This window comes from Streptomyces sp. CB03238 (assembly GCF_002099185.1).
In the GTDB taxonomy this organism is placed as follows: Bacteria; Actinomycetota; Actinomycetes; order Streptomycetales; family Streptomycetaceae; genus Streptomyces.
Map to the genome: position 1 here is coordinate 169,798 of NZ_NBCN01000002.1, position 226,541 is coordinate 396,338.

Genomic DNA, 226,541 nt, shown 5'->3' on the forward strand with positions numbered 1-226,541 from the left:
CAGGGCCTGGACCCACTGGTCCCAGAGGCCGTCGGGCTGGGTGAAGCGGTCGGCGTGGTGGGTGCCGAGGAGGACGTCGAGGCGGAGGAGGGCGCCGAGGGCGGCGGGCTGGTCGTAGCGCAGGTCGGTGCGGGGGAGGTAGCGGTCGAGGTACGCGGAGAGGATGTCCGCGTCGGCGTGCGTGCCGAACCGGGCCAGGGCGAAGCAGTACGCGCCGCCGGAGTAGCAGACTTCGCTGGCCAGGAGCAGGTCGCCGATGCGCTCGCGGAACGATTCGCGGCGATTGACGCCGATCAGCCAGGCGGCGGTGAGCCGGGAGCGCCATTCGTAGGCCAGGAGGGCTTCCAGCTCGGCGTCTGTGATGGCGGCGGCGTCATCGATCAGGTGGTCGGCAAAGCGTTTGGCGTGCGGCCACCCCGGCCGGAGGACACGACGGGTCTTCAGTTCGCGGTAGCGGGGGTGGTCCGAGTCCTTCCGCGTCACGTAGCGCTCGATGACGTAGCCATAGCCGATCTCCTCAGGGTGCTGGAACGGCATCGGTCACCTCTCCGGGTGCAGGACGGCCAGGTCGTTGATGATTTCGGTGAAGTGGGCCGAGGGCCAACCGGGGGCCTCGGCCCCGGCGGTGGCGCGCAGGCGCTCGGTGAGCGGCGGCGCGACGGGGGTGCGGGCGCCGAACTCCGTCAGGGCCCGGCGGATGCCGACAGGCTCGGTCCCGTCGGGTGGGGCTTGTCGTTCCAGACAGGCGCGGTAGGCGCGGCGGGGAGGCCATGGTCGTCCCCGCCCGAAGCAGACGGGGCGGATGCCGTACGAGCCGGGCAGCTCGTCCAGGACGAGCTGCCCGCAGTAAGGACAGGGGCAGCGGCGGCTCACCTGCGCAGTCTCATCGACTTGCCGGTCCCGGTGCCATGTATTTCCAGGCCGGTGGGGCCCGCCAGTCCGCAGACCTTCCGCTTCGACGTCTCGGCGGATGTCGGATGGGACCGACTCCGTCAGCCGTCGGCGCCGTCGGAGGCCGCCGCGTCGGTGCGGGCGGGCGGATCAGGAGGGAGGGTCCGGGCTCCGGTGCGTCCGGCCGAGGGCGTGCCCCGCGCGGCGGCGTGAGGCTTTCCGGGCCGAGGCGGATCTCGAAGGGCACCGGGCGGTGGAGCGAGCCGGGGCTCCTTAAGGGGCAGGCCCACAGGGCTGCCCCTTAAGGAGGGATCGTCCCCGGCGTCAGACCGACAGCGGCACCTCGTGGATCTCGTCGGCGGCGTGGCCGGTGCGTTCGTGGACGCGCTGCACGGCTTCGGCGGAGGGACCGGTGGACAGGCAGTAGATCGTGCCCGACTCCGGGTCGGCCCAGGCCCGCTCGAAGTGCACGCCTTCTTCCTTCTCTATGGCGAGGTCCGCCTGATGGGCCTCGCTCAGCTGCTCGGGTGTGATGCCCTGGAATCCTCGGTGGACGTCCATGTACGTGCCCATGGCTCCCGCTCCTCCGGCTGGTCGGTTTCGGCCCCTCTTCCATGCTGCACCCGTGGGCTTCAGGTGGCGCGCGAGCCGGCCGCGAGGCCCGTTTTCGCGCCGGCGCCGCACAGGGGGACCACGACGCTGCCCTCCCGCGGCTCGGCGGTGATCGCCGCCCAGCACGCCACGCCCGTCGACTCGACGAACAGCCCACGCGCGGCCAAGTCCAGTTGGGCGGCGCGGAGCTGGTGCTCCGTCACCGTGAGGAAGGTGCCGCCCGACTCGCGTACCGCCCGCAGGATCTGGCGGGCGCGCGGCGGGTACGGGATGGCGATGCCCTCGGCGAGGGTGGCCCTCATCGGCGCGGGGGCCGGTACGTCGTCGGCGCCCGCCCGGAACGCCTCGGCCAGCGGCGCCACCGCCTCCGCCTGTACGGCCACCAGGGCGGGGCGCGACCCGATCAGGCCGTGTGCGTACAGCTCGGAGGTGGCGAGGGCGGCGCCCAGGAGCAGGGTGCCGTTGCCGACGGGGACGACGAGGGTGTCGGGCAGCCGCCCGCCCAGGTCCTCCCACAGCTCGTACACGTACGTCTTCGTACCGTGCAGGAAGTACGGGTTGAAGACGTGCGAGGCGTAGAAGGTGCCCGGCTCGTCGGCGGCCTCGCGGGCGGCCAGTGCGGTGGCCTCCCGGTCGCCGGGGACGACCGTGAGCCGCGCCCCGTGCGCGCGGATCTGCTCCAGCTTCTTGGGGGAGGTGCCCTCGGGGACGTACACCGTGCAGTCCAGTCCCGCGCGGGCGCAGTACGCCGCCATGGCGGTGCCCGCGTTGCCGCTGCTGTCGGCGATCACGCGGCGCGGCGCGAGGCGGCGGGCGAGCTCGGCGAGCATGACGGCGCCGCGGTCCTTGAACGACAGGGTCGGCATCAGGAAGTCGAGCTTGGCCGAGACCGTGTCCGTGAGGCGGACGAGCGGGGTGCGGCCCTCGCCGAGCGAGCAGTACGGGTCGGAGAGCGGCAGCGCCTCCTCGTACCGCCACAGCGAACCGACGCGGCCCGCGAGCGAGGCCAGAGGGACGGGGGCGGCCGTGAAATCCAGCTCCCAGGGGCCCAGGCATTCGGGACAGCGCCAGGTCAGTGAGGAAACGGATGATCCGGCGCCGCATCGCGCACATACGTAGGCCGTCGTGATCGTCATGAACCGCAGCATGTCACTTGTGTGGCGGGCCTGTTACCGGAGCGTCAGGACCCTTGTGTGATTCCTATGGATCGGTCAATCTTTCGCTCGGCAGTGGGATTCCGGCAACGCCGCGTACCCAGTGGCGCTTGTTTGTCATGCCCCTGTCGCACACCCCCACAGCAACGCACCACCAATGAGGAGGACCCCTCACATGTCAGTGATGCGTACCCCGCGGCGAAGACTGGCCGCAGCCGGCGCCACCGTCGTCGCCGCCCTCGCGCTCGGCACCCTCTCCGCCCTCCCGGCCACCGCGGCCGAGGCCGCCCCGGAAGGTGTGATCGAGAGCGCCGGAGCCCCCGGCGTCATCGCGGGCAGCTACATCGTCACCCTCGACGAGTCCGCCGCCGACGCCGAGTCCAAGGCGGGCAAGGCGGTCGCCGCCAAGTACGGCGCGAAGATCGAGAAGACGTACACCTCCGCCCTCAACGGCTACGCCGTCGAGCTCTCCGAGGCGCAGGCGAAGAAGCTCGCCGCCGACCCGGCCGTCGACTCCGTCGTACAGAACCGCGTCTTCAGCATCAACGGCACCCAGCCGTCGCCGCCGTCCTGGGGCCTGGACCGGATCGACCAGCGCGCCCTGCCGCTCAACCAGAGCTACACCTACCCCGAGCCGGCGGGCGACGGCGTCACCGCGTACATCATCGACACCGGCGTACGCATCACCCACAGCGACTTCGGCGGGCGGGCCTCCTACGGCTACGACGCCATCGACAACGACAACACGGCGCAGGACGGCCACGGTCACGGCACGCACGTCGCCGGCACCGTCGCCGGGTCCGCCTACGGTGTGGCCAAGAAGGCCAGGATCGTCGGCGTCCGCGTGCTCAACAACTCCGGTTCCGGCACCACCGCGCAGGTCGTCGCCGGCATCGACTGGGTGACCCGGAACGCCGTCAAGCCGGCCGTGGCGAACATGAGCCTCGGCGGCGGCGCCGACTCCGCCCTCGACACCGCCGTACGCAACTCCATAGCCTCCGGCGTCACGTACGCCATCGCGGCCGGCAACGACAACCGCGACGCCTCCGGCACCTCGCCGGCGCGCGTCACCGAGGCCATCACGGTCGGCTCGACCACCAGCACGGACGCGCGCTCCAGCTTCTCCAACTACGGCAGCGTGCTGGACCTGTTCGCGCCGGGCTCGTCCATCACCTCCGCGTGGAACAGCAGCGACAGCGCCACGAACACCATCTCCGGTACGTCGATGGCGACCCCGCACGTCGCGGGCGCCGCGGCCCTCTACCTGGCGAACAACCGGACGGCCACCCCGTCGCAGGTCGCCACCGCCCTCACCTCCGCCGCCACCGGCGGCGTGGTGGGCAACCCGGGCACCGGCTCCCCGAACCGCCTGCTGTACGTGGGCGACGGCGGCACCACCCCGCCGCCCGGCAAGCGCTTCGAGAACACCGCCGACTACGCGATCAGCGACAACTCCACCGTCGAGTCACCGATCACCGTCAGCGGCGTCACGGGTAATGCCCCGTCAACTCTCCAGGTGCCTGTGAACATCGTTCACACGTACATCGGTGACCTCCAGGTGCAGCTCATAGCGCCCGACGGCACCGCGTACACACTCAAGGGCTATGGCACGGGCGGCAGTTCCGACAACATCAACACCACGTACACGGTCAACGCCTCGTCCGAGGTCGCGAACGGCACGTGGAAGCTGCGGGTGAGTGACAACGCGAACTACGACACCGGGAAGATCGACTCCTGGGCCCTGCAGTTCTGAAACGGTTGAGTGAGTGACGAGGGGTGGTCACCGGCTTACGGTGACCACCTCTCCGTGTTGCCGTCATTCGCCTGGAATGTTCCCTTCGTTACTCGCATTCCGCCTCCTGCCGTCGACCGCGTACGATGCGCCAGCCGCGCGCGCATTCGATTCGTCCCGCCCCCGACAGGAGCACCGAGAACCGTGGAACCGTCCTCCCAGGGATCGCCCCAGGGATCGCCCGATGGGTCCCCCCAGGAATCGCCCCAGGGATCCCCCCAGGGCTGGCCCCCGCCCCAGCAGTCGCACCCGCCGGTGCCGCCGCCGTTCTACGGCGTGCCCGGACCGCCGCCGCCCTCGGCGAGCGTCAACGGGCTCGCCATCGCCTCACTCGTCACCGGCATCGTGTGCCTGGTGCCGCCGCTCGGCCTGATCCTCGGCGGGATCGCGCTCGGGCGGATCAGGAAGAAGGGCGAGCGGGGCAAGGGGCTGGCGATCACCGGCATGATCCTTTCCCTGGTCAGCACGCTGCTGGTGGTGGCGGGACTGGCCACGGGCGCGTTCCGCGACGCCTACGACGGCGCGCGGGAGGTGGCGGACGAGGTGTCGCGCACGCGCTCGACCTTCGACCTGCGCAAGGGGCAGTGCTTCAACAGCCCGAGCGGCGCCATCGAGGCGGAGACCGCCGACGTCACGATCGTCGACTGTGCCAAGCCGCACGACGGTGAGATAACCGGCACCTTCAAGATCACCGAGTTCGACAAGTGGCCCGGCGACAAGCCCATCGAGCCGATCGCCGAGAAGCGGTGCGATGTGCTCAACGCGGCGTACGCGCTGGACAGCTGGGCGATCCCCGACAACGCGTGGATGTACTACTACCAGCCCAGCAAGGAGAGCTGGGCGATCGGGGACCGCGCCGTGACCTGCGCCTTCGCCGCCGAGAAGGGCAAGCTCACGGGCTCGGTGCGCAGTGACGAGACCACCCTCGACGAGCACCAGCTGGCCTTCCTGAAGCCGGTCAACCAGATCGACGCCGCCCTGTGGGAGGAGCCGGAGGCCGACGTCGAGGAGGACCAGGAGGCCAACGTGGCGTGGGCCGGGAAGGTGTCGTCGACCCTGAGCGGGACGGTCGCGAAGCTGCGGGCGCACCAGTGGCCGGCCGGCGCGCAGAAGCCGGTGACGGACCTGGTGGAGGAGCTGGAGTCGGCCCGGAAGCACTGGGCGAAGATGGCGGCCGCCACGGACCCGGACACCTTCTGGGAGCACTACGACCCGGCGTACGACGGGCTGCCCGCCGACATGGGCGCGAAGGTGCGCGGCGCGCTGAAGCTGGACGTGACGCCGCCGGCCGACAGCGCGGGGACTGCCTGAGCGGTACGGGTCGGCGTCCCCTCCCGGGGCGCCGGCTTCGGGCTCGTACCCATGGTGAGCTGGTGCTCAAACGGCGGTCATCACTTCGAGTGAAACCTTGGCCCATGCTTGCGCTGTACAACGGACGGTTGCCAGGCTGTTGCTGTCTGTCAACCTGATGGGAGTGGCCAGTGACCTTCGGTGAGCAGCCCGCCTATCTGCGCGTTGCGAGCGATCTCCGAGAGAAGATCGCCAACGGCTCGCTCCCTCCTCACACCCGGCTCCCCTCGCAGGCCCGCATCCGGGAGGAGTACGGCGTCTCCGACACCGTCGCCCTGGAGGCCCGCAAGGTGCTGATGGCCGAGGGCCTGGTCGAGGGCCGCTCGGGGTCGGGGACGTACGTACGGGAGCGGCCTGTGCCGCGCCGGATCGCCCGCTCGGGGTACGGGCTGACGGCCGGCGCCAATCCCTTCCGGCAGGAGCAGGCGGCCGAAGGCGCGCGTGGCACGTGGGAGTCCAGCAGCGAGCAGGAACCGGCGAGCGCCGCGATCGCCGAGCGGCTCGGCATCGAGCCGGGCGAGCGGGTGATGCGGACGCGGTACGTCTTCCGGGACGCGGGGGAGCCGATGATGCTCTCCACCTCCTGGGAGCCGCTCGCCGTCACGGGGCGTACGCCGGTGATGCTGCCCGAGGAGGGGCCGCTGGGCGGCTGCGGGGTCGTCGAGCGGATGGCCGCGATCGACGTCGTCGTGGACAACGTGGTGGAGGAGGTCGGCGCGCGGCCCGGGCTGGCGGAGGAGCTGCTGACACTCGGGGGCGTGCCGGGTCATGTGGTGATGGTGGTGGAGCGTACGTATTACGCCTCGGGGCGGGCGGTCGAGACGGCCGACGTCGTCGTGCCGGCCGACCGGTACCGGATCACCTATCACCTTCCGGTGCGGTGACTGTGACTGTGGTTGTGGCTGCAGCTGGGGCTCTGGCCGTGGCTGGTTGACGGGTATTCAGATGCGCGCGGTTCCGCGCAAGGGGGCGCACCCGGCCGGGTGCGCCCCCTTTCCGCACCTGATTCCTGGCCGGATGCGTATCTCTTTGTAAAAAGACGTATCCGCTCAGTAAAGGTCAGGCGTAAGCTCAGGCATATGCGGATTGCGGTTTCGTGGGGATGCTTAGAAGCGTGCAGGCCGGCGGAGGGTGAGGCGTGATGAGTGAGAGTGGCGCGGTCCTTCCCTGGCTGGTGATCCGGCAGGACGACAACGGCAACCACTATCGGGTGGGCAGGTACGCGACCAGGGACGAGGCGCAGAAGATCGCCGACAGCCTCGATACCCGCGGACACAAGCAGCTCTACTGGGTGGAGCGCGTCGGTCAGCCCGCGAGCTGACCGCGGGCGGGGGCGCCGGCCTGCCGCGGGTTACGCTCCGGCGCATGACAGATCGTGTGGTGGTGGCCGGGGCCGTCGTCGACCAGGGGCGGCTGCTGGCTGCACGCCGTAGCGCCCCTCCGGAGCTGGCCGGCCGCTGGGAGCTGCCCGGCGGCAAGCTGGAGCCGGGCGAGAGCGCGCAGCAGGCGCTCGTGCGCGAGCTGCGCGAGGAGCTGGGCGTGGAGGCGGAGCCGGGCGAACGGATCCCCGGCGAATGGCCGCTGGCACCCGGTTACGTACTCCAGGTGTGGACGGCTCGGCTTGTCTCCGGCGAGCCGCGCCCGTTGGAGGACCACGACGAGCTGCGCTGGCTGTTCCGGTACGAACTGGACACTGTCGACTGGCTGGATCAGGACCGTCCCGCCGTGGCCGAGGTCGCGCGCCGACTGCCCACCGGGACGGCCGCCGACCCGGCCTGACGCCCGCCCACGCCCGGCCGTGCCCCCAGCGGGCCCCGCCGACCCGGTGTGACGTGTGCCGTGGCGGCCCCGCCCCGGGCCGGCGGCGCCGACCCGGTGTGACGTCTGCCGTGGCGGCCGGCCGCAGTCGCCTGACGCCCCGTGGGGATCGCGGCCCGAAGGCGGGGCGGTGTGCGCCGGTGCCGGGCCGGCGCCCGGCCGCGCGGGACCGTTCGGGGGCGCGCCGACGCGCGCGGGTGGACGGCCCTCGGTGCGGAGTGCGCGGCCGTGGTGTACGCCGTTCGTGCCACGATGCGCCCACCGTGGCGATAGCCCGCCCCCAATATCGGGTATGTGCTGATTAACCCACCGAAATTGGACGTGGGTCTGCTGCTCGGTCTGGGAAGTGGTCGGCGTGATCGACACCGAAGGCGAGTGCGCCGAGTGGACCTTTCCGGCTGAACTCGACGCCGTACGCGCCGCCCGCCATGCGGTCCGCGACACGCTGCGCGCGTGGCGCCTGGACATGGCGATCGGCGATGTGACGGTGCTGCTGGTGAGCGAGCTGGTGACCAATTCGCTGCGGTACGCCTCGGGTCCGATCGGAGTCCGGCTGATCCGGCTCCACCCCGATGAGGAACCCTTCCCGTCCCACCCGGCGCTGCTCGTCGAGGTCTCCGATCCGCTTCCGGATCCGCCCCTGGAACGGGTCGCGGGCCCGGACGACGAGGGCGGCAGGGGGCTGCAACTCGTCGCTTGCACCGCCCGCCGCTGGGGGACCCGAAAGGGCAGGTCGGGCAAGACGGTGTGGTTCGAGCTGGCCCTGCCTGGTTAGAAGACTGAAGGGACAACGATCACCTTCGGGCTCGGCTCAAAACGAACGAGACCACCCTGTGATCGTGAACGTCGTGCCGCCGGGGGCCGTAGTGCTGAATACTGCGGGAATGGCCGGTCCGGTGCGGTGAGCTGGAGGGGACGGTCGCGTGAGCGAGATACCTGAGACGGCGAACAGCGTCATGTGGCAGAGCAGTCCGCCTGGCTCGATCTATGACTACATCAGAGTCGCGTCCTTCTCGATCGGCCCCGACGGGCTGGTCGACCAGTGGAGCCTGCGCGCCGCAGACCTGTTCGGCATCACCGCCGAGGAGGTCAGGGGCAAGGATCCGGTCGAGGCGTTCATGCCGGCCGAGCTGCGGCCGCGCGGCCACCGCAAGGTCTCCGAGATCCTCGACGGCAAGGAGTGGACGGGCCTGGTGCCCTTCCGGATGCCGGGGGAGCGGCGGGCGCGCGGCATCGCCGAGGTCTATGTGATGCCGAGCGAGACCGAGCGCGGCGAGAAGGCGGCGCTCTGCATCGTCGTCGATGTCCGCGCACTGCGCCGGATAGAGACCGATCTTGCAGCCTCGCAGGCCATTTTCGGCCAATCGCCCTTCGGTTTCCTCCTGTTCGGTACGGACCTCACGGTCAAGCGCGCCAACCAGCGCTTCGCGACCGTCTTCGGCGGCTCCGCAGACGACCACCGCGGACGCACCGTCCACGACTACCTCACCCGCCCCGAGGCCGAGCGGATGACCGCCGCGCTGCAGCGGGTGCTGGAAACCGGCGAGTCCGTCACTGACCTGTCGATCACCGGCGCGGTGCCGGGCAGCACCGAACGCCGGCACTGGTCGATCAACCTCTACCGCGTGCACAGCGGATCCGGCCGCCCCATCGGCGTCGCCGGACTCGGCACCGACGTCACCCGCCGCCAGATCGCCGCCCGCGAGGCGGCCAGCGCCCGCCGCAACCTGGCCCTCCTCAACGACGCGGGCGCCCGCATCGGCAACTCCCTCGACCTGGAGACCACCGCCCGCGAACTCCTCGACGTCGCCGTGCCCGGCTTCTGCGACCTCGCCTCCGTCGACCTCTACCAAGGGCTGCTCAGCGGTGACGAGGCACCACCGGGAAGGGCGGACGGCGCCAGCGCCGAACTGCGCCGGGTCGCCTTCGCCAGCGCCGTCTCCGACGCCCCGCTCGTGAGCGCCGGGTCCACGCCCGGATGCTGCGAGACCGCGCCCATAGACGTCGGCGCCATCCACCGCTACCCGTTCAACTCGCCCTGCGCGGGCGCCCTGCGCACCGGGCGGCTGCGTGACATGCCCGGCGTCGACGGCAGCCTCGTGCAGTCCACCCTCGTCGTGCCGATGGTCGCGCACGACACCGTCGTCGGACTGGCGCAGTTCTCCCGCACCAAGGGCAGCGAGCCCTTCGGCGAGCGGGACCGGGCGCTCGCCGTCGAGCTGGCCGCCCGCGCGGCGGTCTGCATCGACAACGCGCGCCTCTACCGGCGGGAGCACGAGCGGGCCCTGATCCTCCAGCGCAGCCTCCTCCCGCCCGGCGACCCCGAGGCCGCCGGCCTGGACATCGCCTGCCGCTACCTGCCCGGCAACACCGCCACCGAGGTGGGCGGCGACTGGTTCGACGTCATCCAGCTGCCCGGGCACCGCACCGCCCTGGTCGTCGGCGACGTCATGGGGCGCGGGCTGCGGGCCGCCGTCGCCATGGGCGAACTGCGCACCGCCGTACGCACCCTGGCCCAGCTCGACCTGGAACCGGCCGAGGTCCTCTCCCACCTCGACGAGATCGCCCGAGGCCTCGGCACCCCCACCGGAGGCGGGCAGGCCTCGCGGGTCACCACCAAGGCGCGCGGCCCGGAGCTGTCCGAGGTCTACCTCGCGACCTGCGTCTACGCCGTGTACGACTCCGTCACCCGCCGCTGCACATTCGCCAACGCCGGTCATCTGCCGCCGGTGCTCGTCGAACCCGGCGAGGCGGCACTGCTGCTCGACGTACCGCCCGGGATGCCGCTGGGCGTCGGTGGTGAACCCTTCGAGGAGGTGGAGGTCGAACTCCCCGAGGGCGCGCTGCTCGCCCTGTACACGGACGGGCTCGTCGAGTCCCGCGACCACCCCCTCGACGAGGGCATGCAGGCCTTCCGCAGCGCGCTCACCGACCCCGGCCGGCCGCTGGAGGACGTCTGCGACCACGTCCTGAACACCCTCGACACCCGGCACGGCGAGGACGACATCGCCCTGCTGATGGCCCGCATCCAGGGGCTGCCCGCCGAGGCCGTCGGCGACTGGCGGCTGCCCCGCGAGCCCCGCTCGGTCGGGCGCGCCCGGGAGCTGGCCCGCGCACAGCTGACCGCCTGGGACCTCGAACCGCTCGTGGACACCGTCGAGCTGCTCGTCAGCGAACTCGTCACCAACGCGCTGCGCTACGGCGAGGGCGAGATACGGCTGCGCCTGCTGCGCGACCGCACCCTCGTCTGCGAGGTGTGGGACGCGGGCCTGGTCCAGCCCCGGCGGCGCCGGGCCCGCGACACCGACGAGGGCGGCCGCGGCCTGCAGCTGGTCGGCCTGCTCAGCGCGGGCTGGGGCTCCCGCCGCACACCGCGCGGCAAGACCGTCTGGTTCGAACTGCCCCTCCCGGACGGTGACACCACGACGGAACCGACGGTCGACCAGCTGCTGAGCATGTTCTGAGGCCCGGCGGCCGGAGGTCAGGCGGCCGCCTTCAGGGCCGCCAGCCGGGCCTCGATCTCCGCGCGGTCGCCGAGGCCCTCCAGCTGCTCGAACTGCGCGTCCAGCGAGGACGCGGCCAGCTCCTGCTTGCCCAGGGCCTTGGCCTCCTCCCGCCGTACCTTGTCCTCGAAGCGGCTCAGCTCGCTCGTCGGGTCCAGCAGGTCGATGCTCCTGACCGCGTCCATCATGCGGTTCTGCGCCCGGGCCGACGCGGCGCGGGCCACCAGCTCGTCGCGCTTCGCCCGCAACTGGGTCAGCTTCGCCCTCATCTCCTCCAGGCCGGCCTTGAGGGTGTCCACCACCTCCCGCTGGGAGGCGATGGTTGGCTCGGCGGTCCTCGCCTCCTTCTCCGACTGGAGCTGCCGCCCCAGCGCCACCTTGGCCAGGTTGTCGAACTTGTCCGCCAGGGCCGGCCGGTCCGACGCGCGCAGCTCGTCCGCCTTCCTGCTGGCCGCCCGGGCCTTCTCGCCCCACTCCCGGGCCGCGTCCACGTCCTCCTGGTGGTCCTGCTCCAGCAGGCGCAGATTGCCGATGGTGGACGCCACCGCCTGCTCGGCCTCGGTGATGTTGGCGGTGTAGTCGCGGATGAGCTGGTCCAGCATCAGCCGCGGGTCCTCGGCCTGGTCCAGCAGCGCGTTGACATTGGCCTTCGCCAGTTGGGCGACCCGGCCGAGGACGGTCTGCTTGGTCATGGCACTTCTCCTTGTACGTCCGATGAAAGGGAGGAGTCGGGTCAGAACCGGCCGCCACCGCCCAGCCGGCCACGCGTGCCCCCGCCGCCGAAGCGGCCCGGCCCGCCGCCTCCGCCCGAACCCCCGCCGAAGCCCCCGCCGAATCCGCCACCGAAGCCCCCGCCGTATCCGCCCGCATGTCCCCCGCCTCCCCGTCCACCGCCGCCGAACAGTCCGCCGAGGAGGATCCCGCCGAGCACCGCACCGCCGAGCCCGCCGCCACCTCCTGCCTCTGATACACCGCCCGGCCCGATCGCGTTCCCATACCCGCCCACGTCCTGCTCGGCCAGGCTCTGCGCCTGCCGGGCCAGCACGTCGGCCTGCCGCGCCTCGGCCAGGGCGCCCTGCGCGTCACCCGCGCCGCCCCCGCCGCCCGCTGTGCCGCCGCCCTCCGCCAGCTCGTGCGCCCGCTCCAGCCGGCGCTGCGCCTCCGCCAGCCGGGTACGGGCCTGGGCGCCCACCGCCCCGCGGTGCGTCGTGATGTAGTCCGCCGCCGCCTCGACGGTGGAACCCGCCGTCAACATCACCTGGTCGAGGAGCGCGCGTGCCCGCCGCGCGCCCTGTTCGCGCTCCCGCGCGCCCGCCAGGGCCTCCTCCAGCGCGGCGTCCGCCTCCTCGACCCGCCGCAGCGCGTCGATCGGGTCGTACCGCCCGCCCTCCACCGCGCTCCGTACGTCCGCGACGACAGACTCGGCGCGGGCGATCCGGCCCCGCAGGCCGGCCGTCGGCACCCCTTCCGCCGTCCCCTCCACCAGCCCGCCGGCATCGGCGAGGTCCGCCTCCGTGTCGGCGAGGGCGGTCGGCAGCCGGCCCGCGGCCTCCGCCAGTTCCCTCGCGCGCCGGTCCACGGCGTCGACGAGCCGCACCGCCTGGTCGAGAGCGCCCTCGGCGGCCCTCACATGAACCGCCGCCGTGGCGTTGTCGTCCCCCTCCACCGCCTCCCGCGCCCGCTCCAGGTTGGCCGAGGCGAACAGGAGGCGGTCCCTGGCCTGCCCGGCACCGCCCGCCACCGGCGCGGCCGCCGACTCCGCGTACCGCTCACGCATCGCGACGAGCGCCGCTTCCGCCAAGTCCGCCCGGCCGCTCACGTCACGGAACGCCGACTCCGCCGCGGCCAGGGCCTCCGGCGCCGTACGCTCCAGGGCACGCAACCGGTCGAACGCCTCCGCCTCCGCGTCCAGCCGCCGGTCGGCCTCCCCGCAACGCGCGACGATCTCCTCCAGCATCCGGCGGCGGGACGCCTCGTCCTCGGGGTAGGCGTCGTCGAGCTCCTGGCGCAGCCGGAAGGCCGCCGTCAGTTCGCCCTTGGCGTACGCCACCGCCTCGGTGAAGGGTTTCGCCGCCTCCTCCCCGAACTGCGCCACAGCGAAGCCGAGTTCCTCCTCGCTCGTCCGCACGGCGTCGTCCGTGTCGACGAGCACCTGCTTGGCGCGGGCGTCCAGCTCGTCCACGGAAGGCCCGGCCATGCCCCACCGCGGCTCGCCGTGCGGCGTGGTCCGCGTCGCGGCCCGCCGGCGCCGCTTGGTGTACGTGTACGCCGCCACCGCGCCGGCCCCGACGACCAGCACCACCGGAAGGATCAGATCGGCGCCCGGACTCCCCTCGCCCCCCGGGTCCGCCGGCCCCGGCGTGATGGCGGGAGCGGGCACCGGCCGCCCGGCGAGTACGGCCTCGTACCCACGGGCGGCACCGACCGCCGCCCCCGCCCAGTCGTTCTGTCGCAGCGCCGGTTCGACGGCCGTCCGCGCGACCTCGTCCAGCCCTGCCCGGGTGAGGCCGGAACCGGGATCGGCGGAGTAGGCGTACCGCCGGTCGTGCGTCGCGACGGCGAGCAGCACGTCGTCGGCCCCGAGCCCGTTCCTGACCGCGGTGGTGTCGGCCCAGTCCTGCGCCGAGCGCCCGGAGAAGTCGCGCACGTACACGACGAAGAGCTGGACGCGCCGTTCGTCGTAGAGCTGTTCGAGGGCTTGGGCGACCTCGCGCTCGCGGCCTTCCAGGGCGGCGACCTTGTCGGTGATCTGGCCCTGCCGGGACAGGTCGACCGGATCGTCGGCGTGTGCGCCCGGCACGCCGGGCAGGACCAGCCACCACGCCGCCACCAGTGCACCGAGCAGGACAGCGAGGAAGGCCCGGGTGGCTATCCGCGTCACATTCGTGAGGCTATGTCGCTGTTTGTTCGTGCGCGACCCGACGTCGATCGTGACTGTCAGTGATGGCCGCTAGTGTGGTGATCGTTCGGTACTGCTGACGGGGGGCTTGATGTGAACGTGCGGACGACGCGGGCCATGCGGGCGATGCGGACGACGCGGGCCATGCTGGCGAGCCCGAGACTCAGGTGGCCCAAGCGGGTCGCGCTGGCGCTGGTGCTGCTGATCGTGCTTCCCCCGCTCGCCGCCTGGGCGGCGCTGCGGATGAACTACGCGGGGGATCTGCAGGAGGGCACGAAGACACGCGGCAAGGACGCCATCTGGCTCGGGCACGCCTGGGTGGACGGGCGGAAGAAGGACGCCGATCTCGACGCCTTCGCCGCGCGGATAAAGGGGACGGGCATCCGGGACCTGTACGTCCACGCGGGGCCGCTGGAGCACGACGGGACCCTGCCCGCCGCGCGGTATCCCAGGGCGCGGTGGCTGATCGACTCGGTGCACCGCGAGATGCCCGGCATACGGGTACAGGCCTGGCTCGGTGACGTGCTGGCCACCGAGGGGCCGAACGGGCTGCGGCTGGAGCGGGCCGAGTCCAGGGCCGCTGTCGTGCGCTCGACGCGGCAGATCCTGGACGCGGGCTTCGACGGCGTCCACTTCGACCTGGAGCCGCTGCTCTCCGACGACCCTCACTACCTCTCGCTCCTCGACGACCTGGGCGAGGTGACGCGGGCGCGCAAGGCACCGCTGTCGGTCGCCGCCCACCAGATAGACCCGCTGCCCGCGGCCCACGCCGTGAACGGCGCGCTGAGCGGCAGCGAGAAGTGGTGGTCGCAGAAGTTCTTCGGGGAGGTGGCCCGCCGGGTCGACCAGATAGCGGTGATGTCCTACGACACCTGGATGCCGCTGGAGGGCATGTACGGGGGCTATGTCGCCCAGCAGACCTCCCTCGCGCTGGAGGTCACGCCCGAGGACACCGACCTGCTGATGGGCCTGCCGTTCTTCCACGAGGACGACCTGGGCCACCACGAGTCGGCGGAGACCGTCGCGGCCGCGGTCCGCGGCACCAGGCTGGGCCTGGGGCGCACGGACCGCGACCGGGAGGGGTTCGGAGTCGCGCTGTACGTCGACTTCGCCGCGAAGGAGGAGGACTGGGCCGCGTACAAGGCGGGCTGGCACTAGGTCCGGTCCGGGCGGGGTCAGGACCTCCGGCGGGTGATCTTGTTGCCGAGCCAGACCAGGGGGTCGTACTTGCGGTCCACCGCCCGCTCCTTCAGCGGGATCAGCGCATTGTCGGTGATCTTGATCTGCTCCGGGCACACCTCCGTGCAGCACTTGGTGATGTTGCAGTAGCCGAGCCCGTGTTCCTCCTGCGCGGTGCTCTTGCGGTCGAGTCCCGACTCGGCCGCCGCGTCCAGGGGGTGCATGTCCAGCTCGGCGATGCGCATCAGGAAGCGCGGCCCGGCGAAGGCGGCCTTGTTCTCCTCGTGGTCGCGGACCACATGGCACGTGTCCTGGCACAGGAAGCACTCGATGCACTTGCGGAACTCCTGCGGGCGCTCCACGTCGATCTGCTGCATCCGGTACTCGCCCGCTGCCACGCCCGGCGGCGGGACGAAGGACGGAACCTCCCGCGCCTTCTCGTAATTGAACGACACGTCCGTCACCAGGTCGCGGAGGACCGGGAACGCCCGCAGCGGGGTCACCGTGATGACCTCGTCGCGCGAGAACACCGACATCCGCGTCATGCACATCAGCCGGGGCCGGCCGTTGATCTCGGCACTGCACGAACCGCACTTGCCGGCCTTGCAGTTCCAGCGAACCGCCAGGTCCGGCGCCTGGGTGGCCTGGAGCCGGTGGATGATGTCGAGGACGACCTCGCCCTCGTTCACCTCGACGGTGAAGTCCTTCAGACCTCCGCCGTCCGGGTCGCCCCGCCACACCCGGAAGCTCGCGTCATAGCTGGTCACTCGTAGAGCTCCTCTTCGGCGAGGTACTTCACCAGCTCCTCCTTGTCGAACAGGGCGAGCAGGTCGGGACGGATGGGTTCGGTCGTCGTACGTTCGAGGGCGATCTGCCCCTCCGGGGAATCCGGGTCGGCGATGCGGCACAGCAGGTTCACCCGCCGCCACTCGCGCTCCATGGCCGGGCAGTCCTCCCGCGTGTGCCCGCCCCGGGACTCCGTGCGCTCCAGGGCCGCGCGCGCCACGCACTCGCTGACCAGCAGCATGTTCCGCAGGTCCAGCGCCAGGTGCCAGCCGGGATTGAACTGCCGGTGCCCCTCGACACCCGCGCCCTGGGCCCGCAGCCGCAGCTCGGCCAGTGTCCGCAGCGCCTGCTTCATCTCCTCTGCCCGGCGGATGATGCCGACCAGGTCGTTCATGGTCTGCTGCAGCTCCTGGTGCAGGGTGTACGGGTTCTCCGGCCGCGAACCCGCCCCGACGGCACCCTCGCCACTGAAGGGCCGCAGCGCCTCGGCTGCCGCCGCGTGGACCTGGGCGTCGGGCACCTCCGGGCGGGCAGGCAGGCCGCTCGCGTACTGAGCCGCGTACAACCCGGCCCGGCGGCCGAAGACCAGCAGGTCGGACAGGGAGTTCCCGCCGAGCCGGTTGGAGCCGTGCATGCCGCCCGCGACCTCACCGGCCGCGAACAGCCCCGGCACGCCGACCGCCGCGGCCGTCTCCGACTCGACGGCGACGCCGCCCATCACGTAGTGGCAGGTCGGGCCGACCTCCATGGCCTCGGCCGTGATGTCCACGTCCGCCAGCTCCTTGAACTGGTGGTACATCGACGGCAGCCGGCGCCGGATCGTCTCGGCCGGCATGCGCGTGGACACGTCCAGGAAGACCCCGCCGTGCGGCGATCCGCGCCCCGCCTTCACCTCCGAGTTGATCGCGCGGGCGACCTCGTCGCGCGGCAGCAGCTCGGGCGGACGCCGGTTGTTGTCCGGGTCCTCGTACCAGCGGTCGCCCTCCTCCTCCGACTCCGCGTACTTCTCCTTGAAGACGTCGGGGACGTAGTCGAACATGAACCGCTTGCCCTCGGAGTTGCGCAGCACCCCTCCGTCGCCGCGCACCGACTCCGTGACCAGGATGCCCTTCACCGACGGGGGCCAGACCATGCCGGTCGGATGGAACTGCACGAACTCCATGTTCACCAGCGGCGCGCCCGCCAGCAGGGCCAGCGCGTGCCCGTCGCCGGTGTACTCCCACGAGTTGGACGTCACCTTGAAGGACTTGCCGATCCCGCCGGTCGCCAGGACGACCGCCGGCGCCTCCAGCACGAAGAAGCGGCCCGACTCGCGCTCGTAGCAGAAGGTCCCGCCGACCCGGCCGTCGTCGTCCTTGAGGACACGGGTGACGGTGCACTCCTGGAAGACCTTCAGCCGGGCCTCGTAGTCGCCGAAGGCGCGGAAGTCCTCCTGCTGGAGGGACACGATCTTCTGCTGGAGCGTACGGATCAGTTCCAGGCCGGTACGGTCGCCGACGTGGGCCAGGCGCGGGTACTCATGGCCGCCGAAGTTGCGCTGCGAGATCCGCCCGTCCTTCGTCCGGTCGAAGAGGGCGCCCCACGTCTCAAGCTCCCACACCCGGTCCGGCGCCTCGCGCGCGTGCAACTCCGCCATCCGCCACTGGTTGAGGAACTTGCCCCCGCGCATGGTGTCGCGGAAGTGGACCTGCCAGTTGTCCCCGGCGTTGACGTTGCCCATGGAGGCGGCGATGCCGCCCTCGGCCATCACCGTATGGGCCTTGCCGAACAGCGACTTGCAGATCACGGCCGTACGGGCGCCCTGTTCACGCGCCTCGATGGCCGCCCGCAGCCCCGCCCCGCCGGCGCCGACCACGACGACGTCCCACTGCTGCCGTTCCGCTTGACTCATCAGAAGGCACCCTTTCTAGAAGAAGCGCGGATCATCGAAGGCGCCGGTGGCGAGGAGGTACACGTAGAAGTCGGCGAGCGCGACGCTCAGCAGGGAGGCCCAGGCGAGCTGCATGTGGCGGGCGTTCAGCTTGCCGACCCAGCCCCACAGCCGGTAGCGCACCGGGTGCTTGGAGAAGTGCTTGAGGCGTCCGCCGACGATGTGCCGGCAGGAGTGGCAGGAGATCGTGTACGCCCAGATCAGCACGATGTTGACGAGGAAGACCAGCGTCCCGAGGCCCATGTGGCCCCACTCGTACGACGCGTCGCGGAAGGCGAGCACGGTGTCGTAGGTCAGGATCCCGGCGACCGGCAGCGCGGCGTAGAAGAAGTACCGGTGGATGTTCTGCAGGATCAGCGGGAAGCGGGTCTCGCCGGTGTACGTCTTGTGCGGCTCGGCGACCGCGCAGGCCGGGGGCGACGCCCAGAAGCCCCGATAGTAGGCCTTGCGGTAGTAGTAGCAGGTCAGCCGGAAGCCGAGCGGGAAGATCAGGATCAGCAGGGCGGGGGACAGGCCCCACCAGCTGCCGAAGATCTCCCAGTTGGGGCCGTCCTTCATGGGCGCGCAGTTCTCGGCGAGACAGGGCGAGTAGAACGGCGAGACGTAGGGCGCGGCGTAGTAGTCGCTGTTCGCGAAGGCCCGCCAGGTCGAGTAGACGATGAACGCCAGCAGCCCGGCGGCGGTGGCGGCGGGCGCGAGCCACCAGCGGTCGGTACGGAGGTGGGGCGCCGCGATGGTGGCGCGTGCCGGGCTGTGCACGCCGCCGCGGCCGCCGCGGGCGGCGGTGGCGGGGTCGGCGGCGGGGTCGGTGTCGGGTGGTGGTTGTTCGGTGCCAGTGGCCAACGGGGTCTCCTAGGGCGCGGGCCGGTCGTGGCGCGTGCCGGTCGGTGAGGGTGGGTGCCGGTCCGGTGCCGGTGCAGGGCCGGTCAGGGTGCGGGCCGGGAGTGACTTGCTGGGTGCGGTGTGGTGGGTACGGGCCGCGCGCGTGCCGGCCGGTCGGCCGGTGTACGCCCCCGAGGAGACGGGCGGCGCGCCCGAACGGCACCGGTGGCGGGTGGGTCCGGCGGTGGCGCCCGCCTCATGGCACATGGCCCGGTCCGGCCCGGCTCGCGGGAGTACAGGGCGGTACACGGCGGTACGGAGCCGGGCCCGGCGCGGGCTCCGGGGTACGCACCCCGGCACGGCGTGCCCCGGGGCAGCCCCGGCAAGGCCCGCCGGTAAGGCCCGCCCGGCCCGGCGCCCGGCACCCGGCCCTCGGCACGGGACAGTCGCGCCGGACCGGCACGGCCCGGCGCCAAGGCCCCTCGTACCGGCCGCCCGGCCCGCCATGACCCTGGCGTACGGGGCGACCGCGCCGCCGACACGTCGGCCGGACCGCCCGGCGCGGACCTTCCGTACCTCCCGGTCATCCCGCGGCACCGCGCGCGCCACCACCCCCGTCAGGGGGCGCGGCGGTCCCGCGCGCCCAGGCCCTCGTCGTCCGAGTCGGTCCACAGGGAGCTGTCGTACGGCGTGTCCGGGATGGTCACCAGGCCCTCGGGCCGGCCGACCGCCGTGCGGACCGGCTTCTCCTCGCGCCGCTGCGCGAGGTTCCGTTCCAGTTGGATGACCGATCGGGCCAGCTCCTCAAGGCGGCGCTTGACCTCGGTCAGATCGTCTTCGAGAGACATGAATTGCCCTCACTTCCGCGATCGCGGGTGGCAAACACGCGCCTGAGAGTGTCGCGCGTCACATCCCCCATTGTGAAGCCATGCGCGCGGATTCCACTCTTCCGAGGCTTGGGCCGCACGGGTGGTGTTTGCGCGCACTGCCGCCGTGTCGCCGCCACGGGGCCCTGCCGGTCGTTTTCAGTGTATGGGCAATAGGTGTGATCATCTCTAAATTCCACAAAACAGGACGAAGAGGTACAAGACATGTCCCACGTCGGCGCCCCTCGGGGGAGGACATGCTCCCGGGGCCCCCGTTCCCGCACGCTCCGGTCCGCCGTCCTCCTCACCACCGGCGTACTCGCCGTCTCCGTACTGAGCGGATGCAGCTCCCCCGACGAGGAGAGCGACGCCAAGGCCGTCCCGCAGGACGTCGCCCCCGCCGCCCGCGACAAGGTCGCCGACGGAGGCACGCTGCGCTGGGCAGTCGACGCGATGCCGGCCACCCTCAACGCCTTCCAGGCGGACGCCGACGCCACCACCACCCGCATCACCCAGGCCGTACTGCCCACCCTCTTCGCCCTCGACGACCGCGGCCGCCCCCAGCGCAACCCCGACTACCTGGAATCCGCCGAGATCGTCGAGCGCGAGCCCAAGCAGGTCGTCCTCTACAAGCTCAACCAGCAGGCGGTGTGGACCGACGGCCGCGAGATCGGCGCCCCCGACTTCGTCGCCCAGTGGCACGCCCTCAGCGGCAAGGACTCCGCCTACTGGACCGCCCGCAACGCCGGCTACGAGCGCATCGAGAAGATCGAGCGCGGCGCCAGCGACCTGGAGGTCCGGGTCACCTTCAACAAGCCGTACGCCGACTGGCGCGCCCTCTTCTCGCCGCTCTACCCCAAGCAGGTCATGGGGACGCCGGCCGCCTTCAACGACGGTGCCCGTACGCAGCTGGCCGCGTCGGCCGGTCCCTTCCAGCTCAAGGGCGTCGACGCCAGGAGCGGTACGGCGACGCTCGTACGCAACCCCCGCTGGTGGGGTCAGCCGGCCAAGCTCGACGCGATCGTGCTGCGTGCCGTCCCGCGCTCCGGCCGCGCCACCGCGCTCGCCGCGGGCCTGCTCGACCTCGCCGAGATCGACCGCGCCACGGCGGACCGGATCGCCCGCGCGGTCAAGGACGCGGACCGCGCCGCCCACGGCGCCGGTACGGACACGGCCCCGTCGGCCGCCGCCAAGGCAGGGCCCCCGCCGGGCGCCGCGAACGCGGCACCCCCGGCGGATCCCGCGCAGGCCCGGCTCCTCCAGGCGGCGCGGCTGAAGAACCAGCAGGCCCTCGCGGCGTACGCGGCCGAGCAGAAGGCGTTGCGCGGCTACGCGGTCCGCAAGTCGCTGGAACCGGCGTACACACAGCTGGCGCTCAACGGCGAGAGCGGCCCGCTCTCCGACGACCGGGTACGCCGGGCGGTGGCCCGCGCGCTGAACCGCCAGGAACTCGCCGAGGCGGTCCTGAAGCCGCTCGGGCTGCCCGCGCAGCCGGTCGGCAGCCACCTCGCGCTCGCCGGGCAGCAGGCGTACGCCGACAGCAGCGGCGCCCTGGGCGGCCAGGACACCGAGGAGGCCCAGGAACTCCTGGCCGACGCGGGCTGGACGCGGGGCGGCGCGCGTAAGCCCGCCGGCCCCAAGGACGGCACGAAGGCGGGCGCCGAGGCGTCCGCCGCGGCGAACAAGCCCGCCGCCGGTGCCACGCCCGCCAGGGACGAGAAGGGCGGGAAGAACGACGTACCGTCCGACGAGGGCCTGTACATCGTCGGCGACGACAAGCCCGCCGAGCCCGCCATCGGCGGCAACGACGGACCGGAGGGTACGCACGTCCTGGCCCCCGCCCCCGCCGCGGCGGCCCAGGGCATCGCCCTCCACCGCCAGGTGCAAGGCCTGAGCACGGAGACCGACACCGACAAGGGCGCGCCCGACCAGCCCAAGGCCCAGGGAGGCGGGGCCCCCGGCGCCTACGCCCCCCGCGGCACCGCCGCCCCGGCCCCGGCGGCCCCCGCCGGCGCGGCGGCCGGTCCGCTCGGCAAGGACGGCGAGTCGCTCACGCTCCGCTTCGTCCTCCCCGCCGGCCCCGATTCCGAGTCCCTGCGGACGGTCGGCGACAAGATCGCCCGGATGCTCGGCCGCATCGGCATCGGCACCGAGATCGTCAAGGTTCCCGACGACAGCTACTTCAAGGACCACATCGCCTCCGGCGACTTCGACCTGGCCCTCTACTCCTGGCCCGCCACCGCCTACCCCGCCACCGACGGGCGGCCGATCTTCGCCAAGCCCCAGCCGGCCGCCGACGGCTCCCTGCTGGTGGAGCAGAATTACACCCGGGTCGGTACGGACCACATCGACCAGCTCTTCGACCAGGCAGCCGCCGAGCTGGACGAGAAGGCGGCCCGTGACCTGGTGAAGCAGGCCGACGCCCGGATCTGGGCCGCGGCCGGTTCCATCCCCCTCTACCAGCGGCCGCAGCTGGTGGCGGCGAGGACGACGGTGGTGAACGCCGGGGCGTTCGGTTTCGCGACCCCCCGCTACGAGAACATCGGCTTCGCGCAGAAGTAGCGGCGCACCCGGCACCAGGCCGCAACCTCAGAATCCGCTCAAGTCGCTTGCCCGTCGGTATCACCGGCGGGCAAGCTCGCGTGCGGACCATGACCCGGGCCCACTCAAGCACCCACCCCCCCAGTGCACCGCTAGACACCTGTTCGATCTTCTCCGGACGGGCCGAGAAGCCCTTCGCGCGTCGGCCCCGTACCATGGACACAGCCGTGGCGCGTCCGCCCGGCGGGCGTACGAGGAACAAAGAGACGCCGCACCCACGATCCGAGAGAAGCGCAAGCCACTCATGCCCACGCGCCACGACATCCGTAACGTAGCCATCGTCGCCCACGTCGACCACGGCAAGACGACCATCGTCGACGCCATGCTCAAGCAGGCCGGCGCCTTCGCCGCCCACCAGCTCGACTCCGTCGACGACCGCATGATGGACTCGAACGACCTGGAGCGTGAGAAGGGCATCACGATCCTCGCCAAGAACACGGCGGTGAAGTACCACCCCAAGGACGGCGGGGCCCCGATCACCATCAACATCATCGACACCCCCGGCCACGCCGACTTCGGTGGTGAGGTCGAGCGCGGCCTGTCGATGGTCGACGGTGTGGTGCTGCTCGTGGACGCCTCCGAGGGCCCGCTGCCGCAGACGCGCTTCGTGCTCCGCAAGGCCCTGCAGCGCCGGATGCCGGTCATCCTCTGCATCAACAAGACGGACCGCCCGGACTCCCGGATCGACGAGGTCGTCAACGAGACCTACGACCTCTTCCTGGACCTGGACGCGGACGAGGAGCAGATCGAGTTCCCGATCGTCTACGCCTGCGGCCGTGACGGCATCGCGTCGCTGACCAAGCCGGAGGACGGCACAGTCCCGGCCGACTCCACCAGCCTGGAGCCGTTCTTCTCCACGATCCTGGAGCACATCCCGGCTCCGGTGTACGACGAGGAGGCCCCGCTCCAGGCGCACGTCACCAACCTGGACGCGGACAACTTCCTCGGCCGTATCGCGCTGCTCCGCGTCGAGCAGGGCGAGCTGCGCAAGGGCCAGACGGTCGCGTGGATCAAGCGTGACGGCACCGTCGCCAACGTACGCATCAGCGAGCTGATGATGACCGAGGCGCTCACCCGCAAGCCGGCCGAGGTGGCGGGCCCCGGTGACATCTGCGCCGTCGCCGGTATCCCGGACATCATGATCGGCGAGACGCTGGCCGACCCGGAGAACCCGATCGCGCTGCCGCTGATCACGGTCGACGAGCCCGCGATCTCGATGGTCATCGGTACGAACACCTCGCCGCTGGTCGGCCGTGGCGCCACCGGCAAGGGCGCGGACAACAAGGCGGCCGTCAAGGACCGCAAGGTCACCGCCCGCCAGGTGAAGGACCGCCTGGACCGCGAGCTGGTCGGTAACGTCTCGCTGCGCGTCCTGGACACCGAGCGCCCCGACGCCTGGGAGGTGCAGGGCCGCGGCGAGCTGGCGCTGGCCATCCTGGTCGAGCAGATGCGCCGTGAGGGCTTCGAGCTGACCATCGGCAAGCCCCAGGTGGTCACCAAGGAGATCGACGGCAAGGTCCACGAGCCGGTCGAGCGCATGACCATCGACGTGCCGGAGGAGCACATGGGCGCCGTCACGCAGCTCATGGGCGTCCGCAAGGGCCGGATGGACAACATGTCCAACCACGGCTCCGGCTGGGTGCGCATGGAGTTCGTCGTGCCGTCCCGTGGCCTGATCGGCTTCCGTACGGAGTTCCTGACGCAGACGCGTGGCACGGGCATCGCCCACTCCATCCACGAGGGCCACGAGCCGTGGTTCGGCACGCTGACGACCCGCAACAACGGCTCGCTCGTCGCCGACCGCTCCGGCGCGGTCACCGCCTTCGCGATGACGAACCTCCAGGAGCGCGGCGTCCTCTTCGTGGAGCCGGGCACCGAGGTGTACGAGGGCATGATCGTCGGCGAGAACTCCCGCTCCGACGACATGGACGTCAACATCACCAAGGAGAAGAAGCTCACGAACATGCGGTCGTCCTCGGCCGACTCGTTCGAGGCGATCGTGCCGCCGCGCAAGCTCTCCCTGGAGCAGTCGCTGGAGTTCTGCCGCGACGACGAGTGCGTCGAGGTGACCCCGGAGGCCGTCCGCATCCGCAAGGTGAACCTGGACCAGCGCGAGCGCGCCCGCGCCGCCTCGCGCGCCAAGAACGGCTGACACAGGCCCGCAGGGCACTCACCGGCACGCCGGGGCACGGGCCACCGGCCCACGGCAGCCGGCAGTCCCGGCGCCTGAGCTGTCAACTCCCCGTCCTGGGAGGGATAAACCCCTCCCAGGACGGGGAGTTTTTTATGCGGCCGTTCCCGCGCGGGCCCGGCCCGAGCCCGGCCCGGGCGCGGAACACCCGCCTCCTATACCAGTACGGGGACCCTGCCCCCGTACTGGCTGATCCTCGTGGGTGCCGGCTGACCGCACGTCAACGCGTTTTCGCTGCCGAAGCGTCCGGATATCGACCGTCGCTCTCCGGAACATGTGTTAACGGTCCGTTTCGCGGGTGTCTGTCTGTGCTCGCTTTGTCCGGATTTCGGTCTTCGGGCCCTTGGTGATGTTGCCAAAACGAGACCCTTTAAGTGTGGTTTACGGCCCGGACGTACTTAATAGTTGGCTCCATTGAGCTCGGGTCAATGGGTCACGCGCTGTGGGGAGCGCCGACTCACGAGCACACTCGGGGCACTTGGGTCATCGCCGTCAGGGGTGTCGGCATGCAACCTCGAAGTGCCCTTCTTGTAGTGACAAGTGGACTCATGAGGAGGAACCCATGCGCGGTGCCAAGAGCGCCAAGTGGGTCGCGGGCGCGATAGTCGTCGCCCTGGCAGCCACTGCTTGTGGTGGCGGTAGCGACAGCAAGGCCAACGGTGCCAAGCAGGTCGTGATGGAGCTCGGCGAGCCCCAGAACGGTCTGATCCCGTCGAACACGTACGAGTCCGAGGGCTCCGAGGTCATGAACGCCCTGTTCACCGGCCTCGTGCGGTACGACGAGAAGAACGAGACCCAGCTCGACATGGCCGCGTCGATCGAGACCAAGGACAGCAAGGTCTGGACGATCAAGCTCAAGGACGGCTACACCTTCCACAACGGTGAGCCGGTCACCGCGCAGTCCTACGCGGACGCCTGGAACTACGGCGCCAACCAGGACAACACGCAGGAGACGAACCCGCTCTACGGCAAGATCGACGGGTACGCCGACCTGAACCCGGGCGAGGGCAAGAAGCCCGCGACCGACAAGATGAAGGGCCTGAAGGTCGTCGACGAGAAGACCCTCGAGGTCACGCTCACGGCTCCGTTCAGCGCCTTCAAGTCCATGCTGGGCTTCAACGCGTTCTTCCCGCTGCCGAAGGCCTTCTTCAAGGACCCGAAGGGCTTCGAGACCGCGCCCATCGGCAACGGCATGTTCAAGATGGACGGCAAGTTCGTCCGCAACCAGCAGATCAAGACGGTCAAGTACGACAAGCACCCCGACGCGGGCGAGCTCAAGATCTCGGGCGTCACGTTCAAGATCTACAGCAGCCAGGACACCGCCTACCGTGACCTGCTCGGTGGCCGCGTCGACATCATGGACACCATCCCGACGTCCGCGATGATGACCGCCGCCAAGGACCTGGGCGACCGCTACATCCAGGGCACCGACTCCGGTGTCGGCTACGTCGGCTTCCCGCTGAAGTACAACAAGGCGTTCGCGAAGCCGGAGATCCGCAAGGCGATCTCCCAGGCGATCGACCGCAAGGCGATCACCGAGAAGATCTTCGTCAACACCCGTACGCCGGCGGACGACTTCATCAACCCGCTGGTCCCGGGCTACCGCCAGGGCGCCTGTGGCGCACCCTGCACCTACGACCCGGCCGCGGCCAAGAAGGCCTTCGACGCCGCGGGCGGCCTGCCGGGCAACAAGATGGAGCTCGGCTACAACGCCGACGGTGGCCACAAGGAGTGGATCACCGCCGTCGCCGGCCAGCTCGAGAAGAACCTCGGCATCACCGTCACCGTCAAGCCGTTCGAGCAGTTCCAGTCCATCCTGAACGACCTCGGTGACAAGAAGTACAGCGGCGCGTTCCGCCTGGCGTGGTCCATGGACTACCCGCACCCGGAGAACTACCTGCGCCCGATCTTCTCCGAGGACGCCATCGAGCACGGCTCCAACTACTCGGGCTACGTCAACCCGCAGGTCGAGAAGTTCCTCGACCAGGGCGACACGGCGACCACCGAGGACGCCGCGATCAAGGCGTACCAGCAGGCCGACGACATCCTGCTGAAGGAGATGCCGTACATCCCGGTGTACTTCTACAAGCTGAACGCCGGCCTCAGCAAGAACCTCAAGCCGGGCGTGCGGATCGACAACATGACCCAGGTCGACTGGACCACGGTCAACCCCGCCTGACGGTTCAAAGGATCTCCGCGGGGAGATCCTGACAGCAGTGGGGGTGACGGGGTTCTGCCCCGTCACCCCCCTTCTGCCGTCTCGTTGTCGATTACCCCTCACCCGGGGCGGGGCTCACCGGTGTGCCCCTCCCGGTATCCGTACAACTGGAGACCTGATGGGTCGTTATGTGATCAGGCGTCTTCTGCAGGCGATACCCGTACTGCTCGGCGCGACAATACTTCTCTACTGCCTCGTCTTCCTGCTGCCCGGTGACCCCATCCAGGCACTGGCCGGAGAGAAGAAGGCGGACCCGAACATCAGAGCCATTCTGCGAGAGCAGTACCACCTCAATGACCCGCTCTACCAGCGGTACTGGTACTACATCTCCGGTGTGATGACCGGTGACTTCGGCACCGACTTCACTGGCCGTGAGGTGTCCGAGATCATGAGCGAGACCTTCCCGGTCACGCTCAAACTGGCCGGCATCGCCTTCCTGGTCGAGGCCGTCGTCGGCATCGTCGCCGGTGTCTTCGCGGCGCTCGGCCGCGGCAAGTTCCTCGACAACCTCGTGCTGCTGTCGACCCTCCTCCTGGTCTCCATCCCGGTGTTCGTCCTGGGCAACGTGCTCCAGCTCGTGCTGGGCGTGCAGTGGGCGCTCGTTCCGATCTCCTACAGCGCCGAGGACATCACCACACTGTTCCTCCCCGGCGTCGTCCTGGCGTCCGTCTCCCTCGCGTACATCGCCCGGCTCACCCGGACCAGCATGATCGAGACGATGCGCTCCGACTACGTGCGCACCGCCACCGCGAAGGGCCTGAGCCGTCCGAGGGTGATCGTGCGGCACGGACTGCGCAACGCGCTGATCCCGATCGTCACGTACCTCGGTGTGGACCTCGGCGCCCTGATGGGCGGCGCGATCATCACGGAGCGCATCTTCAACATCCCGGGCATCGGCGGCACCCTCTACCAGGCCGTGTACCTGCGACAGGGGACGACCGTCGTCAGCATCGTGACCGTGCTCGTCCTCGTCTACATCGCCGCGAACCTGCTCGTGGACCTGCTCTACGCCGTGCTCGACCCGAGGATCCGCTATGCCTGAGAACACCTCCACCACCGTTGAGGAGAGCGAGGCCGTCAAGACGGCCACGCCCGGGGGTCCCGTGCGGACCAAGGAGGACAAGCCGGAGCGGGTCGCCAGCATGTGGAGCGACGCGTGGCGCGACCTGACGCACAACTGGGTCTTCCTCGTCTCCGCCGTGCTGATCGTCTTCCTGCTCGTCATGGCGGTCTTCCCGCAGCTCTTCACCAGCCAGGACCCGTACGCCAAGGGCTTCTGCGACCTGTCCAACTCGGTCGTACCGCCCAGCGGCGCGCACTGGTTCGGCTTCGACGTCCAGGGCTGCGACATCTACGCCCGGACCATCTACGGCGCCCGCAACTCGATCATCGTCGGCGTCCTCACCTCGGTGCTGACCACGCTCGCCGGCGGCGTCCTGGGCATGATCGCCGGTCTGCGCGGCGGCTGGCTGGACGCTGTGGTGTCCCGCTTCACCGAGATCTGGTTCGCCATCCCGACCCTGCTCGGTGGTCTGCTCGTGCTGGCGATGCTGGGCTCCGGCAGCGTCATCACCGTCTCGCTGATCATGGCGGTGCTCGGCTGGCCGCAGCTGTTCCGCATCATGCGCGGCTCGGTGATCACCAACAAGCAGAACGACTACGTGATGGCCGCCCGCGCGCTCGGCGCCAACGGCTGGCGCATCGCGATGCGCCACATCCTGCCGAACGCGGTCGCCCCGGTGATCGTGGTCAGCACGATCAACCTCGGTGTCTACATCTCGGCCGAGGCGGCGTTCTCGTACCTCGGCATCGGTGTGCAGGCCCCGAACATCTCCTGGGGCCTGATGATCAGTGACGGCCAGGACCGCTTCCTGAGCGCCCCGCACATGGTGCTCTTCCCGTCGCTGTTCCTGAGCGTCACGGTCCTCGCGTTCATCATGCTCGGCGAAGCTGTTCGCGACGCCCTCGACCCCAAGCTGCGCTAGGAGGGCGTACGTTGACCACCATCGAGAAGAAGACGAGCGCTCCGCTCCTCGAAGTGCGTGACCTGCACGTCGAGTTCCACACCCGGGACGGCGTGGCCAAGGCCATCAACGGCGTCAGCTACAGCGTCGACGCCGGCGAGACCCTCGCCGTGCTCGGCGAGTCCGGCTCCGGCAAGTCGGTCACCGCCCAGGCGATCATGGGCATCCTCGACATGCCGCCCGGCCGCATTCCCAAGGGCGAGATCCTGTTCCACGGCGAGGACATGCTGAAGATGTCCGCCGAGGAGCGCCGCAAGATCCGTGGGCGCCGGATCGCGATGATCTTCCAGGACGCGCTCTCCGCGCTGAACCCGGTGCTGACCGTCGGCTACCAGCTCGGTGAGATGTACCGCGTCCACCTCGGCCTGTCCCGCAAGGAGGCCAAGGCCAGGGCCATCGAACTGATGGACCGGGTGAAGATCCCGGCCGCGGCGGCGCGGGTGAACGACTACCCGCACCAGTTCTCCGGCGGTATGCGCCAGCGCATCATGATCGCCATGGCGATGGCGCTGGAGCCGGACCTGATCATCGCGGACGAGCCCACCACCGCGCTCGACGTGACCGTCCAGGCCCAGGTCATGGACCTGCTCGCGGAGCTCCAGCGCGAGGAGAACATGGGCATGATCCTGATCACCCACGACCTGGGTGTGGTCGCGGACGTCGCCGACAAGATCGCGGTGATGTACGCGGGCCGGATCGTCGAGAACGCGCCCATCCACGAGCTGTACAAGCGCCCCGCGCACCCGTACACCCGTGGCCTGCTCGACTCCATCCCGCGCCTGGACCAGAAGGGCCAGGAGCTGTACGCGATCAAGGGCCTGCCGCCCAACCTGATGAAGATCCCGCCGGGCTGCGCCTTCAACCCGCGCTGCCCGAAGGCGGACGACATCTGCCGTACGGAGATCCCGGCCCTGGTGCCGGTGACGGAGCAGGACGGCGGCGAGCTGCCGGGCCGTGGCAGCGCGTGCCACTTCTGGAAGGAGACGATCCATGGCTGAGCTCAGGAAGAACGATGAGGCGGCCGTGGACGCGACCCCGAACGTCACCGAGGTCGAGACCGTCGAGGCGGCCACCGAGACGGCTGCCGTCGCGGCGATCGAGGCCCCGGTGGAGCGCGGCGAGCCGATCCTGCAGGTGCGGGGCCTGGTCAAGCACTTCCCGCTGACCCAGGGCATCCTGTTCAAGAAGCAGGTCGGTGCGGTCAAGGCCGTGGACGGGGTCTCCTTCGACCTCTACCAGGGGGAGACGCTCGGCATCGTCGGCGAGTCGGGCTGTGGCAAGTCCACGGTCGCCAAGCTGCTGATGATGCTGGAGACGGCGACCGCGGGCGAGATCTTCTACAAGGGCCAGGACATCACCAGGCTGTCCGGCCGGGCGCTGAAGGCGGTCCGCCGGAACATCCAGATGGTGTTCCAGGACCCGTACACCTCGCTCAACCCCCGGATGACGGTGGGCGACATCATCGGTGAGCCCTTCGAGATCCACCCCGAGGTGGCCCCGAAGGGCGACCGGCGCCGCAAGGTGCAGGAGCTGCTGGACGTGGTCGGGCTCAACCCCGAGTACATCAACCGCTATCCGCACCAGTTCTCGGGCGGCCAGCGCCAGCGCATCGGCATCGCCCGTGGCCTGGCCCTGAACCCCGAGATCATCATCTGCGACGAGCCGGTCTCGGCGCTGGACGTCTCGGTGCAGGCGCAGGTCGTCAACCTGATGGAGAAGCTGCAGGACGAGTTCAACCTCTCGTACCTCTTCATCGCGCACGACCTGTCGATCGTCCGGCACATCTCCGACCGGGTCGGCGTGATGTACCTCGGCAAGATGGCCGAGATCGGTACGGACGTACAGATCTACGACCACCCGACGCACCCCTACACCCAGGCGCTGCTGTCGGCGGTCCCGGTGCCCGACCCGGACGCCCGCGAGGGCCGCGAGCGGATCATCCTGACCGGTGACGTCCCGTCGCCGGCCAACCCGCCGTCCGGCTGCCGCTTCCGTACGCGGTGCTGGAAGGCGGAGGACAAGTGCGCCGAGGAGGTGCCGCTGCTGGCGATCCCGGAGCACTTCCGGGTCTCCGACAGCCCGGCGGCGCACGAGTCGGCGTGCCACTTCGCCGAGGAGAAGGACGTCGTCCACGCGGCGTAACGCGCGGCGCGGCTGTACGCGTACGGGAGCGCCCCGGGCCGAAGACGGCCCGGGGCGCTCCCGTATGTCCGGCACCTCGCCGTGCGACGGCTTGCGCGGGTGGTGGTCGCCCTTTGGCGTAGGTCATCCCTTCCCGCGTCCGGGGCCGTCACCGGCCGGGCGGCCGTCGCGCGGCGGCGGGGCCTGTCGACGCGCAGCGGCGAAGGCGGTGCTCCCGCATGCGGGTGGTCCCCGTGCCCGGACGGGCGGGTACAGCGTGCACCTACGTACCTTATGGGGTGATATGTGGGCCTAGGCGCGAGACCGAGGACCACGACCCGGGAGGCATCCATGCGCGGAGCCACGCACGCCAGGTGGGCCGCGGCCGCGGTGGCCGTCGCCCTCGCGGCGACCGCCTGCGGCGGCGGCAGCGGTGGCGGTGGCGCCGACGGGATCGTCAGCTCCTCCTGGGGCGACCCCCAGAACCCGATCGAACCGGCCAACACCAACGAGGTCCAGGGCGGCAAGGTCCTCGACATGCTCTTCCGGGGCCTCAAGAGGTACGACCCGAAGACCGGAGAGGCCCGCGACACGGTCGCCGAGAAGATCGAGACGACCGACTCCCGGAACTTCACCATCACCCTCAAGCCCGGCTGGACGTTCAGCAACGGCGAGCCCGTCACCGCCAGGTCCTTCACCGACGCCTGGAACTACGGGGCCCACGTCGACAACAAGCAGGCCAACTCGCCCTTCTTCAGCGACATCGTCGGCTACGACGACGTCCACCCCGCCTCCGGGGTCGCCAAGGCCAAGACCATGCGCGGCCTGGTCGTCAAGGACGACCGCACCTTCACCGTCGCCCTCAAGGACACGTTCTCCACCTGGCCCGAGACCCTCGGCTACCAGGCGTTCGTGCCCCTGCCCAGGGTGTTCTTCACCGACCACGACGCCTGGCTCGCCAAGCCCGTCGGCAACGGCCCGTACACCGTCGAGTCGTACACCCGCGGCAGCAACATGAAGCTGCGCCGCTGGGACGGCTACAAGGGCGAGGACAAGGCGCGCAACGGCGGCGTGGACCTCATCGTCTACACCGACAACAACAGCGCCTACACCGACCTGATCTCGGGGAACCTCGACCTCCTCGACGACGTACCCGCGCAAGCGCTCAGGAACGTCGACGGCGACCTCGGCGACCGCTACATCAACCAGCCCGCCCTCATCATCCAGACCCTGGTCTTCCCGCTCCACCGGCCCGAGTGGAACAAGCCCGGCATGGAGAAGGTCCGCCGGGGCCTGTCCATGGCGGTCAACCGCGAGGAGATCACCAAGCAGATCTTCCAGGGCACCCGCACCCCCGCCAAGGACTGGACCTCACCGGCCCTCGGCGCGGACGGCGGCTACAAGGGGATCTGCGGCGACGCCTGCGCCTACAACCCCACCGAGGCCAGGCGGCTCATCGAGGAGGGCGGCGGCCTCCCCGGCGGCAAGGTGACGCTCACCTCCAACGTCGACACCGGCTCGCACCGCGCCTGGATGGACGCCGTGTGCAACAGCGTCAACAACGCGCTCGGCCGGGGCGCCGTCTGCACCGTCAGCCCCATCGGCACCTTCGCCGACTTCCGCAACCAGCAGACCACGTACAAGCTCAGCGGCCCCTTCCGCTCCGGCTGGCAGGCCGACTACCCCCTCATCCAGAACTTCCTGGAGCCGCTCTACTACACCGGTGGGTCCTCCAACTACGGCAAGTTCAGCAACAAGCAGTTCGACGGCCTCGTCGACAAGGCCAACCGCGAGACCGACCAGGCGGCAGCCGTCAAGGACTTCCAGGCCGCCGAGCAGATCCTCGCCGCCCAGATGCCGGCCATCCCGCTCTGGTACCAGAACGGCAGCGCCGGCTACTCCGAGCGGCTCTCCGACGTCGCCCTCAACCAGTTCAGCGTTCCGGTCTACGACCAGATCACGGTCAGCTGACGCCACACAACTCCACCACCGGAGCCCCCATGGGACGCTATGTGATCCGGCGGCTGCTCCAGATGATCCCGGTGTTCATCGGCAGCACGTTCCTCATCTTCTTCATGGTGTACGCGCTCGGCGACCCGGTCGCGGCCCTCTTCGGCGACAAGGCGCCCGACCCCGCCACCGCCGCCCGCATCCGCAAGGACCTCCACCTCGACCAGCCGCTGTGGAAGCAGTACCTGCTCTACATGGGCGCCATCTTCCAGGGCGACTTCGGCACCGCGTTCAACGGCCAGAAGGTCACCGAGCTGATGGCCTCCGCATTCCCCGTCACCCTGCGCCTCACCCTCGTCGCCATCGTCATCGAGATCGTCATCGGCATCACCCTCGGCGTCATCAGCGGCCTCAAGCGCGGCCGCCCCCTCGACACCGGTCTGCTCGTCCTCACCCTCGTCGTCATCTCCGTCCCCACCTTCGTCTCCGGCTACCTCCTCCAGTTCCTCCTCGGTGTGAAATGGGGCTGGGTACGCCCCTCCGTCTCCGCCGACGCCCGCATCGACGAGCTGCTCCTCCCCGGTGTCGTCCTCGCCCTGGTCTCCCTCGCCTACGTCACCCGGCTCAGCCGCACCTCCATCGCCGAGAACGTCCGCGCCGACTACGTCCGCACCGCCATCGCCAAGGGCCTGCCGCGCCACCGGGTCATCACCCGCCACCTGCTGCGCAACTCCCTCATCCCGGTCGTCACCTTCATCGGCGCCGACATCGGCTCACTGATGGGCGGCGCGATCGTCACGGAGCGGATCTTCAACATCCACGGCGTCGGCTACCAGCTCTACCAGGGCATCCTGCGCAACAACGCGCCCACAGTCGTCGGCTTCGTGACGATCCTCGTGATCGTCTTCCTGGTGGCGAACCTGCTCGTCGACCTGCTCTACGCGGTCCTGGACCCGAGGATCCGCTATGCCTGAGCGCCTCGACCCCGCCACGGACGTCATCGCCCCGGCCGGCGCGGGCGGCGCGCCCGCCCCGGCGGTGAGCGAGCCCGAGCCACCGGACAGGCCCACCACCGGCCGCCCGCGCAGCCTGTGGTCCGACGCCTGGCACCAGCTGCGCCGCAACCCCGTCTTCCTCGTCTCGGCCCTGCTGATCGCCTTCCTCGTCCTGATCGCCCTCTGGCCGCAGATCCTCACCGGCGCCGACCCGCTGCGCTGCGACCTGTCCAAGTCGCAACAGGGCTCCGCCCCCGGCCACCCCTTCGGGTACGACACCCAGGGCTGCGACGTCTTCACCCGCACGGTGTACGGGGCGCGGGCCTCCATCACCGTCGGCGTCTGCGCCACCCTCGGCGCCGCCCTCCTCGGCAGCCTCCTGGGCGGGCTCGCCGGGTTCTTCGGCGGCTGGTGGGACGCGCTGCTCTCCCGGATCGCCGACGTGTTCTTCGGCATCCCCGTCATCCTGGGCGGCCTGGTCTTCCTGTCCGTCGTCACCAGCTCCACCGTCTGGCCGGTGGTCGGCTTCATCGTGCTGCTCGGCTGGCCGCAGGTCGCCCGTATCGCCCGCGGCTCGGTCATCACCGCCAAACAGAACGACTACGTCCAGGCCGCGCGGGCCCTCGGCGCCGGCAGCGGGCGGATGCTGCTGCGGCACGTGGCGCCCAACGCCGTCGCACCGGTCATCGTCGTCGCGACCATCGCCCTCGGTACGTACATCGCGCTGGAGGCCACCCTGTCCTTCCTCGGCGTCGGGCTGCGGCCGCCCACCGTCTCCTGGGGCATCGACATCTCCAACGCCGCCCCGCAGATCCGCAACGCCCCCCACATGCTGCTGTGGCCGGCCGGCGCCCTGAGCATCACCGTCCTCGCGTTCATCATGCTCGGCGACGCGGTGCGCGACGCCCTCGACCCGAAGCTGAGGTGAGACGTGCTCCTCGAAGTACGCGACCTGTACGTGGAGTTCCGTACCCGGGACGGGGTGGCCAAGGCCGTCAACGGCGTGACGTACTCCGTCGACGCCGGCGAGACGCTCGCCGTGCTCGGCGAGTCCGGCTCCGGCAAGTCCGTCACCGCCCAGGCCGTCATGGGCATCCTCGACATGCCGCCCGGCCGGATCACCGGCGGCGAGGTCCTCTTCCAGGGCCGCGACCTGCTGACACTGAAGGAGGACGCCCGTCGTACGGTCCGCGGCGCCGAAATGGCGATGATCTTCCAGGACGCGCTGTCGTCGCTGAACCCCGTGCTCAGCGTCGGCGACCAGCTCGGCGAGATGTTCGTCGTCCACCGCGGCATGTCCAGGAAGGACGCCCGCGCCAAGGCCGTCGAGCTGATGGACCGCGTCCGCATCCCCGCCGCCCGGGAACGCGTCGGCCAGTACCCGCACCAGTTCTCCGGCGGCATGCGCCAGCGCATCATGATCGCCATGGCGATGGCCCTCGAACCGGCGCTCATCATCGCCGACGAGCCGACCACCGCCCTCGACGTCACCGTCCAGGCCCAGGTCATGGAACTCCTCGCCGAACTCCAGCGGGAACTCGCCATGGGCCTCATCCTCATCACCCACGACCTGGGCGTCGTCGCCGACGTCGCCGACAAGATCGCCGTGATGTACGCCGGGCGGATCGTCGAGACCGCGCCCGTCCACGACATCTACAAGGCGCCCGCCCACCCCTACACCCAGGGGCTGCTCGACTCCATCCCGCGCCTGGACCACAAGGGCCAGGAGCTGTACGCCATCAAAGGCCTGCCGCCCAACCTGACGGCCACCCCGTCCGGCTGCCCCTTCCACCCGCGCTGCCCCCGCGCCCGGGACGTGTGCCGGATCGACGTACCGCCCCTGTACCGGGTCTCGGAGGACCGGCGCAGCGCCTGCCACTTCTGGGAGGAGACCCTCGATGCCTCCACTTCTTGAGGCGCGCGAGCTCGTCAAGCACTACCCCCTCACGCGCGGGGCCCTGTTCAAGAAGCAGATCGGCGCCGTCAAGGCGGTCGACGGGGTCTCCTTCGCCCTCCGCCCCGGCGAGACCCTCGGCATCGTCGGCGAGTCCGGCTGCGGCAAATCCACGGTCGCCAAGATGCTCGTCAGCCTGGAGCGGCCCACCTCCGGGCAGATCCTCTACAAGGGCCAGGACATCACCAAGCTCTCCGGGCGCGCGTTGAAGGCGGTCCGCCGGAACATCCAGATGGTGTTCCAGGACCCGTACACCTCCCTCAACCCCCGCATGACGGTCGGCGACATCATCGGAGAGCCGTACGAGATCCACCCCGATGTCGCGCCCAAGGGCGACCGGCGCCGCAAGGTGCAGGAACTGCTGGACGTGGTGGGGCTCAACCCCGAGTACATCAACCGCTATCCGCACCAGTTCTCCGGCGGCCAGCGCCAGCGCATCGGCCTCGCCCGCGGCCTCGCCCTCCAGCCGGAGGTCATCGTGGCCGACGAGCCGGTCTCGGCCCTCGACGTATCCGTCCAGGCCCAGGTGATCAACCTGATGGAGAAGCTCCAGGACGAGTTCGGCCTGAGTTACGTGTTCATCGCCCACGACCTGTCGATCGTCCGCCACATCTCCGACCGGATCGGCGTGATGTACCTCGGACGGATCGCCGAGACCGGGACGGACACCGAGATCTACGACCACCCCACCCACCCCTACACCCAGGCGCTGCTGTCCGCCGTCCCCGTGCCCGACCCGGAGGCGCGGGCGCAGCGGGAGAGGATCCTGCTCACCGGCGACGTGCCCTCGCCCACCAACGTCCCGTCCGGCTGCCGCTTCCGTACCCGCTGCTGGAAGGCGCGCGAGCGGTGCGCGCTGGAGGTACCGCTGCTCGCGGTCCCGGCGGCCTTCCGGGACGTGGACTCTCCGGCGCGGCACGACTCGGCGTGCCACTTCGCGGAGGAGAAACAGGTGGTCCCGGGCCACCAAGGACAAATGGGCTGATCGGCCTCAATTCCGGTTAACACCCAGGCAACTTGCCGGACGTCATTTCGATATACGGACACGCCAGCCTGAACAGCGTACGGCCGTGCGGGTGCCGTGGACCGGCCGGGGCGCGCCATGTCGCCCCGGCCGGTCGCCGTGCTCCTACGCCAGGCCCAGTGACCGCTTCAGGAAGTCCACCTGGAGCAGCAGCAGGTTCTCGGCCACCTGCTCCTGCGGCGTCATATGCGTCACGCCCGTCAGCGGCAGCACCTCATGCGGCCGGCCCGCCGCCAGCAGCGCCGACGACAGCTTCAGCGTGTGTGCCGCCACCACATTGTCGTCCGCCAGCCCATGGATGATCATCAGCGGCCGGGTGGGGTTCTCCGGCGCTGACAGACCGTCGTCCGTGATCAGCGAGTTCGCCGCGTACACCTCCGGGGCCTCCTGCGGCAGGCCCAGATACCGCTCCATGTAGTGCGTGTCGTACAGCCGCAGATCGGACATCGGCGCACCCGCCACCGCCGCGTGGAACACATCCGGCCGCCGCAGCACCGCCATCGCGGCCAGGTAGCCGCCGAACGACCAGCCCCGCATCGCCACCCGCTCCAGGTCCAGCGGGAACCGGTCCGCCAGCCCGTGCAGCGCCTCGATCTGGTCGTCCAGCGTCAGCGTCAGCCGGTCCTTGACCGCCTTCTCCCAGCCGGGTGAGCGGCCCGGCGCGCCCCGCCCGTCCGCCACGACCACCGCGAAACCCTGCTCGGCGAACCACTGCGAGGTCAGGTGCGGATTGTGCGCCGCCACCACCCGCTGCCCGTGCGGCCCGCCGTACGGGTCCAGCAGCACCGGCAGCGGCCCGTCGCCCTCCTCGTAGTCCCGGGGCAGCAGTACCGCGCACGGGATGCGGTGCGGGCCCGCCTCGGTGAGCGTCAGGCGCGGCGAGAGCACCGGCCGTTCCGCGTACGACGCCACCTCCGTGACCGGCTTGCCATCCCGCAGCACCCGCACCGTCGTACCCGGCTCACCCGGCCGCGCCGACGCCAGGACGGTCACCGCCCCGCACCGGACCGCCGAGTGCACTCCGGGCCCTTCGGAGACGCGCTCCACGCCCAGTTCGTTGACCCGGTACACATGAATCTCGCCAATTTCCGCCTCCGCGGCCTCTTCGCCCGCCGACGCCGACACCAGTACGTCGTTCTCGCCCACGTCCAGGACCCCGCGGAGGTGGAGCTGCGCACCCGTCAGCGTCCGGTCGCCGACCGCCAGCACCCGCGCCCCGCCCTCGTCGGCGATCCGCACCAGCCGCCCGTCCGGAGCCCACGCCGGCACCCCACCGAGCAGTTCCAGCCAATCCGGGTCCTCGTCGACATGCACCGTCCGGGTCGTCCCCGACGCGGTGTCCACCGCCAGGTACAGCTGCGTACGCTGGTCACGGGCCTGTACGAGCAGCAGCGGCGCCCCGTCCGACGACCAGTGCACCCGCGCCAGGTACGGGTAGCGCGTGCGGTCCCACTCGACCTCCGTACGCGTGCCGTCCAGGCCGAGCAGACACAGCGACACCTCCGCGTCGGCCGTCCCCGCCGCCGGATAGGCCACCTTCACCGGCTCCCGGTCCGGATGCGCCGGGTCGGAGATCCACCAGCGCTGTACGGGACTGTCGTCCGCCCGCGCGACCAGCAGCCGGTCCGACTCCGGCGACCACCAGAAACCGCGCGAGCGGCCCATCTCCTCGGCGGCGATGAACTCCGCCAGCCCGTACGTGACGTTCTCGTCCTCCGGCTCGGCCAGCGCCCGGTCGCCGCCGTCGCCGCCGGTGCCCGTCACCCGCAGGGCGCCTCCGCTCACGTACGCCACGTGCCGCCCGTCCGGCGACGGCCGCGGGTCGATCACCGGCCCCGGTACACGCAGTTCACGCGCCGTCCCGGCCCGCAGCTCCGCCACGAACAGCCGCCCCGACAGCGCGAACGCCGCCAACTCGACCGCCCCGTCCACCGCGTACCCCACGATGCCGCCCGCGCCCTCACGGCTGCGTTCCCGGCGGGCCCGCTCCTCGGGCGACAACTCCTCCTCCGCGCCGCCCAGCAGCGCGTCGGGGTCGGCGGCCACGCGCTCGCGCGCGCCGTCGGCCAGGTCGAGCACCCACAGCCGGTTCGCTCTGTCGGTGCCGGAGGGGGAGCGGAGGAAGACGACCCGGGAGCCGTCGGGGGAGACGGTGAACGCCCGGGGAACACCAAGGGTGTAGCGCTGCGTCCGTGCGTACTGGCGAGGGAATGAGAGCTGTTGCCTGGAGGTCATACGACCGAAAGTAGCGGTCGTGCGCCCCCATGTGCTGCCGTGCACCGATCGATGCGTGGGAACGGATAGTTATGATCCGTAGCGCCAGGTGGGTATGTACCCTCCGGCACATGCGCCGTGCCCGGTCCGGAACGAATATGTATGGAGGTGAACCGCCGTGGCACTCTCGATTTCGGCGGTGGTGCTGCTGGCGATCGTCGTTTTCCTGCTGATCAAGAAGTCCGGTCTGAAGGGCGGACACGCGGCGGTCTGCATGCTGCTCGGCTTCTACCTGGCGAGCTCCTCCATCGCCCCGACCATCAGTGAGCTCACCACCAATGTGGCGAGCATGATCGGCGGCATCAAGTTCTAGGCGGTACGTTCCGGGCGCCACGTTCTAGGGTGTCCGTATGACGGAACTCCCCGCCCGTCGTCTGCTCCTGGTGCACGCGCACCCCGACGACGAGTCGATCAACAATGGCGCCACCATGGCCAAGTACGCGGCCGAGGGCGCCCAGGTCACCCTCGTGACCTGCACACGCGGCGAGGAGGGCGAGGTCATCCCGCCCGCCCTCGCCCATCTGGCGCCCGACCGGGAGGACCGGCTCGGCCCCCACCGCGTCGGCGAACTGGCCGCCGCGATGAAGGAACTGGGCGTCACCGACCACCGCTTCCTGGGCGGCCCCGGCCGGTTCCGCGACTCCGGGATGATGGGCGCCGAGCAGAACCGCCGAGACGGCGCCTTCTGGAACACGGACGTGGACGACGCCGCCCCCTACCTCGTCGAGATCATCCGGTCCGTCCGCCCCCAGGTCCTGGTGACGTACGACCCGGACGGCGGGTACGGCCACCCCGACCACATCCAGGCCCACCGCGTCGCGATGCGCGCCGCCGAACTGGCCGCCGAGCCGGCCTTCCGGCGCGACCTCGGGGACCCGTACGAGATCGCCAAGATCTACTGGAACCGGGTGCCGCGCACGGTCGCCGAGGAGGGCTTCGCCCGGCTGCGGGCGGCGGGCGCGTTCCCCGCCGTGGGATCGATCGGCGACGTACCCGGCGTCGTGGACGACTCGGTCGTCACCGCCGAGATCGACGGGACGGACCACGCGGAACGGAAAGCGGCGGCCATGCGCGCCCACGCCACGCAAATCGCCGTGGAGGGCGCCTTCTTCGCCCTCTCCAACGATCTGGGTCAGCCCCTCTTCACCACGGAGTACTACCAGTTGGTACAGGGGAAGTCCGGCGCCCCGGCCGGCCTGCGGGAGGACGACCTGTTCGCCGGGGTGGCGTCATGAGGGCCGCGCGGATCGGTACGTACGCGGGCCTCGCCGTCCTCGGGGCGGTGGTCGGCCTCGCCGGAGCGCTGGTCCAATCCGCGTGGTTCCCCGGCGGGTTGCTGCTCGCGCTGGCCGCGTGCGTGGGGCTGTTCTACGGCGGGCTGCGCGCGACGGGCACCCAGCTGGGAGTGGTGGCCCCCGGCGTCGGCTGGCTGGTCGCCGTCGTGCTGGTCAGCCTCGGCCGGCCGGAGGGCGACCAGGTCTTCTGGGGCGGTGTCGCCGAGCTGGTGTACGTCCTGGGCGGCATGGCCGCCGCTGTGATGTGCGCCACCATGTCACGGCTCCCGCACCGGGACGGCGGAACCGGCCCACTTGGCGTGTGACGTGCCCTGGCTTGGGCCGGAATGACCGATCCCGCTTCCCCTGGTCGCGGGATACCCGGCGGCGGCGGCCAGTATGGTGGTGCGCGCCGCCGAGCGCCCGCACGTGTAAGAGCGGGCGGCGGAGCCAACCGGGAGAACCTGCTTTGAGTCGTGAAACTGACAGTTCGTCCTCCGGCCCCCAGGGGCGCGGCGGAGCCGCGTATCCCTCGGGTACACCGCCGTACGGATCGCGCCAGTATCCGTCGCTGCACCCGACGCAGGACGCACCGGACGAGGGCGCCGGAGCCGCCGCGGCGGAGCCGGACGAGCCCAGGACCGAGACCACGCTGACCACCCGCATCCGGATCAACATCCCCGGTTCGCGGCCGATCCCGCCGGTCGTCGTGCGCAAGCCGGTCGGCGAGACGGACGCGGCCGGCGGGACTCCGGCCCCGCGGGCCGCCGTCGAGCGGCCGCCGGTCGCGGAGGCGCGCTCGCCGAAGCCGGTGGAGGAGCCGCAAGCGGAGGAGAAGCCGGCCAGCGACTGGTTCGCCCCCCGCAAGCCCCCGACGCCCGCGCCCGAGCAGGCTTCCGCGCAGGGACCGGCCGCGGACGTCCCCCGCCCGCACAGCGCCCTCGACGACCTCGCGGCGGACGCGGTGGCCCCCGGCCGCCCGGCGCACCCGAGCGGCCCGACGACGGGCCCGGTCACCGGCAGCATGAGCGCCGTGCCGTGGACGTCCGACGACACCGCCGTACTGACGCCGCAGAAGCCCGCGCCGGAGTTCGAGCCCGGGGCCCCGTTCGATCGCTCGCACGAGCCTTCGTACGAGCCTTCGTACGAGCAGGGTCCGGTGCGCCCGGCCGCCGGGCCGCCGGCCGGCGGCAACGTGTCGGGTGACACGCTCACGAGCGGCATCCCCGTGGTCCCGCCGGAGCACCGCGGCCCGTCGCCGTTCCCGGTCTCCGGCCCGGCGCAGGTCGCCACCGACCGGGGCGCCCCGCTGTACGAGGACCCCGGGCCCGAGCCGGCCGCCGCCCCCGCGCCGCCGGCCGCCCCGGCGCCCGCGCGCGCGTCCGCGCCCGCCCGCCCGCAGAAGAAGGGCCGCTCCAAGCTGGTCCTCCTGGGCGTGGCGGTGGTCGTCCTGACCGGTGTCGCGTACGGCGCCGGTCTGCTCCTCAACCACTCCGAGGTGCCCAAGGGCACCGCGGTCCTCGGCGTCGACATCGGCGGCGGCACCAAGGAGCAGGCGGTCCAGAAGCTCGAAACCGCCTTCGGTGAGCGCGCCACAGCCCCCCTCCAGCTCAGCGTGGGCGGCAAGAAGGAGGAGCTGGCCCCCGAAAAGGCCGGCCTGTCCCTGGACGCCCAGGAGACCGTCCGGGCCGCCGCGGGTGCCGACTACAACCCCGTCTCGGTGATCGGCTCCCTCTTCGGCGGTGAGCGCGTCGCCCAGCCGGTCATCCCGGTCGACGAGGAGAAGCTGAGCGTCGCCCTGACCGACCTGGCGGGCGTCTCCGGCTCGGCCACCGAGGGCACGATCAAGTTCGAGCCGGGCAAGGCCGTCGCCGTACCCGGCAAGGCGGGCCAGGCGCTGGACGTCCAGCGCTCGATGATCTCGGTACGGGACGCCTACCGCGCCCAGGTCGAAACCGGCCGGACGAACACGGTCGAGCTGCCCGTCGTCACCAAGGAACCGACCATCACCCAGACCGAACTGGACCGGGCGATGAAGGAGTTCGCCGAGCCCGCCATGTCCGACGCGGTGATCATCAGGGCGGGTGGCAAGGAGATCAAGTTCGGCCCGGCCAAGTCGCTGCCGAAGATCCTTTCCATGAAGCCGATCAACGGCCGCCTGATCGAGGTCTACAACAAGAAGGCGATCGACCAGCTGCTGGAAGGCGTCTTCGACGGTGTCATGATCACCAAGGGCGACGGCAAGCAGCATGAGGTCTCCGCCGACGACGTGGCCCACGCGATGCAGACGGCCCTGCTCGGCAAGACCCCCGCCGAGCGCACCGAGACGATCGAGCTCGACCCCCAGGGCTGACCCCGCCCGGACCGGGCCCCCGCCCCACCGCGGGCGGGGGCCGTTCGGGTGGCTCCGGGACGACTCGGCATGGCCGGGCACCCAAGGGGTTACCGGTGCGGACATGACCGCACAGCTCCGCCTCCGCCGCCGTATCGTCGCCGTCGCCGTTGCCGCGTGCGCCGTCGTCGCGACGGCGCCCCTCCTCACCGCCTGCGGGGACGAGCGCGAACCGCGTGTCGCCGCCGCCGCGCCCTCCCCGTACGGCAGTCCCCGCGGGACCGCGTCGCCGCACCGCCTGACCGAGGACCAGGCGGAGCGCAAGGCCCTGCTCGAAGCCACCAAGGTGCCGTGGGACAAGGCGGCCGGGACAGCGGTGGGAGGCGTACGGGAAGGGAAGCTCGCCGAGATCGAGCTGAAGTGGGCGCGCTCCACCATCGGCAGCCCGAGCCCCGGCCCGCGCACCCCCGAGTGGGTCTCCACGGTCGCCGCCCAGGACGGCACCGCCTACACCGTCCGCGTCGACGCCGTCTCCGGCAAGGTGACCGAGTCGCGAGTCGAGACCGGCCAGGCCCCGGACGACAAGCGCGAGCTCGCCGACCGGCTGTCCGCCGCCAAGGTCACCCCGCAGCAGGCCGTCAAGACGGCCACCGACCGCAAGAAGGGCACGGTCGCGGCCGTCCAACTGGACGACACCGTCTGGTCCGTCGACGTCGTGACGACGAACGACTGGTACAAGACGACGTACGACATCGACACCCGGACCGGCAAGATCGTCCGCGAACACGTCGACCGCGACTGACGCGGGGCGCGCGGCGGGGCGCCCTTTCTCGGCGCCCCCGGGCGTGGTGCCCGCCCGGGCCTGGTGCACCCCGGGGGGCGTGGTGCCGCCCGGGCGCGGCGCCCCGGGGACCGCGCCCAGGCGGGACGGTGACCGAGCGGCGCCTGCCGGGGGGTGGGGGCGTGGCCCCTCCGGGCTCGCCTCCTCGAGGCCGGCGGCCTTGGGTACGCCGGAGCGGGAGCCCTTTCATGGCCGCCAACCTCTGCGGGGGCGACCCTGCACGGCCCCGCCCGGCCGTACGCCGTCCGCGGGGCGGTGGGGGAGGGGGTTTCGTCGGGCTGGGTGCCGTCTGCGGGGCGGTGGGGGAGGGGGCGCCGGACCGGATGCCGTCTGCGGGGCGGTGTCAGTTGAGCATCGCGCGGGCCGCCCGGGCCCGGTGGCGGACCGTCTCCGCCACGGTCGGTTCGACGGCGGCGACCACCTCCGCGTACGCGTCCATCTCCGCCGCGCCGGTCAGGAAGTCGCCGCGCTGGACCAGCAGCTGGGCGCGCTCGTAACGCAGGCGGGCCGGGTGGGTGGGGAGCAGCAGGGACAGCTCGACCGCCCACAGGGCGACGTCCGAGCGCTCCGGGCGTACGGAGGCCCAGGCGCGGATGTTGTTGAGGATCCGCTGCATGATCTGCAAGTGGTCCGTGGGGACCAGCATCGACGGGTGCAGGCGCTCGCCGGTCGCCCCGGTCACCAGCAGCTCCGCGTCCGCTCCGGTCAGCGCCCGCCCCCCGGCGAACGGGTCCGCCAGCACCTGCTCCTCCGGGTCGCCGAAGCCGACCACGAAGTGCCCCGGCAGCGCCACGCCGTACACCGGCGCGCCCGCCCGCCGGGCGACCTCGATCCACACCACCGACAGCAGGATCGGCAGGCCCCGGCGGCGCCGCAGCACCTCGTGCAGCAGCGACGACTCCAGGCGCTGGTAGTCGCCGGGCGTGCCGTGGAAACCGCACCGCTCGCCGAGGAGGACGGCGAGCGCGGCCACCCAGGAGCGAGGGCCGCGCAGCCCGTACGGCAGCAGCCCGGCCAGCCGGTCCAGCTCGATCTCGGCGGCGTCCATCCCGGCCTGTCCCAGCGCCGGGTCCGCCTCCGCGCCCACCAGCAGGCACAGCGTCGCGAGGTCCGGCCGTTCCTCGCGGGCCTCCTCGGCGAACCGGCGGCGCCACTCGGTGGTGTGCATATGCGTCACGTACCCGCTTCGGGAGATCGGAAGTGGTGGTACAGGTGGTGGACGGCGAAGCCCATCCCTTCGTACAGGGCGAGAGCACCACCATTGTCCGACTCCACCTGGAGCCAGGCCGCGGACGCCCCCTCGTCCAGGGCGCGGCCGGCGAGTGCCGCCATGACCGCCGTACCGAGGCCCTGCCTGCGGTACGCCGGGTCCACCTCGACCGCCATGAAACCGGCCCACCGCCCGTCGACCACGCACCGCCCGATCGCCGCCGGGACGTCACCGTCGCCCGGCAGGGAGGCGAACCACACGGAGGGGCCGCTGTTCAGGACGTGCAGGGCGTGGGGGCCGGGCACGCCCGAGCGGTTGTAGCGGCGCAGCCACGCCTCGTCCACGGACCGGGACAGCCGTACGCCCTCGGTGGGCAGGTCCGCGATCGGCGCCAGCGCTCCGATCCGTACCTCCGCCGTGACCTCCCGGTGCCAGCCCCGCTCGTCCAGCGCCGCGCACAGCCGCTCCTGGGTGCCCTCCGCGCCGGTCGCCGTCTGGACGTACGGGAGCAGGCTCCGCTCCTCGTACCAGGCACGCACGCGTGCCAGGGCGTCGTCCAGCGGCATGCCCGGATCGCCGAGCGGCAGCACCGAGTTGGCCCGCCGCGTGAACCCGTGGGACGCCCGCAGCGTCCACTGCCCGAGCGGCTCGCTCTCCACCGGCTGCCAGGCCCGCGCGGTCACCCGCGCCAGCTCCTCGAAACCGGCCGCGGGGCCCCGGCGGCGGGCGGGTGCGGCGGGTACGACCTTGCCCGCGACCAGCGTCGATTCCGGAATACGGACAGTTTCCCCGGTCCGTCGTGTGATCAGCAGCACACCCCCGGTCCATGATGTGAGAACACCAACCGTGTCGGTGAACTTCTCCGACCGCGCTCCAGGGTCGCTCAACCGGCGGACGGAGACTCGTTTACCCACGTCAGAGGGGCCGATCCGGACCTCCAGCCGTCCGCCCGCAGTGAATTCCACAGCTCAGTCCGCCCCTCCTGTTCGGTTCCGTCCCAAGAACGGAGATACTAGGTGCGGGCATCGACGACGCCGCGCTCCCGCGCAAACAGCCCTACCGAGGAGGAACGACCAGCGTGACCTACGTCATCGCGCAGCCTTGTGTCGACGTCAAGGACAAGGCGTGCATCGAGGAGTGCCCCGTCGACTGCATCTACGAGGGCCAGCGGTCCTTGTACATCCACCCGGACGAATGCGTCGACTGCGGTGCTTGTGAGCCGGTCTGCCCGGTCGAGGCGATCTTCTACGAGGACGACACTCCGGAGGAGTGGAAGGACTACTACAAGGCGAACGTCGAGTTCTTCGACGACCTCGGTTCGCCCGGTGGTGCCTCGAAGCTGGGCCTGATCGAGCGCGACCACCCCTTCATCGCCGCCCTGCCGCCGCAGAACGGCTGATCTCGCACGCTCGGTCCCGTACGGCTCCCGCCGCTGTACGGGACCGATGTGTTTCGCCCCTCCGCAGAAGAAAGCGAGCACCGTGTCCTCCCCCGTCTCCTCACGCCTCCCCGTCTTCCCGTGGGACAAGCTCGAGCCGTACAAGAAGACGGCCACGGCCCACCCGGACGGCATCGTGGACCTGTCCGTGGGCACGCCCGTGGACCCCGTCCCCGAGGTGATCCAGCGGGCCCTGGTGGCCGCGGCCGACTCGCCGGGCTATCCGACGGTGTGGGGGACGCCCGAGCTGCGTGACGCGCTCACCGGCTGGTGCGAGCGGCGCCTGGGCGCGCGCGGCTTCGCGCACACCAACGTCCTGCCGGTCGTCGGTTCCAAGGAGCTGGTGGCGTGGCTGCCGACCCAGCTGGGCCTCGGCGCCGGAGACACGGTGGCCTACCCGCGGCTGGCCTACCCGACGTACGAGGTCGGCGCGCGGCTGTGCGGCGCGACGCCGGTCGTCTACGACGACCCCACCGAACTGGACCCCGCCGGGCTGAAGCTGCTGTGGCTGAACACGCCCTCCAACCCGACCGGCCGGGTCATCCCCAAGGACGAGCTGACCCGGATCGTCGCCTGGGCGCGTGAGCACGGCGTCCTCGTCTTCAGCGACGAGTGCTACCTGGAGCTCGGCTGGGAGGCCGACCCCGTCTCCGTACTGCACCCGGATGTGTGCGGTGGCTCGTACGAGGGGATCGTCGCCGTCCACTCGCTGTCCAAGCGGTCGAACCTGGCCGGCTACCGCGCCGCGTTCATCGCGGGCGACGCGGCCGTGCTGGGCGAGCTGCTCCAGATCCGCAGGCACGGCGGGATGATGACGCCCGCGCCCGTGCAGGCGGCGACGGTCGCGGCGCTCGGCGACGACGCGCACGTGGCCGAGCAGCGCGCCCGTTACGCGGCGCGGCGGACCGCCCTGCGCACGGCCCTGGAGACGCACGGCTTCCGCATCGAGCACAGCGAGGCGAGCCTGTACCTGTGGGCGACCCGCGACGAGCCGTGCTGGGACACCGTGGCGTACCTGGCGTCCCTCGGGATCCTGGTCGCGCCGGGCGACTTCTACGGCGCGGCGGGGGAGCGATTCGTACGGGTGGCGTTCACGGCCACCGACGAGCGGGTCGAGGCCGCGGTCAAGCGGCTGGGCTGAGGCACGACGAAGGGCCCGGGGGAATGCCCCCGGGCCCTTCGCCATGCGTACGGCTACTTGCCGAGCGCCGGCAGGGTCTGCACCGGCAGCTCCGCCGGGACGCCGCCGCCGAGCGCGCCGGTGGGCGCGGCGCCCGCGGCCCCTCCGACGAGCTCGCCGGCGTTGCCGGCCGCGTCACCGGCGGCCTTCTGCGCGACGGGCGTGGTGGCCTCGCCCGTCTTGGCGACGGTCTTGCCCGCGGCGGGAACGGCCTGCTGCACCGCCTTGCTGCCGGCCTCGCCGACCAGGCCGGTGCTGCTCTCGGACGCACCGCTGACGGTGTCGGTCGCCGAGGCGGTGTCGAGGCTGCTCAGGCTGCCCAGTTCGGCGCCCTTGGAGAGGTCCACGGCGCTTGCGGAGCCGGCCGCACCGACCACGGGAGCTGCGCCCGCTGCGATCAGCAGCGCGGCACGGGCGATCCGACGGGTCAGGGGGAGGGACATGATGCTCCTTCGACGGGAGAGGTCGTTGACTGTGGTGCCTGTCCGACGATCGGACGCTGTGACAACCGGTCGGAGGGCGGGGAAGGTTGCGGTGCCCCGAGGTAAAGAGTTGGTAATGCGTCGCATTATCGGCTCCACCTAAAACCGGGCAAACGAGCAGAGTTCCCAGAGCCTGAAGAACCGTCACTTCCCTGCCGCGCCAAGGGAAACAGGAGGGAAATGCCCGCAGGAGGAAAACCAGCCGGTGACGCGATGCCGAGTGCCTCGGCCGAGTGAATTCCCGTACGCACATCCGCCACGCTTTCCGGCGCGGCGGGCCTGCCGGAGCGGTGTGCGCCGACCGCGGCCGCCGGACGGGCCGCCTGGCGCGCTGCGGGCCGGAGGTGGACTCGCCGGGCGGGGTCGAGCCACGCCCTCCCCGCGCCGCCCGGCACGGGGGGCTGCCGGGGGGCGGGGCGTGTGGTGGTGTGCGCGGTCCGCAGCCGCGGGACGGCCGGGCGGGGCCGTGCAGGGTCGCCCCCGCAGAGGTTGGCGGCGACGACGGGCACCGTCCTGCGGGTGGGTGCCCCGCCGACCGCGAGGAGGTGAGCCTGGAGGGGCCACGCCCCCTCCCACGACATCCCGCGCCACCCGGCGCGGGAGCCTGTCGGGCACGGCCGCGCGTGGTGGTGTGCGCGGTCCGCAGCCGCGGGACGGCCGGGCGGGGCCGTGCAGGGTCGCCCCCGCAGAGGTTGGCGGCTCCGTAACGGCTCCCGATCCGACGTACCCAAGGCCGCCGGCCTCGAGGAGGTGAGCCCGGAGGGGCCACGCCCCCACCCACGACCCCCGCGTCGCCCGGCACGTGTGCCGACCGGGCACCTGTGCCGCCCCGAGGCAGGCCGCACGCGGGGCCGACCGCACGCGGGGCCGGCCGCACGCGGGGCCGACCGTGTCGACCGGAGGGGCCGACCGGCACGGCTGCGGTCGGCGTGGCGTTACCGCGTCACGCGGATGCGGACCTCGTCGGGGCGTGACGTACCGGCGGGGGCGGAGCGCCAGCCGTCTTCGGACTCCGCCACGCTCCACACCCGGCCCGCGTACGACACCTCCGCGAGCCCGAGCGCGTCCGCCTGGGCCACCGCCCACTGGGCCAGCTCCCAGCCGCGGCGCGAGCCGTCGCCGGGCGTCGCACCCTCGGGGCCGGACGAGCCGGCCGAGCCGGCCACGTCGGCCGCCGTCGCCCGCACCGGTACGGAGATCTCCGGCGCCGCCCCGCCCCGGGGCAGATCGCCGAACGCGCGCTTCAGCTCCGCCCGTACCTTCGCCGGATCACCGGCCTTCACCTGCCCGCTGCCGGGCGAGCAGGTCAGGGACGCGGGCGAGCGCCCGGTGAGCGCGGCGGCGAGCAGCGCGGCGTCCGGCTCGTGCTTGGCGTACGCCTGGGGGAACCCGCTGCGCTGGACGCGCTGCGCGGCGACGGTCAGCGGGAGCCGCGAGTAGCCCGGCACCTTGGCGAGGTGCTCGTAGAACTTCCCCGCCGAGAAAACCGGGTCGAGGATCTGCGCCTCGGTGCCCCACCCCTGTGACGGCCGCTGCTGGAACAGGCCGAGGGAGTCGCGGTCGCCGTACCGGATGTTGCGCAGGGCCGACTCCTGCAGGGCGGTCGCCAGCGCGATGGTGACCGCCCGTTCGGGCATGCCCCGGGACGTCCCGACCGCGGAGATCGTCGCGGCGTTCGAGGCCTGCTCGGGGGTGAACCGGTACGTGTTGCTCCCGCTGCCCACGACGCACCGCGGGGCGCCTTTGCCGCCGGTGACGTACTGCACGACCACGTACGCGACGACCGCGAGCAGCACGGCGAGCGCGATGGCGATTCTCGTACGGCGAGGACGGCTGGACTCGGACACGGAGCCCACCGTACTGGAGGGCCGGGTTAGGCTCGGCACCATGTCCGAGACCATGCCTGCCACCATGCTGGACCTCACGCAGGACGGCCCGGCGCTCACCGCCGCGCTCGTCGACTTCCCTTCCGTCAGCGGCACCGAGAAGCCCCTCGCCGACGCGATCGAGCAGGCGCTGCGTACGCTGCCGCACCTGACCGTCGACCGGTACGGCAACAACGTCGTCGCCCGGACGAACCTGGGCCGGGCCGAGCGGGTCGTGCTGGCCGGACACATCGACACCGTGCCGATCGCCGACAACGTCCCCTCCCGGCTCGACGAGAACGGCATCCTGTGGGGCTGCGGCACCTCGGACATGAAGTCGGGCGTCGCCGTCCAGCTGCGCATCGCCGCGACCGTCCCCGCGCCCAACCGCGACCTGACCTTCGTCTTCTACGACAACGAAGAGGTCGCCGCCCACCTGAACGGGCTCGGGCATGTGGCCGCCGCACACCCCGAGTGGCTGGAGGGCGACTTCGCCGTCCTGCTGGAGCCGTCCGACGGCCAGGTCGAGGGCGGCTGCCAGGGCACGCTGCGGGTCCACCTCCGTACCAAGGGCGAGCGTGCCCACTCCGCGCGCAGCTGGATGGGGTCCAACGCCATCCACGCCGCCGCCCCCATCCTCGCCAGGCTCGCCGCGTACGAACCGCGCCGCCCGGTGATCGACGGGCTGGAGTACCACGAGGGCCTCAACGCCGTCGGGATCGAGGGCGGTGTCGCCACCAACGTCATCCCCGACGCGTGCACCGTGATCGTCAACTACCGCTACGCGCCCGACCGCTCCATGGGGGAGGCCGAGGCACACGTACGCGAGGTGTTCGCGGACTGCGGCGTCGACGAGTTCGTGGTGGACGACCACACCGGCGGTGCCCTGCCGGGGCTGTCGCACCCGGCCGCCGCCGCCTTCATGGCGGCCGTGGGAGGCACCGCTCAGCCCAAGTTCGGCTGGACGGACGTCTCCCGGTTCAGCGCGCTGGGCGTGCCCGCCGTCAATTACGGCCCCGGCGACGCGCTCTTCGCGCACAAGCGGGACGAGCACGTCGCCATCGACAAGATCACGCACTGTGAACGCCGACTGTACGACTGGCTCACTGCCTGACCTCCGTAATTTCGCCTTTTGTCACGTCCGTCGCCCTACCCTGAGCGGGAAACGATGTTCAGCGGAGGGAGCGGATCATGGGCAACCCCGAGGCCGAGGCCGAAGGACTGCGAGCGCTGGCCGAGCAGCGGCTGGGGCCGGTACTGCGCCGCCGGGAGCAGGTCCAGCCCGGCACCACCGATCAGCGGCTGCTGGACACCGCGGGCGACTCCGAGTGGGTCCACACCGACCCGTGGCGGGTCATGCGCATCCAGTCGGAGTTCGTGGAGGGCTTCGGCGCGCTGGCGGAACTGCCCAGCGCGATCAGCGTCTTCGGCTCGGCCCGCACCCCGGCGGGCACGCCGGAGTACGAGGCGGGCGTGCGGCTCGGCCGGGCACTGGTCGAGGCGGGCTTCGCGGTGATCACGGGCGGCGGCCCGGGCGCCATGGAGGCCGCCAACAAGGGCGCGCGGGAGGCCAAGGGCATCTCCGTGGGCCTCGGTATCGAGCTGCCCTTCGAGCAGGGCCTGAACCCGCACGTCGACATCGGCGTCAACTTCCGCTACTTCTTCGTACGGAAGACGATGTTCGTCAAGTACGCCCAGGGCTTCGTCGTCCTGCCGGGCGGCCTCGGCACCCTGGACGAGCTGTTCGAGGCCCTGACCCTGGTCCAGACGCGGAAGGTGACCCGCTTCCCGATCGTGCTCTTCGGTACGGAGTACTGGTCGGGCCTGGTCGACTGGCTGCGCGACACGGTGATCGCCCAGGGCAAGGCCTCGGAGCGGGACCTGATGCTCTTCCACGTCACGGACGACGTCGACGAGGCGGTCGCCCTGGTCACCAAGGAGACCGGGCCCGGCCGCCCCTGACGGGCAGGGCTACGCCAAACCCCGGCGGGCGACCGCCGGGGGGCGGTGACCCGCGATGGACGCGACCATGTCCAGCACCTGCCTGGTCTCCGCCACCTCGTGCACCCGGTACACCTGGGCGCCCAGCCACGCCGATACGGCCGTCGTCGCGAGCGTGCCCAGCACCCGCTCCTTGACCGGCTTGTCGAGCGTCTCGCCGACGAAGTCCTTGTTGGACAGCGACACCAGCACCGGCCAGCCCGTGTCCGTCATCTCGCCCAGCCGGCGCGTCGCCTCCAGGCTGTGCCGGGTGTTCTTCCCGAAGTCATGACCGGGGTCGATCATGATCCCGTCGCGGCGTACGCCCAGCTCCACGGCGCGCTCCGCCAGGCCGAGGGTCACGCGCAGGATGTCCGCCATCACGTCGTCGTACGTCCTCCGGTGCGGCCGTGTGCGCGGCTCCGCGCCGCCCGCGTGCGTGCACACCAGACCCGCGCCGTACCGCGCGGCGACCTCCGCGAGCTTCGGGTCCACCCCGCCCCACGCGTCGTTCAGCAGGTCCGCGCCCGCCTCGCAGACCGCCTCGCCCACGTCGTGCCGCCAGGTGTCGACGCTGATCACCACGTCCGGGTGGCGGCGGCGGACCTCGGCGACGAACCCGACCGTGCGACGCGCCTCCTCCTCGGCCGACACCTCCTCCCCGGGACCGGCCTTAACCCCACCGATGTCGATGATGGCAGCACCCTCCGACACCGCCTGCTCGACGCGTGCGAGCGCCGGCTCGTCGCGGAACGTGGCGCCCTGGTCGTAGAAGGAGTCCGGGGTCCGGTTCACGATGGCCATGATCACCGGCTCGTGCGCGTCGAATTCACGCCGTCCCAAGCGCAGCATCCCGTTTGTCCTCCTCGCGTTCGGTCGCCTGCGACCTTAACTGTCGGTGGCGCATGGCACGATCGGCAGCGTTACGTTTTCGCTCCCGGTGGAGAGGCACGGTCGTGTTCTGGTTCTTGGCTGTAGCGATGGTCGTGGTCGTTGCCGCGGTCACCCTCGCCGTGATCGGCGGCGGGGAGAGCGACGTGCTTCCCGAGGCGGCGCCCGAGCACACGGCGGACCAGCTGCCGCTGACCCGGCCCGTCGGCCGCGCCGACATCGACGCGCTGCGGCTCCCGCTGGCGCCGCGCGGCTACCGGATGGCGGAGGTGGACGACGTCCTGGGCAGGCTCGGCGCCGAGCTCGCCGAGCGGGACGCGCGGATCGCCGAGCTGGAGGCCGCGCTGGCGGAGGCGCGGGCGGGGGAGGGGTCCGGCCGGCCCGACGTGCCGGGGGAGGAGCGGGACCAGTGACCGGCGAGGCCCTGCCGGGCCCGGACGGGAAGCTGCGCTGCCCGTGGGGGCTGTCCACAGAGGACTACGTCCGGTACCACGACGAGGAGTGGGGCCGCCCCGTCCACGGCGACGACGCCCTGTTCGAACGGCTCTGCCTGGAGGCCTTCCAGTCGGGCCTGTCCTGGATCACGATCCTCCGCCGCCGCGAGGGCTTCCGCCGGGCGTTCGCGGATTTCGAGATCGCGGCGGTCGCGGGGTTCACCGACGCCGACCGGGAGCGGCTGCTGGCCGACACCGGGATCGTCCGCAACCGCGCCAAGATCGACGCGTGCCTCGCCAACGCACGCGTCCTGGCCGGCTGGGCGCCGGGCGAGCTGGACGCCCTGATCTGGTCGTACGCCCCCGACCCCGCCTCCCGCCCGGCCCCCCGCACCATCGCCGACGTCCCGGCGGTCACGCCAGAGTCGACGGCCCTGTCCAAGGCGCTCAAGAAGCAGGGCCTCCGCTTCGTCGGCCCGACGACGGCCTACGCCCTGATGCAGGCCTGCGGCCTGGTCGACGACCACCTCACCACCTGCGTAGCCCGCGGCGCCCCCGGCCCGGCCTGACGCGGACGGCCGCCTCCCCCCCGTGCGCGGGGCACCCCATTGCCGCCGGCCGCCCCGGATGGCGCGCCTCCCCCGCGTGGGCGGTCGCCCCCGGCGGGTGCGTGTTTGCCCTGGTTGTGGGCGGTCGCCCTGGCGGGTGCTTGTTCCCCCCGTTGTGGGGGGCGCCCACAACGGGCGCGCCTGCCCCCGTTGTGGGCGGTCGCCCCGGCCGGCGCGTTCCCCCGTTGTGGGCAGTCGTTCCGCTGGGGGTCCCCCCAGGACAAAGTCCTAGGGGGAGGAACGGGTGGGCACAACGGGGCCGGGGCGGTGCGGGTGCCGGTGGATGGGGCGGGTGGGCCCGGTCGGGGCCCCTCCGGGCTCGACTCTCCCCCGGAGGGGGACCCCCACGCGGTCGGCGGGGCACCCGAACGGTTTCCTGGCCGTCACTCGCCGCCGATCCTCCCCCTACGCCCGGGGGCGTGGGGGACCCCCAGCGGGGACGACCTCCACGGCCCCTCCCCGCCGCGGTCGCGGGATCGGCCCCTCGGCCGGGCGCGGGCCGGACCGGTGGGGTTCCGAGGCCGCCCGGACGAGCCGACCCGTCCGGTGCCCCCGGGGGCGAGCCCGTTCAGCGGCCCAGGTACGTGGGCTTTTCCTTGGCGAGGAAGGCCTGGACCGCGATCCCGTGGTCCTCGGACGCGCCCGCCTTCGTCTGCAGCTCGTCCTCCTTGTCCAGGGCCTCGTCCAGCGTGTGGGTCGTCCCGTACGCGAGGGACTCCTTCAGCGCCGCGTACGCCACCGTCGGGCCCGCCGCGAGGGCGCGGGCAACCGATTCCGCCTCGGCCGCCAGGTCGGCCGCCGGGACCAGCCGGTTCGCGATGCCCAGCTCGTACGCCTCCTGCGCCGTGATCGAGCGCGGGAAGAACAGCAGGTCCGCCGCCCGCCCCGGGCCCACCAGGCGGGGCAGCGTCCAGGAGACGCCCGAGTCGGCGGTCAGGGCGACCCCCGCGAAGGAGGTGTTGAAGGACGCCGTGTCGGCCACCACCCGGTAGTCCGCCGCCAGCGCGAAGCCGAGGCCCGCCCCGGCCGCGACCCCGTTCACCCCGGCGACGACCGGCTTCTGCATCGAGGTGATCGCCCGGATGACCGGGTTGTAGTGCTCCCGCACGGTGCTCATCGTGTGCTCGGTGCCGATCAGCGAGACGTGCTCCTTGAGGTCCTGCCCCACGCAGAACGCCCGGCCCGTCGCGGTCAGCAGGACGGCCCGTACGGCGGTGTCCTCCGCCGCCGCCAGGATCGCGTCCCGGAGGGCGACCTTCGCCTCGGTGTTCATCGCGTTCATGGCGTCGGGCCGGTTGATCGTGATCGTGGCGAGTCCGTCGCCCACCTCGTACAGCACGGTGTCGGCCATGGCAGGGTCCCCTTTGCGGCTACGGCGGTGATGTCCCGCCCAGCATGGCGGAGATCATCGCGACCGGGCATGCGCCCGGACATGTGACCTGCGTCAAAGAAAGTGCGGCGCCGGCGCCGTGTGCGGCGGCGAAGTATCGCAGGCGTATCGCCGAATTGGACGGTTTTGCGAGAGCGCGTTGCGTAAGCGATGCCGACTGATGTTGGTCATCGGGTCCTGCCATGCGGGATAATGACCTGGAAGCAATGTGTTCGATGCCGGTGATGCGTGCCCATGCCAGAGGGCCGTCGGCGACGATGAGCTGGTTTCAGGAAGGGGAACGAGCATGGCGGCCATGAAGCCGCGGACGGGCGACGGCCCGCTCGAGGTGACCAAGGAGGGGCGGGGCATCGTCATGCGCGTTCCGCTCGAAGGCGGCGGTCGGCTTGTCGTCGAGCTGACTCCGGACGAGGCCGATGCGCTCGGCGACGCACTCAAGAAGGTCGTCGGCTGACGCGGAACGCCCCACTGTTTTTCCGGAAACCCCGGCACGGTACGCGGTGACGCGACCGGGCCGGGGTTTTCGTATGGTCAGCCGCGCCGCACCGCGCACAGCAGCCCGTCGCCCACCGGCAGCAGCGACGGCAGCAGCTCCTGGCTCTCTCGTACCGCTCTCAGCAGCTCCCGCAGCCGGAGCACCTCGGCCGGCTGGGCCGCCGAATCCACCGTACGGCCGTCCGCGAAGACCCCCTCGAAGCAGACCAGACCACCCGGTCGCAGCAGGCGCAACGATTCAGCGAGATAGTCCAGGCACTCGGTGCGGTCGCCGTCGCAGAAGACGAGGTCGTAGCCACCGTCCGCGAGGCGGGGGAGTACGTCGAGGGCGCGGCCGGGGATGAAACGGGCCCGGTTCCCGGCGAAGCCGGCCGCCCGGAACGCCTGCTTGGCGAACTGCTGGCGCTCCGGCTCCGGGTCCACCGTGGTCAGGACGCCGTCGGGCCGCATGCCCTCCAGCAGGTAGATACCGGAGACGCCGGTTCCGGTGCCGATCTCCGCCACCGCCTTGGCGTCCGCCGTGGCCGCCAGCAGACGCAGCGCGGCGCCGGTGCCTGGCGACACCGAGGGCAGCCCCGCGTCCCGGGCCCGGTCACGGGCCCAGCGCAGTGCTTCGTCCTCGGCGACAAAGGCGTCGGCGAACGCCCAGCTCGTCTGCCGGTTGGCGGTAATGACCCTCTCCTGTCCCCGTAGTTGGCGCAACGGTGACTGTAGCCGTTCGGGCCCGGGAACCCGCAGATGGGACCGCGCGTTGTGGAGGGCAGGGGGAGCACATGGACCAAGACCGGAAGACGGTCCCAAATTCACGTAAAGATTCTTATCCGGAGCTAACGGGCGAGGTGGCTATGGTAGGGGCTCCACTGGACACCACCAGAGCCGATAGGGGAGGTGCGGCTGCGCCTGTGGATCGGGGAGGAGTGCTGCGGCGCCTTCTCAGGTCGGCGGGTGAGCCGAAATCCGTGACCGACACCGCTGACCGTTCCATGCCCGCCGACTTCGCACCCACCACCGCGACCTTCGCATCGGATGCGGAATCGCAGGCGTGGACTCCGCCCTCGTGGGAGGAGATCGTCAGCACGCACAGTGGCCGGGTCTACCGCCTCGCGTACCGCCTGACCGGCAATCAGCACGACGCCGAGGACCTCACGCAGGAAGTCTTCGTCCGGGTCTTCCGCTCGCTGTCCACGTACACGCCCGGCACCTTCGAGGGCTGGCTGCACCGCATCACCACCAACCTCTTCCTGGACATGGTGCGCCGCAAGCAGCGCATCCGGTTCGACGCGCTCGGCGACGACGCGGCGGAGCGGCTGCCCAGCCGCGAGCCGTCCCCGCAGCAGGTCTTCCACGACACGCACTTCGACGCCGACGTCCAGCAGGCCCTCGACACCCTCGCGCCCGAGTTCCGCGCGGCCGTGGTCCTGTGCGACATCGAAGGGCTGTCGTACGAGGAGATCGCCGCGACGCTCGGGGTCAAGCTCGGCACCGTCCGCAGCCGGATCCACCGCGGCCGCTCGCATCTGCGCAAGGCCCTCAAGCACCGATCGCCCGAGGCCCGGGCCGAGCAGCGCACCTTCGTGGCCGTGGGCGGGGAGGGCGGACCCGCGTGAGTGGCACACGTCCGACCCCCGCCGAGCACCACCTGGGGGACCGTCTCGCCGCGCTCGTCGACGGCGAGCTGGGCCATGACGCCCGGGAGCGGGTCCTCGCCCACCTGGCGACCTGCCCCAGGTGCAAGGCCGAGGCCGACGCACAGCGGCGGCTGAAGAGCGTCTTCGCCCAGGCCGACCCGCCGCCGCCCTCCGAGGGGCTGCTCGCACGCCTCCAGGGGTTGCCCGGGGGTGCTCCGGGCGGTGATGACGACAGGGTAGGACCCTTCGGCGGTGACGGCGCGTTCGGAGTGAGACCCGGCGCCTTCGGCTATGCCGGGGGAGCGGATGCGGGTTTCCGCATCCACGACGTGGGCCGCCAGGAGACGGAGCGTTCGTCATGGCGCGGCCGGAGGTTCGCGTTCGCCGCCGCCAGCGCGGTGTCGTTCGCGGCGATCGCCCTGGGCGGTGCGCTGCCGACGGCCGCCACGGTGGACGCGCGCGGCGACGGTACGGGCAACAACGTCACGCCGCTGCGGTCGTCGCCGGGCCAGGCCCAGAGCACGGGTACCGGCGAGAACAGCCGCCGCCGGGGCGGCGGGTACGGGCCGGTCAGAGCGACGGACCGGCCGGCCTCGCCGCTGTCGGCCGTGCCGCTCCACGCGGTGCAGCGGCCGGGAGCCCATCCCTTTCTGTTGGCGACGCCGCTGGGGGGTGCGGTGAGCACGCTGAACACCACGCCGCCCGCACCGCTGATACGCCCCACGGGGCCCGCGCCGCTCCTCGCCACGGCCACCCCGTCACCCAGCTCGCTCCCGCTCCCCGCAGGCCACTGACCGGCGCCCCCCTGCGCGGCGGCCACCGGACCTGGTTGAATCCTGCGCAGGGGCGCCCCGACGGGGCGCGGACGGGTACGCAGCGGGGAGAACATGGACGACGGGAAGCCCAAGCCGAAGTGGTGGAGCCGCCCGATGCGGCAGCACACGGTGACGGAAGCGGGCACCCCCGCGCCGGGCTCCGCCCAGGCGCCTGAACCGGGCGCCGCGCCCGCCGCCGCCCCGGGCACCCCCGCGCCGGGCGCCGCCCAGGCACCCGAACCCGGCCCCGCGCCGGGCGCCGCCCAGGTCCCGGAACCGGCACCCGCTGCCACCCCGGGCACCCCCGCGCCGGGCTCCGCCCAGGGGCCCGAACCCGGCGCCGCGCCCGCCGTGCCGGGGCCCGCGCCTGCCGGGGCTCAGGGCTCGGCGGGGGTGCGGCCGCAGCCGTTGCATCAGCCGGACGAGTACAGCACCCCGCCCTACGGCGAGCCCGGGCCGTGGGCGCCCGCGCCGCCCGTGCAGCGGCCGATGGCGACGCCCGCGCACGGGACCGCCGTACCGCCCGCGTACGGGACGCCGCAACAGCACCCCCACCCGCAGCCGGCTGCCACACCGCACCCGCAGCCCCCCGCCACACCGCACCCGCACCCGCAGCCGACGCAGTGGCTGCAGTACGACCCCTGGAGCACCCCCGGCGTCGCCGGGCCGCAGCAGCCGCTCAGCCAGGCCGGACCCGGACCCGTGCGGCGGAGCCGGAAGGGGCGCCGTGGGCTCGCCGTGGTGGCCGCGCTGCTGTTCGCCGGGCTCACCGGCGTACTCGGCGGCGGTGTCGGCGCGTACATCGAGCGGCACGGCGGCCTCACCACCGTCGAGCTCCCGCAGGCCGGCCGGGAGGACGACGGCCGGGCGCCCGACAGCGTCGCCGGCATCGCGGCCAGCGCCCTGCCGGGCGTGGTCACCCTCCACGTCAGCGGTGGCGGCGAGCAGGGCACCGGCACCGGCTTCGTGCTCGACGAGCAGGGCCACATCCTCACCAACCACCACGTCGTCGACCCGGCCGGCACCTCCGGCGACATCACCGTCACCTTCAGCGGCGGCGAGACGGCCGTCGCCGAGCTGGTCGGCAAGGACAGCGGCTACGACCTCGCGGTCGTCCAGGTGAAGGGCGTCTCCAACCTCAAGCCGCTGCCGCTCGGCAACTCCGACAACGTCCGCGTCGGTGACCCGGTCGTCGCGATCGGCGCCCCCTTCGACCTCCAGAACACCGTGACCTCCGGCATCATCAGCGCCAAGGAGCGGCCCATCACCGCGGGCGGCGAGAAGGGCGACGGCAGCGACATCAGCTACGTCGACGCGCTCCAGACCGACGCCCCGATAAACCCCGGCAATTCCGGCGGCCCGCTGCTCGACTCCAAGGCCCGGGTCATCGGCATCAACAGCGCCATCCGTGCCGCCGACAGCGGCTCCGGTCCCGACGGCGGCCAGGCCGGGTCGATAGGGCTCGGTTTCGCCATCCCCGTCAACCAGGGCAAGCGCGTCGCCGAGGAGCTGATCAACACCGGCAGGGCCAACCACCCCGTCATCGGCGTCAGCCTCGACATGAAGTACACCGGCGACGGCGCCAGGGTCGGCGAGAAGGCCCAGGACGGCGGCGCGTCCGTCACACCCGGCGGCCCCGCCGCCAAGGCGGGCATCCGGCCCGGCGACGTCATCACCAAGGTGGACGGCCAGCGCGTGCACAGCGGCGAGGAGCTGATCGTGAAGATCCGCGCCCACCGCCCCGGCGACCGGCTCCGGCTGACCCTGGAACGCGGTGGCAAGGAGCAGACCAAGACGCTGACGCTCGGTTCCTCCGCGGGTGGCTGAACGTCCACCGGGAGGCCACCACGAGGTCACCGCGAGGTACCGCCCCGACAGTCCGGCCAGGTACCGTGTTACGGGCCCCCCGGCCCCGGGCCTGACCGAGCGGACCATCGACCACGGACCACGGACCGGACCCTGTGAAGGAGCAGCAAGGTGTTCAATGACATAGGCGCACTCGAGCTGGTGGCGCTCGTGGTCCTTGCCGTGCTCGTCTTCGGCCCCGACAAGCTGCCGAAGGTCATCCAGGACATCTCCGGCTTCATCCGCAAGATCCGTGACTTCTCGGAGAGCGCGAAGCACGACATCCGCAGCGAACTGGGACCGGAGTTCAAGGACTTCGAATTCGAGGACCTGAACCCCAAGACGTTCATCCGCAAGCAGCTGACGGAGAACGAGGACCTGAAGGAGATCCGCAGCAGCTTCGATCTCAAGAAGGAGATCAACGACGTCGCCGACGCGGTCAACGGCCGAGAGCCGGACGTGTCGGTTCCGGCGGTCCCCGCCGCGGTTGGGGGTACCTCCCGTGCCGAAGGCCACGGGGGAGGCTCGGCCGGTGGCGGCCCGGACCTGCTGAAGAAGGGCGACAAGCCCGTCCACGGCGACCGCCCGCCGTTCGACGCCGACGCCACCTGAGCCCCGTCCGGGCCGTCCTTCCGGGAGGAGCTCCCGCAAGGTGGCTATCCTCTCCATCTGTCCGGTTGCGAGAACGCCCGTCGGGGCGGCGCCGTACCGGACTCCATGGATCGAGGAGGCGGCCGGGCAGATGGAGACGACGAGTCGAGTAGGGGCGCAGGGTGCCGCACCCGGCACCACGTCGACGTCCGAGGCGACCGGGACGCCCGAGGGGGTGCCCGCGGCCCGGCGTACGGTCGACGGTTATCTGCGTGCGTCGTTCCCCTGGTACGGGCTGGACGAGGCGTTCACCGGGCCGCGCTGGCTGATGCAGGTCGGCACGTCCGCCGACGGTACGGTCCAGCACGGGGCGATCGGGCACGGCGACGAGCCGTCGATACGGCCGGACCGGCTCGAGGCGGCCGGGGCGGAGAAGGAGCGGTTCGCGGCCGTCGTCACGGTCGCGGCGAGCCCGGTGCGGCGCAGCGGTGACGGTACGGGGGTGCTGGACGCCACCAGCGTGTCCTCCGCCGCCTGGCTGGCCGGGTCGGGGCTCCTCGCGTACACCTGGCCGCCCCAGTTGGACCACTCGCTGCGGGACGACTGGCTGGACCAGCAGACCGAGACGGCCTTCGAGCTGGCCGACGACCTGAACGGGCCGGAGTGGTCGACGCTCTCCCTGCCGGTCGACGGCGTCCCGCTGCCGTTCCACTACCGCGAGTCGGAGTTCGGCTGGGTGCTGGCCGGTACGACGGCGGCCGGGGTCCATCTGGGTGCGTACGGGCGGGGGATGAGCGCGTACGGGCTGGGCTTCGCGGTGGTGCGGGACATCACCGCGTACGCGTAGGCCCGCGGCACGACAAAGGGGCGGCCCGCAGGGCCGCCCCTCACTCGTACCGCTCAGAACTTGTTGCGCGGTGTGATGCCCAGGCTCATGCCCGACAGGCCGCGCTGGCGGCCGCCGAGCTTGCCCGCGATGGTGCGCAGTGCCGCGCCCGCCGGCGAGTCGGGGTCGGTCAGGACGACCGGCTTGCCCTCGTCGCCGCCCTCGCGCAGCCGTACGTCGATGGGGATGGAGCCCAGCACCGGGACCGTGGCGCCGGTGGTCCTCGTCAGGCCGTCGGCGACCCGCTGGCCGCCGCCCGTGCCGAAGACGTCGACCATCTCGTCGCAGTGCGGGCAGGGCAGGCCCGCCATGTTCTCGACGACGCCCACGATCTTCTGGTGGGTCTGTACGGCGATGGAGCCGGCGCGCTCGGCGACCTCGGCCGCCGCCTGCTGCGGCGTGGTGACGACGAGGATCTCGGCGTTCGGCACCAGCTGCGCGACCGAGATCGCGATGTCGCCGGTGCCCGGCGGAAGGTCCATCAGCAGGACGTCCAGGTCACCCCAGTACACGTCCGCGAGGAACTGCTGGAGCGCGCGGTGCAGCATCGGGCCGCGCCAGACCACCGGGGCGTTGCCGGGGGTGAACATGCCGATGGAGATGACCTTCACGCCGTTCGCCGACGGCGGCATGATCATGTTCTCGACCTGGGTGGGGCGGCCGTCCGCGCCCAGCATGCGCGGCACGCTGTGGCCGTAGATGTCGGCGTCCACGACACCGACCTTCAGCCCGTCGGCGGCCATCGCCGCCGCCAGGTTCACGGTCACGGACGACTTGCCGACGCCGCCCTTGCCGGAGGCGACCGCGTACACCCGGGTCAGCGAGCCGGGCTTGGCGAACGGCACCTCGCGCTCGGCGGTGGTGCCGCGCAGCGCGGCGGCCAGCTCCTTGCGCTGCTCGTCGCTCATCACGTCGAGCGTCACGTCGACGCCGGTGACGCCCGCGACGCGGGAGACGGCCTCGCTCACGCGCGTGATGATCGTCTCGCGCATCGGGCAGCCGGAGACCGTGAGGTAGACGGTGACGGCGACCGCCCCGTCCGTACCGATCTCCACCGACTTGACCATGCCGAGCTCAGTGATCGGTCGGTTGATCTCGGGGTCGTTCACCGTCGCCAGTGCTTCACGCACCGCGTCTTCCGTAACCATACGGAGATGGTACGGCGCCGGACCCGGGCTCCGGAAAGGCTGTCAGCGGTCGGCTTCGTCACTTCCGCGCCGGGACCCGGCGCTCCGGTCGTCCAGCTCTCTGATGAAGTCCTCCAGCTCGGAGCGGATCCAGTCGCGGGTGGCGACCTCGCCCATGCCCATGCGCAGTGCGGCGATCTCCCTGGTCAGGTACTCGGTGTCGGCGATGGAGCGCTCGTTCTGCTTGCGGTCCTGCTCGTGGGTGACGCGGTCGCGGTCGGCCTGCCGGTTCTGGGCCAGCAGGATGAGCGGGGCGGCGTACGAGGCCTGGAGCGACAGCGCCAGCGTCAGGAAGATGAACGGGTACTCGTCGAAGCGCCACGCGTCGGGCGCGGAGGTGTTCCACAGGACCCACACGACGACGACGGCGGTCATCCAGACGAGGAACCGGCCGGTGCCGATGAAGCGGGCGATCCGTTCCGACAGCCGCCCGAACGCCTCCGGGTCGTACGCGGGCAGCAGCCTCGGCCGCCGCTCGCCCGGCTGGTCCAGCCGGATGCGCGGCGAGGGAGGCCGCTCCTGCGTACGCTCAGCGGCCATGCGCGGCGTCCTCCGTGTCCGGGAGGAACTCGGTCTCGCGCCAGTCCTCGGGCAGCAGGTGGTCCAGTACGTCGTCGACGGTGACCGCGCCGAGCAGCGACCCGCTCTCGTCCACGACCGGGGCGGCGACCAGGTTGTACGCGGCGAGGTAGCTGGTCACCGAGGGCAGCGGGGTGTCCGGGGGGAGCGGCTCCAGGTCGGTGTCCGCGATCGCCGAGACGAGGGTGAACGGCGGGTCGCGCAGCAGCCGCTGGAAGTGCACCGTCCCCAGGTACTTGCCGGTCGGCGTCTCGTCGGGCGGCCGGCACACGTACACCTGCGCGGCGAGGGCGGGGGAGAGGTCCTGCTGGCGTACGCGCGCGAGCGCGTCGGCGACCGTCGCGTCGGGGCGCAGCACGATCGGCTCGGTGGTCATCAGACCGCCCGCCGTACGCTCCTCGTACGACATCAGGCGGCGTACGTCGGCGGCGTCGTCCGGCCGCATCAGCGTCAGCAGCCGCTCCTTGTCCTCCTCGGGCAGCTCGGACAGCAGGTCGGCGGCGTCGTCCGGGTCCATGGCCTCCAGGACGTCGGCGGCCCGCTCCTCCTTGAGCTTGCCGAGGATCTCGATCTGGTCGTCGTCGGGCAGCTCCTCCAGGACGTCGGCGAGCCGGTCGTCGTCGAGGGCGGCGGCGACCTCGGCGCGGCGCTTGGGGCTCAGGTGGTGCAGGACGTTGGCGAGGTCGGCCGGGCGCATCCGCTCGAAGGTGGCGACCAGGCTCTCGGCGCCCTGCCCCACCTCCTCCAGCGAGAAGCCGGTCACAGCCGACCACTCGACCGTCAGCGTCTCGCCCTTGCGGCGCAGCGCCCCGCCGCCGCCCCGCCGGACGAAGACCTTGTCGATCTCCCAGTCGCGGCGGGCCGGGAGCTGCTGGATGGCGACGTCCAGGACGGTCACCTCGGAGCCGTCCTCGACCAGCCGGACGCGGCGGTCGAGCAGCTCGCCGAGGACCAGGCGCTCGGTGGGGCGCTGCTCGAAGCGGCGTACGTTGAGCACTCCGGTGGTGATGACCTGGCCGGACTCGATGCCGGTGACCCGGGTCATCGGCAGGAAGATCCGGCGGCGCCCGATCACCTCCACGACCAGGCCGAGGAGGCGGGGCGGGCGGCCGCCGACGCGCAGCATCGCGACGAGGTCGCGGACGCGGCCGACCTGGTCACCGTTGGGGTCGAAGACGGGGATGCCGGCGAGGTGCGAGACGAAGATGCGGGCGCCTGCCGCCATGCCGCACACCTCCTCGTACGCCGGAATTGAGAACTTTACGCCGATTCAGGCTAGCCCGTCCTGGTGCGGGCCGCCCAGGCAGGGCGTCCGTCCGGCTCTCTGCGACCGCCGTATACGACACAGGTACGCTGCGGTCTGCCAACCCCCCACGGTTTGATGAGAGGCAGTGCGCTGGTGACCCTTCTCGCCCCGGCTTCGCGCGCCCGCCGGGCCGCCCTCCCCCTCGTGCTGTGCGCCGGGCTGACCGCGGTGCTCACCTCCTGCGGAGAGGAACCCGTCGATCCGGACGCGGGCACGAACGGGGTGGCCAAACTGTCCGCCGCGCAGATCGAGTCCAAGGCGCGGGCGGCGGCGGACGGCGCCAAGGCGGTACGGCTGTCGGGGAAGCTGGTCAGCAAGGGCGGTACGTACACGCTGAACATGCGGCTGGACCAGACGGGCGCGAGCGGGTCGGTCGTCACCAAGACCTCCACGTTCGAGCTGCTGCGGGTCGGCGACGCGCTCTATCTGAGGGCGGACGCGGACTTCTGGACGAGCGCGGAGGAGGAGCCGGACGACTCCGGCACCAAGGCGGCGGACAAGCTCGACGACATGTACGTGAAGGTGCCGCAGGACGACCCCTCGTACAAGCAGCTGCGCGGCTTCACGGAGATGAACGTCCTGCTCGACGGGCTGCTGGAAGTGCACGGCGACCTCGTCAAGGGCGACCGCTCCAAGGTCGGCGGCATCCGCACCATCAAGGTCGCGGGCGGCCCCAAGGGCGAGGGCGGCACCCTCGACGTCTCCCTGGAGGGCACCCCCTACCCGCTCCAGTTCGCCCGGGGCGGCGGTGCGGGCGTGGTCGTCCTGTCGGACTGGAACAAGACCTTCCCCCTGACGCCCCCGTCCAAGGACGAAACCCTCGACTACGGCCGCCAGCTGCCGCGCACCAGCGACTGACACGTCTGCTCGCCGTCCGCCGTGGGTACAGCGGGCCCGGGCGGTGCCTGGGCCCGGTTTCGCCCGGGGCGGTGCCGGCCTGGGCCCGGTGGGTCAGGGCCGGGGCCCCTCGGGCTCGTCTCCTGGAGGCCGGCGGCCCCGGGCCCGGGGCAAGGGAGCCGTTTCGAGGCCGCCGGCCTCTGTTGGGACGACCCTGCACGGCCCCTCCTCGCCGCGGACCGTGCGGCTAGCGCTTCTTGCGCTTCAGCAGCAGGCGGGGGAGTGCCGCCGGGATGGGGTGGCGGGTGGTGGCCGGGGTGGGGAGCGGGGCGGCCGCCAGGGAGCCGTCCGGGTGGGCGGTGGTCGCGCCCTGCGGGGTCAGGCGCAGCACCCGGCACTCGCGGGCCCAGCGGTCGGTCATCGTCTCCGCGTCCGGGGCGTTCAGCCGCTTGCCCTTCAGCTCCGCGACGGCCGCCTCCCATGGTTCGGAGCCCGGGGCCAGCTCGGTCACGGCGGCCGTCCAGGCGACCACACGGCCGCCCTTGTCCTTGCTGCGTACCGTCACCTCGGCGGCGGAGCCGTCCGCCAGCCCCGGCAGCGGCTGCTCGCCCGGCCCGTCGCCGACGACGTACGCCGCGCCGTCGAGCCACACGTGCCACAGCGCGCGGGCCGGGCCCCCGCCCCGTACCCAGATGAGACCGGACTTCTTGGTGGCCTCCTCGACGAGGGCCTGGTCGAGCAGCTTTTCCGTCATGCCCCGCAGCTTAGCTACAGCCACCCGTTGCGCTTCAGGGTGCGGTGGATGGCGAAACAGATCACCGAGATGCCGACCAGCACCAGCGGGTAGCCGAACTTCCACCGCAGCTCCGGCATGTAGTCGAAGTTCATGCCGTACACGCCGCACACCGCCGTCGGTACGGCGATGATCGCCGCCCACGACGTGATCTTGCGCATGTCCTCGTTCTGCGCGACCGTCGCCTGCGCCAGGTTGGCCTGGAGGATCGAGTTCAGCAGCTCGTCGTAGGAGATGACCTGTTCCTGGACCCGCGCCAGGTGGTCGGCGACGTCCCGGAAGTACTTCTGGATGTCGGGGTCCACCAGCCGCATGGGCCGCTCGCTCAGCAGCTGCATCGGCCGCAGCAGCGGCGACACCGCCCGCTTGAACTCCAGCACCTCACGCTTGAGCTGGTAGATCCGCCCGGTGTCGGCGCCGCGCGTGGAGCCCTTCGCCGGCGGCGAGAAGACGTCGATCTCGATCTGGTCGATGTCGATCTGCACCGCGTCCGCGACCGCGATGTAGCCGTCCACCACGTGGTCGGCGATGGCGTGCAGCACCGCCGACGGCCCCTTCTCCAGCAGCTCCGGCTCGCCCTCCATCCGGTGCCGCAGGTTGCGCAGTGACCCCTGCCCGCCGTGCCGCACCGTGATCACGAAGTCCCGCCCGGTGAAGCACATCACCTCACCGGTCTCGACGACCTCGCTGGTCGCGGTGAGCTCGGCGTGCTCCACGTAGTGGATCGTCTTGAAGACGGTGAACAGCGTGTCGTCGTACCGCTCCAGCTTGGGTCGCTGGTGCGCGTGGACCGCGTCCTCCACGGCCAGCGGGTGCAGCCCGAACTCGGCCGCGATACCGGCGAATTCCGCCTCCGTCGGCTCGTGCAGCCCGATCCACGCGAAGCCGCCGCCCTCACGCACCTGCCGCATGGCCTCACGGGGCGTCAGGCACGCGTCGGTCGCGTCGTCCTTCAGCCGGCGGCCGTCGCGGTAGACGGCGCAGTCGACGACCGCGGTGGACGTCGACGGGTCACGGGTCGCGTCGTAGGAGTTGTACGTGTTGTAGGGGGCGGTGCTCTTGCGCAGGGACGGGCGGACCGCTGCGCGCAGGTCACGGATCATCGACATGGCTGGCTCCTTCACGGAGAGGCCGTCGCGGGGCGTGGCACAGCCCGGAATGGGGACGTGGCGTTCCTTACGTCCGCAAAGCGGGCGGCACCGCGGGATCGCGGTGACGGCGTTCGCTACAGACAGGCAAAACGGTGTGCTCTTCCGTCGTGCGAATAGCCGTGACCTCACACTCACGCCCCATGAGGACGAGCGGGAGCAGGCAGGTGAGATGCCTCTCAGGTCACAGAGAAAAGCCGCGGGCGGAAGAGCGGTTGGTACTGCACGGTCGACTTCGATCCACCGCAGCCCCACCTCCTCCGGCCGGTCCCCCGTAAGGGATGACGTGTTGTCGGGACTGGAAAGCGACGCTTGGCGTGCTGTCCCGACCAGCAGACGGCCAAGACTATCAGCCGACTGAGGGTCAATCCCTTACTTTGCCCGTTCCATACGCGTTCTATGCTCCCCGCATGGGAGAAGTTCTTGCTCTGGTCGAGGCCCGGCTGCGTACCGCCCTCGGTGAACCGGACGCGCGTGCCGCGGTGACGTTCCTGGGCACCGACCGCATCGAGGTCCTCCGCTTCCCGGACGCCGCCCTCGGCCTGGTGAGGTACGCCACGCTCGGCATGTCGGCCCAGCCGATGACCGACCCGACCGCCGCCCTCGCCGACCCGGTCAAGGGCCCGCGCGCGGAGCTGCTCCTGAGCGTACGGGCGGGGCTCGCCGACACCGACAAGGTGCTGCGCCCGCTCGCCGTCCTCGCCGCCTCGCCGCAGGTCGAGGGCGTGGTCGTGGCCCCGGGCGCGTCCCTGGACACCGGCGAACCCCTGTGGCCGGGCGCCCCGTTCACCTCCGTGCTCGTCGCGGAGCCCGGTGGCCTCGTCGAGGACCTGGAGCTGGACGCGCCGATGGACCCGGTGCGCTTCCTGCCGCTGCTGCCGATGACGCCCAACGAGGCCGCGTGGAAGCGCGTACACGGTGCGCAGGCGCTCCAGGAGCGGTGGCTGGCGGCCGGTACGGACCTGCGCGATCCGCTGCGTACGTCCGTAACTCTCGGCTGACGTCCGCCAGTTGGTCGCGACGGCGGGCCGGGGCGCTGGGGCTTCGGCGCGAGGTGCTTCGCGGCGGCGGCCGCGAGCCGGCGAGGTGAGCGGCAGCGGCACCTGGCCGGGTGTCGCGTTCGGGCCTGGCGATGGGCGGCGGGATCGGGCCCTCAGGACAGCTAATGGATGCAAGATACAACCATATTTGTGGGGGGAGCGGCACACCGGACGGGTGATCGTCCTTGACGAGGCGACGACCGGGGAGGACCGTTGAACGCTATGAGGGGCGAACCCAGTTGCCCGAAGTGCGGAGGCCGGGTCAGGGCGCCCGGTCTCTTTTCCGACTCCTGGCAGTGCGACGTGCACGGCGCCGTGCACCCGCTGCAGCCCGTGATCCCGCCCAGCGTGGAAGCGCTCGGCGTCGTCACGCACCGGTCCCAGGTGCCCGTCTGGATGCCGTGGCCGTTGCCGGTGGGGTGGCTGTTCACCGGTGTGGCGTACGCGGGGGACGACCGCAGCGGCGGCCGGGCCACCGTCGTCGCCTGCTCGGGCCCCGGGCCGCTCGGGGGCGTGGGGGAGCTGCTGCTGATCGCCGAGGAGCTGGGCGTCGGCCTGGGCGCGCGGTACGCCGGGCTCGACGGCCCCGACCCGGGCCCCCACATGTGCGTCGGCACCCGCCCGCAGGCCAAGGTCCTCGCCGCCGGCCGGCCCACCCCGCTCTGGCACGTCAGCGACGCCCCCGAGGACCGCGCGGTCTTCGCGGGCGAGGCCCGCGGGCTGTGGCTGTGGGCCATCGTCTGGCCCGAGAAATCGGGCCTGCTGATGTACGACGAACTCGTCCTGACCGACCTCCGGGAGGCCGGCTCGGAGGTCGAGCTGCTCCCGTGCGGGGCGCTGAGCCCGAGACTGCTGGACTGACGGCGTGGGGACCGGGTGAGGGCCGGTATCCTTGAGCAGTCCCCTGTCCGTCCCGAGCCCCGGAGCCCCGCGTCGTGCGCATCGACCTGCACACCCACTCCACGGCTTCCGACGGTACGGACACCCCCGCCGAGCTCGTGCTCGGCGCCGCCGCGGCCGGGCTCGACGTCGTCGCGCTGACCGACCACGACACCACGCGCGGCCACGCCGAGGCGATAGCCGCGCTTCCCGAGGGCCTCACCCTGGTCACGGGCGCCGAGCTCTCGTGCCGGATCGACGGCATCGGCATGCACATGCTCGCGTACCTCTTCGACCCGGACGAGCCCGAGCTGGCCCGCGAGCGGGAGCTGGTGCGCGACGACCGCGTCCCGCGCGCCCACGCCATGGTCGGCAAGCTCCAGGAACTGGGCGTCCCCCTCACCTGGGAGCGCGTCGCCGCCATCGCCGGTGACGGTTCCGTCGGCCGGCCGCACATCGCCGAGGCGCTCGTCGAGCTCGGCGTCGTCCCCAGCGTCTCCGACGCCTTCACGCCCCAGTGGCTCGCCGACGGCGGCCGGGCGTACGTCGACAAGCACGAGCTGGACCCGTTCACCGCGATCCGGCTCGTCAAGGCGGCCGGCGGCGTCACCGTCTTCGCGCACCCCGGCGCCGCCAAGCGCGGCCGCACGGTGCCCGAGTCGGTCATCGCCGAGCTCGCCGCGTACGGTCTCGACGGCATCGAGATCGACCATATGGACCACGACGAGCCCACGCGTGCCCGGCTGCGCGGCCTCGCCGCCGAGCTCGGCCTGCTGACGACCGGTTCCAGCGACTACCACGGCACCCGCAAGACCTGCCGGCTCGGCGACCACACCACCGACCCGGAGATCTACGGCGAGATCACGCGCCGCGCGACCGGCGCGTTCCCGGTCCCGGGCACGGGGGGACCCTCCCCGGCGTAACTCCGGGGCACGACGCCGCCCGCGACCCCGCGCGCGGAGTGCCCCTCGGCGGACGCCGCCCGGTCCCGCCCCGCGGGACGCTTCCGTGGCTCCTCGCGGCGGGATCCCGCCCACGACACCTCAGCCCCATCCGTATCCGCACTCCTTCTGTACGACCTCCTCCCGCAAGGCCCTCACTGTGTTCGACGTCGCCGTCTTCGGCTCCCTCTTCCTCACCCTTTTTGTCATCATGGATCCCCCCGGGATCACCCCGATCTTCCTCGCCCTGACCTCCGGCCGGGCCACCAAGGTGCAGCGCCGGATGGCCTGGCAGGCCGTCGCCGTCGCCTTCGGCGTGATCACCGTCTTCGGCATCCTGGGCCAGCAGATCCTGGCGTACCTGCATGTCTCCGTGCCCGCGCTGATGATCGCGGGCGGTCTGCTCCTGCTGCTCATCGCGCTCGACCTGCTGACCGGCAAGACCGACGAACCCAAGCAGACGAAGGACGTCAACGTCGCCCTCGTACCGCTGGGCATGCCGCTGCTGGCCGGTCCCGGCGCCATCGTGTCGGTGATCCTCGCCGTACAGCACGCGGACGGCGTCAGCGGGCAGATCTCGGTGTGGGCGGCGATCGTCGCCATGCACGTCGTGCTGTGGCTGACCATGCGCTACTCGCTGCTGATCATCCGCGTCATCAAGGACGGCGGTGTGGTGCTGGTGACGCGGCTCGCCGGAATGATGCTGTCGGCGATCGCGGTGCAGCAGATCATCAACGGCGTCACCCAGGTCATCCAGGGGGCGTGACAGCACTGCGCCCCCGTACGGATTCCGGCTCCCGGTGATCGGGGGGCCGGAGTCCGCGCGGGGGCGCGGTGGCTCGTTCTCGTTATGAGGCCGTGGTCGCGGCCGGGCGGATCCAGATGCGCTGGCCGATCGAGGCGGCCTGCTGCACGATCCGGTTGACGGAGGCAGCGTCCACGACGGTGCGGTCCACGGGCGTGCCGTCGACGTCGTCGAGTCGCAGAATCTCGAAGCGCACGGGCTTCTCCCTTCGTCCTGAGTTGATCCTCCTGCTGGAGAACTGTGTTCCGTACGAGTGCCAACGCCATGTAGGGGGCAAACATTCCCTACGCTAAAGAAAATTTTTGGCCGTCTAAGTAATCCCCGGTGGGTGGTGGCGAGCACCCGCCCGGCGGCGGACAATGAGCCCCGTATGAACCATGACGCGGACACCCCCGCTCCCACCCTCACCGAACTCGGCGCACGCCTGGAGCGCACCAATGAGCTCCTGCAGCGCATGCTGGCCGAGGTCGCCAAGACGCCCTCGACACACGCCATCTTCGTCGACGCCGGTTACGTCCATGCTGCGGCCGGGTTGCTGGTGGCGGGCACCGAGGACCGGCGCTCCTTCGACCTGGACGCGGAAGGGCTCATCGAGGCCTTCATCGACAAGGCCCGCACGATCTTCGCGGACAGCCGGCTGCTGCGCGTCTACTGGTACGACGGCGCCCGGCGCCGTATCCACACCGCCGAACAGCAGGCGATCGCCGAACTCCCCGACGTCAAGGTCCGGCTCGGCAACCTCAACGCCAACAACCAGCAGAAGGGCGTCGACTCGCTGATCCGGACGGATCTGGAGTCGCTGGCCCGCCACCGCGCCATCAGCGACGCGGCGCTGGTCGGCGGCGACGAGGACCTGGTCTCGGCGGTCGAGGCCGCCCAGGGCTTCGGGGCGCGCGTCCACCTCTGGGGCATCGAGGCGGCGGACGGCCGCAACCAGGCCGAGCCGCTGCTCTGGGAGGTCGACAGCACCCGCACCTTCGACCTCGACTTCTGCCGCCCCTACATCACCCGGCGGCCCGTGACGACGTACGAGAGCGAGGGCGAGCCGCCACCGTCACGCGACGAGGTGCGGTTCGTGGGCGCCCGGATAGCGGAGACGTGGCTGGCCGAGCGGGGCCAGGCCGCGATGGCCGAGCTGCTGCCCGGCCACCCGTACCTGCCCGGACCCGTGGACCAGGACCTGCTCATCGAGGCGGAGCGGGTGCTGAGCCGTTCCCTGCGCGGGCACGCCGTGCTGCGGCGGTCGCTGCGGGACGGCTTCTGGCAGCACCTTCAGTCGCGGTTCTGACGGTCCCAGAACCGGGATACGGCGGTCGCGGTCTCCACCGGCCGGTCGGTGTTCGGTGAGTGCTCGGCGCCCTCGACGCGCGTCCGGTGGGCGCCCAGCCGGTCCGCCATCGCGTCGAGGAGCGGCACCGGCCATGTGTCGTCCCGCACGCCCGAGACCACATGCACGGGCAGCGGCGGGCGCAGCGCGGCGAGCTCGTCGACCCGGTCGGGTTCCATGGTCAGTTGGCGGCCGGTGGCCAGCAACTGCGCCGGATTGTGCAGCAGCCAGCGGCGGCGCAGGTCCTCGCGGCGGCTGCCGGCGTCGTCGGCGTCCTCGGGCGGGTCCAGGGCGCGCATGGCGTCCCACACATGACCCATGGTCATCACCGCGAGCGCGTCGCTCAGCAGCTTGATCTTCTCCTGCTGGGCCGGGGCGACCTCGGCGGGCCCGGACGACATCAGCGTGAGCGTCGCGAAGGGCCGCGCGTCGAGCAGTACGGCGGCGCGGGCGATCTGGCCGCCGAGGGAATGGCCGAGGAGGTGGACCGGGCCGGTGTCGAGGGCCTCCGCCTGCGCCAGCGCGTCGCGCGCCAACTCCTCCTGGGCGTACGCCTGTTGCTCGGCGGGGCCGGGCGTCTCGTACTGCCCGCGACCGTCCACGGCGACGGCGCGGTAGCCAGCGTCGGCGAGCGGTTCCAGCATGGCGATGAAGTCCTCCTTGGACCCGGTGTACCCGGGCAGCAGGAGGGCCGTGCCCTTCGGCTCCGTACCGTCGGCGGGCGCCGCGTCCAGCACGGCGAAGTCACCGCGCGACGTGCGGAGGGCGTAGGCACGGGCGCAGGGGGGCGGGGTGAACGTGGGCGGACGGCTCATGGGACGAGGCTAGCGGGGCGTGGGCCCCGGGCGCCGACACGGCGACGGCCCCGCCCCCCCGGGTTGGGGGGCGGGGCCGTCGCCGTGTGCCTGGTGCGGCGGTGGGCTGTCGGTCGTGGCCGTCAGCCGTCAGTCGCGGGCCGTCAGCTCTCGGGCTGGGCGGCGGCCACGGCCTTCTTCGTCGCCCGGCGCCGACGGGGCTTGGCCTCGGCGGTCCCGGCGGCCTCGGCGGTCTCGGCTTCGACGGCCGGGACGGCGGCCTTGCGCGTCCGGCGCGGCTTGGTCTCGACCGCTTCGGTGGCTGCCGGGGCCTCGGTGGTTTCCGGGGCGGCGGTGGCCTTGCGGGTGCGGCGCGGCTTGGTCTCGGCGACCGGCTCGGTGGCCTCGGTGGTCACCTCGGCGGCCTTGCGGGTGCGGCGGCGCGGCTTGGCCTCGGCGGCTTCCGGGGCGTCCGGCGTTTCCGGGGTTTCCGGGGCGGCGGTGGCCTTGCGCGTGCGGCGGGGCTTGGCCTCGGCGACGGGTTCGGCGGCCTCGGTGGTTTCCGGGGCGGTGGCGGCCTTGCGGGTGCGGCGCGGCTTGGTCTCGGCGACCGGCTCGGTGGCCTCGGTGGTCACCTCGGCGACCGGCTCGGTGGCCTTACGGGTGCGGCGGCGGGGCTTGGCGGGCTCCTCCGCGACCTCCGCCACGGCCTCGACCGGCGCGGTGGCTGCGGCTTCCGCCGCCGGGGCGCCCGCGCGGGTGCGCGTACGGCGCCGGCGGGGGGTGCGGGGCGCCGGGGTCTCCTCGGCCACGGGGGCCGCGGGAGCCGCGGGGGTCGCCGCCTCGGCGGTCACCGGGGCGTCGGCCGCCATGGGGGCGCCGCCCCGCGTGCGACGGCGCTGACGCGGCGTACGCGTACGCTCCGGGCGCTCCTCCGTACGCTCCGTACGGTCCGAACGCTCCGAGCGCTCCGAGCGCCGTCCGCGCGAACCGCGGCCGCCCGTCTCGCCGAGGTCCTCGACCTCTTCGGCGTCCAGACCGGCACGGGTCCGCTCGGCACGCGGCAGGACGCCCTTCGTACCCTCCGGGATGTCCATCTCCGCGTACAGGTGCGGAGACGTCGAGTACGTCTCGACCGGGTCGTGGAAGTCCAGGCCCAGCGCCTTGTTGATCAGCTGCCAGCGCGGGATGTCGTCCCAGTCCACCAGCGTGACGGCGATGCCCTTCTTGCCCGCGCGGCCCGTGCGGCCCACGCGGTGGAGGAAGGTCTTCTCGTCCTCGGGCGACTGGTAGTTGATCACGTGCGTGACACCCTCGACGTCGATGCCGCGCGCGGCGACGTCGGTGCAGACGAGGACGTCGACCTTGCCGTTGCGGAAGGCGCGCAGCGCCTGCTCGCGGGCGCCCTGGCCGAGGTCGCCGTGGACCGCGCCGGAGGCGAAGCCGCGCCGCTCGAGCTGCTCGGCGATGTCGGCCGCCGTGCGCTTCGTACGGCAGAAGATCATCGCGAGCCCGCGGCCGTTGGCCTGGAGGATGCGCGAGACCATCTCGGGCTTGTCCATGGAGTGCGCGCGGTACACGTACTGCGCGATGTTCGCGACCGTCGCGCCCTCGTCGTCCGGCGCGGTGGCGCGGATGTGCGTGGGCTGCGACATGTAGCGGCGGGCCAGGCCGATGACCGCGCCCGGCATGGTCGCCGAGAACAGCATGGTCTGGCGCTTCGCCGGAAGCATGTTGATGATCTTCTCGACGTCGGGCAGGAACCCGAGGTCGAGCATCTCGTCGGCCTCGTCGAGGACGAGGGCCTTGACCTTGGACAGGTCCAGTTTGCGCTGCCCGGCGAGGTCCAGGAGGCGGCCCGGGGTGCCGACGATCACGTCGACGCCCTTCTTCAGCGCCTCGACCTGGGGCTCGTACGCACGGCCGCCGTAGATGGCGAGAACGCGGACGTTACGGACCTTGCCGGCGGTCAGCAGGTCGTTGGTGACCTGGGTGCACAGCTCGCGGGTGGGGACGACCACCAGCGCCTGCGGGGCGTCGGTCAGCTGCTCGGGCTTCGCCCGGCCCGCCTCGACGTCCGCGGGGACGGTGACGCGCTCCAGCAGCGGCAGGCCGAAACCGAGGGTCTTGCCGGTGCCGGTCTTGGCCTGGCCGATGACGTCGGTGCCGGAGAGTGCGACCGGAAGGGTCATCTCCTGGATGGGGAAGGGGGACGTGATGCCGACGGCTTCGAGCGCCTCGGCCGTCTCGGGAAGGATCCCGAGCTCTCGGAAAGTCGTAGTCAGGGTGCTGCCTCTTCTGTGAGACGCGGCATGAGGCGAACGCTTGGGGGTCTTACCGTGCCGGTGACTGTCCGGCCGCAGACCGCGAGATCGCGGCCGAGTGGCACGGGACCACTGCCGTCGCTCTAGCGTCATACCGCTGAGGGGCCCCTCATGTGCGGCGCGGTGCGCGCACGGAGGGCTGTCGGGTCGGAGCCGATCGGGCCACCGACCGGGCATCCTCATTCATGAGATGGCCCGCCAAGTACGTACGAACATGACTGCATACTCAGCAGGCGCAATATCACTGTACCCCGGATCCGCGCAGGTGTGTTGGGTCAATTCATAAGGAGGGGGAGGTCACAGTGGAGGCCTCAGTGGATGACCAGGGCCTTCGGTGCCGCGGCGGGCGGGCTATTGTGCGCTTCATGGAGACGCCTGACAACGCCGCCGCTTCCGCTGCTTCCGCCGCTTCCGCCGACGAACCGACCGGGATCGCCGCCCTCGACTGGGCCGGTGCCTCCGCCGAGCCCCAGTACCGCGCCGCGGTCGTGGACCTGCTCGGCGCGCTCGCGTACGGAGAGCTCGCGGCCTTCGAGCGGCTGGCCGAGGACGCGAAGCTGGCGCCGACGCTCGCCGACAAGGCGGAGCTGGCGAAGATGGCGTCGGCCGAGTTCCACCACTTCGAGCGGCTGCGGGACCGGCTGACGGCGATCGACGCGGAGCCGACGGCCGCGATGGAGCCGTTCGCCAAGGCGCTGGACGACTTCCACCGCCAGACCGCGCCGTCCGACTGGCTGGAGGGCCTGGTCAAGGCGTACGTCGGCGACTCGATCGCCAGCGACTTCTACCGCGAGGTCGCCGTCCGGCTGGACTCCGACACGCGCGCGCTGGTGCTGGCGGTGCTGGACGACACCGGGCACGGCAACTTCGCCGTCGAGAAGGTACGCGCCGCGATCGAGGCCGATCCGCGGGTGGGCGGCCGTCTCGCCCTGTGGGCCCGCCGCCTGATGGGCGAGGCCCTGTTCCAGGCCCAGCGGGTGGTGGCGGAGCGCGACGCGCTGTCCACGATGCTCGTGGGCGGCGTGGCGGACGGCTTCGACCTGGCGGCGGTGGGGGAGATGTTCTCGCGCATCACCAAGGCCCACACCAAGCGCATGGCCGCGCTGGGTCTGGCTGCCTGACGGGGCGGCTGCCCATCCGCTGGCGCCGGGCCGTCCCGTGTGCCCGTGCGCGCGTGCGCGTGCCGGTCGCCGTGCCGGCGGGGCGCGCCCTTCGGGGGTGCCCGTGTGCGTATGGGTGCCGTTGGGGCCGCTCCGTGGGTCGTGTCCTGGGCTCTCCTTCGCAAGCTCAGTCGTTTTACGCCCAGAACACGCCCCACTGCGCGTCCCCCCTTCGGGGCCGGCCAGCCCCCCGCGTCGCTGGCACGGTGCCGTGCGGGGGTGGGCCTCGCCTGCGCCGCCGCGCGCAGGCAGCTGTGCCGGGCGTGGTCCCTCGCCTGTGCCGCGCCGCGTGCACGGAGCCGTGCGGGCGTGGGGTTCCCCTGCGTCGCCGGGCCGCGCGCACCGAGCTGTTCCGGGCGTGGTCCCTCGCGGCGCGAAGCTGCCGAGCTGCGGGTGCGGGGGCGACGCCCACGCGTGTACGGAGCCCGTGCGGGCTTGGTCGCTCGCGGCGCGAAGCTGCCGGTCCCCGGGGTCGTGGGGGCGTCAGCCCCCACGTACAACCAACCTCCCCCGGCAGGGGGCCCGGGGGCGAAGCCCCCGGTTTCGGGAAGGGGCGGGGTGGGGGACAACGCCCTGGCCCCCGCACACCCCCGCCAAAGGGGTACCGGGGCGCGCGGCCCCGGTCAGGTCGCCGCTGAGCGGCGCAGGCGGCGGGCCGGGCGCAGTAGCAGGGAGAGGACGACCGCGGCGACCGCGACCGCGCCGAGCACGGTGCCCAGCGCGTGGCCCGGGCCGAGCGCCGCGTGGGTGATCAGGGCGCCGAACAACGCGCCGAGCACACCCGCGCCGAGGACCACGCGGCGTGACGGGAGCCGGTCGGCCAGGCGGTGGGCGGCCGCCCAGGACAGTGCGAATCCAAGCACGACGGAGCCGAAAGCTTCCCAGAACACGCGATCACCTCGCGGACGGCGGGGCGGGCAAAACGGTCACAGGCCGTCCTACCCGATGCGCGTGAAACGCAATCCTCCTCGTGGGGCACGTGAAAGGCCCGGCGGGGGCAACCCCGCCGGGCCTTCGCGTCGTACTGCCGTACTGCTCAGAGCGCCCCGAAACCCACCCGCGGCTTTGCCGGCTCGCCGATCTCCACGTAGGCGATCCGGTCGGTCGGCACCAGGACCTTGCGGCCCTTGTCGTCCGTCAGGCTGAGCAGCTGCGTCTTTCCGGCCAGCGCGTCGGTGACCGCGCGCTCCACCTCCTCGGCGGACTGCCCGCTCTCCAGAGCGATCTCCCGGGGCGCGTGCTGCACGCCGATCTTGACCTCCACGGCTATGTCCCTCCGAACGGTCAGCGTTGCGCGGTCAGCCGCGCCGTACGCTGCACACATTAGCCCGGAGAGACGACACCGATCATCAGTGGGATTCCGAGCCGTGCAGCGGGAAGCCGGCGATGCCCCGCCACGCCAGCGACGTCAGCAGCTGGACCGCCTTCTCACGCGGGATCGCCGACTCGCTGGACAGCCAGTACCGCGCGACCACCTGCGAGACGCCGCCCAGGCCCACGGCCAGCAGCATCGACTCGTCCTTGGACAGCCCCGTGTCCTCGGCGATGACCTCCGAGATCGCCTCCGCGCACTGCAGCGAGACCCGCTCGACGCGCTCGCGCACCGCCGGTTCGTTCGTGAGGTCCGACTCGAAGACGAGGCGGAAGGCACCGCCCTCGTCCTCCACGTACGCGAAGTAGGCGTCCATGGTGGCCGCCACGCGCAGCTTGTTCTCCGTGGTGGAGGCGAGCGCCGTGCGCACGGCCTGGAGCAGCGACTCGCAGTGCTGGTCCAGCAGGGCCAGGTACAGCTCCAGCTTCCCGGGGAAGTGCTGGTAGAGCACCGGCTTGCTGACGCCGGCGCGCTCCGCGATGTCGTCCATCGCGGCCGCGTGGTACCCCTGCGCGACAAACACTTCCTGGGCGGCGCCCAGGAGCTGGTTGCGTCGGGCTCGGCGCGGCAGGCGCGTGCCCCTCGGGCGCGCCGCCTCTGTCTGCTCGATGGCTGTCACGCCGCCTCCCAAAATCGATCCTTGCGCGCTGTGCGCCGCGCCCGCCATCGTACTTTTGGGTAACCCGGCTGTGCGCGCTGCGAGCGCAGAATTTCACGTACCGGACGCGTGGGGTAGCCGGAGATTCAACATTAAACCGACCAAATCAGCGGTAGTCGTCCTCGTCCATGGTGACCACGCGGGTCTGTTCGGCCGCGTCGGCCTCGTTCGCCACGCTCGGATCGATGCGGGTGAGCGGGTCGTCGGTGCGCTGCTGGAGCTCGGTGTGCTGCTCGGCGGCGTCGGCCTCGGGAGTCTCCTCGTCCAGCGTCACGGTCGCCTCGGTGGTGTCGGCTTCGAAGGTTTCCGGTTCGTTCGGGTCGACGGTCATGGGCTCCCTTTCACATGGGCGGGCGGGGGCCTGGGCGAAATGCCCTCACGTATGAGCCTAGGAGGTACCCCTTCTACGCGCTATGCGATCTGTGACGGCGAACACATCGGTGCCTGCGTGATCGTCTCGTAACATTGCCGCATGTCTTCGACCGAGCTGCCGGAATCCGTCGCCGCCACCGCGGCGGGACCGCGGGTGAGCGCCGTACGGGTCGCGGAGGGCGAGCGGCTGCGCTCCGTGACGCTGCCCGGACTGACGCTGAACGTGCGCCACCGGCCGTCGGACCGCACCGGGCTGCCGCCCGCTCTGTACGTGCACGGGCTCGGCGGCTCCTCGCAGAACTGGTCGGCACTGATGCCGCTGCTCGAGGACGTCGTGGACGGCGAGGCGGTCGACCTTCCCGGCTTCGGTGACTCCCCGCCGCCGGACGACGGCGACTATTCGGTCACGGCGCACGCGCGCGCGGTGATCCGGCTGCTGGACTCCGCCGGGCGCGGGCCCGTCCATCTGGTCGGCAACTCGCTGGGCGGCGCCGTCGCCACCCGCGTCGCGGCCGTCCGCGCCGACCTGGTCCGTACGCTGACGCTGATCTCGCCCGCGCTGCCGGAGCTGCGGGCGCAGCGCGGAGCCTGGCCCACGGCGCTGCTCGCGCTGCCCGGCGTCGCCTCTCTCTTCACCCGGCTCACCCGGGACTGGACGGCGGAGCAGCGGGTGCGCGGCGTGCTCGGGCTCTGTTACGGCGACCCCGGGCGGGTCACCGACGAGGGCTTCCGCAACGCGGTGGAGGAGATGGAGCGGCGCCTGGGGCTGCCGTACTTCTGGGACGCGATGGCCCGCTCGGCGCGCGGCATCGTGGACGCGTACACGCTGGGCGGTCAGCACGGGCTGTGGCGGCAGGCGGAGCGGGTGCTCGCGCCGACGCTGCTGGTGTACGGGGGGCGTGACCAGCTCGTCTCGTTCCGCATGGCCCGCAGGGCGTCGGCCGCGTTCCGCGACTCGCGGCTGCTGGCGCTTCCGGACGCCGGGCACGTCGCGATGATGGAGTACCCGGAGACGGTCGCCCAGGCCGTACGGGAACTGATCGACGGCAGCGACGACAGCGACGGCAGCGACGACAGCGACGGGAGCTGATCCGGGGCGTGGGACGACATAGTCGTAAAGGCCCCGCACCTCAGGGCTCCGAACAGGCCACGGGCGCGGTGCGTGAGGGGGCGCGTTCGGGTACCGGGCGCCGGCGCAAAGCCTCCGCGGCACCTCCCGAACCGCACCACCAGCACCAGAGCCAGCAGCAGCATGTGCGGGGCGGCCACCCCGAGCACCACGAGCCTGGCGGTGGCTGGGGCGAGCCCGGCCGGTACGGCGACTGGCGCGGCGCACCGCCCCGGCCGGACCCCTCCGCGGCCCCGTCCACGGTCCCGGCGACCGGAGTGGGCGCCTGCGCGCGGATACCCGGACCCCGGCGCGACTTCGTCGAGGCCTTCGACGGTGCCCCGCGCGGGACGGCTCCCGAGGAGCCCCGGCTCCAGGAGGACGACCGGAAGACGGGCGGCGGCGGTCGGAGTGGCGGCGGCAAGGGCCGTACGTTCACCGGCATCGCGGCCGCCGCCGTCACCACCGTCCTCGCCGTCGTCGTGGCCGGTCAGGTCACCGGCGCCGGGCCGGGCGGCTCCGACTCCCGCTCGGCGGGCCAGAGCGCCGGCCGCGCGGCCGACGCCGGCACCGGGGCACGGTCGGACCGTTCCGACGAGCGCCCGGCCCCGCCCGAGGCCGCACGGCGCGCCGCCCCGCCGACGTACGCGCAGCTGATGGCCAAGCGGTTCCCGCTGGACCCGCGGCTGAAGGGGTCCGGCGCGTTCGAGGTCGTCCCCGGCACCGACAAGGCACCGGGCAAGGGCCGCAAGGTGTACTACCGGATCGACGTCGAGAAGGGGCTCGGGCTCGACCCCGCGCTGTTCGCGCGGGCGGTCCAGCAGACCCTGAACGACGGCCGCAGCTGGGCGCACGGCGGGGCCATGACGTTCGAGCGGATCTCCAGCGGCGAGCCGGAGTTCGTGATCACGCTGGCGAGTCCGGGCACCACCGGGGTCTGGTGCGCCAAGTCCGGGCTGGACACGACCGTCGACAACGTCTCGTGCGACTCCGCCGCCACCGAGCGCGTGATGATCAACGCGTACCGGTGGGCACAGGGCTCCGAGACGTACGGGGCCGACGCGATGCTCCCGTACCGGCAGATGCTGATCAACCACGAGGTCGGGCACCGGCTGGGGTACAACCATGTGAACTGCCGTACGCCGGGCGCACTGGCGCCCGTGATGCAGCAGCAGACCAAGTCGCTGGAGATCGAGGGCATCAAGTGCCGCCCCAATCCCTGGGTGTTCCCGGGCGGCTGACCGGGCGAATTCGCCTGTAGCGCGTCGAAACGCGACGGGTGCAGGAAAGTTACGAGCATTCACCCCTTCCGGTGGCGCAACGGACAACCGTCCATCACGCCACCGGCATATCCGCTTACGTTCTTCCCGCTGTGAGTCGCCGGACCAACGGTGGCCGCACACAAGGGAGATCGGGGGTGTACTGTGCGGATCGGACTGCTCACCGAGGGTGGATACCCGTATACGACGGGTGAGTCCAGGCTCTGGTGCGACCGGCTCGTGCGCGGGCTCGCGCAGCACGAATTCGACCTCTACGCGCTGAGCCGCAGCGCGCGGCAGGAGGACGGCGGCTGGGTCCCGCTCCCGCACCAGGTGCAGCGCGTGCGTACGGCTCCGCTGTGGGGCCCCGCCGACGAGGGGCTCGGCGGGCGCGCGTACGGCAGGCGTGAGCGCCGGCGCTTCGTCACCTGCTTCAAGGAGCTCGCCGCCGCCCTGTGCGGACCGGGGGAGAGCGGGGCAGGCTTCGCGGAAGGGCTGTACGGGCTGGCCGAGCTCGGCGGGGAGCACGGGGGCCTCCCCGCCGCCCTCCGCTCGGAAGCCGCCGTCCGCGCCCTGGAATCCGCCTGCCGCGCGGGTGGTGCGCGCGGGGGCGTGCACGGCGCCACCGTCCCCGACCACCTCGCCTTCGCCGACCAGCTGGAGCGCGCCCTGCGCCCCCTCTCCCTCGACTGGTACGGCGAGGTCGGCGGCCTGGGCGCGGTCGACCTCTGCCACGCGGCGTCCGGCGGCACCGCGGCCCTGCCCGGACTGCTGGCCAAACGCTTCTTCGGCGTTCCGCTGCTGGTCACGGAGTACGGCGTACAGCTGCGCGCGCACTACCTCGCGGCCGCCGACGCGCCGCTGAGCGCTCCCGTACGCGCCTTGCTCGCCGCCTTCCACGGGTGCCTGGCCGCCGAGGTGTACCGGCAGGCCGCCCTCATCACGCCCGGCAACACCCACGCCCGCCGCTGGCAGGAGAGGTGCGGTGCCGAGCGCGCCAAATTGCGCACCGTCTACCCGGGCATGGAGGCCGAGCGGTTCGCGGCGGTGGGCGAGAGCGCCGACAGCGGCGATCCGCGCACACTGGTGTGGGTCGGGCGGATCGAGCCCGCCAAGGACCTCGTCGGTCTGCTGCACGCCTTCGCGGAGGTACGGAGTCAGGAGCCGGAAGCGCGGCTCAGGATCGTTTCCTCGTCGCCCGCCCGCGCTGCCGAATCGGCCACCTACCGCGCGCACTGCGAGGCCCTGGCCGCCCAGCTCTTCCCCGACGAGGCCGCCGACGCGCACGCCGTCGGCGACAACCCCGTGTCCTTCGAGGACCTCGGCGGCCCGTACGCTCCCGACCTCACCGACGCGTACGCCGCGGCCGGCGTGGTCGTCCTCTCCAGCGTGGTCGAGGGTTTCCCGGTCGGCCTGGTCGAGGCCATGCTGTGCGGGCGCGCCACCGTCTCGACGGACGTCGGCGCGGTCGTCGAGGTCATCGGTGGTACGGGACTGGTCGTGCCCCCGCGCAATCCGCGGGCGCTCGCCGACGCGTGCCTCGCGCTGTTGCGCGACCCGGCGCGCCGCGAACGGCTGGGCGCGGCCGCACGCGCCCGCGCACTCGAACTGTTCACGGTGGAGCAGAACCTCGCGGCATTTCGCGGCATTTACCTGGAGCTCATCTCCCACGCGCCCGTGCGCCGCGAGGCCGAGACCGTCGGCGCGGACGGCGAGCCCCTGCCGTTCGCGCACCCGGCCGAGGCGTACGTGCCGGGGCACTGGACGGGACGCGGACCGGGTGGCGCGACGACCCCCGCATGGGCGCACCCGGTGGGCGCGTACGCGGCCACGGGCGCGGGGAGGGTGGACGGCCATGTCTGACGGAGGCACCCCCACGGGACCTGCCGCTCGCCCCGCCTGGGACAGCCGCGCGGAAGCGGTCCTGTCGGAGCCCGCGCTCGGAACCGTTGACGCCGGACCGGCCGGCCACCACGGGACGGCCGCCGCCCGCACCGGGCAGCCGGCCGCGGTGGCCGAACGCGCCGGAGCACCCCTCCCCGGCGCCGCGGCCGCCCCGGCGGCGGGCACACCCCACGCGGGTGGACGCGGTACGGCGGTTGGACCGGGTGGGGTGGTCGGACGCGACACGGCGGCCGGACTGGACGCGGCGGCCGGCCCGGTGGCGGTTGGACCGGGCGCGGTCGTCGGATCCGGCGGGGTGGTCGAGCCGGTGGGGCGCGGCGGGGCCGGCACGGGTGGTTGCGGTACGGCGGGCGGGCGCGGCGCGGCGGTCGGCCGGCGTGCGGTCGGCTCCGCTGTCCGCGCGGGTGAGGGACGGAGTGCCGGGGGCGTCCGGCGAGGGCCGGCCGATCCGGTGAAGGCGTTGCTGCACCGGCACCGGGAGTTGTGCGAGCGGGCGGTCGACCCGCTGGAGATCGCCGCCGGGCTGGAGGCCCACGGAGTGACCGACCGCACGGCCGCCCGGTTCCGGCACCGGGACGTGTTCTCGCTCGCCGAGGAGCTGTACGCGCGCGTGCCGCGCCGTGACGACAGCGCCCGGCCACGGCCCGCCTCCGTACCCGACACGGGAGCCGCGCTCACCGGCTGGCTCGTCCTGCTGCCCGGCGCCCTGGGCGCGCTCACCGTCGCGGGCCTCACCGCGACCGGCGGGCCGCTGAGGGCAGCCGTCGGCGTGGCCGGCGCCGCCGGGCTCGCCGTGGCGCTCACCGCCTGCCTCCGCCGCGGCCCGCTGCGCGCCGCCGGGCGCACGGCACCGGGCACGCGCGCGTGGACCGGGTTTCTGCTCGCGTACGCCCTGTTCGGCGACGGCCTGCTGGACCAGCTCCTCACCGGCGGCCCCGACCGGGCCTGGCCCGCGGCCACCGCGCCGCTGCTCGGCCTCGCCGTCGCCGTCGCCCCCGCGGCCTGGTGCGCGCACCTGTTCGCCGTACGGGCACGGCGCAGACTCGCCGGCAGCCGCGGCCTGAAGGACTTCGCCGCCGGAACCCGCCCCCTTCTCCTCGCGGTCGTCGCGCTCTACACCGCCGCCCTGACCGGTCTGCTCGCGCTCGTGGGCACCGTCCTCGACAAAGGCTCCTTCAGCGGCGGTGCCCTGGCCCTCGGCACCCTCCTCTTCCTCGCCCGGCTGCTCACCGTCCACGGCTTCGCCGGAGCCGCCGCCACCGGGCTCCTCGCCGCCTGCGCCACCGAGGCGCTCGCCCTCGCGTCCGTCCTCGCCGCCCGCCTCCCCGGCTGCGACCGGCTCGCCCGCCCCGTCCAGGCGGCCGTCGACAGCTGGGGTGCCGCAGCCGTGCCCGCGCTCGCGTGCGGCGCCGCCGCCCTCGCCCTGCTGGCGCACGCCACCGCCGTACTCGCCCGGGCCTCCGCCCATGCCGACGCCACCGTCACCTGACCCGGCGGCTCCGGAACCGGCCCGCACCCGCGTACACCTCTTCACCCCCTTCATTGGCACATCCACAAGGAGACAACGGACATGACCCCCCAAACCCCCGCAACAGCCGGTCGGCGCGAAGGGGGCGCGCGATGAGGGTGCTGCTGCTCGGTGCCAATGGATTCATCGGCCGCTTCGTCGCCGACCGGCTCCTCGCCGACCCGGCCGTCCACCTGACCGCCCTCGGGCGCGGCGACGACGCCGACGTGCGGTTCGACCTCGCGGGAGGCAGCCCCGGTGCGCTGACCCGGTTCCTGGACGCGGTCCACCCCGGTGTCGTCATCAACTGCGCCGGGACCACCCGCGGCGGCGCCCGCGAGCTGACCCGGCACAACACCGTCGCCGTCGCCACCGTCTGCGAGGCGCTGCGCCGCAGCGGCTGCGGGGCGCGCCTGGTCCAGCTCGGCTGCGCCTCCGAGTACGGGCCCTCCCAGCCCGGCTCGTCCACCGCGGAGGACGCGGTGCCGCGCCCCGGCGGCCCCTACGGCGTGTCCAAGCTGGCCGCCACCGAGCTGGTCCTCGGCGCCGGCCTGGACGCGGTCGTCCTGCGGGTCTTCTCGCCGGTCGGCCCCGGCACCCCCGCGGGGTCGCCGCTCGGCCGGCTCGCGGAGGCCATGCGGCGCGCCATGCAGTCCGGTGACGGCGAGCTGAAGCTCGGCGGCCTCGGTGTGCAGCGCGACTTCGTCGACGTACGCGACGTGGCGCGCGCCGTGCACGCCGCCTCCCTCTCGGCCGCGCAGGGCATCGTCAACATCGGCACGGGCCGTGCCGTACGGCTCCGCGACGCGGCCGCCGTCCTCGCCAGGGTCGCCGGGTACGCGGGCGCCCTGCACGAGCTGGACGCGCCGAGCAGGCCGTCCCTGTCGGCGATGGGATCCCTGGCGTCCATCGGCGCCCAGCGCGGCGAGAGCCTCCCCGACCAGCCGGCCGCCGGGGCCCATCCGTACCCCGACGGGTGCGGCGGCTGGCAGCAGGCGGACGTGCGTACCGCGCGCGACCGGCTCGGCTGGCGGCCCCGCATCAACCTGGAGGAATCCCTGGCCGACATCTGGATGGAGGCCGCATGCCGCATCTGACCCGTACGGACACGGGGCTCTCCGCGACCGGCGCCGAACGGCTCGGCTTCGGCGTCCCCGGCTACGCCCACCCCTTGCTCGCCCCTGTCGAGTGGGCCGAGCTGACCCGCCCCGGTACGCCTCTGCACTGGGCCGTCCTCAATGTCGCGGACGGCCCGGGGGCCCGGCCCGATCCGCACTGCCTGGAGGCGGCCGGAAAGCTGCGCAACGCGGGCGTCCGGGTGCTGGGCCATCTCGACCTCCGGCACGGCTCCCGCCCGTTCGGCGAGATCGTCTCCGACGCGCACCGCTTCCTGGACTGGTACCAGGTCGACGGCTACCTGCTGGACCGCTGTCCCACGGACCGGGCGGACCTGGCCGCCGTGCGGCGTACGACGGCCACGCTGGAGGTGATCCTGGAGCACGCCGACGGCGGGCACGTGGTGCTGGGCCATGGCTCGCACCCGTATCCCGGCTACGCGGAGATCGCCGACCAGCTGGTCACCTTCTGCGGGCCCTGGACGGAATACCGCTGGTCACAGGTGGCGGAGTGGACCGCGGACCATCCGCCCGAGCGGTTTGTGCACCTCGTCCACGGGGTGCCGCGCACCCATCTCGAGGAGGCGATGCGCATCGCCCGCTGGCAGGGCGCCGGGACGATCTTCTTCACCGACCGGAGCGCCGACCGCACCGGACAAAATGATCCATTCGCGGCTCTGCCCGGCTACTGGGACGAAATCGTCTCGCAGATCGGACCGGGTGTCTCGGAATGAGGAGGGCCGTGGCAGTGTTACGGAAGAACAACCGTACTGACTACCGACCAACGGAGTCCCCGTGTCGCTGCCACCCCTGGTCGAGCCGGCTGCCGAGCTCACCGTAGACGAGGTCCGCAGGTACTCCCGCCACCTGATCATCCCGGATGTCGGGATGGACGGGCAGAAGCGGCTGAAGAACGCCCGTGTGCTCTGTGTGGGCGCCGGTGGCCTCGGCTCGCCCGCCCTGATGTACCTGGCCGCGGCCGGCGTGGGCACGCTCGGCATCGTGGAGTTCGACGAGGTCGACGAGTCGAACCTGCAGCGCCAGATCATCCACAGCCAGTCCGACATCGGCCGCTCCAAGGCCGAGTCCGCACGCGACAGCGTGCTCGGCATCAACCCGTACGTGAACGTGATCCTTCACGAGGAGCGGCTCGAGGCCGACAACGTGATGGACATCTTCAGCCAGTACGACCTGATCGTCGACGGCACGGACAACTTCGCCACGCGCTACCTGGTCAACGACGCGTGCGTGCTGCTGAACAAGCCGTACGTCTGGGGCTCGATCTACCGCTTCGACGGCCAGGCCTCGGTCTTCTGGTCCGAGTACGGCCCCTGCTACCGCTGCCTGTACCCGGAGCCCCCGCCGCCGGGCATGGTGCCCTCCTGCGCCGAGGGCGGCGTGCTGGGCGTGCTGTGCGCGTCCATCGGCTCCATCCAGGTCACCGAGGCGATCAAGGTCCTGGCCGGTGTGGGCGACCCGCTGGTCGGCCGCCTGATGATCTACGACGCCCTGGAGATGCAGTACCGCCAGGTCAAGGTCCGCAAGGACCCGAACTGCGCGGTCTGCGGCGAGAACCCGACCGTCACCGAGCTCATCGACTACGAGGCCTTCTGCGGCGTCGTGTCCGAGGAGGCCCAGGAGGCGGCGCTCGGCTCGACGATCACTCCCAAGCAGCTCAAGGAGTGGATCGACGGCGGCGAGAAGATCGACATCATCGACGTCCGGGAGCAGAACGAGTACGAGATCGTCTCGATTCCCGGCGCCCGTCTGATCCCGAAGAACGAGTTCCTGATGGGCAACGCCCTCCAGGACCTCCCTCAGGACAAGAAGATCGTCCTGCATTGCAAGACGGGTGTCCGCAGTGCGGAAGTCCTCGCCGTGCTGAAGTCGGCGGGCTTCTCGGACGCGGTGCACGTCGGCGGCGGCGTCATCGGCTGGGTCAACCAGATCGAGCCGGAGAAGCCGGTCTACTAGGCCACGGCCGGCCACGCTCGCGGCAGGGGGCCGGACCCGGTAGGGGTCCGGCCCCCTCCGCTGTCTTCGGGGCTCAGGAACAGGTCTTCCCGTCGGCCGGGACCTTTCCGTCCAGCAGGTAGTCGTTCACCGTGTCCCGCACGCACGTGCTGTCGCTGGTGTACGCGCCATGGCCCTCGCCCTTGTAGGTGAGGAGGACCCCGACGCCCGCGCCGAGCTCGTCCGCCATCTTCTTGGCGCCCTCGTAGGGCGTCGCGGAGTCGCCCGTGGTGCCCACGACCAGGATCGGCCCCGCGCCCGGGGCGCTCGCCTTTGGTGTGGCGCTCTCGCCCTTCACCGGCCAGTTCGCACACCAGCCCGCCGTGTCCCAGGCCATGAACTCCGCGAAGACCGGCGATATTTTCCGGAACTCCGGCAGCAGCGCCTTGGCCTCGGCGGCCGTCGGCCGGCTGCTGCTGTCGGCGCACGAGATGGCGCGCTGGGCGTGCGCCTGCGTGCCGTAGGTGCCGTCCGCGCCCCGGTTGTTGTAGATGTCGGCGAGTCGCAGCAGGGCGTCACCCTTGCCCGCCTCGGCCTCCTCGAGGCTCTTGGTGAGATAGGGCCACGTCTCTTCCGAGTACAGGGTCGCCGCGATGCCGGTGAGCGCGAGGCTCTGTGTGAGCTCGCGGCCGTCGGCGGTGGGCAGCGGCTCGCGGTCCAGTCGCTTCAGCAGCGCCGTCACGCGCGTGTTGCCCGCCTGTGCTCCCTCGCCGGTGAACGCGAAGTAGTTGTTCAGCGCCCGCTGGAAACCGATGGCCTGGTTGCGGGCGTGGCCCGCCGCGTCCGCCGTCGGGTCGACGACCGCGTCCAGGACGGTCCGCCCGACGTTGCGCGGGAACAAGTGGGCGTACGTCCCGCCCAGTTGCGTGCCGTAGGAGAAGCCCATGTAGTTGAGCTTCCTGTCGCCGAGCACGAGGCGGACCAGGTCCAGGTCCCGTGCCGTGTTGCTGGTGGTGACGTGCCCGATGACCTTGCCGGACCGCTTGGCGCAGCCGGCGCCGAAGTCGGCACCGTCCTTGAGGAAGGCGGCCTCCTCGGCGGATGTGTCCGGCGTGAGGTCGACCCGCGCCAGGGAGGCGGCCTGCTCCTTGCTGTCGCGGCACACCACCCCGGAGCTCCGGCCCACACCGCGCGGGTCGAACCCGACGAGGTCGTAGCGGGCGCCGAGCTCGTGAAACTTACTGGCCGTGTGCGGCATGGCGGCCACCCCGGAGGCGCCCGGGCCGCCGAAGTTGAACAGCAGGGAGCCGATCCGGCGGCCCTTGTCGCGGGCCTCCTTGCGGATCAGCGCGATGGAGAGGGTCTCGCCGTCCGGCTTCGCGTAGTCCAGCGGCACCTTCACGCTCGTACAGCGCCACTCCGCACCGGGCTTCTCGCCGCCGTCGGGCGCCTCGCAGTCGCGCCAGTCCGGCTTCTGGCCGGTGAGCGCGGCAGGCAGGGAGGCCGTCGGACCGGCCGGGGACGTATCACCACTGCCGCCCGTGCCGCCCGTGCCGCCCGTGCTTCCCGTACCGCCGGTGTGGCTGCCGGTGTTCGTGCCGCCGCTGCCGGTCTCGCCGCCGCTGTCGCAGCCGGTGACCAGCCCGGCCACCAGTGCCGCCGCGACCGCCAGGCCTCCGGCCCGTACGCGCATGGACATGTGTCCCCCCACTCCTGTACTGGACCAACATCCTAGGCGGGGCCACTGACAGTGCTACGGGCACACGGTCCCCGACTTCGGCACCGTGCCGTCCAGCAGGTAGGCGTCCACCACGCGCTTCACGCACGCGTCGCCGCTGTTGTACGCGCCGTGCCCCTGGCCCCGGTACGTCACCTCCACGCCGACGCCCTTGCCCAGGGCGGCCGCCATCGCCCTGGCCCCCGCGTACGGTGTGGCCGGGTCGCCGGTGTTGCCGATGACCACGATGGGCGCCGAGCCCGGGGCGCTGACGTCGGGGTGTTCCCAGGTGCCGGGGACCGGCCACTGGGAGCAGCTGATCAGACCCCAGTTGATGAAGTCGCCGAAGACGGGGGACGCCTTGCGGAATTCGGGGAGCTTCGCCTTCGCCTGGGGCACGGAGAACCGCGACGTGTCGTCGACGCAGTTGATGGCCGCGTTGGCCGCCTGGACGTTGCTGTAGTTGCCGTTCTGGTCGCGGCCGTTCATGGAGTCCGACAGGGCGAGGAGCAGCCCGCCGTCGCCGCCGTCCGCCTCGTCGAGGCCCTGTTCCAGGTAGGGCCAGTACTCCTTGGAGTACAGGGCCTGGATGATGCCGTTGGCGGCCTGGGACTGGGTGAGCTTGCGGTCGCCGAGGCCCGCGATGGGTTTCTTGTCGAGTCGGGCGAGCAGATCGGTGATGAAGCCCTCGATCTCCTTGGCGTTGCCGCCCGGCAGCTTGCACGCGTCCCCGCGCTTGACGCAGTCCTCGGCGAAGTTGTTCAGCGCGAGCTGGAAGCCCTTCGCCTGGCCCAGTGCGCCCTGTTCCGCGCTGCCGGTGGGGTCGACGACGGCGTCGAAGACGGCGCGGCCGACGTTCTTCGGGAACAGGTGCGCGTAGACGCCGCCCAGTTCGGTGCCGTACGAGATGCCGAAGTAGTGCAGCTTGGCGTCGCCGAGCACCTGGCGCATCAGGTCCAGGTCCCGGGCGGCGTTGACGGTGCCGACGTGGGCGAGCATGCCGCCGGAGTTCTCCTCGCAGGCGTCGGCGAACTTTTTCAGCCCCTCCTGGTAGGCGTTCTCCTCGCCCGCGTTGTCGGGCGTGGAGTCGAGCGCGAAGAAAGCGTCCAGCTCCGGGTCGTCCTGGCACTCCACGCTCTCGCTGCGGCCGGCCCCGCGCGGGTCGAAGCTGACGAGGTCGTAGCGGGTGCGCAGGGTTTCGTAGTCATTGGCGAAGGAGGGCAGGCCGGTGATGCCCGAGACGCCGGGACCGCCGAAGTTGAAGACGAGGGAGCCGATCCGTTTCGCCGGGTCGGACGCCTTGGCCCGGATGAGCGCCAGCTCGATGGTCTCGCCGCCGGGGTCCGCGTAGTCGAGCGGGGCCTGCATGAAGGAGCACTCCCACTTGGTGCCACCGGGCAGCGGGGACGGGGCGGTGCCGGTGCCCTCCTGGAGGGAGGGGCCGGGGCAGGCGTCCCAGGTCAGCTTCTGGGTGGCCAGCTCCTCGGGCCGGTCCGGGTCCCGGCCGCCTTTGTCACCGTTGTCCGAGCAGCCCGCGGCCATCAGTACGGTGGCGGTGGCGGCCGCGAGCACGGCGGCGGACCGGGCGGCGGACCGCGTGGTGGGCCGGATGACGGACCGGACGGACCGGACGACGGGCCGGACGGCGCGCGCGGCGGCACGCCGTGGAGTGCGGGTGGCGGCGGGCCGGGCGGCGCGGGTGGTCATGGATCCATGGTGCGCCCGGCTCCTGTCGGGCGCCCGTGACGAGGTCCATGCGGGTGGCCGGGCGGGCCTGAGGCCCCTGACGCCGGGTTCCGTACGCCGTCCCCACATGCCCGGCCCCGTACGCCGTCCCCACATGCCCGGCCCCGTACGCCGTCGCCACATGCCCGGCCCCGTACGCCGTCCCCTGAACCGGGCTCCGCGGCCCGTCGGTTACAGGGCGCCCTTCCGCGTCAGGAAGTTGAACGAGAACCACCCCGGCAGCACCGGCAGCCACAGCGTCATCAGCCGGTACAGCAGCACCGCCGGCGCCGCCACCTCCGTGGGCAGGCCGCCCACGGCCACCAGACCGACGGTCAGCGCGCCCTCCACCGCACCGACACCGCCAGGCGTGGGGGCGGCCGACCCGATGGCGTTTCCGGCGAGGAAGACCACGGCGAGGCTGGCGTAGCTCAGCGGCTGCTCACCTTCGGAGAAGGCCCGGATCGACGCGTCCAGGCACAGCACGAACGTGCCCGTCAGCAGCAGCATGCCGCCGATTCCGGTGAGCAGCTTCATCGGCCGCTGCAGCACGTCCAGCATGCGCGGCACCACGCCCGCGAACAGCGTCCGCAGCCGGGTCGAGACGAACTTGCGCAGGGCGGGGATCGCCGTGACCACCAGCACCAGTACCGCGACCGTCAGCAGGCCCGCGATCACGGTTCTGGACGGGGTGAAGTCCTGGGTCTTCTCCGTGCCCGTCAGGTAGCCGAAGGCGAGCAGCAGCAGGATGTGCGCCCCCAGCCCGAACAACTGCGAGGCGCCGACGCTGGCCACCGCCAGCCCGGGTCGTACGCCGGAGCGCTGGAGGAAGCGGGTGTTGAGCGCCACGCCGCCGACCGCCGCAGGGGCGACGATCTTCACGAACGACCCCGCCACCTGGGCGACCACCGTCCGCCCGAACGGCACCCGCTCCGGCACGAAGCCCAGCAGGCTCATCGCGGCCGCCACGTAGCTGAGCGCGGAGAAGAGCAGCGCCATCGCGACCCAGGCCCAGTCCGCCTCGGCGAACGTGGACACGGACAGCGACGCCTTGGCGATCTGGGAGATCAGGAAGTACGCGGCGATGGCGCCCGCGATGAGGCTGATGAGCGTCCGTGGCCTGATGCGCTCCAGCCGCACCGGTTCCACCGGGGCCTGGGGCCGGATGAGCAGGACCTGCTGCCGGATCTGGACCAGCAGGTCCTCCTCGCGGGCCTCGTCCAGGGCTTCGTCCAGGGCGCGCTTCTCGGCCTGCTTCTCGGCGCGTACGGCCTTTCGGTCGGCGCGCTTTTCCTCCTCGCTCTTCTCCGCGTGGCCCTCCAGCCGCGCCTGCTTGGCCGCCGCCGACGCGGCGAGCACCGCCTCCCGCTCCCGCTGCGCACGCTCCCGCGCGAGTCTGCGCAGGGTGGCACGGGTCGACCGGCTCAGGGCGATGGGCTGGAGCAGCGGCAGGCAGTCGGCGACCCTGTCCGGGCCGAGTGCGTCCACGGCGGCGGCCACCGCGCGCTCCGCCCCCACCCGTAGGCCGAGCGTGGTGAGGAGCTGCGCGATGTCCATGCGCAGGACGAGGTCACCGGCGGCGATCTCCCCGCCACGGAGATCTGTGATGATCACTTTGCCGGAACGATCCACCAGAAGGGCGTCGCCCGTCAGCCTGCGGTGGGCGATACGCCGGGACTGGAGCGCCTTCACCTGCTGCCAGGCGCCCCGCACCACCTGGTCGGTGATCTCGTCGTCCGTCAGGGCGTCCAGGGAACGGCTGCCGAGGTGCTCGTACACGAGCATGACGGCGTCCGGGCCGAGCTCGGCGGTCGCGATCAGCTTGGGCGCGTTGGCGCCGGCGGCGATCGCCGCGTACGCCAGCAGCGCCTCCTGCTCCAGGGCCTGGCGCAGGGACTGCAAGGAGCGGCGGGTGGTGATGCCGCGCAGGGTCAGCCTGCGCCAGACCCGGTAGAAGAAGCCCTGGGCCTGCTGTTCGCGGTCGACGACGGTGACGTCGAGCGGCGGGCCCTCCTCCAGCGTGACGAGATAGCGGCGGCCTCGGTCGCCCTGTTCGGCCGAGTCGGTGACGTCCTCGGCGCGCATGGCGGTGACCGGGCGGAAGCCGACGTGGCGCAGCCCGGCGAGGAGGGTCTGGCCGGTGGGCCGGACGTTCGGGGAGCCGACCGCGTACAGCGTGCCGTAGGCGACGGTCCAGCCGATCAGGATGGTCAGGATGATCGAGAACGGTGTGGTGTAGTCGGCGACCAGCATCGCGAAGGCGTCGAGCAGCAGCACCACCCACAGGGACACCCGCCAGCGCGGCCTGCGGGCCATTCCCACGGCCGTCATATAGGCGATGACGGGAGCGAGGTATCCATGGACGGGGTCTGTGAGGCCGCCCCCTGCCTGGGGTTGTGTCAGTGCCTCCTGGATCGTGCTGGGCGCGGCCCTGGCGACCCACAGGTCGGTGGCGAGGGTGACGCCGTGCGCCAGTACGGCGGCGAGGACGCCGTCCGCGATGCGCAGTCCGTCCCGCTTGATCAGGCGCTCGATCGCGAAGGCGACCGGGACGAGCAGGACGGCGATGCTGGAGACGAGCCCGGCTACCTTGACGAAGACGTCGGGGGCCTGGCCGGTGCCCTTGCTGATGTCCTCTTCCAGGCCGGTGGTGGTGGCGTGGGCGAAGGCGGCGATGGCGATGACGACGCCGATCGCGAGGATGCCGATGAGCAGGCGCAGCAGGTCGGACGGCCGGTGTACGCGGGCGGCGAGAAGCGGCTCGTCACCGGAGACACGGTCGATGTGCCTGTCCGCGTTCACGCATACCGTCTCCTTCGTCTCATTCTTCTCCATCGTCTCAGGAGGCCCCGAAGTGGTCGCCACCTCGGGAGGCCGCACATCCTGCCCCTTCGCCGCGTCTGTGTCTTGTTGATCTCGTATCACCGGTCACCGCCCGGAAGATGGTGGCATGACCGGGCGGTACAAGGGGCCATCAGGGTGCATTGCCCGCGTTGTCGGTGGTGTGGTGCAGGATGGACCGGGTGAGTGCTGAGGAGCTTCCGGAGTACGCGGAACGGGTGCTGGAAGTCGCCGAGCTGATCCCGGCCGGCCGGGTGATGACGTACGGGGACGTCGCGGAGTGGCTCGGCGAGGGCGGCCCGCGTCAGGTGGGGCGCGTCATGGCGCTCTACGGCGGCGCGGTGCCGTGGTGGCGGGTGGTGCGGGCGGACGGGCAGCTCCTGCCGGGCCATGAGCTGCGTGCCCTGGGTCACTACAAGGAGGAGGGCACCCCGTTGCGCGAGGCCACGCGCCAGGCCGAGGGCCATCTGCCGCGGCTCGACATGCGGCGGGCGCGGTGGGACGGCGGTGACGGTTCGGGAGGCGGCGGAGGCGGCGGTTCCGGCGGCGGCGCCAGTGTGATGGCTCACAGGTGACAGCTTCGGCCATGCGGCGGCGTGGCGGACAGGGTGGGCATCGTGGGCACGACCGTACGGAGTACGCGTAGCGTCGTCCCGCACAGCGTCCTCACCGCACCCACCCAGCATCCTCAGCACCAGCACACCCACCAGGACCGGCGATCCACGTGAGCTCCTCCTCGATTACCACCGGGCGTACGCCCTCTCGCGGGCGGACCCCGGGCGCGTACCGACTGGTGCGTACCCCGCCGGCTCCCGTGAACCCCCCTCTCCTGGACGCATCGCAGCGCGCTGTGGTTGACCATCCCGGCGGCCCGCTCCTGGTCCTCGCCGGACCCGGCACCGGCAAGACGACGACGCTGGTGGAGGCGGTCGCCGCGCGCGTCGCCGAGGGCACCGATCCGGAACGGATCCTGGTCCTCACCTTCAGCCGCAAGGCGGCCGTCGAACTGCGCGACCGGATGGCGGCGCGGATGGGCGGCGTGCGGGCCCCCCAGGCGACGACGTTCCACTCCTTCTGTTACGCGCTGATCCGCGCCCACCAGGACGCGGACCTCTTCTCCGAGCCGCTGCGCCTGCTGTCCGGCCCCGAACAGGACCTCGCCGTGCGGGAGCTGCTGGCGGGCCAGCTCGACCTGGAACGGGAGGGCCTGGCCCGTATCCACTGGCCTGACGAGCTGCGGGCCTGCCTGACCACGCGCGGCTTCGCCGACGAGGTACGGGCGGTGCTCGCCCGCTCGCGCGAGCTGGGCCTGGGCCCGCGCGCCCTGGCGGACTTCGCGGCGCGCACCGGGCGGCGGGACTGGTCGGCGGCGGCCGAGTTCCTCGCCGAGTACCTGGACGTGCTCGACATACAGGGCGTACTCGACTACGCGGAGCTGGTCCACCGGGCGGTGCCGCTGGCCGGTGCGGCGACGCTGCCCGGCTACGACGCCGTGTTCGTCGACGAGTACCAGGACACCGACCCGGCGCAGGTCCGGCTGCTGCGGGCGCTGGCGGGGGGTGGACGGACGCTGTACGCGTTCGGCGACCCGGACCAGTCGATCTACGCGTTCCGGGGCGCGGACGTCAACGGGCTCCTGGACTTCCCCGACACGTTCCGCCGGGCGGACGGCAGCCCCGCGCCGGTCGCCGTCCTGACCACCTCGCGCCGCTCGGGCGCCTCCCTGCTGGCCGCCACCCGGCTGCTGACCACCCGGATGCCGCTGCCGCGCCTGCCCGCCGACAAGGCCAGGGCGCACCGGGACCTGGCGGCGGTACGGGACGGCGGCCGGGTCGAGACGTACACCTTCCCGACCCCCTCCACGGAGCTCGACAACATCGCCGACATCCTGCGGCGCGCCCACCTGGAGGACGGGGTCCCGTGGAACGACATGGCGGTCCTGGTCCGCGCGGGCGGCCGCACCATCCCCACCCTGCGCCGCGCCCTCACCTCGGCGGGCGTCCCCGTCGAGGTCGACGGCAACGACGTCCCGCTGCGCCACGAACCGGCGGTGGCCCCGCTGCTGGCCGCGTTGCGCGCGGCGGCGACCCCGGTGGCGCCCGCGGCTCCGGCTGCTGAGCCGGGGGCGGGCTCCGCCCAGGGGACGGCCGCTGAGGGCCGTGCCGTCGCCGGGCCCGACGCCGAAGCCGCCGAGCCCGGTGGCGAAGGTCCGGAGGACGTCCCCGCTACCGGTGCCGGAGGCGAAGCCCCCGGGGTCCTCGCCGCGACCGGGTCCGGTGACGCGGCCTCCGGGTCCCTGACCCCCAGGGCCGACGACGCAGCAGCCTTGGCCGTCGCCGCCACCGGTGCCGGTGACGCAGCCGCTGAGGCCCTCGCCGCGGCCGGCTCCGGTGACGCGGCCCCTGAGGGACTCGCCGCTCCGGAGACAGGCGAGGAGGCCTCCGGGGCTCCTGCCGCGCCGGGGTCCGGTGACGCGGCCTCCGGGGCCCTGACCCCCAGGGTCGACGACGCGGCCGCCGAGGCCCTCGCCGTCACGGGGTCCGTCGACGCGACGCGCGAGGAGGGCCACGAGGGCGCGGGCGTACCGGTGGGACCGGGTGAAGCGACCGAGGCCGGTGTCCCCGGGGCGGCGGGCGAGTCGTGGCTCGACACCGAGACGGCGATCGGCCTGCTCGCCTCGCCCCTCGGCGGCATGGACGCCGCCGATCTGCGCCGCCTCGGGCGGGCCCTGAGGGACGAGGAGCGGGCCGGGGGCAACAAGGTCCCGCCGCCCTCCGACGTGCTGCTCGCCCGCGCCCTCGCCGAGCCCGAGCGGCTCGTGGCGCACGACCCCTCGTACGCCCGGGGCGCCCAGCGGCTCGGCGCGCTGCTCCGGGACGCGCGGGAGCTGCTCGCGAGCGGCGGCACCGCCGAGGAGGCCCTGTGGCTGCTGTGGAACGGCACGCCCTGGCCCGCCCGCCTCCAGCGCGCAGCGCTCCGGGGCGGCGCGGCCGGCCGTAACGCCGACCGCGACCTCGACGCCGTGTGCGCCCTGTTCGACACGGCCGCCCGCGCCGAGGAGCGCTCCGGCGGCCGCGGCGCCCTGAACTTCCTCGAAGAGCTCGACGCCCAGGACATCGCCGCCGACACCCTCTCCAAGCGGCCCGTACGCCCCGATGCCGTACGCCTCATGACCGCCCACCGCTCCAAGGGCCTCGAATGGGGCCTGGTCGTCGTGGCCGGCGTACAGGAAGGCCTCTGGCCCGACCTGCGCCGCCGCGGCTCCCTCCTGGAGGCCGACCGCATCGGCCACGACGGCATCGCCGAGCCGCTCACCCCGGGCGCCCTCCTCGCCGAGGAGCGCCGGCTCTTCTACGTGGCCGCCACCCGCGCCCGCGACCGCCTCGTCGTCACCGCCGTCAAGGCGCCCGCCGACGACGGCGACCAGCCGTCCCGTTTCCTCACCGAGCTCGGCGTCGAGCCGAAGGACATCACCGGCCGCCCCCGCCGCCCCCTCGCCGTGGCCGCGCTCGTCGCCGAACTGCGCGCCACCACCGTCGACCCCGACGCGTCCCCGGCGCTGCGCGACGCGGCCGCCCGGCGCCTGGCCCGGCTCGCCGCGCTCACCGACGACGAGGGGCAGCCGCTCGTCCCCGCGGCCCACCCCTACCGCTGGTGGGGTCTGTACGAGCCGACCCGCTCGACCGTGCCCCTCCGCGACCGGGACCGCCCCGTGGCGCTGTCCGGCAGCGCCCTGGACCAGCTCGCCAACACGTGTGCCCTGCAGTGGTTCCTGGGCCGCGAGGTCAAGGCGGACGCGCCCGCCACCGCCGCCCAGGGCTTCGGCAACGTCGTCCACGTCCTCGCCGACGAGGTGGCCTCCGGCCGCACCCCCGCCGACCTCGCCGTGCTGATGGAGCGCCTCGACTCCGTCTGGGACGCCCTCGCCTTCGACGCCCCCTGGAAGTCCGCCCAGGAAAAGGAGCACGCGCGCGTGGCGCTGGAGAGGTTCCTGCGCTGGCACGTCATGGACCGTGGCGGCCGCGCCCCCGCCGCCACCGAGCACGACTTCGACGTCACCCTGGAGGCGGGGGAGTACGAGGTACGGATCCGGGGCTCCATGGACCGCGTCGAGGCCGACGAGCACGGCCGGGCCTACGTCGTCGACTTCAAGACCGGCAAGGCGGCCCCCACCAAGGACGAGGTCGCCCACCACCCCCAGCTCGCCGTCTACCAGCTCGCCGTCCGCGAGGGCGCCGTCGACGAGGTCTTCGACGGCCGCCGCCCGGAGCCCGGCGGCGCCGAACTCGTCCAGCTGCGTCAGGCCGCGCCCAAGAAGGAGGGCGGGGAGGCCCTCCCCAAGGTGCAGGCCCAGGAGCCGCTCAGTGGCGAGTGGGTCGGGGACCTGCTCGCCACCGCCGCCGGCCGCGTACTGGACGAACGGTTCACCCCGGCCACCGGCAAGCACTGCGACCACTGCGCGTTCCGCGCCTCGTGCAGCGCCCGCCCGGAGGGCCGCCACATCGTGGAGTGAGCACGAGTGAGGACTGTCAGTGGGGGCGGTTAGCCTCATTGACCGTGACCACTCGCCTCACCGACCCCGAGCAGCTCAAGGAGCTCCTCGGCATCCCGTTCACCCCGGAGCAGACGGCCTGCATCACCGCGCCGCCCGCCCCGCAGGTCATCGTGGCCGGAGCCGGTTCCGGCAAGACGACGGTGATGGCCGCCCGCGTGGTCTGGCTGGTCGGCACGGGCCAGGTCGCCCCCGAGCAGGTCCTGGGCCTGACGTTCACCAACAAGGCGGCCGGCGAGCTGGCCGAGCGCGTCCGCAAGGCGCTCGTACGCGCCGGGGTGACCGACCCCGACGTCATCGACCCCGACAATCCGCCCGGCGAGCCGCGCATCTCCACGTACCACGCCTTCGCCGGGCAGCTCCTGACCGACCACGGCCTGCGCATCGGCCTGGAGCCCACCGCCCGCCTCCTCGCCGACGCCACCCGCTACCAGCTCGCCGCGCGCGTGCTGCGCGAGGCGCCCGGGCCGTACCCCGCCCTGACCAAGTCCTTCCCCACCCTCGTCAGCGATCTGCTCGCCCTCGACGCGGAACTCGCCGAACACCTCGTACGCCCCACCCATCTCCTCCGTCACGACTCCGAGCTGCTCGCCGCCCTCGAGGACGCCCGCCTCACCAACGCCGACCTGCGCAAGGTCCCCGAGGCGGCCGAGGCCCGCCGCGAGCTCACCGAGCTGGTCATCCGCTACCGCGCGGCCAAGCGCGAGCGCGACCTCCTCGACTTCGGCGACCAGATCGCCCTCTCCGCCGAGCTGGCCCTCACCCGGCCCGAGGTGGGCGCGATCCTGCGCGACGAGTTCCGGGTCGTGCTCCTGGACGAGTACCAGGACACGTCCGTCGCGCAGCGGCTGCTGCTGTCCGGGCTCTTCGGCGGAGGCACCGGACACCCGGTCACGGCCGTGGGCGACCCCTGCCAGGCGATCTACGGCTGGCGCGGCGCGTCCGTCGCCAACCTGGACGACTTCCCCGACCACTTCCCGTACGCGGACGGCACCCCCGCCACCCGCTTCTCGCTCAGCGAGAACCGCCGCAGTGGTGGCCGCCTCCTGGACCTCGCCAATGGGCTGGCCGAGCCCCTGCGCGCGATGCACGCGGGCGTGGAGGCGCTGCGCCCGGCGCCGGGCGCGGAGCGGGACGGCACCGTCCGGATCGCCCTGCTGCCCACCCAGGCGGAGGAGATCGCCTGGCTGGCCGACTCCATCGCCCATCTCGTACGGACCGGCAAGGAGCCCGGCGACATAGCCGTCCTGTGCCGTACGGCGACGGACTTCCCCGAGATCCAGGCCGCCCTGGTCGCGCGGGACGTCCCCGTCGAGGTCGTGGGCCTGTCAGGGCTGCTGCACCTGCCGGAGGTCGCCGACCTGGTCGCCGTCTGCGAGGTCCTCCAGGACCCGGGCGCCAACGCCTCCCTCGTACGGCTGCTCACCGGCCCGCGCTGGCGCATCGGCGCCCGCGACCTGGCGCTGCTGGGACGCCGCGCCAGGCTCCTGGTGCACCGCTCGCGGGACGACGGCGACACGGACCCCGACGAGCGCCTGGCGGCGGCGGTCGAGGGAGTGGACCCGTCGGAGGTCGTCTCGCTCGCCGACGCCCTGGACACCTTCCTCGAACCGGGGGCCGGTGCGGACGACGGCCTGCCCTTCTCGGCCGAGGCACGGGTACGGTTCGCCCGCCTCGCCACCGAACTGCGCGACCTGCGCCGCTCCCTGGCCGACCCCTTGATGGACGTCCTGCACCGGATCCTGGCCACCACCGGCCTGGAGGTGGAGCTGTCCGCCTCCCCGCACGCCCTGGCGGCCCGCCGCCGCGAGACGCTCTCGAACTTCCTCGACACAGCGGCCGGCTTCGCCTCCCTGGACGGCGAGGCGACCCTGCTGGCCTTCCTGGGCTTCCTGCGTACGGCCGCGCAGTACGAGAAGGGCCTGGACAACGCCCTGCCCGGTGGCGAGAACACCGTCAAGGTCCTGACCGCCCACAAGTCCAAGGGCCTGGAGTGGGACGTGGTCGCCGTCCCGGGCCTGGTCACCTCCCAGTTCCCCAGCACCAGGTCCCGCGAGTCCTGGACCGCCCAGCCCCAGGTCCTTCCACACGCGCTGCGCGGTGACGCCCCGACCCTCCCGGCGATCGAGGACTGGGACGCCAAGTCCCTGAAGTCCTTCAAGGACGCCATGAAGGACCACCAGCACACCGAGGAGCTCCGTCTCGGGTACGTGACCTTCACCCGCCCCCGCACCCTCCTCCTGGGCTCGGCCCACTGGTGGGGGCCCTCCCAGAAGCGGCCCAGGGGCCCGTCCCCGTTCCTGCACGCGCTGTACGACCACTGCGCGGCGGGCTTCGGCGAGATCGAGGCCTGGGCGGACGAACCGGCCGACGACGCCGAGAACCCGATGCTCCAGGAGTCCACGGCCGACCACGCCTGGCCGCTCCCTCTGGACCCCGCCTCGCTGGCCCGCCGCCGCGCCGCCGCCGACAAGGTCATCGAATACCTGGACTCCATGCCGGAGCCCGTGCCCCGGGGCGTCCTGGCCACCACCTTCCCGGACCCGGCCGACCCCGCCCACCCGAGCCGCTCGCGCCACGCGGCCCATTCCGGGCCGGAGGACGTGACCCGGGCCCGCCCGGAGGCGGACGACCTCGGTCCGGGCCACCCGGACCTGGACGGCCTGGCCCCGGACGCTCGGTATCCGGATCACGCGGACCGGTCCTACCCGGGCCACCCGCATGAGCCGGGTCACCGGGGTGACCCGGGCCCGGAGCACCCGGCGTATCCGGGCCACCCGGACCCCGACTTCCCCGATTCCCCCGACTTCCCCGACCACCCCGACCCCGACGAGCCGTGGCCCGACGACCTCGCGGACTGGGACGACTGGGCGACCGAGCTGCCCGGCGGCCCCGTACCCGGCGGCCACGTCGAGGCCACCACCCCGCCCACCGCCCTGCCCGCCCCCCGGCGCGGTGAAGCCGACGCCGGGGGCACCGCACCGCGCGCGGTTGCGGCCGACCGCCCAGGCCCCGACCGTCCCGGCCCCGACCGTCCCGGTCCCGGTGGGCCCGCCGCCCGGCGGGGGGAGCGCCTCACCCCCGAGGAGGCCCGCACCATCGCGTCCTGGGACCGCGATCTCGACGCCCTCGCAGGTGAGCTCCTCCGCGCCCGCGCCACCACCCGCGACGTCCTCCTCCCGCCGTCCCTGTCCGCCTCCCAGCTGCTGCGCCTCGCCGCCGATCCCGACGGGTTCGCGCAGGAGCTGGCCCGCCCCATGCCGCGCCCGCCGCAGCCCGCCGCGCGGCGCGGGACGCGGTTCCACGCGTGGGTGGAGGCCCGGTTCGAGGAGGTGCCGCTGCCGATGCTCGGGCCGGACGAACTGCCCGGCGGGGAGGTGTTCGCCGACGAGCCGGAGATCGCCGACGAGCGGGACCTGGCCGCGCTGAAGGAGGCGTTCGAGAACACCGCGTACGCCCTCCGCACGCCCCACCGCGTGGAGGCGCCCTTCCAGCTGGCCCTTGCCGGCCGGGTGATCCGCGGCCGCATCGACGCCGTCTACTACGACCGCGAAAGCGGTACGTACGAGATCGTCGACTGGAAGACCAACCGCTCCCGCACCGCCGACCCCCTCCAGCTCGCGGTCTACCGGCTCGCCTGGGCCGAGCAGCACGGGCTGCCGCTCGACGCGGTCACGGCAGCCTTCGTCTACGTACGGACGGGTGAAGTCGTCCGCCCGGAGCACCTCCCCGGACGCACCGAGCTCGAGAGCATCCTGCTCCGTGGGACGGCCGACGGGACGGCCCCCGATGCCGGATAGGCTCAAGGGCATGAGCGACACCCCGGACAGCGCCGTCCAGACCGTACGCGGGTACATAGAGCAGCACCGCACCGCCTTCCTCGACGACCTCGCCGAGTGGCTGCGCATCCCGTCCGTGTCGGCGCAGCCGGCGCACGCCCCGGACGTACGGCGCAGTGCCGAGTGGCTCGCGGCGAAGCTCAGGGAGACCGGTTTCCCGGTCGCCGAGGTGTGGGAGACGGAGGGAGCCCCGGCGGTCTTCGCCGAGTGGCCCTCCGGCGAGGCAACCGCCCCCACCGTCCTGGTCTACGGCCACCACGACGTCCAGCCCGCCGCCCGCGAGGACGGCTGGGACACTGACCCCTTCGAGCCGGTGATCCGTGGAAACCGGCTCCACGCGCGCGGTGCCGCCGACGACAAGGGCCAGGTGTTCTTCCACACCCTGGGTGTGCGCGCGCACCTCGCGCTGACCGGCCGCACCGCCCCCGCGGTCAACCTCAAGCTGCTCGTCGAGGGTGAGGAGGAATCCGGCTCCCCGCACTTCCGGGCGCTCGTGGAGCGGCACAGCGACCGTCTTGCCGCCGACGCCGTGATCGTCTCGGACACCGGCATGTGGTCGGAGACGACGCCCACCGTGTGCACGGGCCTGCGTGGCGTGGCCGACTGCGAGATCGAGCTGTACGGCCCCGACCAGGACATCCACTCCGGTGCTTTCGGAGGTGCCGTCCCCAACCCGGCCACGGTCGCCGCCCGCCTGGTGGCCGCGCTGCACGACGAGAACGAGCGGGTGACGATCCCCGGGTTCTACGACGCCGTCGAGGAGTTGACCGACGCCGAGCGCGCGCTGATCGCCGAGCTGCCGTTCGACGAGGCGTCGTGGCTGGCCAACGCCACCTCGTACGGGACGCTCGGCGAGGCCGGCTACTCCACTTTGGAGCGGGTCTGGGCCCGCCCGACCGCGGAGGTCAACGGCATCGGCGGCGGCTACCAGGGCCCCGGCGGCAAGACGATCATCCCGTCCTCCGCCCAGCTGAAGCTGTCGTTCCGGCTGGTCTCGGGCCAGGACCCGTACGTGATCGAGGCGGCCGTACGCGACTGGGTCGCCGCCCGCGTCCCCGCCGGCATCCGCCACAAGATCACCTTCGGTGCGCCGACCCGCCCCTGCCTGACGCCGCTCGACCACCCGGCGCTCCAGTCGGTCGTACGGTCGATGAGCCGGGCCTTCGACGGCGCGAAGATCCGCTTCACGCGCGAGGGCGGCTCGGGCCCGGCCGCCGATCTCCAGGACGTACTGGCCGCGCCGGTGCTGTTCCTGGGCATCTCCGTACCGTCCGACGGCTGGCACGCACCGAACGAGAAGGTCGAGCTGGACCTGCTGTTCAAGGGCGTGGAGACGACCGCCCACCTGTGGGGCGACCTGTCCACCGCACTGCGCTGAGCCGCACCCCGCCGAACCGCCGCACCAGACACCCAGGAGAACCCATCCACCGGGGGAGTTGGAAGCACCAGTGAGCATCATCAGTAACGAGGCCGGGCACCGGCCGATCGGCCTCACCGCCCCGAGCGGCATCGACCGCGCGGCCCACCACCGTCTCGACGAGGCGTGGCTGGCCGCGGCATGGAGCCACCCGACGACCCGGGTCTTCGTGGTCTCCGGCGGGCAGGTCCTGATCGACGACACCCCCGACGGCCGTACCGAACTGGTCATGACACCCGCCTTCGAGGCGCCGGTCACCGAGACCCACCGGTACTTCCTGGGCACGGACGAGGACGGCGTCCGTTACTTCGCGCTCCAGAAGGACTCCCTGCCCGGCCGCATGGACCAGTCCGCCCGGTCGGCCGGTCTGCGCGAGGCGGGGCTGCTGCTGTCCCCGCGAGACGCGGGGCTGATGGTGCACGCGGTGGCGCTGGAGAACTGGCAGCGGCTGCACCGCTTCTGTTCGCGCTGCGGCGAGCGCACGGTGATCGCGGCCGCCGGCCACATCCGCCGCTGCCCGGCCTGTGGCGCCGAGCACTACCCGCGTACCGACCCGGCCGTGATCATGCTGGTGACGGACGAGGAGGACCGGGCGCTGCTGGGCCGGCAGGTGCACTGGCCGGAGGGCCGCTTCTCCACGCTCGCGGGCTTCGTGGAGCCGGGCGAGTCGATCGAGCAGTCGGTGGCCCGGGAGGTCTTCGAGGAGGCCGGGGTGACGGTCGGGGAGGTCGAGTACGTCGCCAGCCAGCCGTGGCCGTTCCCGTCGAGCCTGATGCTGGGCTTCATGGCGCGGGCCACGTCGTCGGAGATCAACGTGGACGGGGACGAGATCGAGGAGGCCCGCTGGTTCTCCCGGGAAGAGCTGCGGGCCGCGTTCGAGTCCGGCGAGGTCCTTCCCCCCTACGGAATCTCGATCGCGGCCCGCCTGCTCGAGCTCTGGTACGGCAAGCCGCTGCCGAAGCCCGGAAACGTGGCGTAGCGCCGGTACGGCGTGCCCCGCCGAGCAGCCGCCGGCCGACGTACCCCCGGCCGGTCAGCCGACGGCGGGGTACGCCTCCAGACTGCCCATGTTGCCCTTTACCAGGCCGACCGTGCCATCGACCACGGCCGGGGCCACCCCCGGCTTCACTTCGCGGTCCGCACCGGTCCGCGCGTCCAGGACCACGGGGCCGCCGCCCTCCACCTCGCCGTAGACGGCGCCATGCCAGGCGGCCGTGACCTCGAGCGACGTGCGGTCCGCCGTGGGCAGCGACCACAACTGCTTGCCGGAGGCGACGTCGTAGGCGAGCACGCGCTTGTAGGTGTAGGCGATGCCGCACACGACGACGCTGCGTTCGTCGAAGGAGCACGCCCAGTCGTCCGTGCCGGTGGACGCGTCGAGGGGCAGGTGGACACGCGGCTTGCCCGTTCTGACGTCGATGACGTCCACGGAGTCGTCCCCGAAGTCACCGAAGAGGGACGAGTACGTCGCCTCGACCTGGACGACACCGGTGCCGACCGATCGCGCCTTGAGCGTGTTGCTCCTCGCGTACTGCTCCCACAGCTTGCCGCCGTCTTCGGGCGACAGACCCACCAGCTTGGTGAACTCCGCCTTGAACGGCTGGTCGTGGTGCTCGACGGTGAACTCCTCGGAGTTCTTGACCACGCCGACGACCGCTCCGCCGCTGTAGACGGGGTCGATGAGGCCGGCGTCCTGCTTGTCCCACAGCCTCTTCCCGGTCGCGGGGTCGAGTGCCCACACGGCCCCTCCTTCGGAGAAGACGGCCGCACCGCCGTCCGCACCGATGAGCTTGCCGGGGGTGTCGATCACCTCGCTCCACTGCTTGCTGCCGGAACGGGCGTCGAGGGCCACGACCGCCGTCGACGATGCCGACGCCTTCGAGGTGCCGGTACCGCCCGTCACGGTGCCCACAGCGGCGATCACGACGGTACGGCCCGGAAGCTGCACCACCACGGGCACCGGTACCTCCGGCACCGGACGGTCACTGAGCGGGGCGGTCCAGACGACTTCGCCGTTCGCGGTGTCGTAGGCGGACACCTTGTTGCCGTCGGACGCGTAGGCGATCCCCTTGTGCAAGGCGAACGAGGCCCGGCTGAACCTGGTCTGGCCGACATCCTCAGGTGACACCTTGAGAGCGTCCGGCAACCGGGTCTCCTTCTCGGCGTCGAACCTCACCGGCGGGTCGTAGCTCTTGCGCGGTGCGGCGGACGGCGACGCGGAGGCGGACGGCGACGTGGACGCGGACGGCGACGCCTGGGAACCGGCCCGGCCGCCGCCCTCCGATCCGTTGTCCCCGCCGCACGCGGTGAGGGCGCCGCCTATGAGGACGGCTGTGGCCAGCGCGGTCAATGATCGTCGGGATCGCAAAGAGGAGCCTTTCATCGTGTCGTCGTCACAGACGGGGGCCCTTGGGTCCCTGCCTGAGGTCGGGCAACGGCGAGTCGGTCAGGGAAGGAGCGGCGTTCTGCGTGCGCTGCGCCGGAAGCCCCGGGGGAGTGATGCGATCGCGCAGACTGGGGCCGTCGTCCTCCAGTAAGGCGGCCAGGTCCTCGCTGACCTCCGCCTCCACCACGGGTTCGGTGGCCGTCTCCACGGGCTCGGTGGCTTCGGCCCCGGCCGCCTTGGCCGAGTGGCCGGCGCGTACTTCCGCCTCGTAAGCCCGGACTTCTTCGATGACCTGGGGCCGCACCGCGGGGTTGAGCGTGGCCCGGACCTTGCGCTCCCCGAGCTCCTCGACGCCAGGAGGAATCCGGACGTTCTGGTAGCGCTCGTTCTGGAGCAGGTCGACCGCCTGCTCGTACTCCTTCGCGAGCTCGGGCTCGTTCTGGAACTTGTTGGTGAAGTACCCGGCCCGGGATATTTCGTACAGCTCGTGGTTGTCCATCTTCGCCCGGAAGCTCTCCGGCGTATGGAACTGGAGCTCGAACTTCTCGGGCCTCTCGGAGTGTTCCCAGGTCGTGTTGAGACCCTTGTACACCGGGTCTTCCCAAGTGTTCTTCTCCGAACCCGGGATCGGCCGGTACCCCTGCTCGCGCAGCTGCTCGTACACCTGCTTCGTGCCGGTGGTGTACTCCTCGGCGGGGAACGTCAGGGTGTAGCGGTGGAGGTCGTTGTTCTTACGCAACGGCTTCTCGACCCTGATGCCGCGCATCGCAGGCTCTGCCACCTTGCGGCGCAGCGAGTCCAGACCCTTGAGCGAGTACTGCAGCCCTTCGAGTCTGCCTCCCCGGCCGGCGACCGACGACTGTACCCCGCGCAGCTTCCGGTCGAGCTCGGCCTGTACCTGCCGTGCCTGCTGCCAGTGGTCGGTGACCACCTCGTTCTGTTCAGGCGTGAGGCGGAAGCCGGAATCGGTTCCCTCTCCGCGCCATGCCCCCGTGTCGTCGATCACAGATCGGTCGCTCCGCTCACGCCGCGGATCTGACGCAGCAGGCGCTCGGCCTCTTCAGGGGTGACCTCCGCGAGATACGTCAACTCGTCGGCGCGCGCGCTGAAATAGTCGAAGACCCGGGCGGTCGGCTCCCATGTGTTGCCCACCATGAATGCCTCGTCGAAAATGCGCTCGGGGCTGCGCCGCCGCCGCACCACCGAGAACGGAGCCTCACCGTCCCGCCAGGCCGCCTCGTCCTCGTACTCCGCCCAGTACCGCACCCATCCCTGACGGTCCGCCTCCAACTCCTTGGCACGCTCGGCCGTCACGGGGTGCAGCGCCTCGGGCAGCGGCTGCATCCTCACGGGGTTGTCCTGGCCCACCCCGCACCACTCCCAGGTGAGCAGGGACAGGTACTCCCAGGAGTCGCCGCTGCGCCGCCAGAGGCTGCTCGGCCGCTCCACGGTGTAGCCGGGATCGGTGTCGACGAAGTATTCGTACTGCTCGCTCATGCGTCGTACCTCCTCTTGCCTGAGGCGTCGATACGCGCCTCGAGTGCCGCCGGGTCGGTGAGGCGTCCCGGGCGGTCGGGTGAATGGTCGGACTCGCAGCCTTTGAACATGTAGTTCTGCCGGATCCGTTCGAGCGTCGGCCAGAGCCACATCTGGTGCCAGTAGGCCATCTCCTGCCCCGCTCCTCCCGAAGCCGCGTCGGCCTCGGACGCGGCGAGCCACGCCGCGCGCAGCCCGGCGAGTTCCTCCGTCACGCCGCCGTGCGCGGGCCAGCAGGGCCAGATGCGCAGGTGGAGCTGGGGCGCGTAGTGGCCACTGAGCCAGTCGACCCAGGCGGCCAGGTCCCGCCAGTCGCGCTCCGTCGCGCGGTACGACCAGGGGCTGCCCACGGGCCGGTCGGTCCCGGGCGGCGAGGCGGTGGAGGCGCCGGGACCGCCCTGCGAGGGGCGGCCCTGCTCCAGGGCGTCGAGCCGGACCAGGATCTCCCTCAGCACCTCCTCCACCTCGCGCTGGTCGTTCTTCACGCGCGTGGCGAAGGCGCGCACCAGCGCTTCCAGCTTCTCGCGGTGCTGCCGTACGGCCGCGACGTCCTGGGCGAGGCGCTGCACGGACGGGACGGCCGGGGCGGCCGGGGCGGCCTGGGGGGTCTGCACGGCCGGGGCGGCCGGATGCGTCTGCTCCGTGCTCAACTCTTCTCCAGGCTCGGTCCGACGCGGCGTGCCCGCGTGGCGTGCTCGGCGGCCCGCAGCTGCTTGCCGTCGCGCCGCGCGTCCCAGGGCACGAGCTCGGCGATGACACCGGGCGCTCCCCGGAACAGCAGCAGCGCCTGCCCGCCGGGCAGTTGCCGGATCTCCTCCGGCCGGAGCACCCGCCGCTCCCGTTCCGCCTGAGATGTGGTGGAGACGAAGAGCCGGTTGGACTCGCGGGACGTCGACACCTCCGCCATCTCCGTCTCGCCGACCAGTTCGGAGAAGCGGCGCAGTGCCTCGATGTCCTTGAGCCCGCCCATGACGAGGGTGGCGGCGGCGTTGTCGAGGAGGGTGTCGGCCTCCTGCTCGCCCCAGCGCAGGATGGCCTGGGCGAGGGACTGCAGGGCGTACACGATGTGGATGCCGTAACCGCGGGCGTCGGAGGCCAGCGAGGGAAGTTTCGGCAGCGGCGCGACGTTGGCGACCTCGTCCAGGACCAGGCGCAGGAACGGGTCCAGCCGGCCCGATGGGAGTCTCGGGGCGCGTCGCTTGGCGGCGTCGACGACCTCGCCGAGCAGCATCGTGGTGAGCGGTGAGACGTTGGTGGAGGCGTTGGCGTCGCTGATGAGCACGAGGGTGTCGCGGGAGGCCACGAAACGGTCCGGGTCGAAGACCGGCACGCCCTCCTGAGGGGTGACGCACCGCAGCACCTTCCGCAGGGCGAGCGGTTCGATCTGTGCCGCGAGGGTCTGACGCGTGGAGGCGACCGTCTCGTCCGCTCCGGTCGAGACGGACCTCAGCAGGACGTCCCAGCCCGGCTCGGCGCCGGGATGGTCGGTGAGGATGGTGCGCGGCTCGTCGGCGTTCTCCAGGTTGGTCGCCCAGCGCATCACGTGCTCGATGGTCCGGCCTTCGAGTGCAGCGGCGTGGAGCAGCCGGGTCAGGGCGGAGGACGCCGTCTGCTGGAAGAAGCCGGCGTTGGTGGACGAGGAGTCGTCGGCCCCCATGCCCACGGAGAACGACAGCGCCCTTGAGGTCGCCGTCTCGCCGTCCTGGCAGCCCGCGACCGGGTCCCACACCATCCGCTCGGGCCACCCGACGGTGTCGAGGGGGTCGAAGACCCACACCCGGCCCATGCGGGAGCGGGGTTCCGCGATGACGTCCAGGACGTCGGCACGGGTCGAGGTGACGACCAGGGGGCCGGGTGCGTCCAGGCAGGCCGGGATGACGACGGTGCGGGACTTGCCCGCCCCGGAGGGCGCGATGACGGCGACCGAGTCCTCGGGTGTGGCGACCAGAGGCTGCCCGGTGCCGAGTTGACGGCCGAGGAACCAGCCGACCTCGCTGAGGTCCGCCTTGGCCGCCGCCCGGGCGTCGAAACTGCCGTCGCTGCGGGTGAACGTCATCGCCCGGGTTTGTGCGGCCGACTTGCGGGCCCGCTGCTCACCGAGGGCGTAACGCGCCTCGTTCGCCGAGGCCAGCCCCTCGCCGCTGCGGCTCGTCGACCGCTGCCGTACTCGGCGAGCCACCGACCACACCAGGACGGTGGGTACGACGAGGAAGGCGGCCCAGACGGTGAGCGTGACGCCGGCCGAGGCCGGACGCACCCCGTCACCGAGTGCGCCGAGCGGTTCGTGGACGATGAGCGCCGCAATGGTGGCGGCGACATCGGACACGGCCAGGCCGTCCGCGGTCGCCCACACCGCGAGATGCCAGGCGACGGCCGTCGCGGCGATCAAGCAGACCGCTCTCAGGATGGTCGTCTCGCCACTGGAACCGGCCTTCTGCGGCTTGCGTCCAAGATCACGTCCGCGGCTCATTACCGCTCCCCCGAAGTACTGAACTCGCCCTGCCGGGCGACGCCATGATGCTGCACGACCGTAGCAGCTGCAATTTCGGAGGTGTTTGAGAGGCCAGAAGGCGGACGGATACGTAGGACTGTCGGACGATGTGGTTAGACTCGGCGCCGCCCTCAACACGGGGCCGCCGGCCGGCCTGTCGGATCCGGCTGTTGGAGCGATCAACGGGGTACGGGGAAGTCGGCATGGGGGCATTGCCCAAGGCCATTCGCGTCATTCTCAACCTGCCGGAGCCACGGCAGCAGCAGACGGAGAGCCGGACGCCTCCCGAGCAGGGCGGCGGAGTACAGCCCGGCCATACGGGGCCCGGGCAGGCCAATCCCTGGGTGGAGGCTGCCCGGCGGCTGGAGCCGGCGAACGCACCGGCCGGTGCGGCGGGCGGCGAGGGCCGCCCGCCGGCCGGTGCGACGGGCGCGGTCGGCGGCCGGCCCGGCTCCGATGGTGTTCCCGGCGGAGTGCCGTGGAACGTCCAGGAGGAGACGAGCGGTGCCAGGTTCGCCCGTCGGTTCGGGCGCGGCCTGCTGTGGACGGTCGTGGCCCTCGCCGCGATCACCGGTGTCCGTTCGTGGTTCTTCCCCGACAAGCCGCCGCAGGCGCCCCCGCCGGTGGTGCAGGCCGCGCCGCGCTACGCCGAGGCCCAGGCCCAGGCGGTCGCCGCGCGCTTCGCCCGTGCCTACCTGACGTGGAGTGAGGATGCCGTGGCCCAGCGGGAGAGTGCCCTGGCCCTGGATCTGGCGCCCGGCGTGGACGTCCGGCTCGGATGGGACGGCAAGGGCACTCAGCGTGTGGAGGAGCTGTACCCGGGGACGGTGACCGTGCTCAAGGACGGCCGGGCAAGGGTGCGTATCGAGGCTCTGGTGTCGGGCGCCCCTGCTGCGCAGGGCAAGGCGTCGGCGCAATGGATCGGGCTGGACGTTCCGGTCGCCCGGGTGGGCGAGCGGATCGTCGTGACCGGCGCCCCCGGCGTCGTCGCGCTCGTCAGGCCGGCCGCGCCGGCTCCCTGGGAGGCGCCGGAAGCCGACGCCGAGATGTCCACGCGTACCAAGGGCGTCGTAGAGCAGTTCTTCAAGCAGTACGCCGCCGGGGACCCGTCCGCGGTCGCCGCCCCAGGGGTGCGTATCCCGGCACTGCCCAAGGGCTATGTCCTGGCGGCGGTGAACAACTGGACGGTCGATCTCGCCAAGGGCGACGAGCGGACGGGGACCGCGGTGGTGACGTGGAGTACCTCCGGCGGAACCGTTTCCCAGACGTATCGCGTCAGCATCACTCGTGTGGCCTCCGCGAACGCGGGGCGCTGGCAGGTCTCGGGCCTCCACGGCGGAGCGTACTGACCGGCGGGATCACGGGTGCGAAGGCCCATCACAGACAGAATCACTGAAAGGCGCATGGCATGCCCATGATGGAAATCGCGGCTCCACTGACGGACGGCGGGCAGCTCAAGGACTGGGTTCTGCTCATCGCAGGGAACATCTTCATCGTCATCCTCGCGGTCCGTGGCATCGGCTACTACGCCAAGCGGGAATGGGGTGAGCTGATCGGCCACCTCATGGCCGCCGTGGTGATCGCCGGCATCGTGTACGCGCCCGACGTCGCCATCGGCTTGTTCCGGGGAATCTGGGAGAAGGTCGCGGGAGCCTGATGCGCAAGGGCTACACGTTCACCCGCCACTTCGACCTGGAGACGCGGCAGCACGAACTGATGGGCCTGGACCTGGGTGAAGGTGTGCCGAGGCGGACCCTGGTACTCGGAGTGGCACTGTTCGCCACGTGGTGCGGCGCCCTCGTGCTGATCTTCGGCGCCCCGTCCAAGTACACCTTCTCGCTGTACATGCTCCCGCCCCTGATCATCGCCGTACTCGGGGCGCAGCGGAACCGCAGGGTGGACCGGCGGCGCAACCTGACGTGCTGGGCGCTCGCCTGGCGGTACGTCACGAGCGGGCACCGGCCCCTGATCAATGGCGGCCGCCGGGCCGCCGAGCGCTCGGAATGGATCCCGGTGCGGGCCCGCTGGGGCGACCGGATCGAGCAGCTGATCGACCTCCCGGGCTTCGGCGGCCTGGAACCCCTGCTCAGCGGCGAGAACAAGCCGGCTCCGGCGGCCTCTCCCGTGCGGCTGGACGCCCGGGCGCGCATGTACGGCCCCGACCGCGTCTGGCATGCGCGCAAGAAGGCCGGCCTGACCGACAAGAAGACGTCCCCACCCAGCAGGAAGGCGAAGGCGTGAAGCTCACCAAGGCACTCGGACGCTTCATGGGCCTCGGACCCGAGCGGGCACTACCGCCTCCTCGTTACGAGGCACTCGCGGATGGTCTGGTCATCACCGACACCGCCGCCGAGGCATGGTTCGTGCTCTCCGGATCCAACACCGATCTCATGGCCGAACCGTCTCGCGACGCGGAGCAGGACACCATCTCCTCGGTCCTGGCCCGTACCCTGGCCGGCTACGAATGCCACCTCAGGGTCCTGTGGTCACCGCTCAACGCGGCCGACTACATCGATGAGGCCGAGGAGCTGTTCTCCGCCGGCCACTACCGGGAGTGGACGCAACTACGCGTCGACCGGCTCGACATGCTGCAGCTCCCCACCCGCCATCTGCTCCTGGGCGTGCGGATCGCCGAGCGGAACAACCAGACCAAGGCCAAGAGCCGGGCCGGCTTCCAGGAGGCCCTGGGACTGGGCACGCGTGCCGTCTCGTACAAGGAACTCGCCCGCCTGGACGCCCTGACACGGCGCCTCGGCCGACAGCTGGAGAGCACCCCTTGGAGGGCTCGGCCCGCCACGGTGGAGATGCTCGCCTGGATGATCGCGCGCGAACAGCACCGTGCCGCGCCGCTCCCCGCGGCCAACGGCGACGGAGCGGTCTCCGGTGCCAAACTCGCCCAGCTCACCCAGGGCAAGGTCATGCCCTACCCGGACCACCTCCAGGTCGTCGACGGCCGTGGTGAGGTGGCGGCCTGGGTCTCGGTGCTGGCCATGACCGGGTTCCCGGAGGAGATGGAGAGCCCGGGCAGCGGCGAATGGCTGCGTGCCGTCTCGGAGATCACCTACATCCCGGAGAACGAGGGCGACACGTTCCAGGACTTCGGGCAGATCCCCGTCGTACCCGTCAATCCCGAAGTCTCCGTGCGGTTCGAGGTGATGCACAAACGGGACGCCCTCAAGACCATCGACGAGGTCCGCAGGCTCGCCAAGGAGCAGCGTCAGTCGGCCGCCAAACACTCGGCGGGCGAGGCCGGCCGGGAGATCGAGGAAACCGAGCAGGTCATGGCCGAGCTCGCCCGCGACATGAAGCGGGACGACGTGACCCTGATCGAGGACCACCCGAGGCTCGTCGTCTCCAGTGACGTCGGCCTGGAAGACCTGCGGGCCAAGGTGGACGCCGTCGTCTCCTACTACGGCGGTCTCGGGATCGAGGTCGTCGTCGGCACCGACGAACAGCGGGAGCTGTGGATCGAGTCGCAGCCGGGAGACCTGGTCCGTGTCGCGGACCTCGGCCACACCCGCACGGTGGACGCCTTCGCAGGCTCCTGGTTCTGGGGCGGCGCACAGGTCGGTGACGACAAGGGGCCGATCATCGGCTACCTGACGGGCTCCACTCCCGGTGTCGTCCGCAACGACCTCACGGCGGGCAGCGAGCGTGGCGACGCGACCACCACCGCCTTCATCGGCCGCTCCGGCCGGGGCAAGACCACCGGCATGATGCTGAGCCTGCTCGACGCCGGCTTCCGTGAGGCGTTCGTCCTCGCCCTCGACTTCAAGGGTGACATCGGCGGACTCGTCACCGCGGCCCAGTCCTACGGGCTGAACTCCCACCTGGTCCAGACCGGTACGCACTACGCGGGCGTCGCCGACCTCTTCGGCATGCTGGGTGAGGACGAGCGGGCACAGGTCGAGGTACCGGCCCAGCTGGGCATCGCCCTGCCTTCGCACCTGCGTGCCCGTGGTGCCGAGACCCCCATCCAGAAGGCCGTCAACCAGGTCGTGGCCGAGGGGGAACCGGCCACCTGGAAGGTGATCCAGCGCCTGCGGACGAGCGAGGACCCGCTCGCCCAGGAGACCGGCGAGGCGCTCTACGAACTCTCCCTCACCGGTGTCGGGGCACCCTTCATGGGGCGGCCGTCGGGCGAGCCGATGCTGGTGCCCAGGCCGGGCCTGTGGGTGGTCCAGATGCCGGGCCTGTCGCTGCCGGACGCCGACAGTGACCGCGAGGACTGGAACGTCACCCAGCGCCTGTCGGTCGCCCTGATGCACTCGATGATCGCCTACGCCGTCACCACGGCGGGCCGCAAGGACCTCCGCGGACTGCGCAAGGTCGTGGCCGTCCCCGAGGTGCACGTGCTGACCGCGACCCGGGAGGGCAGCGCGTTCCTCCAGTACATCGCCCGGGTCGGCCGCGCACTGTCGACCGCGCTGGTCGTGGACACCCAGGACCCGGAGAGCCTGGCGGGCCTCACCGGCCTCGTCGAGCAGCTGACCACGGTCTTCGGCTTCCAGCTGACGACACCTCAGCAGCAGAGCGCGCTTGCCGCGCTGCTCGGCCTGCCCGACGACGAGCACACCCGCCGCCTCGTCCAGGCCATCGGCCTCCAGCCGGACGGCGAGATCCGGCACGGTCACTGCATCACCCGTGACCGCAGGTTCTCGTGCGCCACCACGCAGTTCGACATCCCGAGCGGCGACCTGCTCCGGCTGCTCAGCACCACCCCGAAGATCAGTCGCTTCGGTTCGGAGGCGGCGGCCGACGCGGCCACCGGCACCGGCCCGGACACGATGCAGGAGGCCCTGGCGTGAGCGGGACCGCGGACACCGATCGAGGGGGGCGGCGCCGATGAGACTGCGTACCCTCGCCGTCCCCGCCATGGGGGCGCTCACGACCGTCATGGTGCTCGCCAACGTCGCCTACGCGGCCGACCCCATCCCGCCGATCGGGGCGGGCGGGCTGATCCCCGAGGTCACCTCTCCTCCGGCCGGGTCCGGGACGCTCTACGAGACGTACTCCACGGACCTCGGCGTCTGGACCCTCGACGAGGACCTCGACACCGGCGTCACCGAGTGGAAGAACAACGCCCGTTACGCCCAGCACCTCATCAACCAGGTGCTGATGGGCATCATCGTGCTGGTCGGCCGCGCCTGCGTGGTGATCACACAGTGGGCGATCCAGGGCGCCTCGATCGACGAGCTGACCGGGCCCATCGTCAAGGCCATCTCCGGCGCCGCGGGAACCCTGGTCCCCACGGTGCTACCGGCCTGTCTGGTCATCGGCGCGCTCGTCGCCTACGGGAACCACCGCAAGGCGCAGGGCTCACAGATGTCGCAGATCGGCTGGCTGGCCGCCGCCGCGATCTTCTCGCTCTCCCTGCTCTCCAGTCCCGCCGTCTGGGTCGACGGCATCAACTCCGTCCGCAACATCGGCTCGGACGTCTCGTTCACCGTCGCCAACGCCGGGATCGGCCAGCCCGGCGACACTCCCATCAAGCTCTCGCACACACCGGAGTTCAAGGGCGATGCCAAGAACACCGTGATGCGCAAGGCCGGTGACGCGGTATGGCGGACCTACGTCGCGACCCCCTGGTGCGTGGCGGAGTTCGGCAGCCTCGAAGTCTGTGAGAAGGCCGGCGAGGGACTGCTGAACGAGGCCAAGAAGGACGACGGCAACCGGGGGCAGTGGCTCCACAACAACGTCCACGGGGAACCGGACAAGGGCTCGGGCACCTACGTCGGCGACGCCTCCGTCGACTGGCGGCAGGGCATGAACCCGGCCGGCCGGATGATGGTGCTGCTCCTGGGCATCGTCGCCGTGGTCATCTACGCGGTCCTGGCGCTGATGCTTGCCTTCGCCTCCATCGCGTCACTGCTGGGCGCGCTGATGCTGCTGGTGGCCGGGACGGTCTTCGCCTGCCTCTGGGTCATCCCGGGCCGGCCCCGGCAGTGGGGTGTCAAGTGGTTCGACGCCCTGCTCGGCATGGTGCTGCAGTCCTGCATCGCCACGCTCGTCCTCTCCTGCGTACTGATCATCACGGTGGTGTGCACCCAGACCGCCGGGCAACTGGGCTGGCTCCTGTCCTCCGGTCTGTCGATCACCGCGGCCATCGTGGCGTTCAAGCTCCGCAGGCTCGTCGAGACCATCATGGGGTCGATGAGCGGGCTGAGTGGCGAGGCGGGCATCGCCGGACTCGCCACCGCCAAGGCCGGTGCGCTCGCGGGCAAGGCGGCGGCTCTGGGCGCCAAGGCGCCGTTCAGGGCCGGCAGGAAGGCCGGCGACTTCGTCGGAAAGAGAATGAGCGGGCAGAGCGGCGGCAGTGGGGACAGCGCCGCGGAAGGCGGCGCGGTGGCCGGCGCCGCCACCCGTGGCGGTCGATTCCGCACCATTGCCCCGCCGGCCCCTCCGGGCGAGCAGCCCACGGGCCGCGGCACCGGTCCTGACCTCGCGAAGGGGCCCGGACAGGACCTCGCGAAGGGGCCCGGTCAGGGCCTCGGGAAGGGGCCCGGCCGGCCGGCGGGGCGCGACGGCACGCAGTCCGTCGTCGCCGCGGGGGCGCAGGGGACCCGCGGGAAGTACGGCAGCCCCGAAGGGGAGAAGGCCGGGGGCGCGCGTGCCGGGCACCGGCGCGGACGGACGGCGCCGCCACAGCGCCAGAGCTCCTCGCTCGACGCGATGCAGGACCGGCAGCGCGCACGCCTCGACCGTGCGGAGCGCCGCGGCAGTCAGGGCGGCCAGATCCCGAAGCAGCGCCGACGGCCCACGAGCACCTCGGACTTCAACTTCCGCAGGATGCAGCCCGGCCGCCGTCCGGCACCGTCGTCCACTCCCCGCTCCATGCCGGTGCAGCGGGGGAGCAGAGCCCTGCTTCAGCAGCCGGCCGGTGAGCGGCGCACGACCGGGGACCGGTAGGCGCATCGGCGAGCGAGCCGGGGTGGGCAGGAGTTGACGCCTGCCCACCCCGGTCGGCGTTCCGCCCACAGCCACATCACGAGACGGGGAAGGTACATCGGTGGAAAAGAAGCGTCGGGAACGGCCGTCCAGCCCGGAGGACTGGAGGGAACTCCTCAGGACCCAGTACGACTACCCGGACGATCTCGTCCCGGAGGGATCCGGCCGCAAGGCGCGCCGCAGAGCGAAGAAGGAATGGCGTGAGGCCGACCGTGAGAGCCGCAGGGCCTACGTACGCGGCCTGAGGGAGCGGGAACCCGCCTCCCCTGGTGGGATCATCGTGCTGATCGTGGCGCTCCTGGTGATAGGCGGGCTCGCTTCCTGGCTGTTCCCCACGTACTCCCAGGACGACGCGAAACCGGCGGACCATGTGCAGGCGAGCCCGACGGCCACCGCCGGGGCGGGCTCGTCCTCCGGGGCCGCCGGCAAACCGGCGGCTTCGGCCTCGCCCTCAGGACCGGCCGTCGACCTGTCGCAGCCGGACGAGGTCAGCGCCGCGTTCATCAAGGCGTACCTGACCCGCGACCCCGTCAAGGATCAGGGACCTCAGGCGTCCGTGGAGCGGGCGGAGCCGTGGATGACGAAGAGTCTCCGGGAGAACCTCGTCGCCCATCCCGACCCCGACTACAAACGCCTCGTCATCCGAGGGGGAGTCGCCACGGTCGGCAAGGTCGAGGTCGCCGAGGCGGGTGACGAACTGCCGGTCGACATCCCGAAGGTGCGCGCCTTCCGCGAGGTGCGCGCATCGATCACCGTGAAGGAGTGGGAGACGGAGACCGAGGTCCGCACACTGCACCTCGAACTCGTCTACACCAAGCAGGGCTGGCTCGTCGCCCGGATCCTGGACCTGGCACAGCGGTGAAGGGCCAAGCCGTACTCAACGCGGCGGCCGGGGTGGCCGGCCGGGCGTTGGGTCTGAAGGTCGGTGCCTTCGGTGCCGCGGTGTTCCTGGTCTTCCTCGTACTCCTGGGCTTCGTTTCCGGAGGCGGGGAGTCGTCGGCCGACTCGGGCAGCACCTGCCCCGGCAACGCGGACGTGGGGGACATCGGGGACACCGGACTGCCGCCGAGTCAGGACCAGATCACCAACGCCAAGATCATCGACGGGGTTGCCGTGAAGCGGAAGCTCCCCGGCCGTGCCACGCTGATCGCCCTGATGACGGCGCTTCAGGAGTCGGGGCTGCGGAACATCGACTACGGGGACCGCGACTCGGTCGGCCTCTTCCAGCAGCGGCCGGCGGCCGGCTGGGGGACCGTGGCACAGATCATGAACCCCGAGTACTCCGCCAACGCCTTCTTCGGCGGACGCGGAGCCGGTCATCCCCCCGGTCTTGTGGACATCAAGGACTGGCAGCTCAAGCCGCTCGGGGTGGTGGCCCAGGCCGTTCAGGTCTCCGCCTTCCCCGATCTGTACGCCCCGCGCGAGGGCCAGGCCCGCACCATCGCCAAGCAGGCCGGCATCGATCTGGAGCGGGCGGGCGGCACCGGGGGACCGGCCAAGCCGATCGACGGCGGTACGTCGTGCACCGACGGCGGGGAACCGGGCAAGCCGGGCGAGCCGTTCCACGACGGAGCCGCCGACTGGCCGGCGCAGGTGAAGAACCCGCGCTCCACCGCCGACGCCATCGCGTGGGCGAAGAAGGAGTCCCAGGGAGGACCGGACTGGTACCGGATGTGCCTGGCCTTCACGGCACGCGCGTACGGCTGGAGCTTCTCCGGCACCCCGTACGCGATCGACCACTATCAGAAGGTCATGCCGACCTCGATGCGCCACGACGGCGACCGCAACCCTCCACCCGGAGCCCTCATGTACTGGGACACCGGCAGCCGGGCGGGCCATGTGTCCGTCTATGTCGGAGACGGAAAGATCGCGAGCAACGACATCAAGCGTGAGGGATACATCGACGTGGTGCCGGCCACGGACCCCGAGACGAAGTGGGGGGCCACCTACCTCGGCTGGTCACCGCCCTACTTCCCCAAGGGGGGATGAGCGTGCGCGCGTCACCAGACCCTGGGCTCCGGTACCGTGAGTCGGCGCGTCACCTGGGGAGGAACTGATACCCGTGCCTGTCATCGCCGACCCTTCGGCCGTGCCGCTGACGCCGGTCGTCACCATTCTGCTGAGTGCGGACGGAAGCGTCAGCGTGAACGGTGAGGTGCTGCCCACCGAGGGTGATCCCCGGGTGGCCGGACTGGCCGAGGTGCGGATCAAGGCCGCGTTCCTCGGGCGGCCCGTCCGGGTCATCGCCAAGGAACCGGACGGGTCCGTGTGGGCTCTGATCGTGGATGTGGACGGCGCGGTCACTCCGCTCGCCGAGCCGCACCCGCACCCGCAGCCGGAAGGGGAGGCCCCGGCGCCGGAAGCGGTGACCGGGGCGCCGGGGGCGGTGACCGGCGTGCCGGGAGCGGGGGCCCCGGCCGCCACCCGGTCCTCCGCCCGGCCGGCGGCCGACTGGGAGGCCCCACTGCCCGCGGAGTACTCCCCGCTGTGGGACAGGATCCGGGCAGCCGAACAGCAGGGCGACCTGAGGTCCGCCGCGGCCCTCGTCGCGGAGCTCGTCGGTGTGCTCACGCAAAGGCAGGGCCCCGACCATCCGCTCACGCTGAACGCGCAGCTCACCGAGGCGTACTTCGCGCTGCTCGGCCGGGATCACCCCAGGGCCGCCCTGCTGTACGCGCACACGGCCCGCCGGATGGCGACGGCCGGGGCGCCGCACGAGAGCGTCCAGAAGGCAGCCCGGAACGCCTACGCGAGCTGGAAAGAGGTGGCCGACCCCCTGGCCGCCCTCGAGGTCGGCCGCCAGGTGCTGGCGATGTGGCACGAGGCCGCGGGGGAGGACCGCCGACCCATCGCGTGGACCGAGCGCCGTCTGCGGGCGCTCTCCGCGCGTATCGAGCACCATACGACCGACGCCAGTCCCTGAGTCCGGCCCGGCCCGGACCGGTCAGCGGCGGGCCCGGTCAGCGGTCGGGCCGGTTCGCGGTCGGGACCCCCGCCTTGCGGGGCGCGCCCCCCGTAACAGCGGCCGCGTTCAGACTGCCAGGGCCTGCTTGACCTGGGCCAGGCTCGGGTTCGTCATGACGACCTCCCCGGCGCCGTCGGAGGGCACCACACGTACCGTCGGGACGGTCTGGTTGCCTCCATTGGCCTTCTCCACGAACGCGGCCGACTCGGGGTCCTGCTCGATGTTGATCTCGGTGTACGCGATGCCTTCGCGGTCCAGCTGGCTCTTCAGCCGCCGGCAGTAGCCGCACCAGGTGGTGCTGTACATCGTGACGGATCCCTGCATCGTCTCGCGCTCCTCGGGGTTTCGCTGGGTGGTGTGCTGTCGCACCTGCAGAACATACGGCTCCGCGCCACCATTCCCGCATTAGTACGACTACGGGGCCGGCCCTGTGGACAACCGTCCCGTCCGTATCGCGCGACCTGGCAGCATGGCAGGGTGACAGCAGCAACGCACTCCACTCTCTTCCCGCAGGTCCCGGGCCCTGGCCAGTTCATGGCTCCGCCCCAGGACGCCGACGCGGTGCTCGACGGGCTGGACCCCGAGCAGCGCGAGGTGGCGACCGCCCTGCACGGTCCGGTGTGCGTGCTGGCGGGCGCCGGCACGGGCAAGACACGCGCGATCACCCACCGCATCGCGTACGGCGTCCGCGCGGGCATACTCCAGCCCAGCAGTGTGCTGGCCGTCACCTTCACCAACCGGGCCGCCGGCGAGATGCGCGGCCGGCTCCGGCAGCTCGGCGCGGGCGGTGTCCAGGCGCGTACGTTCCACTCGGCGGCCCTCCGCCAGCTCCAGTACTTCTGGCCGAAAGCCGTCGGTGGCGAGCTGCCCCGGCTGCTGGAGCGCAAGGTGCAGCTGGTCGCCGAGGCGGCCGCCCGCTGCCGCATCCGGCTCGACCGCAACGAGCTGCGGGACACCACGAGCGAGATCGAATGGGCCAAGGTCACCCAGACCGTCCCCGCCGACTACCCGGCGGCGGTCGCCAAGGCCCACCGAGACGCCCCGCGCGACCCTGCCGAAATTGGCCAGATCTATTCCATGTACGAGCAGCTGAAGCGGGACCGCGGAGCCATCGACTTCGAGGACGTCCTGCTGCTGACCGTCGGCATCCTCCAGGACCGGCACGACATCGCCGACCAGATCCGCCGCCAGTACCAGCACTTCGTGGTGGACGAGTACCAGGACGTCTCACCGCTCCAGCAGCGCCTCCTCGACCTGTGGCTCGGCGACCGCGACAGCCTGTGCGTCGTGGGCGACGCCAGCCAGACGATCTACTCGTTCACCGGCGCCACCCCCGACCACCTGCTGAACTTCCGCACCCGGCACCCGAACGCCACCGTGGTCAAGCTGGTCCGTGACTACCGCTCGACACCTCAGGTCGTGCACCTGGCCAACGGTCTGCTGGCCCAGGCCCGCGGCCGCGCCGCCGAGCACCGCCTGGAGCTGATCTCCCAGCGGGACCCGGGCCCCGAGCCGGTCTACACCGAGTACGCCGACGAGCCCGCCGAGGCCGAAGGCACCGCCCGCCGCATCCGCGACCTGATCGCCGCGGGCGTCCCGGCCGGTGAGATCGCCGTGCTCTACCGGATCAACGCCCAGTCGGAGGTCTACGAGCAGGCCCTCGCCGACGCGGGCGTGCCCTACCAGCTGCGCGGCGCCGAGCGCTTCTTCGAGCGCGCAGAGGTGCGGGAGGCGGGCATCGCGCTGCGCGGCGCCGCCCGCGCCGGGGGCAACGACTCCCTGCTGGACGACGCCGAGGACCTGCCCTCGCAGGTGCGGGCCGTGCTGTCGACCAAGGGCTGGACCACCGAGCCGCCGGCCGGCTCCGGCGCGGTCCGCGACCGCTGGGAGTCCCTGGCCGCGCTGGTCCGCCTCGCCGAGGACTTCACCCGCGCGCGGCCCGGGGCGACCCTCGGCGACCTGGTCGCCGAGCTCGACGAGCGCGCCGCCGCCCAGCACGCCCCCACGGTCCAGGGCGTGACCCTCGCCTCGCTGCACTCGGCGAAGGGCCTGGAGTGGGACGCGGTGTTCCTGGTCGGCCTCACCGAGGGCATGATGCCGATCACCTACGCCAAGACCGATGAGCAGGTCGAGGAGGAACGCCGCCTGCTGTACGTGGGCGTCACCCGCGCCCGGCTCCACCTCTCGCTGTCCTGGGCGCTCGCCCGCTCCCCGGGTGGCCGCGCCTCGCGCCGCCCCACCCGGTTCCTGGCCGGAGTGCGCCCCGGCTCCGCCGCACCGGGGACCCGCACCGCGGGCGGCGGTGCCGGCATCGAGCGGGGCGGCGGCACGGCGGGCGGCGCCCGGCGCGGGCGCCGGGGACCGGTGCGGTGCCGGGTGTGCGGCGCGACGCTCACCGACGCGGGCGAGATGAAGCTGATGCGCTGCGAGGACTGCCCGTCGGACATGGACGAGGCCCTGTACGAGCGGCTGCGGGAGTGGCGCTCGGAGCAGGCCAGGCAGCTGGGCCAGCCCCCGTACTGCGTCTTCACCGACAAGACCCTGATGGCCATCGCCGAGGCCGTCCCCTCCACCGACGGTGAGCTGGCCCGCATCGCCGGTGTCGGCGCCCGCAAGCTCGACCGCTTCGGAGCCGATGTCCTCGCCATCTGTGCAGGTCAGGAGCCCGGGGAGGGAGACGAGGAGGAGTGATCCAAACTCGTCGGAAAAATAGTTTGCGCCCGCCCCGTCAAGCCCCATAGGTTCTTAACCACGGAAACAGCGGCTTCTCCGAAGCCCTGGCTTCGTGCTGTACTTATCCGAATACGCGCGGGACCGGTTCCGACCGATCCCCCTTGAGACGCCGAGAGGAGGCGATTCCAGTGATCAGCATCAACACCAGCTTCATCAGCACCACCGCCAAAATGACCGATCGCTCGGTCGTCTCCGCCGGCCCGCTCGGCCTCTCCGGTTCGGCGTTCATTGGCACCGGTATGTCCGGCTTCGCAGCCGTGCGTCCGGCCACCCTCCTGGCGGCTCTTCCCGCCCGGGAGCGCCGCAATGAGCGACCGACCAAGGCACTGGAAGCAGGAGTAGCAGCAGGCGAGGCCAAGGCCTATGCCTTTGCGGCGACCGGTGCCGAAACCAAGACGCAGACGCAGCAGCACCACACGATGTGGGCCTTCCGTGGGCTCGAACCCTGGAGTGATCCAGCCTGATCCAGGATCAGGCCGGCGCCTTCAGGGCCGCGGAACCCCACCCGGGATCCGCGGCCCTTCTGTTTTCCCTCATGAGGGAAACGGAGCGAAGGGGCCTCGGGACGACGCAGTACCCGGTACCAGCCCACCGGCCAACAGGCCGGACCGACCAGACGAGGAAAACGACACCGTGCAACTCGAAGCGCACGCCCCGTCCGTACCGCCTTCCGAAACGATCCCCCCGCCCGGTCTCACGGAGGACCCCACCTTGACCCCCCTCACCGCGCTCACCGCGCTCGACGACGCCATCGAGAACCTCGGCGTACCCGTCCCGTGCCGTTCCTACGACCCGGAGGTCTTCTTCGCCGAGTCGCCGGCCGACGTCGAGTACGCCAAGTCGCTCTGCCGCACCTGCCCGCTCATGGAGGCCTGCCTCGCGGGTGCCAAGGAGCGGCGCGAGCCGTGGGGCGTCTGGGGCGGCGAGCTGTTCGTCCAGGGCGTGGTCGTCGCCCGGAAGCGGCCCCGTGGCCGCCCGCGCAAGAACCCGGTCACGGCATGACCGCCATCGCGATGCGCACCGGAACCATCGACCGCCCCCTCACGCACGATCCCCAGAAGCAGGCCCCGATGACCTCTTCCACCAGCGAGCCGTCCGGCTCCGCGACCCCAGACGTCACCACCATCGGCGCGAACGCCTCGCGTCAGAACAGGAACCGTGAGATGCAACTCATCCAAGAAGCCCTGGCTCGTGCCCATATGCACGACCGCATGCGGGAAGCCGACGCGGAACGCCAGGCCCTGCGCCTGGTCGCCGCCCGGCGTATGCAGCGCCGCGCCGAGCGTGTGTCCCTGCGTGCCCGCCGCGCGCTGGCCATGGCCCTCATGCACTAGTGCCGTAGGCACTGATCCACTCACGGGGACCGGTCGTTCACGACCGGTCCCCGCGGTGCGTTGCGCGCGGCCCGAGCCGCCCGGCGGAGTTATCGTCTCGTAGTGAACGAGCGGACTTCTCCCCCCGCGCAGCCGGGCGCGCAGAGCGTGGTGTGCTCCCGCTGCGGCGCGACCGCCGACAGTCTCCCGGTGACCTGGACCTGTTCCGTGGAGAACGGCAGCCGCCTCTACTTCTGCGACGACTGCGCCCGGGCCCACCTCAGAGCCATCGAGAGCAGACTCGACTCCGCCTGGTGGTGACGCTTCCCCGGCCCGCCCGGGCCGGGGAACCTCCAGCAGCCCCGGTCAGGCGTGCGCCTCCGCCGGGGCCGGATCCTCGTCGCCCTCGGGCAGGAAGCCGGGCAGCCACGACTCGAGTTCGTCCCGCAGCCGCACCGTCGCGTTCAGCTGGCACAGCACCCCGATCGTGCTCAGCGTCACCCGGTGGATCAGCAGGTACGAGGGCGGCAGATTGAGCTGCTTGCCCAACTGGTGTGCGGGGGAACGGATATCGGCGACGCGTGCGGCCTGGCTGCGGATCCAGCCACGGGTGAAGGTGAACTCGTCGGCCTCCGCCGGCTCGATGATCGGCAGCAGGTACTCCAGCACCGCGTCCGGGTCGAGATCGATGGTCTCCTTGACGAACCCCTCCTCGCAGAGCAGTTCGTACACCCTGTCCGCATCACCCTCCAGGGTCATCCGCAGACACGCCCCGATGGTCTCGGGCAGACCGCCCGGCAGCCGGTCCACGGTGCCGAAGTCCAGTACACCGAGCCGCCAGCCCTCCACATCGTCCCCGTCGCCCCCGTCCGGCAGCAGCCGGAAGTTCCCCGGGTGCGGATCCGCGTGCAGCAGCCCCGTCCGGGCAGGCCCCGAGAACAGGAACCGTGCCAGCAACTGCCCCGCCCGGTCCCGCTGCTCCGGTGTACCGTCCGCGATGATCTCCGCCAGGGGTATCCCGTCGATCCACTCGGTCACCAGCACCTGGTCGGACTGGTGCACCACACCCGGCACCACCACATCCGGATCGTCCAGGAACTCCTCGGCGTGCTCCCGCTGTGCCTGCGCCTCCAGGCCGTAGTCCAGCTCCTCCGACACCCGGTCCCGCAGCTCCGTGATCAACGGCTTGATGTCCATGCCCGGGACCAGCGGCCCCAGCAGCCGGGCGAACCGGCTCAGCTGAGCCAGGTCCGACAACAGTGCCTCACCCGCACCCGGGTACTGCACCTTCACCGCGACCTCACGCCCGTCGTGCCACACGGCCCGGTGTACCTGGCCGATCGACGCGGCCGCCGACGGCTTGTCCTCGAACTCCAGGAACAGCTCCCGCCATTGTTCGCCCAGCCGCTGCTCCAGTACCGAGTGGACCGTACGGGTCGGCATCGGCGGAGCCGCCTCCTGGAGCTTGGTCAGTGCCGCCCGGTAGGGACCTGCCATCTCCTCCGGAAGCGCCGACTCGAAGACGGACAGCGCCTGCCCGAACTTCATGGCGCCGCCCTTCAGCTCACCGAGCACCTTGAACAGCTGGTCAGCCGTGCGCTGTTGCAGCTCGCGGGCCACGATCTCCGCGGACTTGCCCCCGATCCGCTTGCCCAGCCCCCATGTGGCCCGGCCTGCGAAGCCCAGAGGCAACGCGGCCAACTTGGCGGTACGGGTTACCGCCTTCCGGGGAAGATCAGACATGCGCCCCTCCAAATCCCAGACTGCCGTGCCGCGTTTGCCCTCGTCGTCGCTGTGCCGACCGCGGTTACCCAGCCATTGTGTCCTGCCCGCTCCCGGGCCCCGAGGCACGCACCCCCTGTCCGCGCCCGGCCGCCCCGCAGGGGCATGCGACATGAGGCCACATCCGCTCCGAGCGCCACTCCAGCAACGGCAGGGAAGCCTCCCACCGGGCGCCCGTGCTCGCCGGCAGCTCCCCGTCCAGAAAGGACAGCGCGTGCGCTGCGGCGAGACCCGCCACCGCCGCCGCGAGACCCAGATCACACCCGGGCACCTTGCTCTGCCGTCCCGAACGCCACTGCGCCAGCATCCTCGGCCACGCCGGGTCCCGGTCCGACCGCTCCAGCTCCACGCACCCCGCGCAGGCCGTGCCGCCCGGCAGCACCAGCGGACCCACCACACCCGTGGCCTCGATCACCCCCGCGTACAGATGAGGGATGCCGGTGGCCACCCAGTCGTCGGCGGGCACCGGATCCGGGGCGTACGCCGCCAGGCCGTCCCGCGGGGCGACCACGACCAGCGCCAGCCCCGGCTCCGACCCCGCCTCCCTCCCCGCCCGCACCGCCCGCGGCACCCGGCCGCCCGGCGCCGACCGCCCCACCAGCCGCCGGGCCGCCGCGTCGCGCCGCTCACCGACCGCCTCCGCCGGCAGCCCGCCGGGCGCCACGTCCCACGGCTCCGTCCGCTCGCCGTCCAGCACCTCCACCCTGCCCACGCCCGAGGCGGACAGCAGCGCCGCGACGCTCGCCCCCACCCGCCCGGCGCCCCTCACCTGCACCCGCATGCTCCGCCGGGCCGCCAACCGCCGGGCCGCCCCACCCGGTTCGCGGTGGACGACGGAGAGTGACGCCAGGTCGGCGCGAAGCCGGTCGAGTGCGCCGTCCTCCTGCCGCAACGCATCGGCCGCCGGGTCGGCGGCCGTCGCGTCGTCGAGCAGCCCCGCCTCCGCCAGCCGGTCCAGCAGCGCTTCGAGCCGCCCGTCCGGCAGCCCCAGCGCCCGCGCCTCCTCGCGCAGCAGTTCCAGCCCGCGCGTCCCGTCCAGCAGCGTGAGCAGACTGCCCGTCGTCGTGTCCACCGGGCCGACCACCACCGCATGCGCCGGCGCCGCCCCGAACTGCACGAACTGCAGATTCCGCCAGGCACGCCGCAGCGCTGGCTTCACCATCGGATGCATATCCGCCCCCCGTGTTCGCCGATCTTCGTCGATGTCCCCGGCGTCAGAATGCCCGGCGCCGAGGTCAGCCGCGGAAAGTTGTCCACAGGGCGGGGGTATTAGTCGTTCAAATGGTGCAGGCTGTGGATGGATCAGGCCCGAACCGTTCCGGAGGCGGGACTTCCCCCGCTGACAGCGGGTAACGTCGGGGCGTGCCCGCCGACCCACAGCGCAGTCCGACAAGCGACCCGCCCCGCCGTCCGGGGACGAGTGCGGTCGAGGTCCGCAGGAGCTCCCGGCGCAACAGAACCGTCTCCGCCTACCGCGAGGGCGACCGGACCGTCGTGCTCATCCCCGCCCGTATGTCGGAGGCGGAGGAGCGTCGCTGGGTGAACGTGATGCTCGACAAGCTCGCCGCCCAGGAGAGCAAGCGGATCCTCGGTGACGCCGAACTGGCCGAGCGCGCGGAGCGCCTGTCCGCCCAGTATTTCGACGGCAGGGCGCGGCCGACGTCCGTGCGGTGGGTGACCAACCAGAACACCCGCTGGGGCTCCTGCACTCCGGTGGAGGGCAGCATCCGGCTGTCGCACCGCTTGCAGGGCATGCCGGAGTACGTCGTGGACTACGTACTCGTCCACGAGCTGGCCCATCTGCTGGTGCCCGGCCACGGACCCCGGTTCTGGCGGTTGCTGGAGGCCTACCCCCGCACCGAGCGGGCCCGCGGTTACCTCGAAGGAGTCGTCGCGGCGGGCCGGTTGCCACACCTGCCGACCGCTCGCGGAGAGTGACATTCGTCGATCCTGTACCGAAACAGTCCCGACTTGGCTCATTGTCGTCGCCAGCCGTTAGCCTGACGCGACGCATTCAAAAATCGGGATGGGGGACGGTCGTTACGCATGGCCAGGGAATTCCAACGGGGCCACAAGGCCAAGATCAGCGATCTCACACCCGGAACCGATCTGTACGTGGGAGTGCAGATCGCCGCTCCAGGGCTGACCTTCGACATCAGCTGCTTCGGTCTCGACGCCAACGAGCAGCTCTCGGACGACCGGTACTTCATCTTCTTCAACCAGCCGAAGTCGCCCGAGGAGTCCATCCAGCTGCTCGGCGCGCAGGCCGGTGACACCGAGTCGTTCCGCATCACCCTCGACCGCATCCCGGCGCACATCCACAAGCTGTCCTTCACCGCGACGATCGACGGCGCAGGACAGATGTCCCAGGTGGGGCCCGGATACGTCCGTATCGTCGCGGGCGGCGAGGAGGTCGCACGGTACGCGTTCGACGGCTCGGAGTTCAGCACCGAACGCGCGGTGATGCTGGGGGACTTCTACCTCAAGGACGTGTGGCGGTTCGCCGCCGTCGGCCAGGGTTTCGACGGCGGGCTGGAAGCGCTGCTCAAGAACTTCGGCGGCGAGGTCGCCGAGGAGGAGCCGGCCGCCCCGCAGCAACCGCAGGCCGCGGCGCCGTCCTTCGCCCCGCCGCCATTCGCCGCCCCCGGCGCGCCCGCCGCCCCCGCCACGCCGCAGGCGCCGCAGCCCGCCCCGACGTTCGGCGCGCCCGCCGCACCGGCACCCGCACCCGCGCCCGCACCGGCGCCAGCGCCCGCGCAGCAGCCCGTGCACGCCGCGCCGACGCTCGCCGCGCCGATGACGCCGGCCGCACCGACGCCGCCGGCCCCGCCGTCCCCGTACGGCCAGCCGCCCCAGCAGCCGCAGTACGGCCAGGTCCCGGGCCAGACACCGCCACCGGGTGCCACCCCGGCCCCGTACGGCCAGCCGGCCCCGGCCCCGTACGGCCAGCAGCAGTACGCCCAGCCCTACGGGCAGCAGCCGCCCATGGGCATGCCCCCCGGCGGGATGCCGCAAGGCGTACCCCAAGGCGTCCCGCAGGGCGTGCCCCAGACCGGCGCCGGGTTGGAGGCCGCGCTCCAGAAGTACCGCGAGACCGCCACCGGCCAGCGCTGGACGCCGCAGAACCAGCAGCTCATGCGGGTCGACCTGGCCATGGGCGGCACACCCGTCCTCGCCCGGCAGGGCAGCATGGTCATGTACCAGGGCAAGGTCGACTTCAGCTACAAGGGCGCCGGTTTCTCCGGCCGTATCGTCGGCAACGCCACGGGCCAGGAGATGCAGCTGATGCGCTGTACCGGCCGCGGCCAGGTGTTCCTCGCCGAGAACGGTGCCCATCTGCACCCCATCGAGCTCCAGGGCGACGGCATCTGCGTCTCCGCCGAGAACGTGCTCGCCTTCGACGAGTCGCTGCAGTACGAGGTACGCCGTATCGAGGGCCACGGCATCCCCGGCGGGGCACTGTTCACCATGCAGTTCCAGGGCACCGGCACGGTCGTCGTCAAGACCCACGGCGTCCCGGTCGTCCTGCCGGTCACGCCGACCACCTTCGCCGACTGCAACGCCGTCGTCGCCTGGTCGGCCGCGTCCCAGGTGATCCTCTCCAGCCAGGTCCGGCTGCGTCGCAATGCCTACCCCGGCCACAGCGGAGAGACCGTCAACCTCCAGTTCCGGGGCGCCCCCGGCAACTTCATCGTCGTCCAGCCCTACGAGGTCTGAGGGAGCCCGAACCATGAACCAGCAACTCACGGGCTACGCCCCGACCCCCGTCGCGGCCCGGATGGAGAACCACGGCCGGCACATGCTCAAGGTGGCCATGGCCTCCGGCCAGGACCTGTACGCACGCACCGGCTCCGTCGTCGCCTACGAGGGCTTCGTCCAGTACGAGCCGAACCCGCCCGCCGCCCGCCAGATCGCCTCCCAGTGGGTGACTGGCGAGGGCGCGCCCATCATGAAGTGCTCCGGCGACGGGCTGCTCTACCTCGCCGACTACGGCGCCGACGTCGTCGTCATCAACCTCAACAACGACTCGATCTCCGTCAACGGCACCAATGTGCTGGCCTTCGACGCACACCTCCAGTGGGGCGTCGAAAAGGTGAAGGGCCTGGCCAAGTTCGCGGGGCAGGGCCTGTGGAACGTGCAGATCGCGGGCACCGGCTGGGTCGCCTTGACCTCGCGCGGCACCCCGATCGTCGTCGACTGCGGCCGCGGCGAGGATGAGACGTACGTCGACCCCGACGCGCTCGTGGCGTGGTCGCCGTCGCTCAAGGTCAAGGGCAAGCGCAGCTTCAAGGCCTCCTCCCTGATCGGGCGGGGCAGCGGAGAGGCGTACCAGATGGCCTTCTCCGGGCAGGGCATCGTCGTCGTACAGCCGAGCGAGGACAGCACCGACCGTCTGCGGATCCGGGGCTGAGGGGGAGCGAGAACACACCATGCAGAGCCCGCTTTTCAGCCACACCGAACAGCAGAGCCAGGAGCGGTACGTCGTGCAGAACCCGCAGCTCCTGCGGGTCGCCCTCACCGGGCACGACGACGTCCTCGCCCGCAAGGGCGCCATGGTCGCGTACCAGGGGCTGATGGACTTCGACGGCGAGTACCAGAACAACAACCAGCGCCGTGCCCGCGCCAACACCGGCGAGGGCCTGGACCTGATGCGCTGTTCCGGACAGGGCACCGTCTACTTCGCCAACCTGGCCCAGTACATCCACGTCGTGGACGTCGACCAGGAGGGCATGACCGTGGACAGCTCCTATGTGCTGGCGCTGGACTCCACACTGCACACCGAGGTCATCGCCGTGGACAGCCAGTACGGCATCTCCGGCTCCGGCAAGTACCAGCTGAACATCTCCGGCCGGGGCAAGGTCGCCCTGATGACCTCCGGCCAGCCGCTGATGATGCACGTCACCCCGGACAAGTACGTCAACGTCGACGCCGACGCGATCGTCGCCTGGTCGTCGTCGCTGCGCGTCCAGATGCAGGCGCAGACGCACTCGTCCAACATCCGCCGCCGCCGGGGCAGCACCGGAGAGGGCTGGGAGCTGAGCTTCCTCGGGCAGGGCTTCGCGCTCGTGCAGCCCAGTGAGGTCATGCCGCCGCAGACCGCCGAGATCGGCCAGGGCCTCGGCGCGCAGTTCGGCGTGGGCCAGCACGGCGCGCACGCCCAGAACCAGAACAACGCCTGGAACTGAGCACCGCGTGTGTAAGGGGCGGCCGCTCATGGCGACCGCCCCTTACACATGTCCTACAGCGCCGCGCGGGCCGCCTCCACCAGCCGTACGACCGACGTGTCGGCCACGGCCGCCACCTCCTCGTACCGGAACCAGCGCAGGTCCAGCGACTCGTCGCTGATGGCCTCCACCGCGTCCGGCGGCGCGATCGCCACGTACTGCACATCCAGGTGCCAGTGGCAGGGCGCCGGAATCGGGTGCCGGTCCAGCCGGGCCGGGCCGCCCGGCAGCAGCGTCAGGCCGCGGATGCCGGACTCCTCCGTGGCCTCCCGCAGCGCCGCCCCGGCGACCGTGTCGTCACCGGGCTCGCAGTGGCCGCCCATCTGGAGCCACATGCCCAGCTTCTTGTGCAGGGTCAGCAGCACCCGGCCGCGCTCCGGGTCCACCACCAGCGCGCTGGCCGTCAGGTGCCCGGCCCCGCACGCCTTCCACATCCCGTCCGGGTGAACCGCCAGGTGCTCCAGATAGACCTGGCGCAGCTCCACCTGGTCCCCGGACCCTTCGTACCCCTTCAGTACGAGGACGGCGTCATCGTGCAGGCTCACTTGTCGGTGTCGTCCTCGTCGTCGCTCTTGGGCCGGTCCTGGTTGCCGGCCGCTTCGCCGAGCATCTTGTCGATCTCCGAGAAGTCCAGGTGCTCGCGGTGGACGAAGCCGTCCGGGTCGTCCAGGTCGGACGCCGTCGGCAGCATGTCCGGGTGCTCCCACAGGCCGTCACGGCCGTCGACACCGCGCGCGTCGGTGAGCGACGCCCACAGCCGCGCGGCGTCCCGCAGCCGACGCGGCCGCAGCTGCAGACCGATCAGCGTGGCGAACGTCTGCTCGGCGGGCCCGCCCGAGGCCCGGCGCCGGCGCAGCGTCTCACGCAGCGCGTCGGCGGACGTCAGGCGGGTCTTGGCGGCCTCGTGCACCACCGCGTCCACCCAGCCCTCGACCAGCGCGAGCGCCGTCTCCAGACGGGCCAGGGCGGCCTTCTGCTCCGGCGTGTCCTCCGGCTGGAACATGCCCTGCTGAAGGGCCTCCTGCAGCTGCTCCGGGTTCGACGGGTCCAGCCCGCCGACCGCGTCCTCCAGCTTGCCGGTGTCGACCTTGATCCCGCGGGCGTACCCCTCGACCGCGCCGAACAGGTGCGAGCGCAGCCACGGCACGTGCGCGAAGAGCCGCTGGTGGGCGGCCTCGCGCAGCGCCAGGTACAGCCGCACCTCGTCCTGCGGCACGCCCAGGTCCTTGCCGAACGCCGCCACGTTCAGCGGCAGCAGCGCGGCCTTGCCGGCCGGCCCCAGGGGCAGCCCGACATCGGTCGAGCCGACGACCTCACCGGCCAGGACACCCACGGCCTGACCGATCTGCTGGCCGAACATGGCGCCGCCCATGGAGCGCATCATGCCGATCAGCGGGCCCGCCATGGCCTGCATCTCCTCGGGCAGGACGTCCCCCATGGCCGCGCCCACCCGCTCGGCGACCGGGTCCACCAGCTGCTGCCAGGCCGGCAGGGTCGCCTCGACCCACTCCGCGCGGCTCCAGGCCACGGCGGTGCTCGCCCCCGACGGAAGGGATGTCGCACCGTCCAGCCACAGATCGGCCAGGCGCACGGCCTCCTCGACGGCCGACCGCTCGCCCGGACCCACACTGGCGTCCTTGGTGCCGTCCGGCGTGCCCTGTGACACCGTCTGGCGGGCGATCTGCTTGGCCATGTCCCAGTTGACGGGACCGCCCTCATAGCTGAGCATCTGCCCCAGCTGCTGGAAGGCCGCCCCCAGGTCCGTGGGGTTCAGGGAGCCGAACATCGCGGCGAAGGGGTTGTCCCCGCCGCCCGGCATGCCGCCGAACCCCGCGAAGGGGTTGCCACCGGCACCCTGGCCACCTTCGGCGGGTCCCTTCTTCTTGCCTTCGTCGCCGTCCTCCGGCTCCTCCGGCGGACCGAATCCGAATGGGGTGTCACTCACGGGGTTCCTCGGCTCGTAGGGCCGCCGGCTTCCTGCCGACGGCGGCTGCCCGACAACACCACCAGCGTAGACATCCGAGCCGGATGTGGGCTCGGTGCTCCACCGGCTCATGGCCTGCGGCAGGATGGACGCCACCTGGTACGTACGCGTCATACACGTACGTACTGAAGACAACCGCTGGAGACGCCCGGTGAGTTCCCCAGATCCGCAGGTTCGCGCAGCGCGAAACCTCTCAACCCACTCCGGCCGCGGCCCCGTCGTCGCGGTCACCGGCGCCGCGTCCGGCGTCGGAGACCTACTCGCCCGCCGCCTCGCCGCATCCGGGGAGGTCAAGCAGGTCATCGCGATCGACGAGCGCCGCGGCGAGGTCTCCGAGGCGCAGTGGCACATCCTCGACGTGCGGGACCCGGCTATCGCCGAGAAACTGCGCGGCGCCGACGTCGTCGTGCACCTGGCGCTCGACCTCGACCTGGAGACCGACGCCGCCGCCCGTACGGCGTACAACGTGCGCGGTACGCAGACCGTGCTGACCGCAGCGGCGGCCGCGGGTGTGCACCGGGTCGTGCTGTGCACCTCCGCGATGGTGTACGGGGCGCTGCCCGACAACGACATCCCGCTCTCCGAGGACGCCGAGCTGCGGGCGACCGCCGAGGCCACCGGGGTGGGCGACCTGCTGGAGATCGAGCGCCTCGCGCGCCGGGCGCCCCGAGCGCACCCCGGCCTGAACGTCACGGTCGTACGCCCGGCCGTGCTGGTGGGCGGCACCGACACGGCGCTGACCCGGTACTTCGAGTCGCCCCGGCTGCTGGTGGTCGCCGGGTCGCGTCCGGCCTGGCAGTTCTGCCACGTCGAGGACCTGGTCAGCGCCCTGGAGTACGCGGCGCTGGAGAAGGTCGAGGGCGAGTTCGCGGTCGGCTGCGACGGCTGGCTGGAACAGGAGGAGGTCGAGGAGCTGAGCGGAATCCGGCGCATGGAGCTGCCCTCCGCGGTGGCCCTGGGCGCGGCCGCGCGGCTCCACCGGATCGGGCTCACCCCGTCGCCGGCCGGTGACCTGGCGTACACCATGCATCCGTGGGTGGTCAGCGTCGGGCGGCTGCACGACGCGGGCTGGCGGCCGCAGTGGACCAATGAGGAGGTCCTCGCCGCGCTCCTGGAGGAGGTCGAGGGCCGCCACACGGTCGCCGGACGCCGCCTCGGCCGCAAGGACGCCACGGCGGCGGGCGCCGCGGGCGCGACGGTCGCCCTGCTGGGCACCGCCGCTCTGGTACGCCGGGCCCGCAAGCGCCGCGGTCTGTAGCGGGCGCGGGGCTGCGGGCCGCGGCGCGGGGCTCGGGCGGGCGCTCTGTAGGAGGCTCCAACGCGCGCGTGGCCGGGCAGGTCGAAAACGCTATTCCGCGATGTCAGTCCCGTGCGGCACGATGGGCTGCATGGCACCCACGTACGACCACCCCGGCGAGCGCGCGGCGGCGGACCCGATCCGGCTGCTGGCGATCCGTGACACCCCGCTCTCCCTCGACGAGGTCTTCCGGGCCGTCGGTGACGACGCGGCCGGCGGTACGGCCCTCTTCGTGGGCACCGTGCGCAACCACGACGGTGGCGCAGACGTCGACGCCCTCGGGTACTCCAGCCACCCCACCGCAGAGGCCGAGCTGCGCCGCGTCGCGGAGAAGGTCGTCGCCGACTATCCGGTACGTGCCCTCGCGGCCGTTCACCGGGTGGGCGACCTGACAGTCGGCGACCTGGCCGTCGTGGTCGCCGTGTCGTGCCCGCACCGGGGGGAGGCCTTCGAGGCGTGCCGCAAGCTGATCGACGACCTCAAGCACGAGGTGCCGATCTGGAAGCACCAGCGCTTCTCCGACGGCACAGAGGAGTGGGTCGGCGCCTGCTGAGCCTCAGGCACATGTATGGGGGTCCCCCCGGACGAAGTCTGGGGGAGGGTCGGCGCCAGCTGACCGGTTCCGGACGGTGGGCAAGCGTCCGATTTGCGTAACCCGACCCCGGGCGTGAGCGTTGAACCGGCGGATGGTTAATCTGCTGATCAGTTCGTGGGTTGTGCTCATGGGGACGGGAGGTCGCGTGATGGCAGTTCTCGCCTGGTTGTTGATTCCGCTCTTCGCTGCCATCGGTGCTGCGATATGGGGAAGCTGGGCCTCTCGTGACCGGACCACCGGTGATGTGGCCGAGCTGGCGGGCTATGCGCGCTTCCGCGAGGTGATGGAGAAGTCCCACTCGGGCAGCGGCACGGCCTGACGGCCCAAGGCCCCCCGTACGGACCGGCCCCGGGGGTGCACGGACACACGTGTCCCGTACTGTCGTTCCATGCCACGCCGCACTGCGACGATGCTCGCCTCCACCCTCGTCCTCATCGCGCTGCTCTGCGCAGGCGTGTTCTTTCCGGTGCCCTACTCGGAGATGAGCCCGGGACCGACGGTCAACACGCTCGGTGAGGCCGACGGCGAGCCGGTGCTGCAGATCTCCGGCCACAAGACCTACCCCACGACCGGGCATCTCAATATGACGACGGTCAGGGTCACCGGTGCGGACTACAAGATGAACCTGGTGGAGGCGGTCTACGGGTGGCTCGCCCACGACAGCGTCGTGGTGCCGCACGACACGCTCTATCCGAACGGCAAGACCGAGGAGCAGTCGACCCAGGAGAACGCCGAGGAGTTCAGCCAGTCCCAGGAGAGCGCGAAGGTCGCCGCCCTCGGACAGCTGGGCATCCCCGTCGCGTCCCGCGTGGTCGTCTCCTCGGTCCAGAAGGACAGCCCCGCCGAGGGCACGCTGCACGCGGGCGACGTGATCAAGGCGGTGGACGGTACGGCGGTCAAGGCGCCGCAGGACGTGGCCAAGCTCGTCACCAAGCACAAGCCCAAGGAGGACGTGGTCTTCACCATCGTCCCGGCGAAGGAGGCGGCGGCCGCCGAGAAGGCGGGCCGGGAGCCCACCACGACCGAGCGGGTCACCCTCACCACCAAGAAGTCCGACGAGGGCGACCGGGCGATCGTCGGCATCCAGGCCGGGACGGACCACACCTTCCCGTTCACCGTCGACATCAAGCTCGCCGATGTGGGCGGCCCGAGCGCGGGCCTGATGTTCTCGCTCGGGATCGTCGACAAGCTGACTCCGGGCGACCTGACGGGCGGCACGTTCGTCGCGGGCACCGGCACGATCGACAACGCGGGCAAGGTCGGCCCGATCGGCGGCATCGAGATGAAACTGGTCGGTGCGCGGAACGCCGGCGCCCGGTACTTCCTGACGCCCGCCGACAACTGCGCGGCGGCGGCGTCCGACACGCCTGACGGGCTCACGCTGATCAAGGTGAACACCATCAAGGACGCGGTGAAGTCCCTCGAGAAGATCCGCAAGGGCACCACCACCGGCCTCCCGAGCTGCGCGGTCGGCTGACCGCCGCAGCAGTCCACGGCACGCCGGGCAGGGCGGGCAGGCCGCGCCCGCCGGGCAAGCCCCGGGTGGCCTCCAGGCAGGCACGCCCGCTGGGCGGGCAAGTCCGCCGGGGGCCGGCCCTCCAGGCGGGCACGGCGCGCCCGCTGGGGCGCCGCGCGCAGGCGATCCTCGCGCTCGCGGAGGAGGACCGACGCGCTGCGGGCGCACGCGCTGGTGGATGCGCGGCGCCTCGCGGGCGAGGCGGAGGCGACGGCCCGGGCCCGCCGCGCCCCCAGGCACGCCCGGCCCCTCAGGACCCGGCCGCTCCCTCACCCCGCCGGGGCGCCGGGCTCAGGCCGGGCCGCCAAGCAAGCAAGCCCCGTCGGCCCCCGCCGGGCAGGCCGGGCCCGCCAAGCAAGCCCCCGTCGGTCCCCGCTGGGCAGGCCGGGCCCAGCAAGCCCCGCCGGCCCCCGCCGGGCAGGCCGCGCCCGCCGCACAAGCCCCGCCGGGGCCCGCCGGGCCCCGTACCCGGACCCGCCCCGCGCGTCTCCCGGGTTTGCTCAGGACTCGAACGTGGCCGCGAGGGCTTCGGCGAGGCCGGGTACGAGGTCCGCGCCGGTGAGGACCTCGGTGGGGGAGTCCTTCTCGCGCAGCCGGAGCGCCGACTCACGGGCGCCGTCGCGGAGGACGGCCACCGTCATACGGACCTCCTGGCGGTCGGGGTGGGCGGCGACCCACTTGGCCAGGCCCGCTTCGTCCAGGCCGTCCGGGACGGAGGCCTCGGCGGACGGCGGGAGCATCAGCCGCTCCACCGTCATCGCGCAGCCCGCCACGGCATCCGGCCAGGCGACGGTGGCGAGGAACTCGTCGAGCGGCCGGTCGGCGGGGATCTCGTCCTGCTCGATCGGGGTGAGGGGGGCGGCGGCCTCGTCGGCGTCCAGGCCGAGCTGGGCGGCCAGCCCCGGCTCCTGGGAGCGCAGCTGGGCGGTGTCGACGAGGGCGAAGAGCCGGGCCGGCTGGTCCCAGCCCAGACCGGACGCGTACTCGTCGATCTCGAGTACCGCGCGGGTCAGCGGGCTGGCGGCCATCGGGGGGCCTGAGGGAGAAACGTTGGACATGGTCAATATCCTGCCTCCTTTCGACCCGGAGGCGGGAACTAGGTAAAGCTTCAGTAAGTTGCATCAGTGGGCTCTACCATCGCTGGGCCTGCTTCACCACACGACAGCGAACTCGAGGGGCGCACGTTGGCTTTCCAGATGCCGGACCGCGGCGGAGGCCCGACCGGGCCACGGATCAGAGTCGGCCGGCCGTCCCGGCGGGCCCGTACCCTGCTCATGACACTGGGGGTACTGGCCGTGCTGGCCATGCTCTTCGTCATGTTCGCCGGGTTCTGGACGGACTGGCTGTGGTACAGGTCCGTCAATTACTCGTCCGTCTTCACCACCACCCTGTGGACCAAGATCGGCCTGTTCGCCGTCTTCGGTCTGCTGATGGCCGTGGCGGTGGGACTGAACATCTGGCTCGCGCACCGGCTGCGCCCGCCGCTGAGCGCCATGTCGCTGGAGCAGCAGAGCCTGGACCGGTACCGGATGGGAGTGGCCCCGTACAAGAAGTGGGTGCTCCTGGCGATCACCGCCCTGGTCGGGCTGATCGCCGGTGCCTCCGCCTCCGGCCAGTGGCGCACCTGGCTGATGTGGGTCAACGGGGTGTCCTTCGGTCAGAAGGACCCGCAGTTCGGCATGGACGTGGCGTTCTACGCGTTCGACCTGCCCTGGTACCGGTTCCTGCTGGGCTTCGGCTTCGCCGCCACCGTGCTGTCGCTGATCGCCGCCGCGCTGACGCACTACCTGTACGGCGGGCTGCGCATCACCAGCCCGGGCGCCCGCGCGACCGCCGCGGCGACCGGGCACCTCTCCGTCCTGCTCGGTGTCTTCGTGTCGCTGAAGGCGATCGCGTACTGGCTCGACCGGTACGGCCTGGCCGTGAAGTCCAGCGACTTCAAGGCGACCGGCAACTGGACGGGCCTCAGGTACGTCGACGCCAACGCCTACCTTCCGGCGAAGACGATCCTCTTCTGCATCGCCGCCATCTGTGCCGTGCTGTTCTTCGCCACCCTCTGGCGCCGCACCTGGCAGCTCCCGGTGATCGGCTTCGGCCTGATGGTCCTGTCGGCGATCCTGATCGGCGGGCTGTACCCGGCGATCGTGCAGAAGTTCCAGGTGCAGCCGAACGAGCAGGCCAAGGAAGCGCCGTACATCGAGAAGAACATCGACGCCACGCGCAAGGCGTACGACATCGACCAGACGAAGCCGGAGAACTACTCCGGCAAGTCCACGGTCAAGGCCAAGGACAAGCTGAGGGCGGACGCCGACCTGGCCGCCAGCTACCGGCTGGTCGACCCGAACATCGTGTCGCCGACCTTCCAGCAGCTGGAGCAGCGGCGGAAGTACTACCAGTTCCCGACCACGCTCGACGTCGACCGGTACGAGGGCAAGGACACGGTCATCGGTCTGCGTGAGCTCAACATCAGGGGCATCCCGAAGCGGAACTGGATCAACGACCACTTCACGTACACCCACGGCTATGGCGCGATCATGGCCACGGGTACGGCGACGGATGCCAACGGCTCGCCGATCTTCACCGAGTCCGGCCTGCCGACCAAGGGCGAGCTGAAGACGTACGAGCAGCGGATCTACTACGGCGAGAAGACCGAGCAGTACTCGATCGTCGGTGGTCCGCAGAAGGAGCTCGACTACGAGGAGAACGGCGAGAAGACCACCAGCTACAAGGGCAAGAGCGGGGTCAACCTCTCCAACGCCTTCAACCGGGCTGCCTACGCCGTGGCCTTCAGCGAGCCGCAGATCCTGTACTCGGGAGCCATCGGCGACGGTTCGCGGATCCTCTACAACCGCACGCCCAAGCAGCGCGTGGAGGCGGTCGCCCCCTGGCTGACCATCGACGGCGACGCCTACCCGGCGGTCATCGACGGCCGCATCCAGTGGATCGTCGACGCCTACACGACGACGAACGGCTACCCGTACGCGTCGCGTACGACGCTGGGGGACACCACCACGGACTCCCTCACCGCCGGCAACCAGACGCGCGCGGTCGTCGCCCAGCAGAACCAGGTCAACTACATCCGCAACTCGGTGAAGGCCACCGTCGACGCGTACGACGGCACGGTGAAGCTGTACCAGTGGGACACCAAGGACCCGGTCCTCAAGACCTGGATGAAGGCGTTCCCCGGCACGGTCGAGCCGAAGAGCGCCATCAAGGCCGACCTCCGGGAGCACCTGCGCTACCCGCAGGACATGTTCAAGGTCCAGCGCGAGCTGCTGACCCGCTACCACGTCCAGGACGCCGCCCAGTTCTACAGCGGCAGTGACGCCTGGCAGGTGCCGGACGACCCGACGAACAAGAACGGCAACGCGGTTCCGCCGTACTACCTGAGCATGAAGATGCCCGGGGACACGCGGCAGCAGTTCTCGCTGACGACGACGTTCACGCCGAACGGCCGGCCCAACCTGGGCGGCTTCATGGCGGTGGACGCCGACGCCAACAGCAAGGACTACGGCCGGATAAGGCTGCTCAGGGTCACCCAGGACGTGCCCGGCCCGGCGCAGGTGCAGAACAAGCTCAACAGCCTGCCCTCCGTGGCCCAGTTCGTCCGTGACCTCAAGGGTGCCGACTCCGACATCCAGTACGGCAACCTGCTGACCGTGCCGCTCGACGGCGGCTTCCTGTACGTCGAGCCGATCTACGCGCAGGGCCGCAACGCCGCGTATCCGCTGATGCGGAAGGTGGCGGTGTCGTACGTCGACGCGGACCAGCCGGAAGGCGACACGACCAAGGACACCACGGTGTTCGAGGACAACCTCGCCAAGGCGCTGAACGCGGTCTTCGGGGTGGACGGCGAGACGCCGACCACACCGCCGCCGAGTGACCCGACCAAGCCGCCGGCCACCGGCGAGGCGGCGCTGCAGCAGGCGATCGCGGACGCGCAGAAGGCGTTCACGGACGGTGAGGCGGCGATGAAGAAGGGTGACTGGACGGCGTACGGCAAGGCGCAGGAGGCGCTGGCGGAGGCGCTCCAGCGGGCCGCCGCGGCGGACGCCCAGCGCAAGGCCGACGGCGGCAAGAATGCCGACGACAAGCCCGCGGCGGGGGCGGCCGAGCCCAAGCCCGGTGCCGATACGGCGGGCGCCAAGCCCGGTGCCGATACGGCGGACGCCGGCAAGCCCGCGTCGGGCGGCTGAATCAGGGCGGTCCCCCTGCCCGTCCTCGGGGCGGGCGGGGGGACCTCCGGGCCGTGATACGGTAGTGACACAACGACGCGGGGTGGAGCAGCTCGGTAGCTCGCTGGGCTCATAACCCAGAGGTCGCAGGTTCAAATCCTGTCCCCGCTACTGAAAGCAAGGGCCCGGATCCTTCCAGGATCCGGGCCCTTGTCGTGTTCGTGGGGAGCTGGGCCGTGGCTGGGCTGGCCGTGGCTCATGTGAAGAACGGCCCTGACGGGGGCAGTTGGGGTGCAACGTGTTTGACTTGTCTCCCTGTGGGCATGTCGACAAAACGCTGAAGTGACCTCACTGGCTGCGGTATACCAGGTGTACGCGGGTAGCAGGTGGTGCGACGATGGGAATTATGGGGGACAGGGCAACTCTGTTGGAGACAGGGCGGTTTGTGCAGCGGCACGCCGAAAGCGCCGCAGATGTGATGGGTGACGCTGCCATGGAGACCACCGCCATGGACAGCACTGAGACCGGTGACGCCGTCGAGACCGAGGAGCGCCACCGCCGCGCCGCCGAGAACGGCGACACCGTCGCCATGAGCGTCCTCGGGGCCCTGCTGCTGCGCCGCGGCGACCTCGACGGCGCCGAGCCCCACCTGCGCGCCGCCACCGCCGACGGCGACCGCGCCGCCGCCAACAACCTGGGCGTCCTCCTCCACCAGCGCGGGTACGCCGACGAGGCCGCCGGCTGGTGGCGCATCGCCGCCGTGGCCGGTTCCGCGGCCGCCGCCCACGCCCTGGGCCGCCACTACCGCGAGCGCGGCGACGAGCCGGCGGCCGAGTACTGGCTGCGCCAGTCCGCCGAGCAGGGCCACGCCCTCGGCGCGTACGCCCTGGCCGACCTGCTGGAGCACCGCAGCGACGTCGGCGCCGAGCGGTGGCTGCGCGCGGCCGCCGAGCAGGGCCACCGCGAAGCCGCCTACCGCCTGGCCCGCGCCCTGGAGCGCAAGGCCCAGACGCGGGCCGCCGACGACACCGCCGCCACTACCGGTACCGAGACCGCCGAGCAGTGGTACCGGCAGGCCGCCGCCCGCGGCCACCGCCGCGCCGCCCTGCACCTGGGGGCCATCCTCGAACGGCGCGGCGAGCTCAAGGAGGCCGGCCGCTGGTACCTGACCTCCGCCAAGGACGGCGAGACCCGCGCCGCGTGCGCGCTCGGGTTCCTGCTCCGTGACGCGGGCGACGAGGAGAGCGCCGCCATCTGGTGGCTGCGCGCCGCCCAGGACGGCGACGGCAACGCCGCCAACGCGCTGGGCGCCCTGCACGCCGCCCGCGGCGAGCACCAGACGGCCGAGCGCTGGTACCGCGCGGCCACCGACGCGGGCGATGTGAACGGCGCGTACAACCTCGGCCTGCTGTTCGCCGCCCAGAACCGCATCGCCCAGGCAGAGCAGTGGTACCGGCGCGCCGCCTACGCGGGTCACCGCGAGGCCGCCAACGCGCTCGCCATCCTGCTCCTCCAGAGCGGCGACCCGAACGGCGCCGAGCCCTGGTTCTCCAAGGCCGCCGAGGCCGGCAGCGTCGACGCCGCGTTCAACCTGGGCATCCTCTACGCGGGTCGCGACGACGACGAGACGGCGCTGCGCTGGTACGAGCGGGCCGCCGCGGCCGGCCACACCGAGGCCGCGCTCCAGGTCGGCATCGCCCGCCTCCGGGACGGCGACGAGCAGGAGGCCGAGCGTCACCTGCGGTGCGCGGCGGGCGGCGGCAGCGCGGAGGCCGCGTTCCGCCTCGCCACCGTGCTGGACGCCCGTCAGGCGCCCACCGGACCGCCCGCGCTCGGTGAGCCGCAGGCACCCAAGAGCGAGTGCGAGGAGTGGTACGAGCGGGCCGCCGAGCAGGGCCACCGGCGCGCCCAGGTGCGGGTCGGCATGCTGGCCGCCGCCCGCGGGGACACCGCGGAGGCGGCCCGCTGGTACCGGGAGGCCGCCGAGGCGGGCAGCCGCAACGGCGCCTTCAACCTCGGCCTGCTGCTCGCCCGCGACGGGAACGAGAGGGAGGCCTCGCTCTGGTGGACCCGCGCCGCCCGCGCCGGGCACGGCCGGGCCGCCCTGCGCCTGGCGCTGCTCGCCGCCCGCCGGGGCGAGCTGACCGAGGGCCGCCGCTGGTGCGCCCGCGCGGTCGAGCTGGGCCCGGCCGAGGTGGCCGAGCGGGCGGCACGGCTCAGCGAGGCGCTGCACCAGGAGCTCACCGCGTAGCCGAGCGCCTCGGGGTGGGTCCAAGGCCTGCTTATGGATTTGCGCTGGTCCACGCGGTCCCGTAAGGTTGTGTTCATCGACGCGGGGTGGAGCAGCTCGGTAGCTCGCTGGGCTCATAACCCAGAGGTCGCAGGTTCAAATCCTGTCCCCGCTACTGAAACCGAAGGCCCGGATCCATATGGATCCGGGCCTTCGGCGTTTTCTGTGTGCACGGTACGACGTGTGCACGGTACGACGTGTGCACGGTACGACGTGTGCACGGTACGACGTGTGCACGGTACGACGTGTGCACGGTACGACGAAAAGCCCCCGGCGCGCGGCCGGGGGCTTTCGTCGAGACGCGTCAGGCGGAGGCGCAGTTCGGGCAGACGCCCCGGTACGTGACCTCCACGTCCGAGATCGTGAAGCCGAAGCGCTCGGTGGTCGGCAGGTCCGCCAGTGGGTTGCCCGTCGGGTGTACGTCGCGGATGGCGCCGCACTGGGCGCACACCAGGTGGTGGTGCGGACGGTGGGCGTTCGGGTCGTACCGCTTGGCGCGGCGGTCCGTGGAGACCTCCAGGACCTCGCCCAGCGTCACCAGCTCACCCAGCGTGTTGTACACCGTCGCGCGGGAGATCTCCGGAAGCCGCTCCACCGCGCGCGCGTGCACCTCGTCGGCGGTCAGGTGTACGTGGTCCCCGTCGAGGACCTCGGCCACGACACGCCGCTGTGCGGTCATCCGCCAGCCGCGTCCGCGCAGTCGTTCCAACAGGTCACTCATGACGACCAGCCTAACAGGGAGGGGACTCAGTCCCGAATGGGTGTGGCTTTGGATGAGGGCTTGACTTAGACAATGTCCATTGTAGGATCGGAAACGGCATTAGCCAAGGGACAGGACGTGCAGGACATGGCAGGACACACGCAGGAGGCGCACGTGACGCAGGGACCGCTCACCACGGAGGCCGGCGCGCCGGTCGCCGACAACCAGAACAGCGAGACCGCGGGCGTCGGCGGTCCGGTTCTGGTCCAGGATCAGCTGCTGCTGGAGAAGCTCGCGCACTTCAATCGCGAGCGCATTCCGGAGCGCGTGGTCCACGCGCGCGGCGCCGGTGCCTACGGCACCTTCACGGTGACGGCCGACGTCACCAAGTACACCCGGGCGAAGTTCCTCTCCGAGGTCGGCAAGCAGACGGAGACGTTCCTCCGCTTCTCGACCGTGGCGGGCAACCTCGGTGCGGCCGACGCCGTCCGTGACCCGCGCGGCTTCGCGCTGAAGTTCTACACCGAAGAGGGCAACTACGACCTCGTCGGCAACAACACCCCGGTGTTCTTCATCAAGGACGCCATCAAGTTCCCCGACTTCATCCACACCCAGAAGCGCGACCCGTACACCGGCTCCCAGGAGGCGGACAACGTGTGGGACTTCTGGGGCCTGTCGCCCGAGTCGACGCACCAGGTGACCTGGCTGTTCGGTGACCGCGGTATACCGGCGAGCTACCGCCACATGGACGGCTTCGGTTCCCACACCTTCCAGTGGAACAACGAGGCCGGCGAGGTCTTCTGGGTCAAGTACCACTTCAAGACCGACCAGGGCATCAAGTGCCTCACCCAGGACGAGGCCAACAAGCTCGCGGGTGAGGACCCGGACTCCCACCAGCGCGACCTGCGCGAGGCCATCGAGCGCGGTGACTACCCGTCCTGGACCGTCGGCGTGCAGATCATGCCCGCCGCCGAGGCCGCGACGTACCGCTTCAACCCGTTCGACCTCACCAAGGTGTGGCCGCACGCGGACTACCCGGTCATCGAGATCGGCAAGCTGGAGCTCAACCGCAACCCGCAGAACGTCTTCGCCGAGGTCGAGCAGTCGATCTTCTCCCCGGCGCACTTGGTGCCCGGCATCGGCCCCTCGCCCGACAAGATGCTCCAGGGCCGTCTCTTCGCGTACGGCGACGCCCACCGCTACCGCGTCGGCATCAACGCCGACCACCTGCCGGTGAACCGGCCGCACGCCACCGAGGCGCGGACGAACAGCCGTGACGGCTTCCTGTACGACGGCCGCCACCAGGGTGCGAAGAACTACGAGCCCAACAGCTTCGGCGGCCCGAACCAGACCGGCCGCCCGCTGTGGCAGCCGGTTCCGGTGACCGGTGTGACCGGCGACCACGAGGCGCCCGTCCACGCCGAGGACAACGACTTCGTCCAGGCGGGCAACCTCTACCGGCTGATGTCGGAGGAGGAGAAGGAGCGCCTGATCGCGAACCTGGCGGGCTTCATCGCCAAGGTGTCGCGCGACGACATCGCCGAGCGCGCGATCAACAACTTCCGCCAGGCGGACGAGGACTACGGCAAGCGGCTGGAGGCCGCGGTCCAGGCCCTGCGCGGCTGAACAGCACTGGATCGCTTGTCGTGAACAGAGGGCCGGCTCCCGTCGCGGGGGCCGGCCCTCTCGTATGCAGGCGCTAGCCGGCGGTCAGTGTTGCCTCGCGCCGTGCCTCGCGCAGCCGCACCGGCGCCCAGCAGCGGATGATGTCGCGTACGGAGACGATGCCGACCGGCCCGTCGCCGTCCAGCACGATCAGGTGCCGGAAACCGCCATGAGCCATGGCCTGTGCGGCTTCCTCCAGGGTCCAGCCCGGCGCCGCGAAGACGACGTCGGTGGTGGTGTGCGCGCCCGCCGTCTCTATGTCGGGGTTCTGGCCGGATCCCACGGAGACGAGGATGTCCCGCTCGGTGAGGATGCCGAGGCCGCTGGTGTCGTGGTCCAGGACGACGGCCGCGCCGACGCGGCGCGCCGCCATCAGAGCGGCCGCCTGGCGCAGGGTGTGTGCGGGGCCGATGGTGAGGACCACCGTGCTCATGGCGTCACGGACGAGCATGGATGGAGCCACCTCCTTGGTGAATCCCTCGACTTGGTGAACCCTTCAACGAGAAGGAATTCACAAGTTCACAAATGGGGGGATTCTCAGAGTGGCAGCTCGCCCGGTCTTCAACAAGGGGGCGTGCACCACCTGGCGCACTCACGCCATGACGGGCCGTCAGTGTCAGTACCGCTGGTTCAGGTACCCCAGCAGTTCCTCGTGCAGCAGCCCGTTCGACGCCGCCGCGTTGCCGCTGTGCGGGCCCGGCTGCCCGTCGAGGCCGGTGTACGAACCGCCCGCCTCCTGGACCACGATCGCGGGCGCCGCCATGTCCCACAGGGACAGCTCCGGCTCCGCGCAGATGTCCACCGAGCCCTCCGCGACCATCATGTACGGCCAGAAGTCGCCGTAGCCGCGCGTCCGCCAGCACGCGCGCGTGAGGTCCAGGAAGCCGTCCAGCCGCCCCTGCTCCTCCCAGCCGCTGAGCGAGGAGTACGCGAACGAGGCGTCCGACAGCTCCGCCACCTTCGACACCTGGATGCGCGTCGCCGACGTCAGGCTGCGCCCCGTGTACGCGCCCAGCCCTTTCGCCGCCCACCAGCGTCGGCCCAGCGCCGGTGCCGACACCACCCCCACGACCGGCTGGAACCCACCCTGGCCCGCCTCCATCAGCGCGATCAGCGTCGCCCACACGGGCACCCCGCGGACGTAGTTCTTGGTGCCGTCGATCGGGTCGATCACCCAGCGGCGCGGGCCGGTGCCCTCGACGCCGTACTCCTCGCCCAGGATCGCGTCGCGCGGGCGCGCCCGCTGCAGATGGCCGCGGATCAGCTCCTCGGCCGCCTTGTCCGCCTCGCTCACCGGTGTCATGTCCGGCTTGGTCTCGACCTTCAGGTCCAGGGCCCGGAACCGATCCATGGTGGCGGCGTCGGCGGCATCCGCGAGGACGTGGGCAAGACGCAGATCATCGTGGTAGTCGGCCATGGGCCGACTCTATCCCGGAGGACCGGCTCCTTCAGCAGGGCCTATTGACAGTGCGTGGCCGCCCGTCAACTCTGAGCCCAGAGCCGAGGCGACGGCCTGGGAGGCGACGATGCCCACCGCGCGAGAAGCACTGCTGAACGCCGCCATGACGGCGCTCGGGGGACTGCCCTGGTCGGCGGTCCGGATGGTCGACGTGGCGTCCGCGGCCGGGGTCTCCCGGCAGACCCTCTACAACGAGTTCGGCAGCAAGGAGGGCCTCGCCCGCGCCCTGGTGCGGCGCGAGGCCGACGCCTATCTGTACGGGGTCGAACGCGCCCTCCAGGACAGGTCCGAGGGCAGGTCCGAGGACAGGCTCGACGACAGGCCCCAGGACAGGTCCGACGACGGCTCCGACGCCATCGACCGGCTCGTCTCGGTCGCCGAGTGGACCGTCGGCGAGGCGGCCGAGCGGCCGCTGCTGCGCGCCCTGCTCACCGGCTGCTGGGGCGACCGGCTGCCCGCGCCGCGCCCCGCCCCCGCCCGCTCCCGGGCGCCGGCCGGCACCTCCGCACAGCGCCGCGCCGACGCCGGGGCGCCGGCCCCCGGCGAGCTCGTGGCGGCCGTGGGGGAGCGCTCGCGGGCCGCGCTGGGGCACGATGAGGCCGAAGGGGCGTGCGAACTGGCGGTGCGGCTGGCCCTCTCGTACGTGATCGCGCCGGGTACGCAGGACCTCGGCGCCCTGCTGCGTCACGCACTGGGCGTCAGTGCGACGAGCCCGACAGCTGAAGGCCGATGACTCCGACGATCACCAGCGTGATCGAGATGATCTTCAGGACCGACACCAGGTCCCCGAGGAAGATCATCCCGTAGATCGCCGTGCCCGCCGCCCCGATACCGGTCCACACCGCGTACGCCGGGCCGACGTCCAGCTTCCGCAGCGCCAGCGTCAGCAGCCCGAAGCTGCCGAGGGCGAAGCAGGCGAACGCGACCGTCGGCCACAGCCGGGTGAAGCCGTGCGACAGCTTCAGGCAGACGGCGAAACCCGTCTCAAGGAACCCGGCGACAATCACCAGCAGCCACGCCATCGTCAGTGCCTCCCGCGTCGGTGACCTCGGTGATGTCGGTGACTGCTTCCTGTCACTGTGTCACTTGGTGCGATTATGCACTTACCAGGCGGAGGTACCCGCAAACGTGCGCGACTCAGTCGCCTTCGCGTCGCTCCCGCGTGGCGAGAAGCCGCCGCAGCGAATACAGCCGGGCCGGATCCGCGTGACCCTCCGTGACCCAGGTGTCCAGCGCGCAGTCCGGCTCGTCGTGGCTGCACGCGCGCGGGCAGTTCTCCGTACCCGGTACGAGATCCGGGAAGGCGTTGATGACACGGGACGGATCGACGTGGTGCAGCCCGAAGGACCGCACGCCCGGGGTGTCGATCACCCACCCGTCCGCGCGGTCGAGCGGCAGCGCCAGCGCGGAGGTGGTGGTGTGCCGGCCGCGGCCCGTCACCGCGTTGACGTCACCCGTCAGCCGCCGGCGGTCCTCCGGTACGAGGGCGTTCACCAACGTCGTCTTCCCGACGCCCGAGTGGCCGACGAACGCGGTGGTGCGGCCCGCCAGGTACTCGCGGACCCGGTCGGCGGCGGTGTGCCCGTCGTACAGCTCGTCCTGGCTGGTCACGACGTACGGGATGTCGAGCGCGCCGTACAGCTCCAGGAGCTTCTCGGCCGGGGCGAGGTCGGACTTGGTGAGCACCAGCAGCGGCTCCAGGCCGCCGGCGTACGCCGCGACCAGGCACCGGTCGATCAGCCGGGGGCGGGGCTCGGGGTCGGCGAGGGCGGTGACGATGGCCAGTTGGTCGGCGTTGGCGACGACCACCCGCTCGTACGGATCGTCGTCGTCGGCCGTGCGGCGCAGCACCGAGGCGCGGGGCTCGATCCGGACGATCCGCGCGAGCGTGTCCTTCTTGCCGGACAGGTCGCCGACCAGGGAGACCCGGTCGCCGACGACGGCCGCCTTGCGGCCCAGCTCACGGGCCTTCATCGCCATGACGACCCGGTCGTCGACGAGGCACGTCAGCCGGCCGCGGTCCACGGTGAGGACCATGCCCTCGGCGGCGTCCTCGTGCTTGGGGCGGATGTTGGTACGGGGGCGGTTGCCCTTGGGGTTGGGACGGGAGCGGATGTCGTCCTCGTCGGGGTTCTTGCCGTAGCGGCGCATGTCGTCAGGCCTCGAGCATTCCGAGCATTCCGGTCCACATCTGCGGGAAGTCCGGCAGGGTCTTCGCGGTCGTCGCGACGTTCTCGATCTCCACGCCCTCGACGGCGAGGCCGATGACCGATCCGGCCGTCGCCATCCGGTGGTCGTCGTACGTATGGAACACGCCCCCGTGCAGCGGGCGCGGGCGGATGTGCAGACCGTCCGCCGTCTCGGTGACGTCACCGCCCAGCTCGTTGATCTCCCTGGTGAGCGCGGCCAGCCGGTCCGTCTCGTGCAGGCGCAGGTGGGCGACGCCGCGCAGGGTGGAGGGCGAGTCGGCGAGGGCCGCGACCGCCGCGATGCCGGGCGTCAGCTCGCCGACCTCGCTCAGGTCCACGTCGATGCCGTGGATGGTGCCCGTTCCGGTGAAGGTCAGGCCCTGCTCGGTGAGCTCGCAGGAGCCACCCATCTCGGTGAAGATCTCCCGCAGCGCGTCACCGGGCTGGGTGGTGCGCTCCGGCCAGTCGGGGATGGTGACCCGCCCGCCGGTGACCAGCGCGGCCGCCAGGAACGGCTGCGCGTTCGACAGGTCCGGCTCGACGGTCAGGTCGCGGCCCAGGAGCGCGGAGGGGGAGACCCGCCACACGTTCGGCTCGCCGCCGGTCTCCGGCTCGTCGACCTGGGCGCCCACCGCGCGGAGCATGTCGACGGTCATCCGGATGTGCGGCATCGACGGCAGCTTGGCGCCCGTGTGCCGTACCTCGACGCCCTGGTTGAAGCGCGGCGCCGACAGCAGCAGGGCGCTGACGAACTGCGAAGAGGACGAGGCGTCGATCTCCACCGGGCCGCCCTCCAGCGCCCCCGCCCCGTGCACGGTCATCGGCAGCGCGCCGCGCGCCTCGTCGTCGATCCGGGCGCCCAGGGTGCGCAGCGCGTCGATGACCCCGTGCAGCGGCCGCTCGTAGGAACGCGGGTCGCCGTCGAAGTGGACCGGGCCCGTCGCCAGCGCCGCGACCGGCGGGAGGAAGCGCATGACCGTTCCGGCGTTGCCGACGTCGATCGTGGCCGGGCCGTGCAGGCCCGCCGGGATGACCCGCCACCGCTCGCCCGTACCGTCCGGGCCCACGCCCTCCTCGATGCCGACGCCCATCGTGCGCAGGGCCTCCGCCATCAGCAGGGTGTCGCGCGAGCGCAGCGGGTGCCGCAGCCAGCCGGGCTCGGAAGCCAGGGCGGCGAGCACCAGGGCCCGGTTGGTGACCGACTTGGACCCGGGCACGGTGACGGTCGCGTCCACGGCTCCACTCGCGTACGGGGCCGGCCAGAGATCGAGCTGCGCGGGGGTTTCGGTCATGCCCCTCACTTTAGACGGGGCAAGTGGTCACGGCCGATCACGGACCGAGCAGTCAGGACCCCTATCGGTTCACAAAGGCGTGCGGCGGGCGCACGGACCGGGCACGCGGCGCACGTACCGCCCCCTGGTGCTACAGACCCAGCAGCCAGCGCCCGCCGCCGATCAGGGAGCACAACGAGACGGCGTGGAAGAAGAACAGCCACAGTGGCGCCGGGACGTGCGTGAGCCGCGAGAGCTGGTCGGCGTCCGAGTCGGGCGCAGCACCGTGCCGCCGCTTGGCCTGGAGCTCGAAGACCGGTCGTACCCCGCCCAGCAGCAGGAACCACACGGCGCTGTACGCGAACGCCGACTGGACGTCCGGCTCCGTGAGCCAGGACACCAGCAGGAACGCCGCACCCGTGACGATGACGGTGAGCGCCCCGTACGCGTTGCGGATCATCACCAGCATGGCGATCAGCAGCGCCGTGGCGATCCACAGCAGCAGGGTGACGCGGTGTGCGGCGAGCAGCCAGGCGCCGCCGAGGCCGAGCAGGGAGGGCGCGGTGTAGCCGGCGGCGGCGGTGAGGATCATGCCGAGGCCGGTGGGTTTGCCACGGCTGACAGTGAGGCCGCTGGTGTCCGAGTGGAGCCGGATGCCGTCGAGGCGGCGGCCGGTGAGCAGGGCGATCAGCCCGTGGCCGCCCTCGTGGGCGATGGTGACGGCGTTGCGCGCCACGCGCCACACCCGGTGCGGGGCGGTCACGGCGAGGGCCGCCACGGCGGTGACGACGACGAGCCACAGGTCCGGGGCGGGCTGGGTACCGAACAGATCGGTGCTGGCCATTTCTCGGACGGCTCCTCATGGTGTCAGTGGCACGTGGCAGTGTTGGCAAGTATGTGCGGACGTTATTCGGCGAGTCGTAGGCCCGAGGATCTGACCGGACTCTTCCAGATAGAGAAATGGGAGCCGAAGGAGACCCTGGCTCCGGACTGGAACGTGGCCCCCACCAAAGAGGTGTACGCGGTCCTCGAACGCCCCCTCAAGGACAAGGACGCGGATCGCGACCGTCCGGTTCGGCAGCTGCGGGTCCTGAAATGGGGCCTGGTGCCGTCCTGGTCGAAGACGCCCGAGGGAGCCGCCCGGATGATCAACGCCCGCGCGGAGACCGTGCACGACAAGCCGTCCTTCCGGCGGGCGTTCACCCAGCGCCGCTGCATCCTGCCCGCCGACGGCTATTACGAGTGGGTGACCGGCGCCGCCGAGCGGCAGCTGGAGGAGCAGGGCAAGAAGAAGCGCCCCCGCAAGCAGCCCTACTTCGTCACGCCCGCCGACGGGTCGGTCTTCGCGATGGCGGGGCTGTACGAGTTCTGGCGCGACCCCACCCTGCCGCCCGATCACCCGCAGGCGTGGTGGGCCACCTGCTCGGTGATCACCACCGACGCCGACAAGGACCCCCTGGGTGTGGCCCCCGCCGAGGGCCCGCGCTCGCTGGCCGACATCCACCCCCGTATGCCGCTGATGCTGACGCCCGACCGGTGGGACGCCTGGCTGGACCCGGCCCGCACGGACACCGACGACCTGCGCGCCCTGCTCACCCCGCCGCCCGCGGGCCTGATGCGGGCCTACCCGGTGACCACCGCCGTCAGCAACGTCCGCAACAACGGCCCTGAACTGCTGGAGGAAATCGCCGCCCCCGAGGAGGGAACGCTGTTCTGAGCCCGGCACGCGCGCCCGGCACGCGGCAGGATGGCCCCGTGACCACCACCGAAACCGTCCCGACCGGCCTCGGGGACGCCCGTATCACCTGGTACGAGGCGGACAGCGCCGCCGCCCGCCTCGTCGTGGCCCTCAGCCACGGAGCCGGCGGCGGCATCGAGGCCCGCGACCTCCAGGCGCTCGCCGCCACCCTGCCCGCCGCGGGGGTGACCGTCGCGCTGGTCGAGCAGCCCTGGCGGGTCGCGGGCAAGAAGCTCGCCCCAGCCCCCAAGCGGCTCGACGAGGGCTGGCGCGACCTGTGGCCGGCGCTGAACGCCCCCGGCCTGCCCGTGGTGGCCGGCGGGCGCAGCGCCGGCGCCCGCGTGGCCTGCCGCACCGCGCGCGAGCTGGGCGCCCGCGCCGTACTCGCCCTGTCGTTCCCGCTCCACCCGCCGGGCAGCCCCGAGAAGTCCCGGGCGGACGAGCTGCTCGGCGCCGGGGTGCCCACGCTCGTCGTCCAGGGCGGCAACGACCCCTTCGGCAGGCCGGCCGAGTTCCCCGACGGGGACCACGAGCTGGTCGAGGTGCCCTTCGGCGATCACGGGTTCGCGGTGCCGAAGCGGGCGCCCCTCAGCCAGGAGGCGGCCCTGAAGGTGATCACCGACGGGGTCGCCACGTGGGTCGAGACCTTGCGGGAATGACGGACGGCCCGGCCGGTGTTGTGACGAGCGTCGGTGAGAGAGAAGAGCCAGGAGAGGGAGTCCGTCGCATGGGTTCGACCATCTGCCCGAGCCGGTCGCAGGCCGCCACCGAGCTGGACTGGACCGTGCTGCCGGCGGCCAGGACCGCCCCTGGTCTGTCGAGTCGCACACCGGGTGGGAAAAATCGGAAGGACCTGTCCCCGGAAGGTCGACTATCCTCCGATTCGAGCGGGTCCGCACTCGGTCTCGCCGCCGAAGCGCTGGAGGAGGTGGGTCCGGTCACTGGGACCGACACAGGGACCGACGACGGCCACGAGGAGACCACGGCCGAGCGCAACGCGCGTTTCGAGCGCGACGCCCTCGAGTACCTCGACCAGATGTACTCGGCGGCGCTGCGCATGACACGCAACCCCACCGACGCCGAGGACCTCGTGCAGGAGACGTACGCGAAGGCGTACGGGTCCTTCCACCAGTTCCGTGAGGGCACCAACCTCAAGGCGTGGCTGTACCGGATCCTCACGAACACCTTCATCAACTCGTACCGCAAGAAGCAGCGCGAGCCCCAGCGCAGCGCCGCCGAGGAGATCGAGGACTGGCAGCTCGCCCGTGCCGAGTCGCACATGTCCACCGGCCTGCGGTCCGCCGAATCCCAGGCGCTGGACCACCTGCCCGACTCCGACGTGAAGGAAGCCCTCCAGGCCATCCCCGAGGAGTTCCGCATCGCCGTCTATCTGGCCGATGTCGAGGGCTTTGCGTACAAGGAGATCGCGGACATCATGGGTACGCCCATCGGTACGGTGATGTCCCGACTCCACCGTGGCCGCCGCCAGCTGCGCGGCATGCTCGAGGACTACGCCCGCGAACGCGGACTGGTCCCCGCGGGCGCCGGAGAGTCGTCGAACAACGGGAAAGGCTCGGGCTCATGAGCTGCGGAGAGCCGCACGAGACGGATTGCTCGGAGGTCCTGGACCACCTCTACGAGTTCCTCGACCACGAGATGCCCGACAGCGACTGCACCAAGTTCGAGGTGCACTTCGAGGAGTGCTCCCCGTGCCTGGAGAAGTACGGGCTCGAACAGGCCGTGAAGAAGCTGGTCAAGCGGTGCTGTGGGCATGACGACGTCCCGGCCGACCTGCGGGCCAAGGTCATGGGCCGGATCGAGCTGATCCGGTCGGGAGAGGCCGTGCCGGACCACGACATCACGGCCGCCACCCAGGAGTAACACCCGCCGCTCTGCGGGAGAAGGGGCGCGCCACGTCGGTGTGTCGCGCCCCTCCGCCGTTCCCGGGCGCGCCCCTCCGCCGTTTCCGGGCGTGGTGCGGCGCCGTTTCCGGGCGGGCCCCTTCGCCGCTTCCGGGCGCGGTGCGGCGGGGCGCCCGTGCTCCGTGTTCCCGGGGCGGTTCGCCGGGCCCCGTTTTCCCCGCGTCATTCCTCCCGTCACCCGAAGGTGCTAATCGGATTCGTCCCGCCGCCGCGCCGGAGCCAACTGGTTAGCCTGACGGTCCACTTGGCCGAGACACGAGGCCGACGAGACGGCGGGGAGACGGTGGTGGAGATTCCGGCAGCGGCGCGCGCGTACATCGCGGGAGCCGTGTTGTGCGCCGTCACCTTCGCACTCCCGGCGCTCGGCCCCGGTGCCCGGACCCCCTGGCCCGCCCTCGCGCTCCTTGCCGCGCTCTACGCGGTGTGCGAGTGGCCCGCCCGCTGCCCTCTCCTCGGCCGCGTGCTCGACACCGGCTCCGTCCCGGTGGGTGCCGGATCGTTCTTTCCCGTGCTGCTCGCCGCCGCCCTGCTGCTGCCACCCGCCGCGGCCGCCCTCGTCGCCGTACCGGGCGCCCTGGTCTCCCACGTCGAGCAGCGGCCCGCCCCGCCCCGCCGCATCTGGCGCGCCGCGCAGCTCGCCCTCGCCGCGTGGGCCGCCGCGCACGCCGCCCTGCTCCTCGACGGGCCCGCCGCGGTGGCCGCCTCCGACTTCCCGTACGTCCTGCTGCCCGCCGGCGCCGCCGCGCTCACCTTCTGCCTGGTGGTCACCGCCCTCGACGGCGGCATCCTGGCCACCGCCGAACGGGTGCCGGTGCGCGGCGCCTGGCGCGGGCTGCTGCCCCGGGCACTCGCCCCGCACGCCGTGCACGGGCTGGCCGGGCTGATGATGGCGGTGCTGTGGCGCAGCCCGTACGGCTGGCCGGCCGCGCTGTTCGTCCTGCTGCCGATGTACATCTCCTGCTGGGTGTACGCCCAGTACCACCGGGAGCGCGCCGCCCACCAGGCCACGATCCGCGCGCTCGTCCAGGCCGTCGACCTCAAGGACACCTACACCCGGGGGCACAGCGAACGGGTCGGTCACGCCTCGGTGCTCATCGCCCGTGAACTGGGCATGGACGAGACACGGCTCGATGTGATCCGGTTCGCCGGGATCCTCCACGACGTCGGCAAGCTCGGCGTCCCGACGCGCGTGCTGCGCAAGGACGGGCCGCTGACCCCGGAGGAGCGGCGGGTGATCGAGCTGCACCCGGAGTACGGGCACGAGATCGTGCGCGGCATCGGGTTCCTGGGCGAGGCGCGTGCCGCGATCCTGCACCACCACGAACGGATGGACGGCAGCGGCTACCCGTACGGGCTGAGCGGCGAACGGATCCCCGAGGCGGCACGCGTGGTCGCCGTCGCCGACGCGTTCGACGCCATGACGTCGACCCGTTCGTACCGGAGAGCCCGGCCGGTGGCGACGGCGGTGGCGGAGCTGGAGCGGTGCGCGGGGCGGCAGTTCGACCCGCGGATGGTCCGGGCGCTGGTGCGCGCCCTGGACCGGCACGGCTGGCGGACGGCGGTCACGGCCGACGAGACGGTGCCGACCGGTGGGGCCGCCCCCGGCAAGGGCTCCGGGCGGTCCGCGAACGCCGCCCCCGATACCCCGGCGCGTCCGCGCGGAAACGTCCCGGCGGGGTGGCGCCCGGCGCCCGGTCACGGCCCGGCCCGGGGCGGCGCGCGGTGACGCCACGGCCACGACCCGCGGTGACGCCACGGCCACGACCGCGCGGGGTGTCCGTCACCGCCGGTGGGCTCCTCCACACCGCCGCCGGCACGGTCGCCGCGGCCGGGCTCGGCTGGACCCTGTGGCACGGGATGGCCCAGCCGGGGACCGCGCTGGCCTTCGGAGTCCTCATCACGGTGGGTGAACTCACCCGCTGCGGAGCCCGGCCGGGCGCGGGGGTGCCATCAGGGCTCGAAGAGCCACGTTCCAGGGAGCCCGCGCCCCTCGCGGCGGCCGGCGCCCTCGCGTACGCGCTGCTCGGCGAGTGCGCCGGGCGGCCCACCACCCACGGTGCCGCCCAGATCGTCGCCGTCGTCGTGGCGGCTGCCCTGGTCGGAGCCGTACCGCAGGTCGCCCGGGGGCGCGGGGTGGCGCTCGACCAGGTGACCCGTCGGGTGCTCACGGTCGGCTTCGCCGCCGTCTGCTTCCAGCCCCTGTACAACTCGGGCGAGCTATTGAGGACCGTTGGACGGGGGCACTATTACGCGCTGTTCCTCCTCGTCCTCCTCGTCATGACCGCGCTGTGCGACGCGGTGCTCGCCGCCCTGCTGCTGCGCGCCCGCACCGGCCACCCCTACGGCCCGCTGCTGCGCGACCAGCTGCGCGCCCTGCCGGGCATCGGCTCCGCCGTGTGCGCCACCGGCGCCGTCATGGCCCTGGCCGTGGCCGTCGCCGGCCTGTGGGCGCTGCCCGTCTTCTGCGTACCGCTGCTGCTCACCCAGCTGTCGTTCCGCCGGTACGCCACCGTCCGCGACACGTACCGCCAGACCATCGCCTCCCTCGCGCGTGCCACCGAGATCGCCGGCTACACGTCCCCCGGACACGCCCACCGGGTGGCGGCGCTCAGCCGTGCCGTCGGGCGCGAGCTGGGACTGTCGGGGCCCGATCTGACCGTTCTGGAGTACGCCGCACTGATGCACGACATCGGACAGCTGTCCCTGGTCGACCCCGTACCGGAAGGCGCCACGGCCCGCCTCCCGGAGGCCCAGCAACGCCGGATCGCGCTGCTGGGCGGCGCCGTGGTGCGCCAGACCGGCGTACCGGCGGCCGTCGCGGTCGTCGTGGAGCGGCAGGCCGACCCGTACCACGAGCAGCCGCTGCCCGCGCGGATCGTCCGCGCCGTCAACGCGTACGACGAGCTGTCCAGGGAAGGCGCGGAGAATCCGGACGGGGCGCTGTGCGCCCTGGAGCGGCTGCGGCTGGGCACGGCGCGGGACTATCACCCGAACGTGGTGGAGTCACTCGCCAGAGTCCTCGCCCGCGGCGGCGTCACGGGCCCGGCCCCTGGGTAACCCATGGGTAATGAGCGGGCGTGCGACCCGGCATGGTTGGATGCGAACAAGAGGGTGTCCGGGGGCAGAGACCTTCAGCGACCGGCAGACCGGCAGGCGGGAATCGTGAGGATCTTCGGGAAGGTACGGCATCGGCCCTCCGCCTCGTGGCGGCAGGCCACCGACCGCGCGTTCACGCTGATCGGGGACGGGCGGTACGAGGACGCGGGCGCGCTGCTGACGCGTGCGGCGGACCTGGAGCCCTGGCTCTCGGAGTCCTGGTTCAACCTGGCGCTCCTGCACAAGTTCCGGCACGACTGGGAGCAGGCGCGCACCGCGGGGCTGCGGGCCGTCGCCCTGCTCGACAAGGAGACCGGCGCCCCCGACTGGTGGAACGTCGGCATCGCCGCCACCGCGCTCCAGGACTGGCCGCTGGCCCGCCGTGCCTGGCAGGCGTACGGGCTGAAGGTGCCGGGGGCCGCCGCGGCCGGCGGGGAGCCGACCGGGATGGAGCTGGGCAGCGCCGCCGTACGGCTGTCGCCGGAGGGCGAGGCCGAGGTGGTGTGGGGCCGCAGGCTCGACCCGGCCCGGATAGAGGTGCTGTCCATCCCGCTGCCGTCCTCGGGGCGGCGCTGGGGCGAGGTCGTGCTGCACGACGGGGTCCCCAACGGCGAGCGGACCACGTCGTCGGGGCACAGCTTCCCCGTGTTCGACGAGATCGAACTGTGGGCGCCGTCCCCCGTCCCGACCTGGGTGGTGCTCCTGGAGGCGGCCACCGAGGCCGACCGGGACGCCCTGGAGCGGCTGGCGGCCGACGCCGGGTTCGCCGCCGAGGACTGGTCCTCGTCGGTACGGCTGCTGTGCCGGGCCTGCTCCGAGTCGCGGATGCCCAGCGCCGAGGGCGAGGGTGAGCACCTGGACCCGCACGACCACAGCGAGCCGGGGCACCCGGGGCCGCTGGGGCACCGGTCGCCGGGGGAGCTGTGGGTGCCGGAGCGCGAGTGCGGCATCGCGGCGCCCGCCGGGCTGGTGCGGGGGCTGCTGGACGGCTGGGTGGCGGACAGCCCGGACAGCCGTGAGTGGCGGGATCTCGAGGAAGTCTGCTGACCCCTGTCACCGGCGCCCCGTAGGCTGTACGGGCACAACGCGCGGCGTGCTGTACGGGTACGGCGCGGCATCGGGTACTCAGGAAGGCGCAGAAGCGGACATGGCGCAGCAGGAGACGGCTCAGCAGGTCGACGACGAGGGCTTCATCGTCGACACGGAGGACTGCGAGGAGCGCGAGCGCGCGTACCGCGAGCGCGGCACCTCCCGCCCGATCACGGTGGTCGGCAACCCGGTGCTGCACAAGGAGTGCAAGGACGTCACCGAGTTCGGGGACGAGCTCGCGCAGCTGGTCGACGACATGTTCGCCAGCCAGCGGACGGCGGAGGGCGTGGGCCTGGCCGCCAACCAGATCGGCGTCGACCTGAAGGTCTTCGTCTACGACTGCATGGACGACGAGGGCGTGCGGCACGTGGGCGTGGTGTGCAACCCGGTGCTGGAGGAGCTGCCGGTGGAGGGGCGCGTCCTGGACGACTCCAACGAGGGGTGCCTGTCCGTGCCGGGCGCGTACGCCTCGCTGGCGCGGCCCGACTACGCGGTGGTGCGCGGCCAGGACGTCAAGGGCAACCCCATCAAGGTGCGCGGCACCGGGTACTTCGCCCGCTGCCTCCAGCACGAGACGGACCACCTGTACGGGTACCTGTACATCGACCGGCTCTCGAAGCGGGACCGCAAGGACGCGCTGAAGCAGATGGCCGAGGGTACGCCCCGCTACCCGGTCGTCCCGAACGACTGACACGGCCGACACAGCCGGAAGGCCCCGTCCCGGTGACCGGGACGGGGCCTTCGCATGACGCGCCCCCCACCGCCAATGGGCCGACAAATGACGGGTGTCCGTGCCCTGTTGACGCGCGTGGACCCGCCGGTCAGTCTCATGGGCGTCCCTCACGACGATGGAGGCCCGATGCTCGGACGGACCGCACGACTCCTGCTGTCGATTGTCATGCTCATGACTGCCACGCTGGCCGGTGTGGTCGCGACCGCCGGCACCGCGCACGCGGACGGCTGCTACACCTGGTCGCGCACCCTCTCCCAGGGCGCCTCCGGCGCCGACGTCACCCAGCTCCAGATCCGGGTCGCCGGCTACCCCGGCTACGGCGGCGTCCTCGCCATCGACGGCGACTACGGCCCGGCCACCACCGCCGCGGTCAAACGCTTCCAGGCCGCGTACGGACTCAACGCCGACGGCATCGCCGGGAGCGCCACCTTCAGCAAGCTCTACGCCCTCCAGGACGACGACTGCACGCCCGTCCACTTCGGCTACGCCGAACTCAACGACTGCAACACCACCTGGGAGGGCGGAGCCGTCAGCGCCGCCACGGCCAAGTCCAACGCGCTGCGCACCATGTGGAAGCTGGAGGCCATGCGGCACGCGCTCGGCGACCAGCCCATCACCGTGACCAGCGGCTTCCGCTCGTACGCCTGCAATGACGCGGTCGGCGGGGCATCCGGCAGCCGCCATCTGTACGGGGACGCCGCCGACCTGGGCGCGGGGCCGCACTCGCTGTGCAGGCTCGCCCAGCAGGCCCGCAACCACGGCTTCAACGGCATCCTCGGCCCGGGCTACCCCGGGCACGGCGACCACACGCACCTCGACCACCGCGCGAGCCGCTACTGGTCCGCCTCCGGTTGCGGCATCTGACCGGTCAGGCCACGCCCCGCAGCGGACCCCGGAACGTACGGCGGTACGCGTTCGGAGTCGTCCCCAGCGTGCGGAGGAAGTGGTGCCTCAGCGCGGCGGCGTTCCCGAAACCGGCCCGGCCGGCGATCGCGTCGACCGTGTCGTCCGTGGCCTCCAGCAACTCCTGCGCCAGCAGCACCCGCTGGCGCAGGAGCCAGCGGTAGGGCGTCGTCCCCGTCTCCTGCTGGAACCGGCGGGCAAAGGTGCGCGGTGACATGTGCGCGCGTACCGCCAACTGCTCGACGGTGATCTCCCGGTCCAGGTGCCGCTCCATCCAGTCGAGCACCTCCCCGACCGTGTCGCACCGGCTGCGCGGCAGCGGCCGGTCGATGTACTGGGCCTGGCCGCCGTCCCGGTGCGGCGGCACCACCATGCGGCGGGCGATGGTGTTGGCGACCTCCGAGCCGTACTCCTGCCGTACGAGATGCAGGCAGGCGTCGATCCCGGCAGCCGTCCCCGCCGCCGTGATGACCGGGCCGTCGTCGACGTACAGCACATCGGGGTCCACCAGCGCTCGCGGATGGCGCCGGGCCAGCTCGGCCGCGTGCCGCCAGTGCGTGGTGCAGCGGCGGCCGTCGAGCAGCCCCGCCGCGCCCAGCACGAAGGCGCCGGTGCACACGGACAGCACCCGCGCCCCGCGGTCGACGGCATCGCGCAGCGCCGCGAGCAGGGGCTCGGGGTACGGGCGGTTCACATACCCGCCGCCGGCCGGGACCGCGACGAGGTCCGCCTCCGCCAGCCGTTCCAGCCCGTGCTCCACGCCGATCGTGAAACCGGCGTGGGTCCGCAGCCAAGGGCCCTCGGCGGACGCCACGGCGAAGTCGTGGACGGGAAGCCCGTCGTCGCTGCGGTCGAGGCCGAACACCTCGCACATCAGCCCGAGTTCGAAGGGGTGCACACCCTCCAGCAGGACAGCGGCCACATTCCTCAACATGCCATGAGTGTGGCAGCAATTCGATGGTTGGTGACAGTCCTGCCACTGATCTTTCGCGTGCGGAACGACGACAGTGGAGGACATGACCACATTCCTGAACTACCTCGGACTCACCGGGCTCTTCCTCCTCGTCACGCTTCCCTCACTCGTCTGGCACGCCCGCGACCGAGCCATCGACCGGCAACTGCGGAGGGCGGAGCACCCGGCGAGCACCCCCCAGCCGGCCGCCGCGCCCACCGCGTACCAGAAGAGGTCCGGGGCGTTGAACGAGGTGCCGAGGACAAGCGGCGCCAGCCTGCTGTGAGCGGCCAGCGCGGCCGGGACGGCCGTCAGCTGGAACAGCTCCACCGCGCAGGAGAACCCGAGTGCGATCCCGGCCGCCACCACCGGCCGCAGCCGGGGCACGACCAGCACCACCAGCGCGACGACCAGCACCGTGTACAGCGCGTCCCCGGCGTACGTCGCGACGGCGCCCGTCGCCGCGGACCGGACACCCAGGCCCGCGGCGACGGTCAGCGCGGCGGCGGCACAGGCCGCCCACCGCGTACCGAGCACCTCAGAAGTCCTCGTCGAGGTCGACGGAACCCTCCACCGCCACCTGGTAGGCGGACGGGCGGCGCTCGAAGAAGTTCGTCAGCTCCTGGACGCCCTGGAGCTCCATGAACGAGAACGGGTTCTCCGAGCCGTACACCGGGGCGAAGCCCAGGCGCGTCAGGCGCTGGTCGGCGACGCACTCCAGGTACTGGCGCATCGACTCGGTGTTCATGCCCGGCAGGCCGTCACCGCACAGGTCGCGGCCGAACTGCAGCTCCGCCTCCACGGCCTCCTTCAGCATGTCGGTGACCTGCTGCTGGAGCGCGTCGTCGAAGAGCTCCGGCTCCTCCTTGCGGACGGTGTCGACGACCTCGAACGCGAAGTTCATGTGCATCGTCTCGTCGCGGAACACCCAGTTGGTGCCGGTCGCCAGGCCGTGCAGCAGACCGCGCGAGCGGAACCAGTACACGTACGCGAAGGCGCCGTAGAAGAACAGGCCCTCGATGCAGGCGGCGAAGCAGATCAGGTTCAGCAGGAAGCGGCGGCGGTCGGCCTTCGTCTCCAGCCGGTCGATCTTCTCCACCGAGCCCATCCAGCGGAAGCAGAACTGTGCCTTCTCGCGGATGGAGGGGATGTTCTCGACGGCGTCGAAGGCCGCCGCGCGGTCCTCCGGGTCGGGGAGGTAGGTGTCGAGCAGCGTCAGATAGAACTGGACGTGCACGGCCTCCTCGAACAGCTGCCGCGACAGGTACAGCCGCGCCTCGGGGGAGTTGATGTGCTTGTAGAGCGTCAGCACCAGGTTGTTCGCCACGATCGAGTCACCGGTCGCGAAGAACGCGACCAGGCGGCCGATCAGGTGCTGCTCGCCCGGCGTGAGCTTGGCGAGGTCGGCGACGTCGGAGTGGAGGTCGACCTCCTCCACGGTCCAGGTGTTCTTGATGGCGTCCCGGTAGCGCTCGTAGAAGTCCGGGTAGCGCATCGGGCGCAGGGTCAGCTCGAAGCCCGGGTCGAGAAGGTTCTTGGCGTCGGACATTATTGGCAGGCCTCGCAGGACTCGGGGTTTTCCAGGGAGCAGGCGACGGCCTCGGGATCGGCGGCCTGCTGAACGGGGATGGACGCCTGGGCGGCGCGGGCGATCCGGGTCGCGGGGCGCGAGCGCAGGTAGTACGTCGTCTTCAGGCCCTGCTTCCAGGCGTACGCGTACATCGACGACAGCTTGCCGATGGTCGGCGTCTCCAGGAACAGGTTCAGCGACTGCGACTGGTCCAGGAAGGGCGTACGCGCCGCCGCCATGTCGATCAGGCCGCGCTGCGGGATCTCCCACGCCGTCCGGTACAGCTCGCGCACCTCGGCCGGGATCCAGGTGAAGCCCTGCACCGAGCCACTGGACTCGCGCAGCGCCTCACGGGTCTGCGCGTCCCACACGCCGAGCCGCTTCAGCTCGTCCACCAGGTAGGAGTTGACCTGGAGGAACTCCCCGCTGAGCGTCTCGCGCTTGAAGAGGTTCGACACCTGCGGCTCGATGCACTCGTACACGCCCGCGATCGAGGCGATCGTCGCGGTCGGCGCGATGGCGAGGAGCAGCGAGTTGCGCATGCCGACCTCGGCGATCCGGGCGCGCAGCGCCTCCCACCGCTCCGGCCAGTTCAGCTCCACGTCGTAGTGGTCGGGGTGCAGGACGCCGCGCGCGGTGCGGGTCTTCTCCCACGCGGGCAGCGGGCCGTTGCGCTCGGCGAGGTCGGCGGACGCCTCGTACGCCGCGAGCATGATCCGCTCGGCGATACGCGTCGACAGGGCACGCGCCTCGGGCGAGTCGAACGGCAGCTTCAGCTGGAAGAAGACGTCCTGGAGACCCATCGCGCCCAGGCCCACCGGCCGCCACCTGGCGTTGGACCGCCCGGCCTGCTCGGTCGGGTAGAAGTTGATGTCGACGACCCGGTCGAGGAACGTGACGGCCGTACGGACGGTCTCGTCCAGCCGCTCCCAGTCGATGTCACCGCCGGCGACGAAGGCACCCAGGTTGACCGAACCGAGGTTGCACACGGCCGTCTCGCCGTCGTTCGTGACCTCGATGATCTCGGTGCACAGGTTGGAGGAGTGCACGACCGTGCCGGGCTCGGCGGTCTGGTTCGCGGTCCGGTTGGAGGCGTCCTTGAACGTCATCCAGCCCTGGCCGGTCTGCGCGAGGGTGCGCATCATGCGGCCGTACAGGTCGCGGGCCGGCATGGTCTTCTTGGCCAGCCCCGCCGCCTCCGCCCTGCGGTACGCGGCGTCGAACTCCTCGCCCCACAGGTCGACCAGCTCCGGCACGTCGGCCGGCGAGAACAGCGACCAGTCGGCGTCGGCGTTCACCCGGCGCATGAACTCGTCCGGGACCCAGTGCGCCAGGTTCAGGTTGTGCGTACGCCGGGCGTCCTCACCCGTGTTGTCGCGCAGCTCCAGGAACTCCTCGATGTCCGCGTGCCACGTCTCCAGGTACACGGCCGCCGCGCCCTTGCGCCGCCCGCCCTGGTTCACCGCCGCGACCGAGGCGTCCAGCGTCTTCAGGAACGGCACGATGCCGTTGGAGTGCCCGTTGGTGCCCCGGATCAGCGAACCGCGCGCCCGGATGCGGGAGTACGACAGTCCGATGCCGCCCGCGTGCTTCGACAGCCGCGCCACCTGGTGGTAGCGGTCGTAGATCGAGTCCAGCTCGTCCAGCGGCGAGTCCAGCAGGTAGCACGAGGACATCTGCGGGTGGCGCGTACCGGAGTTGAACAGCGTGGGGGAGGAGGGCAGGTAGTCCAGCCGGCTCATCAGGCGGTACAGCGCCGCGACCTCGTCCAGCGCCCGTACGGAGTCGTCCTCGGCCAGCCCGGCCGCCACCCGCAGCATGAAGTGCTGGGGCGTCTCGATCACCTTGCGGGTGATCGGGTGCCGCAGCAGGTAGCGCGAGTACAGCGTCCGCAGCCCGAAGTAGCCGAACCGGTCGTCGGCCGCCGGGTCGATCAGCGCGTCCATCCGGTCGGCGTGAAGCGTCACGAACGCGGCCGTACGGTCCGCGATCAGGCCCTCCCGGTGCCCCACGGCCACCGACGCCGAGAACGCCACCGCGCCCTGCCCGGCCGCCTCCTCCGCGATGGTCCGGGTCAGCAGCCGCGCCGCGAGCCGGGAGTACGCGGGGTCCTCGGCGATCAGCCCGGCGGCCGCCTCGGTGGCGAGCTCGCGCAGCTCGGCCTCGTCCGAACCGGCGTGCCGGCCCCGCAGCGCGGCGGCGGCGACCCGGCCCGGGTCGGTGTCGGGCAGATCGGCGGTGAGGTCGGTCAGGGTCCGCAGCAGCACGGTCCCGGGTCCGCCGCTGCCGTCGCTGCCGTCGTTTCCGCCGCTTCCGTCGCTCTCGATCGCTGAAACCGGATCGGCTGGCGCGATGGTCACGTGGGGGCTCTCCCTCGCTCGGCTCGGGGCCACCGCGGGTCGCGGGCAGGGGAAGCGGGCACGCCCGGGCACAAGGGCGCAGGGCACCGCGTCCACCGGCCCACTCCGCGAGGCCCGGACGTCTGGGCACCCGGGCCGGACGGTCCGGGCGCGCTGTCGGCAGGTCTTCGGACTCGTACGTACACAAAGGCACACCAACACACCGTTGCGGGACAGTTCCGGATTTGCACCGGATTCCCCTGCGGCGACAGCGAGCACGAGCATACATGTGGGGGGCGCCAGTTGAGGCACCCCCCACATGTTGTGTCCGCCGGAGTGTCAGAGGGGCAGGCCGTACGTGAAGAGCGTCACGCCCGGAAAGGGCTGCCAGTCCCGCTCCGGGGTCCGGACGAACCCCAGCCGCTCATAGATCCGGTGCGCCGCCCGCATGGACGCCTGCGACGACAGCACGAGCCGCCGGCACCCCTCCACCGCCCGCGCCCGCTCCACACACGCCCGTACGAGCGCCTCGCCCGCGCCCCGCCGGCGCGCGTCCCGCGCCACCGCCAGCATCCGGAACTCCGCCTCCCCGTCCCGCGCGAGGTCGGCCCACGGCCCGCCGCCGCGCGCGACGAACGTCACGCCGCCGAGGACCCGCTCGTCCTCGCCGACCGCGACCAGCACCTCCGCCTCGGCGGCCCGCCGGGCCACGTCCCGCAGGTCGATCAGGTACTCGTCGCTCTCCCCGAAGTCCAGCAGCCCGTCGCCGAGATACGCCTGGGCCGTGACCTCGGCGAGCGTGTCGTGTTCCTCCGGCCGTACCGCCCTGATGGTGATGTCCATGGTCCGAGTGTGGACGCGCACGGCGACGGGCCGCCGCATTTCCGTCCCCGGAAACACGGCGGCCCGTCGTGCCGTCACCCGCTCAGCAGCAGCGGAACCCGTCGCGGGGGTCGGCCTCCCGCGCGTCGGTGCGCCGCCGCTCGAACTCGCGCCGGGTCATGACCTCGGCGTCCGGGTCGCAGGCGCGGGCGTGGGCGACGTACGTGTCGTACGCGGCCTCGCCGGACACCTCGCGTACGTACCAGCGGACCCAGCCGACGGCGCGTCGCAGCCGGCCGCCCGGCCCGGTGGCCACCGAGGCGCTCACTTCGAGCCGCTCCCGGCCGGTACCGCCTCACCGGTGCCGCCGTCCTTGCGGATGCCGCCCTCGGGGCCGAGCCCGGCCGCCACCAGTTCGGCCTTCTCCTCGGCCGTGGGGAACAGCCCGGCCGGGGCGATGAGCTTCGACTCGGTGTACGGCGCCTCGGAGAGCTTCACGCCGGCCGGGTTGGTGATGGCCTTGTAGCAGACCCGTCCCGCGTCCGCGATCACCACGATGATGAGGAGGGCGAAGAGGGCGGAAAGGACGCCGTCGACCGTGGAGTTGGTGACGACGGTGTGCATGTCGTCCATCGACTTCGCGGGCGGCAGCACCTGCCCGGAGTCGATGCCCGCCTGGTACTTGTCCCGCTGGGCGAAGAAGCCCACCCGCGGGTCGTCCGAGAAGATCTTCTGCCAGCTGGCGGTGAGCGTGACCGCCACGTCCCAGGCGAGCGGGACGGCGGTGACCCAGGCCCACTTCAGGCGGCCCGACTTGACGAGCAGCGTCGTGCAGACGGCCAGCGCCACGGCGGCCAGCAGCTGGTTGGCGATGCCGAACAGCGGGAAGAGCTGGTTGATGCCGCCCAGCGGGTCGTGCACGCCCACCCACAGGAAGTAGCCCCAGCCGCCGACGACGACCGCGCTGGCGAACCAGACGCCCGGCTTCCAGCTGACCTGCTTGAACGGCTTGTAGACGTTGCCGAGCATGTCCTGGAGCATGAAGCGTCCCACGCGGGTGCCGGCGTCCAGCGTCGTCAGGATGAACAGCGCCTCGAACATGATGGCGAAGTGGTACCAGAACGCCTTCATGGCGCTGCCGCCGACCACCGCGGAGAAGATCTCCGACATACCGAGCGCGAACGTCGGCGCGCCGCCGGTCCGGGACAGCAGTGAGGCCTCCTCGACGTCCGCCGCTGCCTTCGCCAGCTGGTCGGGGGAGATGGTGAAGCCGAAGTTCGACACCGCTTCGGCGGCGGACTGCACCGTCGTGCCGACCACACCCGCGGGCGAGTTGACGGCGAAGAAGAGGCCGGGGTCGATGATGCAGGCCGCGATCATCGCCATCACGGCGACGAACGACTCGGTGAGCATGGACCCGTACCCGATCATCCGGATCTGGGTCTCCTTCTGGACCATCTTCGGGGTGGTGCCCGAGGAGACCAGGGAGTGGAAGCCGGACAGCGCGCCGCACGCGATGGTGATGAAGACGAACGGGAACATCGAGCCGGCGAAGACGGGACCGTCGCCACGGCTCGCGAAATCGGTGACGGCGGGCATCTTCAGCGTCGGCAGGGCGAGGAAGACACCGAGGGCGAGCAGCGCGATCGTGCCGACCTTCATGAAGGTCGACAGGTAGTCGCGCGGAGCGAGCAGCAGCCACACGGGCAGGACGGAGGCGAGGAAGCCGTACACGACCATCCAGATGACCAGCGTGCCCGGTTCCAGGGTGAAGGTCTCCGCGAGGGAGGACTCGGCGACCCAGCCGCCCGCGACGATGGCCAGGAGCAGCAGCGCGACACCGATGACCGAGACCTCGGTCACCCGGCCGGGCCGCAGCACCCGCAGGTAGACGCCCATGAAGAGGGCGATCGGGATGGTCATGCCGATGGAGAAGACGCCCCACGGCGAGTGCGCCAGGGCGTTGACGATGACCAGGGCCAGCACCGCCAGCAGGATGATCATGATGGCGAAGACCGCGATCAGCGCGGCGGCCCCGCCGAAGGGGCCGATCTCGTCACGGGCCATCTGGCCGAGCGAACGGCCGTTGCGGCGGGTGGAGAAGAAGAGCGTCACCATGTCCTGGACGGCACCGGCGAAGATCACGCCGACGATGATCCAGATGGTGCCCGGCAGGTAGCCCATCTGTGCGGCGAGCACGGGGCCCACCAGCGGGCCCGCACCCGCGACGGCCGCGAAGTGGTGGCCGAAGAGCACCCGGCGGTCGGTGGGGTGGAAGTCGACACCGTTGTCGAGCCGCTCGGCGGGAGTGGCGCGGGTCTTGTCGACCTTGAGCACCCGGTTCGCGATGAAGCGGGAGTAGAAGCGGTAGGCGATCGCGTACGAGCCGAGCGCGGCCGCGAGCATCCAGGCGGCCGAGATCTCCTCGCCCCGGGACAGCGCGAGCATGCCCCAGCCGGCCGCCCCCGCGAGGGCGACGAGCGACCAGATCACGATCGACTTCGGGGCGAGGCCCGTCCGTGAAGTGTTCGGTGGTGCCGACGGCTCTGGCATGGTGCACGTCCCCTCGCTGATCACCTGTAATGCGCAGGAAATCTAGGGGAGTGCCTCGCGCAGCGTCACCCCCCGTCCGCATATCGGTACGGCAACGCTTTGGGTGACGCCGCGTCAGGGCGGCGCTCTCAGCCGTTCGGCCGCTTCAGCCTCGCGACGAACTTGTACCGGTCGCCCCGGTACACCGAGCGCACCCACTCCACCGGTTCGCCGTTCTCGTCCAGCGAGTGGCGGGAGAGCATCAGCATCGGCAGGCCCACGTCCGTACCGAGCAGGCCCGCCTCCCTCGGGGTGGCCAGCGAGGTCTCGATGGTCTCCTCGGCCTCGGCGAGGTGGACGTCGTACACCTCCGCCAGCGCCGTGTAGAGCGAGGTGTACTTCACCAGCGACCGCCGCAGCGCCGGGAAGCGCTTGGCGGACAGGTGTGTCGTCTCGATGGCCATCGGCTCGCCGCTCGCCAGCCGCAGCCGCTCGATGCGCAGCACGCGCCCGCCGGGTGAGATGTCGAGCAGCCCGGCGAGGGTGTCGTCGGCCGTCACGTACCCGATGTCGAGGAGCTGCGAGGTGGGCTCCAGGCCCTGCGCGCGCATGTCCTCGGTGTACGAGGTGAGCTGGAGCGCCTGCGAGACCTTCGGCTTCGCGACGAACGTGCCCTTGCCCTGGATGCGCTCCAGGCGCCCTTCCACGACCAGCTCCTGAAGCGCCTGCCGCACGGTCGTGCGGGAGGTGTCGAACTCGGCGGCGAGCGTGCGCTCCGGCGGTACCGGCGTACCGGGAGGCATGGTCTCCGTCATGTCCAGCAGGTGCCGCTTGAGCCGGTAGTACTTGGGCACGCGCGCGGTGCGGGTGGCGCTCCCGCTCTCGGTCTCGGTACCGCCCCCATCCGTGGCCATGGCCCGCCTTCCCGACTCCTGTGCTGTTGCCGTCACCGGCTCCTCCGTCTATTGCGGCTCACATGGTGGCACGGACCGGTCACGGGTCGTCGCCCTCCCTCAGGTGTCGGTCCGGTAACGGACCCGACTGCCCTTCTTATACACTCTTGACACCCCTAAAGGTCTAGGCCAAGCTCCGGGTTACTGGTCTAAACCATTAAAGATCAGGTCCCAGTCCCACGGGCAGCACGGGCAGTACACCGGTATGGCTTCGCGGTGGGGGCAGGGTTTGCAGGCATCCCTGAGGAGGGTGGCGTGAAGCGCAAGCTCATCGCGGCGATAGGCGTCGCGGGCATGATGGTCGGCATTGCCGCGTGTGGCTCGGACGACGGCAAGGGGGGCAGCACCGACGCCGGTGGCAACAAGACCCTCACCGTCTGGGTGATGGACGGCTCGGCTCCCGACGCCTGGATCAAGAACGTCAACAAGGAGTTCGAGGCCAAGCACAAGGGCGTCAAGGTCAAGGTCGAGATCCAGCAGTGGAACGGCATCCAGGAGAAGGTCACCACGGCCCTCTCCGAGGACGCCCCGCCGGACGTCCTGGAGCTCGGTAACACCCAGACCGCCGGTTACGCGGCCACGGGCGGCCTCGCCGACCTGACCGAGGACAAGGCCAAGCTCGGCGCCGACGGCTGGAACAAGGGCATGCTCGCCTCCAACGAGCTGGACGGAAAGCTCTACTCCGCCCCCTGGTACGCCGCCAACCGCGTCGTCGTCTACGACAAGGCCGCCTTCAAGAAGGCCGGCGTGACCCCGCCGAAGACCCGCGCCGAGTGGATCGACGGCCTGAAGAAGCTCAAGGCGTCCGACCCGAAGTCGCAGCCCATCTATCTGCCCGGCCAGAGCTGGTACGTCTACGCCGGCTTCGTGTGGGACGAGGGCGGCGACCTCGCCGTCAAGGACGGCGACAAGTGGAAGGGCAGCCTGTCCTCCCCCGAGGCCGTGGCCGCCATGAACTTCTACAAGGAGCTGCAGTCGTACTCGACCGCTCCGAAGGACAAGGACGAGGCGACCCCGCAGCAGTCCACCGACATCGTCCCCAAGGGCGGCGTGGCGTCCTGGATCGGCCTCGGCTGGGAGGCCGGCGGCGCGATCGACGCGATGAAGAAGGCCGGCAAGACCGCCGACTTCGGCTACTTCCCGATCCCGGGCAAGACCGCCGACAAGCCCGGCTCCGTCTTCTTCGGCGGCTCGAACCTCGCGGTGTCCGAGCGCTCGCAGAACAAGGACCTGGCCAAGGAGTGGCTGGCCCTGGCCGCCGGCAAGGAGCACATGGCCAAGTACGCCGAGGCCACCCAGGGCGCGCTGCTCCCCAACAACGACGCGGCGCAGTTCACGCCGGCCGCCGGCTCGTTCGCCGAGGCGATGGCCAAGGCCGCACCCGTCGGCAAGATCACCCCGGTCACCCCGGGCTGGGCGAACGTCGAGACCGCGCCCAACCCGATCAAGGACTACATGACCAAGGTGCTCAAGGGTGAGGACGCCAAGAAGGCCGCCGAGGCGGCCGACAAGGTGATCACCGAGCGCGTCAACCAGCAGTAACCGCCGTAGCCCCCGGTGGTGCGACCGGTAACCCCACGCCGGTCGCACCACCGGGCCTTGACCCGGTCAGCCCAGAACCGCGAGGAATGAAGACCATGACCGTGGACTCCCAGGGAGCGGTGAGCACCGCTCCTTCGGACGCGCCCGGGAAGGCGGCGGGGACGTCGAAGACCCCGCCACCCCCGTCCGGCTCGAAGCACGTCCTGAAGCCTCCTCGCGGCAGACGCTCCCTGCCCAGCGGGGTGCTGCCGTACCTGCTGATCGCCCCCGCCATCCTGTCCATGGCGGTGCTGCTGCTCTATCCGCTGATCCGCAATGTGATCCTCTCCTTCCAGCAGGTGAACCGGAAGGAACTGATCACCCGCAAACCCGAGTGGATCGGCGTCGAGAACTACACGGAGCTGCTGGGCGACTCCCAGTTCTGGGCCGTCGTCCTGCGCAGCGTCGCCTTCACGGCCGCCAACGTCGTACTGATCATGATCATCGGCACTCTGACCGGCCTGCTGCTCAACCGGCTCGGCAAGAAGATGCGCCTGGTCCTGTCGCTGTCGCTGATGCTCGCCTGGGCCATGCCGGTCGTCGCCTCCGTCACCGTCTTCCGCTGGCTGTTCGACGAGCAGTTCGGCGTCGCCAACTGGCTGATGCGCACACTCGGCTTCTCGGGCTACGAGCAGCACAACTGGTTCCAGACCGGATTCTCCACCCTCGTCATCGTCACGCTCCTGGTGGTCTGGGGCTCGATCCCGTTCGTCGCGCTCAACATGTACGCCGGTCTCACCACCGTCGGCACCGAGTTGTACGAGGCCGCCAAGATGGACGGCGCGAACGGCTGGCGGACGTTCTGGTCCGTGGTCTTCCCCAACCTGAAGCCGTTCTTCCTGATCAGCACGTTCCTGGAGATCATCTGGGTCTTCAAGGTCTTCGCCCAGGTGTACGCGATGAACCTCGGCGGCCCCGACCGCGGCTCGGAGACCCTGCCGGTCTTCGCCTACATCGAGGGCCAGGGCCAGGCACACTACGGCCTCGCCGCCGCCATCTCCGTACTGACCATCCTGATGCTGGTCGCGGCCATGTCCTTCTACTTCCGCCTGATTCTGAAGCAGGAGGAGGAGCAGTGAGCACCACCCACACCCAGACCCCGCAGGTCCTCCGCCGGAGGAAGCCGCTGCGGCCCGGGACCATCGCCAAGAACCTCACCGCGCTCGTCCTGGCCGTGCTGTTCGTCTTCCCGGTCTACTGGATGTTCAGCTCGTCGCTGAAGCCGCAGTCCGAGATCCTCACCAAGGACCCGGTGTTCCTCTTCACGCCGACGTTCGAGAACTACCCGACCGCCACCGGCGTCGACCTGTTCTGGACGTACGTGGGCAACAGCCTCACCGTCACGATCGGCGCGGTGCTCCTGGCCCTGGTCGTCGCCCTGGCGGCGAGCTTCGCCATCGCCCGGATGAAGTTCCGGGGGCGCAAGGGCCTGGTGCTGGGCGTCATGATGGCGCAGATGGCCCCCTGGGAGGTCATGGTCATCGTGATGTACATGATCGCCCGCGACGGCGACATGCTGAACAGCATCCCGCTGCTCACCGCCATCTACTTCGTCATGGTGCTGCCCTTCACCATCTGGACCCTGCGCGGCTTCATCGCCGCCGTCCCGGTGGAGCTGGAGGAGGCCGCCCAGATCGACGGCTGCACCCGTGGCCAGGCCTTCCGCAAGGTGATCTTCCCCCTGCTGGCGCCCGGCCTGATGTCCACCTCGCTTTTCGGGTTCATCACCGCCTGGAACGAGTTCGCGATGGTGCTGATCCTCAACAAGGAGAAGACCGCGCAGACCCTGCCCTTGTGGCTGACCCAGTTCCAGACGGCCTTCGGCAGCGACTGGGGCGCCACCATGGCCGCCTCCTCGCTCTTCGCCCTCCCCGTTCTGATCGTGTTCCTGTTCCTCCAGCGCCGGGCCGTCGGCGGCATGACCGCCGGCGCAGTGAAGGGATAACGGCACTCATGACGACTCTCGTACGTCCCGGGACCCTCACCCGCGACGCGCTCGCCGTCCTCCAGCCGGGATTCACCGGCACCACCCCGCCCGACTGGCTGCTGCGCCGCATCGGCGAAGGGCTCTCCTCCGTCGGCCTGTTCGGCCGCAACATCGCCACGCCCGGCCAACTGGCGGCGCTCACCGCCCGGCTGCGGGCCGAGCGGGACGACGTGCTCGTCGCGATCGACGAGGAGGGCGGCGACGTCACCCGCCTGGAGGTCCACACCGGCTCGTCCTTCCCCGGCAACCTCGCGCTCGGCACGGTCGACGACACCGCCCTGACCCGGGCCGTGGCCGCCGAGCTCGGCCGCCGGCTCGCCGCGTGCGGCGTCGACCTCAACTGGGCCCCCTCCGCGGACGTCAACTCCGACCCTGGCAATCCGGTCATCGGCGTACGGTCCTTCGGCGCCGACCCGGAGCTGGTCGCCCGCCACACCGTGGCGTACGTCGAGGGCATGCAGTCCGCCGGCGTGGCCGCCTGCACCAAGCACTTCCCCGGACACGGCGACACCAATGTCGACTCGCACCTCGCGATGCCCCGCGTCGATGTGGACCTGGACACGCTGCACGCCCGCGAGCTGGTACCTTTCCGCGCCGCGCTCGCCGCGGGTTCGAAATCGGTGATGAGCGCGCATATCCTGCTTCCCGCGCTCGACCCGGACCGACCGGCGACCCTGAGCCCGCGGATCCTCACCGGTCTGCTGCGTCAGGAGCTGGGCTACGAGGGCCTGATCGTCACCGACGGCATGGAGATGCAGGCCATCGCCTCCACGTACGGCATCGAGCGCGGCTCCGTCCTCGCGATCGCCGCGGGCGCCGACGCCCTGTGCGTCGGCGGCGGCCTGGCCGACGAGGAGACCGTCCTGCGCCTGCGCGACGCGCTGGTCGACGCGGTACGGACCGGCGAACTGCCCGAGGAGCGGCTGGCCGACGCGGCGGCGCGGGTACGCGCGCTGGCGTCGTGGACCCGGGCGCACCGGGCCGGGGGGGCCGGGACGGTGCCGGGCGCGGTTCCGGAGGAGGGGGCCGCGCCCGGCACCGGCATCGGTCTGGTGGCCGCGCGGCGCGCGCTGAGCGTCACCGGCTCGCGCGTGCCGCTCACCGCCCCGGGGCACGTCGCCGCGTTCACCCCGGTCGCCAACATCGCGGTCGGCGACGAGACCCCGTGGGGCGTCGGCCCCGAGCTGGCCCGGCTGCTGCCGGGGACGACGACGGGCACGTACGCGGCCGACGTGGCCGTGGACCGGGTGCTGCGGGACGCGGGGCAGCGGCGGATCGTCGCGGTCGTACGGGACGTCCACCGGCACCCGTGGATGGACCAGGCGCTGGACGGCCTGCTGGCGGCCCGCCCGGACACGGTGGTCGTCGAGATGGGCGTGAACCAGGCCCCGGCGCGCGGGGCGCTGCACATCGCGACGTACGGGGCGGCGCGGGTGTGCGGGACGGCGGCGGCGGAGGTCATCGCGGGCGCGTGAACCGTAGCCGTACGGGAAAGGGCCGGTACCCCGACTCGGGTACCGGCCCTTTCCGCGTGCCCGCGGTTCCCCCGGAACGCTCAGATGCCCTGCCACGCGGGCTTGTTGGCGTACGTGTGACGGAAGTAGTCCGCGAGCTTCAGTTTGGACGCGGCCGCCTCGTCGACGACCACCGTGGCGTGCGGGTGCAGCTGGAGCGCGGAGGCCGGTACGAGGGCGGCGACCGGGCCCTCGACGGTCTGCGCCACGGCCTCGGCCTTGCCCTCGCCGGTGGCGAGGAGGACCAGGTGGCGGGCCTCCAGGATGGTGCCGATGCCCTGGGTGATGACGTGGTGGGGCACCTGGTCGATGTCGCCCTCGAAGAACCGCGCGTTGTCGATACGGGTCTGCTCGGTCAGCGTCTTGATGCGGGTGCGGGAGGCGAGCGAGGAGCACGGCTCGTTGAAGCCGATGTGCCCGTCGGTGCCGATGCCGAGTATCTGGAGGTCCACGCCGCCCGCCTCGGCCAGCGCCCTGTCGTACGCCTCGCACGCCGCCTGGACGTCCTCGGCGGAGCCGTCGGGTCCCATGAAGGCGTCGGGGCTCAGCCCGAGCGGCTCGACGACCTGGCGCAGCACGGTGGAGCGGTACGACTCGGGGTGCCCGGACGGCAGTCCCACGTACTCGTCCAGCTGGGCGATCCGGGCGTGCGAGACGTCCACGGCTCCCGCCCGGACCTTCGCGGTCAGCGCGTCGTAGATGGGCAGCGGGGTCGAACCGGTGGCCACGCCGAGCAGCGCGTCGGGCTTGCGGCGCAGAAGGCCGGCGATGCCCTCGGCGATGAGTTCGCCGCCTGCCTTGGCGTCCTGGACGATGACAACTTCCACGCTGGGCCTGCCGATCTCGGAGTACGTATGTGGTATAGACCAATCTAGCAGAATGGCCCTCCCGACTGGCGGCTTCTCGGGCGCCCGTGCTCGACTGTTGGCCATGAGCGAGCAGCCGGGCCGGATCATGTCGGGCGAGATGGCGGAGCAGCCTGCCGTGCTGCGCCGGATCCTGGAGCAGGGCGCACCGGCGATCCGTACCGTCGCGGAAGCCGTCGCGGCCCGGCGGCCCCGCTTCGTCCTGCTCACGGCACGCGGTACGTCCGACAACGCCGCCTTGTACGCCAAGTACCTGCTGGAGATCCGGCTCGGCCTGCCCTGCGGGCTGACGTCCATGTCGACGACCACCGCCTACGGGGCGAAGCCCGACCTCACCGACGTCCTGGTCGTCACGGTCAGCCAGTCCGGCGGTTCGCCCGACCTCGTCGCCTCCACCAAGGCGGCCCGCGAGGCGGGCGCGGTCACGCTCGCCGTCACCAACAACGCGGACTCGCCGCTCGCGGCGGTGTCCGAGCACCACATCGACATCCTGGCCGGGCCGGAGAGGGCGCTGCCCGCGACCAAGACGTACACCGCCTCGCTGCTCGCCCTCTACCTCTTCGTCGAGGGCCTGCGCGGCGACGGCGGCAGCGCGGCCGCCGGTCCCGTACCCGACCTGGCGGCCCAGGTCCTGGACCGCCGCGCCGAGGTGCGCGCCCTGGCCGGCCGCTACCGGTTCGCCGAGCGCATGGTGATCACCTCACGCGGCTACGGCTACCCCACGGCCAAGGAGGCCGCGCTGAAGCTGATGGAGACCAGCTACATCCCCGCCCTCGCCTACTCGGGCGCGGACCTGCTGCACGGCCCGCTCGCCATGGTGGACAACATCTCGCCGGTCATCGCGGTCGTCCCGGACGGCAAGGGCGGCGCCGCTCTCCAGCCGGTCCTCGACCGCCTCCGCGGCCGCGGCGCGGACCTGGTCGTCATCGGCCCGCGCCCGCAGGTCGAGGCCGCCTCGGCCGGTTTCGTGCTGCCCACGGACGGGCTCCCCGAGGAGCTCCAGCCGATCCTGGAGATCCTGCCGCTCCAGCTCCTCGCCTACGAGGTCACCATCGCCCGCGGCCAGGACCCCGACGCGCCCCGCGCTCTGGCCAAGGTCACCGAGACCCACTGAGCCCAGCCCTGGAGGCCCCGGAAAAACCCGCGGGCCGCGGCGCCAGGACGGGACCCTCAACCCGTCCGGCACCGCAGCCCGGAGTTGCCCGGCCGTCGGGTGTGCGGTCCCGCGGCCGTGTGGAGGACTCGGCGCAGTCAGGGCAGAGAGCGCCGGGTTCCTCGATCCACCCTCCTGTGCGGGGAGGATGGAGGTCCTAGTGTGTCACTGATTCAGTCTGGACTAGACCAATCGGTCTGTCCATCCGTACGACAGACCATATGTACGCGCCCATCCTCCACCACGGACCGGCCAAACGCCAGGTTCATCCGGTCCGGCAGCACAGGTACGCTCGCACATGTGCCCTCCATGAACGACCTCGTACGCCAGCACACCGCTCTGAGTGAGTCCGACCTCGAGTGGCTCCACCTGCTGGTCTCGGAGTGGCAGCTGCTCTCCGACCTCTCCTTCGCCGACCTCGTCCTGTGGGTGCCCACCCTCGACGGGACACGGTACGTCTCCGTCGCCCAGATGCGGCCCAACACCGGCCCCACCTCCTACCAGGACGACATGGTCGGCCACCTCGTCCCGCGCGGCCGCCGCCCGCTGCTGGACGCCGCGCTCGACGAGGGCCGCATCGTGCGCGAGGGCGACCCCGAGTGGCGCGAGGAGGTCCCGGTACGGGTCGAGTCCATCCCCGTACGCCGCGAAGGCCGCGTCCTCGGAGTGATCGCGCGCAATACGAACCTGCTGACCGTCCGTACGCCCAGCCGACTGGAGCTGACCTACCTCCAGTCCGCCTCCGACCTCGCCCAGATGATCGCCGCCGGCACCTTCCCCTTCCCCGGTCAACAAGTCGACATGGACGCCTCGCCGCGCGCCGGCGACGGGCTGATCCGGCTCGACGCGGACGGCGTCGTCCAGTACGCCTCGCCCAACGCCCTCTCCGCGTACCACCGCCTCGGCCTCGCCGCCGACCTGGTCGGCCAGCACCTCGGCCAGATCACCGCCGAACTCGCCCCCTCCCGTGGCCCGGTGGACGAGGCCATGGTCAAGCTGGCCAGCGGATACGCGCCGCGCGAGGCGGAGGTCGAGGGAAACGGGGGAGTGATCCAGCTGCGGGCGATTCCGCTCAAGCCCAAGGGCACGCGGATCGGTTCGCTGGTCCTGCTGCGCGACGTCACCGAACTGCGCCGCCGCGAGCGCGAGTTGATCACCAAGGACGCCACCATCCGGGAGATCCACCACCGGGTGAAGAACAACCTCCAGACCGTCGCCGCCCTGCTGCGCCTCCAGGCCCGCCGGATGGACTCCGACCGGGGCCGCGAGGCGCTGAACGAGGCGGTGCGGCGCGTCGGTTCGATCGCCATCGTGCACGAGACGCTCTCGCAGAACCTCGACGAGCGCGTCGAGTTCGACGAGATCGCCGACCGGGTGATCTCGATGGTCGCCGAGATCTCGCCGGGCAAGGTCACCTGCCGCCGCAACGGCCGCTTCGGCATCCTCGACGCCGAGGTCGCCACCCCGCTGTCGATGGTCCTCACCGAAATCCTCCAGAACGCCCTGGAGCACGCCTTCGCCCCGAACGAACACGGCACGGTCGAGGTCTCGGCGGTACGCGGCGACCCGCGCGCCCGCGACGCCCGGCTGCTGATCACCATTCAGGACGACGGCAGCGGACTGCCCGAGGGCTTCGACCCGCAGCGCGCCGGCAACCTCGGTCTCCAGATCGTCCGCACGCTGGTGGAGGGGGAACTGGGCGGTACGTTCGACATGCAGCCCGCCCCCGGGCGCGGTACGCGCGTGGTCCTCGACGTTCCCGTACAGGCACAGAAATAGCAGCGAGCCCCGGACCGTGGAGACGGTCCGGGGCTCGAACGCTTTGGGTTACTGCTGCGCGCTGCGGCTCGGGAGGCGGGTCAGTGCGTACACGCTGTACGCGCCGCCTGGCTTCAGGCTCGTAGCGGTGGCGTCGCTCAGGCGCTGGCGTTACGCGCCCGGTTGCGGGCGGCGCGGCGCTTCATGGCGCGACGCTCGTCCTCGCTGAGGCCACCCCAGACGCCGGAGTCCTGGCCGGACTCAAGCGCCCACTGCAGGCACTGCTCCATGACGGGGCAGCGACGGCAGACAGCCTTGGCTTCCTCGATCTGCAGCAGCGCAGGACCGGTGTTGCCGATGGGGAAGAACAGCTCGGGGTCTTCCTCACGACAAACGGCGTTGTGACGCCAGTCCATGGCTGCTACCTCTCCTTGGTGTTGCATGCAAGTTGCTTGTGAATGTGAACGCTTTCACGAATCCCTCAACAAGTGAAGGGCCGAACGCCAGATGAACTGGTGTGGTCCTGGATTTGAGGAGGGGTTCTGGCTCTCACTGGAGGCCGGTCCTGCGGGCCGTCCCGATCGCCATGTAGAGATTCGCAAACCTCGGCGGCGGATACAACCCCTTCCGGAAAGTTTTTTTTGATTCCTCGGTGTCGGCTAGGTCACAGCCGTACTTCTATGGGGTGGACCCTGGCCCATACGTTCGAGATAAAGGACCAAGGGCCCTTCCACTCACACAATCACACGCAGTGCACGACGAACGCCTGTGAACGTCACGCTGCTGCGCAGGCCCAGGTGGTCTCCGTCCATCTGGAAGGGCAGCGGGACCTTCGAATGCAAGGCGAAGTCGGTCAGGTCGTGCAGCGAGAGAGCGTGCTTGCCGTGCGGGCCGCGCTCCGGGCTGGACGTCAGTAGCTGGGTCGCGTACCGCGCCACGGAGGCGGTCGACAGCCGGCTCAGCGCGAGCACGTCGAGGGCCGTGTCGAAGGATGCCCCGGGCGACGCGTACACCGGACGATTGCCCAGGTAGGTCCAGGGGGCGGTGTTGCAGACTATCGACAGCGCGATGTCGTGGACCGGGTCCGCGTTCGGGCGCTCCAGCGTGATCTTGCCGTGCCGGCGGTGCGGCTCGTCCAGGAACTGGCGCATGGCCTGCCGGATGTAGAGCGCGTGCGTCGATCTCTTGCCGCGTTCGCGCTGCTGTTCGACCCGGCCGATCACGCCCGCGTCGAAGCCGAAACCGGCACAGAACGTGAACCAGCGGGCCGGAACGGACTCGTCCTCCGTGCCGGGCGTGCCCGCCGCGAGCCCAAGACCGACGGTGCGGTCCCGGCGCTCCCGCAGCGCGTCCAGCAGCGCGCCGGTCGCCTCCACGGCGTCGTTCGGCAGGCCCAGGGCGCGGGCGAACACATTGGTGGACCCGCCCGGCACGACCGCGAGGTGCGGAAGCCGGTCGGGGTCGGGGCCGTGATGCAGGAGACCGTTGACGACCTCGTTGACGGTGCCGTCGCCACCGAGGGCGACGACCAGCTCGACGTCCCGGGACTCGGCGGCCCGGCGGGCGAGGTCACGGGCGTGGCCCCGGTACTCGGTCGTGACGGCCTCCAGCTTCATCTCGCTGGCCAGCGCGTGGATCAGTACGTCACGGGTGCGGGCACTGGTGGTGGTGGCTGCCGGATTGACCACGAGAAGTGCGCGCATGCCCGCCAGGTTACCTACCGCGCGGTACCGGGCCCAGCCCCGGCCCGGCCCGTGGACGGGGCCGGCCGTTACCCTGCGGGGGTGAGCAGTACGGAGCAGACCCCCGCCGAGACCCCCTCTTCCGCCCCGGGTGCCGCGTCGCGGCCCGCACGTGTGACCGCCGCCGCGGTCGTGGCCGGCCTGGAGGCGCTCGCCCTCTTCGCCGGAGGCGCGTACCTGCTCGTGACGAGCCTCACGGGCCGGCCGGACGACCTGACGCAGGCCCTGACGGGCGGCGCGACGCTCCTCGCGCTCGGCCTGATTCCGCTGCTGGCCGCGCGAGGACTGCTGCGGTGCCGCAGCTGGAGCCGCGGCCCGGCGATCATCACCCAGCTGATGGCCCTCCCGGTGGCGTGGACGCTCCTGCAGGCGTCGAGCGCCGCGATCCCCGGGGGCATCGCCCTCGCGGTCGCGGCGGTCGCCGGCCTGGTGCTCCTGGTCCACCCCCAAACCACCCAGGCCCTAGGCATCCGCCCCCGCGCCTGACCCCCCGGGGCGGCGCGTCATCGCGGGTCGGGGCCTCACCGCTGTGAGGACAGGCTTTTGGGCGACGCCTCCCCGCCCGTTGTGGGCAGTCGCCGGAGGGCCCAGCCCTCCCCGTTGTGGGCAGTCGTTCCGCAGAGGCGGCTCCCTCACCCGTTGTGGGCAGTCGTTCCGCAGAGGCGGCTCCCTCACCCGTTGTGGGCAGCCGTTCCGCAGGCGGAACGGGTGGGCACAACGGAACCAGGGCGGTGCCTTTGCGGCGGTTCCTCCCGGGGCGGTGACCGTTGCCGGTTCGTCCCGTGGGCGGTGCCCCCGCCGGTGGCGCGGTGCGGCTCGGCGCCTGCCGGGGGGTGGGGGCGCGGCCCCTCCGGGCTCGTCTCCTCGAGGCCGGCGGCCTTGGGTACGCCTAAGGGAGCCGTTACGGCGCCGCCAACCTCTGCGGGGACGACCCTGCACGGCCCCACCCCCGGCCGGTGGCCGACTGCGGGTGGGGGTTACTCCTCGACCAGGAGCTTCTCGCGCAGTTGCGCCAGCGTCCGGGCCAGCAGGCGCGAGACGTGCATCTGGGAGATGCCCACCTCCTGGGCGATCTGCGACTGGGTCATGTTGCCGAAGAAGCGGAGGAGGAGGATCCGCTTCTCCCGGGGCGGGAGGTCCTCGAGGAGCGGTTTGAGGGACTCCCGGTACTCGACTCCTTCGAGGGCTTCGTCCTCCGCGCCCAGCGTGTCCGCGACGGCGGGGGACTCGTCGTCCGTGTCCGGGACGTCCAGGGAGAGCGTCGAGTACGCGTTGGCGGACTCCAGGCCCTCCAGGACCTCCTCCTCCGAGATGCCGAGGCGCTCGGCCAGCTCGTGCACCGTCGGGGAGCGGCCGTGCAGCTGGGAGAGCTCGGCGGTGGCCGTGGTCAGGGAGAGGCGCAGCTCCTGGAGGCGGCGGGGGACCCGTACCGCCCAGCCCTTGTCGCGGAAGTGGCGCTTGATCTCGCCGACCACGGTGGGAGTGGCGTACGTGGAGAATTCGACGCCGCGGTCGGGGTCGAATCGGTCGACCGACTTGATCAGGCCGATGGTGGCGACCTGCGTCAGGTCGTCCAGCGGCTCCCCCCGGTTGCGGAAGCGGCGCGCGAGGTGCTCGACCAGCGGCAGGTGCATCCGTACGAGCTGGTTGCGCAGCTCCGCCCGCTCGGGCGAGCCGTCCGGCAGCGTGCGCAGCCGGATGAACATCGCCCGCGCACCACTGCGGTCGTGCGGATCGTGGTGGTGGTGCTGGTTCTGCTGCTCGCTCATCTGGGCCGCCCGCTCCGCCTGCGCCTGCTCCGGCGCATCCAAAAGACCGTCCACCGGGTGCGGCCGCGCCTGCTGTTCCGGGATGCCCTCCGGCGAGCTCAACACCCGTGGGCCGCGCTCCTCGTCTCGCACCGGACCGTCCCCGTTCCTCACGCCGGCCCGGGTCCCGCGCCGCGCTGTTTGTACAGGCTGATGGAGACCGTCCGGTCGTCGGCGACGGACGAGTCGACCTTGCCGGCCAGCGCCGAGAGCACCGTCCAGGCGAACGTGTCACGCTCCGGGGCCCGGCCGTCGGTCGTGGGCGCCGAGACCGTGACGTCCAGGGAGTCGTCGATGAGGCGGAACACGCAGCTCAGGACCGAGCCGGGCACCGCTTGCTGGAGCAGGATCGCGCACGCCTCGTCGACCGCGATGCGCAAGTCCTCGATCTCGTCGAGGGTGAAGTCCAAACGCGCCGCCAGGCCGGCCGTGGCCGTACGCAGCACGGACAGGTAGGCACCCGCAGCGGGCAGCCGGACTTCCACGAAGTCCTGGGTCCCGGGCTCGCCTGCGATCTGGGACACCCTCACCTCCAAGGTGGCACAAGCTCTTTCGGGGCTCGGGGAGGGGAGATCTCCCCCGAACCGGTGCGGTACGCAGGTGTGCGTAGTCCGCCGTGACGCTATCGCGATCCATGGTGCCGTGTCGCCGGGACCCCCGGTCCGGCGCCTGTCACTCATGGTAAGCATATGAGTACGCACAGTGGCTAGGGGTCTGCGGGGCCCAATCGCGAGAAACCGGCGGAGGGTTGACGTACCCAGACGTCACACGATCGAACCGTCGACAAAGCACCAACGCCACTTTTCCCGGGGTTCGAAGGTCCGCATCACCGGGTGACCGGTGTCCTTGAAGTGCTTGGTGGCATGCTGCCCGGCCGAGGAGTCGCAGCAGCCGACGTGTCCGCACATCAGGCACAGGCGCAGCTGCACCGGGTGCGTGCCGTCGGCGGCGCACTCGGGACACGTCTCGGACAGGGGGGTGGGCTCGGGCCGTGGCAGTTCGGCCACGTGCGGGCATTCGCGCATGATGGCCAGGCTACGACGGGCGCGGCGCGGGCGAGAGTGGGGAGACGATGGACGCACTGCCATTGGTGGCGCTGGTCGCGGTGAGCGCCGCGATCGCGGGGGTGGCCCGCAGGACGCCGGTTCCGGCGCCGCTGCTGCTGGTGGCGGCGGGGCTCGCCGCCTCGTACGTACCGGGAGTGCCGGACTACACCCTGGACCCGCACATCGTGCTGCCGCTGGTGCTGCCGCCGCTGTTGCACACGGCCGCGCTGGACTCCTCGTACCTGGACCTGCGGGCCAATGTCCGGCCCGTTGCTCTGTTGTCGGTCGGGTATGTGCTCTTCGCGACGCTGGCCGTGGGGTACCTGGCGCATCTGATGGTGCCGGACCTGCCGCTGACCGCCGCCCTGGTGCTGGGCGCCGTCGTCGCGCCGCCGGACGCGGTGGCCGCCACCGCGATCGCCCGGCGGCTCGGGCTGCCGGGCCGGATCACCACGATCCTGCAGGGCGAGTCCCTGGTGAACGACGCGACCGCGATCACCGCCTACAAGGTGGCGCTCGCGGCGGCCGTCGGGGAGGGCATCAGCTGGGCCGGCGGGATCGGGGAATTCGCGCTCGCGGCGGTCGGCGGGATCGGGGTGGGGCTGGTGCTGATGGTGCCGATCCACTGGCTGCGCCGGTGCCTGCGTGAGCCGCTGCTGCAGAACACGCTGTCGTTGCTGATTCCTTTTGTCGCGTACGCGGCCGCTGAGCGGGTGCACGCGTCCGGGGTGCTCGCTGTTGTGGTGGTGGCGCTCTATTTGGGGCACCGGGCGTGGCAGGTGGACTTCGCCACCCGGCTCCAGGAGGAGGCGGTGTGGAAGATGGTCGCCTTCGTGCTGGAGTCGGCCGTGTTCGCGCTGATCGGGTTGCAGCTGCCCCATGTGGTGCGGGAGCTGGGTACGTACGGGACGGGCGAGGCCGCCCTTTACGCGGTGGGGGTGTTCGCCGCGGTGGTGGTTGTGCGGTTCGTTTGGGTTTTTCCGGCGACCTATCTGCCGCGTGCGCTGTCGCGGCGCGTGCGGGAGCGGGAGCCGGGCGTCGACTGGACCGCGCCCGTGATCGTCGGCTGGGCGGGGATGCGGGGCGTGGTGTCGCTCGCGATCGCCTTCTCCATCCCGGTGACCACCGCTGGGGAGGCGTTCCCCGCGCGGAACCTGGTCCTGTTCCTGACGTTCACCACCGTGATCGGCACCCTGGTGGTGCAGGGTCTCTCCCTGCCGCCGCTGATCCGGGCCCTGAAGGTGCCGGGACGGGACGTACAGGCCGAGACGCTGGCGGAGGCGCAGGCGCAGAACGAGGCGTCCCGGGCCGCCGAGCAGCGCCTGGAGGAGCTGCTGGGGGATGAGCGCAACACGCTGCCGGGGCCGCTGGCAGGGCGGCTGAGGGCGGTGCTGGAGCGACGACGCAACGCCGTGTGGGAGCGGCTCGGCGCGGCCAACCCGGTCACGGGCGAGTCCGCGGACGACACCTACCGGCGGCTCGCGCGGGAGATGATCGCGGCGGAGCGCGAGGTGTTCGTACGGCTGCGGGACGAGCGGCACATCGACGACGAGATGATGCGCACGCTGCTGCGCCGGCTGGACCTGGAGGAGGCTGCCGCCTACCGGGAGGCGGCCGACGGCTGACCGGGATCCGGGCGGCCGGTGATCACGGCGGCGACGGCGGTTCCGGGCGGGAAGGCCCCCTCCTGGACGAGGGTGACGAGTCCGTACACCATTTTGGCGACATATATGCGCTCGATGGCGAGTCCATGCCGCGCCTCGAAGTCGGCGGCGAACTCCTCCAGGGCGGGTGCGGTACGGGCGTAGCCGCCGAAGTGGAACCGCTCGTCGAGGCTCCAGTCGCCCGCCGGGCCGCCGAACGCCGCCTCCTGGAGGGCTCTTATGTCCGTCGCCAGGAACCCGCCCCTGAGGACCGGTACGCCGATCGCCCGCCGGTCCTCGCCGAGCCCGGCCGCCAGCCCCGCGAGCGTGCCGCCCGTCCCGCACGCGACCGCCGCCACGTCCGCGCCCTGGGCGCGGAGCTCCCGGCCCAGCTCCGTACAGCCCCGAACCGCGAGGGCGTTGCTGCCGCCCTCGGGGACGACGAAGCTGCCCGGCGGAGCGTCGTCCAGGAGGCGTGCGAGCACCTCGGGGTCGCCCTTGGCGCGGTACGTGGCGCGGTCCACGAACAGCAGCCGCATCCCGTCCGCCGCGCACCGCGCGAGCGATGGGTTCAGCGGGCGGCCGGCGAGTTCGTCACCGCGTACGACCCCGGTGGTGGGGAAGCCGAGCAGGCGGCCGGCGGCGGCCGTGGCACGGAGGTGGTTGGAGTAGGCGCCGCCGAAGGTGAGGACGGGCCGCCCGGCCGCGCGGATGAGGTTCGGAGCGAGTTTGCGCCACTTGTTGCCGGGCAGGTCCGGGTGGATCAGGTCGTCGCGCTTGAGCAGCAGCCGCACGCCGTGCCGGGTGAAGCGCTCGTCCTCGACCGGCTCCAGGGGGGAGGGGAGCAGCGGGTCGAGGGAGGACAGGCCGAGCGGGTTCACCCGGCCATTGTCACGTCAGCCGTTCCGCGACGCGTGCCCGCATCGTCTTCATGGAGAAGCCGCGCGGGTCGACCTTGCCCGGCTGCCACTCCAGGTGGCCGATGACCGAGCCTGCGGTCCAGCCGTGCCGGCGGCAGACCGCGGCCGCCGCCTTCTCGATGGCCAGCAGTTGTGCCTCGGGCCACGGGTCCTTCCCGTCGCCGAGGTTCTCGCACTCGAATCCGTAGAAGTGCGGGTTGCCGTCGACGTTCGCCTGGTTGTCGCGGGGGAGTGTCCTCTCCGCGATCACGGCGCGCAGCACGTCGCGGTCGCCCTTGCCGGCGTGGTTGGCGCGGCCGTAGCCGACCAGGTGGACGCAGCCGTCCTTGGTGATCACGCCGTGGCAGAGCGGACCGGGCAGGCCCGGGCGGCCCTTCCGGCAGAGATCGACGGTGTAGTCCCTGCCCTTGGTGACGGTGTGGTGGATCATCACGCCGTGGACCGGCCCCCAGGGGCCCTTGTGGTTGCGGTTGTGGTGACGCCAGTCGCCGACCTCGACGACGGTCAGGCCTTCGTCGCGCAGCGCGTCGAGAAAGCCGTTCGCGGACATGGGTGGGGCCATGCCGCCTCCTTCGTGGTTGTGCCTGTCGCGGTAGTACCCGATGGGCCGGGGCGGCTTGTGTGTTCGTACGGCGTGCGAGCCGATCCGGACAACCGCGCAGTGGGGCTGGAGAGGACGGGGAAACACCTGTCATGCCCCGTGAGTGAAGATCCAGTCTCGCTCATTTGTGTAATGGTGTCACTACGCCCTGTGCTGAAAGGCTTTTCCTCTGAAGGTCAGTCCATGATCGAGAGGGATGTTCATGTCGGTTGGTTCGGTTGGCGAGGAAACCCGCATGGAGCAGGCACCGCCGCAGCAGAGTCTCGGTACGGCCGCCGCGCGGAACCTGGCGACCACCACCAAGTCGGTTCCGCAGATGCAGGAGATCACCTCCCGGTGGCTGCTGCGGATGCTTCCGTGGGTGCAGGTGCAGGGCGGTACGTACCGGGTGAACCGGCGGCTCAGCTACTCGGTGGGCGACGGGCGCGTGACGTTCGTGCAGACCGGCGCGCGGGTCGCCGTGATCCCGAACGAGCTGCGGGAGCTGCCGGCACTGCGCTCGTACGAGGACGGCGCGGCGCTCACCGAGCTGGCGCAGCGGTGCACGCAGCGGGAGTTCGCACCCGGCGAGGTCATCGCCGAGGCGGGCACGCAGACCGACCGGGTGTTCCTGCTGGCACACGGCAAGGTCGAGCAGATCGGCACCGGTCCGTACGGCGACGAGGCGGTGCTGGGTGTCCTCGCCGACGGGGCCTACTTCGGCGACCACTCCCTGGTCGACCGGGACGCCACCTGGGAGTGGACGGCCCGCGCCGCGACCGCGTGCACCGTGCTGGAGCTCACCCGCGCCGACGTGACGAACCTGGCGGAGCGCGCCGAGTCGCTGGCCGGGCACCTGGAGGCGCTGGCGTCCCTGCCCCACCAGCGCACCAACACGTACGGCGAGAAGGCCATCGACCTGTCGGCCGGTCACGTCGGCGAGGCGGTCGTCCCGCACACGTACGTCGACTACGAGGCCTCCCCGCGCGAGTACGAACTGAGCGTCGCCCAGACCGTGCTGAAGGTCCACAGCCGCGTCTCCGACCTCTACAACCAGCCGATGAACCAGACCGAGCAGCAGTTGCGGCTCACCGTCGAGGCGTTGCGCGAACGCCAGGAGCACGAGCTCATCAACAACAAGGAGTTCGGGCTGCTGTCCAACTGCGACTACGGGCAGCGGCTCCAGCCGCACGACGGCGTGCCCGGCCCCGACGACCTGGACGAGCTGCTCTCCCGCCGCCGCGGCAACAAGCTCTTCCTCGCCCACCCGCGCGCCATCGCCGCCTTCGGGCGCGAGTGCAACAAGCGGGGCCTCGTCCCGGACACGGTCGAGGTGGCGGGCCATCAGATCCCCGCCTGGCGGGGCGTACCGATCTTCCCGTGCAACAAGATCCCGGTCTCCGAGGCCCGCACGACCTCGATCATCTGTATGCGTACGGGCGAGGCGGACCAGGGCGTCATCGGGCTCCACCAGACCGGCCTGCCCGACGAGATCGAGCCGAGCCTGTCGGTCCGGTTCATGGGCATCGACGAGCAGGCGATCATCTCGTACCTGGTCACCGCCTACTACTCGGCGGCGATCCTCGTGCCCGACGCGCTCGGGGTGCTGGAGAACGTGGAGGTCAGCCGCTGGCGGTGACGCCCCGGTGGCGGCGGGGGCGGCGAGCCGTCCGGGGCCTCCGCCGCCACCGGCGTACCTCCGGGTGTGTCACCGGGCGGGCACGATCCTGTCCACCACCGTCTCCACGACCCGGTCCAGCTCCTGACCGGAGAGCGTCCCGGGCAGGGTGAAGTGCTCCAGCAACACCCCCGTCATGGCCAGGTACAGCACCAGCACGGTGTCCGCGTCGCCCGGCAGCCCGGCGTCCAGGTGGAAGCGGATGTTCTCGTCGAGGTCGGCCCGGACGGCCCGGGTCAGCTCGGCCTGGAGGGCGGGCCGCCGGGTGGCCTCCAGCCGCAGCTCCAGCATCGCCAGGTAGCCGGTGCGTTCCGCCGCGATCCGCCGCACCAGCCACTTCATCAGCTCGGTGACCAGCTCCCGGCTGGGCTCGGGCCGCATCGCCGCGTCCACCTTCTCCGGCGCGGGGACCATCCGCGCGTGGATGCGCGAGCCGGCCTGGGTGAGCAGGTCGTCGCGGTTGGCGAAGTAGTTGGACGACGTACCCGCCGGGACCCCCGCCTGGGCGTCGACCGCCCGGAAGGTCAGCCCGCGCGCGCCCTCCCGCGCCAGGACGTCGATCGCGGCATCGAGCAGCGCCGTTCTGCGTTCCGGATTCCTCGCCATGCGGCGGCCTCCTGAAAAAAGCTCTTGCGCAACCACTACGCTTGAAGCACTATAGCCGTCGTGGTTGCGTCCTCGCAGCCCGACTTCGACCACCGACCACGGGGGGACATCCGTATGCGCAAGCTCACCTACCTCGTCGCCTGCTCCATCGACGGCTTCATCGGCGACCCGAACGGCGACGCCTCCTCGATGGTCCAGTTCGCCGGGGACGAGTACCTGGCCTGGTATACGGCCGAGTACCCCGACGCGCTGCCCGTCCAGGCCCGCGCGGCGATCGGGATCGCCGACGCGGAGAACAAGCGCTTCGACACCGTCATCCAGGGTCGCGGCAGCTACCAGCTCGGCCTGGACGCCGGCATACCCAGCCCCTACGGGCACCTGCGCGAGATCGTCGCCTCGCGCAGCCTGGAGAAGTCCCCGCCCCCCAACGTGGAGATCGTCCCCGACGACATCGTCGGCCGGGTCCGCGCGCTCAAGGCCGAGGACAGCGAGCTGGGCATCTGGCTCTGCGGAGGCTCGCGCATCGCCGGCGAGCTCCTCGACGAGATCGACGAGCTGGTGATCAAGACCTACCCGCAGGTGTACGGCTCCGGCATGCCGATGTTCGGCAGCGGCTTCACCGTCACCGACTTCACCCTGGATGCGCTGCGGGCCTTCGACAACGGGGTCGTGGTCCGTTGGTACGGCAGGAAGCGCTGACCGCTGCCCCCCGCCCGGCTCCAGGAACTGTCCGGACCGCCGAAACCGCCATATCCTGGGGCCATGGGCAGCAGCGAAGGACGCCGGACCGTCCGCCGCCCGCAGGCAGGGCCCGAGCGTCAGTGCCCCACCTGCAGACAGCCTGTGGGGACGGTCCTCAAGCGACGCAAGATCCTCGGCGTTTGGGCCCCCGTGTGGGAGCCCGGGCCATGCCGCAACCCCGGCTGCGAGCGGTACGCGGACGAGCTGAAGGACGACCCGGAGGACGGCCGCCGGGGCGGCCCGCAGAGCGATCCGCGGGGCGGCCCGCAGGACGAGCCGGGCAAGAACGCCGAGACCGGCTGAAGTCCGGCTCCAGGGGTGACCGGCCGCACGTGGCAGGCGGTCCTACCGCTACAGTCCGCGCCATGTCATCGGAGTCGACGGAAGTCTGGACCGGCTGGTACCGGGACCGCCGCGGTGCGGAATCGATCGTGATCGCGGCGGACGGGCGGCGGATCGCCACCCGCATCAGGGGCGTGGAGTACGCGGGCGCGAGCTTTGACGGGCTGCGCGCGGCGGAGGAGAACGGCGGCCTGCCCTTGGCCGGCTGCGTACTGGAGTGGGACCTGCCGCTGCCGGTCCTCACCGACGGCACCACCCAACAGGCCACCCTCAGCTGTCTGTTGGCACTGGGTGAAGCCCTGTCCGACGGCTCACCCGAGCGAGTGGATCTTCAGCTGACCCTGCACTGCGGGGGAGCGGCGTACGAATCGGGCCTCGCCGGTGGCGACTTCGACCAGGCCCTCGATCGCATCCTGCGCCAGCTGCCGCCCGGCACCCGCTTCGGCCGCAAGCTCCTGGAGGGCGCCGAGGCCGCGGCGTGACGCACCCGGCGCCTCCTGTCCCTGGAGGCCCGGCGGGGCCCCGGCGGCCGGGTGGCCCGGGCGGCTCCGGCGGTCCCGGGGCCCCGGCGGGCCTGGGTGGCCCGACGGGGGGTGGGGGTGGGTCAGGAGGCGTTGGCCAGGGCGGCGGCCAGGCCGGCCCGCCACAGGTAGTCGACGCGGGCGCGCTCCTGCGCGTTGGGCTGGGCGTTCTGGCACGACGGGCCCGGGCCGCCACCCGACATCAGCTCGCTGCACGGCCCGGAGTAGTGGTCGGGCAGGCCGAGGACGTGGCCGGTCTCGTGGGCGGTGACGCGGGTGGAGTTGTAGACCTGGTTCTGGCGGTAGTCGAGGAAGATGTAGCCGCGGCCGTGGCCGTCGGTGCTGGCGTACGAGCCGCGGGAGTCATTGCCCTCGTAGTACCGGAAGTCCGGGTTGCTGCCCTCCTGGAGCTTCACATTGCTGACGGAGCTGTTCCAGATCTGTGTGGAGCGGGCTATCTGGGTGCGGAAGCTCGGGGCGTTGGCCGCCGAGTAGACGACGGTGACGGCCTGCGCACCGGGGTCGGCGGCGCGCTTCTCGGCGACCGACTCCAACACGGCCTCGAAGAAGGCCCGGTTGGCCTGGGCGTCCTCGGCGGAGCCGGCGTACGAGGCGTACGACGCCGTCGCGGGTGCGGCGGTGGGTGCGGCGGCGGTGGCGGTCGCGGCCGGTACGGCTGCCAGGGCGGCGGCGAGGCTCAGGGCAGCGGCCAGCACGGCCTTGGGGTGTCTCATGGGGGGCTCCTCGTGATCCTGAACGGCTGGGTGGGCCGTTCGGTTGGGGAGAGTGTCGAGGAGCCGGCGCGCCGTACGGATGATGTCAACGGGCGATAGCACCGGCGCATCACCCGCCTCCCAAGTCCCTTGCCGCGTCTGGTGTTACGCACAGCGCCGGTCCTACCCTCGGGACATGGAGCTGGAGGTGAGGCACCTGCGGGCGCTGTGCGCCATCGCGGACACGGGCAGCCTGCACAAGGCGGCCCGCCTGCTCGGCGTCAGCCAGCCGTCCCTGACGACCCAGCTGCGGCGCATCGAACACGCCCTGGGCGCCGAGCTGTTCGCACGCGAACGGACCGGCTGCCGCCCGACCCCGCTGGGCCATGCCGTCCTCAGCCGCGCCCGCCCCCTCGTGGCCCAGATGACCGTGCTCGTCACCGAGACCAGGGCGGCCGCCGCCCGCGCCGACGGCGCCCGGCTGCGCGTCGGCTCCACCGCCAGCCGGGCGCTCGCGGGCTGGCTGCGCCGGCTGCGGGACCGGCTGCCCGGCACGGACATCTCGCTGCACATGGACGTCTCGGCGGGTGCCCTGCTGCGGGCGCTGGCGGCCGGGCAGCTCGACGTGGCGTTCGTCCACGAGGTGGAGGGCTGCCCGCTGCGCGTACCGGACGGGCTGGAGCGGCGCGTACTGGTCGAGCGCGAGCCCCAGTTCGTCTCCATGGCGCGCGACCACCCGGCGGCCGCCGCGCCCGTCGTGGCGCTGACCGACCTGGCCGGTGACCGCTGGATGGTCGACCCGACCGTGGACGGCGAGTGGGACGGGCTGCGCCGGGTGCTGGGGGCGGCCGGGATCGACCCGCCCGTGCTGCACGGGGACTACCACACGGCGGCGTCCCTCATCGTGGCCGGCGAGGTGGTCGCGCCCTGCCAGCCGACGTCGGGCCCGCGCGACGACATGGCGATACGGCCGTTACGGGGCGACCCGCTGGCGGTGCGCCTGCTGCTCTACAGCGGCCCCGGGGCGAGCGCCGACGCGGGGTGCGCGGAGTCGGCGTACGCGGACCTCGCGGCCGCCTACCGCGAGGTGGCGCTGCGGACCTCGGCGTACCGGCAGTGGCTGCTGCGCCACGGCAGCCCGTTGGCGCAAGCGGCCTGACACCCTCCACGAAAGGCACCCATGCCCACCACGCCGCCCCTCACCCTCACCGACGGCCGGATCGTGCTGCGTGAGTGGACGGACGCGGACGTCCCCGCCATGACCGCGCTGTTCGACGAACCCGCCGTCGCGTACCGCACGCCCCTCGCCTCGCCCTTCGACGAGGCCGCGGCGAGGGCGTACCTGACGATGATCCGCCGCACCCGCGCCGACGGCACCCGCCTCCACCTGGCCATCACCAAGGACGGCGGCGCACCGCTCGGCGAGGTCCTGCTCGGCTTCGTCCAAGGCGCCCTCGGGTACGCCGTCGGTGCCGCCCACCGGGGCCAGGGCCTCGCCTCCCGCGCCACCCGCCTGCTGACCGGCCACGCCCACGCGGTGCTGGGCCTGCCGCGGGTGATCCTCCAGATCGAACCGGACAACGCCGCCAGCACGGCCGTCGCCCGCGCGGCCGGTTTCCGTCTCACGGACGAGCCGCCCGAGACGGTACGGAGCAACGGCCGCACCCACACGCTCCTGACATGGGCCCACGACGCCCCGCCGGTCAGGATGTACCCATGACACCCGCTGCTCCGCCCTCCCTCACGATCCGCCACGCCCGCCCCGCAGACCTGCCACGCGTCGCCGAACTGGCCGTCGAGCACGCGGTGTACGAGAAGGCCGCCCCGCCCGCCCCGGGCCTCGCCGACCGGCTCGCCGCGCTGCTCTTCGCCACTGACGCCCCGCGCCTGCGCTGCCTGGTCGCCGAACACCCCGGCGACGGCCACCTCGTCGGCTACGCCACCTGCGCCCCCGAGCTCTCCACCTGGGACGGCCGCGAATACCTCCACCTGGACTGCCTGTTCCTGGAGGCCGGCCAACGGGGCCTCGGGGCGGGCCCGATGCTGATGAACGCCGTCCTCGCCGAGGCGCACGCCCTGGGCCTGACGGAAGTGCAGTGGCAGACCCCCGCCTGGAACGAGGGCGCGATCCGCTTCTACGACCGCCTGGGCGCCCAGGCCAAGGAGAAGCTCCGCTACACCCTCCCCGTCCCCGACGGCTCGCACGCCCCGGCAGGATGACTGGAAACGCACGGCGGCCCAGCCATGGCGTATGCCGCCTGGCCGGGCCGTCGTTCTGTTCCGCTCCGCCGAACCTCACGCGAGCCGCTCGTGCGTACCCGCTCCGTCATGGACGCCGTGTTCGGCGGCCTGCGGGCCGGGTGCGGTCAGGAGGAGCGTGATCGAGGATCAGGCCTTCTTCGTCTCCTAGTAATGGGCCGGGGCGGTGACCTGCGGGGATCTTCCCTGCGGGGCGCTGACCTGGCCTTTTGCTGATGGCTGGCGATGGGGTGCGACGGTCGTGATCGGGTGTCCTGCGGACTGTGTGCGGACTGATGCCAGCTTGGCATTGTCTCCGTGATCACGGACTTGTCGTTACTGCCGTCTCGCCGTCTCGCCGTCTCGCCCTCGTGCCGTATCCGATCACCTGTCCGGGGCCGGCCGTCTTCCAACTCCCCACCCGTTGCGCAGGTCAGCCCCAGGGGAGTGATCGGACTACGGTGACGGTCAGGTGGCGGCAGCGAATACGCTCGTCGAGCCAGTGGACGACCTTCGGTCCGTCCAGCACTTTCAGCAGCTCCTGGCAGCGTGCCGCGCCACCTGTCAGCGGCTCCGCCACGATCAGGTGGTTGTCCACGGCCACCGACTGGTCGCCTTGAATGAGAATCCCTGTTCCACGGGCGCCTCCTTTAGCCCCTTGCCCTGGCCGGGATGTACGGCGCATGACCACGAACGGGGGATCAAGCAAACGCCCACCGAAGCGGCGCCTGCGCAGTGGAAGGCCCATCTCGCCTTGGCCAGGCAGTTCCTTCGCCGTGAGATAGGGAACCACTGGTCCGTCGTGGGGGTCTCGGTTGTCGACGACAGGGCCGACTCCAACGCGGAAATGGTCGCCTATGGCGCTGCCCGTGGTGACGGCGGACGGCGGCCACCAGGCGACCGCGCCTGGGTGGCCGTCTGCTCTCCGTACGGCGGAGAGCAGGAAGACGTCTACGTCGGTGTGGTCGTCGAAGAGGCCGTGCGGGCGGATCTCCTCCATTTCCAGCCGCTTGGCGAGCTGGCCTCGCCAAGCCTGGTAGCGGCTGCCGCTGCGTAGTACGTCGGGCAGGACGGCGAAGAGCCTCCCGCTAGGGGCCATCGCGGCTGCCGCCTGAGCTGTGAACGTCGCTGCCAAGGAAGTCTTGCCCGTCGACCATGTACAGCCGGGGAGCGCCGCATCCGTGCCGTAGGGGGGGTTCAGAAGCAGTCGGCCTCCGAAGCCACGGCCTTCGGAAGCTTCACGCAACGCCTGCAGACCGTTGCCGACCTGCACCCGCGGGAAGGCGGTGCGCCACCGGTGTTCCATGAGCGGGGCTTCGGATCCGACAGCGCGATGACGTTCCAGCACGGCCAGGACCAGCCGCATGCGCGCCACTGTTACAAAGGGATCGTGAAGGTCGTGGCCCCTCACTCGGCGGTTCCACAGGGTGAGCGTCTCCGCTGGTGTCGCCCCTAGTGGGAACTGTGCCGTGCCGGCGATGAGCAGGTCTCCGCCGCCACACGTGGGGTCCCAGATCACGGGTGTCCGTCCGGATGCAGTGCTGCGCGCCAACAGTCCCTCGTACGACTGCAGGACTCTTCCTGTCGTGAAGAAGGATCCGGTGGCACGGCGGTCGGCTCGTGAAACTGTGCGTCGCAGTTCCGCCGACGCCTGGCCGTTGAGGGCATGTGTCACGTCGTCCGCCACACGGCGCCAATGACCTGAGGCTACGTCGGTCACCAAGGTCTCAAGCTGACGTGCGTACGTCTCGTAGGCAGCAATACTCATGTGTCCCCCTCCTGCTGATCCGGAAGGGATGACGTCCTGGATCAAGTGTTTGGATTGGCTGCGGTGTCATTCTGCAGCAGCGCTAAGGGCGTTGGGAACGGATCACCGAATCCCGTCGCGCTATGTCCCATCAGCCACTTCCTCCAGGCCGATGATGTCGGGAGCCTTGCGCGGACCGGGGATGGGGAGTCGGCAGAGCGGGCTGGCTACGGTACCGCTGTCGACGAACGACCGGTGGGTCTCCAGCGGCGGGTCGAAGCGCAGTCCTGCCTCGACGCGTGTCACGGTCACGCTGCCCGCACAGGACCGGCCAGATTTGCGGCCCGCTGCCGGGATGACTGCCAGATGCCGGTCGGTGACGAGTTGTTTTTCCTCATGGCAGTGGACGGACAACTGCGTGCACGCGATGTGGGCGTCTGGTGCCGCCAGTCGCACACCCGCCATGATCTCCCGATGAGGATTAGCGGGGCGCAGTCCGCCCCGGATGGAGAAGATGACCAGTCGAGGGGCCACCAGCCCCGTGAGGTCCTTGGCGAAGGACTGCGGATCGGCCTTGCCCGGGAGTCCTCCGTGGTGGGGGAAGACGAGGACTGGCGCCGACAGCTGATGGCCGTTCTCTTGAACGTGCTTGAGTGCCACCGCGTCCATGTCAGCCGCGAGGAGGACGGCGGGCTCTTCCTCCAGGTGTACGCGGACCACAATGGACACAGTGTTTGTGTCCAGTTTGCCGAAGGTCGGGGAGGCATCCGTCGGGCCGGTGCCGGCCATCAGGAAACTGGGGTGGCAGACTTCGAGCCTTGCCCGGCCGCAGTACAGCGTCTGAGGAGTCTCCGTGTGCAGCATCTGGTGCCCGCCGAAGCCGCCGCGCCTGTGACGTGTATGAACGGCTCGGATCAATCGTTCCCAGATCCGGCTGTTCTTCTTCGCATCCGGGTTGAACCAGGCGGTTCCCACCGTGCGCAGCGGATCGAGCAGAATCTGTGGGCCGCCACCGGCGTGGTCCTGGTCCGAGTGCGAGATGATCAGGTGCTCGATGTGCTCGCATCCGACACGATCCAGTTCGCGCTGGACGATGTCACCGGGGGCCGCGTCGATGACTGCGCATGTCGAACCATCACGCACGACAGCGGAGTTGCCGTGCCCAACGTCCAGGACAGTGACAGCTAAGTCTGCTTCTGTTTGCTGGCTGAGCGCCAGTTCGGTGGGAGTAGTCAGGTCGGTCATGCGGTGAGCCACTCCTGCGGCAGATCGGGAGCGAGAATGATGTTGCGATAGAAGAGGGCGGAGGCTTCCTTCGCGTAGCAGTTCACCTCGGCCTCAAGCCACCGGCCGGGAAGCTCTTCCGGATGCAGACCTGTGGCCTCCTCGATGGGGCGCAACGGCATCCAGACGGAGGAGTCGATCTTCCAGCCGACCACGACCACCTTCGCCTGTGGTTCCTCGCCCTCGGACCGGACACTGAGGACTTCGATCGGAGTCGCGAAGGCACGCCGTTCCCGCGCGAGGTTTCCCGCGAGCTCGTCCAGCGTGTATCGGAGGGCGTCGACCACCGCATCGGAGGCGTCGCTCTTGTCGACAACGCTCGGAATGCCCTCGCGCCAGCGCAGAATCGCCCCGTTCTGATCGGTGTTGACGTGGCTGCTGATGAGGACGGCGGGCAACGGCGTGCCCGCTCTCCGATTGGCCTTGCACACCAGCTCCGCGCCCGTGAAGCGGGCATTACCCCGCCCGCCGAGGATGTGGTCGCACACCACGGCGTCGTAGCGATCGCCGAGAGAGGCAAGGAATGTGTCGGCGTCCTGGCCGGGTGCGAACTCGGTGATCATCTCCGTGCGGAAGCCCGCGTCCTGGAGTGGATGCGTGATGCTGCTCGCGTCCATGAAGTCGTCGTCGATGACCACGACCGACGATCCCTCTGCCAACGGACGTACGCTCACTTGGCCCCCAGCTCATGCCCCTTGGCCTCCGGCGACTTGGGCCGGAAGCCAGACCATGATACGTGCTCCACCCAACTCGCCGTGCCCACGGGCCTCTTGGGTGCCTCCGAGGTCAGCGACGATGTCCCGGACGATCGTGAGGCCCAGGCCGGTCCCATTGTCGCGTGTCGTCTTGCCCGGCAGCCAGATCGCGCTCAGCGAGATGTCCTTGATTCCGGGACCCGAATCATCAACGCAGAGACTCAGGCGAGGTGTGTCTCCTTCCACGACCAAGCGCGTTCTGACGCGGATTGCGCGCTCTGGCCGGATGGCATCCGTGCGTGTGAAGGCATGTGCGGCGTTCACAATCAGATTGGACAGGATCGACTCGATGTCGGCGATCGTGCTGCGGACGATCGCGCCTCCCGCGTCAAGGTCATACTCGACCTGGATTCCGCGCTCGTCGAGGTAGCGAGAGAAGAGCCGGATGATCGCCGGGCACTCTCGGTCGAAGTCGACGTCGGTGATCTGTCGCTTGTTCTTCGTCAGGAGGGTCAACGGGAGACGGGCGAAGGTCTCCAGGGTCTTGGCGCTGTCGATCGAGTTCTCGACCGACGAGTGGAACCTTTCTTTGTATTCGTCTTCCGAAACGTGCTGCTTGACCCGGCGACTGACCGTCTTGACCTCGTTGATGATGCGGGCCGCCGGCTTCATCGCCTCGTGCGCGAAGACGGCGGTGCTGGTGCCGACCGTGGCCAGGGTGCGGTACAAGAGGAGGTCTTCGCGGAGCGCTTCGATTTCCTGACGTTGAGAGTCGAATACCTCGGAGGCTCCGGCGGTGAAGGACTCCAATACCGCGGAATCAGCAACTCCGTCCAGAGTTGGCGCTTCGGAATCCTTCGGGCTGATGGCCTCCAAGAGGTTGCGGAACTGCTTCTCGGCTTCCTTGACCCGGTCGCGCGCCTTGGGCGACGCGCCAATGCGACGCTGCTCCCGCAGTTCAAGTCGCTGCTCCGCCGACCAGTCCAAGGCGCGCTTTGCGAACTCCTGCAGTTCAAGGAACTGCAGGTTGTCGACGAAGCCGCTGCGATCTGTCTTGGGCTGGAGAAGCTCGTCAGGGTCCTCCACCTGAATGCGGCCAACGGAGTTGTTCGTGGACGCGCGACCCTCGGGGCTCGCTGCACGCCGCAGGTTGATAATCAGCCAGTCGTTCCCCACGTCTCCGTAGGGCTGCACGCGGAGCTCCCGATGGTATAGGTGAACCCCGCCTACCTGCTTGAGCCACTCCTTGATCTCCGCTGTGGGCTGCTGCGCGAACCGAACCTCCTTGGAAGCACCGGGGTTGAGATTGAACATCCACATCTCGAACGTGGCTGGCGGCGCGGAAAACGTCAGGGGCGCATCGCGATTGCCACGCCCCTGGCGTTTCCTGCCCACATCGTCGTGGCCCGCTGACTTAATGACTTCACCACGCCAGTTGTAGAGGGTCGCGGAAGCCTTGCCCTGCTCGTCCAGCCCGGCCACGAGACGGAACTCGACCCACTGAAGCAGATCCGCAGTGATCACCTTGGCCAAGTTCTCGAACTCCGGGGAGTCACAGGTTACGCGGAACGCCGAGCCATCGGCGAAGGGGCCCGTGAGCATGAGTACCGATCGAGCGAGACGGTCTGCGTCCTGCTGGGCGATTCCTTGGCGGAGCCCCGTGATCTCGACGGTCGTGCCGGTATCTCCCTCGCTCTTCTGGCTCTTGATTGCCAGCGGGACGTCTTCCACCGCGTCGGACGCGTCGATGCGGTCCCAGTCAATGGTCAGCGTGTGCTCGATGCCCGGCTCGTCCAAGGAGCGTGTGCGTACGGTGACATGGGTACCGAGGCGCAGGGCGGCAATTCTGCCCAACCCCTTCTCACCCACCTTTCGCCGACCGGTCCGGGTGTGGGTGTTGGACGACTTTCCGGACTTTCCTATGAGGAGAAAGCCATTGGCCAGCTGGTCCGCCGTCATTCCGTCGCCGTCATCCGAGACGATGAGCGTCCCGCCTGGCTGCTCGGCTTCACTCATCTGTAGTCGGCAGAGCGTGGCATCCGCGTCGTAAGCGTTGCGGACGAGTTCCATGATGCCCAAATCCGAGTGTGGGACCAGTTCTTCACCGAGGCGGGCGAGGATCTCCGGGGCGAAACGGAGGTGGTGTTGCGTCAAGGCGTTCCTCCTGTACGGCGCGGCCAAGACACCGCCGCTCGATCGATCGGATGGGACATGGGGAAATCGTAGCCGTCTCGTCGTCGGCGACATGAGCGACAAGAAGCCAGATGTCGCCGGGGCAGCGAGTCAGCCTCGAGGGAGCCCGATCGGTGCATTCAAATCAGAAGACCCACCGGTAGTCCGGTCGAACCTGGGGGAGGCCGTCCTCTAGCTGGAGCGCCATTGGTGTTTCTATCGCCAGCCGTCGAGAGAGACTTCCGGGCCCCCCGTGAGGTACCGGTGGAGGGCGCTTGAGGTGGTGTCCACGAAGTTCTCGGGAATGGCGTCGGAGTCGACCCAGCGGACCTGGGAGTGCTTGCGGGGTTCGCGGTTCTCGGGTTCGCCGGTCCATTCGTGGGCTGCGAAGACGACGGTGAGGAAGCCGTTGGGGGCCTCCACGCCCCAGGCGCCGTGGATGATGTGGGCGACCTTGAGCGACTCGGGCTTCACCGTGAGGCCGGTCTCCTCGTACAGCTCACGGACGGCGGTCTCGGTGATCGGTTCGCCCGGCTCGCTCTTGCCGACTGGGAGGTCCCACAGGCCCTGGGCGAACTTGGCGTTCTCGCTGCGCTGGAGGAGAACGACGCGGTTGGTGGCCGTGTCGTGGACGATGACGGCGGCGACCAGCAGGGTCATGGACTCCCGGGCCGGCTTGAGGGCCTTCGGCTGCTCGTCGGTCTGCTGGGCCACGGTGTTCCCTTCGTCGGGCGGGTTGTTGGGCATGTTAGGCGAGGGCTTCGCGGGCGCGGCGGGCGAGATCGGCCGCACCGGGCACTTTGCGGCGCTGGTAGACCGCGAGGGTGGAGCGGATCGAGTTGATCGCCTTGCGCGTGCGGTCGGAGGTCATGCCTTCCATGAGAACGAGGGCCTGCGTCCAGGCGGCGACGGCTTCGTCTGCGCGGGCCTGGGCGGCGAGGCTGTCGCCGAGGTCGGCGTGGGTGAGGGCGTGGACGCGCTTGTACTTCTCCGGGTCCCAGCGGGTGAGGGCGTCTCGGTGCTGCTGTTCGGTGCCGATGTGGTCGGCGAGGTCGGTCAGGGTGCGGGCGGTGTGGCTGGCCACGGTGCCGGTGGCCGGGCCGCTGACGCGGGAGTAGCTGGGCTGGGGACCGTCGTCGCGGAGGAGGGCGTCTTCGGCAGCGAGCAGGGCCCGCGCAGCCAAGGGGTGCTCGTCGGTGGCGGCGTAGGCGCGGGCGTGGGTGATGTGGAGGAGCGCCTCGGTCTGGCCGTCAACGTGGCCGAGACCTGTGCGGAGGGCGCCTTCGACGAGGGCGACGCAGTGGTGGGGCTGCTTAAGGCTCAGGGCCTGGTGGGCGAGGGCGCGCATCATCCAGGCGGCGTGGCCGTGGGGGTCGGCTTCGCAGGCGAGCTTGTAGCCGACCTGGTAGTAGCGCTGGGCGGCCCCTTCCTGGCCGAGGTCGTGGTGCTTCCACCCTGCGAGGTAGGCGAGTTCGGCGACGGCGCCGAAGGCTGCCCGGCGTAAGGCTTCGCTGGGGAAGCGTCCGCGCAGCATGGGGGCGGCTGTGTCGGCGAGGTACGCGGTGACGGTGGTCAGGCCGTGCCCGCCGCCGAGGCGCTCGTCGGCGGCGCTGAAGGCCGCGGTGATCTGCCGTACGACGTCCACGTCCTCTGCCCCGACCAGGGACGTGCCGGTGCGGGCGCGGAGCATGCGGGCGGTGGCTTCGTGGTCGTAGCCGAGCGGCATGGCGACGCCGGCAGTGGTGAAGGCCGCGATGGCGAGGAAGCGGCGGCGCTCGACGTCGGCACGACCCAGGTCGGTGACCGCGAGGACGGGGTCGGATTCCGCCGGCGCATCGTCATCACCGGCCTGGAGGCCAATCTCGGTCTGGGTGATCATGCGCCCCGCTCGGCGGGACAGTGCTTCGGCGAGGTACTGACCTACCCGGCCCGAAGGGGCACGGATGCCGTTCACCCAGTGCGAGATGGCCGACTTGTTGGTCTGGAGGATCTCGCCGTTCTCGGCGGCGATACGCCGCACGTCTCTGGCAAGGGCCTCGTAGGTGCAGTCGACCGCCGCGATGACATCGTGCAGACGGGAGTTGGGTTCTCTCGGCGCCGCCACGATCGCCTCCGCCCTGGAGCTGTAAACCGCGTATACCGCTTCAACTGCCTTCCACCGTACCCACTGAGCGTGACCACCGGTTCACTTATCAGCAGCCGCCCGGAACGGCGCAACCGTGATCCAGGCTCCCCTTGGACCGGGCGGCACCCCGAAGTTCCGTACACCCACACCGGGCTCGGGCATTCCTGTGCCCGAACCCGGCCGATCAGAGACGGAGACACGGTGACCACCATCGACACCACGGCCATCACGGTCGAGCTGCCCGAGGCGTTCGACCCGCGCTGGAACCGCCTGCCCGGCATCCAGGTCGACGGCCGGCGCATCACGATCGACCCGGCCGAGTACTTCTTCCGCTTCGAGTCGAACACGTGGCTCGTCGCCGACTGGGAGCTGGTCAAGTCCCAGCTCCTAAACGTGGATGAGACGACCGAGAGCGCGGTCGAGCAGCTCGCGCTCGACTTCATCAAGCAGCACAGCGAGTCCACGTCCGACGCGGCCCGCGTCCTGGCCACCGCGTACGAGGTGTACGCGTACCTCTTCCGCGAGGAGCACCTGGCCAGCCTCGGCCTGCCGCAGATCACCGCCGACCACCTGCGGATGCTCCGCGAGGCGGCCACGCTCATGGGGCTCAACAAGGTCGAGCTGGACGGGCACATCTCCAACGTCGGCCCGTGCTGGTTCTTCCCCGCCGCCACGTCCGTCGTCTTCGACCTGGACGACGAGATGGGCGGGATGCTCGACGAGGTCTACCACGGCGGCTGGTTCAACGAGCACCGCCGGATCGAGTCCATCAAGGCCCACGCCGCCCTCGGCGGCCGGCTCGTGCACGGCTGCCAGTCCGTGCCGGACCAGTCCGGCGGAGTGGTCGCGCCCTACGGTGCCTCGATGGCGAACTTCCGTGACGATCTCGCCGCGTTCAAGGCGGGCTGGATCGAGCAGGTCTACGCCCACCGCGTGAACCCCGCCGCGTAACCCACCCGATCAGGCTCCGGGGCAGGCCGGCATCCCTCGCCCGCCCCGGACGCCACCACCCATCCCCGGAGCCCTCCCGTGACCACGAACCCCAGCGCCGAACTCCTCGACAACCTGCTCACCGCGACCGGCCAGACCACCGCCGCACGGAATGAGGTACGCGTATGGTCCATGTCCGGCGTCGAGCGCGTGACCTCCCCCGACGGCTCCACGGCCATCTTCAAGTACGCCAAGAAGCCCTTCGACAGCGAGGACCAGGCCCTCCGCCTGGCCCACACACTCGGCGTCCCCGTCCCCCTGGTCCACGCCTCCGCCGTCCTGGACGGATGGCTCGGCATGCTCATGGAGGACCTCGGACCGTCCGTCCGCGAGGCCGACGACCTCGACGGTGTCGCTGCGGCCGTGGTCCTGCACTGCACCCGTACGGCTCCGCCCTTGCCCGTCCTCGGCCAGGAGCGCTTGCGGACGCTTCCGGCCCGGGCGTTGGAGCATCTCGAACGGCTGCGCAAGGTCGACCGGTGGCAGGACGCCGACGACGTCGAGGATGCGCTCGACCGGATCGCCCAGGCCGCCGAGGCCCGCTCGGCCGGAGCGACGCTGGAACCGTTCGGCTGGGTGCACTCCGAGTTCCACCCCACCAGCCTCCACGTCGGCGAGCGCGGCTGGCGGCTGCTCGACTTCGCCCGCGCCTTCACCGGCCCCGGCCTGCTCGACCTCGCCAGCTGGCACGGCACCATCGAGCCCCCGCACCCGCTGCGGCTGCGCGTCTTCCTGGAGCAGTACGTCACCGCCGGCGGCACCCCCGACGCCCTCGCCCCGCGCGGCGGGCTCACCGCCGAGAACTGGGCCCTGGGCTGGCACCGCATGTGGGCCGTCGAGTGGTTCATGGAGCAGTCGGTTCGCTGGATCAACGACCCGGCCACTGACCCCGGCTACGTCAAGGTCGTCCGCCGGCACCTCACCGACGTGCTCCACCTCCTGGAGATCTGACGTGCTCGCGCAGACCTCGCCGTGGCACGCCCACGCCATCCAGCGCACCGCCGCCGGACTCGCCGAACCCTTGGCCGTGCCTGCCCGGATGGAATGGACCACGAGACCCGGCCAAGGTCCCGGCGCAGAGATCCTCGGCCCCGACCTGCACGGCAAGCGACTCCTGGAACTCGGCTGCGGCCCCGGCCACAACGCCGCCCACCTCGCCACCCGCCACGGCTCCCATGTCACCGGCGTCGACCTGGTCGGCCTCCAGGTCCGCCGCGCCCGCTCCCACTACGGACGGCTGAACAACCTCACCTTCGTCGCCGGCCACGCCCTGCACTACCTGCAAGCCTCCGACGAGCAGTTCGACGCGATCTACTCCGTCTTCGGCGCCGTCGGCCTCGTCGCCCCCGAGCTCCTGCTCCCGGCCATCGCCCAGCACCTCACGCCCGGCCGGGTGCTCGCCTTCTCCGTCCCGCACCCGCAGCGCGGCGGCCGCAGCCCCTCCGGCGACGACCGGCCCCGCCGAGACCACGTCACCCTGCCCGACCGCACCCGGCTCCCCATCGCCCGATGGGAGTTCGGCATCGACCGCTGGGAGAAGCACCTCAGCCAGGCAGGTTTCTGGCTCACCTCGGCCCAGGAGTTCAACGACCCGCGCATGGGCCACTGGCCCACCACCCTGCTGATCCGCGCTCGCAAGCTCTGACCAGCCATTCGTCCCGGCTTCCCTTGGAGGAACCGATGCACCCTCCCTACCTGCTCCTCGACATCGACGGCGTCCTCATACCCTTCCCCAACACGGACGGCTCGACCCCGGCCACCCACGCCCGCCACGACGTCGTCCCCACCGGCCGGAGCGCCGACAACCCAGTCACCGTCTGGCTCGACCTCGCCCACGGCCCCATGCTCATGGACGTGATCCGCCGCGGCCTGGTCACCCCCGTCTGGTGCACCAGCTGGCGGCACGACGCCACCACCCTGATCGGACCGCTCCTCGGCCTCCCGTCTCTGTCGTACGTCGATCTCCCGCGTCCACAGATCACCACCAGCCACCCCAACGGCTACCTGTGGAAGCGTGACCACGTCGACGCCTGGCTGGGCGACGCCCCCGCCGTCTGGATCGACGACGACTTCACCGGCCTCGACCATGAATGGGCGGTGGAGCGCACTGCGAAGGGAACGGCGACCCTCCTCATTCAGCCCGACCCGCACCTCGGTCTACAGCCCGAGCACCTGACCGAGGTCACGAGGTGGGTTGCGCAGTTACCCACAGCCCGCGTCGTCTGACGACTGATGCCCTCGCTGCCACGAGCAGCGAGGGCATCAGAGTGTTGCTTGAGCGTGAGCCGTCTGCGGTCTGTGGCACGTATCGGCGGCGCTGATGTCGGAGTCGGCTGGAACACTGCGGCCGTGATCGACGAGATGACCCCAGACCTTCCTGATGCTCCCGCCGGCTCCCTGCCACCCAGAGCACAGGCAGAGCTCGCCGGCACCGCCTGGGAGGAGCTGCCGCACGTCTGTACGGGCCAGCACAGTGTGCCTGACACACCGGACATCCTCGGCGCTGTGCTCGCCACCGACCCGGCCCGCCGGGTGCGGGCGGTGGGGGATCTGTACCGGCTGCTCCTCAATCGGGAGCAGGTGTTTCCGGCGACCGCTCCGGCGGCCTTGGTCCTCGCTCGTCTTCTCGACGATCCGCGCACACTCGCCGAAGACCGGTGGGAGCGCAGGGCCGGTCGGCGGTCGCTTCGCGCCGAACTGCTGAACTGGCTGGCTTCGTTCGCCGACATCGCCCGCTTGGACGTCGAGGACGGCGTCGGCACGGCGCAGGATCTGGCTGCCGCTCGTGCGGCAAGGCCAATACTCCACGACCGCATCGCGGATTTCTGCGACGACGACGATCCACTGGTGAGGGAGGCCGCGCTCGCGGCCACCGCCCTGCTCCTGGCCGACCCCGCCCTCGCCTCGTCCGTACCCCGGTACGCGCCCGCCGTTCGCGAGGTCCTTGCCGTGAGCGCGGACTCGTACTACCGGTGGATCGCCCGGGAACGGCTGGCTGTCTGGGGTGAGGACGTCACGGGTCTCGTCACTGCGGAGGAGGAGCGCCACACGTCCCTGGACCGGGCAGGCGAGTTGGCGGAGGACCCGTTCGGCCAGGACCAGGAGCAGGCGATCCGCTGGCTGGAAGAGCAACCCGAGGACACCGCGGCTCCGGAACGACTCGGCCACCGGCGGAAGGACCGGACCGCGCCCAGCCCGGCCGCCCCGCAGGAGCCGGCACCCGAGCCGCCCGTGGCCGCCCCAGGAAGCGGGGCGGGGTACCGCGGCCCGTGGCGGATCGCCCGGGAGGAGGAGCGCGCCGAGTGGACGTTCACGCCGTACGTAGGAGTCGGCCCCCTGCACTTCGGGATGACCTTGGAGGAGATCACCCGCGTCCTCGGCGAAGGACCGGCCGTCTCGTCCTACTCCCACCACGGCGAAGACCAGCAGCTCAACTACGCCGACTTCACTGAGAGTGGGATCAGGGCCCTCTTCCACGACGGCCGCCTGGGGTGCGTCGCCGCAGACGCCCTCACCGGCCCCCAGGTGAGACTGGACGCAGCCCCGCTGACCGGCTGCGCACCTTCCCACGTGGAGGACTGGCTCGTCCACCGCACAACACGGCCCGGCAGCCTGGCGTACAGCGTCGCCGGCGATCCGGTCTTCGCCGACCTCGGCCTGGCGATCCGCTCCCAGCGGGCCGGCGACGTCGTCCTGACCCGCCCCCTCTTCCTGCTCCACGACTGGCTCGACCTGTGGCACGCGCTGCCCAGCGAGGAGTGGAACTGCTCCTGAAGCGTGGTCCGAGAACGCGAAGAAGTGGGAAGCGTCACTCATCGCCAGCGAGGCGGGCGAGCGCATCACCGACAACGCGCTGCGGCTGCACCTCGTCCCGGCGCTGGGCTCCCGCGCGATGGCGGCGATACGCCGCAACGACCTCCAGGTGCTGTTCAAGAGCCTGTCCGAGCTGCTCGGCCCCGGCAGAGTGCGCAACGTCTACGACGTCCTCGTACGCCTCATGACCGCGGCCGTCGAGGACAAGGTCATCGCGTCCAGCCCGTGCCGCCGGATCACCCTCCCGCCCATGCCGGATGAAGAGGTCACCCCGCCCACGGTCGCGCAAGTCGAGGCCATGGCCCGCGTGATGCCGCCGTACATCCGCGCGGCGATCGTCACCCTCGCCGGCTCAGGCTTGCGAATAGGCGAGTTGCTCGGCCTGAAGGTGTCGGACGTCGACTTCAAGGCCGGCACCATCCGCGTCGAGTGCCAGCGTCTCCAGTCCGGAAAGATCGGCCCGCCCAAGACGGCCAAGTCCCGGCGTGCCGTCCCGGTCGGCGAAGTGGTCACCGACGCACTCCTCACGCACCTTGCCGCACGCCCCTCCAAGGAGTGGCTGTTCGCGATGGAGGAGGGCGAGCCCCTCAACTACCGCCGCTGGAAGACGGAGTGGAACTGCGCCCGCAGGACGCTCCAGGAGGCTGAGAACGAGACGGCCGAGCGCGAGGGCCGCAAGCCCGTCGAGCTGCCGCACATGGTGACCCACGACCTGCGCCACTTCTACGCCTCCGCCCTCATCGCTGGCGGGGCGAGCGTCAAGCAGGTCCAGCTGGTCCTCGGCCATGCGTCCGCCGTCATCACGCTGCGGATCTACGCCCACCTGTGGCCGGGCGAAGAAGACCGCACCCGGACCGTCATGGACGCCGTTCTCGGAGGCCTGCGGACCGGGTGCGGACAGGTAGGCGCTGCGACCTGCGAAACCGCAGGTCAGATGGCCTAGCCATAGATCAGGCCTTCTTGGTCTCCCAGAAGATCTTGTCGATCTGCGCGATGTAGTCCAGCGCCTTCTGGCCCGTCGCCGGGTCGGTCGACGCCTTGGCGGCCGAGAGGGCCTTCAGGGCGTCGTTGACCAGCTGGTGCAGCTCCGGGTACTTCTCGAAGTGCGGCGGCTTGAAGTAGTCGCTCCACAGCACCGAGACGTGGTGCTTGGCGAGCTCGGCGCGCTCCTCCTTGATGGTCGTCGCGCGCGCCTGGAAGTGCGGGTCGTCGTTGGCCTGCATCTTTTCCTGCGTGGCCTTGACGGACTCGGCCTCGATACGGGCCTGGGCCGGGTCGTAGACACCGCAGGGGAGGTCGCAGTGCGCGCTGACCTTCACCTTCGGGGCAAACAGGCGGGAGAGCATTGAGCTGTCCTTCCTCGTGATCGTCTTCTCAGGTGGGACATTACTCCGTGACAGACGGGTTTTCGCGGGTGCCCCCATGGGCTTACGACAAAAGTCCAGGGTGACCATGGGACTCGTGGAGGAAGGTCCAGGAAGGTCCAGGAGGTGTGCCGGATGACGGAGCAGGGGCGCGAGCACGAGCGCGGGCCGAGGGCGCCGTTCGGCGTCGCGGAGGTGTCCGGGCCGTCGATGGTGCCCACCCTGCACCACGGTGACCAGCTGCTGGTGCACTACGGGGCACCGGTGCGCGCGGGGCACGTGGTGGTGCTGCGGCACCCGTTGCAGCAGGACCTGCACATCGTCAAGCGGCTCGTGGAGCGGCGCGACGGCGGCTGGTGGGTGCTCGGGGACAACCGGGCCGCCGAGGCCGTGGACAGCCGCTCCTTCGGCCCCGTACCGGAGGATCTGGTGCTGGGCCGGGTGCGGGCGCGGTACCGGGGGATACGGCCCGGGCGTCAGCGGTCGGTCGGGGTGGTGCTCTCCTGGCTGGTGTCGGCGGTGCGGCCGGTGCTCGCCGACCGTTCCGTCTCCAGGCGCTTGCGCGCCCGGTAGGCGGCGACGTTCGCACGGGTGGCGCACCGGTCCGAGCAGTAGCGGCGGGACCGGTTGGTGGAGGTGTCCAGGTACGCGTTGCGGCACGGGGCCGCCTGGCACAGGCCGAGCCGGTCGGCGCCGAACTCGGTCAGGTGGAAGGCCAGCCCCATCGCGGCGATCGCCGCGTACCCGGCGGTCGCGTTGGACGGGTGGTCCGCGAGGTGCATGTGCCAGCGCGGCCGGCCCTCGTCGTCGAGGGTTTCGTGGCCGGAGATCTGCGGGCTGACCGGGAACTCCAGCAGCAGTGAGTTGAGCAGGTCCACGGCGTGCGCCTGGTCGCCCGCGTCGGCCGCGGTGAAGACCGCCCGCAGCCGTGCCCGTACCGAGCGGAACCGGGTGACGTCCGCGTCGGTCGCGCGCCGCGCCATCTGCGAGGCCTCGCCGAACAGTTCGCGGACCGCCTCCACGGAGGTGAGGGAGTCCTTGTTGCGCGCCGGCTCCTCGGTGTTCACCAGACGTACGGCATAGTCCGAGTAATAGGCCAGTTCCACTTGTAGTCCTTACGGCGGCGGTCTAGGGTCGGGAACGGAACGAGTAACAGACAGGTCTGATACGAGGGTATTACGGAGGTCGCGTTGACGGAGACGACTGCGGGAACCGACTGGCGCGCGTGGCAGGAAAGCTGGGACCGGCAGCAGGAGTGGTACATGCCCGACCGCGAGGAGCGGTTCCGGGTCATGCTCGACATGGTCGAGGCGTTCACCGGCCCCGCGCCGCGGGTCCTCGACCTCGCGTGCGGTACGGGGAGTATCACGGACCGGCTGCTGAAGAGGTTCCCCGACGCCGTCAGCACCGGCGTCGACCTCGACCCCGCGCTCCTCGCCATCGCCGAGGGGTACTTCGCGGGCGACGACCGGGTGACCTTCGTACGGGCCGACCTCACCGACCCGCAGTGGGCGCGGGCGCTGCCGTACGAGTCGTACGACGCCGTCCTGACCGCCACCGCCCTGCACTGGCTGCGCACCGAGCCCCTCGCCACGCTGTACGGGCAGCTCGGCGGGGTCGTCCGCGAGGGCGGCGTCTTCATGAACGCCGACCACATGAGGGACGAGTCCACGCCCCGGATCAACGCCGCCGAGCGCGCCCACCGGCACGCCGCCATGGATCGCGCCAAGGCGGGCGGCGCCCTCGACTGGACCGCCTGGTGGGACCTGGCCGCCGAGGACCCGCTCCTGGCCGCGCCGACCGCCGAGCGGTTCGCGATCTACGGCGAGCACGCCGAGGGCGACACCCCGTCCCTGGAGTGGCACGCGCGCACCCTGCGCGAGGCCGGGTTCGCGGAGGCACGGGCGGTGTGGTCGTCGCCGTCGGACGCGCTGGTGCTGGCGCTGAAGTAGCCGGGGGTACGTGCGGAAGGGGCGGTACGGGTGTGGCCCGTACCGCCCCTTCTCCTGTGCGGGTTACAGCACCTTCGACAGGAACGCCTTCGTCCGGTCGTGCTGCGGGTTGGACAGCACGTCGCGCGGGTTGCCGGATTCGACCACCACGCCGCCGTCCATGAACACCAGCGAGTCGCCGACCTCACGGGCGAAGCCCATCTCGTGCGTGACCACGACCATCGTCATGCCCGACTCGGCCAGGTCCCGCATCACGTCCAGCACGTCGCCCACCAGCTCCGGGTCGAGCGCCGACGTCGGCTCGTCGAAGAGCATCAGCTTCGGCTCCATCGCCAGCGCCCGCGCGATCGCCACGCGCTGCTGCTGGCCGCCGGAGAGCTGGGAGGGGTAGTTGCCGGACTTGTCGCCGAGCCCCACCCGGTCCAGCAGCTTCAGCGCCCGCTCGCGGGCCACGGCCTTGGCCTCGCCCTTGACCTGGACCGGGGCCTCCATGACGTTCTCGACGGCCGTCATGTGCGGGAACAGGTTGAAGCGCTGGAAGACCATGCCGATGTCCCGGCGCTTGAGCGCGACCTCGCTGTCCTTCAGCTCGTACAGCTTGTCGCCCTTCTGGCGGTAGCCGACCAGCTCGCCGTCGACGTACAGCCGGCCGGCGTTGACCTTCTCCAGGTGGTTGATGCACCGGAGGAACGTCGACTTGCCCGAACCGGACGGGCCGATGAGGCAGAACACCTCACCCGGCGCCACCTCCAGGTCGATCCCCTTGAGGATGTGGGCCGCGCCGTAGGACTTGTGCACGCCCTCGGCCTTCACCATGGCGGTCATGCGGTACCTCCCGCGGCCGGTCGGTTGGACAGGGAGAACACGTTGGCCTTGATCCTCTGGAGCACGGTCGGCGGCAGCTGGCGCGAGGAGCCGCGCGCGTAGTAGCGCTCCAGGTAGTACTGGCCCACGCTGAGGATCGAGGTCAGGATCAGGTACCAGGCGGCGGCGAGGAAGAGCATCTCCACCGGGGCACCGGACGTCTGGCCGATGTCCTGCGCGTTGCGCAACAGCTCGTAATACTGTACGGCCGCCACCAGCGAGGTCGTCTTCAGCATGTTGATGACCTCGTTGCCCGTGGGCGGCACGATCACGCGCATCGCCTGCGGGATCACGATCCGGCGCAGCGTCTTGCCGTGGCTCATGCCGAGGGCGTGGGAGGCCTCGGTCTGGCCCTCGTCGACCGCGAGGAGACCGGCGCGGCAGATCTCGGCCATGTACGCGGCCTCGTTCAGGCCCAGGCCCAGCAGCGCCGTCAGGAACGGCGTCATGAAGTCGGCCCACTCGTCCTTGTAGACCGGGCCGAGGTTGATGTACTCGAAGACCAGGCCCAGGTTGAACCAGACGAACAGCTGGACCAGGACCGGGGTGCCCCGGAAGAACCAGATGTAGAACCAGGCGATCGACGAGGTCACCGGGTTCTTCGACAGCCGCATCACCGCGAGGACGATGCCGCCGACGATGCCGATCGCCATCGACAGGACGGTCAGCAGGAGGGTTTGGCCCATGCCTTCGACGATCCGGTCGTCGAAGAAGTAGTCGGGGACGGCGCCCCAGTTGATCTTGCCTTGGGCGAAGGCGTAGATGATCGCGGCGAAGAGCGCGATGGCGACGACGGCGGTGACGTACCGGCCGTAGTGGCGGACGGGGATCGCCTTGATGGCTTCCGGTCCGCCGGGCGGCGTGGCGTCCTCCGGGCCCGTCTTCTTGATGTCAGTAGTCAAGGTGGTGCCTTTCAGGGGCCTACGTGGCGCTGGTGGCCGGGGATCAGGAACCGCCGTTGATCTTGGCCTCGGTCACCGCACCGGCGGCGACACCCCACTTTTCCAGGATCTTCTTGTAGTCGCCATTGGCGATGACGGCGTCCAGCGCGGCCTTGATCGCGTCACGCAGCTGGGTGTTGCCCTTGGCGACGGCGATGCCGTACGGAGCGGCCTCCACCTGCGGGCCGACGATCTGGAAGTCGTTCCCGCCACCCGAGGTCTTGACCGTGTACGCCGCGACCGGGAAGTCCGAGGAGCCGGCGTCGGCGCCGCCGGCGCGCAGTCGGGTCTGGGCCTGCTGGTCGGTGTCGAAGGCCTCGATCGCGATCTTGGCCTTCTTCGCCTTCACGCACCGCGCGGACTCGGCCTTGGCCAGGTCCTCGGAGACGGTGCCGCGCTGCACGACCAGCTTCTTGCCGCACAGGTCGGCCCAGGTCCTGATGCCCTTGTCCGCGCCCTTCTTGGTATAGATCGACACACCGGCGTTGAAGTAGTCGACGAAGTCGACGCCCTCGCCGACCTTCTTCTTGGTCTCCGAGTCGATGCCCTGCTGGCGGTCCTTGGTGTCCGTCATCGCCGACATCGCGATGTCGTAGCGCTTGGCGCGCAGACCCGTGATCAGGGTGTCGAAGGTGCCGTTCTCGAACACGAACCGCACGCCGAGCTGCTTGCTCATGGCGTCGGCGAGGTCGGGGTCGATACCGACCGTCTTGCCGTCCTTGTCCTTGAATTCGACCGGGGCGTACGCGATGTCCGAGCCGACCTTGATCTCACCCTTGTCCCGGATGGCCTGGGGCAGCCGGTCCGCGAGCGGGGCGGCGATGGCGGGCTTGCCGGTGGCCTGATCCGTCTTGACCGGCTTGTCGGTCTGGTCACCGCAGGCGGTCAGCAGCATGGAGCCGGCGACCGCGATCGCGGCGACCGCGGCAATCCGGGACGTCCGGGGCGTCCGGGTCTTCGCGGCGGTCGTACAGCGGGTGGTGCTTGCGGTCATGGTCGGGTTCCTCCGGCGGGTGAGGGAGTTGCCAAGCGGTCGCGCACGCACCATCGGGTGTCGCGACTGCGTGTGATTACGGCATCTTGCCATTCGGACTGGCCCAAACAGGGGGCCGCGCATGTCAAAATCGGATAACGGGAGACCCCCGAACCCCAACAGGCCGGTACATCAGGGCCGGACCTTCTGCGGGGTTGCCTTCTTTTCGCCGGAAAATCTCCGGTCGATCTCGTGATTCGGACGGGATACTGGCCGCAAACCGGGGCGCGTGCGGACTTGTCCAGAAAACCGGCCATGCGTCACGTCACCTGATCCGTGCTGTGGCCGGGGTCCAGGCTCATATGAGATACCGACTCGTCGACAGAGCGGTCCGTCCGGTAAGAAGGATCCTTACACCCCTCATCCGGGGCTCAGGGCGCGTGTGCGGCGCGCCCGACGCGTACGTACCTCTCCCTGCAAGGGCGGGCCAACCGCCTCGCGCAGGCACGGACGCGGTGCCCGCCCACCCCTCCTCAACCAGGAGTGGCCACCCTCGAACGAAATGACTTAAGGGGTCAACAAATGGCAGCGGAGATCGTCAATCCTCGCAGCGACAGTGACAACAGCACCGAGAGTGCCTCCGACGAGCCCTTCGATCCGGCGTTCGCGCTGCATCGGGGCGGCAAAATGGCCGTCCAGGCGACGGTGCCGGTGCGTGACAAGGACGACCTGTCCCTCGCGTACACGCCCGGTGTCGCCAAGGTGTGCAGCGCCATCGCCGAGCGGCCCGAGCTCGTGCACGACTACACCTGGAAGTCCCAGGTCGTCGCCGTCGTGACGGACGGCACGGCCGTGCTGGGACTCGGTGACATCGGCCCGGAGGCGTCCCTCCCGGTCATGGAGGGGAAGGCGATCCTCTTCAAGCAGTTCGGCGGCGTGGACGCGGTGCCCATCGCCCTCGCCACGACCGACACGGACGAGATCGTCGAGACCGTCGTCCGCCTCGCGCCGTCCTTCGGCGGCGTGAACCTGGAGGACATCTCGGCACCCCGGTGCTTCGAGATCGAGCGCAAGCTCCAGGAGCGGCTCGACATCCCGGTCTTCCACGACGACCAGCACGGTACCGCCGTGGTCACCCTGGCCGCCCTCCGGAACGCCGCGAAGCTCACCGGGCGTGGCCTCGGCGACCTGCGCGCCGTGATCTCCGGCGCGGGCGCGGCCGGTGTGGCCATCGCCAAGTTCCTGCTGGAGGCCGGCCTCGGCGACGTGGCGGTCGCGGACCGCAAGGGCATCGTCAGCCGGGACCGCGAGGACCTCACGCCGGTGAAGCGTGAGCTCGCCGAGCTCACCAACCGCGCGGGCCTCTCCGGCTCCCTGGAGAGCGCGCTGGCCGGCGCGGACGTCTTCATCGGCGTCTCCGGCGGTACGGTGCCGGAGCCGGCGATCGCGTCGATGGCGCCGAACGCCTTCGTCTTCGCGATGGCCAACCCGAACCCGGAGGTCCACCCCGACGTCGCGCACAAGTACGCGTCGGTCGTGGCCACCGGCCGGTCGGACTACCCGAACCAGATCAACAACGTGCTCGCCTTCCCCGGCATCTTCGCGGGCGCGCTCCAGGTGCGGGCGTCCCGGATCACCGAGGGCATGAAGATCGCCGCCGCCAACGCGCTGGCGGACGTGGTCGGTGACCAGCTGGCCGCCGACTACGTGATCCCGTCGCCGTTCGACGAGCGGGTCGCCCCGGCGGTGACGGCCGCGGTGGCCGCTGCCGCGCGTGCGGAGGGCGTCGCCCGGCGCTAGCCCCCCGTGCGGGGTGCGTGGCTCGCCGCGTGCACCCGGCGGGGTGCGTGTGTCCGGAAGGGCCCCGTTCCGGCTCCTGTGGGAGCCGGAACGGGGCCCTTCCGCGTGCCCGGGCCTCGGGTGGGGGGTGCGGACGGGTGCCCGGGCCTCCGGTGGGGGGTCCCGGTTGGACTTTCCGTACGGGTCCTTGGACCGCCCGCGCAATGTTCGCCGCCGCTCTTCCGGAGGTTCATGTGGGGCTGCTGTGATGCAGCGCGCCAGGCCACCCACGGACAACCGAACACAGGAGGCGCGAGTGAATCTGGTCGTCAACGGCGACGCCGAGAGCGGTCCCGGAGGTACCGCCGAGCCCGTCGGGACCGTCACCGGCTGGCAGGTCGTGCAGGGCGCGCCCGCCCTGATCGCGTACACCCATGGCGGGGGTTACCCCACCGCCTCCGACCCGGGTCCCGCGCAGCGCGGCAGCCGGTTCTTCTCCGGCGGGAACTCGCCCCGCACCGCCCTGCTGCAGGACATCGCCCTGCCCGCCACCGGGACGACCGGCCACGCGGCCGTCGACGCCGGCCAGGTGCGGTACGCGGTGGGCGCCTGGCTCGGCGGATACGCGTCCCAGGAGGACGGCGCCCGGCTGTCGGTGGAGTTCCGGGACGGCAAGGGGACCCCGGTGGCCCTGAGCGTGCTGGGGCCCGTGACGGCCGCCGAGCGGGGCAGTCGTACGGGACTGCTCCAGCGCACCGCCGGGTCGGCCGTACCGCCCGGCGCCCGCACCGCGCGCGTGCTCCTCGTTTTCACCCGTACCGGAAGCGGCACCTCGAACGACGGTTACGCGGACGGGATCACACTCACGCTCACGGGGGTACAGAAGTGACGCTCGATCGACGCGGCCTGCTGAAGGCCGCCGGAGCCGTCGGAGCCCTGAACGTCGTCTGGCCGCTCAGCGCGGGCCTCTCGCCCGCACAGGCGCGCGAGGCGGCCGAGGCGCTCGGCGCCGAATACGACCCGGCGCCCTTCACGCTCGGCGTCGCCTCCGGCGACCCACAGCCCTCCGGTGTCGTGCTGTGGACGCGCCTGGCGCCCGAGCCGCTCGCCGCGGAGCAGAAGCTGCCCGAGGTCGTCGAGGTCGAGTGGGTCGTCGCCGAGGACCAGGCCCTCAGCCGGGTCGTGGCCCGGGGCACGGCCCCCGCCTCCGCGACGCTCGGCCACAGCGTCCACGTACCCGTGGGCGGCCTCCAAGCGGGCCGCCACTACTGGTACGCCTTCAAGGCGCTGGGGAAGACCAGCCGCGTCGGGCGGACGAAGACCGCGCCGGTCGGCAGCGTCTCGCGGGTACGGTTCGCCGCCGCCAACTGCCAGGCGTTCCACGACGGCTACTACGCCGCCCACCGGGGCATCGCGCGCGAGAACGTCGACTTCGTCGTCCACCTCGGCGACTACATCTACGAGCACGGGCCGGTGGGAGGCGACCACGTCCGTGACCATGAGGGGCCCGCGATCCTCACGCTGGCCGACTACCGGCGCCGCCACGCCCTCTACAAGGGCGACGCCTCCCTGCGCGAGGCGCACGCCGCCCACCCGTGGTTCCTGACGTGGGACGACCACGAGGTCGTCAACGACTACAGCGGTACGGGCGGCGGGGCGCCGTTCATGCAGCGGCGGGCGGCCGCGTACCAGGCCTGGTACGAGAACATGCCGCACCGCGACAACTCCGCCACCGCCGCGCTGCCCGACCCCGAGATCCACCGGGTACGCCGCTGGGGCGACCTGCTGGAGCTCACCGTCCTCGACCTGCGCTCCTACCGGTCGGCCCAGAACCTGGCGAACGGCACCATCCTGGGCACCGCCCAGAAGACCTGGCTCAAGGGGAACATCGACCGGGCGCCCGACTCCTGGCACGTGTGGGCCAACTCGATCATGCTCAGCCAGCTGCGCGGCCGGCCGGGCGGCTCGTACATGTTCACCGACCAGTGGGACGGCTTCCTCGCCGAGCGCAAGGAGGTCCTGAACCACGTCCACACCAGCGGCCTCGAAGACCTCGTCGTCATCACCGGCGACTGGCACTCGGCGTTCGTCGACGACATCCGCACCGACTTCGACGACACGTCCTCGCCGCTCGTCGGTACGGAGTTCACGGCCCACTCGGTGACCTCGGGCGCGTACTCCGCCGACTGGAACGCGACCAACGGCCCCCTCATGGGCAAGGCCAACCCGCACCTGAAGTACTTCGAGGGCAATCGGTACGGATACGACGTCTACGAGGTCACGCCGGAACGCTTCAGCGCCCATATGCGGGTGATCGCCGACCGCCGCGACCCGCTCTCACCGGTCTCCACCCTCACCACCTTCCACGTGGACCGGGGAAGGACCGGCTCCTACGAGGACCCGGCGACCAAGAACAGCCCGGCGCAGTACCGCCGGGACTGACGTACGTCACACCGGTGCGCGGTACCGCCGCGCACCGGTCCGTCCTATGGTCAAGGTCATGTTCGCTGCCTACGCCGCCCGAATCGACCGCGACCAGCCCCTGAACGGACTTGAGCTGGGCGAACGCCCCGCGCCCGAGGCCCCTCCCGGCTGGACCACCGTCACCGTCAAGGCCGCCTCCCTCAACCACCACGACCTGTGGTCCCTGCGGGGCGTCGGTCTGGACGAGGACAAGCTGCCGATGATCCTCGGCTGCGACGCCGCCGGCCTCGACGAGGACGGCAACGAGGTGGTCGTCCACTCGGTCATCGGCCAGAGCGGCCACGGCGTCGGCCCGAACGAGCCCCGCTCGATCCTGACCGAGCGCTACCAGGGCACGTTCGCCGAGAAGGTCGCCGTACCGGTGTGGAACGTCCTGCCGAAGCCGAAGGAGCTCAGCTTCGAGGAGGCCGCCTGCCTGCCGACCGCGTGGCTCACCGCGTACCGCATGCTCTTCACCAACGCGGGCGTACGCCCCGGCGACTCGGTCCTCGTTCAGGGCGCGGGCGGCGGGGTCGCCACGGCGGCCATCGTCCTCGGCAAGGCGGCCGGGCTGCGGGTCTTCGCCACCAGCCGCGACGAGGCCAAGCGCAAGCGCGCGGTCGAGCTGGGCGCGGTCGAGGCGTACGAGCCGGGCGCGCGGCTGCCGCAGCGGGTGGACGCGGTCATCGAGACCGTCGGCGCGGCGACCTGGTCGCACTCCGTGAAGTCACTGCGCCCCGGCGGCACGCTGGTGATCTCGGGCGCCACGAGCGGCGACCGGCCCTCGCACGCCGAGCTGACCCGCATCTTCTTCCTGGAGCTGAAGGTCGTCGGCTCGACGATGGGCACCAAGGACGAGCTGGAGGACCTGCTCGCCTTCTGCGCGGCGACCGGAGTGCGGCCGGTCATCGACGAGGTGCTGCCGCTGGACCGGGCGCGGGAGGGCTTCGAGAAGATGGCGGCCGGCGACCTGTTCGGCAAGATTGTTCTTACCACCTCTTGATGGTCCGTCAGTTCCACTGATGGGATCTCCGGCACTGTCCACCGTGCCGGAGGTCCCTTCATGCGTGCCGTCGCTCTCGCGCTCTCCGCCCTGCTGACCCTCGCCCCGTCCGCCCAGGCGGCGTCCACCGAGCCGGACATACCCCGCCTCACCGACGACCGGGGCCGCGTCCTGACGCTGCGCGGCTGGAACGTCGAGGACAAGAGGAACCGCGGTGACGCGGCCCTGTCCGCCATCACCGAGAAGCACTTCCGCGACATGCGGGCCCAGGGCTTCAACTTCGCCCGGCTGCTGGTCTTCTGGGACGACCTGGAGCCGCGACCCGGTCAGTACAGCCAGTCGTACCTGCGCAAGATCGAGCGCATCCTGGACTGGGCGCACAAGCACGACATGTACGTCCTGATCGACGCCCACCAGGACGTCTTCGGCCCGGCCTTCGGCCACCGCGGCATCCCCGAGTGGGCCACCCGCACCGACGGCCTGCCGTTCACCCCGCACCCGGACGACTGGTTCGCCGAGTACTTCGAACCGGCCGTGCAGCGGGCCTTCACCCACCTCTACGAGGACGAGGACCTGCGGCGCGCCCAGGCCCGGATGTGGCGCGTCCTCGCCGACCGCTTCGAGCACCACCCGGCCGTGCTCGGCTACGACCTCATCAACGAGCCGATGGGTGAGCTGCGCGAGGGCGAGGACCTGCCGACGGCGGCCCGGCGGATCGAGCGCGACCACCTCACGCCCCTGTACAACCGCCTCGCGGACGCGGTCCGTTCGGTCGACGACGACAACTGGCTGTTCGTCGAGCCGACCCCGATCGTGGGCGAGGGCGTCCCGACCGGCCTCGGCAGGATCAAGGACCACAAGGTCGTCTACGCCCCGCACTTCTACAACACCGCGATGGAGGCGGGCGCGGACTACGACCCGTCGGCGGGCTGGATCGAGTCGTACGAGGCGGCGGTCACCGCCTACCCGAAGGAGTACCGCGTACCGATCGTGGTGGGGGAGTGGGGCCCGCTGAACAACTCGCTGCCGAACATGGGCCGCTTCTACCGCGAGGCGCTCGCGTCCCTGAACCGCTACAGCTCGGGGTGGGCGGGTTACGTGTGGTGCTACGGCGGCGGGTACTGCGCGGTGGACGGCTCGGGCGCCTGGCGTACGAACAAGGGGCAGACGGCGGCGCCGTACGCGGAGGCGGTGGCGGGCCGGGTGGTCACGCAGACCCCGTCGCGGCTGACCTATGTCGCCGGACGCGGTGGCGCCACGGAGCTCTCCCTGCCCCCCAGCCCGAGCGGCTGGCGCGTGGCGGTGGAGGGGCGGGCGTGGGTGGTCCCGAGCCCGGCGGGGCGGGTGGTGGTACGGGCGGTGCCGGGCGCGACGGTCACGGTCGTCGTCAACCGGGGTTGACGCGCCTCGCTTGTCAACGTAAGTTGACGGCATGACCGAAGCAACCGATCTCGCCGCACGCGCGGGCGACCGCGACCCCCGGGTGGGCTTGCGGGCCGTGGCCGCGCTGCGGCGGCTGCTGGAGCAGCTGGAAGCCGTACAAGTCCGCAGCGCCCGCGCCCAGGGCTGGTCGTGGCAGGAGATCGCGGCCGAGCTGGGCGTCAGCCGGCAGGCCGTACACAAGAAGTACGGGAGGCATTGATGTTCGAGCGATTCACCGAGGCTGCCCGGAACGTCGTCAAGGGGGCCGTGACTCACGCGGAACGGGCGGACGCCGGCTCCGTCACCGAAGAGCACCTGCTGCTCGCCCTGCTCGACCTGGAGGGCACCCCGTCGGCCGCCGCCTTCGCCGCGCTCGGGATCACCGACCGGCGCGCCTCGGTGGAGTCCGCCCTGGCCCAGGCGCGCCGGCGCGGCGGCCTGACGCGGGCGGACGCGGACGCGCTGGCGGGCATCGGGATCGACGTGACGGAGATCGTCTCGAAGGTCGAGGCGGCCCACGGGGAGGGCGCGCTGGCGGGCGACCGGACGTCGAAACGGTGGTGGTCCGGCCACCGGTCCTTCAGCCGCCCCGCGAAGGACACCCTGGAGCAGTCCCTCCGCGTGGCGCTGGGCCGCGGCGACCGCCACATCGGCGACGAGCACCTCCTGCTGGCCCTCGCGGCCCGCCCGGGCGTCGTCGCGGACGTCCTCGCGGACCACGGGGCGACGTACGGGGCGCTGGAGCGGGCGATGTCCGCGGCGGGCGGCGACGCGCAGGCGAGCTGAGTGCCCCCGCCCGGACGTGGTACAGCTCCTGTACCATTTGGGTATGGCCCTCAAGCGCACCAACGTCTACGCGGATGACCGTGATCTCGCCCTGATCAAGGAGACGGCAGCCCGCCGGGGCATCTCGGAGGCCGAAATAATCCGCGAAGGCATTCACCGCATCGCCCTTGCCACCCGCATCTGGGACGAGCCGTTCATCGAGGACGAAGAGACCTTCGATCTCGGTGGCCCCATCGGTGCGGACGACATCCGCCGCGCCGTGACGGACGCTTTCGACGCCCGTGAGCGACGCAATCAGGAGCCGCGTTCGTGATCGTCATCGCGGACACCTCGGGGCTGCTCACTCTCTTCAACCGGGCGGATCCGGCTCACACGGCGGCGAGGAAGGCCGCAGACGAATGCAGCCTCCTTGTCGCCACGCCTCTGGCGCTCACGGAGGTGCACCAGGTGGCGACCTCCCTCGCCGGGAGGTCCGCCGCCGACAGCATCCTCCGTTCGCTGTCGGCACGGACGAAGTCCATGCGGCTGCTCCTCCCCGACACCACCGCGGAGCTCCTCGACGCCGCCCTGGCCGTACGGGCCAGGTACAAGGATCTCGACCTGGACCTCGTCGACGCGGTGAACGTCTGCTTGGCCGCCGAATACGACACCGACGCCGTGCTCACCCGGGACATCCGGGACTTCCGGACCGTGCGGCCGATCAGCCGCACCTACGCACACTTCCGGATTCTGCCCGACGACGCCTGAGAGGGGCTGCCCCGCTCACTCCTTGGCGCCCCGCAGCAGCGCGACGATGTGGGCCGCCGCCGTGGAGAGGTGGCGGCGGGCTTCGGTGAGTTGGGCGGCCGTGACGCCGTGGTCGCGCGCCGCGTCGCGGATGTCGTCGCGGAAGCGGTCCAGCAGCCGTTCCAGGTCGCGCGCCGGGTCGGCGGACGTGCCGGAGTCGTGGGCCCACTCCGGCGGCGTCGAAGGGGCCGCGCCGCCGAGCAGGCCGCCCAGGCGCCCGGCGAGGTCGGCCAGGCCCTCGCCCCGCATCACATGGTCCTGGACCTGCTGGGCGATCCGCTGCATCTCCTGGCGCGCCGCCTGCGCGTCCTCGCGGGCGCGCCGGGACTCGTCCTTGGCCCGGCGTGCCTGGTCCTTCCACTCCTGCTTGGCCCGGCGCCACGCCGCCCAGTCGTCGCCCCCGGCCGGCGGCGTACGGGTCTCGCCCGCCGCGGCCCGCATCTCGCGGCGCAGTGTGCCCGCCGCGCCGCGCACGTCGTCGCGGATCTCGGCCGCGAGCTCGGAGACCGAGTCGCGGATCTCCCGCTCCAGGTCGGCCAGTTCGCCGCTGCGGCCGGCGAGTTCCGCGCGTCCGGCGTCGGTGAGCGAGTACACCTTGCGCCCGCCCTCGGTGGCGTGCGTCACCAGGCCCTCCGCCTCCAGTTTGGCCAGGCGCGGGTAGACGGTGCCGGCGGAGGGCGCGTACAGGCCGTGGAAGCGTTCTTCCAGCAGCCGGATCACCTCGTAGCCGTGGCGCGGCGCCTCGTCGAGGAGCTTGAGCAGGTAGAGGCGGAGCCGGCCGTGGGCGAAGACGGGGGGCATGTCAGAGCACCTTTCCGGTGGAGGCTTCGGGCCGGCGGAGCAGCGCGATGGAGCCGGACACCGTGGTGGCCTTCAGGGTGCCCTTGCCGTTGCCGAGCCGGCCGGTGATCTTCTTGGAGCCCCACTGCCCGGTCACCCGCAGGTCCTCGAAGGCGGTGGAGACGCTCCCGCCGACGGTGTTGGCCTCGACCTTCGCGTTCGCGGGGTGCGGCAGCCGGATGGCGACCTCGCCCGAGACGGTGGTGAGCCGGATGTCGGTGGGCTCGCCGGCCGGGTCGAGGTCGATGACCATGTCGCCGCTGACCGACTCGGCGCGTACGGAGGTGGCGGCCCCGTCGACGACGGTGAGGTCGCCGGACACGGACTTGAAGCGGAGGTCCCCGGTGACCGCCTGGGCCTCCACGCCGCCGGAGACGGTGTCGGCGCGGACCTCGCCGGAGAGGCCGACGAGCGTGGTGTCGCCGGTGACGCCGCGTACGTCCGTACGCCCCCGGATGCCCGAGACGACGGCGCCGGCGCCGATCACGCCCACCTCGACGCGCGCGCCGGCCGGGACGGCGAGGGAGACGACGGCGCTGCGGCGCCTGCCCTTGCGGTCCAGCCAGTCGAGGAAGCCCCGCCAGGGAAGGTCCTCGTAGGTGACGGTCAGGGTGGAGCCCTGCTGGGTGACGATCAGCGGCGGGCCCTCGATCTCGGAGATCTCCAGCCGGGCGGTGCCCTCGTCGGTGCCCACGACGTTGACGGTCCCGTCGACGATGCGCACGTTGAGCGCCGTCACGGGTGCGTCGTCGAGGGTCAGCTTGGTGGGCTCGGTGACGGACCACTCCGGCATGGGACCTCCCTGGGACGTGACGCAACATATCGCGTCTGTTACGGCACACGATATATCGCGGTGCGGTGAAGTCAAGTGCGCCCCAACAACGCCGTAACGGGACAAATTGGCCTAGCGTAAGGCGCATGAACGCGACTTTCCTGGGCGCGCTGCTCTTCTGCCGGGCCGACCCTGCCTCCGTACGCCCGTCGGCCCTGCTGCTGCGCGAGCGGCTGCTCCTCGCCCCGGCCGGACCCGACTGGAGCGTGCTCGTCCCCGAGGGGAAGCCGTGGCTGGAGGGCCCCGAACCGGTCGACAGGGTCGTCGGGGGCTGGGCCGGCGCCCTGACGGTCGGCGTGACGTGGCCGGTGGTGGCCCTGTGGTGGGACACGGACCGCGCGGGGTGCGTCCTCGCGACCGGCTTCCGCCGCCCCGTCGGCTACACCTGGCTGGCGGACGGCACCCCCGCCGGCGAGGACGAGGCCATGCACACCTTCGCCGCCCGCCTCGGGCTCGACCCCGTCCTGGACGTCCAGGACCTCGAACCCCTCACCCGCCCCGACAAGCACGCCGACGCCCCGGCCCGCCTGCTGGGCCTGACGGCCGTCCTGTCCCGGCACGGCCTCACCCTCCCGCAGGGTCTCACCCCCGGCGAACCGGCCGCCCGCCTGTGGGCGGCCGCCGAGGCCCGGGGGGCGGAGCCGGTGGAATGGCACGGCTGGCTCGACGCCGTACGCACCGAACTGGACGCCGTGGAACAGGGCCCCCTCGGCCCCTGGCTCTGCGGCCCCCGCGCCCGCGCACTCGCCACCGCCCAACTGGCGGCGGGCCTCCCCCTCCTGGCCTGGGCGCTCACCCGCCGCAACCCTGGCTGGGCGACGGCGGCCGCGCTGCTGATCGCCCAGGGCGCGCTGGGCCTCACCTACGACCGCCTCCGCGCCCGCCCGCAGGGGCGGTGACTACTCGTCCTCGTCCTCGTCGTCCAGCCGTGCCAGCCACGTGGCCAGCCGCTCCACGGGGACCTCGAAGTCGGGGTTGAGGTCGACGAACGTACGCAGCTGCTCGGCGAGCCACTCGAAGGTGACCTCCTCCTCGCCGCGCCGCTTCTCCAGCTCCTCGATGCCACGGTCGGTGAAGTACAAGACGTGCTCCAAAAGGTCAGAACGTTCCCCGTCAGGATATGCACTGCTCACGCCGGAGGGCCCGGCCCGCATCCTGGGATGCGCGCCGGGCCCTCCGACTCGTACGACCGCCGGTCAGGCGTCGAAGACCTCGGCCACCAGCTGCGCCTGCTCGGCCTCGTGGCGCTTCTTCGAACCCACCGCCGGGGACGAGCCGTGCGGCCGCGAGATGCGGCGCAGGCGCTCGCCGTGCGGGATGTCCGCGCCGACCGCCAGGTCGAGGTGGTCGATCAGGTTGAGCGCGATGAACGGCCAGGCACCCTGGTTCGCCGGCTCCTCCTGGGCCCACAGGTACTTCTCGGCGTTCGGGTACTTGGAGATCTCGGCCTGGAGCTCCGCACCCGGCAGCGGGTAGAGGCGCTCGAGGCGGATGATCGCCGTGTCCGTGACGCCGCGCTTCTGACGCTCGGCGTCCAGGTCGTAGTAGACCTTGCCGGAGCAGAAGACGACCTTGCGGACCGCGTTCGCCTCCACCGACTCGTCACCGATCACGGGGCGGAAGCCGCCGGTGGTGAACTCCTCCGCCTTCGACGCGGCGGCCTTGAGGCGCAGCATCGACTTCGGGGTGAAGACGATCAGCGGCTTGTGGTGCGGGTTGTGCACCTGCCACCGCAGGAGGTGGAAGTAGTTCGACGGCAGGGTCGGCATGGCGACCGTCATGTTGTTCTGCGCGCACAGCTGGAGGAAGCGCTCCGGGCGGGCCGAGGAATGGTCCGGGCCCTGGCCCTCGTAGCCGTGCGGCAGCAGCAGCGTGACGCCGGAGGTCTGGCCCCACTTCTGCTCGGCCGAGGAGATGAACTCGTCCACGACGGTCTGCGCGCCGTTGACGAAGTCACCGAACTGGGCCTCCCACATCACCAGCGACTCGGGCCGGGCCAGCGAGTAGCCGTACTCGAAGCCCATCGCCGCGTACTCGCTGAGCAGCGAGTCGTAGACGTTGTAGCGGGCCTGGTCGTCGGAGAGGTACTGCAGCGGGGTGTAGTCCTCGCCGGTCTCCTGGTCCACCAGCACCGCGTGGCGCTGGCCGAAGGTGCCGCGGCGGGTGTCCTGGCCGGCGAGCCGGACCGGGGTGCCCTCCATCAGCAGCGAGCCGATGGCGAGGGTCTCGCCCATGCCCCAGTCGATCGTGCCGTCCTCGACCGAGGCCGCGCGGCGCTGGAGCTGCGGCATCAGGCGCGGGTGCACCTTGATCCGGTCGGGGATGTTGACCTGCGACTCGGCGATCCGCTTCACGATCTCCTGGGAGACCGCGGTGGTGACGGCGACCGGGAACTCGGCCTGTGCCTCGGGGCTGTGCGCCGGGCCGGGCTGTGAGGTGGCCTCGCGGACCTCAGCGAACACCTTCTCCAGCTGCCCCTGGAAGTCCTGGAGCGCCTGCTCCGCCTCCTCCAGCGTGATGTCGCCGCGGCCGATCAGCGACTCGGTGTAGAGCTTGCGCACCGAACGCTTCTTGTCGATCAGGCTGTACATCTGCGGGTTGGTGAACTGCGGGTTGTCGCCCTCGTTGTGACCGCGGCGGCGGTAGCAGATGAGGTCGATCACGACGTCCTTGTTGAACGTCTGGCGGAACTCGAAGGCCAGCCGCGCCACGCGGACCACGGCCTCCGGGTCGTCGCCGTTCACGTGGAAGATCGGCGCCTCGATCATGCGGGCCACGTCGGTGGCGTACATCGACGAGCGCGACGACTCCGGGGCGGCGGTGAAGCCGACCTGGTTGTTGATGACGATGTGGACCGTGCCACCGGTGCGGTAGCCGCGCAGCTGCGACATGTTGAGCGTCTCGGCGACCACACCCTGGCCGGCGAAGGCCGCGTCACCGTGCAGGGCGACGGGCAGGACGGTGAAGTCCGTACCGCCCTTGTTGATGACGTCCTGCTTGGCGCGGACGACACCCTCCAGGACCGGGTCGACCGCCTCCAGGTGGGAGGGGTTGGCGACCAGCGAGACCTTGATCTGCTCGCCGTCCAGGCCGGTGAAGGTGCCCTCGGCGCCCAGGTGGTACTTCACGTCGCCGGAGCCGTGCATCGACTTCGGGTCGAGGTTGCCCTCGAACTCGCGGAAGATCTGCGCGTACGACTTGCCGACGATGTTCGCCAGGACGTTGAGGCGGCCGCGGTGGGCCATGCCGATGACGACCTCGTCGAGGCGCGACTCGGCGGCGGAGTCGATGACCGCGTCCAGCAGCGGGATGACGGACTCGCCGCCCTCCAGCGAGAACCGCTTCTGGCCGACGTACTTGGTCTGCAGGAACGTCTCGAACGCCTCGGCGGCGTTGAGGCGGCGCAGGATGCGCAGCTGCTCCTCGCGCTCCGGCTTGGAGTGCGGGCGCTCGACGCGGTCCTGGATCCACTTGCGCTGCTTGGGGTCCTGGATGTGCATGAACTCGATGCCGGTGGTGCGGCAGTACGAGTCGCGCAGGACGCCGAGGATGTCGCGCAGCTTCATCATCGACTTGCCGCCGAAGCCGCCGACGGCGAACTCCCGCTCCAGGTCCCAGAGCGTCAGGCCGTGCTCGGTGATGTCCAGGTCGGGGTGCTTGCGCTGGCGGTACTCCAGCGGGTCGGTGTCGGCCATGACATGGCCGCGGACCCGGTAGGAGTGGATCAGCTCGAAGACGCGCGCGGCCTTGGTGACGTCGTCGTCGTGCGACGCGTCGATGTCCTTGAGCCAGCGGACCGGCTCGTAGGGGATGCGCAGCGACTCGAAGATGTCGTCGTAGAAGCCGTTCTCGCCGAGCAGGAAGTTCGCGACGATACGGAGGAACTCGCCCGACGCGGCACCCTGGATGACCCGGTGGTCGTACGTCGAGGTGAGGGTCATCACCTTGGAGATGCCCAGCTTGTTCAGGGTGTCCTGGGAGGTGCCCTGGAACTCCGCCGGGTAGTCCATCGAGCCCACGCCCATGATGACCGACTGACCGGGCATCAGGCGCGGCACCGAGTGGACGGTGCCGAGGCCGCCGGGGTTGGTCAGCGAGACGGTGACGCCGGTGAAGTCGTCCATCGTCAGCTTGTTGTTGCGGGCGCGGCGGACGATGTCCTCGTACGCCTGCCAGAACTCGAAGAAGCCGAGCGTCTCGGCCTTCTTGATGCCCGCGACGACCAGCTGGCGCTCGCCGTTCGGCTTCACCAGGTCAATGGCGAGGCCGAAGTTGACGTGCTCCGGCTTGACCAGGACCGGCTTGCCGTCCTTCTCCCCGTAGGAGTAGTTCATCGACGGCATGGCCTTGATGGCCTGCACCATCGCGTACCCGATGAGGTGCGTGAAGGAGATCTTCCCGCCGCGGGCGCGCTTGAGGTGGTTGTTGATGACGATGCGGTTGTCGAACAGCAGCTTCACCGGGACGGCGCGGACCGAGGTGGCGGTCGGCAGCTCCAGTGAGGCGTTCATGTTCTTGGCGACCGCGGCGGCCGGGCCGCGCAGCGGCACGTACTCCGGGCCGGCGGGCGCCTCGGTGGCCGGGGCGGCCTTGGGCTCCGCCTTGGCGGCGGGCTTCGCCGCGGGGGCCGGGGCCGGGGCCGGGGCGGCGGGCGCGGGCTTCGCGGGCGCCGGGGCCTGGGCGGCGGGAGCCTGGGCGGCAGCGGCCTGTGCGGGTGCCGCTGCTGCCGGCTGCGCCGGGGTGGCCGGGGCCTGGGGCTGGGCGGGGGGCGCGGTGTTCGCAGCCCCCGCGGCTACGGCACCCTCGCCCGCGGGCTTGTCCGCCGAGCCGGACGCGGCGCCCGGCTTGTAGTCGGCGAAGAAGTCCCACCAGGCACGGTCGACCGAATTCGGGTCCTGGAGGTACTGCTGGTAGATCTCGTCGACGAGCCACTCATTGGCACCGAACGCGGCGGCAGGGTTCGAAGGACCCTGCCCGTCTTGGTCGGTCGAGATACTCGAGTTACTGGGGGACTGAGACGACACGGCGGCAACCGCCCTCTTCCGCTTCACAAGGTGATGGACAGCGGAAATAAAGGCTACGCCTCCCTGGCCGGGACGTGCAGACCGGGCGCTCCATCGTCGCGTAGATCACATCTGGAGATGTGTTTCGGCGCTGGAAATGGCGGGAAACAAGCGTGGTTGCCCTGCGAATGGGTAGGGGACAGCGCGGCTGCGGCCCCTGACGGCGCACACCCTCGGCAGCGTCCTGCCTGTCTCTACGCAGAACGAGCCCTTCCGGTTCGAACCCTACGTCAACCTCGCGGCTGCGGGATCCCTGGAAGGGTGACCTGAATACGGCATCCACGTGCGGATTCGGCCACCCCGATGCGCCCGCCGTGCAGATCGACCGCCCAGCGGGCGATCGCCAGGCCCAGTCCCGTACCGCCGTCGCTGCCGGGGCCGTGCGGCGCAGGGACGCTGCCCCGGTTGAACCGCTCGAAGACCTTGTGCCGCTCGGACTCCG

General features: G+C 71.4%; 207 protein-coding genes, 2 tRNA genes, 1 pseudogene and 1 riboswitch (2 of these 211 only partly in view). Of the genes and pseudogenes, 125 read left to right on the top strand and 85 right to left on the bottom strand.

Going from position 1 to position 226,541, the window contains the following annotated elements:
- The 4 genes from BKD26_RS40070 to BKD26_RS03575 all read right to left on the bottom strand — a co-directional run.
- Window positions 1-537, bottom strand: partial view of a DUF6000 family protein gene (locus tag BKD26_RS40070; protein ID WP_179166398.1) — the 5' portion only. The gene continues 102 nt to the left of window position 1, outside the view; only the first 537 of its 639 coding nucleotides appear in the window; its start codon is at window positions 535-537; its stop codon lies off the left edge, out of view.
- Window positions 538-540: 3 nt separating this feature from the next.
- Window positions 541-873 carry a hypothetical protein gene (locus BKD26_RS41045; protein ID WP_241518528.1) on the bottom strand — a complete coding sequence of 111 codons (333 nt, stop codon included), beginning with the start codon at window positions 871-873 and terminating at the stop codon, window positions 541-543.
- Window positions 874-1,215: 342 nt separating this feature from the next.
- Entirely contained in the window at window positions 1,216-1,464 is a 249-nt protein-coding gene (locus BKD26_RS03570) for an SCO4226 family nickel-binding protein (RefSeq protein ID WP_084895636.1), read from the bottom strand.
- A 59-nt stretch (window positions 1,465-1,523) separates the two neighbouring features.
- Window positions 1,524-2,639 carry a pyridoxal-phosphate dependent enzyme gene (locus BKD26_RS03575; RefSeq protein ID WP_241518529.1) on the bottom strand — a complete coding sequence of 372 codons (1,116 nt, stop codon included), beginning with the start codon at window positions 2,637-2,639 and terminating at the stop codon, window positions 1,524-1,526.
- A 193-nt stretch (window positions 2,640-2,832) separates the two neighbouring features.
- Between BKD26_RS03575 and BKD26_RS03580 the strand changes: the two genes are divergently transcribed.
- From BKD26_RS03580 to BKD26_RS03615, 7 genes are all read left to right on the top strand, one after another.
- Window positions 2,833-4,410 carry a S8 family peptidase gene (locus tag BKD26_RS03580; RefSeq protein WP_084895641.1) on the top strand — a complete coding sequence of 526 codons (1,578 nt, stop codon included), beginning with the start codon at window positions 2,833-2,835 and terminating at the stop codon, window positions 4,408-4,410.
- A gap of 315 nt (window positions 4,411-4,725) precedes the next feature.
- Window positions 4,726-5,760 (top strand): DUF4190 domain-containing protein, encoded by a 1,035-nt coding sequence (locus BKD26_RS03585; RefSeq protein ID WP_179166399.1) that lies wholly within the window; start codon window positions 4,726-4,728, stop codon window positions 5,758-5,760.
- A gap of 170 nt (window positions 5,761-5,930) precedes the next feature.
- Complete coding sequence (locus BKD26_RS03590; RefSeq protein WP_084895645.1) at window positions 5,931-6,683, top strand: GntR family transcriptional regulator; 753 nt, start codon at window positions 5,931-5,933, stop codon at window positions 6,681-6,683.
- Window positions 6,684-6,940: 257 nt separating this feature from the next.
- Window positions 6,941-7,120, top strand: a complete 180-nt coding sequence (locus BKD26_RS03595) for a hypothetical protein (protein WP_073754082.1) — start codon at window positions 6,941-6,943, stop codon at window positions 7,118-7,120.
- A 44-nt stretch (window positions 7,121-7,164) separates the two neighbouring features.
- Entirely contained in the window at window positions 7,165-7,578 is a 414-nt protein-coding gene (locus tag BKD26_RS03600) for a (deoxy)nucleoside triphosphate pyrophosphohydrolase (protein WP_084895647.1), read from the top strand.
- A gap of 385 nt (window positions 7,579-7,963) precedes the next feature.
- Window positions 7,964-8,392 carry an ATP-binding protein gene (locus tag BKD26_RS03610; protein ID WP_084895651.1) on the top strand — a complete coding sequence of 143 codons (429 nt, stop codon included), beginning with the start codon at window positions 7,964-7,966 and terminating at the stop codon, window positions 8,390-8,392.
- A gap of 181 nt (window positions 8,393-8,573) precedes the next feature.
- Complete coding sequence (locus BKD26_RS03615; protein ID WP_347104252.1) at window positions 8,574-11,081, top strand: SpoIIE family protein phosphatase; 2,508 nt, start codon at window positions 8,574-8,576, stop codon at window positions 11,079-11,081.
- Between the two features lie 17 nt (window positions 11,082-11,098).
- On the opposite strand, the gene BKD26_RS03620 is transcribed toward BKD26_RS03615, so the two are convergent.
- Both BKD26_RS03620 and BKD26_RS03625 read right to left on the bottom strand, forming a co-directional pair.
- The gene (locus tag BKD26_RS03620) at window positions 11,099-11,812 is read right to left on the bottom strand and encodes a PspA/IM30 family protein (RefSeq protein ID WP_084895655.1); all 714 of its coding nucleotides are present in this window, start codon (window positions 11,810-11,812) and stop codon (window positions 11,099-11,101) included.
- Between the two features lie 41 nt (window positions 11,813-11,853).
- The gene (locus BKD26_RS03625) at window positions 11,854-14,001 is read right to left on the bottom strand and encodes a TPM domain-containing protein (protein ID WP_084895657.1); all 2,148 of its coding nucleotides are present in this window, start codon (window positions 13,999-14,001) and stop codon (window positions 11,854-11,856) included.
- 144 nt (window positions 14,002-14,145) lie between these two features.
- Here BKD26_RS03625 and BKD26_RS03630 point away from each other — a divergent pair, with 144 nt between their 5' ends.
- Window positions 14,146-15,177 (top strand): hypothetical protein, encoded by a 1,032-nt coding sequence (locus BKD26_RS03630; RefSeq protein WP_084896210.1) that lies wholly within the window; start codon window positions 14,146-14,148, stop codon window positions 15,175-15,177.
- Window positions 15,178-15,194: 17 nt separating this feature from the next.
- Here BKD26_RS03630 and BKD26_RS03635 read toward each other — a convergent pair whose 3' ends face one another.
- From BKD26_RS03635 to BKD26_RS03650, 4 genes are all read right to left on the bottom strand, one after another.
- Complete coding sequence (locus tag BKD26_RS03635; RefSeq protein WP_084895659.1) at window positions 15,195-15,965, bottom strand: succinate dehydrogenase/fumarate reductase iron-sulfur subunit; 771 nt, start codon at window positions 15,963-15,965, stop codon at window positions 15,195-15,197.
- On the bottom strand, window positions 15,962-17,875 hold the full coding sequence (locus BKD26_RS03640) for a fumarate reductase/succinate dehydrogenase flavoprotein subunit (RefSeq protein ID WP_084895662.1): 1,914 nt from the start codon (window positions 17,873-17,875) through the stop codon (window positions 15,962-15,964). Before BKD26_RS03640 ends, BKD26_RS03635 begins: the two co-directional genes overlap by 4 nt.
- 15 nt (window positions 17,876-17,890) lie before the next feature.
- Entirely contained in the window at window positions 17,891-18,757 is an 867-nt protein-coding gene (locus tag BKD26_RS03645; protein ID WP_084895664.1) for a hypothetical protein, read from the bottom strand.
- 596 nt (window positions 18,758-19,353) lie between these two features.
- Entirely contained in the window at window positions 19,354-19,584 is a 231-nt protein-coding gene (locus BKD26_RS03650; protein ID WP_084895666.1) for a hypothetical protein, read from the bottom strand.
- 243 nt (window positions 19,585-19,827) lie between these two features.
- Here BKD26_RS03650 and BKD26_RS03655 point away from each other — a divergent pair, with 243 nt between their 5' ends.
- From BKD26_RS03655 to BKD26_RS03710, 12 genes are all read left to right on the top strand, one after another.
- A complete protein-coding gene (locus tag BKD26_RS03655; protein WP_084895668.1) occupies window positions 19,828-22,164 on the top strand; it encodes an ABC transporter family substrate-binding protein in 2,337 nt (778 codons plus the stop codon).
- Between the two features lie 283 nt (window positions 22,165-22,447).
- Window positions 22,448-24,355 (top strand): translational GTPase TypA, encoded by a 1,908-nt coding sequence (typA, locus tag BKD26_RS03660; protein WP_084895670.1) that lies wholly within the window; start codon window positions 22,448-22,450, stop codon window positions 24,353-24,355.
- A 601-nt stretch (window positions 24,356-24,956) separates the two neighbouring features.
- Window positions 24,957-26,573 (top strand): ABC transporter substrate-binding protein, encoded by a 1,617-nt coding sequence (locus BKD26_RS03665; protein ID WP_084895672.1) that lies wholly within the window; start codon window positions 24,957-24,959, stop codon window positions 26,571-26,573.
- A gap of 157 nt (window positions 26,574-26,730) precedes the next feature.
- Complete coding sequence (locus BKD26_RS03670) at window positions 26,731-27,654, top strand: ABC transporter permease (protein ID WP_084895673.1); 924 nt, start codon at window positions 26,731-26,733, stop codon at window positions 27,652-27,654.
- Complete coding sequence (locus tag BKD26_RS03675; protein WP_084895675.1) at window positions 27,647-28,597, top strand: ABC transporter permease; 951 nt, start codon at window positions 27,647-27,649, stop codon at window positions 28,595-28,597. The genes BKD26_RS03670 and BKD26_RS03675 overlap by 8 nt, the downstream gene beginning before the upstream one ends.
- An 11-nt stretch (window positions 28,598-28,608) precedes the next feature.
- Entirely contained in the window at window positions 28,609-29,634 is a 1,026-nt protein-coding gene (locus BKD26_RS03680; protein WP_084895677.1) for an ABC transporter ATP-binding protein, read from the top strand.
- A complete protein-coding gene (locus BKD26_RS03685; protein ID WP_084895679.1) occupies window positions 29,627-30,778 on the top strand; it encodes a dipeptide ABC transporter ATP-binding protein in 1,152 nt (383 codons plus the stop codon). The genes BKD26_RS03680 and BKD26_RS03685 overlap by 8 nt, the downstream gene beginning before the upstream one ends.
- Window positions 30,779-31,108: 330 nt before the next feature.
- Complete coding sequence (locus tag BKD26_RS03690; RefSeq protein ID WP_084895681.1) at window positions 31,109-32,728, top strand: ABC transporter substrate-binding protein; 1,620 nt, start codon at window positions 31,109-31,111, stop codon at window positions 32,726-32,728.
- Window positions 32,729-32,757: 29 nt separating this feature from the next.
- Window positions 32,758-33,681: an ABC transporter permease gene (locus BKD26_RS03695; protein ID WP_084895683.1), complete on the top strand. Its 924-nt coding sequence runs from the start codon at window positions 32,758-32,760 to the stop codon at window positions 33,679-33,681.
- Window positions 33,674-34,630, top strand: coding sequence for an ABC transporter permease (locus BKD26_RS03700; RefSeq protein WP_084895685.1), 957 nt, complete (start codon window positions 33,674-33,676; stop codon window positions 34,628-34,630). Before BKD26_RS03695 ends, BKD26_RS03700 begins: the two co-directional genes overlap by 8 nt.
- Window positions 34,631-34,633: 3 nt before the next feature.
- Window positions 34,634-35,617, top strand: coding sequence for an ABC transporter ATP-binding protein (locus tag BKD26_RS03705; RefSeq protein ID WP_084895687.1), 984 nt, complete (start codon window positions 34,634-34,636; stop codon window positions 35,615-35,617).
- Window positions 35,601-36,641: a dipeptide ABC transporter ATP-binding protein gene (locus BKD26_RS03710; protein ID WP_084895689.1), complete on the top strand. Its 1,041-nt coding sequence runs from the start codon at window positions 35,601-35,603 to the stop codon at window positions 36,639-36,641. Before BKD26_RS03705 ends, BKD26_RS03710 begins: the two co-directional genes overlap by 17 nt.
- A gap of 144 nt (window positions 36,642-36,785) precedes the next feature.
- Here the strand turns inward: BKD26_RS03710 and BKD26_RS03715 are convergent, their stop codons facing one another.
- Complete coding sequence (locus BKD26_RS03715) at window positions 36,786-38,915, bottom strand: alpha/beta fold hydrolase (protein ID WP_084895691.1); 2,130 nt, start codon at window positions 38,913-38,915, stop codon at window positions 36,786-36,788.
- Between the two features lie 157 nt (window positions 38,916-39,072).
- On the opposite strand from BKD26_RS03715, the gene BKD26_RS03720 reads away from it, so the two are divergent.
- The 5 genes from BKD26_RS03720 (at window position 39,073) to BKD26_RS03740 (ending at window position 43,362) form a co-directional block, all read left to right on the top strand.
- Window positions 39,073-39,267 carry a hypothetical protein gene (locus BKD26_RS03720; protein ID WP_031078461.1) on the top strand — a complete coding sequence of 65 codons (195 nt, stop codon included), beginning with the start codon at window positions 39,073-39,075 and terminating at the stop codon, window positions 39,265-39,267.
- A 37-nt stretch (window positions 39,268-39,304) separates the two neighbouring features.
- Entirely contained in the window at window positions 39,305-40,189 is an 885-nt protein-coding gene (gene mshB, locus BKD26_RS03725; protein WP_084895693.1) for an N-acetyl-1-D-myo-inositol-2-amino-2-deoxy-alpha-D-glucopyranoside deacetylase, read from the top strand.
- Window positions 40,186-40,554 (top strand): DUF6113 family protein, encoded by a 369-nt coding sequence (locus tag BKD26_RS03730; RefSeq protein ID WP_084895695.1) that lies wholly within the window; start codon window positions 40,186-40,188, stop codon window positions 40,552-40,554. The genes mshB and BKD26_RS03730 overlap by 4 nt, the downstream gene beginning before the upstream one ends.
- Window positions 40,555-40,697: 143 nt before the next feature.
- Window positions 40,698-42,581, top strand: coding sequence for a hypothetical protein (locus BKD26_RS03735; protein WP_179166400.1), 1,884 nt, complete (start codon window positions 40,698-40,700; stop codon window positions 42,579-42,581).
- 103 nt (window positions 42,582-42,684) lie between these two features.
- Window positions 42,685-43,362, top strand: a complete 678-nt coding sequence (locus tag BKD26_RS03740; protein WP_084895697.1) for a PepSY domain-containing protein — start codon at window positions 42,685-42,687, stop codon at window positions 43,360-43,362.
- A gap of 382 nt (window positions 43,363-43,744) precedes the next feature.
- On the opposite strand, the gene BKD26_RS03745 is transcribed toward BKD26_RS03740, so the two are convergent.
- Complete coding sequence (locus tag BKD26_RS03745; protein WP_084895699.1) at window positions 43,745-44,569, bottom strand: transglutaminase-like domain-containing protein; 825 nt, start codon at window positions 44,567-44,569, stop codon at window positions 43,745-43,747.
- A 5-nt stretch (window positions 44,570-44,574) separates the two neighbouring features.
- The gene (locus tag BKD26_RS03750) at window positions 44,575-45,576 is read right to left on the bottom strand and encodes a GNAT family N-acetyltransferase (protein ID WP_084895701.1); all 1,002 of its coding nucleotides are present in this window, start codon (window positions 45,574-45,576) and stop codon (window positions 44,575-44,577) included.
- 113 nt (window positions 45,577-45,689) lie between these two features.
- Between BKD26_RS03750 and fdxA the strand changes: the two genes are divergently transcribed.
- Together fdxA and BKD26_RS03760 are read left to right on the top strand one after the other, a co-directional pair.
- Window positions 45,690-46,010: a ferredoxin gene (gene fdxA / locus BKD26_RS03755; RefSeq protein WP_031078476.1), complete on the top strand. Its 321-nt coding sequence runs from the start codon at window positions 45,690-45,692 to the stop codon at window positions 46,008-46,010.
- Window positions 46,011-46,056: 46 nt separating this feature from the next.
- Complete coding sequence (locus BKD26_RS03760; protein WP_084895704.1) at window positions 46,057-47,190, top strand: bifunctional succinyldiaminopimelate transaminase/glutamate-prephenate aminotransferase; 1,134 nt, start codon at window positions 46,057-46,059, stop codon at window positions 47,188-47,190.
- Between the two features lie 53 nt (window positions 47,191-47,243).
- On the opposite strand, the gene BKD26_RS38915 is transcribed toward BKD26_RS03760, so the two are convergent.
- A complete protein-coding gene (locus BKD26_RS38915; protein ID WP_107417744.1) occupies window positions 47,244-47,672 on the bottom strand; it encodes an ATP-binding protein in 429 nt (142 codons plus the stop codon).
- A 974-nt stretch (window positions 47,673-48,646) separates the two neighbouring features.
- On the bottom strand, window positions 48,647-49,567 hold the full coding sequence (locus BKD26_RS03770; protein ID WP_084895709.1) for a hypothetical protein: 921 nt from the start codon (window positions 49,565-49,567) through the stop codon (window positions 48,647-48,649).
- Window positions 49,568-49,610: 43 nt separating this feature from the next.
- Here BKD26_RS03770 and dapE point away from each other — a divergent pair, with 43 nt between their 5' ends.
- Together dapE and BKD26_RS03780 are read left to right on the top strand one after the other, a co-directional pair.
- Window positions 49,611-50,690 (top strand): succinyl-diaminopimelate desuccinylase, encoded by a 1,080-nt coding sequence (gene dapE / locus BKD26_RS03775; RefSeq protein WP_084896215.1) that lies wholly within the window; start codon window positions 49,611-49,613, stop codon window positions 50,688-50,690.
- Window positions 50,691-50,767: 77 nt separating this feature from the next.
- Window positions 50,768-51,538, top strand: coding sequence for a TIGR00730 family Rossman fold protein (locus BKD26_RS03780; RefSeq protein WP_084895711.1), 771 nt, complete (start codon window positions 50,768-50,770; stop codon window positions 51,536-51,538).
- Window positions 51,539-51,547: 9 nt separating this feature from the next.
- Here the strand turns inward: BKD26_RS03780 and folP are convergent, their stop codons facing one another.
- A complete protein-coding gene (gene folP, locus BKD26_RS03785) occupies window positions 51,548-52,408 on the bottom strand; it encodes a dihydropteroate synthase (protein ID WP_084895713.1) in 861 nt (286 codons plus the stop codon).
- A gap of 128 nt (window positions 52,409-52,536) precedes the next feature.
- On the opposite strand from folP, the gene BKD26_RS03790 reads away from it, so the two are divergent.
- Complete coding sequence (locus tag BKD26_RS03790; protein ID WP_241518530.1) at window positions 52,537-52,860, top strand: DivIVA domain-containing protein; 324 nt, start codon at window positions 52,537-52,539, stop codon at window positions 52,858-52,860.
- Window positions 52,857-53,450: a DNA-3-methyladenine glycosylase I gene (locus tag BKD26_RS03795; protein ID WP_084895717.1), complete on the top strand. Its 594-nt coding sequence runs from the start codon at window positions 52,857-52,859 to the stop codon at window positions 53,448-53,450. The genes BKD26_RS03790 and BKD26_RS03795 overlap by 4 nt, the downstream gene beginning before the upstream one ends.
- A gap of 607 nt (window positions 53,451-54,057) precedes the next feature.
- Here BKD26_RS03795 and BKD26_RS03800 read toward each other — a convergent pair.
- The gene (locus BKD26_RS03800) at window positions 54,058-54,840 is read right to left on the bottom strand and encodes an enoyl-CoA hydratase-related protein (protein WP_084895719.1); all 783 of its coding nucleotides are present in this window, start codon (window positions 54,838-54,840) and stop codon (window positions 54,058-54,060) included.
- Window positions 54,841-55,165: 325 nt separating this feature from the next.
- Between BKD26_RS03800 and BKD26_RS03805 the strand changes: the two genes are divergently transcribed.
- On the top strand, window positions 55,166-55,333 hold the full coding sequence (locus BKD26_RS03805) for a DUF3117 domain-containing protein (RefSeq protein WP_003966491.1): 168 nt from the start codon (window positions 55,166-55,168) through the stop codon (window positions 55,331-55,333).
- A 77-nt stretch (window positions 55,334-55,410) separates the two neighbouring features.
- Here the strand turns inward: BKD26_RS03805 and BKD26_RS03810 are convergent, their stop codons facing one another.
- Window positions 55,411-56,076 (bottom strand): O-methyltransferase, encoded by a 666-nt coding sequence (locus tag BKD26_RS03810; protein WP_084895721.1) that lies wholly within the window; start codon window positions 56,074-56,076, stop codon window positions 55,411-55,413.
- A 143-nt stretch (window positions 56,077-56,219) separates the two neighbouring features.
- Here BKD26_RS03810 and sigE point away from each other — a divergent pair, with 143 nt between their 5' ends.
- The 5 genes from sigE (at window position 56,220) to BKD26_RS03835 (ending at window position 61,100) form a co-directional block, all read left to right on the top strand.
- Window positions 56,220-56,981 carry an RNA polymerase sigma factor SigE gene (gene sigE / locus BKD26_RS03815; RefSeq protein WP_179166401.1) on the top strand — a complete coding sequence of 254 codons (762 nt, stop codon included), beginning with the start codon at window positions 56,220-56,222 and terminating at the stop codon, window positions 56,979-56,981.
- Window positions 56,978-57,796, top strand: a complete 819-nt coding sequence (locus BKD26_RS03820; RefSeq protein WP_084895723.1) for a zf-HC2 domain-containing protein — start codon at window positions 56,978-56,980, stop codon at window positions 57,794-57,796. The genes sigE and BKD26_RS03820 overlap by 4 nt, the downstream gene beginning before the upstream one ends.
- Before the next feature lie 93 nt (window positions 57,797-57,889).
- Window positions 57,890-59,644, top strand: coding sequence for a trypsin-like peptidase domain-containing protein (locus BKD26_RS03825; RefSeq protein WP_084895725.1), 1,755 nt, complete (start codon window positions 57,890-57,892; stop codon window positions 59,642-59,644).
- 150 nt (window positions 59,645-59,794) lie between these two features.
- The gene (locus tag BKD26_RS03830) at window positions 59,795-60,274 is read left to right on the top strand and encodes a sec-independent translocase (RefSeq protein ID WP_084895727.1); all 480 of its coding nucleotides are present in this window, start codon (window positions 59,795-59,797) and stop codon (window positions 60,272-60,274) included.
- Between the two features lie 130 nt (window positions 60,275-60,404).
- A complete protein-coding gene (locus tag BKD26_RS03835) occupies window positions 60,405-61,100 on the top strand; it encodes a hypothetical protein (RefSeq protein ID WP_084895729.1) in 696 nt (231 codons plus the stop codon).
- A 53-nt stretch (window positions 61,101-61,153) separates the two neighbouring features.
- Here the strand turns inward: BKD26_RS03835 and BKD26_RS03840 are convergent, their stop codons facing one another.
- The 3 genes from BKD26_RS03840 to BKD26_RS03850 are packed head-to-tail and all read right to left on the bottom strand — an operon-like array spanning window position 61,154 to window position 64,130.
- Window positions 61,154-62,287, bottom strand: coding sequence for an Mrp/NBP35 family ATP-binding protein (locus BKD26_RS03840; RefSeq protein WP_084895731.1), 1,134 nt, complete (start codon window positions 62,285-62,287; stop codon window positions 61,154-61,156).
- Between the two features lie 42 nt (window positions 62,288-62,329).
- Complete coding sequence (locus tag BKD26_RS03845; protein WP_084895733.1) at window positions 62,330-62,866, bottom strand: DUF1003 domain-containing protein; 537 nt, start codon at window positions 62,864-62,866, stop codon at window positions 62,330-62,332.
- Entirely contained in the window at window positions 62,856-64,130 is a 1,275-nt protein-coding gene (locus BKD26_RS03850; RefSeq protein ID WP_073754125.1) for a CBS domain-containing protein, read from the bottom strand. Before BKD26_RS03850 ends, BKD26_RS03845 begins: the two co-directional genes overlap by 11 nt.
- A gap of 174 nt (window positions 64,131-64,304) precedes the next feature.
- On the opposite strand from BKD26_RS03850, the gene BKD26_RS03855 reads away from it, so the two are divergent.
- Window positions 64,305-65,069, top strand: a complete 765-nt coding sequence (locus BKD26_RS03855) for a hypothetical protein (protein WP_084895735.1) — start codon at window positions 64,305-64,307, stop codon at window positions 65,067-65,069.
- A gap of 226 nt (window positions 65,070-65,295) precedes the next feature.
- On the opposite strand, the gene BKD26_RS03860 is transcribed toward BKD26_RS03855, so the two are convergent.
- Together BKD26_RS03860 and BKD26_RS03865 are read right to left on the bottom strand one after the other, a co-directional pair.
- Window positions 65,296-65,802 carry a hypothetical protein gene (locus BKD26_RS03860; RefSeq protein ID WP_084895737.1) on the bottom strand — a complete coding sequence of 169 codons (507 nt, stop codon included), beginning with the start codon at window positions 65,800-65,802 and terminating at the stop codon, window positions 65,296-65,298.
- A 14-nt stretch (window positions 65,803-65,816) separates the two neighbouring features.
- Entirely contained in the window at window positions 65,817-66,950 is a 1,134-nt protein-coding gene (locus tag BKD26_RS03865; RefSeq protein WP_084895739.1) for a magnesium and cobalt transport protein CorA, read from the bottom strand.
- 449 nt (window positions 66,951-67,399) lie between these two features.
- Between BKD26_RS03865 and BKD26_RS03870 the strand changes: the two genes are divergently transcribed.
- The 4 genes from BKD26_RS03870 (at window position 67,400) to BKD26_RS03885 (ending at window position 70,615) form a co-directional block, all read left to right on the top strand.
- Entirely contained in the window at window positions 67,400-67,990 is a 591-nt protein-coding gene (locus tag BKD26_RS03870; protein WP_084895741.1) for a suppressor of fused domain protein, read from the top strand.
- 261 nt (window positions 67,991-68,251) lie between these two features.
- Complete coding sequence (locus BKD26_RS03875) at window positions 68,252-68,890, top strand: DUF6758 family protein (protein WP_073754130.1); 639 nt, start codon at window positions 68,252-68,254, stop codon at window positions 68,888-68,890.
- 74 nt (window positions 68,891-68,964) lie between these two features.
- On the top strand, window positions 68,965-69,831 hold the full coding sequence (locus tag BKD26_RS03880; RefSeq protein WP_084895743.1) for a PHP domain-containing protein: 867 nt from the start codon (window positions 68,965-68,967) through the stop codon (window positions 69,829-69,831).
- Window positions 69,832-70,009: 178 nt separating this feature from the next.
- A complete protein-coding gene (locus tag BKD26_RS03885; protein WP_084895745.1) occupies window positions 70,010-70,615 on the top strand; it encodes a MarC family protein in 606 nt (201 codons plus the stop codon).
- Window positions 70,616-70,697: 82 nt separating this feature from the next.
- Here BKD26_RS03885 and BKD26_RS38920 read toward each other — a convergent pair whose 3' ends face one another.
- Entirely contained in the window at window positions 70,698-70,850 is a 153-nt protein-coding gene (locus tag BKD26_RS38920) for a hypothetical protein (RefSeq protein ID WP_107417746.1), read from the bottom strand.
- 174 nt (window positions 70,851-71,024) lie between these two features.
- Here BKD26_RS38920 and BKD26_RS03890 point away from each other — a divergent pair, with 174 nt between their 5' ends.
- Window positions 71,025-71,942: an NYN domain-containing protein gene (locus BKD26_RS03890; RefSeq protein WP_084895747.1), complete on the top strand. Its 918-nt coding sequence runs from the start codon at window positions 71,025-71,027 to the stop codon at window positions 71,940-71,942.
- Here BKD26_RS03890 and BKD26_RS03895 read toward each other — a convergent pair.
- Complete coding sequence (locus BKD26_RS03895; protein WP_084895749.1) at window positions 71,927-72,796, bottom strand: alpha/beta hydrolase; 870 nt, start codon at window positions 72,794-72,796, stop codon at window positions 71,927-71,929. The genes BKD26_RS03890 and BKD26_RS03895 overlap by 16 nt on opposite strands.
- Window positions 72,797-72,939: 143 nt before the next feature.
- Entirely contained in the window at window positions 72,940-75,192 is a 2,253-nt protein-coding gene (locus BKD26_RS03900) for a DEAD/DEAH box helicase (protein ID WP_084895751.1), read from the bottom strand.
- Window positions 75,193-75,464: 272 nt separating this feature from the next.
- Here BKD26_RS03900 and BKD26_RS03905 point away from each other — a divergent pair, with 272 nt between their 5' ends.
- Window positions 75,465-76,220, top strand: coding sequence for a ferritin-like fold-containing protein (locus BKD26_RS03905; RefSeq protein ID WP_084896216.1), 756 nt, complete (start codon window positions 75,465-75,467; stop codon window positions 76,218-76,220).
- A 662-nt stretch (window positions 76,221-76,882) separates the two neighbouring features.
- Here the strand turns inward: BKD26_RS03905 and BKD26_RS03910 are convergent.
- From BKD26_RS03910 to BKD26_RS03925, 4 genes are all read right to left on the bottom strand, one after another.
- Window positions 76,883-77,149: a hypothetical protein gene (locus BKD26_RS03910; RefSeq protein ID WP_073754136.1), complete on the bottom strand. Its 267-nt coding sequence runs from the start codon at window positions 77,147-77,149 to the stop codon at window positions 76,883-76,885.
- Window positions 77,150-77,295: 146 nt separating this feature from the next.
- A complete protein-coding gene (locus BKD26_RS03915; RefSeq protein ID WP_073754137.1) occupies window positions 77,296-77,523 on the bottom strand; it encodes a DUF3107 domain-containing protein in 228 nt (75 codons plus the stop codon).
- Window positions 77,524-77,608: 85 nt separating this feature from the next.
- Entirely contained in the window at window positions 77,609-78,250 is a 642-nt protein-coding gene (locus tag BKD26_RS03920; RefSeq protein ID WP_073754138.1) for a TetR/AcrR family transcriptional regulator, read from the bottom strand.
- A gap of 145 nt (window positions 78,251-78,395) precedes the next feature.
- The gene (locus BKD26_RS03925; protein WP_084895753.1) at window positions 78,396-78,620 is read right to left on the bottom strand and encodes a hypothetical protein; all 225 of its coding nucleotides are present in this window, start codon (window positions 78,618-78,620) and stop codon (window positions 78,396-78,398) included.
- A 141-nt stretch (window positions 78,621-78,761) separates the two neighbouring features.
- Between BKD26_RS03925 and BKD26_RS03930 the strand changes: the two genes are divergently transcribed.
- The 7 genes from BKD26_RS03930 to moeZ all read left to right on the top strand — a co-directional run bounded on the left by BKD26_RS03930 (window position 78,762) and on the right by moeZ (window position 87,529).
- On the top strand, window positions 78,762-79,751 hold the full coding sequence (locus BKD26_RS03930) for an alpha/beta hydrolase (RefSeq protein ID WP_084895755.1): 990 nt from the start codon (window positions 78,762-78,764) through the stop codon (window positions 79,749-79,751).
- 8 nt (window positions 79,752-79,759) lie between these two features.
- On the top strand, window positions 79,760-81,010 hold the full coding sequence (locus BKD26_RS03935) for a DUF3152 domain-containing protein (RefSeq protein WP_084895757.1): 1,251 nt from the start codon (window positions 79,760-79,762) through the stop codon (window positions 81,008-81,010).
- Window positions 81,011-81,193: 183 nt separating this feature from the next.
- Window positions 81,194-82,891, top strand: a complete 1,698-nt coding sequence (locus tag BKD26_RS03940) for a DUF3492 domain-containing protein (RefSeq protein ID WP_084895759.1) — start codon at window positions 81,194-81,196, stop codon at window positions 82,889-82,891.
- Entirely contained in the window at window positions 82,884-84,422 is a 1,539-nt protein-coding gene (locus BKD26_RS03945; RefSeq protein WP_084895760.1) for a hypothetical protein, read from the top strand. The genes BKD26_RS03940 and BKD26_RS03945 overlap by 8 nt, the downstream gene beginning before the upstream one ends.
- A gap of 131 nt (window positions 84,423-84,553) precedes the next feature.
- Window positions 84,554-85,537, top strand: coding sequence for an NAD-dependent epimerase/dehydratase family protein (locus tag BKD26_RS03950; protein ID WP_084895762.1), 984 nt, complete (start codon window positions 84,554-84,556; stop codon window positions 85,535-85,537).
- Window positions 85,525-86,289 carry a spherulation-specific family 4 protein gene (locus BKD26_RS03955; protein ID WP_084895764.1) on the top strand — a complete coding sequence of 255 codons (765 nt, stop codon included), beginning with the start codon at window positions 85,525-85,527 and terminating at the stop codon, window positions 86,287-86,289. The genes BKD26_RS03950 and BKD26_RS03955 overlap by 13 nt, the downstream gene beginning before the upstream one ends.
- A gap of 61 nt (window positions 86,290-86,350) precedes the next feature.
- Window positions 86,351-87,529, top strand: coding sequence for an adenylyltransferase/sulfurtransferase MoeZ (gene moeZ, locus BKD26_RS03960; protein WP_084895766.1), 1,179 nt, complete (start codon window positions 86,351-86,353; stop codon window positions 87,527-87,529).
- Window positions 87,530-87,602: 73 nt separating this feature from the next.
- Here the strand turns inward: moeZ and BKD26_RS03965 are convergent, their stop codons facing one another.
- The 3 genes from BKD26_RS03965 to BKD26_RS03975 form a co-directional block, all read right to left on the bottom strand.
- Window positions 87,603-89,207, bottom strand: coding sequence for an alpha/beta hydrolase (locus BKD26_RS03965; protein ID WP_084895769.1), 1,605 nt, complete (start codon window positions 89,205-89,207; stop codon window positions 87,603-87,605).
- Between the two features lie 54 nt (window positions 89,208-89,261).
- Entirely contained in the window at window positions 89,262-90,767 is a 1,506-nt protein-coding gene (locus BKD26_RS03970) for an alpha/beta hydrolase (RefSeq protein ID WP_241518541.1), read from the bottom strand.
- Window positions 90,768-91,142: 375 nt separating this feature from the next.
- Window positions 91,143-93,785: a lysylphosphatidylglycerol synthase domain-containing protein gene (locus BKD26_RS03975; RefSeq protein ID WP_084895773.1), complete on the bottom strand. Its 2,643-nt coding sequence runs from the start codon at window positions 93,783-93,785 to the stop codon at window positions 91,143-91,145.
- 179 nt (window positions 93,786-93,964) lie between these two features.
- On the opposite strand from BKD26_RS03975, the gene BKD26_RS03980 reads away from it, so the two are divergent.
- From BKD26_RS03980 to nudC, 5 genes are all read left to right on the top strand, one after another.
- A complete protein-coding gene (locus BKD26_RS03980; protein WP_084895776.1) occupies window positions 93,965-94,366 on the top strand; it encodes an MGMT family protein in 402 nt (133 codons plus the stop codon).
- Window positions 94,367-94,515: 149 nt separating this feature from the next.
- Window positions 94,516-98,304: an ATP-dependent DNA helicase gene (locus tag BKD26_RS03985; RefSeq protein WP_084895778.1), complete on the top strand. Its 3,789-nt coding sequence runs from the start codon at window positions 94,516-94,518 to the stop codon at window positions 98,302-98,304.
- A 44-nt stretch (window positions 98,305-98,348) separates the two neighbouring features.
- A complete protein-coding gene (locus tag BKD26_RS03990; RefSeq protein WP_084895780.1) occupies window positions 98,349-102,143 on the top strand; it encodes an ATP-dependent DNA helicase in 3,795 nt (1,264 codons plus the stop codon).
- 10 nt (window positions 102,144-102,153) lie between these two features.
- On the top strand, window positions 102,154-103,560 hold the full coding sequence (locus tag BKD26_RS03995; RefSeq protein ID WP_084895782.1) for a dipeptidase: 1,407 nt from the start codon (window positions 102,154-102,156) through the stop codon (window positions 103,558-103,560).
- A 70-nt stretch (window positions 103,561-103,630) separates the two neighbouring features.
- Complete coding sequence (gene nudC / locus BKD26_RS04000) at window positions 103,631-104,578, top strand: NAD(+) diphosphatase (RefSeq protein WP_084895784.1); 948 nt, start codon at window positions 103,631-103,633, stop codon at window positions 104,576-104,578.
- A gap of 54 nt (window positions 104,579-104,632) precedes the next feature.
- Here nudC and BKD26_RS04005 read toward each other — a convergent pair whose 3' ends face one another.
- Genes BKD26_RS04005 through BKD26_RS04025 form a run of 5 tightly spaced genes read right to left on the bottom strand, consistent with a single transcriptional unit; the run spans window position 104,633 to window position 109,991 of the window.
- The gene (locus tag BKD26_RS04005; protein WP_179166402.1) at window positions 104,633-105,949 is read right to left on the bottom strand and encodes a PQQ-binding-like beta-propeller repeat protein; all 1,317 of its coding nucleotides are present in this window, start codon (window positions 105,947-105,949) and stop codon (window positions 104,633-104,635) included.
- A 43-nt stretch (window positions 105,950-105,992) separates the two neighbouring features.
- Window positions 105,993-106,991: a hypothetical protein gene (locus tag BKD26_RS04010; protein ID WP_084895788.1), complete on the bottom strand. Its 999-nt coding sequence runs from the start codon at window positions 106,989-106,991 to the stop codon at window positions 105,993-105,995.
- Window positions 106,988-107,482 carry a hypothetical protein gene (locus BKD26_RS04015; protein ID WP_084895790.1) on the bottom strand — a complete coding sequence of 165 codons (495 nt, stop codon included), beginning with the start codon at window positions 107,480-107,482 and terminating at the stop codon, window positions 106,988-106,990. The genes BKD26_RS04010 and BKD26_RS04015 overlap by 4 nt, the downstream gene beginning before the upstream one ends.
- Complete coding sequence (locus tag BKD26_RS04020) at window positions 107,479-108,171, bottom strand: hypothetical protein (RefSeq protein WP_084895792.1); 693 nt, start codon at window positions 108,169-108,171, stop codon at window positions 107,479-107,481. The genes BKD26_RS04015 and BKD26_RS04020 overlap by 4 nt, the downstream gene beginning before the upstream one ends.
- The gene (locus tag BKD26_RS04025; RefSeq protein WP_179166403.1) at window positions 108,168-109,991 is read right to left on the bottom strand and encodes a type IV secretory system conjugative DNA transfer family protein; all 1,824 of its coding nucleotides are present in this window, start codon (window positions 109,989-109,991) and stop codon (window positions 108,168-108,170) included. The genes BKD26_RS04020 and BKD26_RS04025 overlap by 4 nt, the downstream gene beginning before the upstream one ends.
- Window positions 109,992-110,215: 224 nt before the next feature.
- Here BKD26_RS04025 and BKD26_RS04030 point away from each other — a divergent pair, with 224 nt between their 5' ends.
- The 8 genes from BKD26_RS04030 to BKD26_RS04065 all read left to right on the top strand — a co-directional run bounded on the left by BKD26_RS04030 (window position 110,216) and on the right by BKD26_RS04065 (window position 119,883).
- On the top strand, window positions 110,216-111,361 hold the full coding sequence (locus BKD26_RS04030; protein ID WP_179166404.1) for a conjugal transfer protein: 1,146 nt from the start codon (window positions 110,216-110,218) through the stop codon (window positions 111,359-111,361).
- A gap of 59 nt (window positions 111,362-111,420) precedes the next feature.
- On the top strand, window positions 111,421-111,669 hold the full coding sequence (locus BKD26_RS04035; protein WP_084895798.1) for a hypothetical protein: 249 nt from the start codon (window positions 111,421-111,423) through the stop codon (window positions 111,667-111,669).
- On the top strand, window positions 111,669-112,253 hold the full coding sequence (locus BKD26_RS04040) for a hypothetical protein (protein ID WP_084895800.1): 585 nt from the start codon (window positions 111,669-111,671) through the stop codon (window positions 112,251-112,253). The genes BKD26_RS04035 and BKD26_RS04040 overlap by 1 nt, the downstream gene beginning before the upstream one ends.
- The gene (locus BKD26_RS04045; RefSeq protein WP_084895802.1) at window positions 112,250-114,820 is read left to right on the top strand and encodes an ATP-binding protein; all 2,571 of its coding nucleotides are present in this window, start codon (window positions 112,250-112,252) and stop codon (window positions 114,818-114,820) included. Before BKD26_RS04040 ends, BKD26_RS04045 begins: the two co-directional genes overlap by 4 nt.
- A 37-nt stretch (window positions 114,821-114,857) precedes the next feature.
- Window positions 114,858-116,921: a hypothetical protein gene (locus BKD26_RS04050; RefSeq protein WP_084895804.1), complete on the top strand. Its 2,064-nt coding sequence runs from the start codon at window positions 114,858-114,860 to the stop codon at window positions 116,919-116,921.
- A 100-nt stretch (window positions 116,922-117,021) separates the two neighbouring features.
- A complete protein-coding gene (locus BKD26_RS40075) occupies window positions 117,022-117,822 on the top strand; it encodes a hypothetical protein (RefSeq protein WP_084895806.1) in 801 nt (266 codons plus the stop codon).
- On the top strand, window positions 117,819-118,949 hold the full coding sequence (locus tag BKD26_RS04060) for a hypothetical protein (RefSeq protein WP_084895810.1): 1,131 nt from the start codon (window positions 117,819-117,821) through the stop codon (window positions 118,947-118,949). Before BKD26_RS40075 ends, BKD26_RS04060 begins: the two co-directional genes overlap by 4 nt.
- A 73-nt stretch (window positions 118,950-119,022) precedes the next feature.
- Window positions 119,023-119,883 carry a hypothetical protein gene (locus tag BKD26_RS04065; protein WP_084895812.1) on the top strand — a complete coding sequence of 287 codons (861 nt, stop codon included), beginning with the start codon at window positions 119,023-119,025 and terminating at the stop codon, window positions 119,881-119,883.
- Window positions 119,884-119,991: 108 nt separating this feature from the next.
- On the opposite strand, the gene BKD26_RS04070 is transcribed toward BKD26_RS04065, so the two are convergent.
- On the bottom strand, window positions 119,992-120,249 hold the full coding sequence (locus tag BKD26_RS04070; RefSeq protein ID WP_084895814.1) for a mycoredoxin: 258 nt from the start codon (window positions 120,247-120,249) through the stop codon (window positions 119,992-119,994).
- A gap of 153 nt (window positions 120,250-120,402) precedes the next feature.
- On the opposite strand from BKD26_RS04070, the gene BKD26_RS04075 reads away from it, so the two are divergent.
- The 5 genes from BKD26_RS04075 to BKD26_RS04095 all read left to right on the top strand — a co-directional run bounded on the left by BKD26_RS04075 (window position 120,403) and on the right by BKD26_RS04095 (window position 124,292).
- On the top strand, window positions 120,403-122,616 hold the full coding sequence (locus BKD26_RS04075) for an ATP-dependent DNA helicase UvrD2 (RefSeq protein WP_084895816.1): 2,214 nt from the start codon (window positions 120,403-120,405) through the stop codon (window positions 122,614-122,616).
- A gap of 170 nt (window positions 122,617-122,786) precedes the next feature.
- The gene (locus BKD26_RS04080) at window positions 122,787-123,122 is read left to right on the top strand and encodes a hypothetical protein (RefSeq protein ID WP_084895818.1); all 336 of its coding nucleotides are present in this window, start codon (window positions 122,787-122,789) and stop codon (window positions 123,120-123,122) included.
- 169 nt (window positions 123,123-123,291) lie between these two features.
- Window positions 123,292-123,660, top strand: a complete 369-nt coding sequence (locus BKD26_RS04085; protein ID WP_073754157.1) for a WhiB family transcriptional regulator — start codon at window positions 123,292-123,294, stop codon at window positions 123,658-123,660.
- Window positions 123,657-123,992 (top strand): hypothetical protein, encoded by a 336-nt coding sequence (locus BKD26_RS04090; RefSeq protein WP_073754158.1) that lies wholly within the window; start codon window positions 123,657-123,659, stop codon window positions 123,990-123,992. The genes BKD26_RS04085 and BKD26_RS04090 overlap by 4 nt, the downstream gene beginning before the upstream one ends.
- 102 nt (window positions 123,993-124,094) lie before the next feature.
- On the top strand, window positions 124,095-124,292 hold the full coding sequence (locus BKD26_RS04095; protein ID WP_073754159.1) for a hypothetical protein: 198 nt from the start codon (window positions 124,095-124,097) through the stop codon (window positions 124,290-124,292).
- A gap of 45 nt (window positions 124,293-124,337) precedes the next feature.
- Here the strand turns inward: BKD26_RS04095 and BKD26_RS04100 are convergent, their stop codons facing one another.
- Together BKD26_RS04100 and BKD26_RS04105 are read right to left on the bottom strand one after the other, a co-directional pair.
- Window positions 124,338-125,714, bottom strand: coding sequence for an AarF/ABC1/UbiB kinase family protein (locus BKD26_RS04100; protein ID WP_084895820.1), 1,377 nt, complete (start codon window positions 125,712-125,714; stop codon window positions 124,338-124,340).
- Window positions 125,715-125,778: 64 nt separating this feature from the next.
- Complete coding sequence (locus tag BKD26_RS04105; protein WP_084895822.1) at window positions 125,779-126,924, bottom strand: ThiF family adenylyltransferase; 1,146 nt, start codon at window positions 126,922-126,924, stop codon at window positions 125,779-125,781.
- A 191-nt stretch (window positions 126,925-127,115) separates the two neighbouring features.
- On the opposite strand from BKD26_RS04105, the gene BKD26_RS04110 reads away from it, so the two are divergent.
- The 4 genes from BKD26_RS04110 to BKD26_RS04125 all read left to right on the top strand — a co-directional run bounded on the left by BKD26_RS04110 (window position 127,116) and on the right by BKD26_RS04125 (window position 130,939).
- Window positions 127,116-127,691, top strand: a complete 576-nt coding sequence (locus BKD26_RS04110; protein WP_084895825.1) for a M48 family metallopeptidase — start codon at window positions 127,116-127,118, stop codon at window positions 127,689-127,691.
- 108 nt (window positions 127,692-127,799) lie between these two features.
- Entirely contained in the window at window positions 127,800-129,470 is a 1,671-nt protein-coding gene (locus BKD26_RS04115) for a TerD family protein (RefSeq protein WP_084895827.1), read from the top strand.
- Between the two features lie 13 nt (window positions 129,471-129,483).
- Window positions 129,484-130,164, top strand: a complete 681-nt coding sequence (locus BKD26_RS04120; RefSeq protein WP_084895830.1) for an AIM24 family protein — start codon at window positions 129,484-129,486, stop codon at window positions 130,162-130,164.
- A gap of 19 nt (window positions 130,165-130,183) precedes the next feature.
- Window positions 130,184-130,939, top strand: a complete 756-nt coding sequence (locus BKD26_RS04125; protein ID WP_084895832.1) for an AIM24 family protein — start codon at window positions 130,184-130,186, stop codon at window positions 130,937-130,939.
- A gap of 53 nt (window positions 130,940-130,992) precedes the next feature.
- Here the strand turns inward: BKD26_RS04125 and BKD26_RS04130 are convergent, their stop codons facing one another.
- Together BKD26_RS04130 and BKD26_RS04135 are read right to left on the bottom strand one after the other, a co-directional pair.
- The gene (locus BKD26_RS04130; protein WP_084895834.1) at window positions 130,993-131,523 is read right to left on the bottom strand and encodes an NUDIX hydrolase; all 531 of its coding nucleotides are present in this window, start codon (window positions 131,521-131,523) and stop codon (window positions 130,993-130,995) included.
- Window positions 131,520-132,923 (bottom strand): zinc-dependent metalloprotease, encoded by a 1,404-nt coding sequence (locus BKD26_RS04135; protein ID WP_084895837.1) that lies wholly within the window; start codon window positions 132,921-132,923, stop codon window positions 131,520-131,522. The genes BKD26_RS04130 and BKD26_RS04135 overlap by 4 nt, the downstream gene beginning before the upstream one ends.
- Window positions 132,924-133,113: 190 nt before the next feature.
- Between BKD26_RS04135 and BKD26_RS04140 the strand changes: the two genes are divergently transcribed.
- The 4 genes from BKD26_RS04140 to BKD26_RS04155 all read left to right on the top strand — a co-directional run bounded on the left by BKD26_RS04140 (window position 133,114) and on the right by BKD26_RS04155 (window position 136,331).
- Window positions 133,114-134,220, top strand: coding sequence for an SDR family oxidoreductase (locus tag BKD26_RS04140; protein WP_084896219.1), 1,107 nt, complete (start codon window positions 133,114-133,116; stop codon window positions 134,218-134,220).
- Between the two features lie 130 nt (window positions 134,221-134,350).
- A complete protein-coding gene (locus BKD26_RS04145) occupies window positions 134,351-134,812 on the top strand; it encodes a molybdenum cofactor biosynthesis protein MoaE (RefSeq protein ID WP_084895839.1) in 462 nt (153 codons plus the stop codon).
- 190 nt (window positions 134,813-135,002) lie between these two features.
- Window positions 135,003-135,173, top strand: coding sequence for a hypothetical protein (locus tag BKD26_RS40080; RefSeq protein ID WP_179166405.1), 171 nt, complete (start codon window positions 135,003-135,005; stop codon window positions 135,171-135,173).
- Between the two features lie 69 nt (window positions 135,174-135,242).
- Window positions 135,243-136,331, top strand: a complete 1,089-nt coding sequence (locus BKD26_RS04155) for a PDZ domain-containing protein (RefSeq protein ID WP_084895843.1) — start codon at window positions 135,243-135,245, stop codon at window positions 136,329-136,331.
- Between the two features lie 539 nt (window positions 136,332-136,870).
- Here the strand turns inward: BKD26_RS04155 and BKD26_RS04160 are convergent.
- Window positions 136,871-137,428: a PPA1309 family protein gene (locus BKD26_RS04160; RefSeq protein ID WP_084895845.1), complete on the bottom strand. Its 558-nt coding sequence runs from the start codon at window positions 137,426-137,428 to the stop codon at window positions 136,871-136,873.
- 138 nt (window positions 137,429-137,566) lie between these two features.
- On the opposite strand from BKD26_RS04160, the gene BKD26_RS04165 reads away from it, so the two are divergent.
- From BKD26_RS04165 to BKD26_RS04180, 4 genes are all read left to right on the top strand, one after another.
- The gene (locus tag BKD26_RS04165; RefSeq protein ID WP_084895847.1) at window positions 137,567-140,566 is read left to right on the top strand and encodes a UPF0182 family protein; all 3,000 of its coding nucleotides are present in this window, start codon (window positions 137,567-137,569) and stop codon (window positions 140,564-140,566) included.
- A gap of 76 nt (window positions 140,567-140,642) precedes the next feature.
- Window positions 140,643-140,716, top strand: a tRNA-Met gene (locus tag BKD26_RS04170).
- 226 nt (window positions 140,717-140,942) lie between these two features.
- Window positions 140,943-142,796 carry a tetratricopeptide repeat protein gene (locus BKD26_RS04175; protein WP_084895849.1) on the top strand — a complete coding sequence of 618 codons (1,854 nt, stop codon included), beginning with the start codon at window positions 140,943-140,945 and terminating at the stop codon, window positions 142,794-142,796.
- Window positions 142,797-142,876: 80 nt separating this feature from the next.
- A tRNA-Met gene (locus BKD26_RS04180) sits at window positions 142,877-142,950 on the top strand.
- 189 nt (window positions 142,951-143,139) lie between these two features.
- Here BKD26_RS04180 and BKD26_RS04185 read toward each other — a convergent pair.
- On the bottom strand, window positions 143,140-143,556 hold the full coding sequence (locus tag BKD26_RS04185; protein ID WP_084895851.1) for a Fur family transcriptional regulator: 417 nt from the start codon (window positions 143,554-143,556) through the stop codon (window positions 143,140-143,142).
- A gap of 153 nt (window positions 143,557-143,709) precedes the next feature.
- Between BKD26_RS04185 and BKD26_RS04190 the strand changes: the two genes are divergently transcribed.
- Window positions 143,710-145,161, top strand: a complete 1,452-nt coding sequence (locus tag BKD26_RS04190; RefSeq protein ID WP_084895853.1) for a catalase — start codon at window positions 143,710-143,712, stop codon at window positions 145,159-145,161.
- Between the two features lie 73 nt (window positions 145,162-145,234).
- On the opposite strand, the gene BKD26_RS04195 is transcribed toward BKD26_RS04190, so the two are convergent.
- Both BKD26_RS04195 and hisN read right to left on the bottom strand, forming a co-directional pair.
- A complete protein-coding gene (locus BKD26_RS04195) occupies window positions 145,235-145,651 on the bottom strand; it encodes a CBS domain-containing protein (RefSeq protein WP_073754175.1) in 417 nt (138 codons plus the stop codon).
- Window positions 145,652-145,816: 165 nt separating this feature from the next.
- Window positions 145,817-146,617, bottom strand: coding sequence for a histidinol-phosphatase (hisN, locus tag BKD26_RS04200; protein WP_084895855.1), 801 nt, complete (start codon window positions 146,615-146,617; stop codon window positions 145,817-145,819).
- 109 nt (window positions 146,618-146,726) lie between these two features.
- Here hisN and BKD26_RS04205 point away from each other — a divergent pair, with 109 nt between their 5' ends.
- The gene (locus tag BKD26_RS04205) at window positions 146,727-147,392 is read left to right on the top strand and encodes a TetR/AcrR family transcriptional regulator (protein WP_084895857.1); all 666 of its coding nucleotides are present in this window, start codon (window positions 146,727-146,729) and stop codon (window positions 147,390-147,392) included.
- On the opposite strand, the gene BKD26_RS04210 is transcribed toward BKD26_RS04205, so the two are convergent.
- The 4 genes from BKD26_RS04210 to BKD26_RS04225 all read right to left on the bottom strand — a co-directional run bounded on the left by BKD26_RS04210 (window position 147,358) and on the right by BKD26_RS04225 (window position 150,963).
- Window positions 147,358-147,681, bottom strand: a complete 324-nt coding sequence (locus tag BKD26_RS04210; protein ID WP_073754178.1) for a multidrug efflux SMR transporter — start codon at window positions 147,679-147,681, stop codon at window positions 147,358-147,360. The genes BKD26_RS04205 and BKD26_RS04210 overlap by 35 nt on opposite strands.
- Before the next feature lie 115 nt (window positions 147,682-147,796).
- The gene (rsgA, locus tag BKD26_RS04215) at window positions 147,797-148,810 is read right to left on the bottom strand and encodes a ribosome small subunit-dependent GTPase A (RefSeq protein WP_084895859.1); all 1,014 of its coding nucleotides are present in this window, start codon (window positions 148,808-148,810) and stop codon (window positions 147,797-147,799) included.
- A gap of 4 nt (window positions 148,811-148,814) precedes the next feature.
- On the bottom strand, window positions 148,815-150,140 hold the full coding sequence (gene aroA, locus BKD26_RS04220; RefSeq protein ID WP_084895861.1) for a 3-phosphoshikimate 1-carboxyvinyltransferase: 1,326 nt from the start codon (window positions 150,138-150,140) through the stop codon (window positions 148,815-148,817).
- Window positions 150,141-150,270: 130 nt separating this feature from the next.
- A complete protein-coding gene (locus BKD26_RS04225) occupies window positions 150,271-150,963 on the bottom strand; it encodes a M50 family metallopeptidase (RefSeq protein ID WP_084895863.1) in 693 nt (230 codons plus the stop codon).
- Between the two features lie 51 nt (window positions 150,964-151,014).
- Between BKD26_RS04225 and BKD26_RS04230 the strand changes: the two genes are divergently transcribed.
- From BKD26_RS04230 to BKD26_RS04270, 9 genes are all read left to right on the top strand, one after another.
- Window positions 151,015-151,836, top strand: coding sequence for an SOS response-associated peptidase (locus tag BKD26_RS04230; protein ID WP_084895866.1), 822 nt, complete (start codon window positions 151,015-151,017; stop codon window positions 151,834-151,836).
- Between the two features lie 38 nt (window positions 151,837-151,874).
- The gene (locus tag BKD26_RS04235) at window positions 151,875-152,516 is read left to right on the top strand and encodes an alpha/beta family hydrolase (RefSeq protein WP_107417753.1); all 642 of its coding nucleotides are present in this window, start codon (window positions 151,875-151,877) and stop codon (window positions 152,514-152,516) included.
- A gap of 269 nt (window positions 152,517-152,785) precedes the next feature.
- Window positions 152,786-153,442, top strand: a complete 657-nt coding sequence (locus tag BKD26_RS04240) for a sigma-70 family RNA polymerase sigma factor (RefSeq protein WP_193791266.1) — start codon at window positions 152,786-152,788, stop codon at window positions 153,440-153,442.
- On the top strand, window positions 153,439-153,738 hold the full coding sequence (rsrA, locus tag BKD26_RS04245) for a mycothiol system anti-sigma-R factor (protein WP_073754184.1): 300 nt from the start codon (window positions 153,439-153,441) through the stop codon (window positions 153,736-153,738). The genes BKD26_RS04240 and rsrA overlap by 4 nt, the downstream gene beginning before the upstream one ends.
- 324 nt (window positions 153,739-154,062) lie before the next feature.
- A complete protein-coding gene (locus BKD26_RS04250; RefSeq protein WP_084895873.1) occupies window positions 154,063-155,505 on the top strand; it encodes an HD-GYP domain-containing protein in 1,443 nt (480 codons plus the stop codon).
- A gap of 131 nt (window positions 155,506-155,636) precedes the next feature.
- Window positions 155,637-156,836 (top strand): HD domain-containing protein, encoded by a 1,200-nt coding sequence (locus tag BKD26_RS04255; RefSeq protein ID WP_241518542.1) that lies wholly within the window; start codon window positions 155,637-155,639, stop codon window positions 156,834-156,836.
- 105 nt (window positions 156,837-156,941) lie between these two features.
- Window positions 156,942-157,922, top strand: coding sequence for a hypothetical protein (locus tag BKD26_RS04260; protein WP_084895875.1), 981 nt, complete (start codon window positions 156,942-156,944; stop codon window positions 157,920-157,922).
- Window positions 157,923-158,022: 100 nt separating this feature from the next.
- Entirely contained in the window at window positions 158,023-158,655 is a 633-nt protein-coding gene (gene def / locus BKD26_RS04265) for a peptide deformylase (protein ID WP_084895877.1), read from the top strand.
- A 168-nt stretch (window positions 158,656-158,823) separates the two neighbouring features.
- Window positions 158,824-159,561, top strand: coding sequence for a D-Ala-D-Ala carboxypeptidase family metallohydrolase (locus BKD26_RS04270; protein ID WP_084895879.1), 738 nt, complete (start codon window positions 158,824-158,826; stop codon window positions 159,559-159,561).
- Between the two features lie 4 nt (window positions 159,562-159,565).
- Here the strand turns inward: BKD26_RS04270 and BKD26_RS04275 are convergent, their stop codons facing one another.
- The 8 genes from BKD26_RS04275 to BKD26_RS04310 form a co-directional block, all read right to left on the bottom strand.
- The gene (locus BKD26_RS04275) at window positions 159,566-160,534 is read right to left on the bottom strand and encodes a helix-turn-helix domain-containing protein (protein WP_084895881.1); all 969 of its coding nucleotides are present in this window, start codon (window positions 160,532-160,534) and stop codon (window positions 159,566-159,568) included.
- A 99-nt stretch (window positions 160,535-160,633) separates the two neighbouring features.
- Entirely contained in the window at window positions 160,634-161,089 is a 456-nt protein-coding gene (locus BKD26_RS04280) for a DUF2809 domain-containing protein (RefSeq protein WP_084895883.1), read from the bottom strand.
- Between the two features lies 1 nt (window position 161,090).
- Window positions 161,091-162,101, bottom strand: coding sequence for a ribonucleotide-diphosphate reductase subunit beta (locus BKD26_RS04285; protein ID WP_084895885.1), 1,011 nt, complete (start codon window positions 162,099-162,101; stop codon window positions 161,091-161,093).
- On the bottom strand, window positions 162,101-164,482 hold the full coding sequence (locus BKD26_RS04290) for a ribonucleoside-diphosphate reductase subunit alpha (protein ID WP_084895887.1): 2,382 nt from the start codon (window positions 164,480-164,482) through the stop codon (window positions 162,101-162,103). Before BKD26_RS04290 ends, BKD26_RS04285 begins: the two co-directional genes overlap by 1 nt.
- Before the next feature lie 162 nt (window positions 164,483-164,644).
- Window positions 164,645-164,721, bottom strand: a riboswitch (cobalamin riboswitch).
- A 79-nt stretch (window positions 164,722-164,800) separates the two neighbouring features.
- Window positions 164,801-165,304: a GNAT family N-acetyltransferase gene (locus tag BKD26_RS04295; RefSeq protein WP_084896224.1), complete on the bottom strand. Its 504-nt coding sequence runs from the start codon at window positions 165,302-165,304 to the stop codon at window positions 164,801-164,803.
- A gap of 82 nt (window positions 165,305-165,386) precedes the next feature.
- Window positions 165,387-165,611, bottom strand: coding sequence for a YbdD/YjiX family protein (locus tag BKD26_RS04300; protein WP_084895890.1), 225 nt, complete (start codon window positions 165,609-165,611; stop codon window positions 165,387-165,389).
- Window positions 165,608-167,836 (bottom strand): carbon starvation CstA family protein, encoded by a 2,229-nt coding sequence (locus BKD26_RS04305; RefSeq protein WP_084895892.1) that lies wholly within the window; start codon window positions 167,834-167,836, stop codon window positions 165,608-165,610. The genes BKD26_RS04300 and BKD26_RS04305 overlap by 4 nt, the downstream gene beginning before the upstream one ends.
- 128 nt (window positions 167,837-167,964) lie before the next feature.
- Window positions 167,965-168,729 (bottom strand): GntR family transcriptional regulator, encoded by a 765-nt coding sequence (locus BKD26_RS04310; protein WP_084895895.1) that lies wholly within the window; start codon window positions 168,727-168,729, stop codon window positions 167,965-167,967.
- A gap of 294 nt (window positions 168,730-169,023) precedes the next feature.
- Between BKD26_RS04310 and BKD26_RS04315 the strand changes: the two genes are divergently transcribed.
- From BKD26_RS04315 to BKD26_RS04330, 4 genes are all read left to right on the top strand, one after another.
- Complete coding sequence (locus BKD26_RS04315; RefSeq protein ID WP_084895897.1) at window positions 169,024-170,310, top strand: extracellular solute-binding protein; 1,287 nt, start codon at window positions 169,024-169,026, stop codon at window positions 170,308-170,310.
- Between the two features lie 95 nt (window positions 170,311-170,405).
- Window positions 170,406-171,428: a sugar ABC transporter permease gene (locus BKD26_RS04320; RefSeq protein WP_084895900.1), complete on the top strand. Its 1,023-nt coding sequence runs from the start codon at window positions 170,406-170,408 to the stop codon at window positions 171,426-171,428.
- A 47-nt stretch (window positions 171,429-171,475) separates the two neighbouring features.
- Window positions 171,476-172,294, top strand: a complete 819-nt coding sequence (locus tag BKD26_RS04325; RefSeq protein ID WP_241518543.1) for a carbohydrate ABC transporter permease — start codon at window positions 171,476-171,478, stop codon at window positions 172,292-172,294.
- Window positions 172,295-172,302: 8 nt separating this feature from the next.
- Complete coding sequence (locus BKD26_RS04330) at window positions 172,303-173,811, top strand: glycoside hydrolase family 3 protein (protein ID WP_084895904.1); 1,509 nt, start codon at window positions 172,303-172,305, stop codon at window positions 173,809-173,811.
- Between the two features lie 80 nt (window positions 173,812-173,891).
- On the opposite strand, the gene nagB is transcribed toward BKD26_RS04330, so the two are convergent.
- The gene (gene nagB, locus BKD26_RS04335) at window positions 173,892-174,677 is read right to left on the bottom strand and encodes a glucosamine-6-phosphate deaminase (RefSeq protein ID WP_084895906.1); all 786 of its coding nucleotides are present in this window, start codon (window positions 174,675-174,677) and stop codon (window positions 173,892-173,894) included.
- Window positions 174,678-174,780: 103 nt separating this feature from the next.
- Here nagB and BKD26_RS04340 point away from each other — a divergent pair, with 103 nt between their 5' ends.
- Together BKD26_RS04340 and BKD26_RS04345 are read left to right on the top strand one after the other, a co-directional pair.
- Window positions 174,781-175,830, top strand: coding sequence for an SIS domain-containing protein (locus BKD26_RS04340; protein WP_084895909.1), 1,050 nt, complete (start codon window positions 174,781-174,783; stop codon window positions 175,828-175,830).
- A gap of 348 nt (window positions 175,831-176,178) precedes the next feature.
- Window positions 176,179-177,648, top strand: a complete 1,470-nt coding sequence (locus tag BKD26_RS04345) for a PAS domain-containing sensor histidine kinase (protein WP_084895911.1) — start codon at window positions 176,179-176,181, stop codon at window positions 177,646-177,648.
- A 137-nt stretch (window positions 177,649-177,785) separates the two neighbouring features.
- Here the strand turns inward: BKD26_RS04345 and BKD26_RS04350 are convergent, their stop codons facing one another.
- Both BKD26_RS04350 and BKD26_RS04355 read right to left on the bottom strand, forming a co-directional pair.
- Window positions 177,786-178,043: a WhiB family transcriptional regulator gene (locus BKD26_RS04350; protein ID WP_003953983.1), complete on the bottom strand. Its 258-nt coding sequence runs from the start codon at window positions 178,041-178,043 to the stop codon at window positions 177,786-177,788.
- Window positions 178,044-178,361: 318 nt separating this feature from the next.
- Window positions 178,362-179,330 (bottom strand): diacylglycerol kinase family protein, encoded by a 969-nt coding sequence (locus BKD26_RS04355; protein ID WP_084895913.1) that lies wholly within the window; start codon window positions 179,328-179,330, stop codon window positions 178,362-178,364.
- A gap of 81 nt (window positions 179,331-179,411) precedes the next feature.
- Between BKD26_RS04355 and BKD26_RS04360 the strand changes: the two genes are divergently transcribed.
- Window positions 179,412-179,855 (top strand): hypothetical protein, encoded by a 444-nt coding sequence (locus tag BKD26_RS04360; protein ID WP_084895915.1) that lies wholly within the window; start codon window positions 179,412-179,414, stop codon window positions 179,853-179,855.
- A gap of 491 nt (window positions 179,856-180,346) precedes the next feature.
- Here BKD26_RS04360 and BKD26_RS04365 read toward each other — a convergent pair whose 3' ends face one another.
- From BKD26_RS04365 to BKD26_RS04375, 3 genes are all read right to left on the bottom strand, one after another.
- On the bottom strand, window positions 180,347-181,291 hold the full coding sequence (locus BKD26_RS04365; RefSeq protein WP_084895918.1) for an RNA polymerase sigma factor SigF: 945 nt from the start codon (window positions 181,289-181,291) through the stop codon (window positions 180,347-180,349).
- Window positions 181,288-181,701 carry an anti-sigma regulatory factor gene (locus tag BKD26_RS04370; RefSeq protein ID WP_073754203.1) on the bottom strand — a complete coding sequence of 138 codons (414 nt, stop codon included), beginning with the start codon at window positions 181,699-181,701 and terminating at the stop codon, window positions 181,288-181,290. Before BKD26_RS04370 ends, BKD26_RS04365 begins: the two co-directional genes overlap by 4 nt.
- 240 nt (window positions 181,702-181,941) lie before the next feature.
- On the bottom strand, window positions 181,942-182,202 hold the full coding sequence (locus tag BKD26_RS04375; RefSeq protein ID WP_084895920.1) for a UBP-type zinc finger domain-containing protein: 261 nt from the start codon (window positions 182,200-182,202) through the stop codon (window positions 181,942-181,944).
- A 47-nt stretch (window positions 182,203-182,249) separates the two neighbouring features.
- Here BKD26_RS04375 and BKD26_RS04380 point away from each other — a divergent pair, with 47 nt between their 5' ends.
- Window positions 182,250-183,848 carry a Na+/H+ antiporter gene (locus BKD26_RS04380; RefSeq protein WP_084895922.1) on the top strand — a complete coding sequence of 533 codons (1,599 nt, stop codon included), beginning with the start codon at window positions 182,250-182,252 and terminating at the stop codon, window positions 183,846-183,848.
- Here the strand turns inward: BKD26_RS04380 and BKD26_RS04385 are convergent.
- Both BKD26_RS04385 and BKD26_RS04390 read right to left on the bottom strand, forming a co-directional pair.
- A complete protein-coding gene (locus tag BKD26_RS04385) occupies window positions 183,824-184,747 on the bottom strand; it encodes a pyridoxal-phosphate dependent enzyme (RefSeq protein ID WP_084895925.1) in 924 nt (307 codons plus the stop codon). The two genes, BKD26_RS04380 and BKD26_RS04385, sit on opposite strands and share 25 nt — an antisense overlap.
- A gap of 10 nt (window positions 184,748-184,757) precedes the next feature.
- The gene (locus BKD26_RS04390) at window positions 184,758-185,348 is read right to left on the bottom strand and encodes an N-acetylmuramoyl-L-alanine amidase (protein ID WP_084895927.1); all 591 of its coding nucleotides are present in this window, start codon (window positions 185,346-185,348) and stop codon (window positions 184,758-184,760) included.
- A 241-nt stretch (window positions 185,349-185,589) separates the two neighbouring features.
- Here BKD26_RS04390 and BKD26_RS04395 point away from each other — a divergent pair, with 241 nt between their 5' ends.
- Window positions 185,590-187,005 (top strand): family 2B encapsulin nanocompartment shell protein, encoded by a 1,416-nt coding sequence (locus BKD26_RS04395; protein WP_084896226.1) that lies wholly within the window; start codon window positions 185,590-185,592, stop codon window positions 187,003-187,005.
- Between the two features lie 69 nt (window positions 187,006-187,074).
- Here BKD26_RS04395 and BKD26_RS04400 read toward each other — a convergent pair whose 3' ends face one another.
- Entirely contained in the window at window positions 187,075-187,650 is a 576-nt protein-coding gene (locus BKD26_RS04400) for a TetR/AcrR family transcriptional regulator (protein WP_084895929.1), read from the bottom strand.
- A 114-nt stretch (window positions 187,651-187,764) separates the two neighbouring features.
- Here BKD26_RS04400 and BKD26_RS04405 point away from each other — a divergent pair, with 114 nt between their 5' ends.
- The 3 genes from BKD26_RS04405 to BKD26_RS04415 all read left to right on the top strand — a co-directional run bounded on the left by BKD26_RS04405 (window position 187,765) and on the right by BKD26_RS04415 (window position 189,215).
- Complete coding sequence (locus BKD26_RS04405; RefSeq protein WP_084895931.1) at window positions 187,765-188,349, top strand: dihydrofolate reductase family protein; 585 nt, start codon at window positions 187,765-187,767, stop codon at window positions 188,347-188,349.
- A gap of 63 nt (window positions 188,350-188,412) precedes the next feature.
- A complete protein-coding gene (locus BKD26_RS04410; RefSeq protein ID WP_084895933.1) occupies window positions 188,413-188,694 on the top strand; it encodes a hypothetical protein in 282 nt (93 codons plus the stop codon).
- A gap of 62 nt (window positions 188,695-188,756) precedes the next feature.
- A complete protein-coding gene (locus tag BKD26_RS04415) occupies window positions 188,757-189,215 on the top strand; it encodes a DUF6304 family protein (protein WP_084895935.1) in 459 nt (152 codons plus the stop codon).
- Window positions 189,216-189,337: 122 nt separating this feature from the next.
- Here the strand turns inward: BKD26_RS04415 and snpA are convergent, their stop codons facing one another.
- Window positions 189,338-189,988 (bottom strand): snapalysin, encoded by a 651-nt coding sequence (snpA, locus tag BKD26_RS04420; RefSeq protein WP_084895937.1) that lies wholly within the window; start codon window positions 189,986-189,988, stop codon window positions 189,338-189,340.
- A 175-nt stretch (window positions 189,989-190,163) separates the two neighbouring features.
- Between snpA and BKD26_RS04425 the strand changes: the two genes are divergently transcribed.
- Genes BKD26_RS04425 through BKD26_RS04435 form a run of 3 tightly spaced genes read left to right on the top strand, consistent with a single transcriptional unit; the run spans window position 190,164 to window position 192,187 of the window.
- A complete protein-coding gene (locus BKD26_RS04425) occupies window positions 190,164-191,126 on the top strand; it encodes a LysR family transcriptional regulator (RefSeq protein WP_084895939.1) in 963 nt (320 codons plus the stop codon).
- A 21-nt stretch (window positions 191,127-191,147) separates the two neighbouring features.
- Window positions 191,148-191,687 (top strand): GNAT family N-acetyltransferase, encoded by a 540-nt coding sequence (locus BKD26_RS04430; protein WP_084895941.1) that lies wholly within the window; start codon window positions 191,148-191,150, stop codon window positions 191,685-191,687.
- Window positions 191,684-192,187: a GNAT family N-acetyltransferase gene (locus BKD26_RS04435; protein WP_107417755.1), complete on the top strand. Its 504-nt coding sequence runs from the start codon at window positions 191,684-191,686 to the stop codon at window positions 192,185-192,187. Before BKD26_RS04430 ends, BKD26_RS04435 begins: the two co-directional genes overlap by 4 nt.
- 451 nt (window positions 192,188-192,638) lie before the next feature.
- Here the strand turns inward: BKD26_RS04435 and BKD26_RS39675 are convergent, their stop codons facing one another.
- The 6 genes from BKD26_RS39675 to BKD26_RS04465 all read right to left on the bottom strand — a co-directional run bounded on the left by BKD26_RS39675 (window position 192,639) and on the right by BKD26_RS04465 (window position 200,207).
- Window positions 192,639-193,571, bottom strand: coding sequence for a hypothetical protein (locus tag BKD26_RS39675; protein WP_143662604.1), 933 nt, complete (start codon window positions 193,569-193,571; stop codon window positions 192,639-192,641).
- Window positions 193,572-194,093: 522 nt separating this feature from the next.
- Window positions 194,094-195,197, bottom strand: a complete 1,104-nt coding sequence (locus BKD26_RS04445; RefSeq protein ID WP_084895947.1) for an MBL fold metallo-hydrolase — start codon at window positions 195,195-195,197, stop codon at window positions 194,094-194,096.
- On the bottom strand, window positions 195,194-195,874 hold the full coding sequence (locus tag BKD26_RS04450; protein ID WP_084895949.1) for a hypothetical protein: 681 nt from the start codon (window positions 195,872-195,874) through the stop codon (window positions 195,194-195,196). Before BKD26_RS04450 ends, BKD26_RS04445 begins: the two co-directional genes overlap by 4 nt.
- Window positions 195,875-195,922: 48 nt before the next feature.
- Complete coding sequence (locus BKD26_RS04455; protein WP_084895951.1) at window positions 195,923-198,085, bottom strand: sensor histidine kinase; 2,163 nt, start codon at window positions 198,083-198,085, stop codon at window positions 195,923-195,925.
- A gap of 234 nt (window positions 198,086-198,319) precedes the next feature.
- Window positions 198,320-198,850 carry an NUDIX domain-containing protein gene (locus BKD26_RS04460; protein WP_084895953.1) on the bottom strand — a complete coding sequence of 177 codons (531 nt, stop codon included), beginning with the start codon at window positions 198,848-198,850 and terminating at the stop codon, window positions 198,320-198,322.
- A 1-nt stretch (window position 198,851) separates the two neighbouring features.
- A complete protein-coding gene (locus BKD26_RS04465) occupies window positions 198,852-200,207 on the bottom strand; it encodes a transcriptional regulator (protein WP_084895955.1) in 1,356 nt (451 codons plus the stop codon).
- Window positions 200,208-200,429: 222 nt separating this feature from the next.
- On the opposite strand from BKD26_RS04465, the gene BKD26_RS04470 reads away from it, so the two are divergent.
- The 6 genes and pseudogenes from BKD26_RS04470 to BKD26_RS04495 form a co-directional block, all read left to right on the top strand.
- On the top strand, window positions 200,430-201,179 hold the full coding sequence (locus BKD26_RS04470; protein WP_084895957.1) for a hypothetical protein: 750 nt from the start codon (window positions 200,430-200,432) through the stop codon (window positions 201,177-201,179).
- A 78-nt stretch (window positions 201,180-201,257) separates the two neighbouring features.
- Entirely contained in the window at window positions 201,258-202,169 is a 912-nt protein-coding gene (locus BKD26_RS04475; protein ID WP_084895959.1) for a phosphotransferase, read from the top strand.
- A gap of 1 nt (window position 202,170) precedes the next feature.
- A complete protein-coding gene (locus BKD26_RS04480) occupies window positions 202,171-202,863 on the top strand; it encodes a class I SAM-dependent methyltransferase (protein ID WP_084895961.1) in 693 nt (230 codons plus the stop codon).
- 35 nt (window positions 202,864-202,898) lie between these two features.
- Window positions 202,899-203,444 carry an HAD domain-containing protein gene (locus tag BKD26_RS04485; RefSeq protein ID WP_084895963.1) on the top strand — a complete coding sequence of 182 codons (546 nt, stop codon included), beginning with the start codon at window positions 202,899-202,901 and terminating at the stop codon, window positions 203,442-203,444.
- Window positions 203,445-203,567: 123 nt separating this feature from the next.
- Window positions 203,568-204,992: a hypothetical protein gene (locus tag BKD26_RS04490; RefSeq protein ID WP_241518531.1), complete on the top strand. Its 1,425-nt coding sequence runs from the start codon at window positions 203,568-203,570 to the stop codon at window positions 204,990-204,992.
- Window positions 204,993-205,008: 16 nt separating this feature from the next.
- Window positions 205,009-205,974, top strand: a pseudogene (locus tag BKD26_RS04495) (site-specific integrase); the annotation flags it as partial.
- A 7-nt stretch (window positions 205,975-205,981) separates the two neighbouring features.
- Here the strand turns inward: BKD26_RS04495 and sodN are convergent.
- Complete coding sequence (gene sodN, locus BKD26_RS04500) at window positions 205,982-206,377, bottom strand: superoxide dismutase, Ni (protein ID WP_084895967.1); 396 nt, start codon at window positions 206,375-206,377, stop codon at window positions 205,982-205,984.
- Between the two features lie 153 nt (window positions 206,378-206,530).
- Here sodN and sodX point away from each other — a divergent pair, with 153 nt between their 5' ends.
- A complete protein-coding gene (gene sodX, locus BKD26_RS04505; RefSeq protein ID WP_084895969.1) occupies window positions 206,531-206,968 on the top strand; it encodes a nickel-type superoxide dismutase maturation protease in 438 nt (145 codons plus the stop codon).
- Here the strand turns inward: sodX and BKD26_RS04510 are convergent.
- Window positions 206,872-207,501 (bottom strand): CGNR zinc finger domain-containing protein, encoded by a 630-nt coding sequence (locus tag BKD26_RS04510; protein ID WP_084895972.1) that lies wholly within the window; start codon window positions 207,499-207,501, stop codon window positions 206,872-206,874. The two genes, sodX and BKD26_RS04510, sit on opposite strands and share 97 nt — an antisense overlap.
- Before the next feature lie 84 nt (window positions 207,502-207,585).
- On the opposite strand from BKD26_RS04510, the gene BKD26_RS04515 reads away from it, so the two are divergent.
- On the top strand, window positions 207,586-208,347 hold the full coding sequence (locus BKD26_RS04515) for a class I SAM-dependent methyltransferase (protein WP_084895974.1): 762 nt from the start codon (window positions 207,586-207,588) through the stop codon (window positions 208,345-208,347).
- Between the two features lie 63 nt (window positions 208,348-208,410).
- On the opposite strand, the gene BKD26_RS04520 is transcribed toward BKD26_RS04515, so the two are convergent.
- The 3 genes from BKD26_RS04520 to BKD26_RS04530 are packed head-to-tail and all read right to left on the bottom strand — an operon-like array spanning window position 208,411 to window position 211,146.
- Window positions 208,411-209,172, bottom strand: coding sequence for an amino acid ABC transporter ATP-binding protein (locus tag BKD26_RS04520; protein WP_084895977.1), 762 nt, complete (start codon window positions 209,170-209,172; stop codon window positions 208,411-208,413).
- Window positions 209,169-210,113 carry an amino acid ABC transporter permease gene (locus tag BKD26_RS04525; protein WP_084895979.1) on the bottom strand — a complete coding sequence of 315 codons (945 nt, stop codon included), beginning with the start codon at window positions 210,111-210,113 and terminating at the stop codon, window positions 209,169-209,171. Before BKD26_RS04525 ends, BKD26_RS04520 begins: the two co-directional genes overlap by 4 nt.
- 43 nt (window positions 210,114-210,156) lie before the next feature.
- The gene (locus tag BKD26_RS04530) at window positions 210,157-211,146 is read right to left on the bottom strand and encodes an ABC transporter substrate-binding protein (RefSeq protein ID WP_084895981.1); all 990 of its coding nucleotides are present in this window, start codon (window positions 211,144-211,146) and stop codon (window positions 210,157-210,159) included.
- A gap of 561 nt (window positions 211,147-211,707) precedes the next feature.
- Here BKD26_RS04530 and BKD26_RS04535 point away from each other — a divergent pair.
- From BKD26_RS04535 to BKD26_RS04575, 9 genes are all read left to right on the top strand, one after another.
- Window positions 211,708-212,925 (top strand): NADP-dependent malic enzyme, encoded by a 1,218-nt coding sequence (locus BKD26_RS04535; protein ID WP_084895983.1) that lies wholly within the window; start codon window positions 211,708-211,710, stop codon window positions 212,923-212,925.
- 295 nt (window positions 212,926-213,220) lie between these two features.
- Window positions 213,221-213,793 (top strand): phosphoesterase, encoded by a 573-nt coding sequence (locus tag BKD26_RS04540; protein ID WP_084895985.1) that lies wholly within the window; start codon window positions 213,221-213,223, stop codon window positions 213,791-213,793.
- Complete coding sequence (locus BKD26_RS04545) at window positions 213,790-215,346, top strand: alkaline phosphatase D family protein (protein WP_084895987.1); 1,557 nt, start codon at window positions 213,790-213,792, stop codon at window positions 215,344-215,346. Before BKD26_RS04540 ends, BKD26_RS04545 begins: the two co-directional genes overlap by 4 nt.
- 58 nt (window positions 215,347-215,404) lie before the next feature.
- Window positions 215,405-216,370 carry a zinc-binding dehydrogenase gene (locus tag BKD26_RS04550; RefSeq protein WP_084896228.1) on the top strand — a complete coding sequence of 322 codons (966 nt, stop codon included), beginning with the start codon at window positions 215,405-215,407 and terminating at the stop codon, window positions 216,368-216,370.
- Between the two features lie 60 nt (window positions 216,371-216,430).
- Window positions 216,431-217,771: a cellulase family glycosylhydrolase gene (locus tag BKD26_RS04555; protein ID WP_084895989.1), complete on the top strand. Its 1,341-nt coding sequence runs from the start codon at window positions 216,431-216,433 to the stop codon at window positions 217,769-217,771.
- A gap of 31 nt (window positions 217,772-217,802) precedes the next feature.
- Window positions 217,803-218,012 (top strand): helix-turn-helix domain-containing protein, encoded by a 210-nt coding sequence (locus BKD26_RS04560; RefSeq protein ID WP_056794174.1) that lies wholly within the window; start codon window positions 217,803-217,805, stop codon window positions 218,010-218,012.
- Window positions 218,012-218,578, top strand: a complete 567-nt coding sequence (locus tag BKD26_RS04565) for a Clp protease N-terminal domain-containing protein (RefSeq protein ID WP_084895991.1) — start codon at window positions 218,012-218,014, stop codon at window positions 218,576-218,578. Before BKD26_RS04560 ends, BKD26_RS04565 begins: the two co-directional genes overlap by 1 nt.
- A 43-nt stretch (window positions 218,579-218,621) precedes the next feature.
- Window positions 218,622-218,891, top strand: a complete 270-nt coding sequence (locus BKD26_RS04570) for a CopG family transcriptional regulator (protein WP_084895993.1) — start codon at window positions 218,622-218,624, stop codon at window positions 218,889-218,891.
- Window positions 218,888-219,325 carry a PIN domain-containing protein gene (locus tag BKD26_RS04575; RefSeq protein WP_084895995.1) on the top strand — a complete coding sequence of 146 codons (438 nt, stop codon included), beginning with the start codon at window positions 218,888-218,890 and terminating at the stop codon, window positions 219,323-219,325. Before BKD26_RS04570 ends, BKD26_RS04575 begins: the two co-directional genes overlap by 4 nt.
- 15 nt (window positions 219,326-219,340) lie before the next feature.
- Here BKD26_RS04575 and BKD26_RS04580 read toward each other — a convergent pair whose 3' ends face one another.
- On the bottom strand, window positions 219,341-220,165 hold the full coding sequence (locus BKD26_RS04580) for a PadR family transcriptional regulator (protein WP_084895997.1): 825 nt from the start codon (window positions 220,163-220,165) through the stop codon (window positions 219,341-219,343).
- A gap of 1 nt (window position 220,166) precedes the next feature.
- The gene (locus BKD26_RS04585; protein WP_084895999.1) at window positions 220,167-220,997 is read right to left on the bottom strand and encodes a DUF4097 family beta strand repeat-containing protein; all 831 of its coding nucleotides are present in this window, start codon (window positions 220,995-220,997) and stop codon (window positions 220,167-220,169) included.
- Window positions 220,998-221,122: 125 nt separating this feature from the next.
- Between BKD26_RS04585 and BKD26_RS04590 the strand changes: the two genes are divergently transcribed.
- A complete protein-coding gene (locus tag BKD26_RS04590) occupies window positions 221,123-221,935 on the top strand; it encodes a hypothetical protein (RefSeq protein WP_084896001.1) in 813 nt (270 codons plus the stop codon).
- Here BKD26_RS04590 and BKD26_RS04595 read toward each other — a convergent pair whose 3' ends face one another.
- The 3 genes from BKD26_RS04595 to BKD26_RS04605 all read right to left on the bottom strand — a co-directional run.
- On the bottom strand, window positions 221,936-222,118 hold the full coding sequence (locus BKD26_RS04595) for a DUF6104 family protein (protein ID WP_003961784.1): 183 nt from the start codon (window positions 222,116-222,118) through the stop codon (window positions 221,936-221,938). It abuts the gene before it with no gap.
- Window positions 222,119-222,232: 114 nt separating this feature from the next.
- Entirely contained in the window at window positions 222,233-226,060 is a 3,828-nt protein-coding gene (locus BKD26_RS04600; RefSeq protein WP_084896231.1) for a multifunctional oxoglutarate decarboxylase/oxoglutarate dehydrogenase thiamine pyrophosphate-binding subunit/dihydrolipoyllysine-residue succinyltransferase subunit, read from the bottom strand.
- A 269-nt stretch (window positions 226,061-226,329) separates the two neighbouring features.
- Window positions 226,330-226,541, bottom strand: partial view of an ATP-binding protein gene (locus tag BKD26_RS04605; RefSeq protein WP_084896003.1) — the final stretch only. The gene runs 871 nt beyond the window's last position; the window shows 212 of its 1,083 coding nt (coding positions 872-1,083); its start codon lies off the right edge, out of view — the gene reads right to left on this strand; it ends in the stop codon at window positions 226,330-226,332.

What these genes read in the sequence shown, in the direction of transcription:
- BKD26_RS04310 (WP_084895895.1), bottom strand. Translation starts at nt 168,729, where the DNA reads ATGGCCACGGATGGGGGCGGTACCGAGACCGAGAGCGGGAGCGCCACC.
- BKD26_RS04070 (WP_084895814.1), bottom strand. Translation starts at nt 120,249, where the DNA reads ATGCAGGGATCCGTCACGATGTACAGCACCACCTGGTGCGGCTACTGC.
- BKD26_RS03665 (WP_084895672.1), top strand. Translation starts at nt 24,957, where the DNA reads ATGCGCGGTGCCAAGAGCGCCAAGTGGGTCGCGGGCGCGATAGTCGTC.
- BKD26_RS03950 (WP_084895762.1), top strand. Translation starts at nt 84,554, where the DNA reads ATGAGGGTGCTGCTGCTCGGTGCCAATGGATTCATCGGCCGCTTCGTC.
- BKD26_RS39675 (WP_143662604.1), bottom strand. Translation starts at nt 193,571, where the DNA reads ATGCGGCTGGTCCTGGCCGTGCTGGAACGTCATCGCGCTGTCGGATCC.
- BKD26_RS04285 (WP_084895885.1), bottom strand. Translation starts at nt 162,101, where the DNA reads ATGTCCGACGCCAAGAACCTTCTCGACCCGGGCTTCGAGCTGACCCTG.
- BKD26_RS03840 (WP_084895731.1), bottom strand. Translation starts at nt 62,287, where the DNA reads ATGGTTACGGAAGACGCGGTGCGTGAAGCACTGGCGACGGTGAACGAC.
- BKD26_RS04340 (WP_084895909.1), top strand. Translation starts at nt 174,781, where the DNA reads ATGAGCGAGCAGCCGGGCCGGATCATGTCGGGCGAGATGGCGGAGCAG.
- BKD26_RS04350 (WP_003953983.1), bottom strand. Translation starts at nt 178,043, where the DNA reads ATGGACTGGCGTCACAACGCCGTTTGTCGTGAGGAAGACCCCGAGCTG.
- BKD26_RS04415 (WP_084895935.1), top strand. Translation starts at nt 188,757, where the DNA reads ATGTCATCGGAGTCGACGGAAGTCTGGACCGGCTGGTACCGGGACCGC.
- BKD26_RS04230 (WP_084895866.1), top strand. Translation starts at nt 151,015, where the DNA reads ATGTGCGGACGTTATTCGGCGAGTCGTAGGCCCGAGGATCTGACCGGA.
- BKD26_RS03745 (WP_084895699.1), bottom strand. Translation starts at nt 44,569, where the DNA reads ATGCACACCACCGAGTGGCGCCGCCGGTTCGCCGAGGAGGCCCGCGAG.
- folP (WP_084895713.1), bottom strand. Translation starts at nt 52,408, where the DNA reads ATGCTGCGCTTGGGACGGCGTGAATTCGACGCGCACGAGCCGGTGATC.
- BKD26_RS04520 (WP_084895977.1), bottom strand. Translation starts at nt 209,172, where the DNA reads ATGACCGCCATGGTGAAGGCCGAGGGCGTGCACAAGTCCTACGGCGCG.
- BKD26_RS03895 (WP_084895749.1), bottom strand. Translation starts at nt 72,796, where the DNA reads ATGAGCCGTCCGCCCACGTTCACCCCGCCCCCCTGCGCCCGTGCCTAC.
- BKD26_RS04145 (WP_084895839.1), top strand. Translation starts at nt 134,351, where the DNA reads ATGGCACCCACGTACGACCACCCCGGCGAGCGCGCGGCGGCGGACCCG.
- BKD26_RS03580 (WP_084895641.1), top strand. Translation starts at nt 2,833, where the DNA reads ATGTCAGTGATGCGTACCCCGCGGCGAAGACTGGCCGCAGCCGGCGCC.
- BKD26_RS03740 (WP_084895697.1), top strand. Translation starts at nt 42,685, where the DNA reads ATGACCGCACAGCTCCGCCTCCGCCGCCGTATCGTCGCCGTCGCCGTT.
- BKD26_RS03860 (WP_084895737.1), bottom strand. Translation starts at nt 65,802, where the DNA reads ATGACGGAAAAGCTGCTCGACCAGGCCCTCGTCGAGGAGGCCACCAAG.
- BKD26_RS03870 (WP_084895741.1), top strand. Translation starts at nt 67,400, where the DNA reads ATGGGAGAAGTTCTTGCTCTGGTCGAGGCCCGGCTGCGTACCGCCCTC.
- BKD26_RS03700 (WP_084895685.1), top strand. Translation starts at nt 33,674, where the DNA reads ATGCCTGAGCGCCTCGACCCCGCCACGGACGTCATCGCCCCGGCCGGC.
- BKD26_RS03850 (WP_073754125.1), bottom strand. Translation starts at nt 64,130, where the DNA reads ATGGCGGCAGGCGCCCGCATCTTCGTCTCGCACCTCGCCGGCATCCCC.
- BKD26_RS04175 (WP_084895849.1), top strand. Translation starts at nt 140,943, where the DNA reads ATGGGAATTATGGGGGACAGGGCAACTCTGTTGGAGACAGGGCGGTTT.
- BKD26_RS04400 (WP_084895929.1), bottom strand. Translation starts at nt 187,650, where the DNA reads ATGGCGAGGAATCCGGAACGCAGAACGGCGCTGCTCGATGCCGCGATC.
- sigE (WP_179166401.1), top strand. Translation starts at nt 56,220, where the DNA reads ATGGTAGGGGCTCCACTGGACACCACCAGAGCCGATAGGGGAGGTGCG.
- def (WP_084895877.1), top strand. Translation starts at nt 158,023, where the DNA reads ATGGCGCAGCAGGAGACGGCTCAGCAGGTCGACGACGAGGGCTTCATC.
- BKD26_RS03670 (WP_084895673.1), top strand. Translation starts at nt 26,731, where the DNA reads ATGGGTCGTTATGTGATCAGGCGTCTTCTGCAGGCGATACCCGTACTG.
- BKD26_RS04585 (WP_084895999.1), bottom strand. Translation starts at nt 220,997, where the DNA reads ATGCCGGAGTGGTCCGTCACCGAGCCCACCAAGCTGACCCTCGACGAC.
- BKD26_RS04035 (WP_084895798.1), top strand. Translation starts at nt 111,421, where the DNA reads ATGCCCATGATGGAAATCGCGGCTCCACTGACGGACGGCGGGCAGCTC.
- BKD26_RS03930 (WP_084895755.1), top strand. Translation starts at nt 78,762, where the DNA reads ATGTCTTCGACCGAGCTGCCGGAATCCGTCGCCGCCACCGCGGCGGGA.
- BKD26_RS03715 (WP_084895691.1), bottom strand. Translation starts at nt 38,915, where the DNA reads ATGACCTCCAGGCAACAGCTCTCATTCCCTCGCCAGTACGCACGGACG.
- BKD26_RS04535 (WP_084895983.1), top strand. Translation starts at nt 211,708, where the DNA reads ATGGCAGCGGAGATCGTCAATCCTCGCAGCGACAGTGACAACAGCACC.
- BKD26_RS04355 (WP_084895913.1), bottom strand. Translation starts at nt 179,330, where the DNA reads ATGCGCGCACTTCTCGTGGTCAATCCGGCAGCCACCACCACCAGTGCC.
- BKD26_RS04560 (WP_056794174.1), top strand. Translation starts at nt 217,803, where the DNA reads ATGACCGAAGCAACCGATCTCGCCGCACGCGCGGGCGACCGCGACCCC.
- rsgA (WP_084895859.1), bottom strand. Translation starts at nt 148,810, where the DNA reads ATGCGCCGCTACGGCAAGAACCCCGACGAGGACGACATCCGCTCCCGT.
- BKD26_RS04345 (WP_084895911.1), top strand. Translation starts at nt 176,179, where the DNA reads ATGAACGACCTCGTACGCCAGCACACCGCTCTGAGTGAGTCCGACCTC.
- BKD26_RS04405 (WP_084895931.1), top strand. Translation starts at nt 187,765, where the DNA reads ATGCGCAAGCTCACCTACCTCGTCGCCTGCTCCATCGACGGCTTCATC.
- BKD26_RS04295 (WP_084896224.1), bottom strand. Translation starts at nt 165,304, where the DNA reads ATGGACATCACCATCAGGGCGGTACGGCCGGAGGAACACGACACGCTC.
- BKD26_RS04445 (WP_084895947.1), bottom strand. Translation starts at nt 195,197, where the DNA reads ATGACCGACCTGACTACTCCCACCGAACTGGCGCTCAGCCAGCAAACA.
- aroA (WP_084895861.1), bottom strand. Translation starts at nt 150,140, where the DNA reads ATGACCGAAACCCCCGCGCAGCTCGATCTCTGGCCGGCCCCGTACGCG.
- BKD26_RS04270 (WP_084895879.1), top strand. Translation starts at nt 158,824, where the DNA reads ATGCTCGGACGGACCGCACGACTCCTGCTGTCGATTGTCATGCTCATG.
- BKD26_RS03865 (WP_084895739.1), bottom strand. Translation starts at nt 66,950, where the DNA reads ATGTCGATGATCCGTGACCTGCGCGCAGCGGTCCGCCCGTCCCTGCGC.
- BKD26_RS03965 (WP_084895769.1), bottom strand. Translation starts at nt 89,207, where the DNA reads ATGTCCATGCGCGTACGGGCCGGAGGCCTGGCGGTCGCGGCGGCACTG.
- BKD26_RS04430 (WP_084895941.1), top strand. Translation starts at nt 191,148, where the DNA reads ATGCCCACCACGCCGCCCCTCACCCTCACCGACGGCCGGATCGTGCTG.
- BKD26_RS03600 (WP_084895647.1), top strand. Translation starts at nt 7,165, where the DNA reads ATGACAGATCGTGTGGTGGTGGCCGGGGCCGTCGTCGACCAGGGGCGG.
- BKD26_RS04555 (WP_084895989.1), top strand. Translation starts at nt 216,431, where the DNA reads ATGCGTGCCGTCGCTCTCGCGCTCTCCGCCCTGCTGACCCTCGCCCCG.
- BKD26_RS04550 (WP_084896228.1), top strand. Translation starts at nt 215,405, where the DNA reads ATGTTCGCTGCCTACGCCGCCCGAATCGACCGCGACCAGCCCCTGAAC.
- dapE (WP_084896215.1), top strand. Translation starts at nt 49,611, where the DNA reads ATGCCTGCCACCATGCTGGACCTCACGCAGGACGGCCCGGCGCTCACC.
- BKD26_RS04425 (WP_084895939.1), top strand. Translation starts at nt 190,164, where the DNA reads ATGGAGCTGGAGGTGAGGCACCTGCGGGCGCTGTGCGCCATCGCGGAC.
- BKD26_RS03615 (WP_347104252.1), top strand. Translation starts at nt 8,574, where the DNA reads ATGTGGCAGAGCAGTCCGCCTGGCTCGATCTATGACTACATCAGAGTC.
- BKD26_RS04105 (WP_084895822.1), bottom strand. Translation starts at nt 126,924, where the DNA reads ATGCATCCGATGGTGAAGCCAGCGCTGCGGCGTGCCTGGCGGAATCTG.
- BKD26_RS04100 (WP_084895820.1), bottom strand. Translation starts at nt 125,714, where the DNA reads ATGTCTGATCTTCCCCGGAAGGCGGTAACCCGTACCGCCAAGTTGGCC.
- BKD26_RS03835 (WP_084895729.1), top strand. Translation starts at nt 60,405, where the DNA reads ATGGAGACGACGAGTCGAGTAGGGGCGCAGGGTGCCGCACCCGGCACC.
- hisN (WP_084895855.1), bottom strand. Translation starts at nt 146,617, where the DNA reads ATGGCCGACTACCACGATGATCTGCGTCTTGCCCACGTCCTCGCGGAT.
- BKD26_RS03675 (WP_084895675.1), top strand. Translation starts at nt 27,647, where the DNA reads ATGCCTGAGAACACCTCCACCACCGTTGAGGAGAGCGAGGCCGTCAAG.
- BKD26_RS03970 (WP_241518541.1), bottom strand. Translation starts at nt 90,767, where the DNA reads ATGGCCGCGGGCTGCTCGGACAACGGTGACAAAGGCGGCCGGGACCCG.
- BKD26_RS04330 (WP_084895904.1), top strand. Translation starts at nt 172,303, where the DNA reads ATGACGACTCTCGTACGTCCCGGGACCCTCACCCGCGACGCGCTCGCC.
- BKD26_RS04050 (WP_084895804.1), top strand. Translation starts at nt 114,858, where the DNA reads ATGAGACTGCGTACCCTCGCCGTCCCCGCCATGGGGGCGCTCACGACC.
- rsrA (WP_073754184.1), top strand. Translation starts at nt 153,439, where the DNA reads ATGAGCTGCGGAGAGCCGCACGAGACGGATTGCTCGGAGGTCCTGGAC.
- BKD26_RS04015 (WP_084895790.1), bottom strand. Translation starts at nt 107,482, where the DNA reads ATGAGCGAGCAGTACGAATACTTCGTCGACACCGATCCCGGCTACACC.
- BKD26_RS03955 (WP_084895764.1), top strand. Translation starts at nt 85,525, where the DNA reads ATGCCGCATCTGACCCGTACGGACACGGGGCTCTCCGCGACCGGCGCC.
- BKD26_RS04320 (WP_084895900.1), top strand. Translation starts at nt 170,406, where the DNA reads ATGACCGTGGACTCCCAGGGAGCGGTGAGCACCGCTCCTTCGGACGCG.
- BKD26_RS04485 (WP_084895963.1), top strand. Translation starts at nt 202,899, where the DNA reads ATGCACCCTCCCTACCTGCTCCTCGACATCGACGGCGTCCTCATACCC.
- BKD26_RS03945 (WP_084895760.1), top strand. Translation starts at nt 82,884, where the DNA reads ATGTCTGACGGAGGCACCCCCACGGGACCTGCCGCTCGCCCCGCCTGG.
- BKD26_RS04275 (WP_084895881.1), bottom strand. Translation starts at nt 160,534, where the DNA reads ATGTTGAGGAATGTGGCCGCTGTCCTGCTGGAGGGTGTGCACCCCTTC.
- BKD26_RS04030 (WP_179166404.1), top strand. Translation starts at nt 110,216, where the DNA reads ATGGGGGCATTGCCCAAGGCCATTCGCGTCATTCTCAACCTGCCGGAG.
- BKD26_RS04305 (WP_084895892.1), bottom strand. Translation starts at nt 167,836, where the DNA reads ATGCCAGAGCCGTCGGCACCACCGAACACTTCACGGACGGGCCTCGCC.
- BKD26_RS03980 (WP_084895776.1), top strand. Translation starts at nt 93,965, where the DNA reads ATGGACCGGGTGAGTGCTGAGGAGCTTCCGGAGTACGCGGAACGGGTG.
- BKD26_RS03575 (WP_241518529.1), bottom strand. Translation starts at nt 2,639, where the DNA reads ATGACGATCACGACGGCCTACGTATGTGCGCGATGCGGCGCCGGATCA.
- BKD26_RS04025 (WP_179166403.1), bottom strand. Translation starts at nt 109,991, where the DNA reads ATGAGCCGCGGACGTGATCTTGGACGCAAGCCGCAGAAGGCCGGTTCC.
- BKD26_RS03640 (WP_084895662.1), bottom strand. Translation starts at nt 17,875, where the DNA reads ATGAGTCAAGCGGAACGGCAGCAGTGGGACGTCGTCGTGGTCGGCGCC.
- BKD26_RS03845 (WP_084895733.1), bottom strand. Translation starts at nt 62,866, where the DNA reads ATGGCCGCTGAGCGTACGCAGGAGCGGCCTCCCTCGCCGCGCATCCGG.
- BKD26_RS03780 (WP_084895711.1), top strand. Translation starts at nt 50,768, where the DNA reads ATGGGCAACCCCGAGGCCGAGGCCGAAGGACTGCGAGCGCTGGCCGAG.
- snpA (WP_084895937.1), bottom strand. Translation starts at nt 189,988, where the DNA reads ATGAGACACCCCAAGGCCGTGCTGGCCGCTGCCCTGAGCCTCGCCGCC.
- BKD26_RS03655 (WP_084895668.1), top strand. Translation starts at nt 19,828, where the DNA reads ATGTCCCACGTCGGCGCCCCTCGGGGGAGGACATGCTCCCGGGGCCCC.
- BKD26_RS04155 (WP_084895843.1), top strand. Translation starts at nt 135,243, where the DNA reads ATGCCACGCCGCACTGCGACGATGCTCGCCTCCACCCTCGTCCTCATC.
- BKD26_RS03905 (WP_084896216.1), top strand. Translation starts at nt 75,465, where the DNA reads ATGGAGACGCCTGACAACGCCGCCGCTTCCGCTGCTTCCGCCGCTTCC.
- BKD26_RS04205 (WP_084895857.1), top strand. Translation starts at nt 146,727, where the DNA reads ATGCCCACCGCGCGAGAAGCACTGCTGAACGCCGCCATGACGGCGCTC.
- BKD26_RS04160 (WP_084895845.1), bottom strand. Translation starts at nt 137,428, where the DNA reads ATGTCCAACGTTTCTCCCTCAGGCCCCCCGATGGCCGCCAGCCCGCTG.
- BKD26_RS03800 (WP_084895719.1), bottom strand. Translation starts at nt 54,840, where the DNA reads ATGGCCGACACCGTGCTGTACGAGGTGGGCGACGGACTCGCCACGATC.
- BKD26_RS38915 (WP_107417744.1), bottom strand. Translation starts at nt 47,672, where the DNA reads ATGTCCCTCCCCCTGACCCGTCGGATCGCCCGTGCCGCGCTGCTGATC.
- BKD26_RS03890 (WP_084895747.1), top strand. Translation starts at nt 71,025, where the DNA reads ATGAACCATGACGCGGACACCCCCGCTCCCACCCTCACCGAACTCGGC.
- typA (WP_084895670.1), top strand. Translation starts at nt 22,448, where the DNA reads ATGCCCACGCGCCACGACATCCGTAACGTAGCCATCGTCGCCCACGTC.
- BKD26_RS04435 (WP_107417755.1), top strand. Translation starts at nt 191,684, where the DNA reads ATGACACCCGCTGCTCCGCCCTCCCTCACGATCCGCCACGCCCGCCCC.
- BKD26_RS03650 (WP_084895666.1), bottom strand. Translation starts at nt 19,584, where the DNA reads ATGTCTCTCGAAGACGATCTGACCGAGGTCAAGCGCCGCCTTGAGGAG.
- BKD26_RS04530 (WP_084895981.1), bottom strand. Translation starts at nt 211,146, where the DNA reads ATGACCGCAAGCACCACCCGCTGTACGACCGCCGCGAAGACCCGGACG.
- BKD26_RS04395 (WP_084896226.1), top strand. Translation starts at nt 185,590, where the DNA reads ATGTCGGTTGGTTCGGTTGGCGAGGAAACCCGCATGGAGCAGGCACCG.
- BKD26_RS03710 (WP_084895689.1), top strand. Translation starts at nt 35,601, where the DNA reads ATGCCTCCACTTCTTGAGGCGCGCGAGCTCGTCAAGCACTACCCCCTC.
- BKD26_RS04590 (WP_084896001.1), top strand. Translation starts at nt 221,123, where the DNA reads ATGAACGCGACTTTCCTGGGCGCGCTGCTCTTCTGCCGGGCCGACCCT.
- BKD26_RS03760 (WP_084895704.1), top strand. Translation starts at nt 46,057, where the DNA reads ATGTGTTTCGCCCCTCCGCAGAAGAAAGCGAGCACCGTGTCCTCCCCC.
- BKD26_RS04120 (WP_084895830.1), top strand. Translation starts at nt 129,484, where the DNA reads ATGAACCAGCAACTCACGGGCTACGCCCCGACCCCCGTCGCGGCCCGG.
- BKD26_RS04125 (WP_084895832.1), top strand. Translation starts at nt 130,184, where the DNA reads ATGCAGAGCCCGCTTTTCAGCCACACCGAACAGCAGAGCCAGGAGCGG.
- BKD26_RS03630 (WP_084896210.1), top strand. Translation starts at nt 14,146, where the DNA reads ATGCGGACGACGCGGGCCATGCTGGCGAGCCCGAGACTCAGGTGGCCC.
- BKD26_RS03730 (WP_084895695.1), top strand. Translation starts at nt 40,186, where the DNA reads ATGAGGGCCGCGCGGATCGGTACGTACGCGGGCCTCGCCGTCCTCGGG.
- BKD26_RS03900 (WP_084895751.1), bottom strand. Translation starts at nt 75,192, where the DNA reads ATGACGCTAGAGCGACGGCAGTGGTCCCGTGCCACTCGGCCGCGATCT.
- BKD26_RS03925 (WP_084895753.1), bottom strand. Translation starts at nt 78,620, where the DNA reads ATGACCGTCGACCCGAACGAACCGGAAACCTTCGAAGCCGACACCACC.
- BKD26_RS04115 (WP_084895827.1), top strand. Translation starts at nt 127,800, where the DNA reads ATGGCCAGGGAATTCCAACGGGGCCACAAGGCCAAGATCAGCGATCTC.
- BKD26_RS04210 (WP_073754178.1), bottom strand. Translation starts at nt 147,681, where the DNA reads ATGGCGTGGCTGCTGGTGATTGTCGCCGGGTTCCTTGAGACGGGTTTC.
- BKD26_RS03595 (WP_073754082.1), top strand. Translation starts at nt 6,941, where the DNA reads ATGAGTGAGAGTGGCGCGGTCCTTCCCTGGCTGGTGATCCGGCAGGAC.
- BKD26_RS04040 (WP_084895800.1), top strand. Translation starts at nt 111,669, where the DNA reads ATGCGCAAGGGCTACACGTTCACCCGCCACTTCGACCTGGAGACGCGG.
- mshB (WP_084895693.1), top strand. Translation starts at nt 39,305, where the DNA reads ATGACGGAACTCCCCGCCCGTCGTCTGCTCCTGGTGCACGCGCACCCC.
- BKD26_RS04375 (WP_084895920.1), bottom strand. Translation starts at nt 182,202, where the DNA reads ATGCGCGAATGCCCGCACGTGGCCGAACTGCCACGGCCCGAGCCCACC.
- BKD26_RS04090 (WP_073754158.1), top strand. Translation starts at nt 123,657, where the DNA reads ATGACCGCCATCGCGATGCGCACCGGAACCATCGACCGCCCCCTCACG.
- BKD26_RS03790 (WP_241518530.1), top strand. Translation starts at nt 52,537, where the DNA reads ATGGTCGTGGTCGTTGCCGCGGTCACCCTCGCCGTGATCGGCGGCGGG.
- BKD26_RS40080 (WP_179166405.1), top strand. Translation starts at nt 135,003, where the DNA reads ATGGCAGTTCTCGCCTGGTTGTTGATTCCGCTCTTCGCTGCCATCGGT.
- BKD26_RS03690 (WP_084895681.1), top strand. Translation starts at nt 31,109, where the DNA reads ATGCGCGGAGCCACGCACGCCAGGTGGGCCGCGGCCGCGGTGGCCGTC.
- BKD26_RS04380 (WP_084895922.1), top strand. Translation starts at nt 182,250, where the DNA reads ATGGACGCACTGCCATTGGTGGCGCTGGTCGCGGTGAGCGCCGCGATC.
- BKD26_RS04390 (WP_084895927.1), bottom strand. Translation starts at nt 185,348, where the DNA reads ATGGCCCCACCCATGTCCGCGAACGGCTTTCTCGACGCGCTGCGCGAC.
- BKD26_RS03995 (WP_084895782.1), top strand. Translation starts at nt 102,154, where the DNA reads ATGAGCGACACCCCGGACAGCGCCGTCCAGACCGTACGCGGGTACATA.
- BKD26_RS04460 (WP_084895953.1), bottom strand. Translation starts at nt 198,850, where the DNA reads ATGCCCAACAACCCGCCCGACGAAGGGAACACCGTGGCCCAGCAGACC.
- BKD26_RS04410 (WP_084895933.1), top strand. Translation starts at nt 188,413, where the DNA reads ATGGGCAGCAGCGAAGGACGCCGGACCGTCCGCCGCCCGCAGGCAGGG.
- BKD26_RS03570 (WP_084895636.1), bottom strand. Translation starts at nt 1,464, where the DNA reads ATGGGCACGTACATGGACGTCCACCGAGGATTCCAGGGCATCACACCC.
- BKD26_RS03685 (WP_084895679.1), top strand. Translation starts at nt 29,627, where the DNA reads ATGGCTGAGCTCAGGAAGAACGATGAGGCGGCCGTGGACGCGACCCCG.
- BKD26_RS03825 (WP_084895725.1), top strand. Translation starts at nt 57,890, where the DNA reads ATGGACGACGGGAAGCCCAAGCCGAAGTGGTGGAGCCGCCCGATGCGG.
- BKD26_RS03875 (WP_073754130.1), top strand. Translation starts at nt 68,252, where the DNA reads ATGAGGGGCGAACCCAGTTGCCCGAAGTGCGGAGGCCGGGTCAGGGCG.
- BKD26_RS04195 (WP_073754175.1), bottom strand. Translation starts at nt 145,651, where the DNA reads ATGCTCGTCCGTGACGCCATGAGCACGGTGGTCCTCACCATCGGCCCC.
- BKD26_RS03975 (WP_084895773.1), bottom strand. Translation starts at nt 93,785, where the DNA reads ATGGAGAAGAATGAGACGAAGGAGACGGTATGCGTGAACGCGGACAGG.
- sodN (WP_084895967.1), bottom strand. Translation starts at nt 206,377, where the DNA reads ATGCTCTCCCGCCTGTTTGCCCCGAAGGTGAAGGTCAGCGCGCACTGC.
- sodX (WP_084895969.1), top strand. Translation starts at nt 206,531, where the DNA reads ATGACGGAGCAGGGGCGCGAGCACGAGCGCGGGCCGAGGGCGCCGTTC.
- BKD26_RS03695 (WP_084895683.1), top strand. Translation starts at nt 32,758, where the DNA reads ATGGGACGCTATGTGATCCGGCGGCTGCTCCAGATGATCCCGGTGTTC.
- BKD26_RS04570 (WP_084895993.1), top strand. Translation starts at nt 218,622, where the DNA reads ATGGCCCTCAAGCGCACCAACGTCTACGCGGATGACCGTGATCTCGCC.
- BKD26_RS04580 (WP_084895997.1), bottom strand. Translation starts at nt 220,165, where the DNA reads ATGCCCCCCGTCTTCGCCCACGGCCGGCTCCGCCTCTACCTGCTCAAG.
- BKD26_RS04565 (WP_084895991.1), top strand. Translation starts at nt 218,012, where the DNA reads ATGTTCGAGCGATTCACCGAGGCTGCCCGGAACGTCGTCAAGGGGGCC.
- BKD26_RS04255 (WP_241518542.1), top strand. Translation starts at nt 155,637, where the DNA reads ATGGCCCAGCCGGGGACCGCGCTGGCCTTCGGAGTCCTCATCACGGTG.
- BKD26_RS04165 (WP_084895847.1), top strand. Translation starts at nt 137,567, where the DNA reads ATGCCGGACCGCGGCGGAGGCCCGACCGGGCCACGGATCAGAGTCGGC.
- BKD26_RS04225 (WP_084895863.1), bottom strand. Translation starts at nt 150,963, where the DNA reads ATGGCCAGCACCGATCTGTTCGGTACCCAGCCCGCCCCGGACCTGTGG.
- BKD26_RS03620 (WP_084895655.1), bottom strand. Translation starts at nt 11,812, where the DNA reads ATGACCAAGCAGACCGTCCTCGGCCGGGTCGCCCAACTGGCGAAGGCC.
- BKD26_RS03805 (WP_003966491.1), top strand. Translation starts at nt 55,166, where the DNA reads ATGGCGGCCATGAAGCCGCGGACGGGCGACGGCCCGCTCGAGGTGACC.
- BKD26_RS04185 (WP_084895851.1), bottom strand. Translation starts at nt 143,556, where the DNA reads ATGAGTGACCTGTTGGAACGACTGCGCGGACGCGGCTGGCGGATGACC.